The sequence below is a fragment of the Falsihalocynthiibacter sp. BN13B15 genome (assembly GCF_041205415.1).
Lineage (GTDB): Bacteria > Pseudomonadota > Alphaproteobacteria > Rhodobacterales > Rhodobacteraceae > Falsihalocynthiibacter > Falsihalocynthiibacter arcticus.
The window spans coordinates 57,672-288,357 of the sequence record NZ_JBGFCE010000003.1; the positions used below are offsets into that span (position 1 = coordinate 57,672).

Genomic DNA, 230,686 nt, shown 5'->3' on the forward strand with positions numbered 1-230,686 from the left:
CGGTTTGGAGGGCCGCTCGGACAGGTTTTATACTTTTGTTCATTGGGGAATGCCTCAAATCTCTTCAGGGTCCACAAGGCTTATTGACCCTCCCGTCTTTCCCCCGCACGATCAAAAAATGACATTTCAAAATCGTATGACCCGCGCGCCGATTCCTTTTGACCCTGATCGCGGAATTGACGCGCGCGCGGCCTTGCCAGATGTGACGGGGCCCCTTGGGGATTTGATCGCAGGGGCGGCGGGGTGTTCGCCTTATTTGTTTAGCTTAATGTGCCGCGAAGCCGAGTGGATTTCGCCCGCGCTCAATGGTGCGCCAGAGGAGGCTTTGGCACTGGCTTTGGACGACTTGAAAGCCCTTGCGCCCGATGAAATGGCCGCTGGATTGCGCCGCGGGAAACGCCGTATTGCGCTGTTGGCGGGGCTTGCGGATTTGGCCGGCGTTTGGGATTTGGCGCAGGTCACACAGGCCCTCACGGATTTGGCCGATACCGCCGTCGACCGCGCGATCCGCACGACAGTTACCCAAGAAGCGCGGCGCGGAAAACTCCCCGGATTTGCGCGCGATTCCGAGGAAGTTACGGGCGGCATGGTTGCGCTCGCGATGGGGAAAATGGGCGCGGGCGAGTTGAATTACTCCTCCGATATCGACCTCATTTGCCTGTTCGACGAAAGCCAATACGAAGATGACTCCTATTTTGATGCTCGCACCAGCCTTATTCGCGCGACTCGCCGGATGGCAACGCTGCTTTCGGAGGTCACGGGCGACGGATATGTGTTTCGCACTGATCTGCGGTTGCGGCCTGATCCGAGTTCGACGCCCGTGTGTATGGCGATGGACCCCGCCGAGCGTTATTACGAGAGCATGGGGCGTACGTGGGAGCGCGCGGCCCATATCAAAGCGCGCCCTGCAGCGGGGGATATTGATGCGGGCGAGGCCTATCTGGAACGACTGGTCCCTTTCGTTTGGCGAAAGCATCTGGATTTTGCCGCGATCCAAGACGCTCATGATATTCGCCTAAAAATTCGCGCGCATAACGGGTTTACGGGCGCGATTACCCTACCGGAACATAATATGAAATTGGGTCGCGGGGGTATTCGCGAAATCGAGTTTTTCACCCAAACCCGCCAGTTGATCGCAGGGGGGCGTGACCGTGAATTGCGCGGGCGGGGCACTGTTGCGATGCTCGGGGAGTTGGCAAAAAAGGATTGGATTCCGTCAGAGACGGCCAAGATTTTGGCCACACATTATAGGGCCCATCGCGAAGTTGAACACCGTTTGCAAATGATTTCCGACGCCCAAACCCACACCCTCCCAAAGACCGAGAAAGGGTTTCAACGGTTGGCAAATTTCATGGGGCAGGGCGATGTCTCTGTTTTGAAACGCGAAATTCGTGAGCGGTTGGAAGAGGTCCATGACCTGACCGAGAGCTTCTTTGCGCCCACGCAAGCCCGCGCGGCCCCCGAAGTGAGCGCCGAGATGAAGAATGTGATGGCAGGGTGGCCGAGTTATCCCGCGTTACGGTCCTCGCGTGCGGTGCATATATTTGAACGCTTGAAGCCCGAGATACTGTCGCGCGTGATGGCTTCGGCGTATCCTGAGCAAACCTTGGGGCAATTCGATGGGTTTTTAGCGGGATTACCTGCTGGGGTGCAGTTGTTCTCGCTCTTTGAGGCCAATCCACAACTCATTGACCTTATTCTGGATATCTCCAGCATTGCCCCGAATTTGGCCAAATATCTGGCCAGCAATGCACAAGTTTTTGATGCGGTTATCGGCGGAAGTTTCTTTGATGCTTGGCCGGGTTTAGAGGCGCTTCAAGGCGACCTTTCCGTCTTGCTCGCGGGCTATTCCGACTATGAAAGCCAGTTGGACGCGGTGCGCCGCTGGATGAAGGAATGGCATTTCAGGATCGGTGTGCACCACCTGCGTGGATTGATTTCGGCAAACGAAGCAGGTCAGCAATATGCGGATTTGGCGCAGGCAGTTTTGGCCGAGGTTTGGCCCGTCGTCGGGGTGGAATTCGCGCGCAAACATGGCACGGTTCCGGGACGTGGGGGCGTGGTTTTGGGGATGGGCAGCCTTGGCGCGCGCAGGCTTCATGCCGCCTCTGACCTTGATCTCATCGTGATTTATGACGCGCAAGATGTTGAGGAGAGTGACGGGCGGCGGCCTTTGGCGGTGCGGACCTATTTCGCCCGTTTAACGCAGGCTTTTGTTACGGCGCTTTCGGCTCCAATGGCGGAGGGGCGTTTGTATGAAGTGGATATGCGGTTACGGCCCTCTGGGCGCGCTGGCCCCGTTGCCACTAACTGGGCCGCGTTCAAGTCCTATCAACTTGAGGAAGCTTGGGTTTGGGAGCATTTGGCCCTGACGCGGGCGCGACCTGTGGCTGGCAACGAGGCACTGGCGGCAGAGTTTGAAGCTTTTCGGGCGGAGGTTCTTGGGCAAAACGGTGCTGCGGATCGGGTGATTCCGCAGGTTGCCGAAATGCGCGCGCGTATTTCTGTCGCAAAAACTCCACAGGGGGACAACGACGCAAAAATCGGCGAAGGCCGTTTGCAAGATGTAGAACTTTGTGCGCAAGCGGTGGCCTTGATGGCAGGATTTACCGGCTTTTCCGTCGCCGAGCAAATTCAGGCAGGAAATCTATTACCTGCGCAAAAACAAACTCTTATGGAGGCGGGACAATTAATGTGGCAGTTGCAAGCGGCGGCGCGTCTTTTGAATGAGGGGCCATTGAATGTTGAGGACATCGGAGTTGGCGGGGTGCATTTTCTTTTGCGGGAAACAGGGTGTGAAAGCCTCGATGACATGAGAAATCGCCTTGCGGAAGCCGCGAATTCCGCCCAAATGGTTATTGAAGACCTGTTTGGCCAACCAAAGGAGCCCCTTGATGACTGATGCGAGATTTGATCCCAAGGGATTGATTAAAGATTGTTTTTCGATGGATGGCATCACGGACGCGGAATGTCGTTCGGTGTTTGTCGATTGGGCGTTGAGTGTACCAGCTGATGTGGATACGCGTGAGGCGCTTGAGGCGCTAAATGTGCAATATCAACAGGGTCCAGAGGGGCATCCCATGCTCACGGTTCTCAAGGAGAGTTTGTTGGAACCCGCTGTCACAGGACGCCGTGGCGGCTGGTCGGGGCGGCGTACTGGTCGCACGTAACGTGTCAACGATTGAAGCGTTTGCCGTCGCGACTCCTGCGCGAGGAGCGTTTTTTATCATGCCACATCCAGCTGAGAGTGCGGCATTTTCTGTGTTGGCAAAAAGAGGCGTTCAGTCGATTGTTTCCCTTTTGGAAGCAATCGAGGCGGACAAGCTAGGATTGGCCCGTGAGGCGGAGCAATGTACCGCAGAAGGAATTGAGTTTCGCAATATGCCGATTGCCGATTTTGCCTTGCCGGATGGTAAGCAATTCGCTGATATCTTGCGCCTGATTTGCACCGATTTAGAGGCGGGCAAATCGGTGGCAGTTCATTGCCGCGCAGGAATTGGTCGCTCGGGGATGGTGGCATGTGGGGTGCTGATGCGATTTGGTGCGACGGCGCAGGAAGCACTTGTTCAGGTCTCAAAGGCACGGGGTGTGGATGTGCCAGATACTGCAGAGCAACGCGCCTTTATTGAGGATTTTCGGCCCTAGTAAAAATCCCGCCACATATACGTAGCGGGATTTTTGAATTTAGGGTCTTAGCGGGAAAGCGCTGCGGCTTCGCGGGCGAGGGCTTCGATGCCCTCCCAATCGCCAGCTTCGACGAGTTTCTTCGGCGCGACCCAGCTTCCGCCGACACAAAGCGTGTTGGAAAGGCCGAGATAATCGGGCGCATTCGCAAGGGACACGCCGCCCGTTGGGCAGAATTTCACTTGCGGGATCGGACCGCCGATGGAGGCCAGCGCTTTGGCGCCGCCATTGGCTTCTGCGGGGAAAAACTTCTGGGTGGTATAGCCACGTTCCAAAAGGCGCATGGCCTCGGTCGAGGTCGCGATTCCGGGCAGGAGCGGCAAGCCCAACTCTTCACAGGCATCCAAAAGAAGATCGGTCGCGCCAGGCGACACACCAAATGTCGCGCCAGCTTCGATGGCGTTTTTGACGTCTTGAGGGGTGAGCAGGGTGCCCGCACCGACAACACCGCCGGCAACTTTTGCCATTTCGCGGATGACCTCAAGAGCGCAAGGCGTACGCAAGGTTACTTCGAGAGCAGGAAGCCCGCCCGCGATCAGGGCTTGGGCGAGGGGGCGCGCGTGGGCCACGTTATCGACAACGAGAACGGGGACAACAGGCGCCAAAAGGCAGATTTCGGTCGCGCGTTTGCTAGCGTCTTGTGGGGTCACTTTGGGGGTCTCCTAAAAGGAATTTTGGGCCGCTGGGCGGCTTATATTATGTCTCGAACTAAACGACAACAGCCGCGCCTTCAGTGGAGGAGCCAACGTTATCGCGGAACACCGAAAACAACTCGCGGCCAATGCCGTGGCCGTTGTCCGACAGATCGGGCTGTGCGGCGGGACGCGCGTCAAACCCTACCTCAAGGACGTTGAGCTTGCCGTTGATCGCGTCAACCTCGACGATATCGCCATCGCGCAATTTGGCCAGTGGTCCACCAACGGCCGCTTCGGGCGAGACGTGAATGGCGGCCGGAACCTTGCCCGATGCGCCAGACATGCGGCCATCGGTAACAAGGGCCACGTTGAGGCCGCGATCCTGCAGCACCATGAGGCAGGGCGTGAGGCCGTGCAATTCGGGCATACCGTTGGCCTTGGGCCCTTGAAAGCGCACGACGATCACCGTGTCGGTGGTGAATTCCCCCGCTTTGAAGGCGTCTTTTACGGCATCTTGGCTGGCGAAAACACGAGCCGGTGCAGTGAGGGTTTGACGCGCGGACTCCACCGCCGAGACTTTCATCATGCCAGTCCCAAGGGAGCCTGAGAGCCGTTTTAAGCCACCCGCCGTGTTGAATGGGTTGGTTGCGGGGCGCAAAATCTTTTCGTTTTCGCTCTTGCTGGGGCCAGTTTTCCACTCAACAATTCCGTCAATAAGCACGGGATCAAGCGCGTAGGGCGCAAGGCCTTGGCCCATGACGGTTTTTACATCGGGGTGGAGAAGACCCGCAGCCAGAAGCTCGCCAATAACAAAGGCAAGGCCCCCCGCCGCGTGGAAATGATTTACGTCGGCGAGGCCGTTTGGATAAACTTTGGTCATCAAGGGAACGATGGCCGAGATATCCTCAAAGTCTTGCAACTCGATGATAATCCCCGCCGTGCGCGCCATAGCAGGGAGGTGCAGCACAAGATTGGTCGAGCCGCCCGTGGCCATCAGGCCAACGATGCCATTCACAAAGGCACGCTCGTCTAGGATGTCGCAAACGGGGGTGTAGTCGTCCCCCAAGGCGGTGATTTCAAGGGCGCGTTTGGCTGCGGCATTGGTAAGGACGCCGCGCATATCACCTTCGGGTGGCACAAAGGACGCTCCGGGCAGGTGAAGGCCCATGAATTCCATCAACATCTGGTTCGAATTCGCGGTACCGTAAAACGTACAGGTGCCTGCGCCGTGATAGGAGGCCATTTCCGCAGCCATAAGCGCGTCGCGGCCCACTTCTCCGGTGGCAAATTTCTTGCGCACGGCGGATTTTTCGTCGTTGGGGAGGCCACTGCTCATGGGGCCAGCGGGGATAAAGACCGTTGGAAGGTAGCCAAAGGTCGCTGCTGCCATCACCATTCCAGGAACGATTTTGTCACAGACGCCAAGGAAAACCGCCGCGTCAAACGTATTGTGGCTGAGGGCAATGCCTGAGGCCAAGGCAATCACGTCACGTGAAAAGAGCGACAATTCCATGCCGACTTGGCCTTGGGTGACGCCGTCGCACATGGCCGGAACGCCACCAGCAACTTGCGCTGTAGCACCGACAGACCGCGCGGCTTCCTTGATCTGGTTAGGGTAGGTCTCAAACGGTTGGTGCGCCGAGAGCATGTCGTTATAGGCCGTCACAATCCCAAGGTTGGGCGCGCGATCGGCGGCAAGTGTATCCTTGTCATCGCCCATAGCCGCATAGGCGTGTGCTTGGTTACCACAGGAGAGGTGCGCGCGACGCGGCCCTTCACTGGCGGCAAGGCGCATGCGGGACAGATAAATGTCACGGCTGGGTTTGGAGCGTTGAATAATACGGTCGGTGACGGCTTGGAGTTGAGCGTTGACGGTCATGTCATATCCTTTGGGCCAAGGAGGAAAGGGAAGTGATAGGGGCAGGTAGCACATCCTGTTAGCGCTAACAATAGAGAGTTCAACTTGTTCACCAGATTTTGACAATACCCGCGCATTCCTAAGGTATTCGAAAAACGCAAGTCGGGCATGTCGAAACATCTGTAGTCACGCAAAGCCAGTTGGCCTAAATGGAAGGTAAGAAATTATCGACTTATCCGTAGGAGGCCTACCATGGCTCTAGTGATCAATAACAATACTAAAATCGACATGTTTGAAATTGAAAAACGCGCACGCGCCCTTCGCGCACAAGCAACACGCGATATGGTTAAAGCCATTGGCGCCTTCGTGAGCCGTCTTGTGCATAGCGGTGCAGCAAAGCCCGTCGCAACAAGCGCGTAAGACCTACTAAATCTACAAGATCCGTCGAGGGTTGCGTGAAAACGCGACCCTTTTTGGTTTTCTAAGGCTACGAATTTCACGATAAAGCCCCATCATGAGCGCGAAATTGCCCTGTATCCTGCGCATTGTCGCCCCAATTCACCTCCAAAGTTAATGTGAGCAGAAAACAGGGCAGAAGCCCAGAGGTGAAAGATGAAATCTATCAAAGCTATATGCGTTTTTGCCGTGGCCCTAACACTCTCAGCATGTGCTGGCACCGAACAAGTGAGCCGAGGCACAACTCCCGCGTTTCCAGTTGTTATGGCTCCAGCGGTTCTTACCGTTGATGCTGTCAACGTTATTGTACCAGAATCGCTGAAGGTCTCCGAGGCGCATCTTTTTTACCCATTTGCCGACATTGTATGGCGCGGTGATGTGCTTGGCGACCGCCACGATCAAGTTGCCTCTATCTTTACAACCGGAATGGGGCGCGGTGCGAAAGCCTTTAGCGGCAAGCGCCATGTCGTCGTTGACATACAAGTCCTTCGGTTCCATTCCTTGACCGAGCGGGCGCGCTATTCCGTCGGCGGTGTTCATTCGATCAAATTCGTTATGAATGTACGGGATTCTCAAACGGGCGCGCTTCTGATGGACTCAAAAGTGATCAAGGCCGACTTAAATGGCTATGGTGGCGCGCGGGCCGTTGCAGCGGAACAACGTGGTTTGACGCAAAAGGTGCGTATTACCTCCCATATTGCAGGTGTCTTGCAACGTGAGTTGACCCAATTGAGCACGCGACTTGAAGGAAATCCGGGTCAAATGTTTACCGTGAGCCCCTCCACGAACGTTTTGGACGACGCCGCATAGCACAAAGGGCGTAAGACCCTTTCCATAGCTGAAAATTACGCATAAGAGGGGGCATGACGCATCCCTCTTATCCCATTATCCGCCTTAAACCCAACGCCGAAGCTCGCGCAATCCGCCACGGCTTCCCTTGGGTTTACGCCAATGAACTCGTGACAGACCGCCGCACAAAAGCGCTGGCGTCCGGTGCTTTGGCCATTCTCGAAGACACAAATCGCGCCCCGATGGGCGTTGTGACACTCAACACAAAATCCAAAATCATCGCCCGTATTCTGGACCGTGATCCAGAGGCCACGATTGACGCGGCATGGTTTGAGGCCAAGCTTCGCCGTGCGCTTGACCATCGTGAACGGCTGTATGACACGCCGTTTTATCGGCTTGTGCACGCCGAAGCAGATGGCCTTCCAGGGATCGTGATCGACCGCTTTGGCGATGTCGCCGTGATTCAGCCAAATGCCGCATGGGCAGAGGAGCTCTTTGACACATTGAGTGCCGCCTTGATTAAGGTCACCGGTGTAACAACCGTTGTGAAAAACGGCACAGGCCGCGCCCGCAGTCTTGAGGGGCTGACCGAGGAACTTGTTGTAATGACAGGTGAAATCGACGCGCCAATCCCTGTGCCGATGAATGGTGCCACCTATATGGCGGACATTCTGGGCGGCCAGAAAACCGGATTGTTCTTTGACCAACGACCCAACCACGCCTTCACCCAGCAGCTCAGCAAAGGCGCAAAAGTCCTTGATATGTTCTCGCATGTTGGCGGGTTTTCCCTCGCGGCCTTGGCTGGCGGCGCGACATCGGCACTGGCCGTTGATAGCTCCGCAGGCGCGCTCGAACTCGCCCGCCAAGGGGCTGTTGCCAGTGGCTTTGAGGATAAATTCACCACCCGCAAAGGCGACGCGTTCGACGTCTTGGCCGCTTTGGCCGAAGAGGGCGAAACCTTTGACGTCGTCGTCTGTGATCCACCTGCCTTTGCCCCTTCCAAAAAGTCGCTCGAAGCAGGTTTGCGCGCTTACGAACGGATTGCCCGTCTTGCGGCAACCTTGGTAAAACCGGGAGGCTATCTGGTTGTGTGTTCGTGTTCTCACGCTGCAGACCTCCAGAAGTTCCGCAATTCAAGTGCACGTGGAATCGGCCGCGCTGGTCGACGTATGCAACTGGTCAGCACGAATTTCGCCGGCCCCGATCACCCGCTTTTGCCGCATTTAGCAGAAAGTGGATACCTCAAGGCGCTGACTTTCCGTCTTGATGTCTAAGATCCTTCTCGACGCTTGTGTCCTCTATCCTACCGTTATGCGTGCAGCCCTCATTGGGGCTGCGCGTGCGGGGCTTTATACGCCGCTTTGGTCGGAACGTATCTTGGAAGAATGGGCGCGGGCCGCGGCGCGGCTTGGCCCTGTTGGCGAAATGATCGCTCGTGGGGAAGTGACTGTTTTAAAAGCGGAATTCCCGCGTTCCTGCATCGCCGAGGCCAAGGGGCTTGAACGCCGACTTTACCTACCCGATGCCAACGACATTCACGTTTTTGCCGCTGCAATCGCAGGGCATGCGGATGCTATTGTCACGATGAATCGCAAAGATTTTCCGGGGAATATTCTGGCCGAAGAAGGGCTGGACCGCTTTGATCCCGATAATTTTCTGCGGGCGTTTTGTACGACACATCCCAAGATAATGAACGATATCGCAGCTGAGATAACAACAGAAGCACGCCGTCTGTCTGGTACGGATATCGAAACCCGCAAACTCTTTAAAAAGGCCCGTTTACCAAGATTTGGCAAGGCCGTAGAGCAAGTCTAAATGCTGTGCGATGGCAGAATTAGAAAGAGGCGGGGTGTAATCCACGCCGCCTCTTTTTCCGTTAAAGGGGTATTAACCAAGTCGCTTACCAATCGGCAATCTCGATCAATTCCGCAGTTGTATAGGACGCAGGGTCAAGGCCAAGGACGGCTGCAAGTTGACGTTTGCCAGGGCTCACAGCATTCGGTGCGATCTCACTGATTTCACCTGCAGCGCGCGCTTTGATGAACGCGATTTTTTCCAGATCATTCTCGTTTTCGGCTACAGAAAGCTCAATGAGAGTCGAAGCAGAGTATCCATTGGTGGATACGCCTTCGATAGCAGCCAATTCAGCGACGCCACCGCTTACATTTCCAGTGTAGTCTGCGCGCGACACGCGGTTTTCACCCAAGAGGTAAAAATTCAGTTTTTCATCGTCTTGAGTTTTGCGTGCTTGGTCGATTTGGATCAATTCCGCTGTTGTATAAACGCCAGCTTCAACTCCTGCAATTTTAGCGAGTTGATCGTTACCTGCATTGGCAGCACCAGCGAAAGGAAGGGCTACTGCAAGAGCGAGAGCGGAAAGAGTTATTTTGTTAAACATGATAGTCTCCATTTGGATGCGACAAGATCCTGATTCAGCAATCGTTGCCGCGTTTCTATGATAGACAGATATGCGGTGCTCGCAGCTTTAAAAAGGGGAGCTTCGTTCACAGTAAAATGATCTTAGTCTTTGGAAACTAAGTCATTTTTTCGTGAGGGGGTTGAAATAGAACGCCCTCGCACCGAATGAGTAAAATATCATAAAAGGGTGCTTTTTTCAAGGTAGCGCTGTGCAAGACCGCACCAAACATGCGCGGAAAGTTGCACAGGCGCGAATGCAGGTCTCATCTGCATTTCTGCACAGTTTGGGCGGGTTGACGTACTCAAAACGTCACAGGGGGGCTGTAGGTATAATTTTTGCCGCATTTCCAAGTGTATAGTTGAATATGCGATTTAGGGTCGGAGGTTTGTGTGAACCTCGAGCAATAAGTCGATGCGGTAAAATATTACAGAAATGAGGCCAAATTTCGGACAAAATAGTCGGACATTTTCCGCCTATGTCAGGATTTTCATCGCTTTTGTAAGCCCATCAAGACTCATTGGGACCATTTTGTCATCAAAAATATCGCGAACCATGTCGATGGATTGGGTGTAGGGCCAGTATTTCTGGTCCAGTGGGTTGATCCAGACGTGATTTGGCCATTGCTCACAGGCGCGTTCGAGCCACGTTTGCCCAGATTCGTCATTCCAATGTTCGTTCGCGCCACCTTTATAGGCGATTTCATAGGGGGACATCGATGCGTCGCCCACGAAAATACAGCGGTAATCCGTTCCATAGCGGCGCAGAATATCCCACGTGGGGATTTGCGCGTTCCAGCGACGGGAATTGTCGCGCCACACCCCTTGATAGAGGCAGTTGTGGAAATAATAGTGTTCGAGATGTTTGAATTCGCTCCGTGCGGCGGAAAAAAGTTCCTCAACCAGTTTGATATGGGCGTCCATACTGCCGCCGACGTCCAGAAACAGCACAACCTTGATCGCGTTGTGCCGCTCGGGGCGGGTGATTACATCAAGATAGCCGTTATGGGCAGTGGCACGAATGGTTCCATCGAGATCAAGCTCTTCATTCGCTCCATCGCGCGCCCAGTTGCGCAACCGTTTCAACGCGACTTTGATATTGCGCGTCCCTAGGGCAACGCTGTCGTCAAAATCGCGAAACTCTCGCTTGTCCCAAACCTTGACCGCGCGTTGATGGCGGCTTTCGGATTGCCCAATGCGCACGCCTTCGGGATTGTAGCCATGCGCGCCAAAGGGGGAGGTGCCGCCGGTACCGATCCATTTGTTGCCGCCTTGGTGGCGCTCTTGCTGCTCCTTGAGACGCTCTTTGAGGGTCTCCATCAGTTTATCAAACCCGCCCAAACCTTCGATTTCGGCTTTTTCCTCTGCGGTGAGGTGCTTTTCTGAAATTTTCTCGAGCCAATCAGCGGGAATATCAACTGCCTCAAGGACTTGGGCATCCGTAATCTCAGCGATGCCGTCGAAACTTAGCGCGAAGGCTTTGTCAAAACGATCAATGTGGCGTTCGTCTTTGACCATCGCGCTGCGCGCGAAATAATAGAAGGTTTCGATGTCATAGGTCGCGATTCCCGCCTGAAGGCCGCGCAAAAACACCAGAAACTCGCGCAGAGTCACGGGGACATTCTGGCTGCGCATTTCGGTGAAAAAGCGCAGGAACATGTCAACCCACGGCGCGTGCGAAAATCAACGTGATAATGACTGAAAGGAGGCCGAAAATCAGGGCGAAAACGGTTGCGTAATGGACATAATCCAAGGTTGCACCCTCGCGACGACGGGCAAAAAGCGCCCCGACAAGGGCACCGGCGATCAAGGCAAAAATTGTGTTCATATATTTCTCACTCTGGCATTGAACCGCGCTAGGACCGTGTTGAAACCAATCCTGAAATCTCGGCTTGGCGACGGCGGATCGCGTTTATATCGGCAAACCCATATCGTGCCCAGCCAAGGCTGTCGAGGGCGACGGCCTGTGCCTCTGCGTCGCGCCCCAAAAGGAGGAGGGCCTCTGATTTAATCATCAGGAGGGTTGAAAGCAAAATAGCGTTCTCTGAGGCGCGGGCGTCGGCCAGATGGCTGTCCGCGATTTGCAGCGCGGCTTTGCCGTTGCCATCGATCAAGGCAAACCCCGCTAATTGCATCCCGATATGCGCTAACTGTGCTTGGGTGTTGCCCGTCTGAATGTAATATTGGCGTGCTGTGAGAAATTGTTTGAGGGCATAATCCGTATTTGTCGACAAAAGCATACGGGAATACACATAGTGGGAAAAGGCGCGTCGTGTATCCGTCCAGCCATATTTTTGTGCTATTTCAACGGCTTGTGCGGCGGACTGTGTGCGTTTTTGTTTTGGATTCCCCGGTGAAAGCGCGGTCTCAATGGCGCGTTTCCACTCTACGGGCGTTTGAAGGGCAGGTGCCGGGCGCACAGCGCCTCCCGATGGATTAAGGCGTTGGAGAACCGTGGGAAGAGCGGCTTGAACCGCGCTACTGGTCATTCCGGAGCGCAATTCTGGCGCGTAATAGGTGCGCAGAATGAGCATGTCAAAGCCCGTAAGGATTGTATGGAAATTGTCATCGTTAAACACGCTGTCCGGCAGACGGTAGAGATCATTTAGTGGCCCAAGCGCTTGGGCCAGTTCTTCGTGCAGACAGTCCCGAAACTCTTGTGTACTCACATCATTTGGGATGAAAATCGCGGTGTGTTGACGCGATCTGAGGGTCGTCCAATCGGTGACGGCGCCACGCCGATTGCGCTTGTAATCGGACCAATTCGTAATGCGTGGCACCACAAAACAGGCCGCGTTTGGCAAGTATTTTTGCAGCGTCCTACGGGAAATGGTTTCTATATTGATCGACGCAGTTTTGTTCTGGGGAACCATCGTGATCTGAATGCCAGCCTCGCGCTGGATACGCGCCAAAAGGCGGGCCAATTCGTTGTCGGCACCCGGCGGGCGCTTGCCGCTCATGCGGACGGTGATCGGCCCCTCAAAGCGCGACAGGGTTTCGATCCGGCGGCCACTTTCCAGACGAAACGAAAGATCAAGGAAGTCTTGTGCGATCTGGCTATTGGAGCGATTGGCCCGTGGAATAGCGGTGCCGGAAAAGGTTTTCATCGCGGGAAATGTATTGCCGTCAAACTGGGTTCGAGAATCTCTGCGGGCGGTAGGTTCATGGACCGTTGGCGCTGCACAGGCTGAAAGAAGTAGGAGGAAGGCAATTTTTTTAAACATTTATGGTCCCTGATATTTGAGGAAAGGGGTCAGACTTGCAATCCTATCATAAAGCTGACGGGCTTGGGCATTATCTTGAGCGGTATTCCAATAAACGGACGGATTTCCCGCCTTAGCGGCTTTTTCATAGACGGCTTCAATGAGGGCGCGCCCAATGCCTTTGCCGCGCACATGCGGATCGGCCCAGAGGTCTTGCAGATAGCAAACGTCTTCAATTTTCCATCCGTGGCGGTGGAAAATATAGTGGGTTAGGCCAACAGGCTTACCGTCAATCTCTGCGATCAACCCGTTGAAATCGCGCGGGTCATCCCCCAAGAGGCGCTCAAAATATACGTCATAAATGTGGTCGGGAAGGGTGGTTTTGTAAAAGGACAGATATCCGCGCCAAAGGCGACTCCACTCGGATTTGTCCTCAAGTGTTAGGGGCCTAATATGGACGGTCATCGTTGCCCTCGTGCGATAAAGGCGAGGCGTTCAAAGAGAGCAACATCTTGCTCATTCTTCAACAATGCCCCGTGAAGTTTCGGAAGGGACGACCGCGCATCGCGTTTCAGGTCTTCTGCGGTGAGGTCTTCGGCAAGCAATAGTTTTAACCAATCTAATACCTCGGATGTGGAGGGCTTTTTCTTGAGCCCTTGGGTGTCACGGATTTCATTAAATTGGGTCAAAGCTGTGGTCAAAAGCTGTTCTTTTATGTTCGGATAATGCGTTTTGACGATCGCTTTTAGCGTGTCGAGATCGGGAAAACGAATGTAGTGGAAAAAGCAACGACGCAAGAAGGCGTCTGGGAGTTCTTTTTCATTATTGGATGTGATGATCACAATCGGGCGCAGTTTCGCGCTGATTGTTTCCCCTGTTTCATAGACGTTAAAAGCCATTTTATCGAGCTCTTGGAGCAAGTCGTTCGGGAATTCGATGTCGGCCTTGTCAATTTCATCAATCAGCAAAATCACCCGCTCAGGCGAGTCAAAAGCCTGCCAAAGCTTGCCCTTTTTGATGTAATTGCGCACATCGTGCACGCGTTCGTCGCCCAACTGGCTATCGCGCAGGCGACTGACCGCATCATATTCATAGAGCCCTTGTTGCGCCTTGGTCGTCGATTTGATGTGCCATTCCAGCAGCGGCATGTTGAGCGCTTTGCTGATTTGAACCGCGAGTTCGGTTTTGCCCGTTCCAGGTTCGCCTTTTACCAAAAGGGGACGTTCCAAAGTAATTGCCGCATTTACGGCAACCGTCAAATCTTGCGTCGCTACATAAGCGTCCGTACCAGTGAATTTCATAAGGTTTATCGTGGCCTATCTGTAAAGTGTCCGTTGAGCTTACCGTCATGGTGAAAATGCTTCAATGGGGGGCTAAATCGGGGTGACAATCGGTTTAGGATGCAATAAACCACGCGCAGTATGAGGGCGCCTGATAACCGACTCACTCAAAGTTAAGGTATCAGGACTGTACGAGGAGCAGGCATGAAAGCCACTGAAATCTTTTCCGAAGACTATAGTCCCACTGAGGACGAAGACTTCATGAATGACCGCCAAACAGAGTATTTCCGCCGCAAATTGCTGGATTGGAAACACGAGCTTGTCGCGGGAAGCAAAGACACCCTTGAAGGTCTCGCAGACGGAACGCGCAACATTCCTGATGTTGCCGACCGTGCGTCGGAAGAAACCGACCGCGCGCTTGAGTTGCGCACACGGGATCGTCAACGCAAGCTGGTGTCCAAAATTGATGCCGCTCTTCGTCGGATTGACGAAGAAGAGTATGGATATTGTGCGGTCACTGGCGAGCCAATTTCGTTGAAACGTCTTGAAGCGCGCCCCATTGCGACATTGTCCCTTGAGGCACAAGAATCTCACGAGCGCCGTGAAAAAGTTCACCGCGACGATTAAGCGCTCTTATAATAACCAATAATTAAAGCCGCCGCCGTATTCATACAGCGGCGGTTTTGCGTTAAGGCAGTTCTATGTTGCTCATTGGTCAAAAAATTAGCGTCCTTGGCGCGGGAATCGGCGGTTTAACCGTCGCCACAGCGTTGGCGCATCGTGGGGCGCAGGTTACGATCTATGAGCAAGCGCCCGAGATCAAAGAGGTCGGGGCAGGCCTTCAAATTTCACCCAACGGGTTTGCAGTTTTGCGGGCCTTGGGGATGGGGGACGCGCTTAGAAACGTCGCGCGACGGGGACGCCGCGTAGAGCTTTTGGATTTTCGGCGCGGCGGTCCTGTGTTCTCGCTTGATTTGGACGTAAACGGCGACGGGTTTCCCTATTATTTTGTCCATCGCGCCGATCTTATTGGCCTCCTTGAAGAGGCCGCCCGCGCTGCTGGTGTTGAAATTAAATTAGGACAACGCATTGAAGCCGTTGATGTCTCTGCAGAGGCCCCGCGTCTGAAGCTGGAAGATGGCACAGAAATTGCCTGTGATATTTTGCTGGGCGCGGATGGCTTGCATTCTAAGGTGCGCGCGGCGCTCAACGGTGAAGCGCCGCCAAGGTTTACGGGCCAAGTCGCGTGGCGTGCAATTGTGCCCTCTGCCGAAAACTCCCGAAACGAGACGACCGTTAAGGTCTATATGGGCCCCGGATGTCACCTCGTTTGCTATCCGTTACGCGATGGGTCAATGACCAATATCGTAGCGGTTCAAGAGCGAGATCTTTGGGCTGACGAAGGCTGGAATCATGCCGACAATCCGGATAATTTGCGGACCGCATTCGCTGCGTTTCGCCCCGAAGTTCAGGCCCTCCTTGCTAAAATTAAGACCACTCAACTTTGGGGGCTTTTCAGGCATCCGGTTGCGCCAATCTGGCACAAAAACAACGCGGCAATTCTAGGAGATGCAGCGCACCCGACTTTGCCTTTTCTGGCGCAAGGCGCGGTTATGGCGTTGGAGGATGCGTGGGTTTTGGCAGATGCGATGATTGCGGCGGAAACTGCGGATCAGGCGTTTGCGCTTTATCAAAATACTCGTTTTTCCAGGGTATCGCGAATTATTGAGGCCGCAAGTCAAAATGCGCGTAACTATCATTTGCGCCCGGGACCGTTTCGCACATTGGCACATGGGGCACTTAAACTCGGATCGCACATCGCACCCCAGATGGCCGCGAAAAAGTTCGACTGGATTTACACCCACGACGTCACAAAAAACACCTAAGCGGCGAGTTCAACCCAGACAGGCACGTGGTCCGAGGGTTTTTCTTTGCCGCGCACTTCGCTGTCGATTTGGCAATCGAGCAGCAAGTCGGCGCATTGCGGCGACAGCAGGAAATGATCGATGCGAATGCCGTTGTTTTTGTTCCACGCGCCAGCCTGATAATCCCAGAAACTATAGTGATCAGGGCCTTGCACGCGGGCGCGGAAAGCTTCGGTGAAGCCAAGATTTAGGATTCGACGCCAAATCGCAAGACTTTCGGGGCGGTAGGCCGCGTCGCCTTCCCATTGGGCGGGGTTGGCAGCGTCTTCGGCTTGGGGAATAATATTGTAGTCGCCGGTCATCAGAACGGGGATTTCTTCGGCCAAAAGGGCCTGCGCGTGGGTATAGAGACGCTCCATCCACCCAAGTTTATAGGCTAATTTACCGCCTGCGACGGGCTTCCCACCGGAGTCCAGTTCCACCGGATTGCCGTTTGGTAAATACAACCCGCAAACGCGGATCGGCGTGTCGCCCATGACAGTCGCTTCGATCCAGCGGGCTTGCTCGTCAGCTTCATCTCCGGGTAATCCGCGCGTGACATCTTCGAGAGGGTATTTGCTCAGAATCGCGACGCCGTTAAAGGATTTCTGGCCGTGGACTTCAACGATATATCCCATGTCCTCAAAAAGTTCGGAAGGGAATCCCTCGTCTACAGTCTTGATTTCTTGCAATAAAACAACGTCTGGTTTGGCCTCTTGAAGCCACTCGGGCAAGGCGTTGATACGGGCTTTGATACCATTGATATTGAATGTCGCAATTTTCATTTTCGCCCCGTCGCCAGTTTTTAGAGAGGTTTTACATGGAAAAGCTGGTGCCGCAACCACAGCTTGCGGTGGCATTCGGGTTTTCGATGGTAAAGCGTGCGCCAATCAATTCTTCCGAGAAGTCGATCACAGCATTCGCAAGAAACGGCAGGGAGACGCTGTCGACAACAACTTTCTCGCCGCCGCTTTCAAGGACCAAGTCCTCATCCAAAGCTTCGTCAAGTTTGATTTCATACTGAAAGCCACTGCATCCGCCGCCTTCGACGGCCACACGCAAAACTTTTCCTTCACCCGCAGCACCGATTTCGGCGAGGCGTTCAAAGGCACGGGGGGTCACTCGGGGTGGCAAAATCATTAGCGCGTTTCCATTCTGTTACCAAACACATATAAGGTGTCTAACGCACAGCGACAACAGGCAGAACATTATGCTCGCAAAATTTGCTTCCGATCCAGCTAGAAGTAGGGGACGCCTGTTTCCTGAAGAGGAAAGCGCCCATCGCTCGCCGTTTCAACGGGATCGGGATCGCATCATCCACGCCAGCGCCTTTCGGCGGCTCAAGCACAAAACCCAAGTGTTTATTGAGCATGAAGGCGATTATTTCCGCACGCGGCTCACCCATTCAATTGAGGTGGCACAGGTTGCGCGCACTTTGGCGGGAAGTTTTGGGCTTAATCAAGAACTTACTGAGGCCGTGGCCTTGGCGCATGATCTGGGGCACACGCCGTTCGGGCATACGGGCGAAGATGCGTTATCGGCGCTGATGGCGCCCTATGGTGGCTTTGACCATAACGCACAGGCCTTGCGGATTGTGACCGATTTGGAGCGTCACTATGCCGAATTCGATGGCCTCAACCTCACGTGGGAAACTCTTGAGGGTATTGCCAAACACAACGGTCCGGTCACGGGCAATTTGCCCTATGCGCTGGTTGAATATAATGCCCGCCACGATTTGGAATTGGATACCTATGCCAGCGCCGAGGCGCAATGTGCCGCCCTTGCGGATGATATCGCCTATAACTCGCATGACCTGCATGACGGGTTGCGGGCGGAACTGTTTTCAACTGATGATCTGTCTGAGCTCCCGCTTCTAAGCGATTGTTTTGCAAGGGTAGATGCTAAATATCCAGACCTGAATTATTACCGTCGTCGCCACGAAGCCCTGCGCCGGTTCTTTGGGGTTTTGGTCGAAGATGTGCTGGTTGAAAGCAAGGCTCGCCTCGCAGACCTCAACCCGCAATCCGTCGAAGATATTCGTGCCGCAGGGCGTTCGATGATCCAATTCTCGACTCCCGTTTGGAAAGACCTAAAAGAAATCCGCGCGTTCTTGTTTGCGCGGATGTACCGCGCGCCGATGGTTGTGAAGATGCGTGGAAAAGTGACGCAAATGGTGGATGAATTGTTTCCGCTCTTTATGACACAGCCAGATTTGCTGCCCAAACAATGGCGCAAAGATGTGGCCGATAGCGAAAGCGAAACCGAATTGGCGCGGATTGTGGCGGATTATATTTCGGGAATGACGGACCGATTTGCGATCCAAGAACACAAGCGTCTGATTGGCGGCGTGAAGCCCAATAATATCGTGACGGGACAGATCGAGTTTAAAGATTAACGCGCATCGGAATGGTTGAATGTTCCGTAGATCATGCTAAACCGCGAGCATAGCTATAGGAACCAAAGAATGAACCTTTTTGCCGAAATTCGTGGCCTCGTGATCGAGAGCCTTAATGCCATGACATCCGAGGGGATTTTGCCCGAAGGACTCGATTTTGCGAACGTCGCAGTTGAGCCTCCGCGCGATGCAGCTCACGGCGATATGGCAACGAATGCAGCAATGGTTTTGGCCAAACCCGCCAAAATGAAACCACGCGATGTGGCCGATGCTTTGGCGCTCAAGCTGACTGCGGATCCGCGCATTGACCTTGCCGAAGTTGCTGGCCCCGGTTTTTTGAATTTGCGTTTGGCTCCTAATCTTTGGCATGGGATTGTCAAAACGGCTCTTGCGGACCCAAATTTTGGCCGTTCTACTCTGGGCGCGGGCATTAAGGTAAACGTTGAGTTTGTCTCCGCCAACCCCACAGGCCCCTTGCATGTAGGCCACACACGCGGCGCGGTTTTTGGTGATGCGCTGTCAAGCTTGCTGGATTACGCGGGCTATGACGTGACCCGCGAGTACTATATAAACGACGGTGGCGCACAGGTTGATGTGCTCGCGCGGTCGGTTTACCTGCGCTATCTTGAGGCACTTGGCCAAGAAGTGGCATTTGAAGATGGCACTTATCCGGGCGATTATTTGATCCCCGTTGGCAACACGCTTGCCGAAGTTTATGGCGATAAACTCACCAAAATGGAAGAGGCCGAGTGGCTTCCCATGTTGCGCGATTTTTCCATCGACGCGATGATGCATTTGATCCGCGAAGACCTTGCAAGTTTGGGTGTTGAGATGGATGTTTTCTCAAGCGAGAAAGCGCTCTATGGCACGGGCCAAATCGAGGGCGCGATTGAGGCGCTTCGCATGCAAGGCTTGATCTATACGGGCACACTTGAGGCTCCCAAAGGCAAGCTCCCCGAAGACTGGGAACCCCGCGAGCAAACCTTGTTTAAGTCAACAGAGCATGGCGATGACGTGGATCGCCCCGTTATGAAATCAGATGGCGCATGGACGTATTTTGCCCCAGATATCGCCTATCACTATACCAAAATCGAGCGCGGATTTGACCAGTTGATCGACGTCTTCGGCGCGGATCACGGCGGCTATGTGAAACGGATGAAAGCTGCGGTCTCCGCACTTTCGGGCGGCGAAGTCTCTCTTGACGTGAAATTGACCCAGCTTGTCCGTCTGTTTAAGGATGGCGAGCCGTTCAAAATGTCCAAACGGGCAGGGACCTTCATTATGTTGCGCGATCTTGTCGAGCAGGTTGGCCCCGATGTGACCCGTTTTGTGATGCTCACCCGCAAGAATGACGCGCCTCTGGACTTTGATTTTGCCAAGGTTCAGGAGCAAAGCAAAGATAATCCCGTGTTCTATGTTCAATACGCACATGCGCGGGTGAACTCGGTTTTGCGCAAGGCGACAGAGGCGGGAATTTCCTGCGAAGACAAAGACTTGATCGCTGCCGATCTAAGTGGACTGATCCATCCGTCAGAGATTTCCTTGGCCAAGAAAATCGCGGAATGGCCGCGAATGGTCGAAATCGCAGCGCGTACAAATGAACCGCATCGCATCGCGTTTTACCTCTTTGATATTGCCTCCGAGGTGCATGCCTTGTGGAACCTTGGCAACGATGATGTGACGCTTCGGTTTATCCAAGAAGGTGAAGTGGCAACGTCGCAAGCTAAAATTGCGCTCATTCGGGCAGCAGGCGTTGTTATTTCTTCAGGTCTTGGTATTCTCGGAGTTACTCCGGTTCAGGAAATGCGCTGACGACAAGGGCAATTGAGCCGGATCTTAAGCAATACAGGGGGCATTTGCCCCATGTTAAGATTGTGGCGAGGCAAACATGAGCGAGCAGGAGCGCCCCTCTGGGCGACCCCAAAAACCCCAGGATTTTTCCCTGCCCTCCCTTGGCGAGGAGCTGGATTCTGACGGGCGTCCGACGGGCCGTTCTGGGGCGCGGAAAACTGCGTCTCGGCCTTTTGATCCCACACAATACGTCCAAGGTCGACCCGCAGGAGTGCAGGCGGACGATAGCCGTTCAACCCGTCGTGGCCCCCGTGAAGACATCGATTTGGAGGATTTGCCACCGCCATCTTACCAGCCACAAAATACACCTCAGCCCGAAGTTTCCAAACAACCTGAGGCGTTTGATCGTGTCTATTCCCGTTCGGAATCCCGATTGGATGCGGACGCCACTGAGGCTGAATCCGCCTATACCTTTGTTCCAGCAAACCGCGTGCAATCTGTGCCTGACCCCATTCCGGAACCTGAGCACAAATCTACGCGGCGCATGGCAAAAATACTGAATCTTGTCGGAGCGGCGACGTCCATTGCTTTGGTTTTAGGTCTTGGGTTTTGGGGATATCGATTGGCTGTGCGCGACGTTTCGGGCATTCCAATCGTGAAAGCGCTTGAGGGGCCCATGCGCATTCAACCCGAAGATCCAGGGGGCGAATTGGCGACCTATCAAGGACTCGCGGTGAACGCGGTTCAGGCCGCAGGCGAGGCGGAAGCGACAGCTGATCGGTTGGTTCTTGCGCCATCACCGGTCGAAATTCGGGAAGGGGATGGAGTGTTATCCGCCCCCATTATATCCCTCAAAGGTACCGAAAAAAGCTCGGAGCAGACACCCGAAACCCCTAAAAAACTTGAAGCAGTTGTAGCAAATGCCCCGCAAGCGTTCGATACTCCTTCGGTGCCCGAGGTTGATGAAATTGAAGAGGCCGTTGCGGAAGAAATCTCCATCGAAACGCCCAAGCAAGAGATTGCGATCAAAGCGCCTGCTGCGTTGGATGTTGTTGCGGCTTCAGAACAAGTGCTCTTGGATGATAACGAAGATCAAGCCCTTGCTACCGAGTTGAGCGGTGATGATCTCCAGCCGGATGCCATAGCCATTTCAGTACCGGGCGTTTCGAAATCGCCACGTCCTCTTGATCGTCCTGCGGATTTCTCGGATCGTGTTTTGGAGCAACGCATCATCGCGAGCCAAACCAGCGCAGTATCGTCGACACAGGTAGGCGAAGACGGGGAGTTGCAAGGATTAAGTGCTGTCGAAATAGCCCCTGAAAATCTACCCGCCGGTACCAATTTGGCACAGCTCGGCGCTTATCCAAGTGCCGAAATTGCCCGCGCGGAATGGGACAAGAAAGCGGCCAAATTTGAAGACTTTATGTCGGGAAAAATACGGGTCATCCAGCAAGCCGAAAGTGGCGGTCGCGCGTTCTATCGTTTGCGTGTGCACGGGTTTGACACGATCAACGAAGCCCGCCAATTTTGTGCCGCGCTTCAAGCTGAAGGAGCGGAATGTATTTCCGTTGTGATACGTAAATGAGCGAGAATACTGCTATTCAGACCGCGACAAGCGCCGTCATTTTCGGCTGTTTAGGACCAGAACTCCTGCGCGCAGAGTCCGATTTTTTTGCTCGGATCAAGCCCTTTGGATTTATACTGTTTGCCAGAAATATTGAGTCGCCCGAACAACTTTTAAAATTGACATCTGATTTGCGAAACAGTGTTGGTTGTGACGCGCCGATATTGATCGACCAAGAGGGTGGTCGCGTGGCCCGCATGCGCGCTCCACATTGGCGCGAATGGCTGCCAGCACTTGACGAGGTCGCGACGTCCTCTCACCCTGAGCGCAGCATGTATTTGCGTTCGCGGATCATGGCACAGGAATTACTGGCCGTCGGCATTGACGCAAATTGCGCACCCGTTTTGGATTTGGTTCGTCCGGAAACTCATGGTGTTTTGGCCAACCGTTGCTATGGCGAAATCCCTGAAATGGTTGTGAAAATAGGCCGCGCGGTTGCCAGTGGTTTGCGTGATGGGGGCGTTTTCCCTGTGGCGAAACATATGCCAGGGCACGGGCGCGCGAGTGTTGATAGCCACAAAGACCTCCCACGCACAGACGCAACAGCCGAGCTTCTGGCGGCGCATGATTTTGCTCCCTTTAAGGCGCTCAATGACCTCCCCATGGCGATGAGCGCTCATGTTGTTTACGAGGCTTATGACACGGTTCCTGCAACAACATCCCTAAAAATGATCCGTTTGATCCGTCAGTATATCGGCTTCTCTGGTCTACTGATGAGTGACGATTTGTCGATGGAAGCTCTCTCGGGAACGCCAGCCACACGCGCGGCGGCCTGTCGGGAAGCGGGCATTGACGTGGTTTTGCATTGCAACGGAATCCTGTCGGAAATGGAAGCCGTCGCCGAGGCCGCGGGCCCTCTGACAGATGTTGCGAAAATACGTGCGCAAAATGCCTTGGCGACACGCCGCGCCCCAGATGACGCGGATATTTCCATTTTAGAAGCTGAACATCGCGCACTTTTGTCTGGAGCTGGCCGTGTCTGAAAACCTGTTCGCATCAGAAGAATTGGCCAAAAAAACAGCGGATGACCTCTCTGTTGAGGAACGTTTGGCGGCGGAATCTCTGATTGTGGATGTGGAGGGGTTTGCCGGACCGCTCGACCTTTTGTTGTCGCTCAGCCGCACCCAAAAGGTGGACTTGCGGCGTATTTCGGTGACCGAATTGGCTGAGCAATACCTAAGGTTTATCGATCAAGCGAAGGCGTTGCGTATTGAATTGGCTGCTGACTATTTAGTTATGGCCGCGTGGTTGGCTTTCTTGAAATCACGGCTCCTTTTGCCCCCGATTCCCGGTGAAGACGGGCCTACGGGCGAAGAACTGGCCGCGCACTTGGCCTATCAGTTGGAACGTTTGCAAGCGATGCGCGATTGTGCAGCCCAACTGATGGCTCGGGATCAATTAGGGCGGGATTTCTTTGCGCGTGGCTTCCCAGAAACCGTGGAGCGCGTGCGCAAAGTGACGTATTCGGCGACGCTTTTGGACCTGATGCAGGGATATGCGCGCACGCGTACCCGAGACGATTTTCGCCCCTTTGTTTTGGATCGCCACTCGATTTTAACCATGGAGCAAGCCCTTGAACGCCTGCGCGGGTTGATTGGCTATGCGGGGGATTGGACGGGGCTTGAGACCTATTTGCCGGAGGGGTGGAACTTTGATCCCGCAAAACGGCGCAGCGCCACGGCCTCAACATTTGCAGCCTCGCTTGAGTTGGTGAAAGCGGGGCAAATCGAGATACGTCAAGGTGACGCATTTTCGGCCATTCAAATCAGAAAGAGGGCAGTTTCCAATGGCGATTGACCCCCAAAACCTCGCCGATCCGGCCCCACAAATGGAAGAGAGCCTGTTTGAGGCCCCTCCGCTGGCCGAGCAAGAGCGCATGGTTGAGGCCATTCTTTTTGCGAGTTCCGAACCCGTTACTGTGCGCGAACTCGAAGCACGGATGCCGCATGGGTGCGATGCGTCGGAGGCGCTTGTTTACCTTCGTAAACGGTATGAAGGGCGGGGAGTGACAATCAATCGGGTCGGGGATGCTTGGGCCGTGCGCACGGCGGGTGACCTAAGTTACTTGATGCAAAAAGAGATTGTGGAAACGCGCAAACTCTCGCGCGCCGCCATCGAAACACTGGCGATTATCGCCTATCACCAGCCTGCAACCCGCGCAGAAATAGAAGAAATTCGCGGCGTTTCGGTGTCACGTGGAACGATTGACCAACTTCTTGAGATGGAATGGATTCGGTTCGGGCGGCGTCGGATGACACCGGGGCGACCGGTAACTTTTGTTGTAACTCAAGGGTTTCTGGATCACTTTGGTCTAGAGAACGCGCGCGATCTGCCCGGCCTTAAAGAGTTGCGTGCCGCTGGATTGTTGGAAAATCGACCACCGCCCGGACTTATTCCAGGGATGCCAGACCATACTGAAGATGACGACGATGAATCGATAGATGGTATTGATCAAGGCGAAATGTTTTAAGATTACGCCACAGTTTCGCTGAAATTATGCGATACTTGGCCTGTGTGCACAGCAACGATGAGGACGCGAACATGAATATCGACCGGATTATTAAGATGATTATCAACCAGATTTTACGTCGCTTGGTTAACGGCGGTATTAGCAAAGGTATCAATATGGCCTCGGGAATGGGCAAGGGCAGCACGTCCAAATTGACGCCAGAGCAACAGATTCAAGCCAAAGAAGACGCCAAGCGCAGTCGCAAACTCGCACAAATGACACGCCGGAATTCGAAGTTTTAGACAACAGCGGTCGGAACCGCCGTTTTTCTGCGCGATTGTAGGACGTAGACCACGGCAAACAGGCTTAGTCCGGCGGAAATGAGACCACAAATCGCGAGGCCGTAAGGAGTAAAGCCCGGACGGTAAACGAGAGTTGCCACAAAAACGCTGAGGTACATTACCGCGGAGTTTAGGCCCATAATCGCGCCGCGTTGGGCGGGATCAAGGCGGGTCAACCATCCAACGGTTAGGTTGAGGCCGAGATGTTCCAAAATACCCCATGCTGGGATGATCAACAACAGCAACATATAGCTAGATGACGCCCAAATGAGCACCAGATAAAACCCTGTGAGCAGGGCGAAAATACCCGCCAATCCACGCACAACGGGGATCCGATCCAAGATCCCGTCAAAGGCCATGGCCCCTGCGAAACCGAGGCCATAGAGGAGCGTTAGGATGCCCGCATCGCGCACGGGGTGATTGAGGTTTACTTCAAGATGCGCACCTAAGTAGTTGTAAACCCCATAAAATCCGAGTCCAAGAAGCGCGACAGCAACGAGCGCTGGGACGATCCCATCAACCTTTAAAGCCGTGAGCGGGGAGGTTGCGGATTGGCTTGCTAATTGCTGAGGGAGGTCCATGCGCGCGAGAGGGACGAGCACCGCAAAAACAGCAAAGCAAAGCCCTCCGTAGACATATTGCCACCCAAAGAAGTCGGCCACATAGGCTGAAAGGGTGACACCGCCGACCATCGAGAGTGTCCAACCCGTCAAAACCGTGCCAATGACGCGGGCCTCTTGGCCTTTTGGCGCGATTTGGGCGGCAAGGGTATAGAGGGCGGGGATTGCTACACCGGCGCCGATTCCCGCGATACTCTGGGCGACACAGAGCATGAATACGGTGCTGGATAAGGCGGAAGCTGCAAGGGCTAGGGCAAGTAAAACGAGGGCGACGCGAAGAGATCGGGCGGCACCAAACCGGTCGGCGAGGGGGGCTAGAACCAACGCTGCCGCAGCGACTCCGAGGCCGTAAAGAGCGGCGGCTGTCATCACGCCTGCGGGTGAGTCTGCTCCAAGGGAGAGGGCGACTTTGGCGGCAATGGGCGACAGGACCAAAGAGTTGGACCCGACCACGCCAACAATGGCGGTCAACAGCAGGACAGAACGGTTCATGGCGGGTCTCGTTTGAATAGGAGTTTGAAAAACCCTATAACAACCGAATTGTATTCGGCGATAGGGATTCGACAGCATGGCGAAAAATACAGATAGGATTCAGGGGAATGGTTCAAGGAACGCCGAACTAGACCCCGTTGACCGAAGAATATTAGGCGAGTTGGCAGTCGATGCGACCCAGAGTTTCGCAACTCTTGGCGGAATCGTCGGCCTTTCGGCCCCTGCCGTACATGAGCGCGTGAAGCGGTTGCGGGCGCGTGGCGTCATTCGGGGAACGGTCGCCATGTTAGATGGAAAAGCCGTAGGCAAACCATTGCTCGCATTTGTACATGTCGACACCACAGGCTGGGGAAAGACGCCCGCGTTAATGCAGTTCGCCGACATTCCGGAAGTTGAGGAGGTTCATTCTTCAACGGGGGATGCTTGTCTTATTATGAAAGTGCGTGTGGCCAGTTCGGAAGCCTTGGAAGGCTTGCTTGCGCGTCTATACGCGACCGAGGGCGTGCGCGGCACACGGACCTATGTGGCGCTTTCAACGCATACCGAGCGCAGCGTCCAAGCCGGAATATCAAGCGAGCTTGAGGATACACCAAATATTTACTGACAAATATCTATTTGAAATGTTTGGATAGTTTTAGGCCTTGGCCCTGATAGTTGGACGCAATATCGGCCCCATACAACTGTTTGGGAACCTCGGACATACGTTCATACACTAGGCGACCCACGATTTGCCCGTGCTCCAAAACAAAGGGGGCTTCATGGCATCGCACTTCGAGAACGCCACGGCTTCCTGCGCCACCGGCGGGATCATGGCCAAATCCGGGGTCAAAGAAACCCGCGTAGTGGACGCGAAATTCGCCAACCATTGCGAGGTAGGGGGCCATTTCCGCTGCACAATCTGGCGGGATGTGAACCGCTTCACGGCTTACAAGGATATAGAACGCGCCGGGGTCGAGGATAATGCGTTCATCATGCGTGTGAATGGGTTCCCAGTATTCGGCTGGGTCATAGTGGCCGATTAAATCAAGGTCGATCACCCCTGTATGGGGTTTTGCACGATAGCCGACAAGGCCCGTTTTGCCCGCACTGAGGTCAACCGAAAAACCGAGGCCTTCGGAGATGACGGCTTCGCCTGAGACCAAGCCTTGCTCGGCGTGCATGACTGTGAGGTCGGCATCTGAAATCACGGCCTGTCCGGCGCGAAACCGAATTTGGTTCAGCCGCATACCGGGGCGGACAAGTACTGAGAAGCTGCGCGGGCATATTTCAGCGTAAAGGGGCCCTGTGTAGCCTGCGGGGACGCGATCGAACTCTGTGCCGCCGTCCGTAATGGTGCGTGTCAGCAAGTCTAAGCGGCCTGTGGAGGATTTGGCATTGGCCACCGCTTGGACGCCATCCGGAAGTGCGAGGCTTTCCATCAAGGGAACAACATAGACGCAGCCTTTCTCCAAAACCGCGCCGTTTGTGAGGTCTACACGGTGCATTTCAAACTCAGACAAACGCTCGGAAACGCGCGCGCCATGTCCGGTCAGAAACGAGGCGCGAACACGGTAAGCGACTGTTCCGAGACGTAAATCAAGGGAGGCGGGCTGAATTTGTGCTGCATCAATCGCAGGTGAACCGATGATTTCGCCACGGGCAATCATGTCAGCGAGGGCTTGGCTGGGAAGGACGCCGGGGTTGTTCATGAAGCTACCTTATGCTGCCAATCGGCGCGCTGCGGTCAAGGACCGTGGAAAACGGATGTCCGCGCGACGTGTGCGGATATGGAGTTTACAAAAACGTCCGCAGCCCCGAAAGGTGCGGACGTTTTTGAAATTGGTCGGGCTAGCAGGACTCGAACCTGCGACCTTCCGTCCCCCAGACGGACGCGCTACCAGACTGCGCCATAGCCCGACTTGTGCCTCTTCATAATGTTTTTCGCGGTGGGGGCAAGCAAGAATTACCATCTTGAACATCAAATTTTCAAAGAGGGTTTTGAAACGGTGCCATAGGTTTTGCGAAGGGCGGAGAGACGGGCCGTAAGTTCCGCCAGTTCAGACTTTTTGTCGGCCGAGAAGGGCGCTGCGCGTCGCGTGAGGCGGTGGCGAGATGTTGTGACAACAACGCCTGGTGCATCGTCTTCGGTCGAGTCAGCTTCGTTCGGAATGTCTGACGGTGCGCTGTCTTGCACAGGGGCGTTCTGGGAAGGCGCGGTGGCGTCTTCTTGGTGAATTGGAGCCACCGCAGGTTCCAAAGATTGCTCCTCCGGTTCGGGAGTGGTTTCCTCGATAGGAACACTTTCGGTTGTTCCCTCGGTAACTTCTTCGGCGGAATCGTCTGTGATATCCCCGTGAGCGATCTCTGTCGTTACCTCTGCAGTTTCCATTGCGGCTTCAGGATCGTTTTCAATATCGGGTTCAGGATCAAAGGTGGTTTCGTCCTCCGGTAGGGGCGCAGAAGCCGCTTGGAAGCTCGATGTTTCTATGGCGTCAACCGCAGTGTCGTCAGTTTGCTCAGGGTCTTGTGACGCGGAAAATGTGGGTTCGGGTGTGACTTCAACCGGCGTATCTTCGGTGGCTTCGCTTTCAACATGACTCGGAATTTCCGGTGAGAATTCGGGCGTTGTCTCCAAAGTGACGTGCGTGGCGGGGTCTGCGGATTCCCCCTCATCGGAGGACGCTTCTAAAGGAATGTTTTCAGGCTCCGGCTCAACGGATGTTTCCTGAAGACTAGTAGGGCTGTCAAATTTGGGAATATCAAGAGCCGCAAGATCGTTTAAGTCTTCCTCGCTTGGCGAGTCATCGGGCTCCGGATAGGCCGCATCGAATACGTTGTCTTCAACACTCGTCTCGGGGGTGCCCTCGATATCTGAGGTTTGGAGCGGTTCCGGAGTGGGCGTTTCGCTCTGCTCCGATACTTGCGTGTCCTCTTCGAGGTCATCGGCGTGAAAGGCAGAATACCCGCCCGAAACTTCGGGAATCTCCGAGGGATCAGGAAGCGAAAGCTGTGAGACGGACGTTATTTCGGGCGGCAAAGCCACAGGCTCTTGGGACGCGGGAACTATAGGGTCAATTCCCTCGGCTTCATCGGTCGCGGTGGTCATGTCGGGTTCGGTAGGTGGGTCTTGGGCGATGACTTCAGAAACAAGAGATTCTTCTTCTGCATAGCTTTCGACGTTACCTTCGGATTCTTCCGCAAACTCGGTTTCCAGCTCGATATTGGAAGTATCATCGGTAGCGTCGAATGAGGCGGGTTCCAACGCAACAACCTCATCCGGAACGGAGTCCTCTGGCGCAGAAACGGATCCAACCTCGGGAATATCGTCTAGGAAGGAAGCTTGGAGCGGCGGCTCGTTAACGGTTTGAACCGGTAGAACCTCAGGATTCTCTGGAGGAGTGTCCGGTGTTTCGTCCGGTATTTCTTCGGGCGCGTCGTCGGGGATTTCCTCGGGTGCCTCGTCTGGTACTTCGGGTGGTTTGGGGAACGAAATCACCTGATTTGTCGGCGCTATTTCTTCTGCCGGCGGGGCCGGGTTCGGCACAAAACTTGCCGCGCTGCGCGTGGCTTCAAGAATTTCGTCTGCTGTGCGCTCCGTTTGGGCGGGGGGAATGTCGATCCCCAAGTCATCCATGGGCAAGCCCAGTGCCGCGACATGCTTAATCCCTTCGGCGCGCAATAGTTTTTGAACGCCCTTAATCGTCATGCCATCTTCATGCAGAAGCTTTTTAATGCCGCTCAGCAATTCCATGTCGGCGGGGCGGTAATAGCGCCGACCGCCCGCACGTTTTACGGGCTTCACTTGGGTGAAGCGGCTTTCCCAGAAACGCAACACATGGGCTGGCGTTTCAAGCCAGTCGGCGACTTCTGAGATGGTACGAAACGCATCTTGTGATTTGGACATGAGTCAGACGCGCCTATTTATTGCCGTTTGAAACGCGCTCTTTCATCAAGTGCGACGGGCGGAATGTTAGAACGCGGCGCGGTTGAATAGGCACTTCTTCGCCGGTTTTTGGGTTGCGACCGATACGGGCGGCTTTATCGCGGACACCAAATGTTCCAAAAGACGAGATTTTAACAGACTCGCCCGCAGACAAAACGTCGGAAATATGGTCCAGAACGCCTTCAACCAGTTGCGCGCTTTCGTTGCGGCTTAGGCCGACTTCTTGAAAGACTGCTTCGCTTAAATCCATACGCGTTAGTGTTTTATCACTCATCATGACCCCCTGATTGATTGAAATTGGCACCGACGCGGGCCAATCCGAAAGTGACGGGACTTGGCAGAAACGCCCCGCGTGCTTGGCGTGTAGCATAGTGCGGGTCAAAATTCCGAGTCAATATCAATGACTTGCGCAAGGAGGTAAAAGTAAGATTATCGGCATTTATTTGTTGATAAATGTCGAGAAATGGTCTGGGCGTGCGAAAAATTGGATTTTGAACGGACGTCGCCTTACCAGCGCAGCACGACAGAGCCCCACGCCAAACCGCCACCGATGGCCTCAGTTACCAAGAGATCGCCTTGTTTGATCTGGCCACGCGCCTTGCCCACCGAGAGGGCAAGTGGGATGGAGGCCGCCGACGTATTGCCGTGATCTTGGACGGTAACGACAACCCGATCCATGGACACGTTCATTTTCTTGGCAGTGCCCGCGATGATGCGAATGTTGGCTTGGTGTGGCACTATCCAATCGACGTCGTCCCCCGCGAGGCCCGCTTTGTCGAGGGAGGCATGCGCCGTTTCGGCCAGTTTTTCGATGGCGTGGCGGAAAAGTTCACGTCCTTGCATCCGAAGATGGCCAGAGGTGCCCGTCGAGGTGCCGCCATCCACATAGAGGAGGTCTTTGAATCGGCCATCGGAATGCAAATCGCAGGAAAGAATGCCACGGTCGGTGTTTTCGCCGGACCCCTCTTGGGCTTCAAGGATCAAAGCGCCCGCACCGTCGCCAAATAACACGCAAGTTGCACGGTCGCTAAAATCAAGGATGCGGCTAAAGGTTTCTGCGCCAATCACCAAAACGCGTTTGGCTTGGCCGGAGACTATAAGCGCATTCGCGTTGGCCAATGCATAGACAAACCCCGCGCAGACGGCCTGCACATCAAAGGCAAAGCCGCGCGTCATGCCGATGCCCGCTTGCACCATGGTCGCGGCCGATGGAAAGGTGAAATCAGCGGTGGAGGTGGCGAGGATGATGGCGTCGATGTCGTTTGCGACCAATCCGGCGTCTTTGAGCGCGGCATTGGCGGCATTTATCGCTAAATCGGAGGTATTTTCCCCCTCGGCGGCAAAATGGCGGCGCTCAATACCTGAGCGCGTGCGAATCCATTCATCGGTTGTATCTACGGTGGTTTCGAGTTCGCTGTTAGGAACAATCCGTTCGGGCAGATAATGCCCGACGCCTGAGACGACGGCGCGTATTGTCATTCTTGGTTCCCATCCAAATTGCCCATTTCTTGAGCATCTTGCGGCGAGGCGGCAGAGGATGCAACCCGTGCAGCGAGTTTGTCGGAAAAACCGATCTCGGCGAGGGTAAAGGCGAGTTTGATCGCAGCAGCGATTCCGGTTTCATCGGCGGACCCGTGGGATTTCACCACAGTCCCATTCAGGCCCAAAAACACCCCGCCATTCACCCGACGCGGATCAATCCGTTTGGACAGACGGCGCAGGGAGGTGAGGGCCAATAGGGCAGCGAGGCGCGACAAGGGCGAATGTTTAAAGGCGGCACGCAACTGCTGTGAAATCAGATTTGCCGTGCCTTCGCCAGTTTTGAGCGCAATATTTCCGGTGAACCCATCCGTGACAATGACGTCAACCCGATCCGACGGAATATCGCCCCCCTCCACAAATCCGACATAGTCGATCCCTGCTTGTTCGGCGTGACTGGCGATTAAATCATTGGCGGCTTTGAGTTCTGCGCGGCCTTTGTGTTCTTCGGTGCCGACGTTCAGCAGGCCAATGCGCGGACGGGCAATACCCAACCCGTTGCGCGCATAAGAAGCGCCCATCATGGCATATTGCAGCAAATCTCGCTCGTCGGCGCGAATATCGGCGCCCACATCAAGCATGACATTAAAGCCGCTTTTGCTGAGCGAGGGCCAAAGACAGGCGATGGCCGGACGGTTCACACCCGGCAATTTGCGCAGACGGATCATTGAAATCGCCATCAACGCGCCCGTGTTGCCACAGGAAACCGCCACCGTCGCTTCGCCATTTCGGACGGCTTCGATGGTGGACCACATGGAAGTATCCTTACCGTTTCGCAAAACTTGGCTCGGCTTGGCATCCATGGTGACGACGCCCGGACAGTCGCGAATTTCGCAAACTGATTCGAGGCGGCGCTTTTTGATAAGCTTTTTAAGCACTTCGGCGTCACCATGAACGATGAAACCAATTGCCGGATTTTTTGATGCAGAAAGCCCAATACCGGCGACAACTGCCGCCGGTCCACGATCGCCACCCATGGCGTCAACCGAAATTATGGTGCGCGAAGCCCCCGAAGTCTGCAGATCTTTTGTGTTGATCGTCATGCTCAGGAGCCAGCGAAACCGCCGCTTAAGCTGCGTCTTCGTCGAAATCGACGTCGGCAGCTACAGCGATGATTTCACGATCGGCATAGTGACCACACGCGCCACAAACATGGTGCGGACGTTTCAGTTCGCCACAGTTGCCACATTCGTTCGGATTCTCTGCAGTCAGAGAATCGTGGGATTGGCGCATGCCGCGACGGGACTTTGTAATCTTACTCTTAGGGACAGCCATGTCTCAAAACCTTGGTCAATTCGGGGGGAGAAGCAGGTGCTAAACCCCAGTGTTTGTTATCTTCACGAGCTACATACCCGAGCTTGTCGCTCATGTCCAACCGTCTCGTAAATGAGGCCGGGAACATACTGCGATTCCACTAGGGTGCAAGCAAATTCTTTCTTGGTGCGCGAATCGCGAAGAGCCTTCGCAAATCTTTACACTGTCGCTCGTTATTTCTTATCGGGCTTGTCACCCGTTTTTAAAAGATTTGCAAGCCCTGCAAACGGTCTTGCGTCTTCATCTTGCATTGGTGTGGTTCCTGGGGCGGTAAATTGGGCCGATTCAAGCGCCGCACCGTCGGCCCGCGGATAGAGCGGAACTGCCAAAGCCAAGGCTTCGAGCATGATCTCCCCCAAATCGATCACCCCTTGGAGGGGCTCGCGGGTTTCGTCAGTGTGCATTTCAATCTCGCCGTCTTCATTCGGCTCGCCCTCAAAAACCGAGTGGTCGGCAATAAACACGCGTTGCACTGGCACGTCGACCCGCGTGTTCACGGGCACAAGGGTTACCACGCAATTCTGGGTGACGGTCGCACCGAGCTTGGCCACAAGGGCCCAGTCGGTCTTGCCGCGCGCCGAAAGCTTGCCTTCAAAGCGCATTTTCTTGAGGGTCAGTACATCAATATCCGCTGCAATCGCCTTCAGAACAGCCGCGCTGGGAATAATCGAAAACTTCGTTTCGGTGCGTTGAGCCAAGTCCGCGACGCGCATAGGGTGTGCCCAAGGTGCGAGAGCAGGCGATTGAGGCGTTGGGTCATTGGTCATGTTCGGAGCTTCCATTGTTGATAACATTTGCATCCTTCTGTATGTCGGATAAAAGCCAAGGACCAAGAGATCAAGAGGGTGGTAATGCAAATTAATACAGGCCTAGGCAAGAAAACGGCAAAATTGGTGTGCCTTGGTGCGCTCGTTTTCACAATTACAGCCTGTTCGCCTGTGATCCGGAAGCACGGTTATGTTCCGACCGAAGAAGTTCTCGATAACGTCCTTGTGGGGGTGGATACCGTTGATACGGTTGAAACCACGGTTGGGCGGCCTTCGGGGCGTGGCCTCTTGCAAGATGGTGATTGGTTCTATGTTGAGTCCATTTGGAAGAACTTTGGATATCGCGAGCCAAAGGAAATCGACCGTCAGGTTGTTGCCATTCGGTTTGACAACAAAGGCGTTGTTTCCAATGTTGAACGCTTTGGTATTGAAGATGGCAATGTCGTGGCCTTGTCGCGCCGTGTTACCGATTCTGGCATCTCGGGTGTCGGGTTCTTGGCGCAAATGTTCGGCAGCTTTGGCAACCTAACTGGCAGTACGCTGACCGGAAATCAATAACGTTCAGGCCAGACCGACAGGTTCCGTCGGTCCGGCCTTTTGCCTTAATCCGCTTCAAACTTAAGCGCTACGCCATTCAAGCAATAGCGCAATCCCGTGGGTTTTGGCCCGTCGGGAAACACGTGCCCCAAATGGGCCGCGCAGGTGTCACAATGAACTTCTGTGCGACGCATAAATAATTTGCGATCTTCAGTTTCGCCCACGGGCGCGCCTTCAATTGGGGCGAAAAAACTGGGCCAGCCTGTGCCGGATTCAAACTTGGTGTCCTGATCGAACAGGGCAGAATCACAACAGATACAGCGGAATACGCCCGCGTCTTTGGGGAAGTTGTCGTGGCTGCCCGCGCGTTCTGTCCCATGTTTGCGAGTCACCTTATAAGCTTCATCGCTCAGGATTGCGCGCCACTCCGCGTCCGTTTTTTCAATTGTAGCCACTTGACCCTCCGTAAATAATTTCCTGTCACGTCTTTTTCGTAAAGCAGTGGTATACCATATGGAAAGGGGTGCTCGTTATTTTAAGGGCCGCAATCGACAGGGGTGCTATGTTTAATCTTCACCGCGGAAAATATCGGGCGCGTTTGGCCGAGACTTCAGACGATGTCGCCTTGGCACAGGCGCTGCGGTACCGGGCGTTTTTTGGCCCAGATACAGGGTCGGACGCGGATGATTACGACCAACGATGCTCGCATGTTTTGATCGAGGATGTATCCTCAGATGCGCTGGTTTGCTGTTTTCGTATGCTCGATATGCCCAATGGGGCCGACATCGACACCAGCTATTCGGCGCAATATTACGAGCTTTCGGGCCTGCGTGATTTCGGTGGTCCTATGGTCGAGATGGGGCGGTTCTGTGTCGATCCTAACTTGAGCGACCCCGATATTTTACGCGTAGCGTGGGGCGCTATGACCCAATATGTCGATGCGCGCGGCGTGGAATTGCTGTTTGGATGCTCGTCTTTTAAGGGGGTCGAAGCGGCGACCTATGCAGATGCTTTTGCCTTGCTCAAGGCACGCCACCTTGCGCCAAAACGCTGGTTGCCGAAAATAAAAGCGCCGACGGTGTTTAAGTTTGCCCAACGATTGCGGCGCAAACCGAATGCGCAAAACGCAATGCGGGTAATGCCGCCGTTGCTCAAAACCTATCTGATGATGGGGGGCTGGGTGTCGGATCATGCGGTGGTGGATCGTCAAATGAACACGCTGCATGTTTTTACCGGCATTGAAATCGGCGCAATCCCACCGGCGCGAAAACGACTACTTCGCGCGGTCATGGGCTAAGTGCTTGACGTTTGCGCGGTAGGCGTTTAGCGCACTCTGATGGCACGTATACCTCTTCTTCAGCTCACGGATATTTCGCTCGGATTCGGCGGAGATCCCTTGTTTTCAGACCTTAGTTTGGTGGTGCAACCCGCCGACCGTGTGGCCCTTGTTGGCCGCAACGGATCGGGCAAATCAACCTTGATGAAGGTGATGGCGGGGTTGATCGAACCCGATAATGGCGCGCGCATCGTGTCGCCCGGCGTTCGAGTTGGCTATATGGAGCAGGACCCCGATTTAAGTGGCTTCGAAACGCTCGGCGATTTCGCTTCCAGTGAACTTGACCCTATCGAATCCTATAAGGTCGATATGGTCGCCGAAGGCCTTAAATTTAAGCCTGAAACCCTGATTTCTGCGGCTTCTGGCGGCGAGAAACGCCGTGCCGCCCTCGCAAAATTGCTGGCCGAAGAGCCGCAACTTATGCTGCTCGATGAGCCGACAAACCACCTCGATATCGAAGCCATTGCGTGGCTCGAAGATCAATTACGTTCCACCCGCGCGGGCTTCATTCTGATCTCGCACGACCGTGCCTTCCTCAATGCCCTGACCCGCGCGACCCTCTGGGTGGACCGTGGCAAAGTGCGTCGTCTGGAAGAAGGATTCGAAGCTTTTGAGGGGTGGCGTGATAAAACGTGGGAAGACGAAGACTCGCAGCGCCACAAATTAAATCGTCTGATTAAATCCGAGGCCAAATGGGCCGTTGAAGGTATTTCGGCGCGTCGCACGCGTAACCAAGGCCGTCTTCGTGCTTTAGGGGACCTCAAAGAACAACGTTCCGGACAAGTTAAACGTCAAGGTGCGGCCGCGATGGCCTTTGATGCCAGTCCGCAATCGGGCCGCAAGGTGATCGAAGCCGAAAACCTGACGATGCGCTATGATGACAAACAGATTCTCAGCGATTTTTCGATCAAAATTGCCCGTGGCGATCGCGTGGCTTTTGTGGGACCGAACGGCGTTGGCAAAACCACGTTGCTCAAAATCCTGATTGGCGACATTGAGGCCGATAGCGGCACAGTAAAACGCGGCACCAAACTTCAAACCGTTGTTTTTGACCAAAATCGGTCGCAACTTGATCCGAATATGACCCTTTGGGACAGCCTGACGGGCGATCCCGATATGCGTGTTTCGGGCAAAGCCGACCAAGTCAGCGTGCGTGGCGTACCGCGTCATGTTATCGGTTATCTCAAGGATTTCCTCTTTGACGAAACCCGCGCCCGCGCGCCTGTGTCCTCCCTTTCGGGTGGCGAGAAGGCGCGTCTTTTGCTAGCGAAAATCATGGCGCGTGAAAGCAACCTTCTGGTGCTCGACGAGCCAACCAACGACCTCGACGTCGAAACCCTCGACTTGTTGCAAGATTTGATCGGCGAATACGACGGTACCGTGCTTTTGGTCAGCCACGACCGTGATTTTCTGGACCGCGTGACCCAAACAACCATCGCCATGGAAGGCAACGGTAACGCCGTCGCTTATGCTGGCGGATGGAGCGATTATCGCGCCCAGCGTCAAGAAGAGGCAAAGGCTGCACCCGTCGCAAAATCTTCGGGATCGGGCGGTTCGAAAAACGCCTCCGCGAGCAAGTCAGCCGCAAAATCCAACGGCTTGTCCTTTGTGGAGCAACACCGTTTGGAAGCGCTTCCCAAGGAAATTGCGCGCTTTGAGGCCGAGATCACCAAGCTTGAAGAATTTCTCGCGGCGCCTGATTTGTTTACCGATGAGCCGGTAAAATTCCAAAAAGGCACTGACGCGCTTTTGGAACGTCACGATGCTTTGGCCAAGGCTGAAGAAGAGTGGATGAAACTTGCGGAACGGGCCGAGGCTTAGGCCCGCTCTGCAACTTTAAGCGCCTAGGCCATGCGCAGGCCACCGTCCAGACGGATTACTTCCGCGTTCAAATACGGGTGTGATATGATGAATTCTACGAGGCGGGCAAAGTCATGCGCGGTGCCCAATCGCTTGGGATGCACCACGTCTTTTGACAGGCCTGCGATGATCTCCTCGCCAAGACTTTCGAGCATCGGGGTCATGAATATGCCCGGCGCGATGGCCATCACACGGATACCCGTGCGTCCCAAGTCGCGGGCCATCGGCAAGGAAAGTCCCGCAATTCCCGCTTTGGACGCCGCATAAGCTGCTTGGCCGCGCTGCCCGTCAAAGGCGGCAACCGAAGCCGTGTTGATAATAACGCCACGCTCATTATCGGCGTTTGGGGCGTTGTCAGCCATGGCTTGGGCGGCGAGGCGCGCAACGTTGAACGTACCCACGAGATTGATGTCGATGGTGCGCTGAAAATCCGCGAGCGGGAAGGGGCCGTTTTTTCCCAACGTGCTCGCGCCAGTAACGATTCCCGCGCAATTCACACAAGCTGTGATGCCGCCCATCGCTGATTTGGCCTGCGCGATGGCTGCCATTACGGATGCCTCGTCGGTCACGTCAACTTCGACGAATGTTGCCCCGATTTCGGCAGCAACCATGGGGCCGCGTGTCGCGTCGCGGTCAAAAATCGTGACCTGTGCGCCTGAGGCCGCCAAGGCCCGTGCGCAGCCTTCGCCCAAGCCAGACGCGCCGCCGGTGATGATGGCTTTTGTCGTTGTGATGTCCATTGCGACCTCCCAGAAAATAATTGAACACTTGTTCAATAAAGGCCAGGGCGGTTTTAATCAAGCCTTTACCATTTACCTGAAGCACCGCCGCCTGAACTGCATCCGCCACCGAAACTTGACCCACCCGAGCCTGAACTATTGTTGTCGTCTGTGTCAGAGACGCGTGGAATTATGAATTGTGTGACATTAAAATAGCTGCAATTTGGGCAAGTGATGTTTGTTTCACGCAGACCCGTATCGCTTGTTGTGGCAGATTGCAGGGTGGTTATTTTCCTCACCATGCCTTTTTGCCCACATTGAGGGCAGGGTTTGCGTGCGAATTGAAAACCGGAAAGTTTGGGGCCAAGGACCGCCGCAACTACACTGCCACCAAAGAATATCGCCATGCCCCAAAAAATCAGATCCGCGATGCCGTTTGGATTTTTGGGGCGCTCAGGAGACAACTCGCCGCCATTAAAAGGCAAGGCGATCAGCGAGATCATTTTGTCCGCACCATCCAAGACACCGTCGTCAAAATCCCCGTCCTTGAAAGCGGGGGTGATGTAGAATTGGATAATGTCCTCGGATATATCGTCGTATATAGGGGGGTAGCCGCTGCCCACTTCAATGCGGAAGGTGCGGTCATTTTTGGAGATCACCAGCAAAAGGCCGTCGTTTCGTTCAGCTTTGCCAATGCCCCATTTGTTAAAAACCGCCGTGGTAAAATCCGCGATATTCGTCCGATCGCCATATGACGCCATGTCAGTGACGGTGAGGATGCTCATCTCGGTGCCGATGTCCTCCCTGAGGTAGTTGAGTTTGCGCCGCAGGGTATCTTGAATTTCGGGTGAAAGCATGTTGGCGTAATCATTGACATAGAGGTTTTCATATTCGGGAAGGGTTTGGGCTTGGCCGGGGAGGGAGACAGCAAGGAGGCCGAGGGCAACGACCAAAGCGGCTAACAAACGGGTCATTTCAGCTCCAAAAACACGTTGAACCAGAGTTTAGACCCGTTTTCATAGAAATCAAGCAATGAGGTCACGGATGACCGTGGGGATCATCATCACGTCATCGCGGGTGCAATCGAATTGTCCGACTTGGACGCGGATCACAAAGCGCTCGTCGTGGGTGGTTTGGGTCAGATAGATACGCCCGTCCGCGTTGATGCGTTCGAGTAAGGCGGCTGTTTCGACGTCATCGATATAGGAAAAGGTGAAAAGGGACAGCCGCGGCGAGGTTGTGAGGAGGCAACCGGGGATCAACGCGATGGCGTCGCGGGCCTCAAGTGACCATGCGACGTGGTTGCGGATGCGTTCGCGCAAGCCATCTAAGCCATAGGCCCGTAGCGTAAACCAAATTTTGAGCGCGCGGAAACGGCGGCCCAAGGGGACGGTCCATTCGTTGTAGTTGACGATTTCGTCTTGGCCTTGGGTGTTGAGATAGGCGGGGCGCAGGCCGAGAGTGCGGATTTGCTCGCTTGGATTGGGCATGAACTGGATGGCGCAATCGAATTGGACCCCGAGCCATTTGTGCGGGTTGAATACGATGGAATCCGCGCCTTCAATGCCCTCCCAAAGGGGGCGGAATTCCTCGCAGATCATCGCGCTTCCAGCCCATGCAGCGTCGACATGTACGAAGAGGTTGTGGGCTTTTGCGACTTTGATACAGGCGGCAATGGGATCGCAGGCGCCTATCGAAGTGCCGCCCGTGCACAGGACGACGCCTGCGGGGAGGTGGCCCGCCTCGATGTCGGCGCGAATGGCCGCGTCAAGCGCCGCGGGGTCCATGCCGTAATCCGAAGTTGTGGGGATTTTGACGAGGTTGTCTTGGCCGATGCCTGCCACGCGCACGGCCTTGTCGACGGAACTGTGGGTCTGGGCAGAGGCGTAAATGCGCAAGCGGGGTTGGCCGCTCAGGCCGTCGGTGAGGCCCGCCCAATCTAGCGCACGTTCGCGCATGGTGAGTATCGCCGACAGGGTTGTCGTGGTGGCGCTGTCGTGGATTGTACCGGTGAACGTGTCGGGCAGGCCCATCGCATTGGCGAGCCAGCCGATCATCACGGCCTCGATTTCATTGGCGGCGGGGGCAGTTTGCCAGAGCATGGCTTGACCCGCGATGGCATTGGCGAGTTGCTCTGCAAGCATGGAAGCCGGCGAGGCATTGGCGGGGAAATAGGCAAAGAAACGCGGGTGTTGCCAGTGGGTTGTGTTGCTGGGCACGAGGCGTTCGAAATCCGCGAAAATTGTGCTCATATCTTCGGGGCCGTCGGGGGCCTTGGCAGGGAGTTGTGCGGCAATCGAGCCGGGTTTTATATTGGGGCGTACAGGGACGTCGCGCAGACCCGCATGATAGTCGCGCGCCCAATCGGCGGCGATTTTTGACCAATGGGCCAGATCATCGTGATTCATATAGTTTCTTCCGATTACAGCCGCTTAAACGAGGAGGTTGTCGATAATATCGCTTGAAATTCCATTTGCGAGGGGCGAAAAATCCCCGTCCCGCAGTATTGTGTTTGCGGCGTCGTAAAGCGCACGATGGGTGACGCGGGCAAGGGAGGAGCCGAGCGAAATGCGCGCGACACCGATGGCGGCAAACTCGCTTTTGCGGCGTTGGGCATAGGGACCGGACGCAAGCGCGTTGACGGGTAAGGTGGAGCTGGCACAGATTGTCGCGAGGTCGTCCCATGAGGCGGGCATGGGTACATAGAGACTGTCGGCACCGGCGTCTTCAAACGCTTTGATCCGGATGAGGGCTTCGGCGAGATCATAGACTCCATGCATGATCCCGTCGGCGCGGGCCAAGAGGAAAAAGTCGTTTTTTAACGCGCGGGCAGCCGAGGCTGCGGCTTTGATCCGTTCCGTAGCGAGGGCGACGTCATAGGGCGCATCACTTGGGAGGGCGATATCCTCGATACAGACCCCCGCGAGACCAATTTCGCCCGCAAGACGGATGGTTTCGGCGACGTCGTCTGGGCTATCGCCAAAGCCGTTCTCAAAATCGCCCGAAACGGGGATGTCCAGCGCGCGAACGAGGTCTTGGGCGTGGGTGAGGGCCTCGTCGCGGGTAACGCCGTCGGGTTTTCCAAGGGTGAAAGCTTGGGCCGCGGAGGAGGTCGCGACAGCTTGCGCGCCGAGGTTCTGAAGCATTTTCGCGCTGCCGATATCCCACGCATTAGCAAGAATAAAGGGATTGCCGCGTTGGTGTAGCGCGCGGAACGTTTGGCCTAGATCTGTCATTTGGTCCTCCTCAAAGTGGGCCGAGGGTAGGTCAGGGGTATTGACTGGTCAAGCGCCTTGGCAGAGGGCGCACAGTTTGCTACACCCACGTTATGAGACAATTTTGCGCCATTATTTGCATTTGTATTCCTGCTTAACATCAAAGCGGGCCGTCTTCTCATTTCCAATTGAAACCAAAGTTGATATGCCCGCGGCAAGCACCCGCGTGAGGACACTATGGTTGAGATAAAGTTACACAATACAAGAACCCGTCAAAAAGAGGTTTTTGAACCGATTGATGCCCAGAATGTGCGCATGTATGTCTGTGGGCCGACGGTCTATGATCGCGCCCACCTTGGCAACGCGCGGCCAGTGATTGTGTTTGATGTTTTGCAACGTTTGCTGCGGCATGTGTATGGGGCGGAGCACGTCACCTATGTACGCAATTTCACCGATGTTGATGACAAGATTAATGCGCGGGCGGCGGAAACTGGTCGCTCGATTGGCGAGATTTGTGACGAAACTATTGGCTGGTTCTTGGACGATATGCGGGCCGTGGGGGCGCAAGATCCTGATGAAATGCCACGGGCCACGCAATATATTCCCCAGATGATTTCGATGATTACCACGTTGATCGAAACGGGCCACGCCTATGCCGCCGAGGGGCATGTGCTTTTTGCGGTGGAAAGCTATGACAAATACGGGGCTCTTTCGGGGCGTTCGCTGGATGATATGATCGCGGGCGCGCGGGTCGAAGTGGCACCCTATAAGCGCAATCCGATGGATTTTGTGCTTTGGAAGCCGTCGGATTCTGCGACGCCAGGGTGGGAAAGCCCTTGGGGCTTTGGTCGTCCGGGGTGGCATATTGAGTGTTCGGCGATGGCCTATGAGTTGCTTGGGGATGCGTTTGACATCCACGGCGGCGGCAATGATTTGATGTTCCCGCATCACGAAAACGAAGTGGCGCAAAGCTGCTGTGCGCATCCCGAGGGGGCGTTCGCCAAGGTTTGGATGCACAATGAAATGTTGCAGGTTGAGGGCAAGAAAATGTCCAAGAGCCTTGGCAATTTCTTCACGGTGCGCGATTTGCTCGACCAAGGGGTTCCGGGCGAAGTGATCCGCTTTGTGATGCTGTCGACGCATTATCGGAAACCGATGGACTGGACCGAAAAAAAACGGGACGAGGCCGAAAAAACGCTTACGAATTGGAAACAAATCATTGATGAAGAACGTGACGATGTTGCTCGTCTTTTGCCGCATACCCGCCCACCAGTAGAAGTTGTAGAGGCACTTGCATCTGACCTGAACACATCAATGGCCATTTCCCACCTGCATAAATTGGCTGCTAAAGCTAAAAGTGACCTGACTTCAAAAGTAGAACTTGCTGCCGCACTGAATTTTCTCGGATTTGACTACAAACATATTTGGGTGACTACCTTCGGATCTTCGTTGGATGCCATACTCGTTGATCTTGGCGAATACGAGGCGTTGTTGGACAACGCGCGAAAAATTGGCAAAGAAACAAAGGATTTTTCAGAAGTTGATCGTATCAAAAGTGCTTTAGTTGAAGCTGGATTAGAAGTGAGGATGTCTAAAGACGGCGTTACACTCGATTTTAAGGAGAACTTTGATCGCTCCAAACTGGAGGCTCTAAAATGAGTAAAACCCGCCTTTATCTCTACGACACAACATTACGCGACGGACAACAAACGCAGGGTGTGCAATTCTCGACCGACGAGAAAATCCGGATTGCCAAGGCGCTTGATGGTCTCGGTCTTGATTACATTGAGGGCGGCTGGCCCGGGGCAAACCCGACGGACAGCGCCTTTTTCGACGATGCACCAAAAACGCGCGCGATGATGACTGCGTTTGGCATGACCAAACGCAGTGGCCGTAGTGCTGAAAACGACGACGTGCTTGCGGCGGTGATGAATGCGCGCACGCCTGCGGTTTGCCTTGTTGGCAAAAGCCATGATTTCCACGTTACCCGCGCGCTTGATATCCCTCTTGAGGAGAATATCGACAATATTTCCGCCTCGATTGCCTATATCGTGGCACAGGGGCGCGAGGCCCTGTTTGATGCGGAACATTTCTTTGACGGCTATAAAGCCAACCCCGAATATGCCCTCGCTTGTTTGCGGGCGGCATTGGATGCAGGCGCGCGGTGGGTGGTTCTATGCGACACCAATGGCGGCACTTTGCCAAGCGAGATTGGGCGCATTGTCTCGGCTGTGATCGCCACCGGAATTGCGGGCGCGAACGTCGGAATCCACACCCATAACGATACCGAAAATGCCGTCGCGGGGAGCCTTGCGGCGATTGAAGCGGGGGCGTGCCAAATCCAAGGGACGCTCAACGGGTTGGGCGAGCGCTGTGGCAATGCCAACCTGACAACGCTGATTCCGACACTGATTTTGAAGCAGGATTATGCGGACCGATTTGAGACCGGAATTGAACGTAAGGCCCTGCTGGGGCTGACGAAGCTCAGCCGGATGCTGGATGATATTCTTAATCGCGTTCCTATGCGGCAAGCGCCCTATGTCGGGGCCAGCGCTTTTGCGCATAAGGCGGGATTGCATGCTTCAGCGATCCTGAAAGACCCGACGACTTACGAGCACATCGATCCGGAACTTGTTGGAAACACACGGATAATACCGATGTCCAATCAGGCGGGGCAAAGCAATTTACGCAGTCGTTTGGCGAGTGCCGGCCTTGAGGTGGACGTCAAAAACCCGGCGCTGGCACGCATTCTTGAGGTGATCAAAGAGCGCGAGGACGAGGGCTATTCCTTTGACGTCGCACAGGCGAGTTTTGAGCTTTTGGCGCGGCGTGAGTTGGGCCTTTTGCCAGAGTTTTTCGAGGTAAAACGCTATAAGGTGACGGTCGAGCGGCGCAAAAATAAGCGCAACAAAATGGTGAGCCTTTCGGAAGCCGTGGTGGTTGTGAAAATCAACGGCGAGAAGAAAATGTCGGTGAGCGACTCGATGGACGAGGGCGGCACGGATCGCGGCCCTGTGAATGCGTTGATGCAGGCTTTGCTCAAGGACTTAGGCCCTTATCAGGACCTAATAGATGACATGCATCTGGTTGATTATAAGGTGCGCATCACCAATGGTGGCACCGAGGCTGTGACCCGCGTTGTGATTGATAGCGAAGATACGCAAGGGCGGCGTTGGTCCACCGTTGGCGCTTCGTCCAACATTGTGGATGCAAGCTTTGAGGCGCTTTTGGACGCGATTCAGTGGAAGCTCGTGCGCGATGTGAAGCTGCCATGATGGATTATGCAGTGTGTGCGGCGCTTGTGGAAAAGGGCGATCCAGATCGGTTTTTAGCGACAATGGCGGCGGCGCCTGCGTTGCGTGGCGGTTTGTTTACTTTGGCGGCCTATAACCTTGAATTGGCGCGTGCGCCGTGGGCGAGCAAAGAGCCGATGATTGCCGAAATGCGGCTTCAGTGGTGGCGGGATTTGATTGACGAAATCGCGGCGAAAGGTGTGGTGCGTACACACGAAGTTTCGGCTTCTTTGGTGCAATGTGTGCAGGAATTTGGACTTTCGGCCCAGAATCTAGACCAAATGGCGGCGGCGCGACTTTGGGATGCTTACACTGAGCCCTTTGCCGATCAGGATGATTTTGACGAATATATTGATCACACGGCGGGGCATTTGATGTGGATGGCTTGCCAGACGTTGGGGGCGCAGCCTGACGATGAGAAATCTGTGCGGGCCTATGCTTACGGTGTCGGAGTTGCTGCGTGGCTTGCGGCGGTTGCTGATCTTGTGGAACGGGGGAAAATCCCGTTGCTCGACGGACGTGACGAAGGCGTAAAATCCCTTGCGCAGCGGGGGTTGGAGCGTATGCAATCAGCCAAACCATCGCGCAATTTTGCCCCCGCTTTGCGGTGGGGATGGCAGGCGGAACCCTTGTTGAAGTTGGCGATCAAAAGCCCCGAACGGGTGGGCGACGGTTCGCTGTATTTGCCAGAATTTTCCCGCAAAGCGCGGCTATTGCGCAAGTCGGTACTGGGGCGGTATTAGGCCGTTTGTTTGGGCTGCATCACCAGCCAAATCAAAGCCCCTCCTGCGAGCACAAGGAAAGGAATCATCGCGAGATTGACGCTGGTCCAGCCCTCAACTGGGGTGCCGCCGGAGCAATTCATCAATCCGCCAGATGCCAGTGACGCCACGGTGACAAAGCCGAATACGATCATATCATTCAAGCCCTGCATCCGCCCGCGTTCCTCGGGGGTGTGGGCCGTGGCGAGCATGGTTGTCGCGCCGATAAAGCCAAAGTTCCAGCCCATGCCGAGCAACACGAGCGCGACATAGAAGTTCGTCAACTCGACACCTGCAAGGGCGACAACGCCCGCTAACGCGAGGATCGCGAGGCCCGTTGCGACGATTTTTTCAACACCGAACCGCACAATAAGATGTCCCGTGAAGAAGCTGGGGGCGAACATGGCCAACACGTGGCCCGTCACGACATTTGCCGCGTCGTCATTGCCAAACCCGCATCCAACCACCGCGAGGGGGGTGGAGGTCATTACTAAGTTCATCAAGGCATAGGAAACCATTGCGCAGATCACGGCAACAAGGATGCGCGGTGATTTGATCATTTCCCAGCGCGTGCGGCCTTTGACATCGTGCACGTTTGGTTTGGGCGGCGTTGGGATGTCGAGCGCGAAGAACAAAAGCGAGCCGACCAGATTGAGTACGATGACCGTTAAGTAGACGCCCATGAAGGGGATCGCGGTGCTGTCAACGGTGAGTTTGCCCAATTGCGGTCCGATGAACGCCGAAAGAAGTCCACCGGCCATAACCCACGAAATCGCCTTGGCGCGGAAGTCCTCGGGGGCTGTATCGATGGCGGCAAACCGGAAAAATCCCTGCGAAGACATATAGATGCCGGTAATCAAGCTGCCCACGAGGAGGAGGGCGAAAGTATCGAAATATAGGCCGTAGGCGCTGATGGCCGCGCCAATCATGCCGCTAAACGCACCAACGAAAAATCCGATTTGGCGGCCAAATTTCTGCATAATGGCTGAAAGCGGCGATGCGGCCAGCATGGACCCCATGACAATCATCGAAATCGGCAATGTGGCAAAACAAATGTTTGTCGCCATGTTTTGCCCTGCAAGGCCTGCATAAGTGAAGATCATCGACATCTGGGCGCCCAAAATAGCTTGGGCGGCAACAAGGACGAGAACATTTTTACGGGCGCGAGACAGCGATTGAATTTCGGTCATGCGCAATTCGTAGCGGCGAAACTCCGCTGGTGAAACCCCAAAAAGTGCAATTCAGTTTTTATCAATTATATGGGCAAAAGATCCGCAAATGTTTGCCTGAAGAAGGCCCATTGGAGGCAGGGCGTTTCCTTCGGCATCCGTTGCTTTAAACAGGGGTGTTCCTTGTGCGCGCAACGTCGTTGCATAGTGAAACTCATGTGCTTTGAAATGGCCGTTAAATGGCCCCGCGTCGGCATACAGGTCGCGGTAACCCAGATGCAGTTTACGGGTTTCAAAGCTTGTCTCAACGGGCAAAAGGCCGAGCATTTCATGACGCGCGCCCTTTGCATCAATCAAGCCTTCCCCCAAAGCCATATAACCACCGCATTCGCCGTAGATTTGGGTGCCTTTTTGGGCGGCAGTTCTGACGGAGGCCTTGAAAACATCTGCATTCGCAAGGGTTTCGGCAAAAATCTCCGGATAGCCGCCAGGTAGAAAGAGGAAGTCAGAGGCGGGGGCCGCTTCGTTATTCAAGGGTGAGAAAAACGTGATTTCTGCGCCAGCAGAACGCCAATCCGCCAGCATATGGGGGTATGCAAAGGCAAAGGCGCGGTCCTGTGCGACGGCGATGCGCTGCGCTGGCGGGCGCAGGCGCGGTGCCGCTTGAGAGGTGCATGGTGGGCGTGCAAGGGTGAGCAGGGCATTGAGGTTAACGGCCCCCCCGATTTCAGCAGCAGCGATTTCAAGAAACGCTTCCAAATCGGGGTGTTCGCCTGCTTGTACCAAACCAAGGTGGCGCGAGGGGCGCGAAAGCGCATCCGAACGATGAACCGCGCCTAATACGGGCAAGCCCAAAGGCGCGAGCGCTTGGCGCAACATAGCTTCGTGCCGCGCGGACCCCACGCGATTGAGGATGACGCCCGCAATGGTCACGTCGGGCGCAAACCCTGCGAAGCCTGCTACCAAGGGCGCGACCGATTGCGCGGTTTTCGAGGCGTCAACGATCAAGACAACGGGCACGGCGAGGATGCGCGCGATGTCGGCACTAGACCCTTTACCGGAGGGCGGCGCACCGTCGAACAGGCCCATTGCGCCCTCAATCAGAAGCGGCCCGTCGCCGGTGGCCAAGTCGCGGATTCGGTCGGGGGACATGGCCCATGCATCAAGGTTCAGACAGGTTTGCCCTGCTGCGGCCTCGTGAAAACGGGGGTCAATATAATCTGGGCCGGATTTCGCACCACGCACAGGAATGCCCGCATTTCTGAGTGCCCGCAGAAGACCTAATGTGATCGTGGTTTTTCCCGCACCTGAGGTCGGAGCGGCGAGGAGGATCGCGCCAGATGTCACCGTTCTTCGGCGGGGCGACCGCGCCCGAGCGGATCAAGGTTGCGCGCGGGCTTGCCCTCAAGCATCCCTTGCCAATCCAAAACTTGCCGCATCTTAACCGAACGCCCAATGCAAATAATCGCGGGCGGCTCAAGATCGCTGGCTTCAATATCGGCGACCACATTTTCAAGCGTGGTTTCAAGGACCTGTTGGTTTTTCGTCGTGGCTTCGGTGACGACGGCAACGGGTTCATTGGCCGCGCGCCCCGCATCAAGAAGGGCGCCTGCAATCCGTGCGATATGTTTCATACCCATATATATCACAAGGACTTGGGAGCCTTGCGATATGGCTTTCCAGTTCAGATTTGTCGTTTCGCCGGTCTGGTCATGGCCCGTCACAAAGGTTACCGATTGGTTTACATCGCGGTGCGTCACGGGGATGCCCGCATAAGCCAGCCCGCCAATTCCCGCCGAAATGCCTGGGATAATGCGCACGGGCACATCGTGTTGCACCAGTGTTTGCGCCTCTTCGCCACCGCGTCCAAAAACAAAAGGGTCGCCGCCTTTAAGCCGCAAAACCCGCCGTCCTGCTTTGGCCAAATCAACAAGCGTCAGGGAGATATCTTGTTGTTTCGCCGAGGGTTTCCCACCCCGCTTGCCCGCGTAAATCAATTCGGCATCGGGGCGTGCCCACGCCAGAATATCCTTCTGCACAAGCGCGTCATAGACAATCACGTCGGCCTGTTGCAGCGCGTTCAAGCCATGCAAAGTCATAAGGCCAGGATCGCCGGGGCCAGCGCCACAAAGCCAAACCCATCCGGGCAGAAGTTCAGGCCAGTCTCCTGTCGGGAGAACAGCAGAATGGGAAGCGGCGCGTGGCGTTGAATCAGTCATATCCCCTTATGCCCCGTTGTTGGGGCGGCGGAAAGTCTGGAAACGCTCTGAATTGAGCAATTGGCGACAGGAATTTAGTCGTTATAGTCGCGGTGATGACATCAGAGCCCAAAGAATTGCGTCGTGGCTGGACCACGGGCGCCTGTGCGACCGCCGCGACCAAGGCGGCGTTGGTGCGCCTATGGGGCGGGGCGTTTGATGAGGAGGTCTCGATCACGCTTCCGCGCGGCGAGACACCGGATTTTACATTGGCGGAAACCGCATTTTGCACAGAATGGGCCGAGGCCGCGATTATCAAAGACGCGGGCGACGATCCCGATGTCACCCATGGCGCGATGATCCGCTCGCGCGTTACTTTGGGCGGCCACGGCATCCGTTTTAAGGCAGGGGCTGGCGTTGGAACCGTCACCAAGCCGGGCTTGCCGATTGGCGTAGGAGAGCCTGCGATCAATCCGGTGCCGCGCCAAATGATGCAGGATATTGTGGCAGAAATGGCGGCAAAATACGGCGCCGACCCACAGGTTGAAATCGAAATATCCATAGATAATGGGTTGGAAATCGCCAAGAAAACATGGAATCCGCGCCTTGGGATTGTCGGCGGCCTTTCGGTTTTGGGCACGACAGGCGTTGTGCGCCCGTTCAGTTGCTCGGCGTGGATCGCCTCTATTCACCGCGGGATCGATGTGGCGCGGGCAACGGGCCTAACCCATGTCGCGGGATGTACGGGGGCCACGAGCGAAAAAGTGGTACAGGGCCTCTATGATCTCCCCTTGGAAGCAATGCTGGATATGGGCGATTTTGCGGGTGGATTGTTGAAATACTTGCGAAAGCATCCAGTAGAACGAGTCACGATTGGCGGTGGCATTGGCAAAATGGTAAAACTTGCACAGGGGGCCGTTGATTTGCATTCTGGGCGCAGTCAGGTGGATTTCTCACGCTTGGCTGAATTATGTGACGATGCTAGCATATGTAACATGAATACAGCCTTGCAAGCATATGAAAAAATAGGAAAACCTCTTGCAAACAACGTGGCGCATGAGGCGTTACTCCAAATCCGAAAACAACTCCGAGACACGCCAATTCAGGTGGATGTGGTGATTATTGACCGTGTTGGTCTGGTGATTGGGCGGGCGCAAGAATGACCAAAACACTGAAAATCCTTCTTCTCTCAGGGTCGGGAGAAGCGCGCCGTTTAGCTGAAGTTTTGTCGCGGGATCAAAGTGTTACCGTGGTTTCTTCTTTGGCCGGGGCAACGCGGCAACCAACGGTTTTGCCGGTTAGCACACGTATCGGTGGGTTTGGCGGCTATGCGGCGCAGCGTGATTATATTTTGAGCGAAGGTTTTGGCGCAGTCATTGACGCTACGCATCCGTTTGCAGCACGGATTTCCGAGCGCACGCAAGAAATTTGCAGAGAAATTTCAATGCCTTACCTGCATATTAGGCGGCCAGAGTGGCAGGCCGTAGCAGAAGATGATTGGACGATTATCGACAACCCAACCGAAGCGAAGGATCATATTCCAGCCGGATCTGTTGTATTTCTCGCGACGGGGCGCAGCACTTTGGCGTCGTTCGAAAACCTATCAGAAATGACATTGATTTGCCGGCAAATTGACCCGCCTGACGGTCCATTTCCGTATAAGAACGGGCGTTACCTCGTTGGAAAACCACCGTTTTCAGTAGAAGACGAGGTGGCGTTGTTTCGCGACTTGGATGTGGACGTGCTCGTCGTAAAAAACGCCGGCGGGGAGCCTAGCCGTACGAAGCTTGATGCAGCACGCCTTCTTGGTCTTCCGGTCTTGATGTTGCGCCGTCCACCGATGCTCTCAGGGGATCATGTGGAAACCGTTTCTGAAGCCCTCTTGTGGATTAAGAACCTCCAAGAAGTATCTGTATGATAATTGAAAATTTGGAAGACGTTGAAAGACATGCAGAGAGGCTTGTCGCGCTTGAGCCACGGTTCGCACCTGCCTATCAGGCGACAGGGCCGCTTCCTTTGCGCCGTAGGAAAGACGGGTTTTCTGCGCTGTTTGATGCCATCATTAGTCAGCAGGTGAGCGTTGCCTCCGCGAATGCAATTTCAAAACGGTTGAAAGACGCAAAAATGATGGGGCCGCGAAAAATCATCGCGGCCAGCGACGCAGAATTGCGCGACCTTGGCCTGAGTCGTCAAAAGGTGCGCTATGCCCGTGCCCTAGCGGAGGCGCGGATTGATTACGCTGCTTTGCGCACGGCATCCAGCGATGACGTCATCAAAACCCTCACCGAAGTGTCTGGAATTGGCGCATGGACCGCCGAGATTTATGCAATGTTTTCATTGGGTCACGCGGATGTCTTCGCACCAGGAGATTTGGCGCTTCAGGAGAGCGCGCGCTTGATTTTTAGTCTAGCGGACCGCCCAAAAGAGCGCGCGTTTCGCGAAATGGCCGAAGCATGGTCGCCCCATCGGGCGGTTGCAGCGCGGCTGCTCTGGGCCTATTACCATATTGCAAAACAACGAGAAGGCATCCGATGACTCGCACTCTGAAATACACCTCGCGCGCACCTATTTCTGGCACCACAAAATCCATCGTGGTTTTGCTGCACGGGTACGGCGCGAATGGTGCGGATTTGATGGGGTTGGCTGATCCGTTGGGACCCAACCTCAAAGACACGGCCTTTTTCGCACCTGACGCGCCCGAAACTATTCCGGGGGCGCCGTTTGGATTTCAGTGGTTCCCGATTCCATGGATCGACGGTAGCAGTGAAGCACAGGCTGAGGCTGGCCTCAAATTGGCGAGCGAGGACCTGAACGCATTTTTGGATGATATCTTGGTGGAAAATGACGTCGCGCCAGAGAATTGCGTGCTGTTGGGCTTTTCCCAAGGCACGATGATGGCCCTCCACGTGGCCCCGCGGCGTGCTAAGCCCTTCGCCGGTGTTGTAGCCTTCTCTGGTCGACTGTTAGCGCCAGAAAAGCTTGCTCAAGAAACGGTAAGCAAACCGCCAGTTATCCTCATCCACGGTGATAAGGACGACGTGGTCCCAATTCAAAGCATGGCGGATGCGGGCGACGCATTGGTTGCGGCAGGATTTGACGTTTATGCGCATGTCATGGAAGGCACAGCACACGGAATTGGCCCCGACGGGTTGTCTTCGGCCAATCAATTTTTAATGCAAAAATTGGGGTATATTTAGCGCTTTTTGGCGTCACATTGACGTTACCTTGTTAATATAAAGTCAATCGCAGGCAGTTCACCACATCAGGAGGCTTGCCACCGCGTTGGAGCTATATATAGTTATCCACAGGCTAGGGCGAGATCCTCGCTCTGGTGCTGGGTACAGTAGACAGGGTAGGGAAATTTGACCCATGGACGGCGATTTTCGAACTGAATTCACCCGTGAACCGGGGAAATTAAAACAGCATCCTGCATTGGTTTTGAATGCGGATTATCGGCCACTTTCCTATTATCCTTTGTCTCTGTGGCCATGGCAAGAAGCCATCAAGGCCGCATACCTTGATCGCGTTGATATTGTTTCGGAATATGACCATGTTGTGCATAGCCCGTCGATGGAAATTCGCGTGCCCTCGGTCGTGGTTTTAAAGGAATATGTCCGCCCAAAAGCGAGCGTTGCTTTCACTCGTTTTAACCTGTTTTTGCGGGATGAGTTTAAGTGTCAATATTGTGGCGCACGTGGGGACCTTACGTTTGACCATGTGATTCCACGGGCGGCGGGCGGAATCACCAGTTGGCAAAATGTTGTGGCGGCCTGTTCGCCCTGCAACCTGAAAAAGGGCAGTAAATCTTTGCGCCAGTCGACGATGCATCTCAGAAAGACGCCCTGTCAGCCAGAAGTGGCTCAAATGCAAAACACCGGCCGTAAATTCCCACCAAATTTCCTGCATGATAGCTGGATGGATTTTCTGTATTGGGACACCGAATTAGACGCTTAAACGCAGGTTAGCCCGAACAGCTTGCGCCCCCAAGCACACAGAATTTCGCACAATGCGGATGGTTGAGCTGCACGCTTTTCTCGGCCTGTTCTAGTGTTTCGCCGAGTTCAAATTCGGGCGAATAAGGCAGGAGTGTACAGGCCAAAACGGCAGGTTTTTCAGCCCCTTTACGTTTCACAACCATGCGGGAGCTAGAGCACATCACATTGGTTGTTGACACGTTTAAGATGTCCCAGCAAGCCGTTGTAATCTCAGGCACTTCGACGTTTTCATCCATCTCGGGAAACAAAACACATTGCGAGGGGTTTTGGGCGTCGATAGCAAAGCCATGCGCGAGGAAAAGGTCGCCGTATCCCGCGCGGGATTGCGCTTCGGTTTCGTCCCACATCATGCGTCCCGCGCTGGCGATTTGCGCGTTTTGCTCGCTGAGCCATGCCATGCCCTCAAGGGTGCGCGTATATGCGCCGGCCCCGCGCACATCGTCATGGTTTTTCATGTCGTAGTGATCGAGGGAAATTCGAAATGTCAGCTTGTCTCTGTATTTGGAAACCAGCGATTTAATCCCTTGTTGCATCGCTGGCCGCATCATCGGCTGCATCGCATTCGTCAGGACCAAAACCTCATAACCCGCTTCCAAGCTGCGGGTCAAAATCTCGATCATTTCTGGATTCATAAAGGGCTCGCCACCCGTGAATCCGATCTCGCGAGCGCCCCATTTGCGCGCAACCAGTTGCGCCAAATACGCGCTCACCTCATCGGCTGAAATGTAAACCAATGCATCATTCTTGGGCGAACTATCGATATAGCAGTTCACACAAGCAATGTTGCACAGCGTTCCCGTGTTAAACCAAAGCGTCTCTGGATTGGTGAGGGCAACCTGTGCACGTTCGTCGCCTTTGGCGGTCACAAAAGGATCTTGAAACTTCCCAATGTTCGCGGTGTGGATGGACGTAGCGTGTGTCGGCTGATCTTTCATGGGGCAACTTTCCTGTTTTATTGACTGGTATCGGGTCCAACATTGCGCGAAAAGCTAAAAGAAACAGCCTGACAGAGTTGTGATAGAATACTTGCGTGCTAGACTTGCGCGAAAAGGGGCGTTATTAAATTCGCAAGGACAATACGTTAGCGCTAACGGAGCAGGAGAAGTTCCCTGTTTTTTGAGCAATACAAACGAAATGAGGACCAAATGGTTTCGCGCGTCATCCCAGTGGAAGATTTCGATTTAGTTATTTTTGGTGGCACGGGCGATCTTGCCCGCCGCAAAATTCTCCCGGGTCTTTATCGTCGCTATAGGTCAGGGCAAATGCCCGAAGGGGCGCGGATTATTGGCGCGGCGCGTCAGGATCAGGATAGCGCGGTCTATCGCAAACTTATCGGTGCCGCGATCAAAGAGTTCGTGCCTGAAAAATACCGTGATTCCAAATCGATAGCGGGTTTTCAGGAACTTATTTCTTATATTGTGATCGACGCACAGGGCGCCGGCGGCTGGAGTGATCTTAAAAAGCTCACCCGCAAAGACGTGGTGAAAGCGTTCTATTTTTCGGTCGCACCGAGTTTGTTTGGTGATTTGGCCGAGCGTTTGCACACGTATAAAATCGCAGATAGCCAAAGTCGGATTGTGGTGGAAAAGCCATTTGGCCGCGATTTGGCATCGGCGAAGGCGCTGAATGCTGTCTTGGCCGAGCATTTTGATGAAAGCCAGATTTACCGCATTGACCATTATTTGGGCAAGGAGACCGTTCAAAACCTCATGGCTGTTCGGTTTGGCAACATTTTGTTTGAGCCACTTTGGAACAGCCAATATGTCGATCACATTCAGATTACGGCCGCAGAAACCGTCGCTGTTGGCAGCCGTGGAGCCTATTACGATAAATCCGGTGCCATGCGGGACATGGTTCAAAACCACTTGATGCAACTTTTGTGTTTGATCGCAATGGAGCCGCCAAACGAGTTTGAGCCAGACGCCGTGCGCGACGAAAAACTCAAGGTCATCCGCGCGCTAGATCCTGTGAATTCGAGTGACATCGTGCGCGGGCGCTACGAGGCCAACAAGGACGGTCCGTCCTATCTTGAGGAATCGGGAAATCCGGATAGCAGTACCGAGAGTTTTATCGCCATGAAGGTGAATATTTCCAATTGGCGTTGGAAGGGTACACCGATTTATCTGCGGACGGGCAAACGCTTGCGTGCGCGCACCAGTGAAATCGCCGTAGTTTTCAAAGACCCGCCCCATTCTATTTTCGGCAAACAAGAAGGGCGTCGCGGCAATGTTTTGGCGATCCGCCTTCAGCCAAACGAGGGCATGACCCTGCGTGTGACCATCAAAGAACCCGGTCCCGGCGGTATGCGTTTGATGGAAGTGCCCCTTGATATGAGCTTCGCCGATGCGCTTGGGGCCGATGCGGAAGATACGCCCGATGCCTATGAGCGTCTGATTATGGACGTGATCCGCGGCAACCAAACCCTCTTTATGCGTGGCGATGAAGTTGAAGCGGCTTGGGCGTGGACAGACCCGATCATCAACGAATGGCAGGAGCGTGGGGACATGCCAAAATCCTATGATTCCGGAAGTTCGGGGCCAGAAGATGCTTTGATGTTGTTACATAAAGACGGGCGTCGTTGGAGAGAGATTAAAGAATGAAGTTTGTCGAATATTCCTCACGCGAGGCCTTAATGTCAGGCCTTGCGTCGCGCATCGCACAAGAGCTTACGGCCGAGATTGCGGAGACAGGATCGGCGGCGCTCGCTGTCCCGGGTGGTTCAACGCCGGGTCCAATATTTGACGCACTTTCTCAGGTGGATTTGCCGTGGGAAGATGTGTCGGTTCTGCTTGGGGATGAACGTTGGGTTCCCGAAACGAGCGAGCGCTCAAACACGGCTCTTTTGCGTCGTCGGTTGTTGCAAAACAAAGCTGCAAGGGCAACACTTTTGCCGCTTTATGCACCCGCAGATCGGCCTGAGGATCGCCTCAACGAACTCTCCCAAGCTATTGAAAACGTACTCCCTTTATCTGTTTGCGTGATGGGGATGGGCGCAGACATGCATACGGCGAGTATATTCCCTGAAGCGGATCTATTAGCCGAGGCGTTCGCTCCTGATGCCCCGGTCCTTCTGCCGATGCGCGCCCCCGGTGCTCCCGAACCACGGATTACGTTGACGGCCCGTGTTTTGGCTGGATCAAAGCACCGTCATATCCTGATTACGGGCGCGGAAAAGCGGGCGGCGCTTGAACGTGCCATTCTTATTAATGATCCGATGAAAGCGCCAATCTGCGCGGTTTTGTCTGGGGCTACCATTCATTGGGCGGACTAAAATGACTGTTGATTTTTCGGACCTTCAGACTCAGGCCAAAGCGGTAAAATCCCGCCGAATTACGGATTTGTTTACTCAAGATCCTAAGCGCGCGCAGGAATTCTCGACCCGAATTCCGTCGGACGGCGGCGAGATGTTGTTTGATTTTTCAAAAACCAACATTGATGCGGCAACGATGGAAATGCTGTTGGCGCTTGCCCAAAACGCCAATCTTGCGGAACGTCGTTCGGCGATGTTCACAGGCGAAGCAATCAACGAAACAGAGGGGCGCGCGGTTTTGCACACGGCCCTGCGCAATCTTGCCAATCGGCCAATCTATGTGAACGATGAAAACGTAATGCCAGGTGTCCTTGCAACTCTTGCGCGGATGGAATCCTTTGCGTCGGATGTTCGAAACGGGACGTTTCAAGGGCAGGGGGGCAAAATCACCGACGTCATTAATATTGGTATTGGAGGCAGCGATTTGGGTCCCGTCATGGCGACGATTGCGATGGCCCCATTTCACGATGGCCCGCGAATTCATTATGTTTCAAACGTTGATGGTGCGCATATTTCCGATGTCCTAGAAGGACTTAACGCTGAAACCACGCTGGTTCTTGTGGCGTCGAAAACCTTTACCACCATCGAAACCATGACAAATGCCCAAACCGCACGAGATTGGATGGCGAAAACGGTAAGCGATCCCGCTGCACAATTTGCGGCCTTGAGCTCGGCTGAAGAAAAAACCGGTGCTTTTGGTATTCCGCCCAACCGCGTGTTTGGTTTTGAGGACTGGGTTGGCGGTCGGTATTCCATTTGGGGTCCAATTGGTTTGCCGCTCATGATTGCCATTGGCGCCGACAATTTCCATGGGTTTCTCTCGGGGGCGGAGGCGATGGATCGCCACTTCTGCGAGGCGGATTTGGCAGAAAACCTGCCCGTTCTATTGGCTTTGGTCGGGATTTGGCACAATCAAGGCTGTGGGTACGCGACCCGCGCGGTTTTGCCCTACGAGCAGCGATTGCTCCGCCTTCCTGCCTACCTTCAACAGTTGGAAATGGAGAGCAACGGCAAATCCGTTGCGATGGATGGTTCGCGTCTTGATGCGCCGTCGGGACCTGTTGTTTGGGGCGAACCTGGCACCAATGGACAGCACGCATTTTACCAACTTATCCACCAAGGTACACGCGTGATCCCTTGCGAATTTATGGCGGGAAAACAGGGGTTTGAGCCAGAGTTAGCGCATCAACATCGCCTGTTGATGGCGAATTGTCTTGCTCAGTCTGAAGCGCTTATGATTGGGCGCTCGTTTGACGAAGCAAAGGCCCTTATGTCTGCAAAAGGCCTTACGGGAACGGAGAGGGATCGCCAAGCGCGCCATCGTGTGTTTGACGGCAATCGTCCTAGCACGACGTTGATTTATCCTAAGCTTACCCCTTTTGTCTTGGGCCAAATCATCGCGCTCTATGAACATCGTGTGTTCGTGGAGGGCGCGATTCTGGGGTTAAATTCGTTCGATCAATGGGGCGTTGAGTTGGGCAAAGAATTGGCCGTTGCCCTTGAGCCGATCGTTGCTGGCCGAGAACCTGCAGACGCTAAGGACGGCTCAACACAGATGTTAGTCCAGTTTATTTTGGCGAATTAACCCGCACTAAGCTGTTTGAACAATAAGGTACCATCCACCAAATAGGAGGGCGGGGAAAACCACACGACAGACCTTGTCGAGTTTGAGCGCCGAAGACTCACGGTCTTTCATAACCAGAAGGCCCGCGACAAGGGCTTCGACAATCGAAAGGAATATCAGGAAGATCGCCCAGATTAAGGCCATATCCAATATCGTAAGATAACCCAGTTGGGGAAGGTTGTTTGCGACCGAAAGGTTGAAGGCAATTGAGGTCAGCATTGATGTCGCGCCAAGGCCGATTTGGAATTCGAACCGGCTGGGGGGTATCCAAAAAATTGCCCACGACATGAAAACGACAAACATCAAGAGAAGCATGACCCGATACAGGTAATAGTCCGGATTTCGGTCGGCATTTATGATTAATGTGATCAGGCTATGGTCTTCACCTGTTGCGCGAAATTGCGAGGTGCTTGCCACAATTTCGACGCCATGCACATTCCAACCCTCGATATTAAGAGTATCCGAAATCCAAGTATTTTCGACGTTTGCTGTTAGGACAACGTTGCGTGCGTCGGAGGCTTGGGTGGCGATTTTTATTTTAAAAGCTTGTTTATCAAAGGGAAACCGTTGCAAATCATGATAGCTTGAGATGTTCCCAGTATATCGTTGCTGATAAAAAACCTGTCCACCTTCGCCAACCATGACCTGATTTGCCGCGTTTTGGTTTAGGACACGCAAACTGGAAGAATTTATAAGGACCACGCGCGGAAACCACACTTCTGTTTTGCCAAAACGACACCCTTGGTAGCTTTCGAGACGGGGATCGACCCATGTAAATGTTGCAAATAAATCGATGTCTAACTGTTGGTCAACGTCGTTTACGCCAAGAAAATCAGCGACGATAATGGAGACATCTACATTGGTTACACCAGTGCCATTGTCGGGATGAACGCCGGTACGCATGTTAAACAAGCGACATTCATTCTCCGTTTTATCCAAAACGACATCGGCCTGCTGGGCCAACACAGAGCCAGAAGCGGCACTCCAAAGGAGCGCGGTCACAGCCAAATAAAGCGCCAAACGTTTCAGTTTTCATCCCCCGAGACACTGCATAGGTGCAGTTGGTTCGCGCCGTTTGCGCATCTTACATTGAAGTTTTTTTGGAAGACCTGTCAATCTCAGACTTGCAACCGCATGGTTTCAGTTGAAAATAAGTGCTCAATAACGCTTAACTGGCGCGGAGGGTTTTGGCCGCTCACTAGATGTTGAATTTTAAGATTTGAAAAAGAGATAGTGCATGACACATACAAAACTGGTTCTGAACGCTTTCGCCGTGGCGCGCAGCTATCTTAAGCCCCTTTTCGCAGTACATATGACGTTTCAATTGCTCGGCGCTGCCGTAATTGGTCCGGTGTTTGGCATTATTTTTGCGCTTGCCATTCAATTGTCCAACCAAAAAGCACTTACCGACATGGATATCGCAGCGTTCGTTTTGTCCCCAATTGGATTTATTATCTCTATTGTTGTTTTCAGCTTCGTGCTTGCGGCGGTTGTCCTCGACTTTACGGCTATGAGTTTCGTTTTGTTCACAAAAACGACGCATCCAGTTGTCGCGGTTCAAAGGAGCCTCGGTTTTGTCATGTCCAATTTTTTCAGGCTGGTTTGGTTTTGTAACGGGCTTGTTTTGAGGGTTTTTGTCATTGTCACACCATTTCTGGTGGTTGCCGCTGGGATCGGCCTCAACAAACTCACTGAATTTGACATCAATTATTATCTTACCTATTGGCCGCCCGAGTTCATCCGTGCGGTGGGGATGATCGCCGTATTGCTTGTTATTATGGTGGGGATTCTGTTGTTTTTTCTTTCTGGCTGGGCGATTGCATTGCATCTTTATCTCGCACGCGACCTCAAAGTAGGGCTGGCGTTTATAGAAAGCCGCCGATTGTTGGCTGGGAAGCGGTTCGGTCTCGTCGTCAATATCGCCCTTTGGGCACTGATCCGTTTTGCAATCCTCACGGTAATTGCGTTGATCTTCACCAAACTGACGTCCGTTTTACTGGATCATGCGGCGATAAATCTACGTTTAATGGTTGGCGTTCTGCTGCTCGAATTCTTAGTTTGGGGAGGCGTTTATATGGTTGCCTCAGCGTTCGCGAATGGGGCCTTGGCCGAAATACTCTTGCGCACTTATTCCAAGGCCACAAAGACCGCTTTTAGCGAGGCTATCGGTGAAAATACCGTGGAGGTCACTTTTAAAACGCCTCTTTGGGCGATACTCGCTGGCGCCGTTGGGGTGGTGACTTTGGGAGTATTCCTCACAGGCGCCATGCTTGAGAAACTCGATAAAACTTCGCAAGTGGAGATTATTGCCCATCGTGGAGCTGCGAATTTACGTCCGGAAAACACAATGGCCGCCGTAGAAAAGGCGCTGGAGGATGGTACTGATTGGGTTGAAATCGACGCGCAGGAATCCGCCGAGGGAGAATTGATCATCGCCCACGATTCCGATTTTATGAAGCTCGCGAACCAGCCAATCAAAACATGGGAGGTATCGCGCACGGAATTGGATGCGATAGATATTGGGAGTTGGTTTGATGCCCAATATGCTGATGAACGCACCCCCTTGCTGCGGGATGTGCTGCAGGCCGCCAAGGGGCGCGCAAAAGTGGTCATCGAGCTGAAATATTATGGCCATGATGTGGATATTGAAGCCGAAGTTATTCGGATCGTCGAAGAGGAAGGTATGGCAGAGCAGGTGTCGCTTATGTCGTTGAAATACCCTGCAGTTTTGAAGCTTAAGGCAATGCGTCCCTCGTGGACTGTTGGTGTGTTGGCCGCAAAGTCTGTGGGGAATGTCGCCCGTTTGGAGGCCGATTTTCTAGCTTTGAACGCGGGACAAATCTCACGACAACTCATTCGTCGGGCACATGCGCAAGGCAAGGATGTGTATGCATGGACGGTTGATGATCCCGTGCAAATGTCAAGTTTGATCACGATGGGGGTTGATGGGCTGATCACGAATGATCCCGCACTCGCGCGCCGCGTTTTGGAGTATAACAACGACCTCACGGCTGCGGAACGTTTGGTGCTTTGGGTTGCAGACTTTATCCAGTTGTCCCCGTTGAATTTGATCGCTGATAGCACAGATGCGTAAATCCGTTTTGGTTGCTTGGCTGTTTTGCATCGGGGTTCCAGTCGTTGCAGAACAATCTATCCAACCTGAGAGCACTTGGGAGGAGGTCGGTCGGTGGATTGAAACGCCGCACCACGAAAAACTGCTACGGCTTAGAAGGGACCCAGCGACTTCGATCGCGCCTTTCACAACCGACGGGTGTAGTGGCGGGATGTCGGCGACTTGGGCGCCGGTGGCCCAGATTATACCAGGGTTCGCTGAAAACTATTCAGAATCGCCGCCGTGGGAGGCGTGTTGTGTGGTCCATGACCAAGCGTATTACAATGCGAGCGATACACAGACCGCGTTTGAAAGCTACAATGCGCGTTTGAATGCGGATAAAACATTGATGCAGTGTGTATTGCAGGACGGCGTTCAGCGACGCGACACTCTCGCCGAAGAGTTTTCAATCGACACAAGCGTCGTTGATCAGGCCTACACCTTAATCGCCAAAGGAATGTACCAAGCGGTTCGTTTGGGCGGCGGCCCCTGTAGCGGATTGTCGTGGCGGTGGGGGTACGGTTATCCATCCTGCCTTTGGAGTAATTAGCGGTACGTCCAGCGCTCCTCAAGTAAGAAGTTATGCCCTTTGAACGGATGACGCGTTGAGGTGGTTAAAACAACTCCACATCATTCGCCGGAGCGGCAACAACAACTTGTTCAACGGGTGACGTTCCAACAATTTTTTGTAAAACGCGACCGCTTGAAGGCCAAAATTGAATACGACGTGCCATGGTGCCCCCAAGGTTTTTGGCCTCGCAAAGAATTCCCTCTCCCCGAAGAAACTCTTGGGCGAAAACAGCATTTCGCTCGCCGATATTCGACAATCCAGCGACCATCCGCGCGCCGCCAAAAAGTTTTGCCCGAATACGTGATTTTACAGCGCCAGATTTGATCATCGCGTTTATCAAGACTTCCATGGCGTTGACGCCATGCATTTGTGAAATCGATGTTGTCGAGAGATCTTGGGGCAATAATATATGGTTCATTCCACCAATTGCGGCCTGTTCATCCCAAAGGCAGGTCGCGACACATGATCCCAAAACCGTTGAAATCAGGTCGTTTTCGGCCGACGAAACAGCGTGTTCACCTTGTGAAATATTTATCACATTCTGAAAAGCACCGTGCCTTGCGTCCGCGTTCATTTACTAACTCTCTTTCGTTCTTAGACAAATTTGAAGCCGTGGCTCCGTGACATCTGTTTTGAACCCTAAAAATTAATAACACGCTTCATTTTATGATTTTCTGAAAATTATCTGGCAATATTCCAACGACGCGCGTTGGAATTACTTGTGTCGAATGAAGTAGAATGTTCCGTCATCCGCGGTCTCTTGCCCCAGAAACTCATGGCCGGATTCACTGCAAAAATGCGGAACGTCGATTCCCGCGGCCGGATCATTTGCAAGAAGGCTTAGGACTTGGTTTTTAGCCATTGATTTCAAAGCTTTTTGAGCTTTGAGGACGGGCAGAGGGCAAAGGAGCCCAAGGGCATCAAGGGTGATATCAATATGCATCCGCAGAATTTATCGGCCTGTGCTTCCCGAGTCTATAACCTGTTTCAAGTGAATTGAATTTTCCACAAGGAGGGGCTTATTTTTGTCAGGTTTCTTGTCTAGATTAGGTAAACAATGAACAATTGAGGCTTCCCTTGTCGCAGTCCGAATCGCCAAAGCTACCCTCATTAAACCAAAACTCAGCCCAATCGGTTGTCGTTAAACGCAGGCGTGTTTTTTATATTCCTGGTTATGACCCCTTTCACCCACGGCGCTACCGCGAACTCTACCGCGCGGAAGCGATGAAACAAGCTGAAATTTCTGGTTATAATATTGAAACAAAAGGGAAAATAGGGAGTTCTGGCCCCTTCGGCTGGACGGCAACTGCGACAATAGAGGGCGCACAAGTGACCGCGGACGTCTCTGTGCTGGTGTGGTCAGATATTGTGAAGTCGTCGATGGGGCACGGGATTGTGGCGACCTATTGGCAGATGCTGATCACGTCGTGGATTTACATATATTCGGGGGCGCTTAGGCGGCTTATGTGGCTGCGCAAGGGGCCGATTATTGCCGCATTATACCCGATCGCGATCCTTAGCGTGCAATTTTTTGTGGCTATCACGGTCGCGTCCGTTGTTGGCTCGGTTTTATCGACCTATGTTTATCCCCGCGCCGGATGGGTGACTTTTATCCCCATCGTTATCTATATTTTGCGCTGGTTCCATGCGCGCGATAGCAAGATTTACGCCTATTATCTGATGCATGATTTCGCGCATACGGCGCAAAACTGGGGGGCGTATCCGCCAAAAATGGAGGAGCGTTTCGAAGCGTTTCGCGCCCAAATTGCACAGGCGCTTACAGAAAACTACGACGAGGTGTTGATCGTTGGCCATTCCTCTGGCGCACATATTGCGGTGTCGATTGTTGCGGATTTGTTGCGGGCAAATCAAGGGCCAAAACGGGGCCATGTCCTTGGATTGCTGACCCTTGGACACGTGGTTCCGATGGTGAGCTTTCTGCCCAAGGCGACACGATTACGCGGTGATTTGGCGATGCTTTCAACGCGCGCCGATATTACGTGGGTCGACGTTACCGCGCCGGGCGATGGTTGCTCGTTTGCTCTGTGTGACCCCGTTGCCGTCTCTGGGGTTGCCCCGCAAAAGGCGCGTTGGCCGCTTGTGTTCTCGGCGGCATTCACCCAATCACTTAGCCCAGAACGGTGGCAAGAGTTAAAACGAAAGTATTTCCGCCTGCATTTTCAGTATCTTTGCGCCTTTGATCGTCCCAAAGACTATGACTATTTTCAAATTACAGCGGGCCCAAAAACGTTGAGCGCGCGTTATCGTGACCGTCCTGCCTCTCGTTCACGCCTTGATGTCGCGGCCTCGGGTTACACCGACGTATGACCGTCACACCTCCCAAACCCACAGCCCGCGCGGAGAAAATAAGCCTGTTTAAATACGCGCGTGCGTTTCGGCGTGATATCCTCTCTGCACAACCCGCGAAATTGTATCGCGCTTGGATGGCCGAGTTCAAAACACCTTTTTTCCGCTCGTTTCTCATCAATGATCCCAAGTTGATTGCGCAGGTTCTTAAGCGCAATCCCGAACATTTTCCCAAGTCGGATCGCATTCGTGAAGGCTTGAAACCTATTCTTGGAAATTCGGTTTTTCTGACCAATGGGGAAGTCTGGAAACAACAGCGACGCATTATTGATCCGGCTTTTGAAGGTGGGCGTCTGCGCGATACCTTTGGCGCAATGAACGCGGCTTGCGAAGATGCTGTGGCAAGATTGCTCAAGATGGCACCAAGGGAAATTGAGATAGAGGAAGCCGCCAGCTTTGTGGCTGCGGATATCATTTTTCGCACGTTGTTTTCTATTCCGATCACCCACCGCACCGCGGCCGAAGTTTTCACTCAATTTCGCGCCTATCAACGCAATCAGCCGATCTTGAACCTTGCAGCCTTTGTGCCGCTTCCACGATGGATGCCGCGATTTCACCGTCGAAACACCAAAAAAACGGCGCGTGCCATTCGGTTGTTGATTGGCGATCTGGTTGCTCAACGGGCGGGTGAAATTGCGGCAGGGACCGCGCCGGATGATTTGGCGACCAAGATTATGACCACCAGAGACCCGCAAACCGGTGCGAAGTTCAGCGCCGAGGAAATGGTCGATCAGGTGGCCATCTTCTTCCTTGCGGGGCATGAAACGAGTGCCAGTGCCTTGGCATGGGCGCTGTATCTATTGGCTATCGATCCAGATATGCAAAACCGCGTCGCCGAAGAGGTTGCGCAGGTTATTCCTGAACGGGATATTGCGTTTTCCGACATCGGAAAATTACGCCTGACCCGCGATGTGTTTCGCGAGGCACTGCGTTTGTATCCCCCTGTTCCAATGATGGTTCGTGAGGCCGCGTGTCCGCAGGAGTTTCGCAATCGAGACGTACCTACAGGTGCTCAGATCGTATTGTCGCCGTGGCATTTGCATCGCCACGAACGGCTTTGGGAACGGCCAGATGAATTTGATCCAGATCGGTTCAAAACCGAAAACGGGAAGACCTGCCTGCGCGAGGCCTATATGCCGTTTTCTGCAGGACCGCGCGTGTGTACGGGGGCAGGGTTTGCCATGATTGAAGGGCCGCTCTTGTTGGCGAGTTTCGTACGGGCGCTTAAGTTTAGCCCTGTCGCTGGCCACATTCCCGTTCCGGTCGCCCATCTTACGGTGCGCGCCAAAGACGGGATTTGGCTTGAAATCACCCCGAGATAGTGGAATTTGCGCGATAATGCTGTAAAATATACAGACGGATCGCCGAAGCGAGCCCCATATCCAACCCACGCGCGGCGTCAATTTCGGCGGCTAATGCATTGATCGGAATTTTACGTTTGTCGGCAATCTCGCGGAACGACAGCCAAAATTCGTCTTCAAGAGAAACGCTTGTTCGGTGACCATTTAATGTTAGGGATCGTTTTCTAGGTCTTCTACTCATAAATTATACACAACGTCCCAAATCCAATGGAGTGGCCGCCCTTATCCTAATGCCTCTTTAGAACCGCTCCCCAAACCCTTGCATCTCACTTGTATTCAAACAACACATTCTTGCATTTCTTTCCAAAAGGGAAAGGCCGATGCAGCACCATGTGATGTATCTGTCAGGGGAGGCAATTCTTTGCTCTTCTGTGAGAATGACGTCAGAGCCTTAAAATTTCGTATAGACATGAAAATGAAATTGGCTGGAGGGATCAGGCACCTTGTCATCGATTATTCGTGATCAAATTCCGTATCAACCACATGTTGATCCAGCATTTTTTGCGCCCGCGTGTTTTTGGTCGCTTGCAACAGGCGGTCCGCCTTTGTGACGCCTGCGGAGGCGGTATTTTTCTCCGAATCCGCACGTTTTTCGTCCCGCGCACGTTGTTTGCGTGCGCGGGCGAGGTTGATTAATTTTTGCATTAAGGTTTGGGGCCGATCATGTTTTCCGGACGCACAACCGCATCAAACGTCGCCTCATCCACAAAGCCCAGTGCAATGGCTTCCTCTTTCAAGGTCGTGCCGTTTTTATGGGCTGTTTTGGCCACTTTCGTCGCGTTGTCATAGCCGATTGTTGGCGCGAGTGCGGTTACCAGCATCAGGGATTCGTTCATGATTTTGGCGATACGCTCTTTGTTGGCCTCAATGCCCACCACGCAATTGTCGGTGAAGGCCGTGGAAGCATCGCCCAAAAGTTGCATAGATTGCAAGATGTTATAGGCCATCATTGGGTTGTAAACGTTGAGTTCAAAGTGCCCCTGACTGCCTGCAAAACCAACGGCGGCATCGTTGCCAAAGACGTGGATGCAGACCTGAGTGAGGGCTTCGCATTGGGTTGGGTTCACTTTGCCCGGCATGATCGAGGAGCCAGGTTCGTTTTCTGGCAACATCAATTCACCCAAACCACAGCGCGGACCCGAGCCCAAAAGGCGGATGTCGTTGGCGATTTTGAACAGGCTGGCGGCGACAGTTTTCAACGCACCCGAGAACATAACGAGGGCGTCATGCGCTGCGAGGGCTTCGAATTTGTTGGGCGCAGTCACGAAGGGCAGGTCGGTGATTTTGGCCATGTTTGAAGCGACTTGTTCGCCCCAACCCGCAGTTGTGTTGAGGCCGGTACCGACGGCTGTGCCGCCCTGTGCCAATTCGTAAATGTCGGGCAAAGTGGCTTTGACGCGCTCGATGCCTTTTTTGAGTTGGTGTGCATAGCCCGAAAATTCTTGGGCCAATGTGAGGGGCGTCGCGTCCATTGTATGGGTGCGGCCGATTTTGATGATGCCGTCGAATTCCACGACTTTGGCCTCTAGCGCCGCGTGGAGTTTTTCCAAACCGGGGAGCAAGACATCCCGCGCCATCATCGCGGTGCCGATGTGCATTGCGGTTGGGAATGTGTCGTTTGAGGACTGGCCCATGTTGCAATGATCGTTGGGGTGGACAGGGTCTTTTGAACCGATCACGCCGCCGAGAATTTCAATCGCGCGGTTGGCGATCACCTCGTTGGAGTTCATGTTGGATTGGGTGCCGGACCCTGTTTGCCACACAACCAGTGGGAAGTTGTCGTCAAACTTGCCGTCGATCACTTCGCCCGCGGCTTTAACGATGGCGTCGCCGCGTGTTGCATCCAGCGCGCCGTTGGTCATGTTGGCTTGCGCGCAGGCCATTTTAATCACCCCGAGGGCACGGACAATCGCAAGAGGCTGTTTTTCCCAACCAATGGGGAAATTCATCAAAGAGCGTTGCGTCTGAGCGCCCCAATATTTCTCAGAGGGGACCTCAAGCGGGCCAAAGCTGTCGGTTTCGGTGCGGGTATCTGTCATCAGTTTCTCCTGAGAAATCCTAGGGCCTAAGGGTTGCCACTCTATAGAATGCGTGCCGTTAAATTACAATTGCCACAACCGCGCAGGAGGCAAGAATTTGACTGGTGTGTACCCAGTGTTAAATCAGAAAAGTTTTAGGGAAAAGTCTCAAACTGGCCGCATTCCTGCGCAAACGGCGACTCCGGTTTGACATAAAATTAACCAGAGGGATCGTAAAGGTAGTGTCAACGCACAGGAGGATCAGGTGCAGGCGCAGAGTTTGACAACAGGACACGAGAGCTTTTATATCCGCTTGGAACGGATTGAACGCAACCATTCGCGGCAAAACGCGGCGGGGCGGGCAACTTCGCGGATGCGTCCCCCCTCAAAGGCAACGCGCACGCGGATGCCAAATATCGTCGCCCCCCGAGCCAAAGCGCCATTTATTCCCAAACCCACGCTCATTTCCCGTTTGAAATGTTGGTCGTATGGCTGCCTCATCGGCGGGGTTTTGACACTTGCAAAAACGGGTTTTGGAGACGTTGACGCGATGCATGGGCTGGCGGGTTTTTCGGCGGAATTGCTGTATAGCTCTATTTGGGTCGCCTATTTGTTTTTCTTTTTGGTCGCGTTGGCGGGGGTCTTTGGGCTGCGTCAAAGGCCTGCGTTTGCGCAGTTTTCCATCGCCCTCGGAACAACCATGCTGCTGGGCCTTCTGTAGACGAATGGAGGCCGTATAAGCCTCCATTGCGCGCCTTTAGGCTACCATCGCGATGGGGCGAACCACTTCAACCCCACTTTCAACATAGTCTTTGTTGGCCGCAAGAAGTTTTGCCAGAACACCGCGAAACTGCGCCTTCATCATCGGTATCATTAACGCCCCGAGAAGGCCGAACTTTGGGGTAAAATCCATCGTGAAGGTGAGTTCACTCCGGCTTGGTGACAGGCTTCTTACAATCAGCCCTGCAACGGCACGTTTGAGGGGTACGGTGCCGTCGTAAATGTCGACTTCCATGCTTTCCCCCGCTTTATACGCAATGATCCGTTCCAAAACATGGTTTTTACCGTCGGAAAAATCGCACCGACGCTCTGCGCCAAGGCCGGTCTCTTTGCTGTTGTTGATCAGGGAGGAGGAATTTAGGTTCGGATTGTAAATTTGGATGTCACCAAAGGTGTCCCATGATTTCCAAACGCGGTCTGCGGGGGCATTGTAGGTTTGTTTGAGGATGATTTTAGCCATGATGATCTCCAGTATTGAACATGTGTCCAAAACATAAAGAAAGTCATGTGGTGCTTAAATAGTCCAAAATGGGGCGTGGCGGATCAGATGCGTACCACCTATTTGCGGAACGAGTCCAAACTAACCACTTCGGCTTCGATGGGCTCCTGAGGGACATCTTCGGCCATTGGCGCTTCTGCATTATCGGCGTCTTCGGTCTCGTCGTCGTGTTCTTGGCTTTCAAAGCGCAGGCCAAACTCGACCGACGGATCGACAAAGGTGATGATCGCGTCATAGGGAATATAGAGCGTTTCAGGTGTGCCACCGAATTTCATCCTGACGGTAAATCCGTCATTGGTGACATCGAGACCTTCAAACCAGTTTTGCATCACCACGGTCATTTCGCCCGGATAACGATCAGAAAGCCAATCCGCGATCTCGACGTCGGGATGCAATGTATCAAACGTGATGAAAAAATGGTGCGAACCCGGAAGGCCGTCGCGTTGCACATTTTCCAATACTTTTTGGATCAGACCGCGCATGGCGTCATGCATGAGGTTTCCGTAGTCGATAAATTGAGACATGTGTCGCCCCCTTATGCAGCGCGTGAAGTTAATTCGATCATATGCTGCCCCCTCGGCGAATAAAAGGGGCCGCGCTGCCTTTTTTCATGCAATCGTCACGCAAGCTATAGAAATGACAGGCCCAAACCCGCGAAGGCAACGATAAGAAGTGTTTTGCCCATACCCACATTTAAGCGCAGCATGAGGAGGGCAGCAAAGGCAGAAAGGGCGGCTGCAGACCAGTTCAGGCTGTGCAAATCAGGAGTTAATAGGTGGATCGGACCGAGGCTTGTGGGGGTGACTCGCTCAAATACGACATGCAGGGCGAACCAGATCGAGAGGTTGAAAATAACCCCAACCACGGCCGCCGTTATGCCCGACAGGGCCGCAGCAAGGCGCGGGCGGCTGCTGATTTGCGCCAAGTAGGGGGCCGCTGTGAAAATCCACAAAAAACACGGGATGAAGGTTGTCCAAAGCGCCACAATCGCGCCCGCAATTCCAAGCCAGAAGCCGCCTGCATTGAAGGCCGCCTGAAAGCCCACGAACTCTGTCACAAGAATCAGAGGGCCCGGCGTTGTTTCGGCAAGACCGAGGCCATCCATCATGGTTGCCGTCGAAATCCAGCCTTTTTGCACCACAACTTCTTGGGTCATATAGGCCAGTACCGCATAGGCGCCGCCAAAGGTCACCACCGCGAGTTTTGAAAAGAACAACCCGATGGACGTGAGTAGTTTTGCCCCCGTCAGGTGCAACAAAAGCAGGGGGAAGAGCCAAAGGCTGCCCCAAATCGCGATGGTGCGGGCAGGGTGTGCGGATTTGGGTTGTGTGATTGCCACAGGAGGCACGCTTTGTTTGGGTAAAAAGACCACGCCCGCGAGTGCTGCCGCCGCTACGATCAAAGGATAAGGGAGGGCTAGAAAAAAGATGCTCACGAAACTTGCCGCCGCAATCGCCCATGCCGCGCGGTGTTTGAGGGCACGTTTGGCAACTTTGAGCAGGGCTTGGATCACGATCACCACAACGGCGGCTTTGACCCCAAGGAAAAGCGCTTCAACCAGAGGGACATTACCATAGAGCGCATAGAATATGGCCAGTGCCAATACGACCAACGCTCCGGGGATTACAAACAGAGCCCCCGCCATCAGGCCGCCACGCACCCCGTGCAACCGCCATCCCGCATAGGTGGCCAATTGCATCGCTTCAGGGCCAGGAAGCAGCATACAAAACGACAAGGCCGACAGGAATTGCTCTTCGCTCAACCACGGGCGCTCCTCCACCAGCTCTTTGTGCATCACCGCGATTTGCGCTGCGGGGCCGCCAAAAGACAAAAGCCCGATACGGGCAAAAACACGGGTAGAATCGGAGAATGTCGGAGTCATTTCGGCCCTGTCGGTCTGGATTTCTCAAGAGGTAACAGGTTGAGTTGCCGCTGTTAAGGCGGGGATTGACGTGGTCCGAAATTGTGTGATGCGGGAGGGGTTAGGGAGCGTGGGTTTACGACGAGCCGCCATACGAAGGGTTGAACGTATGGGGCACGCTATACTGGATGGTTTTGCGCGCTGTTTCTGGGTGGCGCACATTTGCCACGATGGAGGATGCGGCCAAAAGTATGGACGCGGAAGCAAGGATAAAAGCGATGTTTCTCATAGGACTGCCTGACTCTTTTTTAGCCATTTGATCCGGCGCAGAAAGAAAAACAAGCCATGACATTTTCGTGATTAAAAATGCGCGACAGATTGCCCATATCGAGCGGAAAAGCGCTTGAGGTCGTGAGAAATAATACAAGGGGAGTAGGTGCAGGTTTCTGTTGCCAAAAAGTCCTGTTACATGGCCGACTCTCAACTATTTGAATTTGCTTAACAAAATGATTCAAGCTGTTGTTATATAATAATTATTTTACAATACTGAAGATAGAGTTTGTACGTGGTTGTCCGTTGCAATACGCCCAAAGCTGGGGTATTTGGAAAAAGAATGGAAAAACTTTAGTGCAGGATACCAAATCCCGATGACCGCAAAACTCGACGCTATCTCCCATATTGAGGCCGCGATTGACACAGGTGTTAGAGGCCAAACACGGGAATTCTTGCTCAAAGCACTCGACTCGGCAAAGGGTAAAAGTGTGAGGAATCTCACTGCTTTAGACTACGAAAACATTGCGGTCGGAGCAAAGCTAAACGACCCCAATCGTTCGGGTCTCATCATGCGCCACGGCAAGCGCACGGGAAAAATTTGGATATATCGCCACAACGACCCGAAAACGGGAAAGAAAGTGGAGCGGCAATTCGGGACATTTCCAGCATTGGGACTCGCGGATGCACGGATAAAGTGGAGCGAATTGCGCGAGGCGTTGCGAACTGGTGTTGAACCAGTTGAGGTCGCTGACGTTCTGACCATTGGCGAATTGATTGACAAGTATATTGCGGACTATGCGCAGCCGACCAAACGAAGTTGGAAGATGGACGAAACGTATTTGGAAAAGTATGTGCGCCCGAATTACGGCAATTTACCAGCAACTCAATTCACGGCCCAACATGTGCGCGAAATATTGATACCTCTAACCAAAAGAGCGCCACGAGAGGCCGAAAAGGTGAGAGGTGTTTTGTCTGGGATGTTCAATGTTGCGACTAAGGGGAGTCGCAAGATCGGTAATCTCGACGCGGACACATGGTTGCCAGCTGATACATTCAATCCAGTTTCGACCGTCATGTTGCCACAAAGGAAAGTGACCGCATACGTCCCGTCTGAGGCCGATCTGAGAGCCGTTTTGAAGGGGTGCGGATCGATACGGGATGTAGGACAAGCGATCCATCTACAGGCGCTAACATGCAGCCGTGTGACTGAAGTTTTAGGCATGACTTGGGATGAGGTGCAAGGCGACGTTTGGGTCTTGCCGTCCGAGCGATCAAAGAACGGGCACGAGCACCGTGTGATGCTCTCATCGCAAGCGATCACGCTTTTGAAAGCACGGCAATCAGACAGCCCGTTTGTGTTTCCAAGTGAGCGCGGCGACACCCACATTATTCGAAACGCGGTCGGTCGTAGTTTGCAAAAGATGGAAGGTGTTCCCAATGGATTCACATCTCACAAGCTAAGGCACCTTTGCTTGACGTGGTTAGCTGAACACGGTGCAGGAAAGGAAATCCGCGACAGGGTATCCAACCACGTTGAAAACACATCCATCGACTCCATTTATAACCATGCCAGCCTAAACGGACCCGCGCGGGAATGGTTGCAAAAATGGGCTGATTATCTGGACTCGCTGGTCGTCACATGATCGGTCTAGACGGGTTCCCGTGTTCATTTGCGGAAAGCATATGGGGCAGGGGATTGATTGATGCGATTAACACCCTGCCACGTTCCGAACGGTATCGCCCTCATGTAATAGAAGCGCACGCCGAACACATTTTTGATGCGAGCGACATTGGGCTAGAAGCCACCCAGAACCGCAACCGACCCGCGAGTGAATGCAAGTCGGTAGGGGAAATCTCGCAGCTGGTGGCACAATGTGAACGGTTGGCACGGTCCATTGATGGACTACACAAAAACGCTGTTGATGCGTTGGGTAGAGAGTTGATCGACATGCATCAATTCCAAAGCACGCTTGCCAATTTTACAGAAGCCGCCTCGACGTGTGAAATTGGGACAAGTGAGGGGTTAGACCAAACACGCAAGCACCGTGCCGTTGCAATTGCGGATGCCGCTGGTGAGGTGTTTGTAGAGATTACAGGACGCTTGCCCACATTGACCATCAACCCAACCACCAGCAAAACAAGTGGTATTTGGTTCGACTTTTTGACTCTTGTATTCAATGTGTTGCAGGTCGAAGCTAGTCCAGAGTCTCAGGCACGACGCGTAAAGGAGTTAGCGAAGGAAAAATATCCGTCGTAACTCCTTTTGAATCGACAGCCTGAAATCAGCACCCTCAGTCAACGAAAAAGGCTAAGGAGATTTCACATGCCGATCTTAGATAAAGACACCGATTTAACCGTTTTGGACGTGATGGATCGTTTGCAGATTTCACGCGATAAGGCGTACGACCTGATCAAAAAGGGCGATCTGGTGAGTTACAAAATCGGACGTTCGCGCCGCATCCGTCGTGACTCGTTTGAGGCGTTGCGGGTTGGTGACGTGGTGTCGGTATGAGAAAAAAACCCGTTTTCATCGCCACCTATTTCGGTGCGCCCTACACAAAACTCGGACTAGCCAACGTTGCGGCGTTCGGTTCGTTCAGGGGTCTCGAACGGTTTGATCGCATCAAAGGTCTTTATCAGAACCGCGACGACCCGAAGTTCCTGAATGCTGATTTTATCGGCAGTTCTGCTGACGATTGGACCCTCGTGCTCAAAGAAGACGTATTCAAACTAGAACCGTCTTTCGCCAATCATTTCCCTGAATAATAAAAGAACGACCCGTCCCACGTTTGCTGACGATTGGGACGGGTCAAAAACAATCGCGAAACTGTCAGTAAGACCGAGCCGCTCAGGATAGCGGTGTACGGGTTGACCACTAAGAGGACACCCACGTGAATAATAATCGTATTACAGGAACCGCGCAAGCATTATCCGACGGATTCACTCAGATATTGTTACCGAACCTACAAACGGCACTAAATGCGGGATTTGCGCTTAGTGATCTCGTGCCGTTAATTCCAGTCGGTGCCGTGCTCAAACCTGAGACCCGCAATGCGGATGGCTCAACCAACCCAGCCTTGGAATTGGACGACAGCCAATTCGGCAAAACGCCCGGCAAATACCTTGCCATAGGATACTGGGTGCGCAGAAGAAAATGGAACGAAGGCACCATCTCACATGATGAAGTGGCCTCACACGACGCCGCTGGTGCGTCCTGTGGCCTGAAAATGGGCCTAACAGTCGCGGCTTTGGACGTGGATGTCACCAACCCTATAGCAACTGCCCATATTCGGAACGCGTTGCGTAACGCGGGTGTTACAGCGCCCGTGAGGATCGGCAAAGCACCGAAATTTTTAATGATGTTCAGGGTGAAAGGCGATCAGATAAAGCGCCGACAAATCCCCTTGTCGGACGGTCACCTTGTCGAAGTAATGGGCATGGCAGGATCGGGAAAGCCGTCTCAAGCCGTCGTCGCGGGTATCCATCCCAGTGGCTCGACATATCATTGGGAAGGTCATGACGGCATACCGCATTTGGATTCACTGCCCGAGATCGATCAGGCTGGAATGGATCACCTCGTGGATATTTGTATTACTGCCGCTGGGCAACTTGGGATCACTCCGACACGATACGGAACGGAATCCGAGGGGAGTGGCGAGACCTCCAAGTCTGGACTTACCGCCGACCCTCAGCTGGTCGCGCACGTGATGGAGTGCATACCCAACCAGACCAAAGACTGGAAAGGATGGAAGGACATCGGACTTGCCCTCTTCAATGCGGTCGGGCCTGACGCTGGCGAAGAGATTTGGCATAAATGGTCCGCCAAGGCCGTTGGCGTTTTTGACGAAGAAACGACGGACCACACGTGGCACCGTAATATGTGGCCGAACGATCAAACCAGCGGGTTCGGATCACTGGTGTTCAAGGCTCGTGAGGCTCATGGTGGTGTGTTGCCAGACGATCTTGAGGGACAGCTACGGACCACACATGACGCCGCGATCCTTGCGAGGATGCCTCAGAATCCGCAGCTGCCCACAGGCGCAACGTTAGTAAGTGAGATGCCTGAAGTGTTGTTAGGTGAGGCAGTGGACACCTTTGAAGCATTGCAGGAGATGACCATCCCAGACCTATGGTCACGAGCACCCGTCGATCCCCGCGATTTCGCTACGAATGTGGGTGCTTTTGTTCAACGATATTTCACGCACAACGGCACTCCGACAATCACGACGTGGCAAGGGGTGACTTATGTTTGGCGTCAAACGCATTGGGAGACAGTCAGCGAGGACGAACTCAAAGACCTTTTGTTTCACTGGATTTCAAAATGCCTGTGTATCGAGAGACCCGACAAAGAGGGCGTCATGGTCCGTGATCTGGTGATCGCGACGATACCTGTATGCAAAAACTATCTGGTCGCCCTGCAAGCGACCACAGCCCGTAAACGGTCCATGCCTATGGGGTGGCCTGACGGACGAAAAGGGACGTGGTCAGCAACGCTAAACGGCATTCTCGATCTCGATACAGGGACTCTGGTGCCACATGATCCCACCTTCTTTAACACGACGTACGTCAACGCAAACTGGGATGAATCCAAGACCCTCTTTGGAACGGTCGCAGCGGGATACCTGATCGACGCGTTTGGTGAGGATCAATTCGCTCTTGCACAAGAGGTGACGGGATACCTTTTGAGTGGCGACACCAGTATGCAAAAATCATTCATGGTGACGGGACCAACCCGCAGCGGGAAAGGAACCTACCAGCGGCTCATTAAGCACCTCATGGCCGATTTGGTCGCCAGTGTGAAATCATCCCGCCTCGGGAAAGATTTCGACATGGAAGGTATGATCGGGAAATCCGTCGTCTTCTTTCCCGACGTACGTCTGACAAAGGATGCAAACCACGCGGCGATCTCTGAGATGATCCTGACGATCACAGGTGAGGACAACGTATCCGTTGAGCGTAAGTATAAGACCGATTGGCAGGGGCAACATACAGCCCGTCTGGTCGTCTTTGGTAACAGCGTTCCATCCTTCCACGATTATGACGGTGCCGTTGCTGGTCGGTTCGTATATCTGCGAACACCGACATCATTCCTCGGACGTGAAGACGCGGAACTTGATGCCAAGTTGAAGGCTGAGTCCGACGCGATCCTCACATGGGCAGTTCAAGGTTGGCAGCGCTTGCGTGAGAACAAACGGTTCGCGTCTACGACCACCCACGCGAAAACGCTTGCAGATGCGCAGCTGGTGATGGACCCAATCGGTGCGTTCTTTGACAAACACGTGACGTTTACGGGCAATCAGGAAGACTTTGTCTCAACGAGTGAGTTGTTCCGCATGTTCAACGAGTTCGCACATGAGCACGACATGGTCGGTTGGAGTGAGACTGGGTTCGTGACGGGCGTGAAGAAGAAACAGTACAACATCACCAAAAAACGGGCTTCCACGACAATTGGCGTCCGATTGAATGGTTTTGGTGGTCTAGCTGTCAGGGGTGGCTAGGGTGGCTAGGGTTCAAGCCACAAACTGGAATCACATATAGTATATATAGGGACTCTTTTTCTCCTTATGTAATAGCTTTTCAGAAAACCCTAGCCACCCTAGCCACTAAACAAAGAGAACGTTAAACGGACCGAACGTAAAATATTATATAACGTAACGAAGGAGATACAAATGACCGAAACGAACGCCCAATGGCAGACCCGCAAGTTTGCCGAGATCGATGCTGAGAATACCAATAGCATCTTTCATCACATCACCGCAGCGATGAAGGAAGACGTAGCCCACGCATCAGCAGCAGCTGAACGTTACAATACGTCGCCTGAATCATATCTCCGAATAAGCAGTATTGAAGCGACCGAAATGTATTCCGCGATGGAGAACGTATCGAATGGACCCGTCTCATCAAATGCCTTGCAAGTGATCGCCCGTTCGATCCTGCTTGGAATTGCCAACCCTGACCAACAGCCTGTTGGTGAACTGGCCGATCTGTTCGATCAGGTAGCAAGCAAGTTGCGTAAGATTAAGCAGCCCGACCTCGCCCCGAGCACGTGACCACACCGCTTGCGATCTATGCACCCGCTCACCCGACCACGCCCCGCCTTCTGTCCGATTACGTCCCCAGCATAGGGGGCACAAAATGAGAGTGTCTTCACAGAAACGTGTTTTTGTGTTATAAAGAAGACCTTCAAGACGGACTTCAGTTATTTTATGAGCGCACTTTTTTTAGGTGTGAATTCCGCAGGCCATTGGGTTAATTTAATAAAATAGATACATAAACTTGTGGCTTACGCTCGAAGAAATGCTGGAAACATTTTAAGTGGGGGTAGAAAAGACGGTTTTACATCACGCTAAAAGTTATCAAAAGTCAGCTTTAATGCTGGCAATTCCCACAACAATTTTCCTCATTTACCTACTGATTTATACGGCTTGGGATATTGAGTCTAAAGCTTCAACGCGTAACTTAAACAGTAAGGACATTAGATCAAATCTTGAAAACGAACAATTCTCAAGAAGCCTTGGTATATATTATAGATGTTCTCTTTTGTCTGAATCGAACGTTTTGACGGTCTCTGAAGTGCAGTTTTGCATGACTCACTATATGAATGTAAAATTGAGTTTCGTTGACGAAATGGACATATCTAAATTCGATCAATTGCCGACCAAAGAGAAGGCAATAGTTAATAGTCGTTCGTATCAAAGCTTCAAACAATGGGAGTTTGCGAACCCTTTAATTGTCAATCAAAGTAAAGAAAACTCTGAACAACTTAAGTTACTACTTGGCCTAAACCAGTAACGTCGCGCACCGCAAGCGCACCATGCCAGCACGCAACGCCCCGCCATGCACCACACCACATCCCGAGCACGACCGCCTCACAAAACAGGGGGCCACAAAACAGACATCCCGTTTCCCCGTTCTCAAAAAACCCAGCACGCACCGCAAGAGCACCGCCCCAGCACGTCACGCCCCGTCACGGGCCGTTGCGTGAAAGGTGAGTGGTTTTAATGACTTAGGGGAGGGTATGACCAGTCGTAGATAAACCTTTCAACACCGCATTTGGAAGCCTTCTTCTAACGCAATGGGTTTTTTGAGACCGAACTTGGAATATTTTACAACTCCCCAGCCGCCCCAGAACGGGTGTTATTCCAGCCCGATCCACGCAAATCCGGAACGTTCTAGGCAAATGCGTATCCGGATGCGTATTTCTACGCAAATCCAGAGTATTGTCCCGATCCTCAAACGTGTGTTACGTTATATCATCACACAGGAGGTCCGCCCAATGGCACGCAAAACCCGATCCGACACCGTCAGCGGCAAACTCGCAGCTGCCCAAGCCCCAGACTTGACCGCACGCACCGCCCCGCAAGATGTTACGGGATACAGCGAACTTACCCCGTACGGCATTACAGTTTATCAGGCTCTTTACCGCAGCCGAGCCGAGTGGAATTACAGCGATCTGGCATTGATCGTCCAAGCTGGGCAAGTTGCTCAGACGATCCGCAGCCTGAATAAATCGATCTCGCCGCCCGACTGTTTGATCATCGAGAATCCGAGAACTGGCATAATAAAAGCGCATCCCGCAATCGCGATCATTGGCCAGCAGCGGACGTTGTTCGCAAATCTCTTGAGGGCAGCATCCTTGCGACTGAAGGACGCCCAGAACCGTCACAATTTCGCACCCCACGCCCAGCCTCACGTCGCAAGCCCGTTAACAAACGCCCCGCCTGTTGAAACATTCGAGTCTTGGATGGAGGAACAACTGCTCAACACTGACAAGCCAAATTAATGAATGACACGTACTCAAACGCCGAGATAGTTGCCGCCGTCGGTCAGCCTAATTGGCCCCCGTCAGACGACCACGAAAAAACCGTGCTTTATTTTCGCTTTTGCATTCGTCGTCTCGCACAAGTCCACGGTCTCAAAAAGTTGAATGCGGTCATTTTTATGGGAAATTTTGGCGATTTTGCTATGGATGCCCCTTTTCGAAACGCCATGAAATTACAAGCGCGTTACCTCTCATCCACCACCGCCGATCTACTCCAACAAATTCAGGACCGTTGATGCCGTACCATGTGCCCGACATTGATGAATTATCCGAGATGATGCGTTACGCAGCCCGTGAGAACCAAGCCGCAAAACATCGAGACAAACCAAGAGGCGTGCAACTTGCCGCAGCAAATCCCACGGACGACTATAGCAAGCCCACGCGCCGTGCTCGTATCGTTTGCTGTTACTGCGACCGCACCATCAGCCGTAAGCACAGCACCCCAGTCGGAGACAACGACCGCATTTGCCGCGATCCCGCATGTGCCCAAAAACTCGCCAACTGGAAGCAATCAAAATCACGTAGCGCATCAAGTGTGTATCAGAACGCTTTATAAATAAACAATTAATTGAATATCGCGTCCAATTTGGAGCAATATGTCCTTACCTTAACCGTGTAGGACTGCCAGAATGCTCACAGTGACCACAGCCCCCACCCTCTCTCGCAAGTTGGTCAAAAGCACGCAACATACACGCCGTCAGTTGCATTCAGCATCCCGCGATGAAGAGGCAGGGTGCGAAAACGACCGCGAAGCCCACACAATCAAATTCAATAATTCAGTCGATGCCGCGTACAATGCGATTGTCGCCACGTACGCCCGTGCCGCAGACTTCAGTCGTGCCGCCGCGATCCATGCGGGTGCCCGTCGTCTAGCACCCATCGGCAAATCGTCCCGTCTGGCCCTATGCGCGGCTTTGCTTGGCCAATCACCCCCAGAAGCCTCATCTCCCTGACAACAAGCGCCGTAAAACGTGCCTCAGACGCTGCATCCAAGGCGCAGGATCGACTGGACCGTACCGATGACGATCTCGAAGCCACAGCGCTGCTCGCAAAGATGCTGGGAATGATGCCCGACCACGGATTCATCATCCGCGCCGTCGGGCTGAAGTCCATCAGAAGTGAGTACCAGATGCGGATCACAGCCGCCAAAAAACGGAGCACCCCGACTGAGTGACAACCCTTTCCGACCGACGGCACCCCGCGCCGCACCCACATTCAAACAGCCATCCGCAGCGTTGCGTAAAGCGATGGAAGCACAAGAGCGCATCGTCCTATTCATGGCCGAAAATTGCGCCGCTGGGTCCAATAATATTGACCTGAAACTGGGGGATTAACGGGGCACCAATTGCTCATTCAGACGGTACAAAAACCGCCCATTGTCAGAAATAGAGTTGGCACGAAAATACTCGAAAAGGAAATCAAACTTGTAACACTATTGCCAAACAGCGGGCCAAACCGTTAGCCTCGACCTAAAATCGCCCTCATTCTACAGGTTCTGAACAATTTTATTGTTCTCAAAAACATAGTTTTATTTGTAATTAGAATTGGTGTTTCAATGGTTAACGGTAAATTCATCTCCACTGCCCTTGCTTTTCAACTACTATCTGTGCCCGCGTTATCGCAGGAAACGATCGGCACCATCACGGGGCAGTTTGACGGTGAAGAGTTGCAGTGGTTTGTCACAACCGATGATGGAAAAAGCCAAAGTGACTGGACCAACATGGGTCCACTGGCCGACGTTAACATCTTTGCCCAACCAACCGCCGACACGGTTGATGCCATCAAAGGCACCCTCTTAATTGGATTTCAACTTTTCAATCTGAACGCCACTCCTGCGGTTGCAACCCCCGAAGTTACTTACTTAAAGGAGGGCTATAGCGGCATGTTCGGGTCGCGTGGCGACGCAAAATTCACTATCGAAGAAGCCAGTATTCAAGGCGATACGCTTCATGTGAAGGGGAGCTTTGAAGGCGAAATATACTACTCCACGGATTATCTGCGAACACTTGATACCCGCGATCCAAAAATGGTCTCGGGTCAGTTCGACGTAAATCTAGACCCTGTATCGAAATAATTAGAGCAAGGTTCATAAGTGTTGGATGAACGTGTCTGACAAATAATTTTAACAAATAAGGATACCAAAATGAAACTTAGTATTCCGGTTATTCTCGCATCCGTTACACTTATCTCTGGCTGTGTTACGGATACATCCGACGAAGTTATTTCAGACGTTCCGAGCAATGACGCGCGGATTGTTGCTCGAACATGCCTCGATGCAGTGGCTGCCCATTCAGGTGTCGCTAGAACCGATTTGTTTTCAAACAATTATGTGTCAACATCATCGGGTGCTCAAACCACAATTCTCAACGACCCAGCCGGCTCTCCATGGGAATGCTATACCGATGGAGCAGGCGCTTTAGTCCGAATTGATGGGCCTGCGGCTTAGGACAAATTCGGAATCGACAATCTTCAAATTCATCATACTAGGGGGCGTGTGATATGCTGATTGCGCTCAAGAAACTTCGCTCCCATGCGGAAAACCGCGGTCTCATTTTTGCTGCAGCTTTCGGTATGGGAGTGATTGCAGCCCCGATATTGGCTACCGCTGATGAGCTTTGGGATGTTAAAATCGAATTGCCCGAGCTGAAAAAGCCCGCTGGCTATCTGGATGATCAGTCCGCGAGAAGCACTTATGAATTGTCAAAAGAAGAGCAAAAAAAATTATCGGAATCGGTTCGCAACGGGCTGAGCAATATGCTTAGCAGTATTGACAGATGGAGTTCATCGGCCGGGTTCCCTCCGCCTACAAATAGGGAGGCTGTAATTCTGACAGGCTGTGCTGATAGCCCATTTACATATGCATATGCGGCGCGTGGCGGCGGCATGAAATCAGATGAGCTTTATGTCTTGCTCTCGAATATTAGACGAACTTTTGGCAATATTCGTCATCCCAACTTAGATCGTTTCGTCGCCCATGAATTCATGCACATGATTCAGTATGGAAAATGGAGGCCGCTTGCGGATGATGTGAATTTCAATTGGGTTTATGAGAGTACTTCAGAGGCATTTTCCGCATTTTATTTCTCCGATTTTGGGGCAACAGCCAAAACTGACGGAGCAGCGCTCGGCCGCAAATCTGATTATGATCAGCCACTCCACTTTGCAGGCCAACAAAAACTCGAGGTTATCGCTGACGCACTCAGCGACACTTCAAAGTTTTTAGAACACGGAAGCCCAGACCAATTCTATTCTGGCTCTAACGATAAATGCTCCTACACTGAAGATGTGAGCGGAATACTCGATACGCTCAATGCAATAGCTAGTGAGGCGGACTATCGTCGTGGCCACTTCTTCTTTAATCTGGGGCGCGACCTCAATCCTGCTAATCCAGAAGAATATCTGGCGAAGACATCCCATCAAGAGCCAAACCCAGCCCACTCAGGCTTAATATGGCTGGATAAAACGATACAAAGCCATGCAACCGATGTTAAGTGGGAAGGGTTGTTCGACTATTTCCCTGAATTCATCGCCCGACACGCGGATGATATAGAAGAGCATTTTTCGCCCCAAGCCAACAAAGGTGAGTTTGAGTTCTCGCCAACAGATGAAGCCGGCACATCCGACTATGATGGGGAAAGTGACAGTATTGCCGCAGATCCACGCGAGGTCGTGATTAGTTTTGGTAAAGGAACGTGGCCAAAATCGCCAAAGCAGGAAAACCAAGTGTTCCTGTTCGTTCAAGAGTTTGAAAAAAACAACACGGGCGAAGACCCTCTTTCAATGGTGGTGGACAGTCAAGTTGTTGAAAAAACTAGTAAATATAAACGTGCCGTTTGGGCGAATCCATCAGCGGCACAGTTAAAGTTGTTTAACCGAGTGGCGAATGTCAGCCGTAAACCAGAAGAATCCCGCGCGAAAAATTACACTCTGAAACAATCGCTTCAAAGAGTGCGATGGGCCCCAGATATTTGCTATTTGAAGTCAGCTCCGTTTACGCTCTCCCTGGATCCGAAGCTGAGCGATGTCACACAAGCCGATATCGCGAAGCAAATCGAAAAGGGCTATGCCGAGTGGCAGGTTGCGGGCGACGGGCAAGTAATATCCCAAGAGAAAAGCCAATTTGTAATAGCTGGCGATGCGGACATTAATTTTGTGCTGAAATATGGCGGTGACAATCCGACCGAACATGTGATTACGGTTGCTACCGTTACGACCCAGGGTGACGACTGCCAGATCAAGACCAAGGATGCCGCCTCGGGCGGAACGGCTATCTACACTGGTAAAGGCGATTACAGCGAATTGCACGGACCCCAGGGTGAAAAAATTTATGTGGGTGTTGGAAGACTTGCCGCCAATATTCCGCAAGATGGCGGATGGATCAAACTTCCTCCAGGCGCTGATGGGATGATGCGGGCTATGTTTGCGCAACTTGGGTCCTCTATTAAACCGCCCCCTTGGGCACCTAAAGTTGGGTCGGAATATGCCGCGCGGATGCCGTGGCTTTTTCAGGAATGGTGGAACTTTCGCGTCATCACCAATTTGATGGAGGACGACCCAGCCATGGCCGCCATCGTGAGTTATGGTTGCCCTGCAGCAGCCGAGGATTGTCGGGACTTGCTGGTGGAAATTGATGGAAAAACGACACTCCACCGGTTTGATAAGTTCAACCGATTGGTCAGTATCGGAGCCGCCCCACCGACGGTCACCTTTGAGCATGGGATTTTTAATATTGGTCGTCCACCCGGTTGGGGTGATCGGCCAAACCTACCCTTGCCACCGCCGCCGCGCCCTAAACCGCGCCCCGGAACGGATGTTGGTACGGGCGGTGGAGAGAGCGACCCATCCGGCGCTCCCAAACCCGCGAAAGCACCCCAAAAGGCGTCGAGTCGCTGTGATTGCTTGTGTGGCAAACTAATGAGCGGCAATATTGCGCCCGTTTGCTTTACAAAATGCAGCCCAAAATTGGCACAATGTATTACAAAGCAATAGCAGGACTACTGAGCCACCAGAATGTGATTTGCGATGTCTACAGCAACTGTTTTAAGGCTATCATTTCCGGCGTCTTCGATGTTGACGTGCATGATCAAAAACGTCTCGGTCATCAATGAAATCTGATGACGGCGCGGCGACCACACAGCGGCGATGCCCAGGTTTTCAATTGGTTCGGCGTCGGAATAAACCGCAGTCACTTGATCAAAATTCTTCGCGCTGGCGCCTTGGGCAAAGATTATCATTAGCTTTTTACCTTCTGGCGCGAGCCCCGCATTGATACGCACCTCGTCTTTTTTGTGTGGGCTACCCCAAACATAGGTGCACCTCGGGTGGGGTTTGTCAGCGCATTCAGCGAATTTCAGCGCTTCATCGGGTTCAAAGGCCATCGTCTCTCGAATGAATTCCTCAGTAAGTGACGGACTTAGGTCTTTTGCAATGACAGGTTGCGCCAATGTCAGGCTGATAATTGCGGTCAACGCGGTAAGCCTAAAATTTGATGCTGAAAAATACATATTCTCTCCAGATAAAATCCTGTGTAAATTGTGTGGCGAGGCTAGCGTTCTAAAAACACCGAGCGCCATGCATTGAATGCGCGACCTTGTGATACACCAGAGATATGCATGACGCCGTAAATAGTTTCAGGGTCCAGCACCAAAAGCCGGAAAGTGAAATCCATTTTCTGTCCATTCACTTCAGCGGTCGCACGCCCCACAAGCCGCGCCATTTGATCGTTTTTACAGCCATAGAGTTTTTCAAGATAGTCCGTGGTTAGAACCGGTTCTGGAATGGGGTCGAGTTTTATACCAGACTGATGGCCATCAAAAAACCAATTTGGTTCATCCACCCATTCCAAATTTACGGGGCTCGGCGCCTCGGGGTGGTTCAAAACGACGGTGCCTTCGCCAAGACTATTTTCACTCGTTAATGTGATATGTTCAACTTCGCTCGACGCAGGAAACGGAATGGCCATCCCTCCCGAGGTGACGACTCCGGCATGGTGTTCCAACACCCATTCCCCATCGAATTGGGACGCAACCACGCCCCAAAAAGTCTGGTCACCATATTCACAAGCGATGTCCTTATTCTCTGCAATGGCAGTGTTGGCGCTAAACAAAAATATTGTTGAGATCAGTGCGGCTTTCATATTCTAATTCCCTCGTCACCAAATAGGTCAAAAGTCACACTTTGTGGGGTCGCTTGTCAATAAGTGTGGGTGAACGGGTGCTAAACGTGGATTTTAACCTGATTTGAAGGCGCCATTATCAAACGCAAAATGGCGCTTAAACTAAACGACTACCGTCTGACGACGGTAGGATTACGGATGTGATTTTCCAGGTACTGAAGATGGGGTGGTTGCCGCCCTCTCACTGACGGCATCGCAATGTGCCAAGATGGTGGTCTGTGAACCACAAAATGGAGAGGACGGCAAAATGAAGGATACAATGACCGGGGTCGATCTGGCAAAGAACGTTTTCCAAGCCCATGGCGCGTCAATGACGGGGCATCGGAAGTACAGCAAAAGACTGACGCGACTGCAGTTCAGAAAATTTATGGCCGCCCAACCTCCTGCTATGGTGGTACTGGAGGCTTGCGGTAGTGCCCACTATTGGGCACGGGAGATGATCAAGTTCGAGCTATTGTCAAATCTGGTTCTCTGAGTGCGGCTTGTGTCAAGTGGGTAAGTTGGGTGTCCGTCCGGGGTCATGGTTCTCTCCGAAGTCGTCGCATGGACGCTTCATGATGGCTTTCGGGGGCAGATCGTCATCAGATGTGTTTGGCGAGGTTTAGGCCTCAACCAGATTTACGAGATCAATCAGCCTCCGTCCCGTAGGGACCGGGCTTTCCGCTCTTGTAGGAGCAGAAATTCAGGTTAAGATTTTGCCTCCTTGGTCCATTGGAAGTCGGTCTCGGTCTTCCAAAGTGTGAGCATCAAGACGGCGATCTTCCTTGCAACCGCAATGGCTGCTTTTCGGAAGCCTTTGCGACCAGCCAATGTCCGTCGTCATATAAAGTTGGACGTCAGAGGGGCTTGAGTATTGGAGGCTCTGGTTCGTTTGTGTGATTGATTATGCTGCTTGCTTTTGATGTTGCAAGCGTCGTCCTCTGATTGTCTGTTTCTTGATCTTCTCCCGTTCTCTGAGAATGGCTTTGTCGCGGCCGAAGTAGACGTCGGCGGGTGTGACGTTATTCAGGCTCTCGCCCCTCTCGGTGATGCTCGCATCACCTGCCGGTCAAAGGGTAGCGCTGGTTGTTGTAGTAGTCGACGAACGTGCCGATCTGGCGTTCAAGGTCGCCCGGTAGGTAATAGTTTTCCAGCAGAACACGGTTCTTCATGGTCTGGTGCCAGCGTTCCATTGCACGGCAGTCGATACGAAGTATCGATGAGAGTGGATTTTACCCTGGGTTTGTGGGTGGAATGGCGCCCCACGGACATGCTTCATTTTTTGGCCTTCCAGCCATTCGGCCAGGTCACCAGAGATGTAGCAGGAGCCGTTATCCATTGCTCGGCAGTTGATACGCAGTATCAATGAGAGAGGCTGAGCAGACGCGGCTTATGGCGCACGACGGCTTGGTCGCAACCCGATGCCGCCAGCGCCAGTTCTATCGTGTCTGTTACGTCTTCTGCCCGCATGTTTGTGCAAAGCTTCCAAGCGATGATGTAGCGGCTGTAGTCGTCCAAGATTGTGCTGAGATAATACCATCCCCAGCCGATGATCTTGAAGTAAGTAAAGTCTGTCTGTCCCGCTGCCCGGCAGGCTTTTGCGCAGCAAACGCCGAGAGGAGCATCTCGTTGATGGCTGTGGTTTTGTCCGTGAACTCGTCAGCCGCTTTGATCACCACGTAATCAGGCGCAGTAATCAGGTCGGCTGCTTTGAGAATGCGGTAAGTTGATGATTCAGAGACAAAATACCGTTTCTCATCCGTGTATTTGACCGCAAGTTCCCGCGTCGACAACGCCTCGTGCTCGAGTGCGAACTCAATCAGATCATCGCGTCTGGCGTCTGGGATGCGGTTCCAGACTGACCTTGGGCGCGGCGAGATGTCAGCCAACGCATCAAACCCGCCGTCGACATATAGATCATACCATCGGTAAAAAGTGCTGCGTGGAATGCTCAACATGTCCAGGGTCTGTTTGACTGACAAATGCGACCCCTCAACGGTGCGGATGATCTCAAGCTTCTCAGATGCAGGATATCTCATTCCTCGTATCCCCCAGCCCCTGTCATGCTTTTTTTGAGCAAACGGTTCTCAAGTGTTAGGTCCGCCACACATTCTTTCTGGGCCAAGGACTCAGAACGCAAATCCTTCACCTCAGGTGACGTGGCCTGACGCGCCGTATCACCCGATAGCCGACGCTTGCCTGCTTCAAGGAACTCCTTCGACCAACTGTAATAAAGGCTCTCCGCAATACCTTGTCGGCGGCATCTTTCGATGTTTGTGGTCTCTTGCTCATCTCGATCTCCTAATCGATAAGATGAACCAGAAATCCTCCATTATTCAAATACTCAAATCTGTCCAGCAGGTGCTGACGTCAGACACAGCCAATCGGATTGCCCAAGATTTCAGAGCCGAAAACCTTTTGACGTTTCGGATTAAGGTGGACGCGGACTCGACTAGCAGCGACCGCATGGCCTTATCGCCTCGTTTCGATATGCGCCCTGACCAGTCAATTTCTCCTGATTGGTATCGCTTGGGAGTCAGGCCAAGGTAGGCACCCACATCAGTGGATTTCGTGAACCTACTGGGATCTTCGATCAACGCAATGAAACTGAGTGACACGATGGGGCCAACGCCTGGAATCGTCGTCAAACGTTTGGCTATCGGATGCGTTTCGGCTTTGGTTTTCAACGCCTTTCCAAGGTCAGCGGTAGCTTTACACAGCATTGCATGGATATCAATGAAGGCGTCGGCCATGGTGCGCAACACGGGATCAGTTTCTCCCGCAGCGGCCAGTTGGTCACGGAATTTTTGGCGCAACTTTCCCTGGGGCACGCCGGTCATGCGAATTCCAAACGTTTTCAAAACACCCCGGATGTGCCCCTCAAGATCTTTGCGCAATCGTATCATACGTTCCCTTGCTCCCACCAACGCCCGCAACCGATCTGCCTCAACACTGCGGACAAAAACTGGAGTGAACCATCCTGTTCGGGCAAGTTGAGCCAACCCTTCAGCATCGGAAGCATCTGACTTATTCAGCCGGGCTGACAGGCTTTTATGGGCCCGTCGGGCATCAATGCAAATTGCCGGAAGGCCGAGTTCGAGAAAACCGCGTTGCAGCCAGATGGACAGCTGGCCGCTTTCATGAACAATAGTTTCTGGCTCGAGTGAGCGGTTTTTGAACCAGCTTTTTACAGCCATAGGGTCCGCAGGTGTAGTACCTCTGGCTTTGATCTTTCCATCGCCATCAATCACACACACTGAAATTTCTTTCAGAGAGACATCAAGTCCTACAAAATATTTCATGGTCGTTCTCCTTTTGACTGACACTGTGAAGCCAATATACATGACCTCGCCCGCCATTGGAGAGCGGCCGCCGCACTCACACCATGTGTTTGAGGAATGTTGGTCATGCAGCGATCTGGCTGTTTTCAGTGGTTTCAATTCCGTCTTTGAACGTGACGCCAGTGATGACTTTGGCAAGGTAGTCAAAGCCGCGTAGCTTTCGCCAGTTTTGCTCGGCACATTGGCCCAGCTTGAACATCATGTGCAGCATGCCATCGCGTGACAGGCAGCCTTTCGAGCGCTTGGTGCGGTGACGGATTGTAGCAAAGGCGGATTTAATCGGATTACTGGTGCGGATACTTTGCCAATGCTGCGCCGGAAAATCGAAGAATGCCATGAGCTCCTCTCGGTCTTTTTGCAGGCACAGCGTCGCCTTTGGGTATTTGGGTTCGTAGATTTTGATGAACAGATCGAAAGCCTTGTCTGCATCATCTTTGTTCTCAGCTTGCCAGATATTGTGGATCGCGGCCTTGGCCCTTGGCTGAGACAGCTTGGGCAGGCAGTTGAGCACATTCATCGTTTTATGTTGCCAGCAGCGTTGATGGCGGGTCTCAGGATACACTTCGTCCAGCGCTGACCAAAACCCCATGGCACCGTCCCCGATAGCCAGCTTGGGCGCGTTCATGCCCCGGCTTTTTAGGCTCAACAGGACCTCGCGCCAACTCTGGGTAGACTCGCGAACCCCGTCCTCAATGGCCAAGAACCCCTTCTTTCCACGGGCTGTTACGCCAATAATCACAAGGGCGCAGAGCTTGTCATCCTCGCCCCGAAGACCGCTGTGGACACCGTCAGCCCAGATATAAACCAATGGCTCATCGTCCAATTCCGCGGTCCTCCAGCCGTCGTACTCCTTGGCCCAATCACGCTTGAGCCGCGACACAGTATTCCCCGACAAACCCGCCGCATCAGGGCCTAGAAGAACCTTGAGGGCGGGGGCCATCTCGCCACTGGAAATGCCCTTCAGATACAGCCACGGTAACGCGGCTTCGAGCGTCTTGGTTTTGCGAACATAGGGCGGCACCAAGGCTGAACGGAATGTCACTGGCTGGCCGTTCTTTGAACGCACCTTGGGAATGCGCACACTCACAGGGCCGATGCCCGTTTGGAACGGGCGGGCCGGATGGTGCCCGTTACGCACGACAGCCGCATGACCAGCCTCAGTACGGTCTGCCGAAAACTGCGCCATAAAGCCCTCGAGTTCAGCCTGAACCGCCGTTGCGATCAATTGTTGTGCTCCTGTTCTCAGCAGTTCTGTCAGCGTGTCTGTAATCCCGTCTGGACCGGCAAAATCAACAATGTTAGTCGTTTCCATGGTGGTGTATCTCCTTTGGTTGGCCTGCTGTCTCACAACAACAAATCAACCAGATACGCCGCCAACCTTCAAATCCTCAAAACACCAGATTCAGTCATAGCTCCGTGCACTTTGTCGGGTTACATAATGCCCTCAACGAACGGAGCAAGAGCGAAACATAGACTGCTCCATCGAACGGCTTCTTCTTTAGGTGGCGCTGGAACCACCTCAAGCGGCTTAGGACCTTCAATCTGCACTGGCACAAAATCCATACCATCCAAGTTGGGCAAAACAAGCTTGCCCGTCCGCGCCATGCGTCGCCAATCTGAAACGCTGCTGGGTATCAAACCATATCGTTTGGCCACCCCATTCACAGTCGCGCCCTCAATCAGCGTTTCCGCAACGATCCGCGCCTTCAACTCAAGAGGCCAGCGCCGTTTGCCGTCTGACCCACGCGGAATTCTTGTGAGAAACTCATTCGTAGCTTCCATAGAGAAACTCCCTCCAAATCTATGAAGGGACGGAATCGCATATTAACCACCCAAGGGGAATGTGGGGTCAAACCAACGGTTACCGTTGTCTGTGATGCAAGCGCCGCGCTTCGAGTGTCTTTCGTTTGATCCTTTCGCGTTGCTGTAGAATGGCCTTGTCTCGTCCGAAGTAGACGTCAGATGGCGTGACGTTGTTCAGGCTCTCGCCCCTCTCGGTGATGCACGCATCACCTGCCGGTCAAAGGGTAGCGCTGATGGTTGTAGTGATCGACGAAGGCTTCGATCTGCGCTTTGAGATCACCCGGCAGGAAGTAATGTTCCAGCAGAATGCGGTTCTTCAGGGTTTGGTGCCATCGTTCCATTGCACGGCAGTCGATACGAAGTATCGATGAGAGTGGATCTTGCCTTGTGTTTGTGGATGATACGGCGCGCCACGAGAATGCTTCATCCCTTTGCCTTTGAGCCAGTCAGCCAAGTCGCCGGACACGTAGCTGGAGCCGTTGTCGCTGAGTAACCGTGGCTTGGGAACGACATTTACCTGATCGCGATACGTCCTGTCCATACCTGTGAAAGCCATTGAAGCATGATTCGCGGTTTGTTCATCTGATGCATGTGTACATTCTACGCAGACGTCCAAGTCGGAAGCCCGCGTGAAGTTTGGATGGTCTGCCCGTTCTTTCTGCGATCGTTTGGTCAAAGTTGTCGCATAGTTCACACGGCAATCTTTGAACCGATTTGATGAATCCAGTATTCACACTTTCGGCGGCCGCATTAGCACCTTTGACCAGGACGAAGAATCTGGTTCAATGAGTGTTGCTATGTAACTGTTTTGTGAGCCCCACACCGCCGGACCTCCGATTTTAGAGTGCGGCTGTGTGAAGCAAACATGGTTTTAAATCCAGGCCTTAGGCTCGAGTCTCAGACTTTCCCATACCTCTATTTAAGCTTTGAAAGTGCGGTACGGATTTTGTCGACGGCTCCGTCAACGTCTTGCAATTTGTCCAAACCAAAAAGCCCAAGGCGGAATGTCCGAAAATCTTCTGGCTCATCGCATTGCAAGGGTACACCGGCCGCAATTTGCATACCCTGTGAAGAAAATTTCGCGCCATTTTGGATGGCAGGATCGTCGGTATAAGACACGACCACACCCGGGGCTGCAAATCCTTCTGCGGCAACACTTGGAAAACCGTTCGCAACCAAAAGTTCACGCGTTTTTACTCCCAATTCAAGCTGATTAGATTTCAACGTGTCAAAACCGATCTCCTTGGCTTCCAACATAGCATCGCGGAACTTAACCAATGCGTCAGTTGGCATCGTCGCGTGATAGGCATGGCCGCCGTTTTCGTAGGCCTGCATGATTTGAAACCATTTTGCCAGATCACAGGCAAAACTGGTGCTTTGCGTTTGGCCAAGGCGCTCAATCGCCAAATCGTTCATCATAACCAAGCCAGAGGAGGGCGAAGCACTCCAGCCTTTTTGCGGCGCGGATATCAGAACGTCGATGCCGAGGTCTTCCATGTTAAGCCAAACAGTACCCGAGGCGATACAGTCGAGGACAAACATACCGCCATAGGAATGAACCGCCGTAGTGACCTCGCGAATGTAATCTTCGGTGAGCATGATGCCGGAAGATGTCTCGACATGGGGAGCAAAAATCACGTCTGGCTGCTCATCCAAAATAGTCTTAACCACATCCTGAATCGGCGGAGGAGAGAAGGGGGCTTGATGGTGGTTACCTGTGCGGCGTGCCTTAAGGACGGTGGACGAGGCCGGAATATCGCCCGCTTCAAATATCTGCGTCCAGCGATAAGAAAACCACCCGTTCCGAATGACCAAAGCTTTGCGATTGTTGACAAACTGACGTGCAACTGCCTCCATTGCGTAGGTGCCGCCACCAGGGACGAGTGCCACACCTTGCGCCGCATAAACGGATTTCAACATACCAGAAATATCGTTCATAACGCGTTGAAAGGATTTAGACATATGGTTCAGAGATCGGTCCGTAAACACGACTGAAAATTCCGCCAAACCGTCTGGATCAACTGTGGAGCCTTGGTGAGTCATTCTTGGTATCCTATTTGTTTGCATCACTAATTTTATAGTACGTTCAATCTCGCGCGCCATCCTTACTTTGAGTGGATCTGTAAAATTGAGCAGTTTAGGTCGGATTGGCTACCGCGTTCAATGGACAAGGCTGGGAACTTGCGCCCCCAGCCTCGTTTGTTTGACAAATGGGTGGATCAGTTCAGTTTAGCGTCGAACAGATAGACCTTTTCATCAGGGCGCGGCTGCCAATCGATACGCTTGCTTACACCATAGAAATCAGGCTGAAAGTAAAGGTGTAGCCAAGGGCCGTCGTCGTAAAATACTTGCAACATCTCATCGACGATGGTGCGCAGTTCCTCTGCACTTTCAGCAGCAGAAATATCAGCCCAACGATCAAACCAACGTGGGTCATCCCAATGGGTATAGTTGGTGCCAGATTCTACGGCTGCAAGGTCGGTCATGTCATAAAGCGGACTCCAAAGAGCTCCACCTGAACCGATGAAGTAGAGTGGGCCTGCATTACGCTCACGGATAAGCGGGATGTAGACGCTCGACCATTCCATCATATTCAACTGCACGTCGATACCAACGTCAGTCAGCATCTGGGTAATTGCCAGAACAACATTTGTGTCGTTGAGGTAACGGCCTTGACCAGCTTGAAATTCAATGCTGAAGCGCATGTTGTCATCACCCTGACGCGGCCAACCGGCTTCATCAAGCAGTTTCTCAGCCATATCGGGATCGAAGGGGTAGGGGGTGAGATTTGGGTGCGCGTTTTGTGGATTCACAATACCGGTCATCCGCTCGCATTCAAAGTTTAGGAGCTGCTTGCAGATTGTTGGCACATCGACCGCGTATTGTAATGCGCGACGCACGTCCGTGTTTTGGATGGCTTCACCACCCGGCTTAGCTGCCATCTCATCGCTTAGGTTAAATCCGACATACATCCGGCGTGTGCCTTGGATCGGGTCAACTGTAGCGACGCCACTATCATTGATTACGTCCATCTGGTCGGGCGCAACATTGGTAATGATATCGACGTTACCAGCCATAAGTTCGGCGGCACGAGTCGAGGCTTCAGGAAGGATGCGCCAAACGATGCTGTTGAATGGGGAATCGCCATTTACTTTGTTCAGGACAATCTCTGAACCACGGGTCCACGAGGTCATCTCATAGTCACCAGATCCGATAGGTGTCGTCGTGGCTTCATCTGTTGTCATGGTAGAATAGCTGTCCATGCAGTGAATGAAGACCTCAGTGATTAAACCAAAAGCAATTGGATTTTTTTCGTCAATGTTGATCTTAACGTGGGTATCGTCGAGGGCTTCAGCGCTCTGAAAACCGATCGAGCTAAATATAAAGCCAGGTGTGTTGCCGGTAAATGCAAGCGCAGGATCAGCAGCACGGTTAAAACTATAAGCTGCGTCTTCCGCGGTCAGAGGCTCACCGTCGTGGCAGGTTAGACCTTCTTTCATCGTGTAAACGTAAGACAGTCCATCCTCAGAAACCTTAAGGTCGGTCGCCAGGTCAGGATGAGTTTTACCTTCGCCATCAATCGAAAATAAAGTGCCGAAGATATGACGGGCAACATTGCTATTATCGCGAGAGGCGATAGCCGCCGGGTCAAGCGTTGTAATATCGGCGCTCAGACCGACAATAATTGCGTCGTCCGCTGGGGCCGCCACAGCTGCTGTACCAAGGAGCAGTAAACCCGTCCCCATGGCTAGTATATGGTTCTTCTTTAACATCGTATTTCCTTTTCACCTGTTGGGTTAAACGTCTGATGACTAGCAATTTAATGCCTTTTCACGCAGCTTTTCTGGTGCAGTCGAATACTGTTAAAGACGCACCATGAATTAGGTTTTTGCGATTTCAGCCGGATCAAAGTCGGCCAAATTGTGAGTGTGTTCTGAGACTAGCTGTATTGCGAGTGCTGTATCGCCGGCTTCGATTGCGTCGACGATAGGGGGGTGGTTTCCGGCGATTTCAGTCATTTCCCGGTCGTCGCGACGACGTAGCGACATGATTTGGTGAATGCGCAGATAGAGATTTTTCCAAGAGGAAAACAGCAGGTCGTGATCGGCAAGTTTGATCATGGTCCGATGAAATGCTTCGTCAGCAAGGATCAATGCCTCGAAATTGTTAGTTTTAGCAGCGATCATCATTTCATCGCAAAATTTGCGCAAAGGAGCGACTGAAACGCCCTTTTCGATGATGCGACGGGCCGCCATAGTTTCGTAGGCTTCTCGAAGCGAGTAGGTTTCGGTGATCTCACGCACTGTCAGCGGCTTAACACGCTTGCCTTTGTAGGCGATCGTCTCGACAAGTCCGTCGTTTTCGAGAATTTGGATTGCTTCACGGATTGGTGCGCGAGACACATTCATCTGTTCAGCCAATGCAGTCTCAACGAGACTTGCGCCGGGGCGCAGGCGTCCGCTTAGAATCGCATTGCGTAGTCGATCGGCCACTTGCAGTCGAAGCGGGATGTTTTCGATCGGGGCCATATCACTCTGAAGCTCATCGCTGGTAAATTTTTCTGGGTTGCTCAAGTCAATTCCTCCTCATGGTGTTGTGATGCAATCTGGGTGTCCAAGAACGGGCATTCACACAGAATAGTTGCAACGTTAGTGACATAAGGGGCGCCAATAGCATTTTGGCAATACAAAATTGTCGATTGGATACAAAGATACGGAAAAGCAGAAGGTTTTTGTGCGGCAAACCGAAGGTTGCACTCATGTTCGCTACCTTTACTACTGTGTGTTGTCGACAATCCATAATCTACAGTCGTCAATATGAGTTGTCTTGTCAAGTGTTCAAACATTCCTTTGATCAGAAGAGTTTCAAAAAATACTTAAGGTGAGGTAGCCGCTTGTGATAGGCGTATATTGTCGACATTAATGCAATGGACGCAAAACTCTAACAAAGGCATGAGGAAGAAAATGGCAGTACCTAAAATCCCTTTTGATACTTATCTAAAATACGATGAGATGACCGATCATCTCCGCAATTTAGTCGGGTCATTCCCCGACTTAGCGACAATGCGTTCTGTCGCTAAGTCGTTTCAAGGACGGGAAGTTTGGTTGATTGAAATCAATAATCCTAAGACAGGTCCTGCACTAGAGAAGCCCGGTTATTATATAGACGCACAAATCCACGCAGAAGAACACGCAACCAGTGCGGCCGCCCTATACGCGGTTTGGCATCTGCTCACTAACTACGGCACCGACGCCGAAGTGACGCGGCTGGTTGATACGCAGGCGTTTTATATTCTACCACGGATCAACCCCGATGGTGCCGAGTTCGCACTTGTCCCACCTTATCACAATTGGTGCGGCAATGGCCGGTTCCTACCTGAAGCAGACCGAATCGACGGTTTGATTCCTGAAGATATTGATGGTGATGGATTTATCGTCTGGATGCGCGTACCTGATTCGGCGGGCGAGTGGAAAAAATCAGCCTCAAATCCTGATATTATGGTCCAGCGGGGGCCAGCAGAGACAGGCGGCGACTATTTTCGGATGTATCCTGAGGGTAGTATTCGAGAAGCACCAAGTGATCCCACCGCAGCTGAAGTTCGTATTGAGCGGCCTTTTGACGGCAACATGAACCGCAATTTCCCAACAAATTGGTCGCCACAGGAATATGGTGCGGGATTATATCCACTGTCCGAGCCTGAGGCCAAAGGCATGGCCGACGTGATCCTTGAGCACCCCAACATCTGCGGCATGTGTGCTTATCACACCCACGGTGGCATCATTTTGCGGCCCAGCATGACGCGCCCCGACAGCGCGATGGGTACACGCGATCTGACGCTTTATGAACAGATTGGAGCGATGGGAACAGCGTTGACTGATTATCCGACGGTTTCGATCTATGAGGATTTCACTCCGGACAAGACCAAGCCTCGGCGCGGTGGCTTAATGGATTGGACCTACGAAGAAATGGGAATAATCAGTTTTGGCATTGAGCTCTGGGACCTTGAGCGCACTGCTGGAATCGATAAAGCTGGCTATTCTAACCGATATGCCCGCAGCGAAGAAACGCTGGAAACAGTGCATGATTGGGTCATTGAAAACGTAGGTGATACCGGTTTCAGACCTTGGAAAAGTTTTGACCACCCGCAGCTTGGATCGGTTGAAATTGGTGGCATGGTGAACATTTGGGCCTATCGCAATCCCCCTGGTGCGTTGCTTGAAGATATGTGCCGCAAAAATGTGCTTTTCAATCTAGCTCATGCCGCCGCTGCTCCACAATTGTCGATTGACGCGCTTGAGGTTGTAAACCTCTCAGGAGATATTTGGAAAGTCCGCGCTGTAGTTGCCAACCATGGATATCTACCGACGAACCTATCGGATGTTGCCTTGGATAACCTCGTGGCCAAACCTGTGACGGTAACGCTTGAAGGCGCCGAGATTGTCGTCAATCCACCACTAGCAGACCTAGGGCATTTGGCAGGGCGGACTGAAAGATATGATCTTTGGTCGCCTTGGGGAGAGAAATGGACTCCGACAAAGAAAGCCACTGAATGGGTTGTGCGGGCCAAAACCGGTAAGCAGATTGAGGTGACGGCTCAATCCGAAAAAGCTGGCACAATTCGACTGGCGATAACCTTGGAATAGGGGCTCATGGCACCGACTTCCGACAAAGAAAAAGCCCCGGCAGCGCATTGTGCCGGGGCAAGTTGTTTAGAGGGAGGGTTATACAGAAAAATCTGGGCTAGGTGGTGTGAATACAGGCGCTGAAATGATCTGGGCCGATTTCTTTCAATTCTGGCACGACTTGAGCGCATTCGGTTGTCGCCATCGGGCAGCGTGTTCGAAAGACACAGCCACTCGGTGGATTAATCGGGCTAGGGATGTCGCCTTTCAGGACAGTGCGGCGGCGCCTTTTCCCGGGTTCTGCCACAGGAACCGCAGATAGGAGCGCCTGTGTATAAGGGTGGTTGGCGCGGGCATAGAGGTCTGCAGCACTGGCGATTTCCATGACGCGGCCCAAATACATAACTATAACGCGGTCACAGATATGTTCAACCACGCCAAGGTCATGGGCAATGAACAACATGGTTAGGTTCAAGTTGGATTTGAGATCTTCCAAAAGGTTAATCACTTGCGCTTGAATTGATACATCAAGAGCGGAAACAGGTTCATCTGCGACAATAAATTCCGGCTCAACCGCGAGTGCGCGAGCAATGCCGATCCGTTGCCGTTGCCCACCCGAAAATTCGTGCGGATAACGATCAAGGTGGTCACGCGAAAGACCAACCTGTTCGAGTAAGGCCACGACTCGATCCTCACGATCCGATGAGGTGCCAATCTTGTGGAGCTTGAGTGGATGGCCCAAAACCTCGCGGATTTTTTCGCGCGGATTTAGACTGGCATAAGGGTCCTGAAAGACGATCTGCATCTTTTTGCGATAGCTCCGCATCTCAGTTTCGCTGAGCGCCATGACATCCTGACCACGAAACCGCACGGCACCCGATGTCGCCTGTTCCAAACGTAGGAGCGTGCGGCCAACCGTTGTTTTACCCGAGCCGCTTTCGCCAACAAGGCCCACAACTTCGCCGCGCTGCACATTGAAGGATACGTCGTTGACGGCTTGCACCTTATTAACCACACGCTGCAAAACGCCGCCATGGATCGGAAAGAATTTCCGTAGGTTTTCGACTTCAAGTAGAGCTTCGGTCATGACGCTTCCTTTTTCGTCAGGTCTAGTTCTTTCCAGCGGGCGCAGCGTATCAAATGCCCGTCACCGGGATCTTGAAGCACTGGGGGCGCACTGATGCAAACATTGGTAGCAAAGCTGCAACGGGGATGAAACCGGCAGCCTTTGGGCAAGTCGAGGATGCCTGGCACAGTACCAGGTATCGCCTCTAATCGCTTTTTGTTTATAGATGACCCAACACGTGGGATCGAGTTCATGAGCCCCGCAGTATAGGGCATCCGAGGTTCTGCGAAGATGTCGTGTACGTCTGCAGTTTCAACAACTTGACTGGCATACATCACCACAACGCGATCGGCCATTTCGGCCACAACGCCAAGGTCGTGAGTAATAAATATGATCGCCATTCCTAACTCGTCCTGAAGATCCTTCATCAGTTCCAGCATCTGCGCCTGAATGGTCACATCGAGAGCGGTCGTCGGTTCATCCGCGATCAGAAGGCGCGGCTTACAGGCCATTGCCATAGCAATCATGGCGCGTTGACGCATACCGCCAGACATTTCATGTGGGTAACTGTCAATGCGTTTGTTTGGTTCAGGAATGCCCACAAGTTGTAGCATCTCGATTGAGCGGCTGCGAGCCGCGGATTTGCTGAGACCCTCATGCCGGATCAAAACCTCCGCTATTTGCTGGCCAATGGTATGCACAGGGTTAAGAGAGGTCATCGGTTCCTGAAAGATCATGCCGATCTCTCTGCCGCGTATCTGGCGCATTTCAGCGTCGGACAATGTGGTTAGTTCACGGCCGTCAAGTTGAATGCTTCCTTGGGAAATGCGGCCGACATCTTTTGGTAAAAGTCCCATGATCGAGAGGCTGGTGACTGATTTCCCCGACCCTGATTCGCCGACAATGGCCAATGTTTCGCCTGGATAGATGTCAAAACTAACACCATCCACGGCGGCAATCTCGATTTTACGATTGAGGCGAAAACTAGTTTGCAGGTCGCGCACCCGTAACAAAGGAGTGCGATTATCGGTCGTTTCGGGTGGTCCGGAAGATGGGGTCATGCTGTCTCGTCCGATCGGATTGTGGCGTGTTTTCGTTGACTTTGCCAAATAACTGGCCAATTCGTGTGACCTAGATGGCGGCGGGAGTAGAGAGGGCCGGATGCCTTCTCGCATTTTTACTTGTTTCGTTTCCGTCATTTTGTGCGTTTGTGCGCTTGACGGGTTGCGGGTCTGCGTGGTTCTATTGTTAAACTGTCGACAATATATAAACTACTGTGTTCCAGCTACTCAACCCTGTCAAGCATCAGAAAGCGCGCTTCCCAGATAAACCTCCAATTTTCTTGGAAATCGCTTAAGTGCATAACTGCAAGACTAGGACCGCTGGAAAACTAAGCGTCATCAATATCTTATAACCGCAAGCATAGGGCACGCAAATGTGGACATTTCTGACCAGAAGGCTGCTTCAAAGCATAATTGTCATCATTGGCGTGACTTTGATCAGCTTTATTTCACTACAAATGGGAGGCGATCCCACTTATCTATTCGTTTCCGAGAACGCTGATGTGGCGGAAATCGCGAGAGCTCGGGCAGCTCTCGGCTTTGATCGACCGCTACATATTCAGTATCTTAGTTATATTTGGAACGCGCTTCAGGGCGATTTTGGCACATCACTCAGTTATCGCCAACCTGCAATGGAAGTCGTGCTTCAAGCGATGCCCGCCACGATTGAGCTGACAGTGTTTTCGCTCGTTATTGCGATTGGCCTTTCGATCCCGCTTGGCATATATGCCGCGCTTAATCGCGGCCGTCCAGTAGATGGTGGTATCATGACCTTTGCAATGCTGGGCCAGTCGATTCCAAATTTTTGGCTGGGAATAATGATGATTCTTTACTTCGGGCTTTATCTAGGATGGTTCCCGATCTCTGGGCATGTCCCATTTCTGAAGCCGCTTTTTGCGGGTGAATTTGGTACCGCTTTTGGAAATATCCCTAATGCAGTGTATCACTTGGTTCTTCCTGCCATCGCTGTTGGCTCGTACACATTGGCGCGCAATGCGCGGCTGGTGCGCTCGTCGATGCTCGAAGTGTTGCAACAAGACTTTGTACGCACAGCTCGCTCAAAGGGTATCGTTGAGAGCAAAGTGATTGTGAACCACGCCTTGCGCAATGCTTGGCTTCCTGTGGTGACAATGATCGGGCTTGAATTCGGGTTTCTACTGGGCGGAGTCGTCGTTGTTGAGACTGTATTCTCCTATCCCGGTATCGGGCGGTTGGTCTTTAACGCCATCAATCAGCGTGACATTCCAGTCGTGCAAGCGTCAGTGATCCTACTGGCGCTGGTTTTTATTCTTCTCAATTTGATCGTCGATCTGATCTATGCGCGCCTTGACCCGCGTGTGAAACTCTAAGGGGCGCTACATGTCTGATATTAAAACCACCATTGATCGGGCAGTACCGATGTCCAAACCAGTGTCCTTGCGGCGGCGGGAGTTTAACCGTGCGGTTAGGAGCCTTCTGACAAGTAGATGGGCCCTTATTGGAATGATCATTCTGTTTGTGGTCACCTTCATTGCAATATTCGGGCCGCAATTGGCACCGATGGATCCTAACCGTCAGAATATTATGTTACGGTTAGCAGAGCCGGGCGGCGCTGGACCACGCAATTCAGTTTTCTGGCTTGGGTCGGATCAATTGGGCAGGGACGTTCTGTCGCGGTTGCTGTACGGGGCACGAGTATCGCTGCTTGTCGGAATCGCGGCAATTGCCGTAGGGGGTACAATCGGTACGATCGCCGGTTTGGTCTCGGGTTACTTTGGCGGCTGGATTGACGATGTCATCATGCGTCTTGGCGATATCCAATTAGCCTTTCCGTTCATCCTGCTGGCAATCATGTTTCTCGTGGTTATGGGGCCGGGTCTAGTCAATATCATTCTGGTTCTGGGGATCGGGCAATGGATTACCTATGCGCGAATTGTGCGTGCTCAGACAATGAGCTTGCGAGAAAAGGAATATGTCGAGGCAGCGCGCGCAATGGGGGATGGGGTGTTCTCGATCCTGTTTCGCACGATTTTGCCAAATATCATGGCGCCGCTGACTGTCATCGCCTCGTTCAATGTTGCCGGAGTGATTCTCTCCGAGGCAGCGCTTTCTTTCCTCGGTCTTGGCGTACCGCCCTCTGTTCCGACATGGGGTAGTATGCTGTCCGAAAGTCGTGATCACTTGTTGTCGAACAAATGGTGGTTAGCGGTCTTCCCGGGATTAGCAATCGTTTTGACAGTTCTGGCCTTTAATCTGATCGGTGACTGGCTGCGTGATTTCCTCGATCCAAGGATGAAAGACAAGGCCTGAAGCGCCGATTATAAGGCAATCGATATTGCCCTCTGCTCTGGAATTGTCGCGGTTAAATTCGGTAGCTTAAGATCAATGTTACCTAATATAGCAGGCCGTGAATGGCCGCGACATACACAGATAAAGGCGATGTCTCTCCGGAGCGGTCCTACGCTTCTCAGCGTACCGGCCCAGAGAGATTACATCTACAACGGTATCGGCAAAGGCCGCGAAATTTTTAAGCACTCTTCCGCTCCTAACATCGTCGAAATCATTACTCGACACATACAGGAGCGACAAATCCTTCAAGGTAGGTGGTGTTTTTCCCTACATCATTGGATTCGATATCCCGCATTCCTTTTTTGGAGGGCAATACTAGCGTGATTGTCGAACGACAAGTTGCGCCAATAAGTCGCTCAACCTAAGCGCAAACGGGCAAAAAGCCAACGCGAGCAGGGACCAGCTCTGAGCGCCAGAAACTCTCCCCGCAGCGATCGTCGTTATTAGGTTTTAGAACTTTGTGAAACGGTCATTTCAACCGAGCCTGCTGGCAAATCATCGAATGAGGCGTAGTTCACACTATAAAGCTGAGCATATAGACCGCCCCGCGCCATCAGTTGGTCGTGGTTGCCTTGTTCCAGCACTTCGCCCTCTTTTAGAACCACGATGCAGTCGGCATCACGAATCGTTGCCAGTCGATGCGCAATTACGATGCCTGTGCGTCCGGTCAAAAGGGTCTTCAGGGCCTTCTGGATCAACATTTCGGTATAACTGTCGATACTGGCCGTCGCTTCGTCCAACACAAGGATCCGAGCATCGGCCACCAGCGCACGGGCAAAACTCACGAGCTGCCGCTGGCCTAGTGACAGTGTGCCGCCCCGTTCTCCCATCATAGTCTGATAGCCATCTGGAAGTGCCATGATGAAATCATGTGCGCCGACCGCGCGGGCAGCATCGATAACTTCGTCCTCAGTGGCATCCGTCTTGTTGTAGCGAATGTTCTCCATCAGAGTGCCGCTGAACAAGAATGGCTCCTGTAGCACCATCGCGATCTCGCGCCCAAGAGACATCTGTGTCACGTTTCGCACGTCATGTCCGCCAACGAGAATCTGCCCACCCTGCACGTCGTAGAAGCGTTTCAGCAGCGACATTGCACTCGACTTTCCCGAACCAGTGGGTCCGATGAGAGCGATGGTCTCGCCTAGATTCGCCTTGAAGCTAACACCTTTCAGAACGGGGCTAGTTGGGGTGTATCCAAAGGTCACGTCACGAAATTCGACTGTTCCATCCATATTGTGGTCCAGCTCAACAGCATCCGGAGCGTCCTTGATATCGACGGGCACGTCTAGCACGTCGATGAGGCGCTGGCCCGAGGCCATGGCTCGTTGCATCACTGAATACTGCATAGTTAGCGAGCGGATCGGATCGAAGAAGCGCTGAATGTAGAACAAGAAAGCCACCATCACTCCTAGGTCGACCCGCGCGCCCACAACCATTGAGCCACCGATGACCACGACCACCGCCATTGCGATACCCGTCAGACTGTCAACGATGGGAACCATAACCTGTGCGTATTTTGATGCGGTTCGATGCGCGTTCAATGTCGCCGTCGCCTTGTCATCATAGAGGGTGAAATTCACCTGTTGCCGATCCATGCCCTGCACGGTTCGAACCCCATGAATTGCCTCCGCTAGGGCGCCGTTTGTCACCGAATTGGCTACATGTGCGGCCATGAACGCTTCACGCGCGCGTGGCAGCCAAATCACTCGCACGAGAAACAGGACCGGCAGCACGCAAAGTGTTAGCAAGCCGAGTTTCCAATCGAGCCAGAGCATCGATGCGATAATACCGAACAGCAACACGACGTCACCAACCGACAAGACAGAAGTTTCCAGAAACTCTTGCATTGAGTTTACGTCACCCTGAAGGCGTGACATCAGGCGGCCCACCTCGGTCTTGTCCATGAATCCTAGCGAGACATCCTGTAGATGCCCGAACATCGCGGTGCGGATGTCAAAGAGGACGTTCTCGGCGGCCTTGCCGACAACGCTTTCCTGTACCCAAGAGGCGCCGAAATTGAGGGCTATGGTTAGCGAAAAGAGCATGATCGACCAGCGAAGAGCGCTAACACCTGCGGCATCCGCAACGATCCCTTTGTCGATGGCATTGCGGATAATCAATGGGATAGCTAGCTGCGTACCGGTGAATATAAGCACCATGACAACGGAGATCACCAATTGCCGACGGTAGGGACGCACGAATTCCCAGATGCGCCCCACAATTTTTCCGTCGAAGACGTGACCAAACATTTCCTCCTCGATGCGGTGCGAGCCTACGACAGCGCGCGGCGGACGGCGGCCATTGTCTCTGATGTCGCCGCGTTCGACTTCTAGTTCTTCGCTCACGAGCTGGCCTCCCCAGAAAATGTATTCGATATCTCATCATCCGGGCGAATTTGCAGTTGGTGCAGCGCGGCGTATCGACCATCTAGTGCCAATAGTTCGCGATGGGTGCCTTGTTCGATGATTTGCCCCTCTTCAAGAAACAAGATGCGGTCTGCGTGCATCAGTGAATTGAGGCGATGCGCCACGATGATTGTCACCCGCTCGCTCGCTTGTTCCTGAATTGTGGCGCGGATGCGTTGTTCGGTACCTGCGTCGACGGCGGCGGTGCTGTCGTCAAAGATCAGGACGGCAGGGCGCAACATGAGGGTACGTGCAATCGTCATCCGCTGTCGCTGTCCTCCCGAAAGGGACGACCCGCGTTCGCCCACGACTGTTTCATATCCGTCGGGCAGGGTGGCAATGAATTGTGTCAATTGCGCGGAAGCACTGGCGTCCTCGATCCGCCGCGCCGCCGCCCACGGATCGCCGTAGGCAATGTTGTTTTCGAGGCTTGTAGTAAAGAGGAACGCGTCCTGTTGCACCACAACGACCGCCTCTCGCAGCGACGAGAGTGTCACATCGCGGATATCCTGTTGGTCGATGGTGATGCGTCCACCCTTCACATCATAGAACCGTGGTATCAGATGCGCGATCGTCGATTTGCCACTTCCTGGAGGCCCTATCAGGCCGATCGTTTCGCCCTTCTTCGCGGTAAAGCTGAGATTGCAGAGTGTCGATTTTTCTGTGGTCGGATAGGTGAAATCCACGTTTTCTAATCGTAAAACACCCTCGCTGATTTTTAAGGGATGTGCGGTCGGGCGATCCTTGATCGCTAGGTCGAGATCGAGCAACGCGAAGATGCGTTCACCGCAGGTGGCGGTCCGAGAGAAGGAATTCACCAGCATCCCGAGTTGGCGCACGGGCATTTGCAGGATTGTCATGAAGGTCAGGAATGAGGTGAGCGTGCCGACGGTAATTTCTCCGGTGCCAACCTTGCCGCTGCCGACCCATAGTACGAGGCCCATGGCAATCAAGAACGACAGGGTCATGGCACTGGTGTTGCGCACCCGAATATCAACGCGCTCGTGAGAAAGCTCGAGGGCGCTTTCGGAGGCGGTACCGTATTTTGCCATCTCGTGTTGTTTGGCACCGAACGCGCGCACAACGCGGATCCCCGCGAGATTTTCCTCCATCACACGGCTGAGATTAGACAGGCGATTTTGCAACTCAAGCCACGTTCCACGCAGCACGAGTTGTGAAACTGACGAGCGCCATGCCACAAACGGCACGAAACTGAGGGCTAAAAGGCCCAAGACAAGATCGGTGGAGAGCAACATATAGCCGCCGAACCCGATCAGAATGGAGAGAAGGACGATCCGCACAAGGCCGGTGGAAAAGAACATCCTCACCCCTTCGAGATCGAGCATCCCCAGCGTAATAAGGTCACCCGAATGCACGCGGTCGTGAAAGCCAAAACTGAGGCGTTGGATTTTCTCGTAATACTCAAGCCGCAGGGTGTAGCCGACGTTGTGGCCGACGCTCTCGCTGAAATAGTTCTGGAATGTGGTAAACACCCCGCGCCCGACGGAGACCCCCAGCACAAGGAGAGCGGTTGTCCAGAGCGCCGCCGTTGCGGCCTCGATTTCGGCGGGATCGCCTATGAGTTGCTGCGTCTGGTCAACGGCACGCCCCAGCAAGACTGGAATCAGCAGTTGCAAAATGGCTGCTATAAAGGTCGAGACAAGAGCGATTGCCACCATCCAAGGCGACCGCAGCGAAAGTGCAGTCACGCGCCAGATGGTGCGCATGCCGCTTTTCCAACCGACTGTGTCAGTTTCGCGCATGATTTCGTCGGGGGTCTTTGCTGTAGTCACCATGGGATATCGTCACCTGAGTTATACCGCAGAATAGGGTAGGGTCGTGACACGCCGGTTGGAGGCCATCCGGCGTGAAGATTTATTATCTATTTCATTCGGTGGGTGTCACAAAGGAACCCTGTCCAGCTTTTCCTGAAATCTCGCCGTTCAAAAATACCGTATTACCAGCTAGAATGGTCTGCACAACCTTGCCTCGCAACTTGCGCCCTTCATAAAGATGCGCCACCTCGCGGGCATGGGTGTGAAGCGTATCAGCGCTAATTGTTGTGGTCGCGTTCAAATCAACAAGGGCGATGTCGGCAGCACTTCCGGGGAGCAAGGCACCCTTCATCGGATAAATGCCGTACCGCTTTGCTCCGTTGGCACAGATCAAATCATGCGCTTTCTTGAGCGTAAAGCGCCCATTAGCAGCGGCATCAAGCATGGCGGGCAGAATAAATTCAATTCCGGGTACGCCGGGTGGCGCTGTGGGGAATTTACCCTCGGCGGCCTGTTTTTCCGCTTTGGCAAAGGGTGCATGGTCGGTAGTGACGTAGTTGATCACACCGTCCGCTATGGCCTGCCAAAGGGCATCCCTATCGGCGGCGGTACGGATAGGCGGATTGACTTTGGCATAGACGCCCACTCGGACCACATCCTCTTCGGTGGCAAAAAGATACTGCGGACAGGTTTCTGCGGTGAAATCCGAGGTTCCGGCAAAGCCGCGCAAAACGGCGACGGTTTCGGCACTGGTGACATGTGCAATGTGCAGCTTGGCCTGTGCCATGATGTTCATCGCAAGGAGTTTGGCGACTGCCACAGATTCACAGACCGCAGGACGCAGTTTTCCGTGGGTGTAGCCATCGGCGGGATCGAGGTCTTTGCCTATCGCTTCAAAATGCGCGAGCAATGACGCGCTTTCGGCGTGCACGATCAAGGGTCGACCAGTTTTGGCAAGGAGGGTCAGCGCTCGAAGCTGGTCAGCTTCATCGGGGAAGGCGAGACCCTCAAATTCATCCTCGCGCCCAGCTGGGGCAGGGGTGGTGAAAATCTTAAAGGCAATCGCTCCAAGAGCCATCATTTCATCGCGCGAGGCTTCGGTAAGGTCGCCTGCGGCAGCGTAAAGGGCGAAATCTACGAATGTATTCTCGTCGAAATGATCGCGCCTGCGCGCCAACTCGGCGGGCGTCGAGCAACACGGTTTGGAAATTGGCATCTCGAAAAACGTCGTAACGCCGCCTGCCGCACAGGCGCGGCTTTCAGATTGCACAGAGCCGCGTTCAGGGTAAGCGGGAGCGCGGACGTGGAAATGAATATCCACAATTCCAGGCAAAACGGTGAGACCCGTGGCGTCAATCTCTGCGATAGCCTCTGGCGCGGTGCCGGGGGTATAAACCCCCGCCACTTTACCATCAGCAAGGCCTAGATCGACCATATGTGGCCCATCCGGCAACAGCACAGTGCCGCCCCGGATCAGCGTGTCGACTGGTTTGGCACTCATGATTTCAGACCCAATTCGGTTAGAGCCTTTGCTACACCGTCAAGATTCTCAAGCTTCATTGAGGCATAGTTTGGCGACAAAACAACCCCGTCACCACCAGCACGATAGGTCGCCATGACCGAACGATAGGCAATGTCCGGTGTGCATTTTGCTTGGTCGGCCCGTACCCGTGGCGCATCAATGCCAAGGCCCATAAACACCTTCGCTTCGCCATGAACACCACGCACAGCGTCGGCACATTGGTTGAAAACATAAGTGTCGGGGTCAAGCCCGTCCTGAATAACGCTCCCAAGCGCCGAACCTTCAACATTGAGAATTCCATCAAGCACTTTCATCGCCGTTTCCGGATCAAAGTCGCGCATGATTGTCTTCTGGAAGAAACCGAATTCCTTAGCCCAAATCTCGCCTGACTGGTGCTGATAAGTGATCGGTTTGACCCAATCAGCATAAAGCGTTTGCTCGTACCAAGGCCACTGTGCGCGGCGAAAGATGTTGAAATGATTGCGGTTCCAGACGTTGAGGCCGAACGGCATGTTGGGTTTGCACCACTTCACAAGGCCATATAATTCGCGATCAAGGTCTTTGTTGCGTTCCAGCCAGAACTTCTCCCAGATCAACACTTCGGGGTTTTGCATGAGAACGCGCAAAAAGGTCACAAAAGCACCATCGTCGAACTCTTTGCCTACGAGGGCGTCTTGCATATATTCATACATTGCGATGCAGGCGCGACGACAGGCTTCCACGTCGATGCCACGCGCGATTGCCTCATTACGCGACGCTTCCGAGAAATCACCCGGTGCCTCACCCTGCATCATTTGATCCAGTGGTGAGTTGCGTTCATTGCACCACATTATGCCGTCGATATCGTAGTTGCGCACTTGATCCTCGATTATCGCGTGCATCCAGTTGCGATAATCAGGGTTCGAAGTTGAAGGTTCGTCTTTGCGGCGGCCAAAAACGTCGACTTCCATGCAATTGGCAAGGTTCGGGATTTCGATGTTGTTGACCGACCCGTGACCCGCATATTTGAAGAACGGTTCCATCAGCTCAACATAGACCTTCATGCCCCGCTCATGTGCAGCGGGGACCACAAGGTCGAGGATGTCAATGCCTTCCATTTCCTTATCGGTGGCGCGGAAATCCTTGATCAATGTTTGGCTGTAGTAGCGCGGATCAGGGTTGAAATAGGCGCCGCCCTTCATTGTGAACGGCTCTGGCACGCCATGATCAGGCCAACCGTCCAGTTTGTGGCTGATGCTGCGTCCGGTTTTTAGGCCAAGCCATGAGACGGTGCCCAGCATAAGAACGTTGACCCCCACGCGATTTTGCAGGGTATCCAGAACGGTATCTACACCCTCATCGATAAAGCTGATCGGGCTGACTTGGATGCCGACAAACTTTTCGGCTGCGTCGGGTTTGGTTTGTGCGCTCATGCGGCGACCCTCCGTTTGGCGATAAAGCTCTGGATGCGGCTCATAGCCTCTTTGATCCGATCAAGTGGTTGCAGATAGGAAATGCGGATGAAATCGCTTTCGGGCTCGCCAAACATATCGCCGGGGAATAGCATAACGCCAGTTTCACTCAAAAGTGCCTCGCAGAAGGCAGCGCCTTTCATACCGGTCGATGAGATGTTGGTGTAGATGTAGAATGCTCCACCCGGCGCACCGTATGTTAGGCCCGCATCGGTGAGCGCCGTCATCAAATAGGCGCGCCGTTCGGCATAGTCGGCGAAGGTTTTGTGCATCTCGTCCTGCGGGCCCGTCAACGCGGCCAAAGCGGCGAATTGCGATACAGTACAGGTGTTGATCGAAAGTGTGTGACGCGGTTCGATCAGTTTGGCCACGAAATCCGCAGGGGCCGCCATATAGCCAACTCGCCAGCCAGTCATTGCGTAGGTTTTAGAGAACCCGTTCAACGTGATTGTCCGCTCTTTCATCCCTGGCAAAGTGGCCATCGACAGGTGCTCATGACCCGGATAAATCAGCGCAGCATAGATATCATCGGCGATGATGAGAATGTCATGCTTGATGGCCAAATCGGCGATTTTACGGATCACATCGGGGGGTGTCACAGCGCCCGTCGGATTGTTGGGCGAAACAAGAACAAACATCCGTGTCTTATCCGTAATTCGCTTTTCGATCTCGTTAACGTCGAGGGCAAAATCATCTTTTTGATAGGTCGGTACAGGCACTGGAATACCGCCGCAAAGTTTCACGGCCGTGTCATAGGTCGTGAAACGAGGGGAGGTGATCAGCACTTCATCGCCCGGTGTAACAAGGCCCAACATGCAGAGCATGATGCTTTCCTGCACACCCGCTGTGACGATGATTTCGTCGGGTGTATAGTCGAGCGCGTAACTGGTTTTCAGGTTGGCACAGATGGCTTCTCGAAGTTGTGGCAAGCCATTGGGACCAGTGTAATGGTGTTCGTTGGCGTCTAGAGCGACCTTTGCCGCCTCAACAATATGACCTGGGGTGTGGAAGTCGGGATCGCCGCGTCCCATAGCGATAACGTCAGTCATTCCTGCGGCAACACCCATCATTTTAGAGCGGAAAGCCTCGTCTTCCATGACGATGCGCGGGGCCGTGCGTGCGGCGAGGGGAGATTTGTTTGTCATGGTTCAGTGCATCCTTTTGCCGTCAATAAATGTCATCTCGACGCGCTCGAGCGCGGTGAGGTCTTCGTCTGGGTTACCGTCGACGACGATTAAATCGGCGAGTTTCCCTGCTTCTAGCGTACCAAGGCTATCGCCAAAGCCGTTCAGTACAGCGGCGCGCGCCGTAATAGAGCGCAGCGCGTCGAGGTTGTCGCGACAGACGCCAACTTCGACCATAAAGCCAAGCTCCGGTACGATCCGGTCATGTTCAACCGCAGGACTGCCTGCATCGGTACCAAAGACGATGGGAACCCCGGCTTTTGAAGCTCGAACGAGTCCGTCAAACCGGCTTTTGTCAGCAACCGCTTTTTTGCGTTCTTCGATCTTCCATTCGGGAATACCAAAGGCGCGGGCGATGTCTTCATTGGCCTGAATGACCAAGGCCGAGAACGTGGTGACAATCGGAAGTTTGCGGTCAATCAAAATCTGAATTGTTTCGTCTGACATCGATCCACCATGTTCGATGCAATCGACACCCGCCTCGGCGACGCGGCGAATACAGGCGTCATAGGTTGCGTGGGCCGTCACGGGAAGTTTGTTGCGATGCGCCTCGTCGATGACGGCGTGAAGTTCCTCGTCCGTGAATTCCAGTGTATCGTGGCAAGCCATAATCTTGATCAGATCGGCCCCGCCGCGCACTTGCTCGCGAACTGCACGACGCATCTCATCAGCGCCCGAAGCCTCGCGACAAACCCAATAGGTATGGCCACCTGTCTGAATGATGCTCTCGCCAGAAACGAGCAAACGGGGGCCAGGGAAAATGCCTTGCGCCACGGCCTGTTTGGTAAAGAGGTTGGCATCATGCACGCCCAAATCGCGCACCAGCGTGATGCCAGCACGCAGCGACTTAATCATATTGCCCGCGGCCTTGTAGGCGCGCATTTCGGGTTTATCGTGCATTGACTGCCACGATAATTCATGGATTCCATCCCAACTTAGGTGGGCGTGGCTGTTCATCATTCCGGGCATGATTGTCTTGCCAAGCGTGTCAATGATCTCTGCACTGGCAGGGGCGATCAGATCAGCACGTTTACCGACTGCGGCGATTTTGCCATCTTTGATATGGACGAATCCGTCCTCGATGACTTCATTGCCAACAGCCGTAATAACACGGCCATAAAACACCCGTTCGGGCGCGGGAGCATCGAACATTTTTTTTGTGATTTTTTCGTATTTCCAAGCAGCTGGTTCTGGCATGGTGGGCTCCTAAAATTGGTTGGATCAGATGGCGATGACGCGAGCGTCAATCGGGGTGTTGGTTTGAAAACGCGAAGGAATATCGACGCCAGTCTTGGTGAAGATCATCGTGTTGATGGTGCGGTAGCCGTCGATACCCGGGCGATAGACTCCCGGTTCGTTGGAAAAGACCATGTTGTGCAAAGTGCGGGTGGCGTCACCAGGCGCTAGCCAGGGGGCTTCGTGTCCCTCAAGGCCCATTCCGTGGCCAATTCGGTGACGGATAGCAGCCCCCAAACCTGCGGAACGCAGAGCGTCCGCGGCGGCCATATCGACCTTTTCGCAGGTTTCGCCAGCGGCCAATGCGGCAACAGCAGCGTCATTGCAACGCTCCATCGCCTGCATGATCTGACGTTGTTTGGGCGAAATTTCACCTACGATTAACGTTACACCGCTTTCGGCGTGATAGCCGCCAAGACTCGCGCCGATACCTGCAATAACCGTTTCTCTGTGCAGCGGTTGACGGGGAAGAACCGTTCCGTGGGGTAGGGCGGCGCGGGGGCCGGAATGCACCGAGGCAGTGATCCCCATTGGAGTGCCTGCAAATGCGACGCCGTGTTTGGCGAACAGTGCGCCACGCGCGTGGGCCATTGCATCCGCCATCAAATCCTGTTCGGTTCCGCCCTGACCGATGATGTTTCCACCTTCTGCGTGCAGGCGCACAAGGAAACTATCTGCAAAACGGGCGGCTTCGCGGATCAGAACCAGTTCTTCTGGTGTCTTGATCGTGCGCTCATGCATGGCGTGGTCAGTTAGGTCAATGCGGACCATTCGGTCGCGTGCCACATCCAAAAGCTCAGCGCTCAGCGCATCAATTCCAATTGTGCACTGGCCGATCTCGTCAAGCATCCAAAGGACGGGATGGTGAGTTCCGGGGAATTCTTCATAGCAGCGCAGATCGGCGATGCCAGTGTCACCAGCGTTTTCACGCTCCAGTTCCGGCATGAACAAAACAGGTTCGCCAGCGACCGGTAGCCAGAGGCCCATGGGCCGTTCATTCGCAGACAAAAACAAGCCCGATGTATAGGCGATATTAGGAGCGCGCAGTAGCAAAAGTCCGTCAAGTCCGGCCTTTGCCGCACGGTGGCGCAATCGGTCGCGGGCAGCGGCGATATGCGCCGCGCCCAGTGGTTTTAGGACGGAAGAACTCACAGTTCAGCACCGTCATAACGGTCTAGAACTTTGATCTGACAACCGAGTTTTAGCTCTTTGCCAAAGGCGACCAGGTCGGCGAGCACAACATCATCAATGGGTACACCGCCCGCTGATTTCGCTGCTGTACGCCGCGCTTCCTGTTCTCCCGGTACAAGGATTTCGTCGAAACCGGGACGCAAGGCACGGGTCTTGGCCATTTGCATGAATTGTCCCATCCGCGCCTCGTATTCCTTAGGATCCATAAACCATGAGATGTCGATAGCCTGAAAGTAGTGCGATACATCCATCTTCTTGGGGTCAGAGTATGGGGTCAGCCCGAAGCCGCCGCCCGACAAGATGCCTGTCATTGCCTCGGTCATGAATGCCAGACCATAGCCCTTATGTCCGCCAATCCCCAGAAGCGGACCCTTGAGCGCTGCCGCTGGATCATCGGTCTCAAGGCCTTCAGGAGTGATTGCCCAGTCGAGCGGCATCTTTTTGCCCTCACGGATCAGCCAATTCATCATGCCTTTACCGGCCGTTGTGATCGCAATGTCCAAAACGGTTGGGAATCCTTGATCCGACGGTGCCGCGATGCTCCACGGGTTAGTGCCTGTGACGCCTTCACGCCCGCCCCAAGGGGCCATTTCTGGACCTGCATTCGTATAGGCGATGCCAATACAGCCGTGTTCAAGAGCCTGACAGGCATGCACGGCGCTTGATCCATAATGGGTTGAATTGCGCACAATTACTGTACCGATGCCGCCCTCTTTGGCCTTTTTGATGGCCAGCCGCATGGCCTTGGATGCTGCTACGGTGCCGATGCCGTTATGCGCATCAACCAACGCCAATGCGGGGCCTTCCTTGACGATGGACCACTCCGCGCGCGGGTCGACTTCGCCATTGCCGATACGTTCATGATAGCGACGTAGGCGGGCGACGCCTTGGCCCTGTCCGGGATGGAAACGTAGCTCGGAAAAGATCAGGGCTCCGGCAAATATTCCAGCGTCTTCTTGCGTTAGGCCGAGGGCGACAAATCCTGCGGTGACAAAGTTATGCAGGCTGTCGCGGTCGACATTGGTCATTGGTACGGGGGTGCTCATTGCACGATCTCCAGAAGGGGGGCGATGTTTGTGTTGGGCGCGTCATAGCAACCTAGCTGACCAGATGGTGCGGTCATGACGATTGTGCAGCCTGGGCCGTATCCAGCGCGTGGCCCGTCGGTTTGGCCGACAATTCCGATGCTCATTGCGCCACGTAGATAACCGTGGTTGTAGCGACTGTCGGTGTCCTGAAACGCCACGACATCCCCCAGACGCAGGGCGTCTAGGCCCAGATCCTTTAGCGTTGCGCGGTCGGTCGACTGAATGTGAAGCGAGCCACCCTCCGACGTAAGGCCAGCGCCTGCTCCAACAAAATGCGGTGGTACGATGCCCGTAACCCCGATTTTCAAAACGCCGTCCTCGGCTTTTTTCGGTAACAGATCAAACAACGCAGGGGAGAGCGATTTCATCGAGACGTCTGGATGCTCTGGCAAACTCATACCTACCCCCTCGGCGCGGACCATGATTTTGTCATCTACGGCAAGTTTTCGGCGGGTTTCCATATCGAAATGCACGATAACCTGATCGGAAAATCGCCCTGACTTACCAGTAACAATACCCTTGGCACCTTTGGCCGCGCCGCTAACAATCGTCGCGATATTACCAACGCAGGCAAAGACATTAAGGCCGCGATTTTTATTGGCGTCGGCATGCGCGATGCTTACCGACGGATGGATGCAATCACCAGACCAGCCAAAAGCGCTATCCCCCGTCGAAACATTGTAAACAATGCCGCCGAAAGTCGGCCAAAGAAATGCGGTGCCGTCGGATTTGAGGCGATAAGGTTCAGCAGGTAGGGCCGAGAACGCAGGGTTGACGATAGCGCCCATAGCCGAAACGGCAACGATATCAGCGGAATTGGTTGCGACGTTTGTGGTATTGGTCATGTGTTCAGGCTCCTATGGAAAGGTGGTTGGCAATATTGGCAGAGGCATCAATTGAGAAATCAATGCAGCCAGATTGCGCTGTGATGAGGGTCAGGATACCGGGGCCGTGGCCGGTCATGACGGAATCGCCGTGGATGCACAGGCAGATAGACACCGCGCCCTCGCGGTAGGATCGTCCAAAATGGTGATCGGCGTGGCGGATGGCTATGAGGTCTCCAAGGCGCATTTGGTCAATGCCAAGGTCTGCCATCAAGGCGCGATCACCCGACATCAAATCTTGGTCGACATATTCCGCATTTAGTTCCGCGCCCGATCCCATAATCCGGATTGGCAGCTCCATCGCGACAGGGACATGAATGTGGCCCGGTGCAGGTTCCGTGATACCTAGAGCGTGGAAAAGCTTGGGACTCATCTTTTTGAATTCAATGTCAGGGTGATCCGAAAGCTGTAAGCCGCGCCCTTTCGTCATGATCTGTATTTTGTCGCCTGGAGCGAGAAGTTCGTGGGTTTCATCAGAAAACTGCACCAAAATGCGGGCATGCTCGCCGATGACAATGCCTTTGGCACCTTCCGCCATGCCCGATGTGATCATCGCTTCGTTTCCGATGCAGGTCAGGTAATGGAGGGCATGATGACGACCAGAATCACCATCATCATCTATTGAAACTCCCGGTTCGACGTGATCGCCAGCCCAGCCGAACGCTCGGTCGCCACAGTGAACATTATAGGTGATTCCAAACATTCCCGGTAACACGGTCGCGCGGCCATCAGGGTGAGGAATATATTGACCCGGTCGGACCGAAGGCGTCGTTACCATGCCGCTTACGGCCATCTCGACAAGCGTTTCTTCGTTGGTTTTCAGGCTTGGCATCTGTTGTGCTCCTTGTCGTTATTTAGAGAGGTTGATCTGGTGGCCACCTTGATGAGAGGCAACTTTGCTATGATTTACTGTTGACTTTCAGCGTCTGTCTTGTCACCAGTATATTGTCGACATTCTGTCACTACACGATGGGATACACGAGAGTGACTGTTAGTCAAGTGCCGTGAACAGGGAGAGGTCTGATAAATCGGCGTTCCCGGCGGTGCTAAAGTATACTTAGCGAAGGGCCAATTTAATGAGCTATGCCGATCTATTGAACGTCACTGGGCGGGTAAACGATTTTCTGAACGCGGGTTCTATCCTGTCATGGGACTCGCGCACCATGATGCCGCATAAAGGTGCCGCGTCGCGGTCTAAGCAGTTGGCCACATTGGCGGTAGCTGCGCGCGACTTGCTATGTTCGGATGAAATGAAGCGCGCCCTTGATGGAGCGCGCAAAGACGTAGCGAGCAAGGAAGAAACCTCACCTGAAGCGCGCATTGTAGTACAAGTAGCCGAAGCTATTGATTATCACGAACGCATTCCTGTAGAGCTTTTGCACCGCAAGACAGAGCTAGGATCCGCGGCGCACGGCGTTTGGGCCGAAGCGCGCGAAAAGGCAGATTTTTCGATTTTTGCGCCTGCATTGACCACTATGGTGGATATCAACCGCGAAATGGCCGAGGCCATTGGCTATAAAGATCATCCATATGACGCGTTGATGTACCGGTTTGAACCAGGCACGACAATTGCCGAACTGAACGTCCTGTTCGCCCGTTTGCGCGAAGGGATGCAGCCTTTGGTACAAGCAATTGCAAATGCGCCCAAGCCACGGTCGGACTTTTTGTTCCGCGACTATCCGGTAGACAGCCAAATGGCTTTTGCCGAGAAAATGGCCGAGCGGATTGGCTATGACCTGTCGCGCGGTCGACTGGATACGACTGTCCACCCCTTTGAAGTTTCTTTCACCCGCGATGACGTGCGCATTACCACACGGGTAAACCGCAAATATATGCCAATGTCCTTATTTGGTGCGCTGCACGAGGCTGGTCACGCGATGTACGAGCAGGGTGTTGATCCAGATTATACGCGTACGCCACTCGCAACCGATCTTATCAGTCTTTATGCTGTTGGCGGCGTTAGTTTTGGTGCCCACGAGAGCCAGTCGCGCCTTTGGGAAAACCATGTCGGCCGGAGCCATTCGTTCTGGAAAAACCACTTTGAAGACATTCGCGCCGCCTATCCCGGCACGCTCGATGACGTATCGGTTGACGAGTTCCACCGTGCGATAAACCGTTCCGAACCGAGCCTGATCCGCGTAGAAGCAGACGAACTGACTTATGACTTCCACATTATGTTGCGGGTCGAGTTGGAAAGTAAGCTGATCGACGGATCTCTCGCCGTGGCTGACCTTCCAGAAGCATGGAATGAAGCAATGAAATCTACTCTTGGAATAGATGTGCCCGATGACGGGCAGGGCGTATTGCAGGATGTACACTGGTCTTCTGGCCAGATCGGAACTTTTTGCAATTACACCATAGGGAATGTCATGGCGGCCCAGCTGTTTGATACAGCAGTGACCGCCGAACCTAACATTCAGACAGCCCTTGATGGCGCGGATTACACGCCGTTGCGAGATTGGTTAACCAATAATGTTGCCACCCACGGGCGCAGATTTACGCGGGATGAGTTGTTGCAGAACGCGACCGGACGCACACTCGATCCCGAGCCGTACCTTCGCTACCTGACAGCGAAATACAATGAAATCTATAACTTGGCCTAGGTCGAGGGAGGTGAGGAGATGAAAGATATGACAACCCCGAACGCAAATCGTTTAGCAAAAAGAGTCAAGCTCGCGGACGAGCATTTGATCACCAAGATGCTCAATATCGCCGATGGTTTAGACGATGTGATCAAGCTGGGTCGAGGCGATCCAGACCTTGATACGCCTGCACATATTATTAAAGCAGGCCAAGAGGCGCTGGCCAACGGCGCCACCCACTACACCCATCCTTTGGGCATCCTACCTCTGCGCGAGGCCATCTGCGATAATATCCGCGAATACGGTGGTGCCGATTACGCCGCTGACGAAATTATGATCACTCCTGGTGGCCAGCATGGTATGTTTGTCATTGCCCTGTCGCTACTCAATCCCGGCGATGAAATCATCGTTCCGTGCCCGGGCTACAACCCTTATAGTCAGGCCGCCGAACTATCAGACGCGGTGGTCGTGAAAATTCCAATGGGTATGGAAACCAACTTTACGCTCACAGCCGATATGATTGCACCACATATCACACCAAAATCTAAGGTTCTGGTTCTCATCAACCCCAACAATCCAACGGGTTCGGTTACACCGCCGGATGAGGTTCTGAAAATTGCCAAACTGGCAGAAAAGCATGACTTAATTGTCATTTCTGACGAAATTTATTCTCGACTGGTTTTTGGAAATCACAAGGTTTTGCCTGTTGCGGCGATTGAAGGCATGAGAGAGCGGACAATTACACTTTCCGGTTTTTCAAAGGCCTACGCGATGACTGGATGGCGCATTGGCTATCTGGCTGGTCCGCGTGATCTCATAACGCCAATGTCAGAAGTCAATCATGCCTTTGCTATCTCAACTGCCGCGGTCAGCCAGCACGCCGCCCTTGCCGCAATGACAGGCAGTCAAGACTGTGTAGAAGATATGCGCCAAATCTATGACGGTCGCCGTCAGGCGATCTGCGATGGGCTAGACGCAATGGGCATGTCTTATGCCGAGCCGCAGGGGGCATTCTATGTCTATGCGGATGTCTCAAGTCTGAACCTTGGCATCACTGCAGGCACATTCTGCGAACGGCTTTTGGCCGAGGGGCGTGTCATGATGTACCCCGGTTCGATCTACGGTGACCATACCGATGATTTCGTACGCATGTCGATGACACAGCCCGTTGAGCGCATCCGCGAGGCGATGAACCGTATGGCCGCTGTCGTTGCCGCGATCCGCAGCAGCACCACCTGATTTCCTAAATTTCCAACAGAAAAGATTCAGATATGACCGTCAAATCCGACAATCCGAACGTAAAAAGAATTCAGCACATGGCATTTGCAGTACGTGATGCAGAGGTCACTCTCAAACAATATTCAAAATTTTTGCAAGTACCAGAAGATACAGAAATCACTCTTTTCCCAAAGTCGGGCAACAAAGTTGCGATCTTTTTCTTGGGCGGCACTGAATACCAGCTTTGCCAGTCTACCGAAGAGGGTGGAAGGTTTGACGCGTGGATCAAAGAACGTGGCGGTGAAGGTCTTCATCACATTTGTTACGAGGTCGACAACATCGACTCCGCGCTAGCACACGCACAGGTCCAAGGCGCATCTTTGCGCGAATGTAAGGCCTGCAAAAAAACTGGTAGTCACGCACACCCGGAAGGGTGGGTCGCGTTCCTCGACAATGACGCAGGCGGTATCGAAATCGAGTTTATGCAGGTTTACACACCAGAGCAATTGAAGGCATGGGAAGACGGAGGGGCAGAAGCAGTATGAGTACGCAAGCTAACACCCCGCTCAATGTCGGCACTGCATCAGCTGCGCCTGGTGAGGTCGCACGCGGTTATATCGCTGCGGGCAAGCTCGCCGGTGGCGTCAGCGTTGAAATCCCAGTTGTTGTCATCAATGGTGCAAAACCGGGACCCGTATTTTGGGTCAATGGCGCGATCCACGGCGACGAACCTGAGGGCCCGCTGGCCTGTATGCTTGCAGGAAAGCGGATTGATGCCGCTACCCTAAGTGGCGCTGTTGTTATGGTACCAGTGGTTAACCCCATCGCATTTTCCGCCGCAGAACGTGGTAATCCGCTCGATACATTTACCTATGATATGAACCGGATCTATCCAGGTAAGCCAAACGGTTATTTCTCGGAACGCGTGGCCGATGCCCATTGGCAGGCAATGAAAGATGTCGCCGATCTGGAAATCTCTATCCACTCGGGTGGTTCACATTCCTTCCTCGACAAGGCAATTTTTGTCGATGAAACCCCAGAAGCGGTGGAACTTGCTAAGGCCATGGGTGCGGGTTGGGGTTGCATTATGTCTTCCTTCAATCCATCGGGAAGCCCGATGGCTGCGCTAAAATCCATTGGCAAAACAGGGATCACTGTTGAACTGGGGGGGCGCTCTGCTACATCGCCCGAACGTTTCAGAAAGGTCGGAACGGACTTGGCCGATGCGATCATGAATATCCTCTATCATTACAATATGATGGATGGCACGGCGGTTTATCCAGATCCCTGCTATATTGGTCAACAAGAGGCATTGCTTGCCCCCGCATCTGGCATTTTCCTACCAGCTGAAGGCGTGGATTTTCTAACCATGATGAAAAAGGGCGACGCTATTGCAACCGTCGTTGATGTCTTTGGCGACACTGTTGGGGAATTGCACGCACCTGCCGATGGTATGTTTTTTGGTTTGCGCGCCTTGCCGAATGTGAACGAGGGCGACTGGTGCTGCTTCTTCTGCAAAGTGGAGGGTACCCGTGATTGACCAACACACAATCCTTCGCGTGTCGGCATGAACCGCGCACGCGATTTGGCGGGCTATGGCGCACATCCGCCTGACGTGCGCTGGCCCGGTGGCGCGGGTCTGGCTTTGAATTTTGTGATCAATGTTGAGGAAGGGTCTGAGTACTCTATCGGTGACGGCGACGGAATGTCTGAAAGTGCGTTGTCAGAGGTGCGATCGAGCCGCATTTCTAAAGGTGATCGTGATCTCGCGGTCGAGAGTATGTATGAGTATGGTAGTCGCGTCGGTTTTTGGCGCCTTCTTGATCAGTTCAAAAGTAGGGGTCTTCCCGCAACGGTATTTGCAAGCGCACAGGCGTTGGAAAGATCGCCCGAAATAGCTCAGGCGATTGCAGATACAGGCTGGGATATATGCGCCCATGGATGGCGTTGGGTTGAACAGTACAAGCTGGAACCTGAAATCGAACGTGTACACATCGCACGGGCCTATGACAGCATTCTGAATTCCGTGGGTCGACCACCCAAGGGCTGGTACTGTCGCTATTCTCCCTCCACAGCTACCCGCGGATTGGTTGTGGCGCACGGGGGCTATGCTTACGACAGCGATGCATACAACGATGATATTCCCTATTGGACTCGAGTTGACGAACAGGACCATCTGATCGTGCCTTACACGATGACGATGAATGACACAAAATTCCTGTCCGGCGATGTCTACACAGGCACAGATTTTGCCAGCTATCTGATTAATAGTTTTGACGTCCTGCACGCAGAGTCGGCGCATAAACCGCGCATCATGTCGGTGGGTTTGCATCCGCGCATCATTGGCCATCCGGGGCGGCTTTTTGGCCTCATGCAGTTTATGGACCATGTCCGAAAGGCCGAAGGCGTGTGGATTACTGGACGTGACCAGATCGCCGAACACTGGCGTTCTGTGGTTCCCGTAAAGGGGGCCTCGTGACTGGGCTACACATCTCTCTTCTTGCACCCGACGCGGCCTTGTTCGCGCCCTTTGGTAAGTTCATATCCCCCCCCGACGCAGATGGGCAGCGCCGTTTCTATAGCGAGCAATTGCATGACCGGCCGAGCGCCTCTGCCCCAGTATTGCACACCAATCACGTCGCGCCGAAAAGTTTACCAGCCACCATCGATCAGATGGAGCGCCACCCACATGCGGCGCAAACTTTCGTACCTATGGATGTCTCACGCTATGTCGTGGTGGTCACACCAACAGGTGAGGATGGAGCGCCCCTTTGCGATCAGGCGCTTGGTTTTGAAATGCCCGGCTCCTTGGGTGTCATTTATCATCCTGGCGTGTGGCACATGGGTGCGATGGTTCTTGATCGCGCAGGACATTTTGCCGTGCTGATGTGGCGCGGTGGTCCTCTACCAGATGATGAATTTCGAACGATTTCCCCCATAACAATCGGCTAATCCGATTAAACAATTATCTCAAGGAACCAACACGATGACGCCGCGCAAAATTGAACTTTTCGTCCCCGCTATTACGCCTTTTTTGGAAGATGGCACATTGGATACTCCGCGTTTTGTTGCCCACGCGAAAGCACTTTTAAACAACGGCGCGCATGGTTTGGCACCGTTCGGAACGACCAGTGAAGCGACCTCGCTAACCTTGACTGAACGGATGACGGCGCTAGAGGCGCTTGTCGATGCAGGCGTATCGACAAATCAATTGATTCCCGGGACGGGCTGTACCTCGATCGCGGATACAGTCACCCTTTCTGCACACGCAACAACACTAGGGTGTCGTGGTGTTTTGATGTTGCCACCTTTCTACTACAAAGGCGTTCCAGAGGATGGTGTTTATAACTTTTACGCCGGGGTGATTGAGGCCGTGGCTGAGACCACACCCGGTTTGCGTGTTTATCTCTATCATATTCCGCAGATGTCGGGTGTGCCAATCTCATTACCCCTGATTGAACGGTTGTTGGCTCGTTATCCAAACGTCATTGCCGGTCTCAAGGACAGCTCTGGTAGCTGGGATAACACCAAGTCAGTAATCGAGGCATTTCCCACAATTGATACTTATACCGCTTCGGAGGCGTTGATACCCGAGAACGTGGCGGCTGGGGGTGCAGGCTGCATCAGCGCAAGCTCAAATGTCAATGCGTCCGGCATTCGGCGCCTGATTGACGGTCTGGGTAGCGCTGATGAGGCTGATCTTCACAAACAGGTCAGTGGGGTGCGGAAAATATTCGAGAGCCTACCTTTGATTCCCTCCATCAAAGCTGCGGTTGCGGTGCAAAAAGGCGATTTTGCTTACGCAATCGTGCGCCCACCATTTGTTGCGTTAGATACCGACACTGATACGCCCAACGGCGCGGCCATTGCCGAGGCGGTACGACTCGCCGGACGCCAAGAGTGATGGCGTTGACGCTTAATATAACGCCTTTGGTCATCATCGCAGGAGCGGGCGCATGACCAAAGGAAACGCCCTTGTGACGGGGGCAGGCGGTTTTGTCTGCTCTGAGGTTGCACTTGCATTGGCCCGAGCGGGATATCAAACGATCGCGACCGATCAGTTTTTTGATGCTCAGACAGCTCAACGTCTGTCACATTTACAGCAATTTGAAGCACCATTAGGTGCGGCGCTAACAACGCTCCAAAGCACCAAGTTTGAGGTGGTTGTCCATGGAGCCGCACAGACATCAGGACCAGAAAGTACGGGGCAGACGAGCGCGGCACATATCAAGCTCAACACTGATTTGCTTACTGCAACACTTGATTATGCGCGAGAAGTGGGGGCAAAACGGTTTTTATTCCTCAGCTCAATGGGCGTCTTTGCGCCAGATGATATGCCACAGCCTTGCGGGCGGATGACCGAGGCAACCCTCCCAAGCGGAACATTTCCCTATGCCGCCGCAAAACGTGCGGGCGAAATCCTAACGCATGGCGCGCGGGATGGTGCGATGGAAACGCTTAGCCTGCGACTTGGGAATACATTTGGGCCGCATGAAGCGTCGCGGCCATCAAGGCAAGTTGTTTGTCTGGTGTCGCGAATGATTGCCGCTGCGAAGTCGACTGGGTTGATCAACGCACCAGCTTTGGGATATGCACGTGAATGGTCTTGGCTCCCTGATCTTGCTGACGGAATAGCCCGCTTGATGGGCCAATTTCCAGCTTCCGATGTTTCTGTATTGCACGCGGGCACACCACCGGTACTGACTGCGGCAGATTTGGCTCAGGTTATCGCTCGCCGTATTCCAGGTACGACCGCTGCGTTGCACCTCGCAAGTAGTGAGAGCGTGTTGCGCCCGCCCATGGCCAGCGAACAAACCTCAGTCATGAACGACATTGTTTGGACACCGGTTGAAGTTGCGCTTGATCAAATGTTGCGCCTGAAGGTGTCAACATGACGACGCTGCGCGTAATCATCGTGGGCCTCGGTGCCCGTTCTCGGACATGGATGCAAGTTCTGACAAATGCGGCTGCGACACAATTGGTTGGCCTTGTCGACCCAAACCCTGACGCATTAGAACATGCTTCGACGCTCGCACCCTATGCGCTGTGTGGACTTGACCTCGCGTCGATGGACGGGGTTGAAGCCGATGTTGTCTTGCTGTGCACGCCTCCCGCTGGGCGCGAACAGCAGATGGAGTGGTGCTGTACCCGCGGTTTTGGAATATTGGCGGAAAAGCCTCTAGCGACTGATCTTGTGACCGCCGCACGCTATGTTGCCATGGCAGAGGCGGCAGAGGTTCCCCTGATCGTCGGTTTGAATTTTCGCTATCTTGAGGTAACGCAAAAGATGCGCGCGCTTTTGCACAGTGGTGCTTACGGCAAAATGGGGTTCACGCGGTTCACCTATGAGCGCTGGCGTGACGGCACCCAACAGCATCTGAACAAATACCCACTCACCATGGATCAGCCAATGTTGTGGGAGCAGTCAATCCACCACTTTGATTTGATGCGCTATGTTTATGGCACAGATGCACGGCGTATTTCGGCGCGGACGTTTAATCCCGAATGGTCAATGTATGCAGGTGATGCAAATGTTTCGGCTCTCATTGATTTTAAAAACGACATGCATGCCTCTTATCTTGGCACATGGCAGGGCGGGCTCGACCGACTTGATTTTGACTGGCGCACGGATTGCAGCGAAGGCGTAGTCGCGCAACGCGGTATGTTTGATGATTTATATGCTGGAAAACGGGCCGATGGCGAGCTTGCTCCGATCGCGTTGCCACCCCATGAACAATGGATTTCTGACGCCACCGCCCTTTGGGCAATGTGCCATGCCGCCTTTTGCGGCACCGGCCCTATCGACTGCTCGGGCCGAGATCACCTTCAGTCGCTGATGATGGTACAGGCCTGTATTTTGTCGTCGGAGCGAGAGGCTCCCGTCGACCTATCTGAAATAGAAGCGAGCCTCCCCTCGCTAAAAGTATCTTAAAGGAATGAACATGCTAAATGTCGGTATAATTGGGGCCAGTTTCGCCCGTGACGCCTATCTTCCTGCGTTTGCACATATTGAAGGTGCACAAGTCACGGCACTTGCCTCGGGGCGTTTGTCGAGCGCTAAAGCCGCTGCCGAACCTCATGGTATTACAAACGTCTATGACGACTGGGAGGCGATGATTGCCAACCATGAATTTGACCTTGTTTGCATCGCAACCCCGACCAATCATCACGCCTCCATGGTGCAAACCGCGTTGGCGAATGGCGCGCATGTACTATGTGAAAAACCAACTGCAATGAATGCCATCGAGGCGCGTAAGATGCTGAGGGCTGCCCGCTTGGCCGATCGGTTACATATGGTGGATCATGAGCTGAGGTTTAACCCGACACGGGTGCGGATTGCCGAAATGATCGCCGCCGGTGAATTAGGCGATATCCGTCACGTCAATATAGCCAATATCGGGGCTTCTTGGGCCAACCCGTCCTCCCGACCAAAAGGTGACTGGTGGTCAAATGCGGCGATGGGTGGTGGTCGCTTGGGCGCAAATGGATCACATCAGGTTGACCTTTTGCGTTGGTGGCTTGGCGAAGAACCGACATCGGTGATGGGGCAAGCACTGACCGTGGTGCCCGACCGTATCGACCCTAAAACGGGCGAGGCTTGGACGGCCACCGCAGATGATTTGTCACATTTCACTCTCGAAATGACATCGGGTGCAATCGCCCAAGTGTTTATGAGCGGTGTCGCAACTGCCAATATTGGCAATGACACACAGATTTTCGGCTCTAAAGGTACCCTCACACTGTCGAATGGCGATGAGCGGTTGTATTTTGCCAAAGCAGGAGAAAAGGATTTTTCTGATATCAGTGTGGATGATCCCAATGCTGGTCTGGAAGGGTTGAACAAAGGTATCTGGAATGTTTCAGTTTTGGCGGCCCTCCAAGAGCTGACAGGTGCAATTGCTGAAAAGCGGCAACTCAAACAGGGTGCTACATTCGTCGACGGCCTGCGCAATCAACTTGTGCTCGACGCAATTCACACTTCAACCGCAAGTCGCCGCTGGGAAGATCTTGATCTCGCGGCAGTGGTCTAATGGGTCGTCCTCTCGCTGAACAAAGGGTCGTTATCACCGGCGCTGCCCATGGGCTTGGCGCAGCGCTTGCACGCGCCTTTGCGGTTGCTGGATCACGACTGGTGTTGATTGACCGCGACGCAGACGCACTTGCCAAGCTGGGTGAAAGCCTAAGTGGCCAGGTGCAATTGATACAGGCTGATCTAGCGGATGCGACGGCTACAAAAACCGCGATTGAGAAGATCGATCCTGCACGCGATCCGATAGACACCCTGATCCACAATGCTGCGATCCTTCGACCCGAACCATTTGCCCAAGTCAGCTACGCGACGTTTCGTGCAACTGTAGATGTGGGTATCCAGGCGGGGTACCTGTTATCGCAAGCAGTCTGGCCGCAGATGCTCAATCGTGGTGGAGCATTGATTTTTGTATCATCACAATCGGGGATCAAAGGTTTTGCAGATGAAACCGCTTATTGTGTAGCTAAACACGGACTCGAAGGCCTGTCGAAATGTCTCGCACTTGAGGCGCTGGACCGCGATGTAGTCGCCTGTACGATCACTCCCGGCATGGCGATGAATACGCCCATGTCCGAACAAAATTATCCGCCGGAACTCAAGAAAAAGTGGGTCGATCCTGACGTACTTGCAGCGGCCTTTCTGCATATAGCCCAATCGCGCGATCCAAGTTTTTCGGGACAGAGATTGAACGCTTGGGAATTGTCAGAACAACACAGGAACCCATCATGACCCAAAACGCTATGCAAGAAATTTATGATTACATTGACGCAAATGCGGACGCGTTTGTCGCTGATTTGCAGGCATTTGTTCAGCAACCTTCGATTTCGGCACAGGACATTGGCCTGCGCGAATGCGCGACGTTAATCCGCGATATGATGCATCGCGACGGTCTTCCTGCAGAGTTTCAGGAGCTGGAGACCGGTCCACCGGTTGTTTACGGTGAAGTCCATTCGAAATCCTCTAAGACATTGCTGTGCTATTCGCACTATGATGTACAGCCCCCAGAACCGATCGAGGATTGGACCCATGGAGGACCATGGTCCGGCGCAGTCGTTGACGGCGTGCTCTATGGGCGCGGTGCGACCGACAACAAGAGTGGTGTTCTGGCTTTCAACAAAGCTGCAAAGGCATTTCTTGCCGTGCGTGGTGAAGTTCCTGTGGGCCTAAAACTCTTGATCGAAGGCGAAGAAGAGATTGGCAGTCCGAATCTTGGCCCGTGGGCCAAGAAGAACGCCAAAATGTTAGAGGCGGATGGCATGCACTGCCTTGATGGTGCGCTGGAAATTGGTACCGGTGCGGGTGTACCCGATGTGTCGCTTGGCCTGAAGTCGGTCCTGTTTGTCGAATTGATTGCCCGAGGGCCGCGAACCGATGTGCATTCTCTCAACGCGCCTTTGGTGCCCAATCCCGTCTGGGACTTGATTCATGCGCTGGCTACGATCATGGACCGCGATAAAAACATCCTGATCCCTGATTGGGCCGAAGGTATCTATCAACCTAATGACGAAGATATGGGGTACCTCGCAGACAAAGCCGCGCGGATAGATTTTGGTGCGCTCAAGGATGAATTAGGTGTCGATCAGTTCGCACTTGGTCGCGACGGCGTTGATGCACTAAAGGCCCGCACCTATGAACCGACGGCTAATATTCAGGGAATTACAGGCGGCTATACTGGGAAAGGCACCAAAACGATTGTGCCCTCGGAAGCGCGCGTACGGATGGATTTCCGGCTGATTCCAAACATCTCGCCCGAAAAGGCAATGGAAAAGCTAAAAGCACACCTTAAGGCAAATGGTTTTGACAATATCGAAGTTAAGGGTGAGCCACGGGTGGAAGAACCCTACAAAATTTCGGCCCGTGAAGACATTTCGATCTCAATCATCGCTGCCGCGCACGAAGTTTATGGCGAACCGCCGATCGTCAACGGCGTCTCAGCCGAGGGAGCGATCCTTAAGCATGTCTGGATTCCCTGCGTTCTGACGGGCTTTGCCAATCCGGGGTGCAATCTGCATGCGCCAGACGAGAATATCCACGTCGATAAATACATTCGCGGTATCAAATATGCCGCTGCAATCATGGAACATTTTGGCCGGTCCTAAGGCCGCATCAATGAAGGAGACTGCGCAATGGCACAAGTCGACATCGCATTTGACACCTACCACGACTACGACGCGCTAACCGCGCATTTGCATGCGCTCGTCGCAGCATACCCAGAGCTTGCGACGCTACGTTCCGTCGCCAAATCGTTTCGCGGGCGCGAAGTTTGGTTGATGGAACTTACCAACCCCAAGACCGGTGCGCCGGAGAGCAAGCCCGGGTTTTACATCGACGCGCAAATCCATGCCGAGGAACACGCAACCAGCGCCACCGCGCTTTATGCGATCTGGTATTTATTGAGCAACTACGGCACTGACGAGGAGGCGACACGACTTCTGGATCAGCAAACTTTCTACATCTTACCCCGCATCAATCCAGACGGTGCGGAATATGCACTTACGGCACCCTATCATCCTTGGTGCGGCAACGGACGCTTCTTGCCGGGCGAAGATCGGATCGACGGGCTGATCCCGGAAGATATCGATAACGATGGCTTTATTGTCAACATGCGGGTGCGCGATCCCAAAGGTGAATGGAAAATCAGCCCCGATGAATCTCGCCTTTTGGTTCAGCGCGAACCGGGTGAGGAGGGTGGAGAATACTACCGCCTGTATCCTGAAGGCTTGATCCGCGATTATGACGGTGTCGATGTAAAGATCGTTCCGGGGCATGACGGAAATATGAACCGTAATTTCCCAACAAATTGGTCGCCACAGGAATATGGTGCGGGACTATATCCACTGTCCGAACCTGAGGCCAAAGGCATGGCCGACGTGATCCTTGATCACCCCAACATTTGCGGCATGTGTGCTTATCACACCCACGGTGGCATCATTTTGCGACCCAGCATGTTGAAAAATGACGCAGATATGAGCGCTGCTGATTTGTCGCTTTATAAAGCGCTGGGCTCGGTTGGTGAAAAGCTGACCGGCTATCCAACGATATCCACTTACGAAGAATTCACACCCGATAAATCCAAGGCGCGACATGGCTCGCTCAAGGATTGGGTGTATGAAGAGATGGGGATCATCTGCTTCTCGACTGAACTTTGGGATATTGAGGTCGCTGCAGGTGTTGAGAAGGACGGATATTACAATCTCAATCCGCGCGATGCAGATACTGAGCGCAAGCTGTTTGACTGGGTCGTTGAGAATGTAGGGGATAAGGGATTTCGTGATTGGAAAACATTCGATCATCCCCAACTTGGGGAAGTCGAAATCGGCGGTATGGTCTATATCTGGAGTTATCGCAATCCACCGGGTAAGTTGCTCGAAGAAATTTGCCACAACAACGCTATGTTTAACTTGCGCCACGCGGCTTCCGCGCCTCGTGTCCTGTTGGATGAAGTCAGTGTTGAGGCCCTGGGCGCCAATTTGTTTAAAGTTGAAGCCACAGTTTCGAACCACGGCTACCTTCCAACAAACCTTTCAGATGTCGCCATCGAGAATGGTGTGGCGAAGCCCGTGACGGTTAACATTTCTTGCGACGATGCTGAGTTAGTGATGAACGAACCTACTATTGAAATTGGGCACCTTGCGGGTCGAAATGAGCGCCGCAACGCCTGGTCCCCATGGGGCCAGCAATGGTCCGCGGTGACGCGCCGCGTAGGTTGGACTATTCGCGCAACAACTGCGAAAGCTAAGGTCACGGTGCAAAGCCGATCCGAGAAAGGTGGGCTGGACGAACGGTGCGTTGAGCTGCAATAAAATTGCCATATGACCGTAGTTTCTGTCTAGAACGCCGTCGTTTTTTTTAGAGGAAAACTCGACGGCTCACTTGTAGTCAACAGGAATGAAAATCGATTTTTAATTTGATTATACTCCCCTCACTGCAAAACCCGAATATTTTGGTCTGAGATGATGCGAAAATTATCTGTGACTTGTGTTTGAAAGGTTGGCCATTGTTTTGGGATGGTTTTTCGAAAGAACTTCAGAATGGCTTGGGTAAACTGCTTTTGCGTGGGATAGGCGCGATTGTGGGCGACATGTTGGTGCATCACGGCCCAGAGCCTTTCAATTGGATTTAGGTGCGGGCAATAGGGCGGCAGCTGGATCAGGTGGATGCGGCAGTTTTTGCGCGACAGGAAAGCCCTGACATCCGGCCCTTTGTGGTAGGCGGCGTTGTCCCAGATCACGTGGATGATGCGTTTCTTGGGATTGCGGGCCTCGATTTTGGCCAGCAATTGCACGGCGCTCACGCCATCCACTGTGATCGGCGCGACGAAAGGCGTATCGAAGGTTTCAAGGCTCAGCGCGCCGTGAATGTTGACGCGGGCGCGACCTGAAGTGGTTTTGAGCGTGGGGTTTGTACCTTTCATCACCCAACCAAAGGCGGGTTTGCTTTGATATTCTGGATGCACGGCGTCCATTGCCTGACAGGTGTTTGCATGCAAACGCCGAGAAGGTGCGAAGTATACCGCCTCATCATCGGCCAGAGAATTCAACATATTTTCATAAGTTGCGATGAACTCAGCCTGTTTGGCGACATCGGCCACGCGCGGCAGGGCCTTGGGTTTGCGATATTCTAAGCCAAGTCGCGCCAAAAGCTTAACACAGCCTGAATGAGAATAATCCAGATCGAACTGCGCCGTGACATAGGCGCGGATTTCCACCGTGGATCGGCAAAAGCGTTCCTCAAGCCACGCGCAAAGAGCGACCTGCTGCGCGACAGACAGCCGCGATTGCCCGCCTTTCCAACCGTCATAAGCCACCGCATCCCAGCCTTCGGCCAGATATTGTTTGTGCCAGCCACGCACCGTGTCGTCATCAAGGTAAAGCACTTGCGCAATCTCGACACAGGACTTGCCGTCATCCAGCAGTAAAAGCGCATTCGCCCGCCGCGCAACGCCATGATCATCGCGCTGACGCTTCACACAGGCCAGAAGTTCGCGGCGGTCTTCACGGGAAAGAAAATTAGTACGGATCATATCAGAAACAGAATCATTCCCGCCGAAACGTCAACATGATCTTCGGGTACTCAAGGACTCCTAGTGGTATTGTCAGATTAAACTTGTGAGGCCGCTTTTCCCGCTCCAATCTTTTTACAGATTGGGCAATTCTCTATATTTGATTGGCGTTCGCCAAACATCAACAATTGAAACCAGCCCAAGATCCGCGCAAAAAACTATAGCAATTAATTTTAATCTGACAATACCAGAGCGCGAAGTTATGACTGGGATCGGCAAGGTAGCGGTCCAGGTTCCTCGGGTGCGCGACCGTGGGGCGAACGCGGATGGCTCGAAAGTCCGTTTCAACTCGTCGCTTGTCCCGCCCTATTTGCGCAAGGCCAAATCTGTAGAAGAGCTTCTACCGTGGCTTTATCTCAAAGGCATCTCGACGGGAGACTTCAGCGAGGCGCTGGCATCACTTGTAGGACCAGACGCCGATGGATTGTCCGCTTCAACGATCACGCGGTTAAAGTCGACTTGGTGGGACGAATATGAAGCGTGGCGCAAAAGAGATCTGACCTGCTGCCCGGCAGTGCATGCGTAGCATGCATGAGAGGGGGAAAGCGCTACGTCTACATCTGGGCGGATGGTGTCTATTTCAACCCACGTCTCGACGATGATCGTCAATGTATGTTGGTAATTATTGGCGCGAATGAGTATGGTGACAAGGATGTTCTTGGCATAATGGACGGATTCCGGGAGAATGCGGACAGCTGGCGAGACCTTCTCCGCAGCTTGAAGAAACGAGGGCTGACGATTGCCCCCGATCTGGCCTATGGAGATGGTGCCATGGGCTTTTGGACCGCACTGCGGGATGTGTATCCGTCAACGAAAGAACAGCGCTGCTGGGTCCACAAGATGGCCAACATCACCGGAGCGATGCCCAAGACAATGCATGAAAAGGCCAAGGCAGGGTTGCAAGACATATGGATGGCAGAGACTAAGAAGGAAGCAACTGCCGCTTTTGATCTCTTCGTGGAAACTTACGGCGTGAAATACGAACGCGCGGTCAAGAAGTTGACCAAAGATCGCGATGTGTTGCTGACTTTCTATGACTTTCCAGCCGAACACTGGAAACACATCCGAACCACCAATCCCATCGAGAGTGTCTTCGCCACCGTGCGTAACCGAACCCGCAAATCCAAAGGCTGCCTCAGTCGTAAAACCGCCCTCGCCATGGTCTTTAAGTTGATGATGTCAGCCAAGAAAAAATGGCGAAAACTCAGCGGGACAAACCGACTACCTGAAGTCATTCAAGGGGTTGAATTTAAGGACCGGATCGAGCAACTTCAAAACGCCGCCTGATCAGCCCGTCACCAACTTTTGGGCATAACTCCATATTCAGGCCGAAAAAAGCTAAGATCAGCCAAGGGGTGCGAATCCCGAGCTTTGGAAAATAAGTTGCCAGCTGGGTTGTAAAAGGGAAAAAGTTTTGGCCTCGAAGTCCTCAAGCTCCTGTTTTTGTTGATAAAAATGTAGGTAAGTGCAGGTTTCTGTTGCCAGGTACCTGCGAACCCCGCCCAAAGCTGCAAAGCTAGGGGACTAAGTTTTCGATATTTCGAACTGCTTACGCAGCTAGAGCCATCGGAGCGTCGTTGTCATTTGCAACTAGCTTTTTATGTACCGATAACGGTGGTAACTCACCGAGATAAAGCAAACCTCTTTAGACGTTCGTCGATCCTATTTCGACCCCATGATCCCCAAAGAAGGATTTTGGTGGAGTCGCCGGGTACCGCCCCCGGGTCCGATCCGCTTATTACAAGCGCGTTTATATCCATAGTCCCGAAGGACAGTTTTAATGTAGGGCGCGTGTGGCGGAGTTACAAGTGGTTTTGGCTTGTGGTCGCAGATGATTTTGCGCAGTGTTTTGGGAGTAAAAACCAAAGCCCCTAAAGGAGCCCCCTATGTTTAATGCATTAATCGTCGAGAAACTTGAAGACGGCACCACAAGCGCAAGTATTCAGAATATTTCCGAGGATCGCCTACCAGAAGGCGAGGTGACCGTCGCGGTGGACTATTCGACAGTCAATTACAAAGACGGGCTTTGTGTAGGGCCGGGTGGCGGTTTGGTGCGCAATTATCCGCATGTTCCGGGTATCGATTTCGCAGGAACCGTTCTCGACAGTTCCGATGCACGTTACAAGGCAGGCGACAAAGTTGTTTTGACGGGGTGGCGCGTGGGCGAAGCGCATTGGGGTGGTTACGCGCAAAAGGCGCGGGTGAAGGCAGATTGGCTTGTGCCGTTACCCGAAGGGCTTACTCCGCGTACCGCGATGGCCGTTGGAACCGCAGGTTTTACGGCGATGTTAGCGGTTATGGCACTTGAAGATCACGGTCTAACCCCCCAAAAAGGAAAGGTTTTGGTGACTGGTGCCGCTGGCGGCGTTGGCTCTGTGGCCACGGCAATCCTCGCAAATCTCGGCTATCAGGTGGCCGCTGTCACGGGGCGTCCTGAAACGGCTGACTATTTGAAATCGCTGGGCGCGACCCAGATTGTTCCGCGCGAAGATCTCGCCGAAACGGTCAAACGTCCGCTTGAGGCGGAACAATGGGCCGGATGCATCGACGCGGTTGGCGGCGCGATGTTGGCGCGTGTTCTGGGGCAAATCTCCTATGGCGGGTCGGTTGCTGCGATAGGTTTGGCGGGCGGGGCGGGACTTCCGGCGACGGTCATTCCGTTCCTTCTGCGCGGGATAAATCTCCTCGGCATCGACTCGGTGATGCAACCTTTTGAAAATCGCAAACGGGCGTGGGCACGCATTGCGACGGACCTGCCGCTTGATAAACTTGAGGCAATGGTGGTGCCCGCAACCCTCAGTGATTTACCGCAATTGGGTGCGGATATCATCAAAGGGAAAATCAAAGGCCGCGTTGTTGTGGACGTAAACGCCTAAAAAATAGCGCGCGCGAGGCGTGGTTTGATTGCAACCCTCGCGCGCCCATTCACAAAGCCCGCGCGAAATCCTTGCCCAAACGCCCAAAACCCGCATAAATCGTGGAAAACGAATGAGGTTTCTATGCTTTCTGCATCCCGAGTAGTCGCTGGCGTTGTTTTCGCGATTGTCACATGGTTCGCTTGCGAATTCGTTGTTTTCACATTGCCCGATGACAAAAATCCTGGTCTGTTTTCCGTCATAAGTGCGGCACTCGCCTTTGTTGTCGCGTGGCGCATCGCAGGCCCCCATCAGCGCGAAGGGTATAAGGCTGCGTTTTCTACGGGGCTTACGACGGCAGTGGCCATCACCATTTGTGTGACGTTTCTTCATGCAGGGATCGAGATGATCGATCAGTCGATGCGCAAAGCCTATGGTGGCCCCATGGAAGCCATCGTTGATATGTTTAGTATCGCGGGCAAATATGCGATGATCGCAGCGACACCTTTCCCCATTGCCATAATGGTTTTTGGCGGAATTTTTGGTGGTTTTGCCGTGGAATGGGCCAGCCGCCGCTGGAACTGATACGTTTCCCAATTCAATTGATATCCCATATTTAGGACACGCCGTGACAGCCCTTTTTCTCTATGGTTCCCTGCGGCACGATCCGCTTCTTGAAGTCGTGCTGGGCAATGAGACTCTGCCTGAAAACCACCCCGCTTCCTTGCAAGATCATTGTGTATATTGGGCCAAAGACGCGGGTTATCCGTGCTTATTACCTGCTGCGGGCCTCACAGCCCAAGGCGTGGTCCTGCCCAACCCTACTAAGCAGATGCAAGCGCGGATGGACTTCTACGAGGCCTGTTTTGACTATGACGTGCACCGTGTGACGCTCACCGATGGGCAGGAAGCGCTTATTTATTTGCCCCCACAAGTGATTGAAGCTGGTCCGCAGTGGTCGCTTGCCGATTGGCAAACGGTTTGGGGGCCGATTTCGGTTGAGGCCGCGCGCGAAGTCATGGCGGCGTTTGGCCGCGAAGTCCCCAAGGAGGTTGGTAAGCGTTTTGGCGTCATCCGTGCCCGCGCCGCCTCCAAATTGCGCGCACAATCTGCGCCGTTAACCAACCGCTTTTCCACAACAGACGTAACGATCATCGCGCAGAATCGCGCCTATGATCATTTTTTCGCACTGGACGACGTGCGTCTGACCCATCGCCGCTTTGATGGCGACGTCAGCCCTGAAATCGAACGCGCCATCTTTGTGATGGTCGATTCCGTCACTGTTTTGCCCTATGACCCCGTGTTGGATCGCGTTCTTTTAATTGAGCAATTTCGCGTCGGACCGTTGATCCGCGGTGACACGTCGCCGTGGAGTGTTGAGCCAATAGCAGGGCGGGTTGATGCCGGAGAGACCCCTGAGATGGCGGCCCATCGAGAAAGCTTGGAGGAGGCGGGCCTGACCGCGCTTGAGCTTGAACTCATTGGGGAATATTACCCATCCCCCGGTGCTATTACCGAGTATTTATACAGCTATATCGGCATCACGGACCTCTCGAAGGTTACGGCAGGTTTGGGCGGTGTCGCGGCGGAGGGCGAAGATATACAGCGCCACATTCTGAGTTTTGACGCCTTCATGGAACGGGTCACAAGCAGGGCAGGCGCCAACGGCCCGCTGCTCCTCTCAGCCTACTGGTTGGCGCAAAATCGCGACCGTTTGCGCGCTCAAGCGGTTGGCGGCGCTTGAGTTCCCGTTCAGAGCATCCTAAACAAGAGAGCAACTCAATATAAAGGGCTCGAAATGCGCGTTTGCAAAGATTTGCCAGACCTAATCGGCAACACTCCTCTGATCCGACTGAACGCCGCTTCTGAGGCGACCGGATGCGAAATCTTGGGCAAGGCGGAATTCCTTAACCCTGGGCAGTCCGTTAAGGACCGTGCGGCACTCTATATCATCCGCGATGCGATCGCCTCGGGGGCGCTCAAACCGGGTGGAACAATCGTTGAAGGCACCGCTGGCAATACCGGTATTGGCCTCGCCCTCGTTGGATCTTCGATGGGTTTTAAAACGGTGATCGTGATCCCCGAGACTCAAAGCCAAGAGAAGAAAGACATGATCCGTCTTGCGGGCGCTGAATTGGTTCAGGTTCCGGCCGCGCCGTATAAAAATCCAAACAATTATGTGCGCTATTCCAAACGCTTGGCGGAAAAACTTGCCAAAACCGAACCTAATGGCGCGATCTGGGCAAACCAGTTCGATAACGTCGCAAATCGGCAAGCCCATCTGGAAACCACGGCCCCTGAAATCTGGGAGCAGCTGGATGGAAAAATCGACGGATTTATCTGCGCGGTTGGCTCCGGCGGTACCTTGGCAGGAGTTGCAATGGGACTGCGCGCCAAAAACGCGGATGTCAAAATCGGTTTGGCCGATCCCCAAGGCGCAGCTCTTTACAATTTTTATACCAATGGTGAACTAAAATCCGAGGGCGACTCAATTACCGAAGGCATCGGGCAGGGGCGCATTACCGCCAATTTGGAGGGCCTAAAAGTTGATTATGCCTACGAAATTCCGGATTCCGAAGCGTTGCCCTATGTGTTTGACCTTCTACGCGACGAAGGCCTGTGTTTGGGCGGGTCCAGCGGCATCAATATCGCGGGGGCCGTGCGCCTTGCGCGTGAAATGGGCCCAGGCCATACCATTGTGACCATTCTTTGCGACTATGGAACACGATACCAAAGCAAACTGTTCAATCCCAGTTTCCTAAAAGAAAAAGGCTTGCCTTACCCAGAATGGCTTGCGGCCTCGCCGCGCTCCATCCCCGGTGTTTTTGAGGATTGATTGAATGCAAGTATTGAGTCGCTGCGGCGGGGTGTTTCGCTGGATTTTTAGCGCGGTTGCCGTTTGCGTCGCGCTTGGGGCGCAAACATCCCCCGCAGTAGCGCAATCTCCCAACGACGCTTCGGCCGCAACAATTCCGATCTCCAGACCTGTCAGCGAATCGGAAACCGCGCCTGAAAAAACGTCGCCTGCAGAAGAGGCGGGCGACGATGGTTCCTTTGAGATTTTGCGCACGTTGCGTTCGACCGTTTTGGAGAACGGGAAAACCTACGGCGATTGGGAAACGTTTTCCAAGCAGGCGCAAAAAGACGTAGTGAACGCAACCGAGACTACGGAAAACCTTGAGTCTCTGCGTAAAAAAATTGTTGTTTGGAGAGATCTATTTCTTGGCAAAGAAGGCCTTAATTCCGGTCAAATTTCAACGCTCGACGGCCAGATTGAGGCGCTGTCCCCCGCGCCATCATCAGGCACCAACGGGACCGAACAAGAGACCGCAGAAATTGTAAAATTTAAACTGAAGAGCCTTGAAAAGGAACGCGCGGTTCTGCGGGTACCTTCTCTTGCGGCGGCCGAAGCGTTTGCATTGGCCACAGGGCTAATTCGCGAGATCGACCGTATTATAAACGCGCGGAAACGCTCGGAATTCCTAGTGTCTACCCCTTCGCCAATTCTTCCGAAGTATTGGGCCCAGACCATTGAATATCTTTATGATTTCTATGGCATTATCCCGGCAGAAACGCGGGTAGAATGGCATAAAAAGGATCGCAACCAGAACCTCCTGACGAATGCCCCACGCATTTTGCTGTTTCTCCTAATGGCCTTGGTGATGTTTCTGCGCTGGGGAACTTGGATGTCAAAAGCGCAAGACCGCGTGGCGCAACAATCGAGTGAACCCTTGCGCAGGTTTTCCTCAGTTGCCTTGTCTGCACTCACGAATTTGGCCCCGCTTTTTGGAATTTTGCTGATCCTTAAAGTGCTTGTTCTCTTGGGTCTATTCGGATCGCACGGGTTGGCTTTGGTTTCGGGGCTCGGGCAACTGGCCTTGATGTTTGTTGTTGGGCGCTGGCTGGGACAAAAGGTGTTTCCGCGGGAAAACGTAGGCAGCGAAATTTTTCAACTGACGGCGGCTCAACGTGCCGAAGCGCGGTTTTATACAAACATCTTGAGTGTTATCCTGGGACTATCTTCGTTGGGTATCCTTATGTTTGGCATTTCTACTCCTGAAAAGGGCGTCGAGGCCGTTTTGGTCTATCCGCTCATTCTCGGCTCTGGATTAGTGAGTTTTCGACTCGTTCAATTGTTCCGCAAGGGCGTCCTTGATGAACTCGAAAATAGCGATGGAACAACAAACCCAACTTTCCGCAATCAGGTCATCGCCTTTATAAGCCGTTTGGTGATGATACCAGCTATTTTGGGGCCCATTCTTGCAACGCTTGGGTATTATAATGCTGGGGTGATGGTGACGTCGCCTTTGATCCCTTCATTGGCCCTTTTGGCCGTTATTCTTATCCTCCATCAGGTTTCCAATCAGGTTTATGATTTGATTGCATGGCGATTTGGCGCATCACAGGAATCGATCATTCCTGTTCTCGTCGGTTTTGTTTTGGCGATTGGGTCCATCCCTCTTTTCGCAATTATTGCGGGGGTACGTCCGGCCCAAATCTTTGATTATTGGAACCTTTTCTTAAACGGCTTTACCTTCGGAACAACACGAGTTTCCCCCTCGAGCCTGCTGTTGTTTTTGTTTGCGTTTGGCGCGGTCTTTACAATTACGCGGCTTCTTCAAGGGGCATTACGCAGTACACTCTTGCCAAAAACCACGCTCGACATTGGGGGGCAAAATGCCATCGTGTCTGGCCTTGGATATGTTGGGATCTTCCTTGCGGGGCTCGCGGCAATTATGGTGGCAGGGATTGATCTTAGCTCCTTGGCGATTGTCGCTGGGGCCTTGTCGGTCGGTATTGGTTTTGGCCTTCAAAACATCGTTTCCAACTTTGTGTCGGGCATAATTCTACTGGCAGAAAGACCGATATCCGAGGGCGACTGGATTGAAACCAGTGACGGCCAAATGGGGTATGTCCGCGATATTTCGGTACGCTCAACTCGGATCGAAACGTTTGACAGAACGGATGTTATCATTCCCAACGGTGACCTCGTTTCCGGCGTTGTGACGAACTGGACGCGCGGCAATTCGATTGGTCGGCTTATTTTGCCTATAGGCGTTGCCTATGACTCGGATTCAAATCAAGTCGCGGATCTCCTGCTCGAAGTTGCCAATGGCCACCCAATGGTCTTGGCCACCCCCGAACCCAAGGCCCTGTTTCGCGGGTTTGGCGCGTCAAGTTTGGATTTTGAGTTGCGGCTCATTTTGCGGGACATTAATTGGAAACTAAATGTTCAAAGCGACCTAAATCATGAAATTTTGCGACGTTTCAATGAAGAGGGCATTTCCATCCCATTCCCACAATCGGACCTTTGGTTGCGCAATCCCGAGGACTTAAAAGGGTTTGGCCCACCCCCTGCAAAACCGTTAGAAGAGCCTTCCATATGAGTGTAAAACTGTTTCAACAAGACCCGTATCTGCGCGATGCTCCTGCCACGGTTTTGGCCCACACCCCCGAAGGGGGAGTGGTTTTGGATGGCTCGATTTTTTATCCAACCGGTGGTGGGCAACCCGGCGATAGCGGGAAGCTCACATGGGCGCCATCCGAGACCCTTGAGGTGGCGACAACCATCAAGGGGCAGGGCGAGCAGATCATCCTCCTTCCCGCCACTCCAGCGCCACTTCCGCCCATTGGGACCGCGGTAATACAACAGCTAGACTGGGAACGTCGTCACCGCCACATGCGGATTCACACAGCGCTTCATATCCTGTCGGTGGTGATCCCTTTGCCGGTGACCGGAGGCTCAATCGGGTCTGAAAAAGGGCGTCTCGACTTTGATATGCCCTATCCGCTGGAAAATCGCGAGGCGCTTGAGGAGGGGATAAATGCGCTCATAGATCGCGATCTCCCCATTACCGAAACGTGGATTACGGATGCTGAACTCGACGCGAACCCCGGTCTGGTTAAGACGCTCCGCGTTCAACCGCCCCGAGGTTCAGGGCGCATCCGGCTCATCGCAATAGGCGAGGGTCGCGAAATGATTGATTTGCAGCCCTGTGGCGGTACACATGTGGCACGCACTGGCGAAATTGGCCTGATTCATTTCGGCAAAGTCGAGAAAAAAGGCGCAACCAATCGACGGGTCAACATTCTACTAGATGTCTAGATTTCGCATGATTTTTAAGGCTAAATGCCAAATGCAATTGATCCCAGAATTAGAGTCTGAGGCACAGATTCAAGTTTTAGTGCTAATTCCACTATTTGCCCTTGCGCCCCTTCAAACCCCACACTAAAACCCGCCTAACGGACAGGTGGCCGAGTGGTCGAAGGCGCACGCCTGGAAAGTGTGTAGGCGGGTGACCGTCTCCAGGGTTCGAATCCCTGTCTGTCCGCCACTACCACCTTAACTAGTTGTTTTTGTTCGCATTTATATGCAAAATTGGAACTAGTTGGAACTTTCACCCATTCGTTATGACTTTGCGCAGGTCGGCAGACTTGGAATATAGGCCTGCTTCATGCTTGGACTCGTGGCCTAAAATTGCCATGCGTTGCTCTGGCGTTGCACCGTTCTCTTTGAACATCGATGCGCGATATTTACGAACGCCATGCGATGAAAGATGCGGCATGCCGGCGGCATTGCACGCGCGTGAGAACCAGCTTGCGGCTCCCTTGTGCAATCTTGGTGTGCCAAAGCTGGTGCACATGAATAACGCGAAGTGTCGCTTGGGCTGGGCTGCAAGGGCGCGTTCTAAATCGTCTGTCCATCCAAACCAGTTAGGCGCGACCAGGCCATTAAACGGCGCGGTTGCCATACTAACAGACTTCTTGCGCGTGTAGGTCAGCCAACCTTCATCATCCACCATATTGGGGCCAAGTGTCACGGCGTCACCGATTGCTGCGCACGAGCGATAAAGAACCTCAAATGCAACGCGCTCTTGCGAGTGCAGAGGCCAATGGCCAACTGCTAAGCCCAATCCTTTTGCCAAGGCCTGAGGCCATATCGACTTTGCAAAGTACTTGATTGAAACGCAGTTTTTTGACACCTTCAATGAAAATAATATTTCATTTTGGGAATGTTAGTCGATTCAAACAGCTTTCCTTCTCGATGCCTAAATTTGTTTAAAAATTAATAGGATTGAATTATGTCAGTGTCATCCGACTTTCGCGAAGCAAATGTTTTTTTTAATGAAATCAAGCAAGCATTCGAACAAGCCCGCCAGCGGTTCGAAAATGATGTCAGTAGATTGGCGGGTCTCTCAGACGATGATCCAATCGCAAGCTCGGCCGCGTCGGGCTGGAAAAACTGGACAAAATCACTTCGTTCCCATGTTCTTGGTGTCGCAGCGGAAACTCATACAAGCAATGAGATGGTTCAGGCGATTTTAGGGTCATCTGTGCATACAGACCCGGATACCAGGCTGATCTTCGCAGACGAAACGGGGATGCCGCGCCTAAATCAAGAGTATAAAACGATTTCTTCGGAAACGCCGTCGCGTCTTGGACGGACTGCCGTCACAAACGAAGCATCGGATGCTGTTGGTCAGTTGGGGGTCCCGGCACGTTCACAGGCTGGCGATATGAGCCAAGCGGTTATCCATGTGAAAAACACCAATCCTTGGCCCTGCACCGAAACGATTGCCAAAACCATAACTGCCAGCCTTCCAAGTATCGGTTTTGGGGCGTTCAATCAGGTGGCTCAGCAGAATTTTTGGCTTGCCCAACAGCTAGAACTGCATGCGGCGGCAAACATGTCTGCTCTAAACATCACGCCTGGAATGTCAGTGATCGTCTACAGTGCAAGATGGCGACGGCAGTTCCGATTTACTGGGACAAAGGTTTTTTGCGACGGCATTAAATAGTGAAGCGCCAGATACGCCCGGCTATTCTTCTTTGAAGGCTGACGACGAACAACGGCAGCTATGGGTTCCTAGTCTACCCTTGCCCTAAAGTGCATATTGCCCAGACATGAATTCCACAACTCAAATTTCCCCTCGCGTGGTTGATTTGGAAGGGATTAGAAAAGTATTCAGTCGATTTCTTTATGCTTTAACAGGCATTTCGAATGATCTTTCCAAGAGGGTGCCTATGCCATTCTCCTAATATTGTCCTTCGCCTTAACCGGCGGCGGCAGTTATTTCTGCGTTTGGGAAGCGTTACTGCGTCACAAATCATCTTGAGTCCCAGACTTTTCGGTTTTTGTTGCACAAAGCCGTTTTCCACTTTCTTGCCTTGGTTACGGTGTGTCTGGGAAAGTTTTTAGGGCTAATCGATTGCTTTGGCTAGACAATCTCCAGGTTTTGGTTCCAGTGCGTTTTAGGAGGGCGTTAGAATGCTATCCACGATAGTTGATAAGGCGTTCAACTCGCCGACGATTGCCTTTACCGCTGCAATGACCTTTTCCACGGGCCACGCAGCAGAATTTAAGATTACTTCTAACGGCTGATTTAGTTTTTAGCAGAAATCGTAACTAGGGGCGGGAACCGACCTTCGCTACGTTTAGCGCCGTTGTCGGCAGCGCGGGCTCTGCGGCCGTCGAAAAAGCTCTTCAAGTTGATGACTGCGTCAGTCTGCGCTCTCCTGTAGATACTCAATAGTATTCCGTATTGAATTTGATCGCGCAAAGAATGAGAGGCCCAAATGCCCTCCCGCCAACACTTCGGTACAACATTCGCATTGCTACCATTCGTGCGCGATGCAACTGCACAGTTTTCTAGAGCTCGGTAAGACCACCGGACTAAGGGCGGAATGTCGAGATGTTGATACGGTTGGTTAGAGAGCATCCGGTTTTGGTGGAAGAAGGGTCGCAAAGGCTGGGGTAAGGTATCAATTTGCCCCCTCTGAGCTTCAACCTACCGCAACTTCACGACAATCTCTTCGGGCTTGGGTCTCTTCATGGCCATCTATGGTCCTCCGTTTCCTAACGATAGGGACGGACCACTTCAAAGGGGGAGGCTTAGGTCTATCCCAACAATCGACATGCTGACTTTGCTTCCACTGGATACTTCATGGCCAATGTCAGGTTTCGTCGCGCTAAATTGCTAGGTTGGACATGCGGAATGTACATTAATGACGGCGCGGTCTGCTAAACTGCAACTTGCGAGCCCAATTCTACGACCCGGTCACGCGGCAGATGATAGAAATCGGACGGATCGGCCGCCAAGCGCGACATAAAAATGTAGAGGTGGTCTTGCCAAATTGGCATCCCGATGTCTGCTTTGGCGACAAGCTTACGGCGACCAAGGAAGAAAGTGGTTTTCATGCCTTCGAACTGCAGGCCCTGCTTGCGGCAAGTCCCCAACGCGCGGTTGACGTTGGGCGTTTCCATGAAGCCAAACCGCAGACTGATCCGTTCGAACCGATCGCTCAGACGATCAATGACAGCACGTTCGTTCTCGGGCACGCGCGGTACGTCACGTGTCTCGACGGTCAAGACGATAATATGCTCGTGCAGGACATGATTGTGTTTGAGATTGTGCAAGAGCGCCGGCGGCGTGGCGGCAACATCGCTGGTCAGAAATACGGCTGTTCCGGGAGCACGAAGAGCCGAGCTTTTTTCGATTCTCGGAATGAAATCATCCAAGGGCACTGAAGTTTTACGAGACTGCATGAACAGTTGCTGTGTACCGCGTGCCCAAGTCCACATAACAATCACCAAACTTGCGCCAAGTAGAAGCGGGACATACCCCCCGTCCGGAACTTTCGCGAGATTGGCAGCAAGGAAAACGGTCTCGATCAGCAAGATAGGGGCAAGCGTCACCATGGCAATGGCCTTTGGCATGCCCCAGACCCGATGCAACATGAGGTAGGCGAGCGCCGTCGTGACGATCATTGTACCGCTGACCGCGATCCCATATGCCGCCGCCAAGGCCGTCGACGTCTGAAAGGCAAGTACGAGGATCACAACGCCCACGAGCAGCAGAGCGTTGATGACGGGTAGAAAAATCTGGCCCGTCTCGGTGGTTGACGTGTGACGGATCATGAGGCGCGGGAGTAGCCCAAGATGTATTGCTTGGCGGGTCATCGAAAACGCGCCTGTAATGACAGCCTGGCTTGCGATTACCGTAGCAATTGTGGCTAAAATAACCAAACCTGGCAGCGCCCAAGAGGGCACCATCAGAAAAAAAGGATCAGACACTGCTGAAGGCGTCTGCAGGATAAACGCACCTTGCCCCAAGTAATTGAGCACGAGCGCCGGAAAGACGAGGGCAAACCAGGCAATCTGTATGGGTTTGCGGCCAAAGTGTCCAAGGTCGGCATAAAGTGCCTCGGCGCCTGTAACGGCCAAGAATATTGCTCCCAAGACGATAAATGCTACTTTTCCATGCTCCGTCATGAAGGACATCGCAAAACGGGGATCAAAGGCCCACAGGATACTTGGATTTTCTACAATCTGTGCCACACCTGCGGCCCCCATGACAAGAAACCAGACTACCGTGATCGGGCCGAACCACCGGGCAAGCGGACCGGTCCCACGGCTTTGCACCATGAACAGCGATACGAGAATGCCGATAGCAATTGGGATCACGTAAGGCTCGAACAAGGGAGTGACGAGCTTCAGGCCCTCGACAGCGGAAAGAACGGATATCGCCGGCGTGATGATCGCATCCCCGAAAAACAAGGCCGCACCCGACACGCCCAGAACGAAGGCCACTCCAATTCTTCTGGGTTTCTTTTGGACGAGAGCCACGAGTGACAAAATCCCGCCTTCACCATGGTTATCCGCGCGCAGAAGAAACAAGACGTATTTCAGGGTCACGATCAGGATCAGCGCCCAGAGCAGCAAGGACACGACTCCAAGAATCTCAGCTTGGGTCAAACCATCTGCGGCGGCGGGGCGCAGCGCCTCGCGAAACGCATAGAGCGGACTTGTGCCGATGTCGCCGTAAACGATGCCAACTGCGCCGATTGTCAAAGCGGCGGTCCGTTTGGGGCGGTGGGCGTCGTCGCCGTGACCTTGCAGCGCTGAGGAGGCTTCATTCTGCGATGGCATTACTCGGGTCCTTAAAAAAAGCTCAGCATTGCGAAAGTGCCTGCCGAAAAAATGGCAAAGACGATCACGGTTGATACTAGACTGGCAACCACGCCGCCAGCAAGCCACACCCCATCATGTTCACCCAGACCTAGTGCCAGCGTGATCACCGACACCGCAGGCAGGGCATTTGCAAAGGGGATCGGCAGGAACATGAAAATGGCCATCACGAGACTGGTAAGTCCGACGACCCTTTCCGCCACGACCCGCGAAAACGGCCAATAGCGCGGCCGCGCCATGCGTTCGACCCATTAGATCCAAGGGACGGCCTTAATGACAATCCGGGTGAACGTGACATGCTCTATGAAACGCTCGTTCAAAACCTTGGGCAGCCAGACCGCAGGCCGACCAAGTATGAGCTGACAAAGGATGAATATAAGTGGCAATCCCGTGATGACCGATGATCCGGGCACGAAGAAGAACACGTTCGGCAGCGAGAACAGGATAATCAGAGGCACGAAACTTCGTTCCCCAAGTGCGGTGATCAGATCGCCAAGCGAGATGCGTTCGCCCGCGCCCTGATCGAGTTCCCGCAGGACGTCCGATAGCTTCTTTGCGGGTGCCCCATTGCCAAGGGGCAGTCCTGATGACAGAGTGTTCATTCGGTTATGACATGGATAATTGGGGCAGAAACCGAACCATCAGCCGCTCCGCGAGTTCGCCACAGCGACACGGCGATTCCGCCAATCAGAATAGTCAACGTGATCCCCAGCGAAATCGAAGCAGAAATCTTTTCCAGCCCCAGAACCTCGGCTGCAATAACCTTGCCACCAATAAAGATCAGAACCAGCGACAATGCTGTCGGAAGGTAGGTAAAGCGATGGATCATGGCAGACAAAGCAAAATACAGCGCCCTGAGACCGAGTATGGCGAAGATGTTTGATGTGTAGATGATGTAGGGATCCTGCGTAATCGCAAAGATTGCGGGGATCGAGTCGACAGCGAAAATAACATCTGCCAGTTCGACCATCACAAGCGCCAAAAAGAGCGGCGTCACATATAGCGCCACTTTGCCAGTATTGGCGTGAGGCACGCGGACAAAGAAGCGTTCGCCATGCAGATCTTCGGTCACTCGAAACTTGGTTCTCATGAACCGCAGCACGGGATTGGCCGCAACATCATATTCGCCGCCTCCCGACATCAGCATCTTGATCCCCGTAAAGATCAGAAACGCCGCGAAAATCAAAAGAACCCAATCAAAACGCGCGACCACCGCCGCGCCAAGGCCGATCATGATACCACGCAAGATAACAACGCCAATGATGCCATAGACCAGCACCCGATGCTGATAGGCGCGCGGCACACCGAAATATCCAAAGATCATCGCGATAACGAAAATGTTGTCCAGTGCGAGGCTTTTTTCAACCACAAAGCCGGTCAAATACTGAAGTGCGGACGATTGGCCCAAAAAGTACCAAACCCAAAGCGAGAACAGCAATCCGATGCTGATGTAGAAGGCTGACAGCATCAGGCTTTCGCGCACCCCGATTCCATGGGATTTGCGTTGCAACACGCCAAGGTCGAAGATCAAAAGCGCCAGAACGAGCAAAAGAAAACCAATCCAACTCCATACAGGTTTTCCCAAGAAATCGACAAAAAGAAGGTCCATGTCACCAAAACTCCGAAAAAGACGGTTGAAGAGTACTTGAAAGTCTCGTTCACCCAACGCGCCGCAGCTTCAGGAGCAAACCTTGACCCAGCATATACGAAGTGGTGAGTAGCGAATTGGCGCACAACACCTGCCAGAGAAATCAATTTTTTGCATGCGATCTTGATTTTCTATTGTCATCACAGGGACAGGGCAGTCACATCTAGGCAAGCGATTAACCGCTGATCAATGTTCCGGAAATCGCAAATTTCGGGATGATTGTCTGGCGCAGCAGATTGCAGCCGTCTTGGTCCCTAGTTCACGCGCGTTACCAGCAGCTTGTCGATGCGGCGACCATCCAGATCGACGACTTCGATTGACCAGTTCTGCAGATCAAATCGTTCTGCGACCTCGGGCAGCCTGCCGATCTTCTCAAGGACAAATCCGGCTGCCGTCTCGTAATCACGATCATCGTCAAGCTCCAGCGACAACAGATCGGCGAATTCATCCACGGGCATCCAGCCCGCGACTAGGTACGATCCGTCGGCACGTGTGACGACTTTGGGTTCGTCCGCTTCGCTGTCTGGGAAGTCGCCGGTTATGGCCTCCAAAACGTCCATCGGTGTGATGATACCTTCGAAATGGCCATATTCATCATAGACGAGCACCATATGCGCGGGCGCCGTGCGCAACCTTTCGATGACCTCCAGCGCGCTTTGTCCACCCTGGACGACCGGCGCTTCACGCAGCAGAGCGCGCAAATCGAAGGGTTCGTTCATCAATGCGGGCCCCAAAATGTTGCGTGTCATCAACACGCCGATGATGTCGTCTGCATCGCCGTCCTGAACCGGCAGTCTGGACCGGCTCATCCCGCGAAGCTGTTTGAGGATCTGCGCTGTGCTGCTGGATGCGTTGAGCGTTTCAACCTCGTGGCGCGGCGTCATAAGCCCACGCGCCGTACGGTCGGCCACGCGCATGACACCCGCGATCATCCCGCTTTCGGCGCGGTTCATGGCTCCGGTGCTTTCGGCCTCGGCGATGATCAGGCGCACTTCTTCATCGCTCACCTTTCGCGACTGGGCGCCGGACTGACCGAGCAGACGCAATACAATCTTGCCGGACCGATCAAGCACCCAGATCAGCGGTGCTGCGACGCGCGCAATGAGCCCCATCATCGGCGCCATACGGGCCGCGACCTGTTCGGGCGCACGCAAAGCGATCTGTTTGGGAACAAGCTCGCCCACGATCAGCGACAGATAGGTGATGGCCACAACCACGAGCCCCACACCAAGTGGCTGGGAAAACTTCACCGCCAAACCCGCCTCAACCAAAGATGAGGACAAACGCGCACCAAGCGTCGCACCGGAGAAAGCGCCCGCTAACACCCCCACCAGTGTGATGCCGATCTGAACACTGGACAGGAACCGACCGGGGTCCTTGGCAAGCGTGATGGCTATCGCGGCACCCCTGCTGCCCTTGTCAACCATCAGTTTCAATCGGGCGGGGCGGGCAGACACGATGGCAAGTTCGGACATCGCCAGCACGCCATTGATGAACGTGAGCAGAATGACGACTGCAATTTCTAAGACCATTCTCTCCAACTTTTACCGGACAGTTCCGGAATCCATTTCACAGGTTTTGTGTTAAATACCACGATGCGGGCCCATCCAGCCGCGCGCTAATTCCGAAAGAGCCGAAATGCACTGCCGACGATATCCCAAAGGTCCCACAGCCGAGCGTAGTAGTGTTCGCGTACGGCGAAGGGCTTGTCGCCGGAACCGCAAAGCTCCACCTCAAGCGTGTCGATCAGGCGCATTAGACGACGGCGGTGAATGCCAAGACGGCTCTGGATCGGATCGGCCAGCACACCCGCAAACGCGGCAAAGACCGACCCAATCATGATAAGGATCGTCACACTTGCGGCAAAAAACAGGGGTGATGCGCCTGTGGGGAACATGCCGTACCATAGGCCTCCGATGGTCTGACCCATGGGAAACTCCGCAATAGCAGTGGTCTGGGCCATGGCGTCCGCAACGCCGGGTGCCATCGATATCATACCAGGTGTCAGAGCCTGGAACACAAACGCGCCCACGGTCAGCGTGACCAGGCCCGTGGTCATCTCTGCCACCGCCGACCGCGTCCCCGCGTAATCACCAAGCGCATCCGCAATCCTCTGACCGAGAACCTGCACCTCTGCCGCGTCTGCGCGTTTACGGATCAACTCGCGAAACTGGGGGGCTGCAAGAACGGCGCGAGACAGCGCACACGGGTCACAAGCCGCGGCCCCTTGCGACATAGGCAGGACCAGAAGGTCAGTCGCAATAAGAGCCTCTACCCGACGCGAGACCGCCGTGGGCAGCAGGATACGCCGCGCCGCAAGCCAGTTTGCAATTGCAGGCAACCTGATCCGCCGACACACAATGGCGACGATCCGAGTCAGGACGAGGACCGGAGACAGGATCACGTTGATCGGCGCACGCAGGACATCCCAACCAAACGCGGCGCTGTGTAGATGCAAGGTCCCAGGCCAGGTAAAGTGGTGATCAATGAATTGGTCGACCCTTTTCCGTCGGTCCGCAAAATATGCATAGCCGTCAGGACCGGAGGCGTCGCCTTTTGACATGGCACTCGATGATGAGATCATGGTGGTCATCCACCATCTCCTTTGTTTCTGCGCGGGCGCTTTTCTTTTGGCGGGAATGGGTAACATCCTCCCGCCTTGGGATCCAATACTAGAGGTCGTGTCGCCACTGCTTTCCTTCAAGGGTCGCTGCGTAGCATATTTGTGCGGCTTGTCCGTCCGAGAATTATCTTTGGGCAGCCCTTGCAAGCGCTCGGCCTCATCCATAATTTTCAATCAAGGGCACATCACTCGCCCCTGGGGGCAACAATTTGGACTATTTTTACCTGTTCGTCGGACTGCTCGGTCTGTTCTTCGGCGGCGAGGCGCTTGTGCGGGGCAGTGTCGGCATCGCTCGGCGCTTGGCGATCCCGCCGCTGCTGATCGGCCTGACTGTCGTGGGCTTCGGCACATCTACGCCTGAACTTCTGGTTTCGGTCGACGCAGCTTGGCGCGGCGTTCCCGATATCGCATTGGGCAACATCATCGGGTCCAACATCGCCAACATCCTGCTGATCGTCGGCCTCTCGGCTCTGGTCTGGCCGATCAAGGTCATGGGTGCAACCCTGCGGCGCGACACGGCCGTTATGATGTCAGCGGCACTTTTGCTAGTGCCGTTTTTCGCCTTTGGCCAGATGACGCGCCTGTCCGGGCTGGTTCTGTTCGGCGTCTTGGTGGCCTATCTGATCTGGGCCTATCTGAAGTCGGGTGAGGCAGCGGCGGAGGACGACAGTCTGAAACCTCCGGCCTCAACGCTTGTGTCGGTGCTCTGGGTCATTGGCGGGCTTGTCGCCTTGATGGTCGGCGCGCGGTTTTTGGTAGACGGCGCAGTCTCGATCGCGCGTGGGTATGGCATTTCGGAGGCATTCATCGGTCTGACAATCGTCGCCGTCGGAACGTCCCTACCGGAACTTGCCACATCCTTGATCGCGGCCTTTCGTCGTCAGTCCGAAATCGCTATCGGCAATATCATCGGGTCGAACATCTTCAACGTTCTGGGCATTCTTGGCGTCACCGCACTGATCGCGCCAATCCCGGTGGCGTCGCGGTTCCTGACCTTCGACCTTCCGGTGATGATTGCCGTGTCGCTGGTGTTGACCTTGCTTCTGCTGACCCGGCCGGTGATTGGACGCGGCATTGGGGTCGTGATGCTGGCGGGATATGCCGCCTATGTCTGGGCTGCGCAGGGATGACAAGGGGGCGTGGCAAAGCCGCAAGGGGGATAGCCGCGATTTTGTCGCGGCTATCCCTTGTGCTGGCGGTTGCGCTTTTTGGGGCGCATCATGTCGGCGCGAAACGAACGGCCACGCACAATGGCCCCGTTGAGGCACTTGAGACCGCATTTGCGCCGGTCATCCTTACGGCGCAGAGCCATCTGATACGCGCGCCATTGCCCGAGGGCGACACACCGCAGGCCACTGCGCCCGCACCAAAAGTTCCCAAACAACGACTAACGCTGGCGCGTGTGTCGTGGCAATATGTGGCATCCGTTTCTACTCCTGCAATCACTATCCTTCCGCCAGTTCGGGGGCCGCCTGCGGTCTGACATCCCGACGTCAAACCGAACACTCAGGCACCAAAGGATACTGAAAATGCGCCGACCAGCATGGGTCGTGATGACCTATGCCGTCCTTCTGCTACTGGCAGTGGTGACGGCCCTTCCGAACTTTCTTTCCAAAGATATACGCGACACGCTGCCGCCTTGGGCAACCAGCCAGACGGTCTCACTCGGCCTTGATCTGCAGGGTGGCGCGCATCTGCTGCTCGCCATCAATCGCGCGGATCTGGCAACCGCGCGCCTTGAGGAGTTGCGTCGGATACTTGTATCCGAGATGCGCACGTTGAACCTGAACCCGGCAACGATCCGGGTGAACGGCACCGCACTGTCTGCTCCCGCAAACGACGCGCTACTTGCGGCTTTGCAGGTGGCGGCGTCCGCCACCGCTCAGTCCGGTATCCCACCGGACTTTACCCTCGACCTGTCCGACGGCCTAGTGCGGTTGTCCCTAACGTCATCCGGACTTGACCGCGCGGCAAGCGATGCCGCCGATGCCAGCCTCGAAGTGATCCGCCACCGAGTTGATCAGGTCGGTGTCTCCGAGCCGGTGATCAGCCGGGTTGGCGATGATCGCATCCTTGTCCAGATGCCGGGCGTCGAGAACCCGGCCCAATTGCGCGCGCTCTTGGGATCGACTGCAAAGATGAGTTTCCAGATGGTCGCACCGGGGCCCGGACCGGGCGTGACGCTGCTGCCGCTTCGGGACGGCACGGGCGAGATTCCGGTTGAAGACCGTGTGGCACTGTCGGGCGATCAGCTGGATGCGGCGGCCTCGGGGTTCGAACCCGACACCGGCCAGCCGATGGTTACCTTTAATTTCGACCGGCAGGGCGGCGTTGCATTTGCCCAGATTACGGCCGCCAATATCGGTCAAAGGTTTGCGGTCGTTCTGGATGGTGAAGTTCTGACCACCCCGGTCATCCAGCAGGCCATTCCGGGCGGCCAAGGTCAGATCACCGGCGATTTCACGCTTGAAGAGGCGCAGACGTTGGCGGTGCTTCTGACCTCGGGCGCACTGCCTGCCTCGCTCGACGTGATCGAAGAACGCAGCGTGGGTGCAACACTTGGTGCGGATTCCATCCGTGCGGGGTTGGTGACGGGCGCAATAGGACTGGCGCTGGTGGTGGCGATCATGGTCGGGCTTTACGGCGGTTGGGGCCTTCTGGCCAGCGCCATTCTTGGGCTGAACGTAATGCTTGCGCTGACCGCGTTGGGACTTTTGGGGGCGACGCTGACGTTGCCGGGGATTGCCGGAATCATCCTGTGTCTTGGCATTGCAGTGGACAGCAACATCCTGATCTTTAGCCGTATCCGCGAAGAAACCGCCAAAGGTGCGATCGCGATCAAGGCGCTGACGCTCGGTTATGGGCGGGCCTGGGCGACAATCCTTGACGCCAACATCACAACGCTACTGGCGATGGTGTTGCTTTTCATGTTTGGCGCCGGGGCGATCCGGGGATTTGCCGTCACGATGAGCCTTGGCATCGTCATCTCGATGTTCACGGCCGTCGCGCTGATGCGGTTCATGATGGAGACGCTGGTGCGTCGCCGCAAACTCAAGCGGCTCGACATCGCGCCGCTGTTTGGTGGCGTGCCCGCGCCGAGGAGACTTTCCTTCATGCGGCGCGGGCGACTCGCACTTGCGATATCGGCAGTGCTGTCTGTGGGGTCGCTGGGCCTGCTTGCGGTGCCTGGGCCTAACCTTGGGATTGATTTTACCGGCGGGGTGCAGATGGTCCTGCGCTCGGACGTGCCCGTCCCGTTGTCCGAGTTGCGTGCCGCCATCGCGCAACAGGTTCCGGGCGACGCGAGCCTGCAGGCCTTCGGCAATCCCAATGAAGCGCTGATCCGGGTGCAGGGTGAGGTCGGGCAGGCCACGGTTGCCGCCGTCGAACGTGCAGCAACAGACGTGATCCCAGATGCGGTGTTCAACCAGATCGACCTTGTTGGCCCAACGATCAGCGGCGAACTGGCAACCACCGGCTTGCTGGCACTTGGCCTCGCGGTCCTGGCGATGCTGGCCTATATTTGGGTCCGGTTCGAATGGCACTTTGCTGCCGGGGCCATCGCGGTGCTTTTCCTTGACGTCACCAAAACCTTTGGCTTCATCGCCCTAATGGGATGGGAGGTGAACCTGACCACCATCGTCGCCCTGCTGACGCTGATCGGCTATTCGGTCAACGACAAGGTCGTGGTCTATGACCGGATCCGCGAACACCTTGCTGAAGGCCGTGAAGACCCCTTGGCTGGTGTCATCGACCGAAGTCTCAATCAGGTTCTGGCTCGGTGCATCTTTACCTCTGGTACAACGCTCGCAGCGATTGTGCCGATGGCGATCTGGGGTGGGCCAGCGGTATCGGGCTTTGCCTGGCCAATGATTGCGGGCGTGACAATCGCCACCGCGTCTTCGTTGTTTGTGGCGGGTCCGGTCCTCGCCTGGCTCGCGCAGCGCAACAAGGTTGCGGTTATGCCGGATGCCTTGCGCAATCTGGCCTGAAAACGACCATCGCCGGGGGCGCAATCCCCCGGCGAGATACCTCTGCAGTTCACTGGGCAAGGTCACTCTGACCGTTTCTTGAACCTGAATGTATGATAAGAAAACAAGGATGCCGTTCAAGTAGAGAAAGCCTGAACCCTTGTCGCCACTGGCCTAAAGGAGCCTGAACACATCATGGAAATCGACTTTTTGACACTGGCACCTTACGCTGCCGTAATCTTGTTCCTCGGTGTTTTTACAGCCTTTGTTCTGGAACTGCGATCCCCGGATGTTGTCGCCTTTTGCGGGGCGGCAACAGCTCTTGCCATCGGACTTGTCAAGCCGACCGATGTTCTGGATGCGCTCGCTAATCCTGCACCTGCAACCATTGGCGCGATGTTCGTCCTCAGCGCGGCCCTTGTCCGGACGGGCGTACTTGAGGCCCTCAGCAATGTCCTTGGTCGATATGCGTCGACCCGTCCGGTCCTAACACTCGCGCTGTTCTTCAGTGCCGCTGCCGGGGCCTCGGTTTTCATGAACAACACACCGGTGGCCATTGTGCTGATTCCGGTCGTGATCACCCTTGCGCGTCAAATGAAGATTGCGGCTTCGCACCTTCTTATCCCGCTGTCTTACATGGTTATTCTTGGCGGCACCTGTTCGCTGATCGGGACCTCGACGAACCTGTTGGTGGATGGCGTTGCACGCGATCTGGGGATGGCTCCGTTCAGTCTGTTCGAGATCGCGCCTGTCGGAATCGTCGTCACCATCGTTGGCGGAGCTTTTCTGGCAATCGCCGCTCCGCGCCTTCTGCCCGTGCGACAGACGGTCGGAGAGGTTCAGTCCAAGCGCGACGGCCGCACCTGGCTGGTTGAACTGTTTATTCCTGCGGGCTCGCCATTGATCGGCAAGACTGTGCTGGAAGTTGACGCTTTTAAGAAGGCCGGAAGTCGGGTCGTTGATCTTGTCTGTGGCGACCTTTCCCTGCGCGCAACCCTCGCCACATCGACGATGGCGGCTGGTGATGTTGTGGTTGTGAAGACCACAGATACCGAGATCATGGGGTTTCGCGACGGCGCTGCTGTGGGCAACGCCGTTCTGGGCACCGAGCCGTCGACCGCCCGGCGCACGTCGATTGTCGAGGTCCTGATCGGCCCGAATTCGAAAGCGCTGCACAGGATGGTCGGGCGCTTGCAGTGGCGCCGCCGTTTCGGGGTCTATCCGGTCGCACTCCACCGAAAGGGAGCAGCGGTCGACATGCGTCTTGCGAAGATGAAACTGGAGGTCGGCGATACTCTCCTACTTGACGGTGCGCAGGAAGATATCACGCGGCTTGCCGTCGAAGAACAGTTGATCGAGCTTTCCCCCGTGACCTCGCGGGGCTTTCGCCGCAAGAAAGCCCCCATCGCGATTGCCACCATGGTTGCCGTTGTTGTTTTGGCGGCCCTGAATGTGGCCCCGATCCTGACCCTTGCGCTGATCGGGGTTGCGGTGGTTTTGCTGACAAACTGCATTGATGCGGATGAAGGAGTGGGGGCGATCGATGGCCGGTTGCTGTTGCTGATCGTTTCGATGCTGACATTGGGGAGCGCATTGGACAATTCGGGGGCGCTTGCGCTGATCGTCGCCAAGGTATCGCCGCTGCTGTCCACGGTCCAACCGATTGTCGCCCTTGCACTGGTCTTTGCCCTGACGTCGATCCTGACGGAGCTGGTCACCAACAATGCAGTCGCCGTCCTGCTGGCACCGATCGCTGCGGGCGTGGCAATCCAGCTTGGCCTTGATCCGCGTCCTTTCGTTGTAGCTGTGATGTTTGCTGCAAGCGCAAGCTTTGCGACGCCAATCGGCTACCAGACCAATACGCTCGTCTATAACGCTGGTGGGTACAGATTCACTGATTTCCTCAAGATCGGTATTCCGATGAATATCATTACCGGGACAACGACGGTGTTACTGATCCCGCTCATTTGGCCACTGGTGCCCTAGAAAAAGATATCAGCGTTCGTTCGCCGTCAAGAAGGTCTATCTTGGCTCAAAGCGAAATTTTGATGCCGGAACAATGGGGTAAAAAAGGTTTTCTGGGATCAGCAAAACAACGCCTACGTCCCGGTGACGTCATTGAAATTCAAAGAGCAGTAGCCATTTTGATTAGTGAGAAGAGCGCGGGAAAAATGAGGAACACTTGAAGTGTATCGAAGGGATAATCCCGATTTGATTGCTTTAACTGAACCAAATAGCCTTCCGACAGCCATAACCCCAAACCAAAGGTTCAAAAATACGATGAAATGTCCGGTTGATGGCGAAACCCTAGTGATGACTGATCGCTGCGGTGTGGAAATTGATTACTGCCCAACTTCCCGCGGGACAAGCACAACAGGCGCTGAGGATCGCGACTGGGACGATGGTTACCGTCGCAGGGAACGTGACAAGCCTCGGAATAAGCGGCGCGGATACCTTCTGGGTGAGCTATTCGATTTTTGAACGGCCAAATAAATCTTGTGAGGCCTGAAATGAAACATTTGCGCGTGAGCGGACTCGAGATCAAAAATGATAAAAACGGCAATGGTCATGATAATGTTTGTGATCGCTAACTTCGCTTACGCCCAAGACGCCGACAAGTCGGAAGAAATGCGAATGCTCGGAAATTGCAGGGGGTGCAGCTTCGAAGACGTGGATTTTTCCGAACTCAGATTGACGGGAATAAACCTCAAGGAATCACGCTTGAGCGCGGTTGATTTTCACGCGGCTCAACTCAGTATCGCGGTCTTTATTGGGTCTGTGTTGCGAGACGTAAATTTTGCGTCTGCCAACCTGCGAGGTGCAAGTTTTACCGGTGCAACCCTTATCAATGTATCCTTTGAAGGTGCCGATTTGCGCGGCGCTGTGTTTGAGGGTGCCTTGATGGAGAATACTGACCTTCAACCGGCACTGCTCTGCAATACCCAGATGCCCAACGATTTAATGGACAATTCAGACTGCAACTAATTGAGCAAAAGAATATCCGATGGGGATCGATGCTTGGCTTAGTCCGGTTGTGCTCATCCCGTGATCGGTAAACTTATAAATACCTGCCCTCAAGCCAGCCAGTGGAACACTTGACAATTTTGTACGTCGGCAAAGGCAAGGTCAACGGAAGGGGATGGTGACCCCAAATAGACACAAACGGTACAATAAAATCTTGGAATAGCGGCTGACGTGCCTGATGCCTGCGATTGCTGTGTGGAAACAGCGTTCATTCAGTACGTTTCGGAAAACTGGATAGGTGGGCTCTGAGTAGTCACTGACCCAGCCTTGATGCAAGATCTGCCCGGAAAGACGAACGGCAAAAAGCCGATCGTCGTGGCAATTCTCAACGCATTTTCAAGCTCGACACCTAAATACCGCACCGTGCTGTCCACCTTGGTATGTCCAAGCAAAAGTTGGACCGCGCGAAGATTGCCTGTCTTACGGTGGATGGCCGTCTCTGGCCGTGCCTGCGTCTGGTATTGCGCTCTCTCAACTGTGGCGCTTAATCCATTGAGCTAAAGTGCTTTGGGCCGAAATCCATGGAATTATCCTCTTGCGTTAGCTCTGCTCGGCTTCCAATTTGGGAATGGACAAACAACGGGAACCAAAATGAGCGCTCGATTATCAACGGCAATCCGGATTAGTGATGCCTCCAAGGCGATTTTGCAAAAAAACGAAGAGCTTTCCAGATCAGCGTTTTGAAGAGATTGATGACTGGAGTGATCTCGGGCATGTTGGTGTAGAGCCCATGCTGTTAGCGCTGTCGATGGAATTGGCGCTAAAGGCGTGGTTCGTTTTCGATCACGACGATCCAAAAGTCATCAAGTCACATGATCTGTTAAAGCTGTTTGATGGCTTGCTGCCTGAAAGTCATTAGCGGCTCGATGACGCGTTTAAACGATCGGTAAATTCGCCTCATTCTAGCGTCGTTTTCGTCGATTATGGTATTCGCGACATTCTTTCACAGCACAAAGACGCATTCGTAGACTGGCGCTATCTCCACGAGCCAAAGAAAACGATGATGTTTGACCAGAGCATTTTTGAGGCGACGCTTGAGATGGTGCTCCGTGAGTTCAAAAAGAGGTACCGAACTGAACCGGTGAAACCAATTTTTTGACATCCTAAATGATGTCTGCTTCAGGGAAGTTGCACTATGGCGATGAGTGGCCGCTCTGGGCAGTGAGCAGACATGGTCAGTTTGGGCGGAATGCGGCCTTTCGCTGCAATTTTCGTGAACGTCGGCTTTGCTAAAAGAAGCGCATGCAACTCCGTACCCCCACAGGCTCTTGGAGAAGCCACATTCCTTGATGATTTTAAAAGTGATCCGAAAACGCTATTTGCCCGTAATATAAATGAGTTTAAATTTTAGTCAGAAAGTTTTAATTAACGGTGTTCAAATTCAGGAATGCCTAGATTGGAAGGAAAGTAAAATGAGACAGTTACTGGTCAATGGATGGAACTTCATATTTAATTCTGAAGTAAGCCCGCTTCGTCACATTTCAGATGTCTCGACACGGCATTATGTTCTGCAAGCGTTGGGGCTAATGTGGGCCGCTGCTTTTGCCGTCGCAATCGGAAGCTACACGGTACTTGCTGCGAGCATTATTGGACATACAGTATTGATAGGGGCCGCAGCGATTACGGTCGCGACTTATACCGCTGCAGCGACGAAACCGAATTTATTCACAAAGGGTTCAGGTCGCCGCTCTGATGGTGAGCACGAGTAAATACTTGGATCACAAATAGGGCGGGGTAAATGAAGGCAATACTCATTTTTGTTCTGGCGTTTGGTTTGACCGCTACTGAAACACACGCCATGTTTTTTGGAAACTGGATTGAACAGAAGTTTTCTCTTTTCTCCAGCAACAAGTGGACTCAGTCGCGCCAAGGCGTAAGGGTGATATCGGACGGCTCAGTATCGCTGCTATGGACTCGACTGCCCGCCTCGGACAGTAGTGCAGTTACCGCGAAGTGGAATTGGTCCGTCGATAACAGTGTTCCTCCCACGACGCTCTCGAAAAAGGGCGGTGACGATCGCAATCTTGCGCTCTACTTTGTGTTTGTGCCGCCTGAGGTTGCTGAAAAAAACCGAAATTCCAATATTCGAAAACTGCTAAAGGTGAATGACGCTCGTATCTTGATGTATGTTTGGGGGGGCAATTACGCACGGGGCGACATTGTTCCGTCACCCTACTTGGGAATGCGCGGGAAAACGATCATACTTCGATCCGCGGGGACTGGTGAATTTGGCGAAAGCGTAGATTTGGCTGCAGACTATAAAAGGGCTTTCGGTGAGCCAAAAACCGTTCTGGTCGGCCTCGCCGTGTCGTCCGACAGCGACGATACAAAGACAATGGTGCGCGCACGTCTGCAAGACCTTCGTATCGAATAATAAAGTCTTCCGATGGCGATTTTTTCCTATCTTGTCTTGTCATACGGGCCCAAAACTCGAGTATCACTTTTTCTTGGTAGCGAGCGCTTGCCTTAATGCGCGAGGAGTTTCAGTTAGATAAAAAGGCTGGGGGCCTAAGAGAAGACCACGTCGCCCTGTGTCTGCGAATGCAGCATTCGACAATAAGCGCAGTACAGGTTGGTCCCCGCTACTTTTCGAAGGGCACCTTCGATAAAGACGGATTTTCCAGAACCGCAGGACCAGTAATAATTGTTCTCTCATATTTTGAAACAAATCCAAACGCAAAATTCTCGTTGTTCAAAGGATTAATTCCTGTAAATCGACGCTCTATGAAATTGAAAAACGAATGCAAAAAAAAAAGCCCCGAAAACCATCGGGGCTTCCACTTCAAATTGTACTTGCCTTTTAGGGTAAGAGCACTTTGTCTATCGCGTGGATCACTCCATTGGACGCAGGAACATCCGCAATAATTACAGTCGAGTCGTTGATTTTAACTCCGTCCAACCCGTTAACACTAATTGTGCCACCCTGGACCGTCGTCAAAGGTCCATTGCTCCCCGAAAGAGCGCTTGCTGAGTAATACCCAGACACAACGTGGTATGTCAAAATGGAGACAAGTTGATCCCTATTCTCTGGTTTTAGAAGGCTTTCAACTGTACCAGCTGGCAACGCTGCGAATGCTTCGTTGGTCGGAGCAAAAACAGTAAATGGTCCGTTCCCCTTAAGTGTTTCGACGAGTCCAGCTTCCGAAACCGCTGCTACAAGAGTCGTAAAATCACTGTTAGATGATGCAACATCAACAATGTCATCGCCCTTCATATTTCCGGTCGAGCAGCCTGCTGTCAGCGCAATCAGGCCAACTGCGGCAATCGATTTCAGCGCATTTCTTCGTTTCATAATCTATCTCCCATTTGATTTAATGTATGGGTTACGCATCGCATCCAAAAATGGATCATTTTTATATTTTAAATTTTGATGAGCGCTCTCCAACAGCTTCGAACGGAGTCTCGAAAAGTATTGTTAGTAAACGAACAGTCAGGCTTGGCAGTAAAAAATTGCAAAGGGTTTCGCAGAAATCGAGGAAAGCTCTGATCTGGGTATGAACTTTGAATTGGATGTTACGCAAATAGGCGGCACTGTGGCATACATTGCCTGGCACGATGAAACGGCGGGCAATATTTATACCTTCACGGCAACTCGACGCGCTGACCAACATCCGAGCGGCGATGACCGATTAAGTCAAATCCATATAAGAAACAAAAGGTCCGTGGACGTTGCCAATCCCGCCCATTGTTTTCACAGCAACAGCCAACTAGCCGCCATTTGTCGCAAATCTGCCCAACGGCCGCTTGGGGCCGTTCGCGACATTCAAACCGACCAGCCGTCCTGCATTCGCCGCATGACGGCCGAAATCGACATGTCCGATAGCATGCCGCCTTGAGGCGCTGAAAACAAGGTGTGTCATTGAACCGTGGCAAAGCATCAAGAAGGGTTACGGCTTCTTCTGTCAGCGGCACACGATGCAGCTTGCCGTTTTTCATGCGAGCGGCCGGAATGCTCCAAACAGTGGGCATGCTAGAAATAGCGTCTTCGCCGATATCGAGTTCATCCCACGTCATTCCACGCACCTCACCTGAATGTGCAGCGGTGAGCCTAAGAAACCGTAACGCGCGTGCAGCCATCCCGTCGCGCTGTTCAAGGCTCACCCACCAGCGGGGTACACCACCTAAGGCCAGCGCCGGTTGGTGATTGGAGTTGGCGACCTTTGTGGGCTTGGGACGGATTTTTGACAGGTTGCCCTTCCAGCGCGCGGGGTTGTTTCCAGACCGGTGTCCGGCCACAGTCGCCCACGATAGGACGTTCTCGATCCGCCCGCGCAGACGTGGTGTGGTTTCCGTCTTTTCAAGCCAAATCGGTTCCAGAACGCGCAACACATCCTGTACGGTGGTCTCCAAATCCTGCTTCTGCAAAGGTAAAAACCTTGCGCGTTTTGCGCTTGTCGGCCAAAGGGTCTCCCCTGAGCATAGCCTTGCCGCGAATTTTAAATGCAAGCTTGCGTGCAGTCGCTAATGATACTGTGGGCAGGCTGCCCAACCCAATTTCACATCTTTTACGACGAATGGTGATGCGCTGCACCCATTGCCGCGCACCGTTTTTTGCCACGCGGAGAAACAAGCCTTGCCCATCGAAATATTTGCCCAGTTTGTTCACGGTTTCGACGAACCTTGGCGACAATGCTTTCTCGGGTCGCCTTAAGTTCTTTTGTGGCATTCTTAAAATACCCCAAAACGTCCCCCACCTAAACGCGAAATTCCTAAGAATAAGACGAACATACTATACAAGGGAAGGCAGGAATACTGGCAGCGTGTTAGATTTGCTGGGATTTGAGTTACGTCTGCCCGTGCACGACGACGATACATCACCGTTGACTTGTACACGTCGGAGCAGAAACACATAGAGTGTTTCCCCTGAATGAACTGTGGCGGCCGTGCCTTGCAATCCTTCGTACTTGCCGTCGTCAGGATTGCTTAATCTTGTACCATTTTTGTGACCCGACTATCCTATCTAAATTGAAGTTTTTATTCTTGAAAATGGAAAACATAGTCTAAACCTGTCACTCCCGACCATTGATAAATGGCAAGCCATCTTCGCGTGGGTTTCTACGTTTTGGCCCCCTACAAGCGTTTCCATAGCCAAAAATCTTACAGCCCGTTCAATGGCTAAGGAAACCCTGTCCGGCGTGAGGGTGATGTGGGTGAAAAGGCTGCAGGCACCTGTTGCATGAGTTGGCAGATATTCAGGAGTGCCCTCACCAAGGAGGAATTACCTCAGGAAATCTGGCCCAGCGCGAATGCGCCTCTGCCTAATCCAGACCAATGCGTCAATGTATTTGGAGCAGAAAAAATGTTGCCAGATACTGTTTAAGGCATATAATAAGAGAGATTACGCGGCATCGCTTCACTCTATTTGCAAAATAGCTTTCGGCGAGAGACTCTGACTAAACTTTTGTTATTGGACTGTTTTAGCTGCGGCAGCAAAGAGGGCGCGACGGTATTTATGGCCCTCTTTCCCCGCGATTTCTAATACGCAAAGTTGTGACAATAAAATGGAGTAACAAGCAATGGAGCCCCACCAAATGCATTTAACCAAGGAGCTTGTCTCCCGCGTTCCTCCGTTTGAAGGAGAAAGCGGAAAACTCTCCTCACGGGACGATTTGCCGACGGACGTAGATTATGCAGGCGCTGTTGAGGAATTGTTGGCCGGCGCACCCCCTTCAGGTGAGGTCTGGATATTTGCCTATGGTTCGCTAATCTGGAGCCCAGAATTTGATTTCGTGGAAGAGCGATTGGGCACACTTGCTGGCTATCGACGTTCTTTTTGCCTCGGATGGGTGCGGATCTATCGCGGCACTCCAGAACGACCCGGCATCATGTTGGGCCTTGAAAGTGGAGGATCTTGCCGCGGTGTGGCCTTTCGATTGCCCAATGTGACCCTCAGAGAAAACCTCGAACGAGTAGTGCGCCGTGAACACCCGATCCAGTGGGAGAAATTGCATATGAAATGGGCCGACGTCCGTACCGACAGTGGCCCAATTCGCGCCCTTATTGTCGTGCTCGATACGTCGCACCCAGCTTATCTTCCAGACCTCGCGGAAGACGTAATTGTCGAGGCGCTTGCGACGGCGGCCGGGGAGCGCGGATCAATGGCCGAGTACCTACGCAGCACGGTGGAGCATTTGGAAGATCGCGGTATTCATGATGGCTATCTTTGGAAGATGCAGAAGTTGGTGGCCGCACGATTGAGCCGTTGACCACCCCGCAATGTGTAAGCGGACCAAAATCTATGCTGTTGAAACTAATCGAGGGTAGGCAGTAAGGGCAGGGCAAAACATCGTGCTCTCGAACTGTGGCGACAGCAATTAAAACCTAAAAACGTCCCAACGGAGGTTTTGCGGACGCGTTGACCTTAAGGAATCAAGGCTTTCGCGCGCAAAGGACGAAATGCGTGATCGAAAAGAAAAAGCGACCCTTTTTTGCAAGAGCGTGTTGTTCCTCTCTCCATAAGCGACCCTCATTTTCAGAAATGTGGCCTTGGCCTACGACGTAGGCTTCCATGACGTGCATCATCAAATTTGCCAGCCCGTCTGTTTTTAAAACATAATCGCAGACGGTCACGGGCCTTATCTCGTCGACGACAAATCCGGCCTCCCGTAAAAACGAAGGCAGAACCGCGGGGATACGCCGCTCCACAAAATGGTGGTCCCAAGCTGCAATCATCCGCGCCATGCGATCCGGATCATCACTGTGCCAGATCAGACTATCGAGATGGAGATCCCCAATCGCCAATCGTCCCCCCTTGCGCAGCACCCGAAAGACCTCTTTTGATGCGGCGGGCAAATCCTCCACATATTCGAACACCTGTATTGAGGCCGCTTTGTCGGCGCTCCCATTCTTCATCGGTATTCCGATGGCTTGAGCATCCAAAATATCGACGGTTTCAAACTCTTTGCACCGCGCAATCGCAGCCGTTCGCATATCAGGGCTTGGATCAATACCGACCACTTTTCCCGCGGTTCCAACAGCCCGCGCTAACTCCAATGTTAGAAGACCATTGCCACAGCCGATATCCAGAATGGTTTCGCCAGGGGCAGGTTGCAGGGCATCAAAGGACGCTTGGCGTCTTCGGGTGACATCCGCCCCTTGATAGGCGACTTCCAGCAATCGGGTTGTTTTGGCGTCGAACTCCAACATCGCTTAGCCCGCCTCAACGAGGTCGTAATGCGTTATCCTCCGAGTTTCGACCAATTCGGCCTCGGCAGGGTCAATATGGGGGCTCTGATAGTCTTCACCGGCGAAGGCTTTTAATGCGTCCAGACTGTCCCAAACCATCACAAAACTAAATTCCCTTGGAGAGTCCGGACGAGGGGCGCCGGGCAACACTTGGACGATGCCTTTTGTTGCGCGCATCATTGGGATCGCAGTCTCGTGGAAGAATTTACTAAACTCCTCCTCTTTACCCGATCTCGCAACCACTTGAAATATTCGGATGATCATATCGCAAGCCTCCCAATCGCCGCCTTTGCCATCAAATACCTACCAACTTAAGGTAATATAGCATATTTTTAGGACTAAGTCAGCTTGAGGGGCCTTCGCCGTTGCTATCGTGGCGCAGAGTAGAACAACTGCGACAAAAGCGATCGGTCGCGCCGAGTTCGAATTGCGGAGTTACGCCAATCATTTGCCGATATATTTGAATATGAAAATCAATAGGCGCTCTGAACTGTTTTTAATCCTCTTGTCTGGATTATGCCCTAATCCGCGGCGTATTTTATCCCCTAGTTCACGGTGATTTCAGGGGTTGAAGGAGGCAAGGCAACGCTCGGGCCGTCGATGGCTTACATGCATTTTTCTAGGTGGGGCTTCTTGCCGATTTGAGCGGTCGCCGCATGTCGGCCAGTTTGAAAGGGGCATCGTTCTGCGTGGGGGGATGCCAGTGCGTAAACATTTCAACAAAGACTTTGAATAGGCTAAAGTGTGGTATTACAAGTATCGAGGGTCTGTTTCGGTCATAGAACCATTACTTTTGATGTCGTTGGACCCGTCTGAATTAAACTTGGCGAAGATTTAAACCTAGGAGAAAACCTGTGTTCAAAACTGTACTTAAAATTTCATCTATAACGGCCCTTTCTACAGTGCTGCTATTCGCTCAATATTCGGTCGGTATGGCACACGGCGGCGGCGGACATGGTGGCGGCGGACACGGAGGTGGTGGGCATGGCGGCGGCGGACATGGTGGTGGATATGGCGGCGGACATGGTGGTGGGGCGGATCATTACCATGACGATCACCATGATGACCACTATCAAGATGTCGATCACCATTACGATCATCACACCGATGCCGCGAGAATCGCGCTCGGGATTGTCGCAGGAATGGCAATTGGTACCGCGTTAACGTCGGAACCTCCAAGCTGTGCTGTGGAAGTGGTTCAGGGGGTTCAGTATTGTTATGATGGGTACAATTGGTACCAAATTGAAGCTGGGACATATGTAGTTGTCGAGCGGCCCTAAGAGAGACATACGCTTGTTCAAAAAACCACCACTACAGTCATAACTTGGCGCTAAAGTCCCCTTTTTGCTAACGTGGGAAAAGGGGACTTGAAGTTCGACGACCATGTGAAATCTGAATTCATCGTTCGTTGCAGTTACGGCGCGCTGACGGGCGCGAAACTACGCCCATAGGTTCTTTCTGAACTGTGAGTTCTAACGTTATGAAAATAAACGTTTTTAGGTGTTAAGTTGTCGTTAGATAATTTGCGTGCGACCCACTTCGAGCTAAACGAGCAATTTTTCCGAATTCGAAGTCTGCAGCATCTTAACCTGTGATCGAGCTAGATTTAGGAAAGCCGATACCGCGGGGTTATTTTCGGCCAGACATGAAGGTTTGAGCGCAAAATACCGGTGCAAATCTTCTTTTAACGGCAGAACCCTTATGCCGCGACGGTCGGAGGGCAGGGTGGGTTCTGGCACCACTGTGACGCCCAATCCTTCGCGCACGAGGGCGAAGGAGCTGATCCAGTCGCGCACCTCCATCCGAACGTCTTGCAACCCACAACCGAGGGTCTCCGCAAGGCTTCCCGCGTGGATCGTGCACCCGCCCGTCGCCAATATAAATGGCTCATTTGAGAGGCGCGCCAAAGAGACGCTGTGAATAGGAGCCGTCGCGATCGCGTGGCCGGAAGGCAGGACGGCCACCCAGTCGTCTTGCCCCAGCGGGAATTGGGTGGCGCTATAGCTTTCGACGGCGGTCACCCCGAGGTCCACCGTGCCCGCGGCGAGCCAAGCTTCGATTTCGGTATCACTGGCTTCTAATGTCACGACCTCAATGCCCGGATGTAATTCCTGAAAGCGGCGCAGAAGCGGCGGCAGAAGTGTGTGAAAAACAGACGGAAACGCCGCAAGCCGCAGGCGCCCCTGTTCAACGCCACGGGCCAAATCGGTGGCGCGTTTGATCCGGTCAAGACTGGCAAGCACATCACGCGCTTCTGCGAGAACCTCGTCGCCAATCGCCGTTGCTTCAGCACCGCGTTGTGTCCGAGATATGAGCATGACCCCAAGATGCGTTTCAAGTGCCGCCAAGGCTTGGCTGACACCCGATTGTGACAGGCCCAACCTCTGGGCGGCAGCGGTGAGGCTACCTGTATCCGAAACGGCCACGAGCACACGGATTTGCGATAAATTCATACTATAAGCTGGCCTTATACCCACATTCTATCTCCATAAGTATCACTTGTACGATCGTTGTGCCAGTAGAACATGGAAAAGGAGACAGCCATGACCACTCGTACAGTTGAAACCACCCGCAGTTTACCCCCCGCCGTTGCGATTGCTGCACTTGGCGCGAGTTCGTTCATGATTACGCTGGACGCGACGGCCTTGCATGTGGCTTTGCCCACAATTGCAGAGGAGTTGGGCGCTGGGTTGTCAGCCCTTCAATGGATCACCAATGCTTACACGCTGGTCTTTGCTGGTTTACTCCTGTCCTCGGGGGCGCTTTCCGACAGGCTTGGCGCACGCAGGGTCTTCCTCGCGGCGCTCCTCTTTTTCTTGGGAGCATCGACGTTGTGCGGCCTTGCGCCCTCTACGGAAGTTTTGATCGCGGCACGGGCCATTCAAGGTATCGGGGCCGCTGCGATCCTTCCAAGTTCTATGGCACTCCTTGTGCATGCGTTTCCGAACCCAAAAGACCGCGCGTACGCCCTTGGAACTTGGAGCGCGATTTCGGCCGTGGCGCTGGTGGCCGGGCCTTTGCTGGGTGGCTTTCTTGCCGGAACTCTAGGGTGGCGCGCGATCTTTCTTTTGAACCTGCCTGTTGGGCTTTTGGCTTATATTGCGGCTTCAATGTCTGTTGGAAACCCCGACCAGCAGCGACGTGCGTTTGATCCGCTTGGTCAGACATTTGGCATGTTGGCCCTCATCGCACTAGTTTTCGCGGCCACGGAAGGTCAGGAATTGGGCTGGATGTCGTTTCCCGTGCTGGCGACGGCGGTCGTCGGTGTGGTGGCCGTCGCGGCCTTCGTGATAATAGAGCGACGCCACGTCGATCCCATGCTGCCATTCCAGATTTTTAGATCACGCGCCTTCACTGGTGCGATCATGGCCGCGTTCCTCTACAACTTTGCCTACTACGGCGCATTATTTTCGCTATCGATCATCCTTCAGGCTGATGGGGCCGCGCCAGTTTCTGTCGGACTTAAGTTCGCCCCCATGACAGCCACCACAGCCATCGTAGCCTTTGCGATTGGCCGTATGGTCGCAAAGTTTGGGGCGCCCCTTCCAGGAATGATAACCTTGAGCATTGGCGCGGTTGGCGCGGCGCTCATGGTTTTCGGAGGCTTTACGTCGACAATCTTCCTGCTTGGTTCCCTGCTGATCGGAATTGGCGGCGCGACACTGCCTGCCATCGTGGCCGCAGCCCTTGAGAATGTGCCGTCCGCAAGAGCGGGCGTCGGATCCGCAGTGCTCAACACCGCGCGTCAGGCTGGCGGTGCTTTCGGCGTGGCCGTTCTTGGAACTCTGATTGCCACGGCATCGCCAAGCGTGGCATTGGCAACAATCAGCGCAAGCTTCCTCCTCGGTGCCATCGCGATGAAGGTCAGTTTGAACCCTGCCGTGAATTGAAGGGATGATTTTCATAGCAAAAGCAAAGCTCCGCAAGCCATCCTATTGCAGGAGTGAGGGGACCTTGCTTTTTATGGGCCGTCTAAGATTTCCACCGAAAGTATTGTCGGCAAATGTCGTGCGATCTCTTGCCACGTTTCGCCCTCGTCGGAACTGGCAAAGACCGAGCCAGAGTTTGTCCCGAAATAGACCCCCGCTGGAGTACGGGTGTCCGTGGCCATGGCCTGTCTCAAAACGGTGAAATAACACGCGTCTTGCGGTAATCCCTGACGCATATCCTGCCAGCTTTGCCCACCGTCCTGTGAACGCCAGACCGCCGCTGAAGCATCGGGCGGGAAGCGCCCTTTGCTGTCGCCATTCAAAGGGAGGGTCCAGACCGTGTTAGGATCGCGCGGGTGGACCGCGATCGGGAAGCCAAAGAGCGACGGTAGGCCGTTACTGATGTCGTCCCAACTGCGCCCGCCATTGGAGGAACGCCAGACCCCGTGATGGTTCTGTTGATAAAGCACATCCTCATGCCCCGGCGCCCGCACCATATTGTGCACGCAATGCCCAAGTTCACCGTTTTGGGGCGCGGCGGGATGGTCATGCCCCTGACAGGCTTCAGCGTTTGAAAGGCGAATGCGGCGCTCCCAAGTGGTACCGCCGTCCTCGGTGGCGAAGACACCTGCGGCGGATATGCCGACCCAGAGTTTCTCCGGATTCGACGGCTCAGGCACGATTGTATGCAGCACCAATCCCGCGGCCCCAGGTATCCACGCTTCAAAGGAAGGATGATCCGTGAGGCCCTCAACCTTGGTCCATTGTTCGCCGCGATCCTTACTTTCCAACAGGTTCGCAGGTTTGGTTCCCGCGTAAAGCTTGCCGTGACTGAAGTTTAGCGACCATATCTGGGAAAAGTCATCCGTGAAGGGTAGCGCCTCATCGGTCCAGCCGATCATCTTGGCGAAGTCTGGATCGTTGGCGGCCCATTCGTCCATCTTGCCTTTTGATAAGCGGGTGACCTGCCAGCTTTCACCGCCATCAGTTGAGCGCCAAATGCCCGCTCCGTGCCAATCACCTCCACCGCCAGCCCACAGAGTCCCGGTTTTGGCATCTCCCACAACGTGGTTAATTGGCCAACCGTCACAGTAAGGCCCGCGCACCTTCCAGCCCTCTCGGTCGGTGCCGCCAGACAATAGAAAAACACCCTTAGTCGTGCCAACAAGTACATTGATATTGTTTACAGACATGAGATTTACACTCCCTAGAACTACACACATAATAGCAATCACGACCCCAAGCGCCTAGTGTAAATTTGTCGTCGTACCCGTCTTGGACCGCGCCGATGGTACGCGATATGTGTGAAATTGCGGACCCAGTAACTTTACGGAGTAAACTCCGTTTGATTCACCCCTAGGAGATGAAAAGTTGCCAAGAACTCAATAGAGGGAACACTATGTGCCAGCATGCAGCGCAACCGAGATTAATTGTCGACTCTGCAGTAAGTTTTGGTGATGACTATGCACTGAACGTCTCCCGCGATGGGAGACATTAAAGGTGGGGTGAAAAATGGGGCGTGTGCGTTTCGTTATTGGCTCGCCTCACCTTGGACTAAAGACCGATAACCGCACTGGATGATTGTTGTCGTCAAAGTTTAGCATTCTATAGTCGGAGCCAACGCGGATCGGCATTGTGAGACGCAGTAAATCGCATCGTACCGAGCGAACGCAGACTTCGCGCGGCACCTAAATATATGAAAAGAAATAAGCGCTGATGGCACAAGTCACCGACCCAGAGGTTTTAAAATTCATCGCAGATACAGAAGCGGCATACCCGTCCGAGGCAAATCTGGCCACACCGGAGGAAAACCGCATGTATTATGATGCCATGTGCGCGGGATTTTGGGCGCCGCACCCCGAAGGTGTCGCGGTTCTAGATATCGAGGTTGATGGTATTCCGGTTCGAAAATACCGGTCGGAAACTTCCGGCAAGGGGGCGATACTTTATACGCATGGTGGCGGTTTCGTCGTGGGGTCGTTGGACAGTCACGATGACGTCTGTGCGGAACTTGCGGCGGCGACGGGGGCCGAGGTTTGGTCCAGTCATTATCGTTTGTGTCCGGAACATAGCTATCCGGCAGCGTTGGATGATGTCGAAGCGGTTTGGCGGAAATTAACCGCGGATGGGCGAGGAGCCATCGTTATTGGCGATAGTGCGGGGGCGCGGCTCAGTGCCGCGCTGTGCTTGCGTTTGCGCAGGGTCGGGGGGCCAATGCCACTGGCACAGATCTTGATTTATCCGGGGCTTGGCGGCGACAAGACGTTGCCTTCGTTTGTGGAAAACGCGGAGGCTCCGCTTCTTCGCACTGTTGATTTGGCGCATAATGAAACCCTCTATAGGGGCGATTGTCAGGATAAAAACGACCCCGAACTTTCGCCTCTTCGGGCGCGGGATTTTGCCAATTTACCGCCTGCCTTTGTCGTAACGGCGGACGTGGATCCCTTGCGTGATGAGGGGCCTGCCTATGTTGAGAAATTGCGCAGCGCGGGCGTAGAGGCCACGTGGCGCAACGAGCCACAACTTATCCATGGGTATTTACGAGCCCGCCACAGAAGCCAGAGAGCGCGCGACAGTTTTGCCGCGATCATTGCGGCGGCGCGGGCATTTCTTGCCTGAACAGCCACTTAGCACTGGTATCTAAAGAACCAATTTTCGTTTGCGCACCGAACTGATCCGCATTTTATAGTGCATTGAGAAGGCGCGACTAAGCGCTGATGCCGAAGAAAAGCCCGTCAGGAGTGCGATCTGAATCACTGAGAGGTGCGTTTCCACCGCCATATCCCGCGCACGCGTTAATCGTAGGAGCTGATAGTATTTACCGGGTGGCATTTGCAGTTCATTTAAGAAAATGCGGTTCAGACTTCGCAGGGATGTCGAGGTGGCATCGGCAATATCCGAGAGGGAAATAGGGTGTTCGATATTATCTGCCATAGTGTTGACGGCCGCGCGCAGGGCAGGTGATCCTGCGGTTTTCATCAGCCCCGCCCCTTGGTTTATCCCAAACTTCCAGTTCACATCAAACACAAACATATTTGAGACGTCAAAGGCGAGGGCGGCCCCATATTGATCCTGAATGAGCTTCAAAATCATATCCATGACGGTGGAGGCCCCGCCACATGTGATATGATTTCCCGATTGCACAAAACGGTCTTCGGAAAGCTTCACATTAGGGAACCTCTCGCCAAATGCATTCATTTCCTGCCAGTGGATGGTGGCCTCGTGACCCTCTAGAAACCCTGCCTCAGCCATGAGCCAAGCGCCGGTATCAATCCCAACAATATGACGTGTGATGTTGCGAAGCTGATGCAGCTTTAAAAACACCTCTGGTGTCGCGTGTTGGCGAACCCCATAGCCGCTGACCAAGATCAAATAATCGACGCTTTTCACCTCGGCCAAAGCGAGGCTCGGTGTGATCTGAAGGCCACTGGAGCTTTGAACGGGTTGATCAAAAACACTCGCCGTTTCCCATGTAAAATCCGGCCCCGTGGGAAGACCATGCGCCACGCGCAGTGGCTCAAGAGCGCTGGCGAGCACCATGTTTGAGAATCCATCAAACAGTAGGAAACAGAAGGTTGGTGACTTATCTGGCATGATTCGTACATATTATGGCATTTTATGTAAAGTATCTGCCCTATTGCACCCTTTAGAATTCTTCCTAAGCATCGGCACCCTGCAAAATCTGCCTTGGGGCGGCTTCTATGCCATGACATCTGATCGAAGAGGAAGGCATCCATGCCTCTAACTATGAACCGCGACGTTTTTATTACCTGTGCTGTAACGGGGGCGGGCGCGACCCAAGATAAGTCCCCGCATGTCCCGCGCTCCCCAAAACAAATCGCCAAAAGCGCGATTGATGCCGCAAAGGCGGGGGCCGCCGTCGTGCATTGCCACGTGCGCGATCCAGAAACGGGTGCCGCTTCGCGTGACTTGAATCTCTACCGCGAGTTGACCGACCGCATCCGCGATGCCGAAGTTGACGTTGTCTTGAATCTGACGGCTGGCATGGGTGGTGACATCGTTTTTGGCTCGGCGGAAAGCCCGTTCCCGTTGAACGCAGCGGCCACCGATATGGTCGGCGCAACCGAGCGCATGGCGCATATCGCCGCGTGTTTGCCGGAACTTTGCACCCTTGATTGCGGGACGATGAATTTCGCAGAGGCCGACTATGTGATGACGAATTCTCCGGGAATGTTGCGTGCTATGGGGCAGATGATGACGGACTTGGGCGTCATGCCAGAAATCGAAGCCTTTGATACGGGGCACCTTTGGTTCGCCACGCAACTGGTGAAGGAAGGCATTCTGAAATCACCCGCCTTGGTACAGCTTTGCATGGGGGTGCCTTGGGGCGCGCCCAATGACATGAACACCTTCATGGCGATGGTGAACAACATCCCAGCGGATTGGAATTGGTCCGCCTTCTCATTGGGCCGCGATCAGATGCCTTATGTGGCGGCTTCTGTTTTGGCGGGTGGCAACGTCCGTGTCGGACTTGAGGACAACCTGTTTTTGGAGCGCGGCGTCCTCGCCACCAATGCGCAGCTGGTCGAAAAAGCCGTGGGCGTGATTGAGGGAATGGGGGCCAAGATTATGGGTCCGCAAGAGGTTCGGGAAAAACTGGCTCTGGTAAAACGAGCACCGAAAGGGGCGCGCGGATGAAAGCGACGATAGTTGGTGGTGGGGTGATTGGCGGAGGCTGGGTTGCCCGTTTTTTGCTGAATGGATGGGATGTTTCTGTCTTTGATCCTGACCCAGATGCGGCACGAAAAATTGGGGATGTTCTAGCCAATGCGCGGCGCAGTTTGCCATCGCTTTACGACAGGGCGCTTCCGCCGGAAGGGGCGCTTACGTTCCATGAGTCGATGGCTGATGCGGTTTCAGGGGCCAATTGGATACAAGAGAGCGTACCCGAACGCCTTGACTTAAAACACGCGATACATAAGCAAATACAAGAGCATGCGCCCCATGATGCGATCCTAGGCTCCTCAACCTCGGGCTTCAAACCCTCCGAATTGCAGGATGGCGCAGATCGCCCTGCACAGGTCATCGTGACACACCCGTTTAACCCCGTTTATCTGCTGCCATTGGTTGAAGTCGTCCCCTCGGCATTGACGCCAAGCGCGCTCACTGAACGGGCGCGCGATATCCTGATTTCTATCGGCATGAAGCCCCTCATCGTGCGTAAGGAAATTGACGCACATATCGCGGATCGTTTGCTTGAAGCTGTTTGGCGCGAAGGACTTTGGCTTGTCAGCGATGGCATCGCCACCACCGAGGAAATCGACGACTCCATTCGCTATGGCTTTGGCCTGCGTTGGGCGCAAATGGGTCTGTTTGAGACCTATCGCGTGGCGGGCGGCGAGGCGGGAATGAAGCACTTCATGGCGCAATTTGGCCCCGCGCTGAAATGGCCGTGGACCAAATTGATGGACGTGCCGGAGTTTACCGATGAGTTGGTCGATCTCATTGCGGGTCAATCAGACGCCCAATCTGGCCACATGTCGATCCGCGAACTGGAACGCCTTCGCGATGACAATCTTGTTGGCATGATGCGGGCGCTGAAAAAATCAGGGAGCGGGGCAGGCGGGACGATTAATTCCCATGAAGCGACGTTGCCGACACCGGATTTTGTCGACCTTCCGGTAACTGTTTCGCGCCAAGTTCCGCAGAGCTGGACCGATTACAATGGCCATATGAATGAGGCCAAATACCAAGAAGCAAGTTCACAGGCGACGGATCGATTCATGGAAATGATCGGCGTTGACGCTACGTATGTCGCGTCTGGCGGCAGTTATTTTACCGTAGAGTCCCACCTGCGTTTTCTTGAGGAGGTTAAGGAAGGCAGCGTGTTGAAAATAACGACGCAAGTGCTCTCAGCTGCGGGCAAAAAAATGCATTTATTCCACCGGATGTATAAGGATCAGGGGGAAACTTTGGTCGCGACATCTGAAACTCTGTTGTTACACATGGATCTAAATGCTAGAAAAACAAGCCTGCCTTCGCGCGCGGTCGCAGATTGCCTCGCGGCATTTGTGCAATCCCACTCAGGGATGCCACCACCAGAAGGCGCAGGTCGTTATGTCGGTCAATCAGATCGCAGCTGAAATACGTCGCCGGACAACGGTGAGAAAAGGGACCTCGGACGAAAACACGAAGATGCGATTTCTATCAATCACTCAAAAAACTGGGAAAACAACCATGAACGATGAACTGAAATACCTTCTGGCTCGCACCGCACAAGGCAAATACAATCGCCGCGCTTTTCTTGGCAAAGCAGGCGCACTTGGCATTACCGCTGTGGCCGCGAACACGATGCTTTCCTCCGCGGCCCATGCCGCTGGCCCCGTTCGTGGTGGCACGCTGAGCATTGGTCTTGGTGGTGGTGAAAGTACCAATTCGCTCGACCCAGCGGCGGCAACCTCCCAAGTGATCTTCAACATTTTGCGCCAATCGGGCGAAAACTTGGTCAATGTATCTCCATCGGGTGAGATCGATTTCCGCCTTGCAGAAAGCATCGAGAGCACCGCCGACGCAAAGACATGGTCCTTCAAAATCCGCAAGGGTGTTGAGTTCCACAATGGCAAGACTCTGACACCAGAGGATGTTCTTGCGACGCTGGAACGCCACTCAAACGAAGAGTCAAAATCCGGCGCACTTGGGATCATGCAGGGCATCGAATCCATGCGGGTCGACGGCGATTCAGTTGAGGTCACCCTCACGACACCCAATGCCGATTTACCATTCCTTATGGCTGACTATCATCTGGTCATTCAGCCCAATGGCGGCATGGATGATCCAACGGCGGGTATTTTCACGGGCCCCTATGCGATCACCGTCAATGAACCCGGTATCCGCTATGTAGGCGAGCGTTTTGCGAACTATTGGGATGATAGCATCGGTCATTTCGACACCGTTGAAACTCTCGTGATCAACGACGCGACGGCCCGTAGCGCCGCGTTGCAATCTGGTCAGGTCCAGATGATTAACCAAGTCGATCCAAATGTTGCAGGCTTGCTTGATCGCTCGCCGGGCTTGAGCGTGCGCAACGTTTCCGGACGGGGACACTATGTCTTCATCATGCATTGTGACACGGCACCGTTTGACAATAACGACCTGCGCCTTGCGCTGAAATATGCGATCAACCGTGAAGAAATGGTCGAAAAAATCCTTTCTGGCTATGGCAGCATCGGCAACGATTTCCCAATCAACGCGGCATATCCCCTGTTCGACGATACCATTGCTCAGCGCACCTATGATCCTGAAAAGGCCGCTTTCCACTATAAGAAATCCGGCCACGACGGCAGCCCGATTATTCTGCGCACAGCCGATGGCGCCTTCCCTGGTGCGGTTGATGCGGCGGCATTGTTCCAGCAATCTGCGGCAGCGGCGGGCATTCCGTTGGAAATCAAGCGTGAACCAAACGACGGTTACTGGTCGGAAGTCTGGAACAAACAGCCGTTCTGTGCGTCTTACTGGAGTGGCCGTCCTGTGCAGGATCAAATGTATTCCACAGCCTATACGACGGGCGCTGACTGGAATGACACGCGGTTCTTCAACGATACCTTTGACGGTATTGTCTTGGAAGCACGCTCAGAATTGGACCTTGTGAAACGCAAGGCTCTGTATAGCGAAGCAGCCATGCTGGTGCGCGATGAAGGCGGCGTGATCTGTCCAATGTTCAACGATTTTGTCGAAGGTGTCCGCGACGATATCGCAGGATGGGAAGCCGATCCGAACCTTGAAATGATGAACGGATTTGCGGCTGTGAAATGCTGGAAGGCATAGTATCAGGTGATTCATCCTATTCTTAAACTGATTGCTCAGCGCCTAGCGCTGAGCATACTCCTCCTGTTCGCCGCCTCTGCGCTGATCTTTGTAGGAACACAAATTCTGCCCGGCGACGTGGCGCAATCAATCCTTGGCCAATCCGCCACCGAGCAATCCCTTGCAAACTTGCGAGAGGAGTTGGGTCTGAATGAGCCCGCTTTGACCCGCTATTTCAGTTGGCTTGGCGGGGTTATGCACGGAGATCTGGGAACCGCCCTGACAAACGGCGCGGATATTGCCACAAGCCTTGGTAGCCGCTTGAGCAACACGATGTTTCTTGCCTTCTGGGCGGCCTTCATCTCGGTGCCACTGGCAATTTTTCTCGGACTTCTTTCAGTGCGCTATCGGGATCGCTGGCCCGACAAATTGATTTCGGCCGTCACGCTGACCTCAATTTCGATCCCTGAATTCCTTATTTCCTATATTCTAATGTACTTCGTTTCCGTAAAGCTGGGCTGGTTCAGCTCTGTTGCCATGATCAATGACAGCATGAGTTTTGGCGAGAAATTGAGTGCGATTGCCTTGCCCGTCATTGTCCTGACCCTCGTTGTTTTGGCGCAAATGATGCGGATGACACGTGCTGCAATCCTGAACGTGATGCAATCGGCCTATATTGAAACCGCCGAACTCAAAGGGCTCAGCAGCTTTAATGTGATCGCAAAACACGCCTTTCCAAACGCCATTTCCCCCATCGTGAACGTGGTGATGTTGAACCTCGCCTATCTTGTGGTTGGCGTGGTCGTGGTTGAGGTGGTGTTCGTTTATCCCGGGATGGGGCAATATCTTGTTGACCATGTGAGCAAACGGGACGTGCCCGTCGTTCAAGCCTGCGGATTGATCTTTGCCGCAGTGTATATTGGGTTAAATCTGGTGGCCGACGTCGTGTCCATTCTTGCCAATCCAAAATTGAGGCATCCGAAATGAGCCGTATCCCCCTTTCTGCGGCCATCGGCCTTTTCTTCACATCGCTGTATTTCCTGATGGCGATTTTTGCCCCGTGGATCGCGCCGTATGGCATGTCCGAAATCGTCAGCAATGACATCTGGGAGTCCGCATCGGCCAAGCACTGGTTGGGCACCGATAGTATCGGACGCGATCTTTTGACCCGCATGATCTATGGCGGGCGCACAACGATCTTTATCGCAACTGCGGCGACGGTTTTGTCCTTCAGCCTTGGATCGGTCCTCGGTCTGACGGCTGCCGTTTTGGGGGGCTGGGTTGATCAAGTGTTGTCGCGTTTTGTTGATCTTGTGATGTCGATCCCGACGCTGATTTTTGCGCTGGTTGTGTTGTCGGTCATGCCGGTGACGATCCCTGTTTTGATCATCGTGATGGGCCTGCTTGACGCAACTCGCGTCTATCGATTGTCGCGCGCGGTCGCGGTGGACGTCAACGTGATGGATTATGTCGAGGCCGCGAAACTGCGCGGCGAAGGCACGCGATGGATCATCTTTCGTGAAATCCTACCCAATGTTCTAAGCCCTCTGGTTGCCGAAATGGGCCTGCGGTTCATCTTCATGGTGTTGTTCGTTTCGACGCTGTCGTTCCTTGGTCTTGGGGTTCAACCTCCAGAGGCTGATTGGGGCGGCATTGTGAAAGAGAACAAGGAGGGGATCGTTTACGGTATTCCAGCCGCTCTTTGGCCCGCCTTCGCCATTGCTACCCTCGCGATTTCGGTCAACCTTGTTGCGGATTGGGTTTTGAACCGCACCGCGTCCCTTAAAGGAGGCCGAGGATGAACACACCACTGGTCAAAGTGCGCGGTCTGAAAATCGGCGCGACGGTTTTTCCTCCAAACGAAAAAGCCCATGACATCGAGATCGTTCACGGGTTGGATTTTGACCTAGAGGCGGGCAAAGTTCTGGGCCTCATCGGCGAATCTGGCGCGGGAAAATCGACCATTGGCTTGGCGTCGTTGGCCTATGGCCGTGGCGGTGTAAAACTCACCGGCGGTGAAGTTTGGGTGAATGGGCGCGACATCCTGCAGGCGCGACCACGCGACGTGCGCAAGTTGCGCGGGAGCGAGGTGACCTATGTGAGCCAGTCGGCCGCCGCATCGTTCAACCCCGCCAAAAGGATCATGGAGCAAGTCATCGAAGCTGCCGTGCATCATGGCAAATTCACGCGCCGAGAGGCGATTGCAAAAGCGGTGACCTTGTTTGACAAGTTGGGTTTGCCCGATCCCGAGACTATCGGAAATCGGTTTCCACATCAGGTTTCGGGCGGCCAGCTACAGCGCTGTATGACAGTTCTGGCCCTTTGCCCCGAACCCGACTTGGTGGTTTTTGATGAACCCACAACAGCCTTGGATGTGACCACGCAGATCGAAGTTTTGAAGGCGATTAAGGATGCGATCCGCGCTACAGGCGTCGCCGCGATCTATATCACTCATGATCTGGCGGTCGTGGCACAGGTTGCGGATGATATCATGGTGCTAAAAATGGGTGAAATGGTTGAATACGGCAGCACCGATAAGATCATCAACCACCCGTCCGAAGACTACACCCGTGCACTGGTTTCTGTGCGCTCGATCCGTCACGAAGAAAAGGCACCATCGTCTGAGCCTGTGCTGAAAGTTGAACAGATAACGGCGCGTTACAAAGGCACAAACTTTGATGTCTTGCGCGATGTGAATGTTGAATTGCACCCCGGTCAAACATTGGCGGTGGTGGGCGAAAGCGGGTCGGGGAAGTCGACCCTTGCGCGCGTTATTACAGGGTTATTGCCACCCTCGGAAGGGCGGATTGAGTTTGCGGGGCGCACCCTTAGCCCAGATTTGGCAAGCCGCGATTTGAATGATTTACGCGAAGTACAGATGATCTATCAAATGGCCGATGTCGCGATGAATCCGCGCCAAACGGTGGGGACCATTATTGGGCGTCCGCTTGAGTTTTACTTTGGGATGCGCGGCACCGAAAAGCGTAAACGGATCATCGAGTTGTTGGATGAAATCGAGATGGGCGAAGAGTTCATCGACCGCTATCCAGCCGAGCTTTCCGGTGGGCAAAAACAGCGGGTCTGCATCGCGCGTTCCCTTGCGGCCAAACCCAAGGTGATCATCTGTGATGAGGTCACATCGGCGTTGGACCCCTTGGTCGCGGATGGCATCCTAAAGCTGCTTTTGAACCTGCAAAAGACGGAGGATGTCGCGTATCTCTTTATCACGCATGATCTGGCCACGGTGCGTGCCGTCGCGGATAGTATTGCGGTGATGTATCAAGGGGAGGTCGTGCGTTATGGCAGCAAAACAGAAGTGCTTTCGCCGCCGTTTGATGACTATACCGACCTGCTGCTCAGCTCAATTCCTGAGATGAAACTGGGGTGGCTGGAAGAGGTCATCGCGCATCGTAAAATGGAAAGTGCGGGCAATTGAAAAACGACCCAACTTGCACGCATCCCGTTCTCGCTTGTTGAAACGCCGGAACTCACTTAGCGTCACTCTATGATTTTGGATTCCAAAAATTTCATGCTGGGGTGGCGCGCGATTGGCACGCCTTACGGCAAGACGCAGGAATGGTGGCCGCCGCCCTGCGATTGATTGCTATTTCTGCGATCAATTTCCCAAAATGAACTGGATTTCCTATGACTGTAACTGACCTTTTGGTCCGTGCTGACACGCTTGTCGTGACTTGGCCGGACACTACGTCGACTTCTTTTCCAACCATCTGGCTGCGGGATAATTGCCCCTCGGGGCTGCATCCACAAACCCACGAACGGTTGCTGGACCTTCTGGCGCTTGACGCGTCCCCTGTGCTTTTGTCGGTGCAACTTGACGGTGACACCGTTGCGTTACGCTATGAGGACGATCACGTAAGCCACCTTCCCGTGGCATTGCTGAGCGCCCATCGACCGGGCCAACCCGCAGCAGACACGGGACTGACTGCACCCAAGCTTTGGCGAGCAGATATAACCGCAGCAGGCATCCCGCGCGCCCCAGCCGCCCCGATTTTGGTGGATGATCAACACCTGAAATCTTGGATGGAGAACCTCGCCGCCTTCGGCCTCACGATTGTTGACCACCTTGAAGATAGGGTCAGCGCTGGCATCGACGTGGCCCAGCGGATCGGTTTTCTGCGAGAAACCAATTTTGGCACAACCTTTGACGTGATCAATAAACCCGATCCCAACAACCTCGCGTACACCTCGGTCGCTTTGCCCCTTCACACGGATTTGCCAAACCAAGAGGTCCCTCCAGGCTATCAATTTCTGCACTGCCTCGCTAATGAGGCTACTGGTGGCGGCTCTCTGTTTGCGGATGGGTTTGCCATGGCCGAGGATTTGCGGGAAGACGACCCCGAGGCCTTTCGACTGCTCTGCGAAGTGCCTATTCCCTTTCGTTTTCACGACCGTGACGCTGATATCGCGGTCCATGAACCCGTGATCACATTGGACCGCGCGGGCGACGTGATCGAGATCCGCTACAACGCCCATATTGCAGGGGTTTTTGATATGCCTGCCGAGATCATGCCCGCCTATTACCGTGCCTATCGCGCCTATATGGCCAAAACGCGAGACCCAAAATATCGCCTGACCTTAAAGCTGAAAGCCGGCGAAATGGTGGTCTTTGACAATCGGCGGGTGCTGCATGGTCGCGAGGCTTTTGATCCGTCCTCAGGCTTTAGGCAGCTGCGAGGCTGCTATGTTGATCGCGGCGAATTCACCTCGCGCCTGCGTTTACTTTGCCGCGACATCGGCGCCGTTGACGCGGCATAATCGCCGTATTTGAACGCATAAATCCGCTCCTGCGCAAAATGCGCGGGAGCCTTTAGCGGGTTTCAAAAAAAGATAGGTGCATCCGTTTACAGTTGGTGACTTCGAGGGCAATATGCTTTCATCAGGTTTGGGGAGCGCTAAGAATAATGCGATTTGTGCATGTGGCTGATTTCCACCTTGGAAAACCTTTCGGAAATTTTGATGAAGACACGCGTGCTGCATTAAAAGCCGCGCGCCTTGACGCGTTGCAGGCAACCGGCGCGCTTGCAGTAAGCCGCAACGCGGAGTTTGTGGTGATCGCAGGTGATACGTTTGATGCCGAAGCGCCGCCATCAAGGCTCGTGAAACGTGCACTGGACGCGATGGCCGCCTTTCCTGATCTAACTTGGATTTGGATGCCCGGAAATCACGACTCGCTGGCGGCTGTTGATCTTTGGGAACGGTTGGAGCGGGACAAGCCCGCCAATGTGATTTTGGCGACGTCCGCTGACGTCATTGATATCGGGCCCAATGTGGCGATTCTTCCTGCGCCCCCCTCGGTGAGAGCCTCAGGGTACGACCTGACGGAATGGATGGGAACTGCCGACACGGGCACACGTATCCGGATTGGTTTGGCGCATGGTGGCGTGACGGATTTCGGATCAGAAGACGGCGGGTTGGCGACAATTCCACCAGATCGCGCAGAGACCTCGAACCTAGATTATCTCGCGTTGGGCGATTGGCATGGTCAGATGCGTATCACGTCGCGGACGTGGTATGCGGGGGGGCCTGAGGCGGACGGTTTCAAGGGGCACGCGCCTGCTGGTGCTTTGGTTGTTGAAATCGACAAGCACGGCGAGGCGCCGTGTGTAGAGCAAGTTCCCTTGGGGAAATACACGTGGCACCGCATTGAAGTCGAATTCTTTTCTGGCATTGATCCCGTGACAATTTTGGAAGAGGCGTTACCAAAAACGGGTCGTGACTTCGCCCTCGTGCGGTTCATCGGGACAGGTCGTTTGGGTCTGTCAGACCTCGCGGCCCTGCGGAAGGCTTGCGAAAAGCTGGAGGATGAATTCCACTTTTTCGAAGCAAACTTGGTGAAAGTGGGTATCGAGCAAAATGTCGACGACCTGAACTTGATTGCCGAAGCGGGGGCGCTGCGTGTGGCCGCAGAAAGCATTTTTGAGGCCACGTCCATTGAGGGCCGCACCGAAGAAGACGCGCGCATAGCGCAGATCGCGTTGTCGCATCTGTTCTTTCTTGCGCAGGAGACAGCGACGTGAAGCTGCGCAAACTGACCCTCCATAATGTCCGTCGCTTTGCTGATAAAACGGCGGTTCTTGGCCCGTTTGGCGATGGCCTAACAACAATCACCGCCGAGAATGAAAGCGGCAAAAGCACCTTTTTCGGAGCCCTTCAAGCGCTGTTTTTCTATGAGTATGGGTCAGGAAAGAAAGAGCTGAAGGATATGCAGCCCTATTCAGGCGGGGCGATGCGGATATCGGCCGAGATCGAACTTGATGGGGCTGATTACCTGATCGAGAAGGTTTTTAACCTGAAAAAAGCGGGGTCATCCGCGACGGTAACTGCCATGGCGAGCGGCACGATCCTGAAGCAGGCTGACGATGCCGAACAGTGGATTCAACAGAATATCCTGAATGCAAACAATGGGCCGTTCGGGTTGCTTTGGGTTCGTCAAGGGAGCGTGGGTGTCGATGCCAGCGCCGACGGTATTGAGACGCGCAGAGATGTGATGTCGAGCGTGCGTGGCCAGATTGACGCGGTGACGGGGGGGCGCCGGATGGACAGTATTGTCCAGCGCTGCAAACAAGACCTTGACGCCATCAGCACCAAGCAAGACAACCCGAAAGCTGGTAGTCCGTGGAAAGAGGCCGTACTCCGTGTGGAAAAGCTTGGCGAGGAGCAATGTAAACTAGCGAAGTCCGTCGAAGCCCTTGGCCACGATCTGGGGTTGAAAAAACGGGTCGCAACCCGCTTGCGGGAGCTTCAAGCGCCAGAGCTTCGCGAGCAAAGATCAGCCGCGATCAAAGAAGCATCCGAACATTTGACTGCGACACGGGAGCAGGATCGCAAAATTCAGGATGCACAGAAGGATATTCAACTTCTTTGTAGCGCCGAACAGGACCTTGAACGCGACATCAAAACCATTACTGACGCACAAGTTCGGCGCAAGACGACTGCGATTGCGATTGCGGAAAAGGAAACCGCCGCGAGCAAGGCCACTGATGCCAAAACGATCGCGCAGGATGCCATCGGGGCGCTACAAGGCTCGATCAAAGAAAAAGAGGAACAGCGCCGAAACCTTGCAGAAGCATTACAACAGGCGCGTCAGGATGAACGCGAGACGGCAAAACGGGTTCGTTTGGCGATCCTGTCTGATGTATCGGAGCAATTGAAGGCTCCGAAGGCGCAACGGGCTAAAGCCGACGCAATCTTACGCGGAGACGAGATAACAAAGGCCGCAATCGACAGGCTGTCGGACCTAGAGCGTCGCCGCGATATCGCGATCGAGACCCGTAAAATTCATTTTGCACGGTTTATCGTGGCCGCAGATACGGCGCATGCAACTATAAATGGCGTGGATATACCCAACGCCGAACCCCGCCTGATTGACCAGTCTTTGATCGTAACCTTGCCTGGGTTTGGCACGATAGCCCTGCAACCAGCAGAGGGTGTGGGGCAGGGCATCGCCGACCCCGTAGCGCTCCAATCGGACCTAGATACCGACCTGAAAACATTAGGTTTTGACACAGTCGTGGCTGCGCAACAGACCTTTGCGGCACAACTGACAGCCCTTCAGGATCGGCAGACAGCCCAAACACAGATCAGGGCGCTGGCTCCTGATGGAGTAGGCGCATTAGAAACGGAATGGAGTGCGCTTTGCGCCGAGTTGAGCCATCCAGCGGATGAGCCTGCTAATTCTGTGGCCGAGGGTGGCAACAAGGAAAAACCGTCGGAAGCCAAAGAGCGAGAGATTTCCAATCTTGATGAAGACCTTACGCAATTGCGCGACGCATTGCCCGCGCTTCAGGAGGGTTTGACCCAAGCCGTCAGCGCATTGACTGAGGTTGAGGTGCATTTGCTCCGTTTGCGCGAAGACGAGGCCACGCTGGAGGTATCTGCGGACGAAAACGCGACGCTGCAAGCTCTGGTTCAGGCCAAGACAGGAAAGGAAGGCGAGATCGCCACCGCCCGCACAGCGCTTGCAGAGTTACAGGCGGCGGGTTCTGACCTTTTGGCCGCGACCGCCAAGCATGAACGCGCGGTTCAAGCGGACGACGAGGACCTAAAAGAAATCAGCCTCCTAGAACGAGAGCTGGCCCGGTTGGATGGGGTCATTCACACGCAATCAGAAGGGGCCGTCGAAGAAAAACTGGCGGAGGTCGAAGGTAAACTAGTGCGCGCCGAAGAGCGAGCCGCTCAATTTTCCAACCATGCGAAAGCGTTAAAGCTGCTAATTGCGCACCTTGAGGCCGCTAGAGCAGACGCGCAAGAAACCTATTTTGAACCCGTGCGGAAAGAGTTGTTGCCCTTGTTGCGGCAATTGCATGCCGGTGCAGAATTTCAAATTGACCCAGACAAGCTTCTGATCGAAACGATTACACGCAATGGCGTGACGGACAAAATCGAAGTGCTTTCTGGCGGGGCTTTTGAGCAAATTGCGATCCTCACACGGCTGGCTTTCGCGAGGTTATTTGCAAAGCATGGCAATCACGTGCCGATCATTTTGGACGACGCGTTGGTTCACACCGATGACGAGCGCATTTCGACAATGTTCAACATGTTGGCCCAAATCGCTCGGGATCAGCAGATCATCGTTTTGAGCTGCCGAACCCGCGCCTTCTCTGACCTTGGCGGCGCGCGTGCCTTCATCACTACAATCAAGGACGGGGCCGAAGAACACCCAACGGAAGTTTCTGCTCGATAGGCTAACCTGGGAAAGCAATCTGAAACTGTGCGCCGCTGTCAGATGCTTTGCATGTGATTTTCCCGTTGTGGGCGACAATGACATTTCGGGCAATGGAAAGGCCCATTCCTGTGCCACCGCTTTCGCGTTTCGTGGTAAAAAATGCATTGAAAATCCGGTCTGCGTTGCCAACAGAAATACCCGATCCATTGTCCTGGATTGTGATGTGGATTTCGTCCGGAGTTTCTTCAGCAACAAGGTTGATCTGAGACGCATTTTGCTCAACGGAATTTTGAAGTAACTGTTGAAGAACGATGCGCATCCCATTGGTAGATATCGGAATTTTTGTATGTTCCCCAGAGAAGTGGAAACCTAGCATGGGGAAATTTGCAACGACGGCATCTCGGATATCTACCAGTGTACACGTGCCCAAATACCGTGTTTCGCGGGCTTGCACGGCACGACGCAGGGCATCCAGTTGGGTTTGGATTTGTGCCTGAGCCCCATCAATTTCCTGCACTATTTTCAAGTCTTCTGCACTCAACATTCCACCGTCTTCAAGCAGTTCGACCGCAGCCCTGATTGCGGCAACGGGGGTTTTGATCTCATGGGTTACGTGATCGGTGAAACTGCGAATTGTGGCTTCTCGGTCGCGTAATGTTGTCGCCATTCCGATGACACTTTGAGAGGTGTGATGCAGCTCGCGTGTGCCAAAGCGAACGGGGGCGTCAACCTGTGAGGTACTGTCAAATCTGACCTCTGCGGCGTAGCGTTCGAGTGCCAAGATCGGGCGTAAGATGAGGCGCAATAGCAGCCAGCCGAGGACCGCAGTGGCGCAGGTGATGGCCACGCCCAAGACCATAGCCGCGTTGCGAAAGCCAATTTCCGGACCGAGATAGCGAAGCGCGACAATCCCCGCAAAGGACAGGGCAAGGGTGCCGGAAAGTCCGCCAGCCAGCACAAGAATGAGGGGAGGGCGCCAGTGTTGTGTCACAGGATTTCCCTCAAGCGCATGCCCACGCCATGCACAGTTTCAATGACATCTTCGCATCCAGCGCTTGCCAATTTTTGACGCAAATTGCGCAAGTGACTGTCGAGCGTGCGATCGGACACCTGACTATGGTTACCCCAAACGACGGCAATGATTTGGGCACGTGAGCGGATCTGATTAGGCTGCTGCAACAGGCATTCAAGGATGCGAAATTCGGTGGCCGTGAGTGCAATTTGCACATCCTTCACGCGGCAAGTATGCGCGGTACAATCGAGGGTCAAGGAGCCATGCCGAAGGGTGTGTTGCGTGGTGGCTTGGCCGCTGCGCTTTAAAATCGCTTTGATACGGGCGACCAATTCTCGGGGACTAAAGGGTTTTACAACGTAGTCATCCGCCCCCAGTTCAAGCCCCAGAATTCGGTCAATTTCCTCGTCACGGGCGGTCAGGAACACAATCGGCACATCCGAATGGGCGCGGATGCGGCGGCAAACGTCAAAGCCGTCCATTTCTGGCAAGCCGACATCCAAAACGATAAGATCCGGAGTGTCGCGCAGGGCACAAGTGAGCGCCTGTTGCCCATTGGCGGCGGTCGAAACTTGATATCCTGCCCGTTCAAGTGACAAGCCAACGAGATCACGCAGGCGGGGATCGTCATCAACGAGCAGAATTTTCATGGTTTAATGTCCTGTTTTGCCAACCCGCGCGCCTATCGATTTACACGTGCGTGCGCCACTTGCGTACCCCCCAATCACGCCATCCGTCAATGTTATGCTGCTGGAAACCGCACGCACGGGTGTTCCAAATATAATCTGGTTGACCTGTGGCCTTGGCGGCATCCTGAATGGCGCGGGCCGCCGTTGGTCCGAAATCACAAAGGTAGTTTGCATTTGTTTTGTTATTCACAATATTCACCGTAGCAATCAGCGCGGCAAAATTCACAAAACAGCAAATATAAAGCACGCCAACAGCCAGAGTCGCACAGCGCAGAACCAGCCAACGATTTGAATGGGCCTTCAGGATTTGCCACGCGGTCAGGGACAAGCCAATCGCGACCACGCCCATCCAAATGAGCGCCCGAATGCGCAGATACGTCAGCCCGTATGCCTCTATATACAGGTCCAAACGTAACCCAGCAGAAAAGCAGAGAACGGTGTTTTGAAGCAGCCAAAGCATCAGTAATGGTTTCAACCAACGATGCTCCCCCAAAAAGGGCCGCGCAGCAATGGCGAAGGCCCCAGCGAGCAGGGCGGTGACCACAAGCGGATAAGCCCCACGGTGAGCATAGCTCGCATAGGTCATGCCGTCAGGAAGGGCGGTTCCCCCTGTGAAAATTGATAAATCCAAGAGGGTCTGTACGCCAATCAGCAGGTTAAACATAACTAGCGCACGTAATACAGACCCCGCGTTGAGGCCAAGGTTGGGCAGGTTTTTTGGCGTCGTGAGAAAGGCAAATTCACGATCATCGAACCTTATGCCCTCAATCAGTGGCCATATTAGTAAGCCCATGCCCAGCCAAAAAAGAACGCGATTGATCGACGGCACAAAATCGAGGTCTAGGGAGAGGAGTTGTGCAAAAATCGGATTTGCATCCATCAATAACGTCAGGAAAACCAAAGAGCCGCCAATGGGAAAGGCCCAGTTGCGGGCAATCCGCTTAACTGTTCGCGCGCTGTTGCCTTTGGTATCGGCGCGAATGGATTTGAACGACCCAAGCAAGGCACGCGCTCCAGAAAACGGGATCGTAATGAGCAACCGATAGGCGGAGGCGATATATTTGGTAGCTTGGGTTTTAGGCCCGTGCGCCCAAACTAAGGCCACAAGCAGCGCCGCGCAAAGGAAGACCAAAGACAGCAACTGCACATATTCCACAACGGGCAACCCGCCAAGCAAAAGCAAAACAGTTGGTCGTATACGTTGTTTTGCTGGCAAATTGAGGGTCGAGACGCCAAATATTGCGAACGCATAGAGCACCAAAGACAGGCCTAAATTGTGCTTCCAGAATAGGAAGTCCGCCAAGAGGACCAATAAAAAGGCCGCAAAAATGGGGAACCAAGGTTTTCGCGCTATATTGAAATGAGCTGGATTTTTGGTCTCGACGTCTTGGGCAGGTAAGGCGCTTGCCGAACAATTCAGCCACCAACCATCCATCGCAAGGGATGTGGGAACACCCCGAACCGTAAAGTGATTTTGCATAATAAACTCCATTAATGTCGGAGCGGTTATCGCGCAATAATTTGCAGAATTTGCTTAGGAGGTGTGCAGAAAATGTGCAGATGCAATCGGTTAGGCTTAAGGTTGGGGGCCGCCCGCGCAAAAGTTTACTGCACAATAATTCACGAACCGTCCCAACGTCTTAACATCCAATACCACTGTTCTGGGTCTGCTTTGATGCGCGCGGAAAGGCTGTCATTAAAGGCGCGGGTCATGGTGGTACTGTCGGTATGGGGGATTGGAGCTTCAAATTCCACGTTAAATGCGTTGCCGTCGCGAATGCGAATACCATAGGCGGGGATCATCGGCAGATCATATTTAAGCGCAAGCTGGGCGGCAGACAGGGATGTGAGGGCATCAAGGCCCAGAAACGGTAGGCGCACGCCCTCCGAGTATTTTTCATCCAACAAAATGGAAACAATGCCGCCATCGCGCACATGCCGCACGAGGGCTTTTGTTCCAACACGACCCGTGGCAAAAATCGGTTTCCCGCCAGCCTCAATACCGGCGAGGATACGCCGTTCATAATGGCTGTTCTTTTGGGGACGATAAACGGCTCCGCTCTCAAGTCCGTGCATTTTGATCACGGCACGAATGGCTTCCCATTGGCCAAAATGACCGGAAACGATGATCGCGCCTTTGCCCGCCGCGTGCGCCTCTTTAAGGGCGGCAAGGCCGGGGCCTGAAACGCGGAATTTGTGGTGTTGGGTTTGAAATTCAGCATCGTGATAAATTTCAAAAAGCGTGCGCCCCATGTTTCGGCCCATATTCTGGCCTAAGGCGGTGCGGGCGCTCCGATTCATTTCGGGGTATATGCGTTTGGCTTCGCGAGCAAATCGGCGTCTCGCAGGTGGAAACCAACGCATGAGGATGCCAAACGTGGTCCCCAAACCACGGGACCGCAAATCAAACGCACGCCAGCGCAGAGCCGTGAGGGCCGACCACAACGGGAAGTACCTAAAGTAGTGCAAAACCGATTTCAGAGAAGTTGACAGCATAGCGTCGTATGATCGGGTTTCGGTGCAATGCCAACCGCAAACGCTTAGGGCGTATTGCCTCAGTTCATCTCTAGTGTCTCTTTTATCCACAATCGAGTCGGGAGAGAACGCAAATGGGCGCACCGTCACCGATGCGCCCACTTAAAACCTAGAAGGTTTTGCTTCCGATTAAAGGATAACCTTTAAGCCAGAACGATGTTTGTCGCGCTTTCGCGGCCATCGCGGCCTGGTTCAATATCGAAAGTAACTTTTTGATCGTCGTTAAGACCAGTAAGGCCAGCTTGTTCTACTGCAGAAATGTGAACAAATACGTCTTTGCTTCCACCATCTGGTGCAATAAATCCGAAGCCTTTAGTCGAGTTAAACCATTTAACGGTTCCAGTAGCCATTGTCGTTCTCCTTTTAAAAACTGCCGCGAAATGCAACAGTGAAGCTAAGTCAGTTCAAGATCGAAAGACTGTGCCAAAAGGAGCAGTATAGCCGATAGTGGTAACGTCGCACGCATCACATGGGGCTAAACGAGCAAAATTACAAGTAGTTTTATCAACAGATTTCGATCAAGAGGTGCAAATACTACGGTGAATGCATCGAAATGTACCTAAGGATAACAAATTGTCTCAGACTGCAAACGTTAATCCCCCCCGTCACGCGAATACTCGTGCTTCTTTTGGTAGCTATCGGTGGGGTAGCGTTTGCTGTTGGGCAAAACCCAGAGGAGCCAATAGATCGTTCGCTGCTTGAAGGAGAGCTTGAGAAAGACTTGAGCGCGGCAATGTATTTGGTGAATGGCTCATTTTTGGAAGTAAAGAACTGTCGGATTTACCAAAAAACAGTTCCTCAATTGGCCTGTGCAAACGGTGGAAACACTGATTTCAGTGAAAAATTGATTGATTTACGAGAAGTCGAATTAATAAAAGAGTTTTCTCCAACGGGGCGTGCGCGGCTGGCGTTTTATTTTTCCGAGGAAACAGCGTCGACAAGAGCTGATGTGAAAAAAATTCTACGCAGTGATGAGACGAACGACATCAAAATAGCGCGAACGCTTTCGCTCTACCAAATGAAAGGGATCACCTCGACCAAGACATATAAGCAATGTGATGGTGCGGTTTTGCCGTCAATTGGCTCCCCAAAAGACATGAGCCTTTTCTTTCCCGAAGGTCTGGATGCAGAGATAGTTTCAAAACTGTCCAATCTGCATGATCTGTGCCGATCCCTTGACGCTTATTAGCCGCGATAGGTGCTAAGGTTGGTGGGTTTTGAATGGACTTCCCGCTCTATTGAATGTGCGTCAAGGCGTTTACCGTGCTCTCTCAGACGAACGGGCGGGCCTATCAAGCCCGCCTCTTTACTCTAACGGCGCCGACTGTAGGGAGCACTTTTACTCCCTACAGGGTGATTTGGCCCGTCAATACAGGCCCGAAAGGCCCTCAGGCATCATCGATGGCAGCACGATCACAGAAGCGCCGTGAATGGCGCGATTGTTCAGGTCGATCACATCCTGATTGAGCATCCGAATACAGCCCGACGAGACCGCTTTTCCAAGTTCCAATGCGGATGCATCGCCGTGAATGCGGTAAAGTGTGTCGACGCCGTCCTTAAAGAGATAGAGCGCACGCGCGCCCATTGGATTTCCCGGCCCCGCATCCATGCCGCCATTGGCAACGGAGTAGGGTTCCAGTTCAGGCCGTCGTGCAATCATAGATTCCGGTACATTCCAGCGTGGCCAATCGCGCCAAAACTGAAGCCGCGCCGTGCCTTTCCACTCAAAGCCCGCAGCCCCAACGCTGACGCCATATCGCATCGCTGTTTCGGGAGACTCGACGAAATGAAGAACAGCCCTGTCGGGGTCAACTATGATCGTGCCGCGTTCGTAATTTGGCCACGGATTGGCAACCTCCTGCCGCCAGAGTTCAGGCTTTATGACACCTTCCCGAACGGCAGGAATTGGAAAGCGTTCATCGGTAATCGCCCCATAAAAGGCGGGTAGTGGCGGGATCACAGGTGCGGGTGGGGGAATTGGCACTACTGGAGGTTTGGCACAAGCCGCGAGGCCAGCCATTCCACCGAAAGCGACGAAGGAGCGTCGGGTAAACATGAGGTCTTCCTTTTACGTTCTGAACGGGAGTGTGACGCCATGCGCCGAGGAGCCAGTCAGAACAGGCGAGGAGGGGCCCGTGGCGGAGCGATATCCCGCCCTCGCGCGCGCCAAACAGTGAAGTACATTGCCTGGGTCGGTTGTGAGAGCTTCAGCGAGGTTTTCGTGGCCTCCGGCAGCGCACGATCGTGCCCACAATGGGATCCCGTAAGGGTCGCGGTGCGGCATTTCTTCTGAACAGAGATCTTTGCGGGGCTTGGCAGCCAAACCACCAGCGTCTGCGCGGTCGAATGGCCAATTTTTACCGATGATAATTGATGCTTATATGGCGTAGGCTTCGAGGCCATAGCGCCGCCCGCATATGCGCCCCAAGGCAACATAATCAGCATCAACAATAATGATAAAGAGGTCCGAGCCATCTGCATACGCGCCTTATCCTCAATCCATCGCGCATTGTCCATGTGCTATCAAACGATCAGCATAACAAATCGCTCTCGTTTCCGTTACTTTTAAGGGCCGTTTGGCATCATTCCGCCGACAGCGTCCTTGCGCGAAAGTTGAAAGCAGGCGGACGGGTTTTACCCACTATTTTTGGTGCCGCCGCATCGTGATCCATAATGTGGCGGCGATAATCAGCGCGGCACCGGCCCAAAATGCAGGTTTGGGTATCTCGTCAAAGACCAGATACCCGACCGTCGTCGAGAACACCAAACTGGCGTAGGAAAGAACCGATAAATACCCCGCTTGCCCATAGCGATGTGCGCGGAGAAAGCAAAACTGTGCGGATTGCGCGAAGACACCAATTGCGAGGAGCAAGGGCCATTGCAGCAGGGGCACGGGTTCCCAAGCCAGAACGGCGAAGGGCGCGGTGATCACGGTCAGGCCTGCCGTGTAGAAGGTCATCATCACCACGGTCGGCGCGGCGACCAGCCTGCGGGTGGTGATCACCGCACCCGTTGCGGCGAAAACCACCAAGACTTGCGCGGCCAGCCCCCAGTTGCCAGAAAACCCCGACGGATCAACGGCGATGAGAACGCCAACAAAGCCAATGGCTGCGGCGATCCAGCGGTCACGGGTGATGACTTCGCGCAACAACCACGCGGCGGCAAGCATTGTTAGGATCGGCCGCGTAAAGCTTACTGCAGTGAACAGCGCCAGCGGCAACCGCGTGATCGCAAAGAAACTCGCGGTGAGGGCTGTGGCGGAAAACGCCACCCGCAGCGCATGCAGGTGGAGGTCTTGGAGGCCGATGAATGCCCGTCGATAGCGCCAAATCCACGGCAGCATGAGTAGAAGTCCGACTCCTGCGCGCAGAAACACCAGTTGAAACGCAGGATAGCCAAGCCCCAAGGCCTTAACGATCGACAACGCCCAAATATTCAGCGCCATATCCGTGAGCAACCAGCCCGCGGCTAGCCCGTTGCGGGAGTGTTCAGCTTCGTTTGGCAAGAAGGTTGGCCATCAATCGGAACCCGCCAGAGGTTAGTTTTTCCATCTGGTGATGCAGTATGAGCGAGGTATGCACGTGTCGCCCCAAACCGACATCCGCCACAAGGATCGCACCTTTTAGCGGCGCTTCGCCCGCGTCATTCATGGCGAGGAGCGGAGTATAGGCATCATCCCAGTCCTTGGCAAAATACAACCCGCGTTCCTTGTGCCAATCGGCCCAATCTGCATCATCAATGCGGTTGGGGTGCTGCAACAGCGGGTGATCGGGCGCGAGCACGGTGACGGTAGCGGTCTCATCCGTAACCCGCCAGCGCAGGGAAGGTTGGCCGATTTCAAGGCGATAGGGCGCTGTCGTCTCGGGGTCCCAATTGTCCCAAGGGCGGTGATAAAGCGTGACCAGCGTACCGCCCGCGCGGACCCAATCGTGGATGCGGGGCATGGCCTCGGCCAGCCCAGCGCGGAACTTCATCGCGAAAATACCGATCACCAAAGTGTCGCAAGCGGCGAGGGCGGCATCGGTGAGCGGCACATTGGACAGGTCCGTCACCTCAGTCCCCATGCGTTCCAGCCATGTAGCAACGCGATCATTGCCGCCGCCGATATATCCGACCCGCACATCCGGCAGGGTCGCATTCACAACACGGATTTGGGCGATTGCAGGGCGCACCAAGACGCGTGGTGCGATATGGTCATGACGGATATGGCGCACACTGCTGGCCTCTAAGCCGTCGAGCGTCAGGGTTAAATCGTAGAGTCCAACCGCAACATTTTCAGGAACCGTGACGGTGAGGCGCCCTTCGCTTTCGCTCACGTGCCAACCGTCAGGCACGCGCAATCCTGCCTGCGCTGAAGGCGGGGAAATATCGCTAACGTCAATAACAAAAGACCTGCGGCTATGGGCTAGATTGATCACATCTGTTTCGGGTGACACGGCGGCCGAGCATTGCGGCACAACAACGGGCGGCACCTCAAACGGCAGGCTTGTTGTCGTAGTGACGCCATGTGTCGTCAGGGTCACGTCAACACAAGGGGCTGCAGGTTGGTCGGGCAAATAGATGGCGGGGTAGGGATCGCTGATGGACGCGTCGTTTGCCAGCGTCACGGTCGCGCCATCCAAGCTCCAGCCTTGTGGGAGCCTTGGGGCAAGCGTCACCTCGCCCGTGTCGGCGGAGAACTCGCTGGATATAGTCGTGCTCGCACCGGGGTGGAGTTTTTCGTCCTGTAGCGACGCGCGCGCGTCGACACCTGCCGCAAGTTGGATGACGCGGGAAAGTTGTTGGTCTTTGCGGGTTAGCTTGTGGCCGAATTCGGACAACTGTGCAGGAGAGGCATTTTCCGAAGCGTTGCGAAGGGCTTGTAAGGCGAGGCTCGCGTGTTTTAAAACCTCAGACGCGTTTGGGAAGGCAGCCAAAGCGGCATCGCAAGCGTCTTGGGCGGCAGTCAAATCAGCCCCGCCCAGATCGCGCAATGTTTGGGCCAAACCAGAGGCGAGGTCCGCATCTGGTCCCGCAACATGCGTATGCGCCAAGTGCAATGGGAAATCGGTTTCTGTGCCGTTTGGCACCCAGCGGCCCATGGCTTGTGTGGCGTGTAGCATGCGGCTTTGTTGGCCGATCCGTGCATAACTCCAGCCCGTGACGGGATCTTTGCCCCTTGCGGCAATTGTGAGGGTTGCGGGCGGCGGCGGCAGATCGTCGTCATAGGCTTGCCCAGCGCCCGACCACGCGGGGAGATACATTTTCCTGACCTGCCAGACGGGTAAATCACTGCCAGCGAATTCAGGATCGGCGGCGAGGTCCATGACCAAATGCGCGGCTTCGGTAATGGCGCGGTGGTGGCCGTGTTGACCGGGGACATCGAGGAAGGTGGGGCAGATTATATCGGGGCGTTCTGTGCGGATAATATCAACAAACCGCGCAAGGGTGCGCTCGCGGCCCCATTTCCCCAGCGTTTCAACGCCTGATTTGGAGAAGCCGAAATCGGTGATTGGATCTTCGGGACTGGTTGAATGCCAATACATCCGTAGATCAAGACGGTCGCAAGCGGCCTCCATCTCGGCGGTACGTAGAGTACCGAGAGCGGCGGCGGTTTCGGTGCCAATATCGTTTTGGCCGCCCTCGCCACGGGTCGAGCAGGCGTATGAGATATCCACCCCGTCGCGAAACCGCATCGCGGCCAGCATCGCGGAGGTTTCATCATCAGGATGCGCGCCTGTGTTCATAAACGACACTGTGGATTTTAGCGCGGTGAGCGCCTGCCACAGCGCCACGATACGGGGGCGATCTCGTTCGGCGGCAATCCGCGCCTGATTGGATAATGGCATGGTGCGCGTCCTTTAGTGAGCGTGAGAAAGAGGCGAGCTGAGCGCTCTGTTTAAAATGAGGGCCGCCGCACCCATTGTCGCGGTCATCCGCCCAGAGGCACCACGCATCAAACGGGTGTGCGGCGCATCGGGACGGTTCGAAACCGAGACCTCGGGCAGGGGCGCATGTGCGACCAGATAATCAAGAATGCTATCCGGCATCGCGCCGCCCAGTACAACGGTTTGCGGATCAAATAAGTTTTCAACAATGGTGATCGCGTGGCCAAGGGTTAAGCTGGCCGTTTCCAGCCACGCCATCAGGTCGGGATCGTTTTGTTGAAAGAGGCGATCCAGCGCGTCGATATCATGGGCGTCTTTGCCCGCCTGTTGCAAGTGTCGCTGTACGGAGTGGCGGCTCAATCCGTCCTCAAGTTTGCCGCCGTGGCCATTGATCGGGATGTGCCCGATTTCGCCAGCGTTGCCATAAGCGCCGCGAACAAGTTGCCCGCCGTTGACCAGACCGAGGCCCAAACCAGCCCCAAAATAGAGATAGGCAAAGGACGCGAATTCCTGTGCAACGCCATTGATGCGCTCGGCCATCGCGGCGGCGTTGGCGTCATTGCTCAGAACGACTGGCAACTTCAACGCATAGGTAAAAAGCGCCTCCGCGTCGACTTCCTGCCAGCCCGTGAGATCGGTCCCCATACCCGTAATGCCCGTCACACCGAAAGGGCCGGGCATTACGACACCAGCGCCGAGCATCCGTCCCGTGGCCGTCGGTACTTGGGCCAACGCGCGGGCATAGAGATCGGTTACATGCGCGATGACAACATCTGGTTCGGTCTTGGTAAGGGCGATCCGCTCGGTGGTGACGGCTTGACCGTTCAAATCCAATAACGCGGCAAATATCGCATCGGGGCGCACCTCAACTCCAAGCGCATATCCGCCCTGGGGATTCAGCGTATACTGCATCGCGGGTAGGCCGCGCCCGACGTTCAAGCGGCCATTTTCCAAAAGCATCCCATCTTGCAACAGCTCGGCGATAATATTGCTGACAGTTTGGGTTGTGAGCGACAGGGTGCGGGCAATTTCGGCACGCCCAATGGCGCCCGCTGTGCGCACTTGCCCCAGCACTGCTTGACGATTTCGGAACCGTGACCGTTCGGCATTGCTGCCTTCTTGAAAGTTTAAAACTACCATGGAATGGACTTAACTCAATTCATTTGAATTATCAATTGATTTGAGTTAAGCCTGATGCATGAGTTCGAAAAATGGACCGCTACAGCCACCAATGGGAGACTAAAAATGAATACACGTTTGAAAGGCCTAGTATTTGCAGGGATGATGTCATCTGCGGCATTGTTCACGAGCACGGCGAGCGCCGTTGAGATTGAATATTGGCAATATTTCTTTGACGCACGCGTTGACGCGATGGAGACGCTGATCACCAACTTTGAGGCCGCAAATCCCGACATTACGGTCACGATGAACCACTTCCCCTATGACAGCTACCGCACCAAGGTTGCCGCCGCGATTCCCGCAGGCGAAGGCCCCGATGTGGTTCAGTTATTTTACGGTTGGTTGAACGACTATGTTGAAGCAGAGTTGATCCAGCCCTTGCCTGCGGATGTGTTCCCAGCGGATAAAATCGACGCGGAATTCTTCCCGATGGTTCAGGCGATGAAGGATGGCGATCAATATTGGGCGCTGCCAACGGCCGTTCGCAGCTTGGCGCTGTTCTACAACAAGCGCCTGTTTGAAGAGGCGGGGATTGAAGGTCCACCAGCCACGCTAGATGAATTGCTTGAGACCGCCAATGCCCTAACAAAACGTGACGGTGCGGGCAATCTGACGACGGTTGGCATCACGGCGGGGATGACTGCGCAAGATCACCACTGGTGGCGCGAAGGTCTGGTACGTCAATATGGCGGTGAGCCGTATCTGGATGATTACAAAACCGTAAACTACAACACTGACGCGGGTGTTGCGGCATTGGATTACTACACCAACTTGTTCATGAACGACTCCGCTGTGACCTCAATCGGCTTTATGGACGAGCCTCAGGCGGCGTTCAAAGCGGGCCGTGCTGGTATGCATATTGACGGGTCTTTCCGTATCGGTTCGCTTGCTGATCAACGCGGACTTGAGTGGGGCGTGGCGGAGTTGCCCTCCGGTTTAGATGGGGTGCAATCCAACTATTCTTCCTATTGGGTGAACGCGATCACATCCAAAGCTGAGGGCGAAAAGTACGATGCTGCGGTAAAGTTCATGGAGTATCTCACCTCTGATGAGGCCATGCAGATCTGGCTTGATGTCGTGGGCGAACTGCCTGCGAAACCTTCCGTTGGTATGACCGAAGCGAATGCGAATGATCCGGTCTTTGGTCCGTTCATCCGTGGGTTGGAATACGCGCACACCACCAAATTTGTGAATGAATCCAGCCAGCGTCAACTGCTTGTTGAGATGGTGGAGCGGATCCAGCTTGAAGGCATGGAACCTGCGGAAAGCCTCGCGATTGCAGCAGAAGCCGAGCAAGTCATGCTCGACGAATATTACGCCAAGTAAAATCGAAACATCCGCCCCGATATATCCTGTCGGGGCGGATTTTAAGAAGGTAGGGCCCCCATGTATCGCAACCTCACTATTCGCCAAAAACAGATCGTATGGGCTTGGGCGTTTTTGGCAATTCCCGTGCTTTTCTATAGCATCATCCGTTTCTATCCGACGGGAAACGCGATTCTGATTAGCTTCCAGAATTGGAACTTACTGGGCAGTCGCACGTGGGCTGGCCTTGATAATTACGAGAAGCTTTGGAACGACGCAGTGTTCTGGAAAGTGTTCCAGAATACCTTTCTTTACCTGTTGCTTGGCACCCCGATCAGTCTCGTGCTCTCCTTTATCATTGCCTACCATCTTGATAAATTGCGCTTCATGCATGGCTTTTTGCGGATGCTGTATTTCCTGCCGTTTATGACTTCTGCGGTGGCGATGGCGTGGGTTTGGCGCTGGTTTTATCAGGACGTGCCGATTGGACTGTTCAACAATATCCTCGCTGGTTTTGGCATCCCTCAAATCAGCTTCTTGAATTCAACCACCAACGCGTTGCCTGCCGTTTTGGCGCCTGCCGTTTGGGCAGGACTTGGGTTTCAGGTGATCATTTTTATGGCGGGTATACGCGCCATCCCGACCAGCTATTACGAAGCCGCCAAGATCGACGGGGTGGGCTGGTTTACCGTGCTCACACAGATCACGCTGCCGCTGTTACGCCCGACGATAGTGTTTATCGTTGTGTTCTCATCCATCGGGTTTCTGCGGATTTTCGACCACGTCTTTAACATGACCACCAATAATCCGGGGGGGCCGTTGAACGCCACGAAACCGCTGGTTTTGATGATCTATGACACCGCATTCAACGGTTTTGACATGGGATATGCCGCCGCGCAAACCGTTGTTTTGTTCACGATCCTGCTGATCGTCTCGCTTATTCAACTCCGCCTGCTGAGGAGCACATAATGTCTCATATCGCTCCCACCGCCGAAACTTTACTAACGGCGCAACCCGCGAAACGCCCACGCAATATGGGCCAGATCATCCGTTGGCTGCTGTTGTTTTTTGGCGGGATTATCATGGTGATGCCGATTGCCTATATGATTTCGACCTCGCTGAAATGGCCGCATGAAGTTTACAATATCAACCTTATCCCTGATGAGCCGACACTGGATAACTACGCCTATGTTCTTGAGGACGGGCGCTTCTATTGGTGGTTTGTGAATTCGACCATTATCGCCACAATCACGACGATCTGTAATCTGCTGTTTGACAGTCTTGTCGGCTATACTTTGTGCAAATTCCGCTTTCCGGGGCGCACAATTATTTTCATCGCCATTCTGTCGACGCTGATGATCCCCACCGAAATGTTGGTGATCCCGTGGTATCTGATGTCGCAATCGTTTGGTTGGTTGGACAGCTATTGGGGCATCATGTTCCCCGGTTTGATGACCGCGTTCGGTACCTTCCTGATGAAACAGTTCTTTGAAAGCGTCCCAGATGATTTCATCGAAGCTGCCCGCATTGACGGGTTGAACGAGCTGCAAATCTGGTGGACGGTCGCCATGCCTTTGGTGAAACCCGCGTTGGCCGCGCTTGCGATCTTTGTGTTTCTCGGCAATTGGACAGCGTTCCTTTGGCCGCTGATCGTGACCAATTCGGTTGATATGTACACCATCCCCGTTGGCCTGTCGGGCTTTGGCGACGAGGCGGATGTGGCGTGGGAGTTGATTATGACGGGGGCAGCTATTTCGACGATTCCGACGCTGATCGTGTTCCTCATTTTTCAGCGGTTTATTATCAGAGGCGTAGTAATGGCGGGACTAAAAGGATGACAGATCACTCAATTTTCCCCGACCCGACCTACAAAGACACCGTGCTTGCACCGCTGTTTGAGGGGGTCAAAACCCACTATGCAGGCCATATGGCGGCGATCAACCGCGCCCATTTGGTGATGCTGGTCGAAACCAAGATTTTGTCGGCACAGGACGGGCGCAAAATCGCGCAGGCCCTTGCGGCGATTGACGCGGAAACCGATATTGCGGCCCTAACTTATACGGGCGAATACGAGGATTATTTCTTCTTTGTGGAGGCCGAGTTGCGCCGTCGCTTGGGCGACCTTGGCGGGGCGCTGCACACCGCGCGATCCCGCAACGACATGGATCATACGCTGTTCAAAATGGCATTGCGCACCCGCGCCGAAGCAATGCTGGATCAGCTTACAACCTTAACTGATGCGCTGATCGAAAAAGCGCGCGCAGAGGCCGACACGTTGATCGTCGCCTATACCCACGGCCAACCTGCGCAGCCAACGACTTTTGGCCACTACCTTGCGGCAATGATCGAAGTATTGAACCGAGACGGCGAACGTCTGTCCGCTGCGATCGACAACCTCGGCCACAGTCCAATGGGCGCCGCCGCGATCACCACCTCTGGGTTCCCTATCGACCGCACCCGCATGGCGGAGTTGCTTGGATTTGAAGGGCCGCTGGTAAACTCCTACGGCTGTATCGCCAGTGTGGATTACGTCACGGGGCTCTATTCCGCCGTTAAACTTGTGTTCCTGCATTTGGGGCGCGTGGTGCAAGATCTGGCTTTCTGGTCCAGCTTCGAAGTGGCGCAACTCTATGTGCCCAACGCGCTGGTGCAGGTCAGTTCGATCATGCCGCAAAAGCGCAATCCGGTGCCGATTGAACATATGCGCCACCTTGCGTCCGTCACTTGTGGACGCTGCGATATGGTGGTGAACACGATGCACAACACGCCGTTCACCGATATGAACGACAGCGAAGGCGAGGTGCAACAAGCGGGCTATGCGGCGTTTGAAAGTGGCGGTCGGGTGCTCGAACTTCTAACCTCTTTCCTCCCTGCGTGTTCAATCAATGCCGCAAAAGTGCGACGCAATACCGATGCCGCGAGCATCACGATCACCGAGCTTGCCGATACGCTTGTGCGCGACGCGGGGCTGACCTTTCGTCAAGCCCACGAGATCGCGGCCCATGTTGCTCGCAACCTTGACGGTGCGCCACTTTCCGAGGGGTTCACCACATTTCAGGCGGCATTTCAAACCGCGACAGACCGCGCAACGGTAATGGACGACACAGCGTTTCGCACGGCAGTTAGCCCTGAAAATTTCGTGGCGTTGCGAGATCGCATCGGCGGCCCAGCCCCTGCGGCACTAACAAGCGCGCTCGATGACAGTGCGCGCGCCACGCAAACCCTCTGCACTTCCGGCGATATGCGAAAACAGCGCATTTCCACCGCCGATACCGCTCGCACCAATGCCTTCACTCAACTGCTGGAGATCTGACCTTGGCCAATCTTGCCCTGCGTAACCTAACGAAATCTTACGGCAAAACAGAGGTGCTGCATGGCATCTCTCTGGATGTTGCCGATGGCGAATTTGTGGTCTTTGTTGGCCCTTCTGGCTGTGGTAAATCGACGACCCTGCGGATGATCGCGGGGCTTGAGGAAACCTCCTCAGGTATCATCGAAATCGGCGGGCGCGAAGTAAACAATCTTGAGCCCAAAGAACGCGATATCGCGATGGTTTTCCAGAACTATGCAATCTATCCGCATATGTCGGTCAAAAAGAATATCGCCTTTGGTTTGCGGTCCTCTAAGATGCCGAAGGCAGATAAAGAGAAGCGTATTCAAGAAGTTGCCGAAATTCTTGATATGGTCAATCTGCTTGATCGCAAACCCAACCAACTGTCTGGCGGCCAACGCCAACGGGTTGCGATTGGGCGCGCGATGGTGCGTGATCCTGCGGTGTTCTTGTTTGACGAACCCCTCTCGAACCTTGATGCGCAACTGCGTACGCAAATGCGGCTTGAGATCAAAAAACTCCACCAACGGGTTGGCAATACAATTATTTTCGTGACCCACGATCAGGTCGAAGCCATGACCATGGCCGACCGGATTGTCATCATGAAAGACGGGCATATTCAGCAGGTCGGAACCCCTGCCGAGGTGTTCCACAAACCCGCAAATACCTTTGTGGCACGCTTCATCGGTGCGCCCTCTATGAACTTGTTGGAAGGGAGAATTGACGGCACGGTCGTGACGCTTGCCTCTGGTCAAACCGTCAATGTGCCGACGCTCACCGCGAACAAAAACCAAAGTGTTCTTTTGGGTGTTCGTCCAGATGATCTGCATCCTGCTAGCGCAAATCCGATTCTCACAGGCAAGGTTGTTCTGCGCGAGCCTTTGGGGTCTGAGACCTTGATTTATGTCGAAACACCCTCCGGCGAAATCATCGCCAAAGCAGATGGCAGAACGCCGCCCGAAGTCGGGGAAACGGTGCACCTTGGTGCGGATGCCGAAAACCTGCATGTCTTTGACACCGAAAGTGGAGAGGCGCTGACATGAAGAAGCCGATCATGTGTGCCGGTAGGCTCTACTGTGATCTGGTTTTCGCAAACACGCCCCGTCTTCCGACGGCTGGAACCGAGGTTTTTGCGCCAAAACTTTCCTTGCATGCGGGAGGAGGGGCCTTCATTACGGGGGCCACTTTTGTTGCTTTGGGGCATCCGGTTCGGCAGTTTTCGACCCTGCCTGCCGCGCCGTTCGATGCGACCGTTTTGGCGGATATGAACGCGCACGGGATTGCCGCAACCGACTGTAAACGCGCCGCTATTGGCACCGATCCACAGATAACCGTCGTGATGGCCAACGCGGAGGATCGCGCCTTTTTGACCCGCGCCGATGGTCCTGCCACCCCTGATCCGGCGGTGGTTGATTTTACGGGCTTCTCACATTTGCACATCGGCGAATTAAGTACATTACGTGAAACGCCCTCCTTGCTGGACCACGCGCGGGCCGCAGGGCTTACGGTTTCGCTGGATTGTGGTTGGCAGGACGTGTTCGATGCAGATGTGGCCGCGTTAATCGCCGCCGTTGACGTATTTTTGCCCAGCGAAAGCGAGGCTGCCGCCCTTGTGGCCATCGGCGTACCAGAAGTCTGCGCGCCGCTCACCGTTGTGAAATGCGGCAAGAATGGCGCCCGTGCGCGGGCCTTAACAGACAGCGCTTGGACCCACAGCACCACCGCCCAAGTTGAGGTCATTGATGCCACCGGTGCAGGCGACTCGTTTAACGCGGGTTTCTTAGCGTGTTGGCTAGAGCAAGCCCCGTTGAGCGAATGCTTGGCCAAAGGCAACGCCTGCGGGTCCGCGGCGGTGCAATCCCTTGGTGGTGCGAGCTATTTGAAACGGGGCTAAGACGTGCTCATTCCTTCGCTGTCATTAACTGGAGGAATGTTTGACGCCCAGCGTCGAGACGAGTGATACGGCGCTGAAAATAATACAGAAATAGGCCAAGAACTCGAAGACTTCCTCGAAAAGTTGATGCGGCTCGACCTTTAAAAAGTTTTCCTCAAACGCCGCGCCAATGGCAAACAATATGAACCCACATAGAATCCAACCCATCGGGCGCGACGTGATGAAGTTCCTTAGGAAAGCTTTGGAGACCTTGAGGTGCGTCACGATCAGTGTAAAGGCGCCTGCAAGCAACAAAATCACGATTATCGCAGACGCCATCATCAAGACATTCACGGTTGCGGGGTCCAGTCCGTATATCGCACCCCAAGTCGTTTCGCGCCCAACCCCCGCAAAGGAAACGGCGGTGAACGTTAGGCAAATGGCCACGATGCCAGCGCGAAACTCGACATGGCTTGGCGCGGCCTTCACTGCGGCAATGGCCCAGGCGAGCACCATGCCGATAATGACGATCAACTCCGCCGCCTCAATAAAGCCATCCTCATTTGTATTTAAGGGGAAGATTTGGTTCGCAACTCCGACCACCACGACAGCCATTCCCATCGCAAATGCAATGCGTAGCCAATACCATAGTCTGCGGCTGTTACCGGACAAAAAAGTGTACATCGGTGGGGGCTCAATTATTTGATATCAAGGAAGCGGCCACCACACATAATTGTAACAGTTCGATAAACAAGGGATGCGACCTTTCGGTAACGCATTCGTGAGCAATGTCGATTTTGTAGCCTCATTGTGCGACAGCAATCAAATATCGCGCGGCATCGTGGTTGATGCAATACCCGCCATTTTAGCAAGCTTATTCGTTGATTGAAATTTACCGCCTACCTCGACATAAGACGAAGGGCGACCAATCGTGCAACGACGAATAGGCGGAACGAGATATGAAAAAAATTGCGATCATCAGTGGTGGCCTGTCGGGCATGGGCCTTGCGATTGCCAAGCGGTTACATGCCTCTGGAACGGTGGTTTGCATTGGGGCGCGGCGCGGTGGTGACGCGGAGGTCGTGGCGAAGCTACATGCCGCGGTTGGTGCGCCAATTCACGTTGCGCCGCTTGATGTGCGCGACAGCGAAAGCGTTGCTAAGTTTGTGGGGGACGTCGTGGCCTCGCATGGCAAAGTGGATATTTTGGTCAACACGGCTGGCGTCTATGAAGAAGCGAGCGTTATTGATCATTCCGACAAGCTTTGGGACGATACGATTGACACCAACCTGACCGGCACGTTTAAAATGATCCGCGCGGTGATGCCATTGATGAAGGCACAAAGCTGGGGCCGGATCATAAACCTCGCCTCTGTCGCGGCGCACAATGGCATGATCGACAATGCAGCTTATTGCGCGTCCAAGGCGGGTCTTTTGGGCTTGGGACGCTGTGTCAGCCTTGAGGGCGCCGCGCATGGGATTACCTGCATCAGCATCAGCCCAACTTGGGTTGAGACAGAAATGCTCAAACATTTTGTCGATCAGGAAGTGGCCGAAACGGACGCCACGCGCGCTGAGGTACAGGCGAAATATGAAGCCTCCAATCCACAAGGCGCGCTCGTACAACCCGAAGAGATAGCCGAGCTTGTAGCCTTCATTGTGAGCGATGCTGGACGAGCGATCACCATGGAAGACATTCAAGTTAACGCGGGATCGCTTTGGTAGGGTGTTAATTCACTGATTTCGCGCGAGGAATAACCCGTCGGGCCAAAAGTTCGGCGGGGCTAGAAAGAGACGCAAACGACTGCTCCGTTATGCCCTCCCACATTTTTTGTGCGGCGTCGTGGGTCAGGGTTGCTGTTGCTTTTAGTGCTGTGAGGTCCGAGGCAATGAGGGCCCGTTCCGCATCGGACAAGGGCGCTGCGCGCAGCCAATTCTCAACGGGGATCACGGCAATTTCTGCGACCTCTGGCAATAGTGCCGTTGTGGCGTATTGATTTGGCGTCAGGTTAAAATACCGCGCCCCATCGGTGGGGATCAGATCGGCGAGAAACCGTGCCGCCGCGTGAACATCGATCATTCGAAAAGCAAAGCCTTCGGGAACGGCCTTGATTTGGGAGCAAGCGGCCATAATGACCTCATAGATGTCTTTGCTGTTGGGCGCGTCCAGATCATACAAAGACGGCAACCTGACAATTGCCGCCGCCACGCCTGACTTGGCGATCTGATGTTCGGCCTCGATTTTGGCCGCGCCATATCCCGAACAATGTGGATAAATCGCTGTCGCGGCCTCATCGTAAGGGCCTCCTGTATCGGCAAAAACCGCTGAAGTGGACGAGAACCGCAAATCAGCAAAAGCATCGTGGCAAAACTGAAGAATATTGGCGATGCCAGCCTGTGACCAGACCTCCATATGATTGCGATCGACCGCGAGGTTTACCATCGCCGCGCAATGAATCACGCTGCGGACGCGGGATGTGAGAGTTTCATAATCGGCGGTATCAAGGCCGAAATGCACGTCTTCAAGTGCTGCGGGAATAAGGACCAACCGCGCGGAATCCACGCCCTGTTCGGCTGCAATCGCGTGCAATCGGTCGATTGCGTCGCGGCGTTTGGGGCGGATGAGGCAATAGATGACATCGCCGTCCGGCAAAGACCGCGCGGCGGCGGCCATCACTCGACTGCCGAGGAACCCCGTGGCCCCCGTCAGTAAAATACCCGAGCGTTTGAAGCTGCCGTGCGCTTGTGGTCGGGTTGCAGATGACGAGAGAATATCGTGCAAACGCCCCAAGGGAACGTTCAGCGCAAAGTCGAAATCGACGCGACAGCCATAGACGGCCTCAAGAGCGAGGAGGAGATTCACCGCCATCAGGGAGTCGCCGCCTTGGTCGTGAAACGACAGGCTGGGATCGAGTGTCGCGGCAGGGCAGCACATGATTTCAGCAGCTTTTGCGACCGTTGGTAAGACGTCGGTTGTGGCCGCATCGTCGGCAAGGATTGCGTTAATTCTGGGCAGGGCATTGTAATCGCATTTTCCCGAGACCGCATTGACGGGCATAGTATCAAGCTGCACCAAAAAGCTTGGAATACAGTAGAAAGGCAATTCCGCGCGCAGGGCTTGGGAGAGCGCGGCAGGAAGCCGACTTTCGCCCGCTTCAAGTCCCCATTTCGCACGGTTTTCGGCTGACTGTGCGGGGTTGGCGCAATAATAGAGCACGAGAGCTTTGCCTTGACCATCTATCTCTTGAATCCATGGCACTCCCTGCGAAAAGGCCACGAAACTATGCAGCGATTCCGTCAGATCGCGGGTTTGTATGCTATGCCCCCGCAGCTTGAGCATATGCGCCACGCGGCCCATCACATGTATGCTGCCATCCGCGGCTATATATCCTTGGTCACCCGTATCATAAAGGCGCGCAAACTGGCCATTCAGGGTCAACTCGCGAAACCGCAGCGCCGTTTCCTCAGGGCGGTTCACATAACCGGGGCCGAGCATCCTTGGGCCTTCGAAATGCAGCAATCCAGGTTGCCCCGCGGCACAGATTTGATCGTTATCATCCAGAACCACCGCCTTGATATGTGGCATCGAAACGCCCACGGAAGCAGCCCCCGCACGGCCTTGCGGCCCCGACACTTTGGTCATCGAAATATCGTGGGTTTCGCAAATGCTATAGAGGTTCCAGAGCGTGACGTTTGGCAGTTTTTCCCGTACCGCCGCAACCAAATCATCGCTCACAACTTCGCCATTCAAAATCACCCGTTGCAGGGGCACATTTTGGGTCACCTCGGCGGTCGTGGTCTGGAGGATTTTTTCAAGCGCGGAGGGGGTGAAAAGCATCTCGGTCACGGTGTGACGGGTCAGGAACGCCGCAAGATCATCGGGGTTCAGGAGTTCATTAAAACGCGGAAAACAGAGTTTCGCGCCATCCCGCAGGGGGCGAAACATTTCCCAGATCGCAAAGATATAAATGCCGACGGTGTGCTGTGGATCATAGGGCGTAAATTCATCGCGCCACTCATACGACAGGTGGGCAGATTGATGTGTCACGGGGATGCATTTCGGCTTGCCCGTGGTGCCTGAGGTCGCAACCACATAAATTATATCATCTGGCGCGACATCCGCCGCAACGATCGGTTGTGGCGGCCTGTTTGCGGGGGTTTTCAGGATTGTTGGAGCGTCGATACTCTGGCAGGTCGCGGGCAATTGGCCAGCCTTGGGCGCTTGGCACAGGAACACCACGTCAATCGAGAGCTCGGCGACGATATTTGTTAAAACATCTGTTGGCATCGCTGGATCAAGATGAACGAAAGGACGCCCCAGAACCACGCAAGCCGTTGCAACCGCGCCGAAAATAACGGAGGGCTTGCCAAAAATCGCAACGGTGCCGATTGACGGAAGGTGAATTGCCAGCCGATCAATGCAATCCGCCAATTGCCCATAACTGAGGGTTAGGTCGCAGTCCGCGAGGGCCGTCAAATCGGCATGATCCTGCAGCGCTTGCGCCAGTTTTCTCGGGACTGTTGTGGTCTGGGTCAATGAAAAATCCAAGTCATTCGCGAAACAAGAAACGACCTTATTCGTCCCATATGCGACATAAACTTGGTATCTTGATTTTGGACAAGAAGGTCAAGATGCCAAGCGATTTTAAATCGTTTCACGCGGCTATCGATGATGCCCGCGTGAAACGGATTGTTGCTGCGTTTGCCCCACAGATACGCAACCTGCGCACCATTTTGAGGTGGCGCAGGTTCCTTAATTTCCTCAGGGCCGTTGCTGTCCATTGCCGAAGACGAGGTATTTGAAGCTCGTGAGCTGCTCTGCTCCGACGGGTCCGCGCGCGTGCATTTTGCCCGTTGCGATTCCGATTTCCGCACCCATGCCAAACTCGCCGCCGTCCGAGAATTGGGTCGACGCATTGTGCATCACCACGGCGGAATCCACAGAGGTCATGAAGGCCGTAGCGGCCGCCATGTCATCGGCCACGATCGCATCGGTGTGACCCGAGGAGTGCGCCTGCACAAAGGCGATGGCGTCTTGCAAATCGTCGACAATTTTCACCGACATGATGTTGCTCAAATACTCGGTATTCCAGTCTTCATCAGTCGCGGGAATTAAGTCCGGCAGGATTTTTTTAGCTTCAGCATCCCCACGCAACTCACAGTCTACGAGGGCTTGCGCCAAATGGGGCAGGACCCTTGTTGCGACACTGCGGTCGATCACCACGCATTCGGTCGCGCCACAAATTCCTGTCCGGCGCATCTTGGCGTTTTGGACAATGCCCACAGCCATATCAAGATCGGCGCTTTCGTGGATATAGGTGTGGTTGTTGCCATCGAGATGCAGCAACGTCGGTACCCGCGCTTCTTTTTGCACCAGCGATACCAGCCCACGGCCACCGCGCGGAATAACAAGATCGACGGTATCGATGCTGTGCAACAGGAGTTTCACCGCTTCTCGATCCCGCGTGTTCACCAATTGCACGGCGTCCTCGGGCAGGCCCGCCGCCTTCAACCCTTGCGCCAAACAAGCGACAATCACGCGCGAGGAATACAAACTTTCCGAACCGCCGCGTAAAATAACGGCATTACCGGATTTCACACATAGGGCCCCTGCATCTGATCCCACGTTCGGGCGCGATTCATAGATCATCGCGATGACGCCAATGGGCACGCTGACTCGGTTGATTTTGAGGCCATTGGGGCGATCAAACGTCGCGAGGGTACGGCCAAGCGGGTCGTCTTGGGCGGCAATCGCATCAAGCGCGTCGGCCATGCCTGCCACGCGGTCTTCGGTCAAGGTAAGGCGGTCTACGAAGGCTGCGTCCTTGCCGCTATCACGGATACTGTCGACATCCTTGGCGTTGGCTTGCAGGATCTCGGAGGCGCGGGCGCGTAAAGCTTTAGCGGCCTCTGTGAGGGCTAGATTGCGCTGATCTGATGTTGCCATAGCGAGGCCGCGTGCCGCAGCCTTGGCGCGCTGGCCAAGGTCTGCGACGAGGGTTTCAACGTTCATCTCTTCCGTAGGTGTGCTCATGTCATCCATTCTCGTGTCTCCTTAAAACGGCGGCTCGAAGGCCGTTTCTATTTCAGTTCGGCGGCGCGGCGATAGGCGGCCTGTACGGTATTCTCGAAAAGCGCGTGCAGCTGGCCGTCGTGCATCAACGCCTCCAGCCCAGCTTGCGTTGTACCGTTTTTGCTGGTCACCGAATTTCGCAACTCTTCAAGGGAAGACTCCGACTGACGGGCCGTTTCAACGGCGCCCGTGATGGTGTCAAAAACCAGCTTCTCCGCGGTTTCTTGATCAAACCCTACGGATTTCGCGGCGGCAACATAGCTGCGCATTAATTCGAAAACATAGCCCGGACCGCTGCCACTGACGGCGGTTAAACGATCGATCTCGTCCTCGTTGGCCAGTTGCACACAGCTACCTGTTTGGGCGATCCATGCGGTCACGTCCGTAACTTGCTGTTTGGAACAGGCGTCATTGGAGTAAATGCCAGAAACGCCAAGGCCAACCATCGCAGCCATATTTGGCATGACGCGAATGATCGCCGCATCGCCCACAATTTTCGCGACCGTCTCGATGCTGCAGCCCGCAGCGATGGACACAAAGCATCCACCCGTTTTCAACGCATGCACATAGTCGGGCAGCACATCAACAATCATCTGTGGCTTGATCGCGATTAGAACCACATCAAAGACACCGGCGGGCACATCTGCTGCGTCCGTCACATGGGTAACGCCGTCTGGAAGGCCGGTGGCGGCAGGGTCGGCAACGGTAAACTGGTTCTCATCTCTGGCGGCCCACTGGCGCAACATCGCGCCCCCCATTTTGCCGCATCCAATCAGAAGTATGTTCATCTGTGTCTCCCTTTACGTGGGCTGGCCCCGTGCATCCGTCGCGCTGCATTGCAGCATGCAGATGTCGGCCCGCCCAGTTTTTCATCCCATCGCTGAACGTCCATAACGCGCCTCTTTGGGCGGGCTAGAGCAGCGACCTGTTTGCATTCTCATGTTGCGGACGTGGTATAACGCACCGAATCAATGAAAGGGTTAGTGCTACAGGTCAGCGTCGCAAGACGCAAACCGTTCACATTTTATCCTTTCAAAACAAAAAGATATCGGAGACCTACCATGGCGAAGAAAAAGAAAATCGTTGTTAAAATCGGATCTAGTCTACTGGCAAACAGCGAAAAACTGACCCTGCGCTATGCTTTCTTGAACGGATTATTGAGCGATCTTGCTCAACTTCAAAAAGAAGGTCACGACATTATTCTGACGTCCTCTGGGTCAGTGGCACTTGGGTTGAATATGGTCGGTAAACGGCCCGAAGATGCGGGCATTTTGGACAAGCAGGCGGCCGCCGCCTGTGGACAGCCGCTCTTGATGAATGCCTATCGTCAGGTCGCCTCCGAGCATGACATGGAAGTCGCGCAAATGCTGGTGACGGTCGAGGACATGGAAGAGCGGCGCCGCTTCCTGAACATCAAAAACACCATGTTGCGGTTGTTTGAAAACGACATCATGCCGATCATCAACGAAAACGATTCCGTCGCGACGCGTGACTTGCGGGTGGGGGACAACGACCGTCTTTCTGCCAAAGTGGCCCAAATGGTTCAAGCCGATCTTCTGGTCATCCTGACCAGTGTCGAGGGGCTTTATGACCGTGATCCCTCCGACCCCGATGCCGTGTTCATCTCGGAAATTGAGGATGTCACCGAGCATCTGGAGTCCACCACTGGTATTAGTGCATTGGGCAGCGGCGGCATGTTAACCAAAATGCAGGCCGCCAACATGGCACAGAACGCCGGTGTTGAAACAATCATCGCCGAAGGGATTATTGAGCGGCCCGTCTCCTCTGTCCTGAAAAACGAGCGTCGCTATACACGCTGTCTTGTAACGGGTGAAAAGGCCTCGCCGCTCAAAGTTTGGCTCAGCAACCGTCTGCAGGTCGCAGGGACGCTGGTTATTTCAAACGAAGTGGCGGCCTCTGTAATTGCCGGTGACTGTGGGATCACCCGCAGCGACGTGATTTCCATCCAAGGCGACTTCACCAAGGGCGATGTGCTGCACGTCTACACCGAAGACGGGGATGAGGTGGCCCGTGGCCTCACGAACTTCTCGTCCGAGGAAACCATGCTGGTGGCGCGCCATTTGGATATGCCCGTCGAGGACCTGATTGGGTACAAGACCAAAAGTGACATCATCGCGGCAGAAAACATACTGGTTCTCGAAGAAAACCATCTCCAGCATGATGCGCCCGAGGATGACCAGAAAATCGTCGTGCAATTGTAACCCTTAGGGCTATTTAGACATAGAATTGGGCGTGGCATTGGGTTGCCGCGCCTTTTTGCTGCCAAACAGGCCTATCCCTTGGAGCCGAATTCGAACCACGCTCTTTCCTTAGGTGTGAGAAACTCCTTCATTTTGGCGTCATACAAAGACAAGTTTTCGGCGCTCAGAATACCTTCCCACTTATTGCTCGTACCGCTTTCAAAAAACTGGGCGTTGTCTTTCCAAATCCCTCTGTCGGCAGACGGCGCAAATTTGTCCGCATTCTTTTTCATGCTAGAGAAGGTCGCGGCCTCCACAATGGCGTCAATCAAATCGTCGTCATCGTTGCACTCCAATATTTCCGACAAATTCGAGACCGCCCCCCTAAGGTCGCGGACCATATCTGCATAGTGAAACATGTGAATGTTGGCGCACGCATGCCCGTTGTGGAAACTTTTGAAGTGAAGGGCCAATCCTTCGAGGGATTCCCCGCCATTTTGCAACGGTGAAAACGGGGTTTCCACAAAGGTTCGAAAGCCTTCGTTGATATCGTCTGCGATAAATTTATCTAGGGTGCCGTTGGCCATATTTTTGATGTGGTTTTGCGCCGAAAAAACCACATCGATCGGATGCCGGTGCACCGACAAATAGGTGCAATTCTTGTCGTAAGTTATGCCATCCAGCGGCGTGTGGGTTTTAATATAACGGCGATGCGTTTGTGCCTTCAGGGTGTCCATCAATTCTTTTTCATCGTTGAATTTACTGTCCAACCATTTCGAAATCGTGCCAATGCCGGGATTTACCTCTGGGTCGCCGAATATCAACATACCACATATCGACTGCATCCAAGTCGTGCCGCTTTTGGGCGGGGTACAGACAAAGACATCATCGGGGCGGTTATCAAAACGCGACCAAATATCCGAATTACTCACATCGGAGTTGTAAACTTGGCTTGGGCTTGGAAATTGATCACGCATTTCTCAATCCTCTTTTTAAACAAACAAATCAGGAATTCAAAATCATCGAGGCCGCAATTGCGCCCTATATACCCGAAATCGGGTGAATTGTCACAGCTTAACAACGGTGAGCAATCGACGTGATGAAATAAATTTCAGTTTACGCGTTTATTCCCACCCTTCGTTGACGAATCGAGGTGCGGGCGGGCAAATGGCTTACCGAAATAAATTTTGGTACATGAAATTTCTTGCCGACACGGTGTATTTCATGTCAACCTAGTGGTCATTTGGCCATTTTGCCTTGGGAGGGGATAATATGAAGAGAATGAGTACAAAAGGTTTGATCGTTTCAGGTGTAATGGCGCTCTGTGCCTCTACATCGTCTGTGTCAGCAGAAGGTACATTGGCCTGCGAACCCGGCGAAACCTATATCATGAACGTGATGGTTTCGAGCCACCCTTATTGGGTCCCTGTCTATCAAGGCTTCAAACAAGCCGCCGCAGCTTTTGGTTGTGATACGGTTTTCTCAGGCACACCAGACTACGATATCGCCAAACAAATCGCGTCGTTTGAGCAGGATATGGTAAAGGCTCCCGCCGGTATTCTTGTGCATCCCATGCAGTCTGACCCGTTCATCGAACCTATCAACCGTGCGATCGAAAACGGCACGCAAGTCGCGACATTCGCCGCGGATTCACCCAAATCAAACCGCACCGCCTATATTACGTCTGACAACCTTGCCGAAGCCAAATTCGCGGCAGAAGAAATCGTCAGCCAAATTGGTGCCGAGGCTGAATATGCAGTGCTTGAAAATCCAGGCCAATCCAACCACGATTTGCGAGTAACAGCGCTTATTTCCTATATGGAAGAGCATTATCCCGACATGAAATTGGTCGGTCGTCAGGCAACCAATCAGGACAGCAACGCGGCCTATCGTGCCACGGCGTCCATCGTGCAAGCAAACCCAAATCTCGGCGCGATCTGGATCCCTGAAGCGGGTTCCGCAGAAGGCGCAGTTGCGGCGATCCTAGAAGCCAAAGCCGATGTCTTGATTATGCATGCCGATGTTACCCCAGCCACGCTGGAACACATCAAAGCGGGCAACATCCACATGGCGCTCAACCCAAATCAAGGCATGCAGGGTTTCATGGGTTTTATGGGTGTATTTTTGGCCGCACATGACGGTGTGTTCGATCCGTTCAACGATTACAAAACGTCGGGCTTCAATCCCGTGCAAATTCCCTTCGTTGACAACGGATTTGCTGTGATCACCCAAGAAAACGCCGACAGCTTTGACTTGAATGTCTACATGGAAGGTCGCGATCCGAAGTAATTCGGACTGCACTTTCTATTGGTGGCGCCGGAAAACAACGGGCCTCTGGCGCCACCCCCTTAAATTCAACTCAGGTAGTAGCAAATTCCATGACCGAAGAACTGCTTCTTAAAATCTCAAATGTCACCAAGTCTTTCGGGCCAATACGGGCTTTGAAGGGCGTGAATTTCGACCTGCGCAAAGGTGAAATTCATGCATTGGCGGGCGAGAACGGTGCTGGGAAGTCGACATTGATGAACATCATCGATGGGATCCTACAGCCAGACAGCGGCGAAATCCTGATTGACGGAAAAGCCGAAATAATTACGTCGCCAACACGTGCGCAACAACTCGGTATCGGGTTTGTGCATCAGGAAATTGCCCTCTGTCCCGATGTAAATGTCGCCGAGAATATTTTCATGTCTGCGACGAATATGAGTTCGTCTTTTCTGATGAATTACAAAGAGTTGCACAACAAAGCTAACAAAGTGCTTTCACAACTTTGTACGATATCGCCCTCGACAATGGTGCGGGATTTGTCGATTTCAAACCAACAGTTGGTGGAAATTGCCAAGGCGCTGACACTGGATTGTCGGGTTCTAATTTTGGATGAACCCACCGCCGCGTTGACCGAAAAAGAAGCGCAAATTCTGTTTGGAATTATGCGTAAACTCGCAGATCAGGGCATTGCGATTGTCTATATCTCGCATCGCATGGTCGAAATTTTCGATAATTGCGACCGCGTCACTGTCTTTCGCGACGGGGAGTTCATTGAGACCCGAAATGTCGCCGAAATTACGCCCGGAGACGTGGTGAATGCCATGGTTGGACGGGTGATTGATACGCTCTACCCAGAGAAATTATCCCCCGAGGAGGCCACAGACGAGATCATTCTTGATGTGCAAAACCTCTCGGATGGGAAGCGCTTTTTTGATGTAAACTTCCAACTCAAGAAGGGTGAGATCCTCGGGATCGGCGGGCTAATTGGGGCAGGGCGCAGCGAAATTGCCAAGGGTGTTTGCCGTTTGGAAACCGAAGTGACGGGTGAAACGACACTCAAATCTGCGCCCCTGAAACCAAAAGATTATCGCGAGAGCATCGAGGCGGGTGTGGTCTATCTTTCTGAAGACCGCAAAGGCGACGGAATTTTCCTTGATATGGCGATCTCGGCCAATGTTTCGGCGCTCAATTTAACCCAAGTGGCCACGCCAACGGGTATCATCAGTGTGCCCGCAGAAGAAAAGCAAGCCGCCGCTTTGGGCAAGAAGCTCAACCTGAAATACGGCAGATTGAGCGATCCAGTTTCCTCGCTTTCGGGGGGAAATCAACAAAAAGTGGCCATCGCCAAAATGCTGTCCGTCGACCCGCGCCTGATCTTTTTAGACGAGCCAACGCGCGGCGTGGATGTGGGCGCAAAAGTAGAGATACACGCCATTCTGCGCGGTTTGGCGCGGTCGGGCGTCGGGATTGTTGTCATTTCATCGGAACTGCCGGAGTTAATTGGCCTTTGTGATCGGGTGATGGTTGTGCGCGAGGGCCGTATCAGCGGCGAAGTCACGGGCGACGAATTGACGGAAAAAAATATCATGCGCTTGGCCTCTGTTTTAGACGCAAGCAGCTTGAACGAAAATAAGGGAATATGACGGTGAAAACTTCCACATTAACAGAAACAGATATGCCTGTTACCCACGGTTTCTTGGGGCGGATGTTACGCATGCGGGAAACCGGTCTGATCGGGATTATCCTCGTTATGTTCGTGGTGATGTCCTTTGCGTCGCCCTATTTCCTGACGTGGATTAACATGCGGGCCATGGTGATGGCCTTCGCCGTTGAGGGGATTGTGGTCATCGGTATGACCATTCTGTTGATTTCCGGCGGTATCGATCTTTCGGTCGGATCGGTCACGGCGCTGGCGATGGTTGTTGCGGGCTGGCTGTTCTTGGCGGGGGTTGATCCTTGGGTCGCCTCGGCGATTGCGATTGCGGTTTGCACCGGCATTGGCGCGATCATGGGGTTCTTTGTGACCCGCGTCGGTTTGCACCATTTCATTGTTTCGCTTGCGGTTATGGTGATTGCGCGTGGCGTGTGTTTGCTGGGCACGGGGGGGCGTCCGCTTGGCTTGTTCACCTTGCCGCCAGAGTTCAAATTCATCGGGCAGGGGTCTATTGGACCGATACCGTTAGTAATCATTATCTTCGTTATCACAGTGATTGTGTTTGATTATCTTTTGCGGCGCACAACCCTGTTTCGCAAGGTGTTTTACACCGGAAGCAACGAACGCGCCGCCGCCTATTCCGGTATTCGCACCAAGAAAGTGGTGTTCCTAACGACGACCCTTTGTTCCGCCCTATGTGGTGTTGCGGGTATCATTTATATGTCGCGCTTTGGGTCGGCCCAGCCCACATTTGGGCTTGGAATGGAGCTGAATGTGATCGCTGCTGCGGTCATCGGGGGGGCCAGTCTGAACGGCGGCACGGGCTCCATTTTGGGCGCTATTCTGGGGGTGGTCTTGCTTTCGGTCGTGTCTAGTTCCCTGGCGCTTTTGGATGTGTCGGTCTATTGGCAGGACATTATTCGCGGCTCGATCCTGTTGGTCGCCGTCACCCTCGATCACTATATGAACAAAAACCGCAAACATTAGGAGCGTAGATTATGAATGCCTCTAGTCCCAATTATGAAACTGCGCGCCAAATCCAAGCGGTCCTTGTGCTTCATTTTATCGAAGGGCTCAAGCAATCTGAAATTGCAGCGCGCTTCAATCTCTCGACGTCAAAAGTGAACCGATTGATCGCGCAGGGCCGCAAAATGGGTATGGTTAAAATCGACATCGAAAGCCGGTTTCAACATTTGATTGACTATGAAAATCGCTTGATTGCCTCGACCTGTTTAACGGGCGCTGTGATCACCCCCACGGCCTCGGGAAATCCCGATACGACCTTGCAACAAGTGGGGCGTGCTGCGGCCAATCTCTTGCTTGAAACCGTGCGTGATGGCGATGTGATTGCGATTACTGGCGGGAAGGCCGTGAGTGCGGTCATCAACAATCTATTGCCGGATACGTTGCGCGATGTGACGGTGGTGCCGCTGACGGGTGGGGTGCAGGGAAAATATTTCACCGATGTGAACCACCTTGCAACGAAAATGGCCGAACGACTTGGCGGCAAGGCCATGTTGGTGCACGCACCCTTGTTTGCAGAAACCCGCGGCCAGCGGGACATGATCTTGGAAATTGGCCCTGTGAAGGATGTTTTTGATCTGGCACGCAGGGCAGATGTGGCCCTTTTAGGGGTCGGTTCCATGGAGCCTGCTGGATCGAGCTACTATGACTTGAACCCGGTTCCCGAATCAGATCGAAAAATGCTTGTCGGCGTTGGAGTCGCGGCGGAATTGATGGCGCATCTCATTCGCGACAACGGCGAAGTTGCCGATTACCCGCTCAATAACCGCCTCGTGGCGCTCAACCCAAACGATCTCGCAGGATGTGGCCGCACGATCGGTGTCGCCTCGGGACAGGAAAAAGCGCGGCCTATTCGCGCGGCGCTAAACGGTGGTTATCTCGATGCTTTGGTCATGGATGAAGAAACCGCTTTAACAGTTTTAAATAATGAAAAGAGATCAGACAATGTTGCATGATATGCTAACGCGAACCCTTGGGAAAAGTGGCATTGAGGCCTCGGCGATTGGCCTTGGCACGTGGGCGATTGGTGGCTGGATGTGGGGCGGAACGGACGAAGCCAAATCCATTGCAGCCATTCATGCGTCGATTGACGAGGGCGTAAGCCTGATCGACACGGCCCCCGCTTACGGGCAGGGCGTGGCCGAAGATATCGTTGGAAAGGCCATCGAAACACGGCGCGACAAAGTCGTTCTTGTTACCAAATGCGGCCTCGTTTGGCACACGCAAAAGGGCAACCATTTCTTTGATATCGACGGCACGCCGGTACATCGTTACTTGGGCAAAGATGCCATTATCTATGAGGTAGAACAAAGCCTTACGCGTTTGCGCACCGATTATATCGACCATTACATCACCCATTGGCAAGATCCGACAACGCCTATTGACGAGACGATGGAAGCGCTGGAACTCTTGAAAAAACAGGGCAAAATTCGCTCTATTGGTGCGAGCAACACCAGCCCAGAAGACGTAAACGCTTATATTGCGGCAGGGCAGCTTGATAGCATCCAAGAAGAATACAGCATGGTGCAACGTGGCATCGAAAAAACCCTGTTGCCGATTGCGCGCGAGAATGGCGTGTCGGTTTTGAGTTACTCGTCGCTCGCCTTAGGGCTTTTGTCGGGAAAAATGACGCCGGATCGTCAGTTTGAAGGCGATGACCAGCGTAAGGACAATCCACGGTTCTCGCAAGATAACCGCAAGAAAATCAAAGCATTGATGGATGAAATTACGCCGATTGCAGAGCACCACGACGCCACACTTGCCCAAACCGTGATTGCTTGGACGCTCCAACAGCCCGGCATCACGTTCTCTCTTTGTGGCGCACGAAATGTCGAACAAGCCCGTGAAAATGCAAACGCTGGACGCCTGCGCCTAAGTGCGTCGGATTTAACAACCATTAATACTGCCGCTGACCAACATTTACAAAACCTAGACGCATAAACCGCCTGCTACGTGCAAACTAAATGATGCCGGAACCTGTTTCGGTAAACGGAGAAGTTATGTCTTTTCAACGCCAAGACAGCAAAAACGCATTGGCCCAAAATCCAGATTTTGACGTCATTATTCTGGGCGGTGGTATCAATGGCATCGGAGTTTTTCGCGATCTTGCGTTGCAAGGGCTTCGGGTACTTTTGGTTGAGCGAAACGATTTTTGCTCGGGGTGCAGTGCGGCGCCATCGCGGATGATCCACGGCGGCTTGCGCTATCTTGAGAACGGGGAATTCAACCTCGTTCAGGAATCCATCACGGAACGGGACGCCTTGTTGCGCAACGCGCCGCATTATGTGCGCCCGTTACCCACCACCATTCCGATCACGTCGTGGTTCACCGGAACGATGAACGCCGCGACCTCATTTCTGGGCGGTTCTGGCCAACCCTCACGGCGCGGTGCCTTGCCGATCAAACTGGGCCTGTCGCTCTATGATTGGGTGACGCGCAGAAACCGTACCCTGCCAAAACATCAATTTCACAGCGCTAAAACCACCCGCAAAGAGCGCCCGTGGTTGATGCAGGGTTTGCGGTGTTCGGCCACATTTTATGATGCATGGATAAGCCATCCGGAACGGCTTGGTTTGGAGTTGATCCAAGACGCCCGTGCGGCAAACCCGAACGCCATCGCGCTCAATTACGCGGAATTATCCCCGTCAGAGGGTGGATTTACGGTCAAAGATAATTTGGGCTCCGAGCGTTTTCAAATCACGGGCCGCGCTTTGGTGAACGCCACGGGAGCATGGCTTGATCAGACAATTGCCGCTCTCGACCCAGAGGCACGCACCAAAGAGCCGCTGGTTTCGGGCACCAAAGGGTCGCATTTAATCCTCGATAATCCAGATCTTATGACAGCTCTTGATGGGCATATGATCTATTTTGAGAACGAAGATGGTCGGGTTTGCATCGTGTTTCCCTACCTTGGCAAAGTCCTCGCGGGATCGACTGATATTCGTGTGGATGAACCCGTACGCGTGCGATGTTCGCCCAAGGAACGCGACTATATTCTGGCGTCCCTTGCGCGGGTTTTTCCCCACCTTAATGTCTCCAAAGACCAAATCGCCTTTAGTTATAGCGGCATACGCCCGTTGCCAAAAAGCACCCAAGATTTCACCGGACGCATTTCGCGTGGCCATGCGACGAAACGTTTGGATGGCCACGTTCCACAATTCTGTATGGTGGGTGGAAAATGGACGACTTTTCGCGCGTTTGCCGAGCAGACAACCGATGACGTTCTTGCAGAACTCGGGGCCACGCGCACCGTTTCGACCCGAAATCTGGCCATTGGTGGGGGCAAAGGCTGCGCCGATGCACAGGACGAACCCGCGCAGGCCTTGGCACGAAAAACCCTTGTCGAGGAATATAAAATAACACCCGAACGCGCCGCACATTTGGCGGCCTCTTATGGGACGGGGGCGCGCAAAATACTGGAATATTGTGACCAATATCCGAACGACGCACCCCTTGTCGTAGGCTCAAATTACACCCACGGCGAAATTGCCTATCTCGCGGAACATGAGTTCGTGGTCACATTGGCCGATGTCGTATTGCGGCGTACGGTTTTGGCAATCACAGGACAGATCAGTTCGGAGATTATCGACCAAATTAGTGAAATTTTGGCGCAGCACCTTGAGTGGTCGCCCAAAGAAACATCCCTCCAGCGCGCGGCGCTCCTCACGGAGCTAGACGACTTTCACGATGTGTCGCCACTCGTGCTGGACAACCGAAACAACATAAGGAAATGAACATGAGACCAAATACAAAAGCCCGCATGAACCGTTTGTTCACCCATGGTGGATGCCTAGACGTGGCCATTGATCACGGCGTGTGCAATGAGCCCAGTTTTATGGTTGGGCTTGAGGATATGCCTGCGGTTATGAATGCCCTGATCGCCGCCAAACCCGATGCGATCCAATGCGCTTATGGGCAGGCCGATTTGCTGCAAGCGCGTCCGGAAAAAGACAAACCCGCATTGGTGATGCGGATTGACATGGGCAACCCCTATAACGATCAACGCCACAGTGTCATGTGGTCGATGCTTCAGAATGCCGACGAGCCGATCATTGGCGCGTTGCAGATGGACGCCGCAGCAGTTGTGGTTAATTTGTTTATGTTGCCCGATGAGCCGGAATTGTTCCGCCAATGCATTGAAAACATTAGCCGTGTTCGGGCCTCCTGCGAAAAATACGGCATGCCTCTGATGATTGAACCCTTGGTGATGTTGCCCAACGACGTACGCGGCGGCTATCAAGTGGATGGCGATGCGGAAAAAATCGTGACCTTGACGCGACTTGCCTCTGAGATGGGGGCGGACATCATCAAGGCCGATCCAACGGCAAACCCCGAAGATTTCCATCGCGTTGTTGAAGCAGCACGGGTTCCGGTATTGGTGCGCGGCGGCGGCAAAGAGGACCTCAAAAAGGTTCTGGAAAAATCGGCGGCCATCGTGGCGCAGGGGGCCAAAGGCATGGTCTATGGCCGCAATATTTATCAACATGACAACCCAAAAGCCGTGGTTGCGGCCTTGATGGCAATCATCCACAATAGTGCGAGCGGCGAAGAAGCCTGGGATGTGTATAACAATGGCTGAGACATCAAAATATGTGCTGGGACTGGACGCTGGGAACACGGTGATCAAGGCGGTTTTGTTTGACCTGAAGGGCAATCAAATCGCGCTTTGTGCGCTGGACGGGCATTCGACCACACCAGAGCCAGGACATGTCGAGCGTGATTTGAACGAACTCTGGGCCAATGCACAGCAGGCCATTCGGGGCTGCATTGACAAGGCTGGGATTTCGCCTGAGCAAATTGTCGGGGTTGGCTGTGCGGGGCATGGCAACGGGCTTTATCTTTTGGATCAAGAAGGCGCGCCCCTGATTGGGATTCAGTCCCTCGATACGCGGGCCGCAGGTTTGGCGACGGAATTATCGCAACAGGTTGGGGCGCAATTGCACGCGTTGTGTTTGCAGAAACCTTGGCCGTCGCAAACGCCCACATTGTTGGCGTGGGTGAAGCAGAACCAGCCAGATGTTTATGCACGTATTGGCACCGTTTTGCTGTGTAAAGATTTCATCACCTACAAATTAACTGGACGGCGGGTGAGCGATCAATCCGACATGAGTGGCGCAGGCCTCACGCGGATGCCAGAATGCTGCTACGACGATGACTTGCTTGCGCTTTATGGTCTTTCGGATGCACGCGATTTACTGCCGGACCTGTTGGAATCCTCGGACATCGTTGGCGGCCTTTCGGACGCCGCCGCCAGCACCACCGGATTGGCGGCGGGGACTCCGGTGATTGCAGGGTATTTCGATGTGGTTTCGAGCGCGCTGGGATCAGGAGTTGTAACGGCAGGCGAGGCCTCGATCATCGTGGGAACGTGGGGCGTCAATCAGGTATTCTCCAAGGAACCCGTTCGTGACGACAGTGTTTTCATGGTGACGGGATTTGGGCCAGAACGCTTTGTTAATATCGAGTCCAGCGCCACCTCGGCGGCGAATTTGGAATGGTATGTGCGCGAATTTGTGGAACGTGGTGGGCACCATGACGCCCCCTTTGATTTTTGTAACGATCGCTTGGGCGAGGTCACACCGCGCCTTGATGATCCGTTTTATCATCCCTTTTTATACGGCGCGCGCTTGGGCGCGGATTACCGTGCAGGATTTTACGGCCTTGCAGGATGGCACACCGAAGGCAACATGCTGCGCGCCTTGTTTGAGGGTGTGATGTTTGAACATAAACGCCACATTTCCGTGCTTAAAAATGCCGGTGCCAGCTTTAATCACGCGGTTTTGTCTGGCGGCGGCGCACGCAGCCCCCATTGGCCACAGATGTTTTCCGACTGTCTAAATGTGCCGATTACCGTTGCCCAAGCACAAGAAACAGGCGCTTTAGGCGCGGCTATCGGCGCGGGCGTAGCCACTGGAAATTTCCCCGATTATGAGGCCGCGGTGAGCGCAATGACTCGGCCTGCCAGAAACTACAAACCCGACCCAAGCAAACGGGATTTTTACGAAAAACGCTATGCGGCATGGCTTGATCTGACCGAGCGCATGCGTGGATTTTGGAGCAATCTTAATGACGCAAGTTGAGACCTTAGACGGCACCTATGACTACATTATCGTCGGGGCGGGAACGGCGGGATGCGTATTGGCAAACCGATTGACAGAAAACCCGAAAACGCGCGTTTTGTTGATTGAGGCTGGTGGAAATGACAATTACCACTGGGTGAAAATACCTGTTGGGTATCTGTATTGTATTGGTAATCCGCGCACCGATTGGATGATGAAAACCGCAAACGAGGCGGGCTTGAACGGCCGGTCGCTGGTCTATCCGCGCGGCAAGGTTTTGGGCGGCTGTACCTCCGTTAACGGCATGATTTACATGCGCGGGCAGGCGGCAGATTACGATCATTGGCGACAGCTTGGCAATGTCGGTTGGGGCTGGGATGACGTCCTGCCGCTGTTTAAAAAATCCGAAGATCACCATGCGGGCACGACGAATGTTCATACCTCTGGCGGCGAGTGGAAAGTCTCCAAGCAACGCCTAAGTTGGGACATATTGAACGCAGTCCAAGAAGGGGCAAAACAGTTTGGGATCATGCCGCGGGACGATTTCAACGATGGCAATAACGAGGGGTCTGGGTTCTTTGAGGTCAATCAAAAGAACGGCGTGCGCTGGAGTACGGCGCGCGGTTTTTTGCGGCCTGCGATGAAGCGCCCGAATTTGCGGTTGATGACTCATGCGCATACCGAACATCTCATTCTTGAGGGCAAGTCGGTCAAAGGTATTCGCTTTACGTGCAAGGGCAAAACCTATGAAGCACGATGCACAGCGGAGGTTCTGATTGCAGCAGGCGCAATCAACTCGCCCAAAATCCTTGAACATTCGGGGATTGGCCAGCCAGAGCGCCTCATGGATCTCGGGATCACGCCACAACACGAAAGCAATGGTGTCGGTGAAAACCTGCAAGATCACTTGCAAATCCGCACCGTTTATAAAGTCAAAAATGCCAAAACATTGAACACTATGGCCAATTCCCTCGTCGGAAAAGCCAAGATGGGGATTCAATATTTAGCTACCCAAACGGGCCCCTTGTCTATGGCCCCCAGCCAGTTTGGCATGTTCAGCAAATCCTCGACGTCGCTCGAAACGCCAGACTTGGAGTATCACGTGCAACCCCTGTCGACGGACAAGCTCGGCGACCCGTTACACCCGTTCCCCGCGATCACCATGTCGGTCTGTAATTTGCGCCCCGAAAGCGTGGGAAGTTGTCATATTACGACCTCTGACACCGAACTGCACCCTGATATCCGCCCCAATTATCTCTCCGCCGATCAGGACAAACGCGTGGCGATCACCTCGATCCGACAAGCGCGCGAAATCATGACAGCGACAGCGCTTGAGCCTTATAAACCCAACGAGATTTTGCCGGGACCTGCGTATCAAAGCGACGCTGAATTGTTGGAACAGGCGGGAAATATTGCGACCACGATTTTCCATCCGGTTGGCACCTGTAAAATGGGAAGCGACCCGATGGCTGTTGTCGGCGCCGACCTTCGCGTCCACGGATTGCAAGGGCTGCGGGTGATTGATGCGTCCATTATGCCGAAAATCGTGTCGGGAAATACCGCGTCTCCGGTTGTGATGATTGCGGAAAAAGCCGCGCAGATGATCTTGGCCGAAACGCGCTCGTAACCCTTCGGGCAAAACATAAGAATATGGGGCCGCGTGACGGCGCGCTGCTCCGCGGATTAGATCCGCTCAACGGACTCGCGCTCAACCAAGGCGCAATCCATCCGCATGATGGTGTTTTTGGGCGGCCTTACCTTTTTATTGGCTTCAATATATTCCACGGCCCAAGCGCCCATGGTGCGATGGGGGAGATTGACGGTGCTGAGAGGGGGGTGGAGGTGACGTGCGATTTCCTCGTCGTCATATCCCATAACGGAAATGTCCTGTGGGATTTTAAGCCCCTCTTCCTTCAAGGCCTCATAACATCCGATCGCCATCCGATCATTTTGACAGAAAATGGCGGTAGGGCGATCTTTGCGTGCAAGAAGCTGCATCGTCGCGGCATAGCCAGAACTGGGCGTCCAGTTTCCATGCACGATGAGGCTTTTGTCGAACGGAATATTTTCCTCAGCAAGGGCACGTTTATAGCCCTTTTGCCGGTCTCGCGTGGCTTCAATCCACACCTCACCGGTAATCATTCCGATGCGCTTGTGCCCATGTTCAAGCAGGTGGCGAGTCGCGCGGAAACCGCCAATCGACTCGTCGGGTATGACGGCGGGAAGGCGGTGGTCTTGGGAATAGCAATTCAACAAAACGACAGGGATAGGCAGATCGAGTAAGCAGGCTGGAATTTCAATTTTCCGTGTGAAAATCGTCATGTAGATCAAGCCTGAAATGCCCGTATCCACGAGGGTACGAACGGTTTTTTCCTCAAGTTCTTGATCGTGCATAGTTTGGCCAGACAACAGAATTTGACCATTGTTCCAACAGGCCTGTCGGGCGGCATCAATGGCAATGACAGCTTCTGGGCTGGTTGCGAGCTGATCGACAATAAAACCAACGGCCAGAGTCGCGCTTTGGGCCACATTCGCGTCCGATTTCTGATGGACAAACTTTGTCGAGGAATAGCCAAGCCGGATTGCCGCCTCGATGACGCGTTTGCGTGTGTCTGCGGAAATTTTTACACTCGGCGCGTTTCGAAGAACAAAAGAAACCGTTGCCTGCGAACAGTCCGCCTCATTTGCAACATCCGTCATGGTGAGGCGTCGCGTAGTTTTTGGAGTGGGGGTGATACGCTGCGCCGGTTGGTCTTTCCCGATATTTCCCGCCTTTGCCATACTAATTCCATTCCAAAATTGGCGTGAATATTTTTTGTTGTCATGCTGGTTACACAACCTTTACCGATGATTTAACGGAACGAAATAAATATTTATAAGTCGTTAGTATTAATAATTATCAATAACTCAAATTGCCGCCAGTGGCCTTGCCACGCAATCTCGGGAGGAGACTCATTGTGACTATTTCACGCAGAAAACTTCTGCTTGCTTCATCGGCCGCATCCGCCGCAGCGGCGTTCTCGCGCGCCGCCATCGCAGCCGGTCCTACATTGGCAGTTAAAGACACATACAAGGTTGGTTTTGCCCAAACGGAAAGCAACAATCCATGGCTTTTGGCGCAAACCAACTCGATGAAAGCCGAAGCGGAGGCGCGCGGCTGGCAATTGGTTTATACGGATGCGGCAGGGTCTGCGGCCAAGCAGGTTTCCGATGTTAATTCCATGATCGCACAGGGCGTTGACCTTATTTTCCTTGCTCCACGTGAGGAAATCCCCCTCATTCCGGCAATCAAGTCAGCCAAAAATGTGGGCATCCCGGTGATCCTGTTGGATCGCAATGTTGACCAATCGCTCGCTATCGCAGGCGATGACTATGTGACATTCATTGGCTCAGACTTCATTGAGGAAGGTCGCCGCGTTGCGGAATGGCTCGTCGCCAACAACAATGGAAAAACCAAAATCATCGAACAGGAAGGGACCGCAGGTTCGTCCCCTGCGAATGATCGTAAATTCGGGTTCGACACCACTATTGCCGAGCATCCAGACTTTGAAATCGTCGCATCTCAAACAGGCGATTTTGCGCGCGACACAGGCCGCCAAGTTGCCGAAACGCTGCTTCAAGCCAATCCGGATGCCAATGTTATTTATGCGCATAACGATGAGATGACCATTGGGGCGATCTCGGCCATTGAGGCCGCAGGCAAAGTGGCGGGCAAGGATGTTATGATCCTTTCGATTGATGGTGGACGCGAAATCATCCAGCTGATCATCGACGGAAAGGTAGCGGCCTGTTGCGAGTGTAACCCACGATTTGGTCCAACAGCCTTCGACACGGCCGTCGCCTTTGCACAGGGGGCGGATATTCCGGTAAAAATCATCAATCCCGATAATTTTTATGACATTTCGAATGCTGCTGAACTGATCGACACGGCCTACTAGAGGTCCTCTCATAGCAGACGTGTCTACATAATAGCCCGGATTTTCTGGGCTATTATGGACGTCTGCCTCGGGCAATATCCAAATTACTTTTCGCCGTCCGCCGTTCTGAGGTTTGCGACGAATTGCAATCAAAAATAGATTGGCAAAGAATGAAAGAGACACCTCTTTTATCGATTGAAAACCTGCACAAAAGGTTTGGCGGCACGATCGCGCTAAATGGCGCATCCCTTCAGGTCGGCGCGGGTGAGGTTCATGCCCTAATTGGCCAAAATGGCGCCGGAAAATCGACCCTCATTAAGATCCTGACGGGCTATATTGCAAAAGACGAAGGGGACGTGCATTTCGCGGGTAAACCGTTTGAAGTGAATGCGCCCAAGGCGGCGCAGAACGCTGGAATCAGTACGATTTATCAAGAAATTAATCTGGTGCCACCCCTTTCCGTAACTGAAAATATATGTCTTGGGCGCGAAATGCGCCGCTATGGTGCCCTTGATTGGCCCGCAATGCATAAAGAGGCCGAGCGCTTATTGGCCCGTTTTTCGATGAAGGTTGATGTGCGGCGGCAGTTGTCGGATTTCAGCACGGCGTCACAACAAATGATCGCGATTGCGCGGGCGATTGGGTTTTCTGCCCAGTTGGTCATTATGGATGAGCCGACCTCTTCCTTGGACGAACGCGAAGCGGCGGTGCTGTTTGATGTGATCCGAAGCCTCAAAGCCGAGGGCGTCTCGGTTGTCTTTGTGAGCCATAAACTCGACGAACTTTACGAGGTGTGTGACCGCGTGACGATCATGCGCGATGGTAAAACAATCCGCGCCTGTAACTTGGATGAAATAGACAAACTTGAGCTTGTCTCCACAATGCTCGGTAAAGAAATAAGTCGCAGCAGCGGGCGGATTACAGCATTTGATAATGAGCACGCGCATTTGGCGGGAAACAAACTTCTGGAAGCGCAGGGCTTGAGTGATGGCCTTCACGTTCGCGACGTTAGTTTCTGCGTGCGCAGTGGCGAAATCGTAGGATTTGCAGGCTTGCTTGGGGCAGGGCGCACAGAGACGGCCAAGCTAATTTTTGGCGCACATCCCCCTTCTACAGGACACATGGAATTTGATGGCAAAAGCTTCGCCCCCAACTCGCCCGCCGAAGCCATTGCCGCAGGTATTGGGTTTTGCACCGAAGATCGCAAAATCGAAGGGATTGTGCCGGATTTAAGCATTGCCGAAAACATGATGCTTGCCCTCATGCCAAAGCTTGCGCGAGCGGGCATTGTGGATGAGAAAAAGCAGGCGCAAATCGTCGATGGGTTGATCAAAAGCCTTGGGATCAAATGCGCAGGGCCACACCAAAAAATTCGCGAACTGTCGGGTGGGAACCAGCAAAAAGTTCTCCTTGGTCGCTGGTTGGCCATGTCGCCACGCCTCCTTATTCTCGATGAACCAACGCGCGGCATTGATGTCGGCGCGAAAGCGGAAATACAAAAACTGGTAAACAAACTGGCAGACGATGGGCTGGCTGTGTTGATGATTTCTTCGGAATTAGAAGAGGTTACCGAAGGCGCCGACCGCGTTTACGTTTTGCGGGAAGGCCTGTCAGTTGCCGAGCTTACCAACGGAGAAATCAATGAAGATCGAGTCCTCGCCGCGATGGCGCATGGCACGTCTGAAAGGGCCACGGCCAATGTCTGAACGCCAAGTCTATGCCTTTTGGATCGCTACGCGACGCTAATTATTCTGGGATTCTTGATCCTTTTGAACATCGCGATCACGCCCAATTTCCTCTCGCTACAAACCTTAAACGTGAACCTGACACAGGTTTGCACCATTGTAATCGTCGCCGTCGGGATGACGCTTGTGATCGCAACGGGCGGGATTGACCTTTCTGTGGGGTCACTCATGGCGATCTCTGGCGCGCTCGCGCCGATGATTTTCATGGGTACAATACTAGGAATTGACCCCGTATGGCTCGCGGTCACCGTGGCGATTATTATCTCGGTCGGGGTCGCAGGTTTGCTTGGCGCGTTTAACGGCTGGCTTGTTGCCAAATTCGACATTCAACCCATTGTGGCAACACTGGTTTTGTTCATTGCAGGCCGCGGAATTGCGCAAGTGATGACCAACGGAAACCTACAAGTTTTCCATGTGCCAGAATTTCAATTCATTGGCCTTGGGCGTGTGTTTGGTCTGCCATTTCAGGCAATCATCATGGCTGTGATTGTGATTGGGGCCGCTTGGATGTTTCGCCGCACGGTGTTTGGTCGGCAAATTCTGGCCGTCGGCGGCAACCAAAATGCTGCTGTGCTTTCGGGTGTGCCCGTGAGCCGTGTGAAAATCGCGGTCTATACAATCAGTGGCCTTCTCTCTGGAATAGCGGGCCTCATTGTCATCGCCATCAATTCGGCATCAGATGCCAACCTCGTTGGAATGGGCATGGAGCTTGACGCAATTGCTGCAGTTGCCGTGGGCGGGACTCTCCTGAGTGGGGGCCGCGCGAGCATCTGGGGCACGTTGCTGGGCGCGATGACAATTCAAATTGTACGATACACACTACTTGCAAATGGCGTTCCGGATGCCGCAGCGATGGTGGTTAAAGCGGCGATTATTATTGCAGCTGTCTGGCTCCAAAGAAAGGCACGGACATCATGAGAAACAAGTCAATTTTAAGCGGGTTAATGAGCAATTACGGTGTTGTTTTGGCCCTTGCGGTGATTATCCTTTTCGGCTGGCTGCGCTATGATAATTTTTTGGGAACCTTCAATGTGATGAGCGTACTGCGGTATAACTCCATGTTTGCATTGATTTCTTTGGGCATGTGCTTTGTCATTATGACGGGCGGCATTGACCTTTCGGTAGGGGCAACGGCCGCGATGTCGAGCGTCGTAGCCGCCCACGCCAGTCATTACGGCCTTATGCCGGGGCTTTTGGCGGGTTTTGGCGCGGGAGTAATCGTTGGGGTGATTAACGGGCTGATCGTGACGCGGCTGCAAATCATGCCATTCGTGGCGACACTTGCGACAATGCTGGCCGCAGGTGGTATGGCGCTTTTGCTGGCGGGAAATCAATCAATCCCCGCGTCCTATGCCACCAGTTTTACGTGGCTCGGACAGGGCAACATTCTTGGGTTTCCTGTGCCCGCCCTCATTGCCGTCCTCGCGTTTATTGCAGGATCATATGTGCTGAATTTCACCAGTGCAGGGCGCACCGTTTTGGCCATTGGTGGCAACGAAGATGCCGCGCAACTTATGGGGCTTCCGGTCAACAAAATCCTGATGCTGACCTATGTCGCCTGTGGTGCTTTGGCAGGCCTCGCGGGGGTCATTTTGGCAGCACAATTCGGCGCGGGACAACCTATTGAGGGCAAGGGCTGGGAGCTTTTCGCAATCGCCGCCGTCGTTGTTGGGGGCACATTGCTCACCGGCGGCGCGGGTTCTGTCGGCGCAACGCTCGCGGGGGTTTTGTTGATGGGGGTTTTATTCACGATCCTGAATTTTGAAAACGGCAAAGGCTGGATTTCCCTTTCGGCCTATTGGCAGTCGGTTGTGCGGGGGCTTTTTCTCCTCGTCGTTATCATGTTGCAAGCGCGTTTGGCCCGAAAAAGGTCTGTGGGTGCCACCGTGTCAGCGGCGTGAAAGGGCGACTTCAATGGATCAGATAAACACGCGAGCATGCGCATTGCCCCAACCAAAACTGGTAGGGGAGTTTAACGGGGAACTTGTTCACGAAATCACTCTAACGGGGCCAGACGGATCGTCCTGCCGCATTTTAACATGGGGTGCCGTAATCGCGGATTTGCGTGTCAAAATGCCAGATGGACCGCTGCAATCTGTTGTTCTTGGCTTCGAGAAATTTGAAGATTATCCAAAGTATTCGCCCTATTTTGGGGCCGTTGTCGGAAGATACGCAAATCGTATTTCCGGCGGCGGGTTTACCCTCGACGGTCAACGCTACACACTCGATCAAAACGAAGGTCCTAACACCTGTTTGCATGGCGGCGCTGGAGGCCTCTCCCAACGGGTCTGGACAATTGACGCGTACAGCAAAGAGAGCGTTACACTGGGTCTCCACTCGCCTGATGGCGATCAAGGATTCCCCGGAGCGCTGGACGTAAAATGCACATATACTCTATCAGAATCTGCTATTTTATCGCTTGAATTCAATGCCGTATCGACACAGAGCACTATTGTGAACCTATCCCAGCATAGCTATTTCAACCTCGACGGTTCTGGCAGCATTTCCGATCACCGCCTAACCGTTATTGCCGATCGAATTACCCCTGTCGACAGTGCGCTCATCCCATCTGGAGAGTCCCTGAATGTCCAAGGAACACCCTTTGATTTTATGACGCCAAGGCCAGTTAGTGCGCCACAATGTCCAATGGATTTAGACCACAATTTCATCCTTACACGACCAGAAAATCTCCCTGTTACTCAAGGGTCGCTGGCGGCGATCCTTGAAACTCAAAAAACAGGCCTCACAATGCAAATCTACACCACAAAGCCTGGATTACAGGTTTATGATGGACACCAACTCAATGTGCCAATTGTCGGCCTCAACGGGCAAAAATACGGGCCGCGCTCTGGTATATGCCTTGAGCCACAGTTTTTTCCAGACAGCCCAAATCAGCCCGCGTTCCCATCGGCCCAACTTGCTGCAGGGGAGATTTACGCGCATTCAATTGAGTATCGTTTTAGCTGCATCTGAGCGTAACGGTAAGCAACCAAAACAAGCCGGCGCAAACTCATATTTTTCCTAATAAATACAGCGCGTTGCGGCGCGAAATCAATCTAACTACGCCACAAAAAAGCAGGCCCCGTTTTGCGAGGCCTGCTGTCGTGTCACTTAGAAAGATGTGGACTATTGGCTTCCAGGAGAACCCGCAGTCACTGCTTCCATCACACGTTCAAGACTGAAGCTTCCCGGTTTTTGGCGCGGTGGGAACTCTGCAAAGCTTTGCAGCCATTCGCCAACATAGGCCGCAGCGGGCGCAATAATATACATATGCTCGACCCACCAGCGTTGGTAGCCCATCGCATCTTCGGCTTCTGCGCGTTCAAACGGATCCATGCGAAGATTGGTAATTGAAGGTGCACGAAGCACTTCAAATGGGGATGTCCAAACTTTAAACCCTTCGGCATTTTGACGCAGGAAGGTGATTTTCCAGTTGTTGTAGCGCAACGCCGCAACCGAACCATCATCGGTCCAGTAAAGGAAATTATCCCGTGGCCATTCGCCTTCGCCCTTAAGGCCAGGGATCAGGTTATACCCATCAATATGGACTTTATACTCGCGGCCAATGGCTTGTACGCCGCCCGCAAGCAGGTCTTCTACAACAGTTGGGTTGCCCGCTGCCGCAAGGAAGGTTGGCAGCATGTCTTCGTGGGCTACGATGTCGTTGATTACTGTGCCGGGTTCAATCACGCCAGGCCAGCGGATCACAGTTGGAACGCGGTAGCCGCCTTCCCATTGTGTGTTTTTCTCGCCTTTGAACATTGTTGTGCCGCCATCGGGCCACGTGAATGTTTCGGCGCCATTATCGGTGGAATACATGACGATTGTATTGTCGGCGATGCCGAGTTCATCAACCTTATCAAGAAGTTCGCCAACCATTCCGTCATGCTCAACCATACCGTCCGCATAGACGCCAAGTCCGGTCACTCCAACAGAGGACTCCTTGAGGTGGGTGAAAATATGCATGCGTGTCGCGTTCCACCACAAGAAGAACGGTTTGTCCTGTGCAACGGCACGGTCCATAAAGTCGATCGCAGCGGCGGTTATTTCCTCGTCCACGGTCTCCATACGTTTTTTGGAGAGGGGGCCGGTATCTTCGATTGTGCCATCCGCAGAGGATTTAATCACCCCACGTGGGCCAAATTTTTCCCGGAATTCCGCGTCTTTGGGATAATCGACGTTCTCGGGTTCTTCTTCGGCATTCAGGTGGTAAAGGTTGCCGTAGAATTCATCAAAACCATTGTTGGTCGGCAGCATTTCATCGCGGTCGCCGAGGTGATTTTTACCGAACTGACCGGTCATATAACCCAAGGGTTTGAGCAGGCCTGCGATGGTTGGATCGTCGATCATCATCCCTTCAGGAGCACCGGGAAGGCCAACTTTGGTCAAGCCAGTGCGCATGGGTGACTGTCCGGTAATGAACGCTGCGCGCCCCGCGGTACAGCTTTGTTGACCGTACCAATCGGTAAACAAGGCGCCTTCTGCGGCGATGCGGTCGATGTTGGGCGTCCGATAGCCCATCATGCCATTGTTGTAGGCGCTGATGTTAAACTGGCCGATGTCGTCGCCCCAAATAACGAGGATATTTGGCTTGTCTTGCGCATGCGCGGCAAGGCTGGCCACAGCGAAAATACTTGCCGAAAATAATAAGTTCACGGTTTTCATTCTAAGGTTTCCTTTGTCAAAATTTTAGTGCGTTTTTACCAAGGTTCAAAAACGCTCAATATGTGATCGTAGCTTATGTTTTTGATTGGCGCAATAAAGTGCGCCCCAATAGGCGAAATAGCCTGTTCAAAATTCAGAACGATACAAATTTTAAGGTTCCAGCGTGAGCCAGAACCTTATTTATTAGACAGAAAAGGGGAAAACGGCCCTTTATTAGCTGGGAAACATTCTGCGATTAGCCGGGTGACATCCCGCGCAAGCGTTCAGAGCGGCGACGCAAAAGTTCCAACGTGGCGAGGAGCAAGACCGAAAGGAAAACCAATATGGTCGCAACCGCTAGAATTGTGGGGCTCACTTGCTCACGCAGGCCGATAAACATCTGCCATGGCAGCGTTTTCTGATTGGCCGACCCCACGAACAAGACCACGACCACCTCGTCAAAGGAGGTAATAAAGGCAAAAAGGGCACCTGAAATCACGCCGGGTAAAATCAGAGGCATTTGCACCTTAAAGAAAGCGCGCACGGGCGAGGCGCCCATGCTTGCCGCGGCCTGAGTGAGGGAGCGATCAAAGCCCACAAGCGTGGCGGTAACAGTGATAATGACAAAGGGAATACCAAGCGCCGCATGCGCCAAGACGACTCCGACATAGGTCCCTGTAAGGGTGATTGGGATCTCAAGCTTGCCGTAGAAAGGGATCGGAATATAGGGGTTGGAATAGAAGAAATACATTCCCGTCGCCGAGATAATCAACGGCACAATCATCGGCGAAATCAGGATCGCCATGATAGAGCGGCGAAACGGTACGTGGGTTTGCGACAGGCCAATCGCGGCAATCGTTCCCAAGGTCACCGAGATGATTGTGGCAACCGGCGCGATCTGGAGGGAGTTCTTCATGGCCAATTGCCAATCGGAACTGTTGAAGAAGTCTTTGTAGTGTTTGAGCGAGAACCCCTCAGGGTTCAGCGCCAGCATTTCCGGCGTGAAGGTAAAGAAGTCTTCGGCATTAAAGCTCAGCGGAATAATCACGATAATTGGCGCGATCAGAAAGAAGAAGATCAGCCCGCAGATGACGCGAAAACTATAGAACCATGCGCGTTGAACGGGCGAGGCATAGGGTGGAAGTGAAGACATTTTTTAGCCCCCCAATTTAACGTTATCAATACCAACCAAGCGATCATAAACCCAATATAAGATGAGTACGATGACCAGTAGGATCGAGCCCAGAGCGGCGGCGAGGCCCCAATTCAGTGAGCTTGAGATATGGTAGGCAATCCGGTTTGAGATGAAGACACCTTTGGTGCCGCCGACGAGTTCGGGCGTGATGTAATAGCCGATGGACAAGATAAAGACCAAGATCGATCCCGCGCCAATTCCCGGCAGGGATTGGGGGAAATAGACCCGCCAGAAGGCTGTCCAATCGTTCGCACCGAGGGATTTCGCGGCCCTCAAATAGCTTGGCGGGATGGTTTTCAT

General features: G+C 53.6%; 211 protein-coding genes, 2 tRNA genes, 1 other RNA gene and 5 pseudogenes (2 of these 219 only partly in view). 122 read left to right on the forward strand and 97 right to left on the reverse strand.

Features of this window, described 5'->3' with window-relative positions:
* On the reverse strand, nt 1-43 hold the 5' end (the start) of the coding sequence (locus AB9F26_RS05545) for a YbaK/EbsC family protein (RefSeq protein WP_369767503.1). It extends 338 nt beyond the left edge of the window; only the first 43 of its 381 coding nucleotides appear in the window; the start codon lies at nt 41-43; its stop codon lies off the left edge, out of view.
* Between the two features lie 75 nt (nt 44-118).
* On the opposite strand from AB9F26_RS05545, the gene AB9F26_RS05550 reads away from it, so the two are divergent.
* The 3 genes from AB9F26_RS05550 to AB9F26_RS05560 are packed head-to-tail and all read left to right on the forward strand — an operon-like array spanning nt 119 to nt 3,645.
* Nucleotides 119-2,902, forward strand: a complete 2,784-nt coding sequence (locus AB9F26_RS05550) for a glutamine-synthetase adenylyltransferase (RefSeq protein WP_369767504.1) — start codon at nt 119-121, stop codon at nt 2,900-2,902.
* Nucleotides 2,895-3,170 (forward strand): hypothetical protein, encoded by a 276-nt coding sequence (locus AB9F26_RS05555; protein ID WP_039002185.1) that lies wholly within the window; start codon nt 2,895-2,897, stop codon nt 3,168-3,170. Before AB9F26_RS05550 ends, AB9F26_RS05555 begins: the two co-directional genes overlap by 8 nt.
* Nucleotides 3,171-3,228: 58 nt before the next feature.
* Nucleotides 3,229-3,645: a dual specificity protein phosphatase family protein gene (locus AB9F26_RS05560; protein WP_335584853.1), complete on the forward strand. Its 417-nt coding sequence runs from the start codon at nt 3,229-3,231 to the stop codon at nt 3,643-3,645.
* A 47-nt stretch (nt 3,646-3,692) separates the two neighbouring features.
* Here the strand turns inward: AB9F26_RS05560 and eda are convergent, their stop codons facing one another.
* Nucleotides 3,693-4,334 (reverse strand): bifunctional 4-hydroxy-2-oxoglutarate aldolase/2-dehydro-3-deoxy-phosphogluconate aldolase, encoded by a 642-nt coding sequence (gene eda / locus AB9F26_RS05565; RefSeq protein WP_335584854.1) that lies wholly within the window; start codon nt 4,332-4,334, stop codon nt 3,693-3,695.
* A 58-nt stretch (nt 4,335-4,392) separates the two neighbouring features.
* The gene (gene edd / locus AB9F26_RS05570) at nt 4,393-6,198 is read right to left on the reverse strand and encodes a phosphogluconate dehydratase (RefSeq protein ID WP_369767505.1); all 1,806 of its coding nucleotides are present in this window, start codon (nt 6,196-6,198) and stop codon (nt 4,393-4,395) included.
* Nucleotides 6,199-6,429: 231 nt separating this feature from the next.
* On the opposite strand from edd, the gene AB9F26_RS05575 reads away from it, so the two are divergent.
* The 4 genes from AB9F26_RS05575 (at nt 6,430) to AB9F26_RS05590 (ending at nt 9,237) form a co-directional block, all read left to right on the forward strand.
* Nucleotides 6,430-6,597 carry an RSP_7527 family protein gene (locus AB9F26_RS05575; protein WP_335584856.1) on the forward strand — a complete coding sequence of 56 codons (168 nt, stop codon included), beginning with the start codon at nt 6,430-6,432 and terminating at the stop codon, nt 6,595-6,597.
* A gap of 192 nt (nt 6,598-6,789) precedes the next feature.
* Nucleotides 6,790-7,443 carry a DUF6778 family protein gene (locus AB9F26_RS05580; RefSeq protein ID WP_335584857.1) on the forward strand — a complete coding sequence of 218 codons (654 nt, stop codon included), beginning with the start codon at nt 6,790-6,792 and terminating at the stop codon, nt 7,441-7,443.
* Nucleotides 7,444-7,496: 53 nt separating this feature from the next.
* The gene (locus AB9F26_RS05585; protein ID WP_335584858.1) at nt 7,497-8,696 is read left to right on the forward strand and encodes an RSP_2647 family RNA methyltransferase; all 1,200 of its coding nucleotides are present in this window, start codon (nt 7,497-7,499) and stop codon (nt 8,694-8,696) included.
* Complete coding sequence (locus tag AB9F26_RS05590; RefSeq protein ID WP_335584859.1) at nt 8,689-9,237, forward strand: RSP_2648 family PIN domain-containing protein; 549 nt, start codon at nt 8,689-8,691, stop codon at nt 9,235-9,237. Before AB9F26_RS05585 ends, AB9F26_RS05590 begins: the two co-directional genes overlap by 8 nt.
* A gap of 85 nt (nt 9,238-9,322) precedes the next feature.
* On the opposite strand, the gene AB9F26_RS05595 is transcribed toward AB9F26_RS05590, so the two are convergent.
* The 6 genes from AB9F26_RS05595 to AB9F26_RS05620 form a co-directional block, all read right to left on the reverse strand.
* A complete protein-coding gene (locus AB9F26_RS05595) occupies nt 9,323-9,820 on the reverse strand; it encodes a hypothetical protein (protein ID WP_335584860.1) in 498 nt (165 codons plus the stop codon).
* A 494-nt stretch (nt 9,821-10,314) separates the two neighbouring features.
* On the reverse strand, nt 10,315-11,496 hold the full coding sequence (locus tag AB9F26_RS05600) for a VWA domain-containing protein (protein ID WP_369767506.1): 1,182 nt from the start codon (nt 11,494-11,496) through the stop codon (nt 10,315-10,317).
* Between the two features lies 1 nt (nt 11,497).
* Nucleotides 11,498-11,665 carry a hypothetical protein gene (locus AB9F26_RS05605; RefSeq protein ID WP_169798746.1) on the reverse strand — a complete coding sequence of 56 codons (168 nt, stop codon included), beginning with the start codon at nt 11,663-11,665 and terminating at the stop codon, nt 11,498-11,500.
* A 28-nt stretch (nt 11,666-11,693) separates the two neighbouring features.
* Nucleotides 11,694-13,061, reverse strand: a complete 1,368-nt coding sequence (locus tag AB9F26_RS05610; protein ID WP_039002193.1) for a DUF2927 domain-containing protein — start codon at nt 13,059-13,061, stop codon at nt 11,694-11,696.
* Entirely contained in the window at nt 13,062-13,505 is a 444-nt protein-coding gene (locus tag AB9F26_RS05615; protein WP_335584863.1) for a GNAT family N-acetyltransferase, read from the reverse strand.
* Nucleotides 13,502-14,341, reverse strand: coding sequence for a MoxR family ATPase (locus AB9F26_RS05620; RefSeq protein WP_335584864.1), 840 nt, complete (start codon nt 14,339-14,341; stop codon nt 13,502-13,504). Before AB9F26_RS05620 ends, AB9F26_RS05615 begins: the two co-directional genes overlap by 4 nt.
* A gap of 183 nt (nt 14,342-14,524) precedes the next feature.
* Here AB9F26_RS05620 and dksA point away from each other — a divergent pair, with 183 nt between their 5' ends.
* Nucleotides 14,525-14,947, forward strand: coding sequence for an RNA polymerase-binding protein DksA (gene dksA / locus AB9F26_RS05625; RefSeq protein ID WP_039002196.1), 423 nt, complete (start codon nt 14,525-14,527; stop codon nt 14,945-14,947).
* Nucleotides 14,948-15,021: 74 nt separating this feature from the next.
* Nucleotides 15,022-16,206 (forward strand): FAD-dependent monooxygenase, encoded by a 1,185-nt coding sequence (locus tag AB9F26_RS05630; RefSeq protein WP_335584865.1) that lies wholly within the window; start codon nt 15,022-15,024, stop codon nt 16,204-16,206.
* Here AB9F26_RS05630 and xth read toward each other — a convergent pair.
* Together xth and AB9F26_RS05640 are read right to left on the reverse strand one after the other, a co-directional pair.
* Entirely contained in the window at nt 16,203-17,009 is an 807-nt protein-coding gene (gene xth, locus AB9F26_RS05635; RefSeq protein WP_369767507.1) for an exodeoxyribonuclease III, read from the reverse strand. The genes AB9F26_RS05630 and xth overlap by 4 nt on opposite strands.
* A gap of 31 nt (nt 17,010-17,040) precedes the next feature.
* On the reverse strand, nt 17,041-17,364 hold the full coding sequence (locus AB9F26_RS05640) for an iron-sulfur cluster assembly accessory protein (protein WP_039002200.1): 324 nt from the start codon (nt 17,362-17,364) through the stop codon (nt 17,041-17,043).
* Between the two features lie 70 nt (nt 17,365-17,434).
* On the opposite strand from AB9F26_RS05640, the gene AB9F26_RS05645 reads away from it, so the two are divergent.
* From AB9F26_RS05645 to AB9F26_RS05675, 7 genes are all read left to right on the forward strand, one after another.
* On the forward strand, nt 17,435-18,619 hold the full coding sequence (locus AB9F26_RS05645) for a deoxyguanosinetriphosphate triphosphohydrolase (RefSeq protein WP_335584867.1): 1,185 nt from the start codon (nt 17,435-17,437) through the stop codon (nt 18,617-18,619).
* Nucleotides 18,620-18,688: 69 nt separating this feature from the next.
* Nucleotides 18,689-20,431, forward strand: a complete 1,743-nt coding sequence (argS, locus tag AB9F26_RS05650) for an arginine--tRNA ligase (protein ID WP_369767508.1) — start codon at nt 18,689-18,691, stop codon at nt 20,429-20,431.
* A gap of 76 nt (nt 20,432-20,507) precedes the next feature.
* The gene (locus AB9F26_RS05655; RefSeq protein WP_369767510.1) at nt 20,508-21,995 is read left to right on the forward strand and encodes an SPOR domain-containing protein; all 1,488 of its coding nucleotides are present in this window, start codon (nt 20,508-20,510) and stop codon (nt 21,993-21,995) included.
* Nucleotides 21,992-23,017 carry a beta-N-acetylhexosaminidase gene (gene nagZ, locus AB9F26_RS05660; RefSeq protein ID WP_369767511.1) on the forward strand — a complete coding sequence of 342 codons (1,026 nt, stop codon included), beginning with the start codon at nt 21,992-21,994 and terminating at the stop codon, nt 23,015-23,017. Before AB9F26_RS05655 ends, nagZ begins: the two co-directional genes overlap by 4 nt.
* Nucleotides 23,010-23,831, forward strand: a complete 822-nt coding sequence (locus tag AB9F26_RS05665; RefSeq protein WP_335584871.1) for a ScpA family protein — start codon at nt 23,010-23,012, stop codon at nt 23,829-23,831. Before nagZ ends, AB9F26_RS05665 begins: the two co-directional genes overlap by 8 nt.
* The gene (gene scpB / locus AB9F26_RS05670; protein WP_335584872.1) at nt 23,821-24,504 is read left to right on the forward strand and encodes an SMC-Scp complex subunit ScpB; all 684 of its coding nucleotides are present in this window, start codon (nt 23,821-23,823) and stop codon (nt 24,502-24,504) included. The genes AB9F26_RS05665 and scpB overlap by 11 nt, the downstream gene beginning before the upstream one ends.
* 71 nt (nt 24,505-24,575) lie before the next feature.
* Nucleotides 24,576-24,785 (forward strand): hypothetical protein, encoded by a 210-nt coding sequence (locus AB9F26_RS05675; RefSeq protein WP_039002204.1) that lies wholly within the window; start codon nt 24,576-24,578, stop codon nt 24,783-24,785.
* On the opposite strand, the gene AB9F26_RS05680 is transcribed toward AB9F26_RS05675, so the two are convergent.
* Nucleotides 24,782-25,936, reverse strand: coding sequence for an MFS transporter (locus tag AB9F26_RS05680; protein ID WP_369767512.1), 1,155 nt, complete (start codon nt 25,934-25,936; stop codon nt 24,782-24,784). The two genes, AB9F26_RS05675 and AB9F26_RS05680, sit on opposite strands and share 4 nt — an antisense overlap.
* A 76-nt stretch (nt 25,937-26,012) precedes the next feature.
* Here AB9F26_RS05680 and AB9F26_RS05685 point away from each other — a divergent pair, with 76 nt between their 5' ends.
* Nucleotides 26,013-26,540 carry an Lrp/AsnC family transcriptional regulator gene (locus AB9F26_RS05685; protein WP_335584874.1) on the forward strand — a complete coding sequence of 176 codons (528 nt, stop codon included), beginning with the start codon at nt 26,013-26,015 and terminating at the stop codon, nt 26,538-26,540.
* 7 nt (nt 26,541-26,547) lie between these two features.
* On the opposite strand, the gene AB9F26_RS05690 is transcribed toward AB9F26_RS05685, so the two are convergent.
* The 8 genes from AB9F26_RS05690 to AB9F26_RS05725 form a co-directional block, all read right to left on the reverse strand.
* Entirely contained in the window at nt 26,548-27,624 is a 1,077-nt protein-coding gene (locus tag AB9F26_RS05690) for a 2'-deoxycytidine 5'-triphosphate deaminase (protein ID WP_335584875.1), read from the reverse strand.
* 131 nt (nt 27,625-27,755) lie between these two features.
* Nucleotides 27,756-27,832: transfer RNA gene (locus AB9F26_RS05695), tRNA-Pro, on the reverse strand.
* Between the two features lie 61 nt (nt 27,833-27,893).
* A complete protein-coding gene (locus AB9F26_RS05700; RefSeq protein WP_369767513.1) occupies nt 27,894-29,819 on the reverse strand; it encodes a MerR family transcriptional regulator in 1,926 nt (641 codons plus the stop codon).
* Nucleotides 29,820-29,832: 13 nt separating this feature from the next.
* Entirely contained in the window at nt 29,833-30,132 is a 300-nt protein-coding gene (gene ihfA, locus AB9F26_RS05705) for an integration host factor subunit alpha (RefSeq protein ID WP_039002211.1), read from the reverse strand.
* A gap of 233 nt (nt 30,133-30,365) precedes the next feature.
* Nucleotides 30,366-31,337: a beta-ketoacyl-ACP synthase III gene (locus tag AB9F26_RS05710; RefSeq protein WP_039002213.1), complete on the reverse strand. Its 972-nt coding sequence runs from the start codon at nt 31,335-31,337 to the stop codon at nt 30,366-30,368.
* The gene (plsX, locus tag AB9F26_RS05715) at nt 31,334-32,440 is read right to left on the reverse strand and encodes a phosphate acyltransferase PlsX (protein ID WP_369756174.1); all 1,107 of its coding nucleotides are present in this window, start codon (nt 32,438-32,440) and stop codon (nt 31,334-31,336) included. Before plsX ends, AB9F26_RS05710 begins: the two co-directional genes overlap by 4 nt.
* 25 nt (nt 32,441-32,465) lie before the next feature.
* On the reverse strand, nt 32,466-32,672 hold the full coding sequence (gene rpmF / locus AB9F26_RS05720; protein WP_335584878.1) for a 50S ribosomal protein L32: 207 nt from the start codon (nt 32,670-32,672) through the stop codon (nt 32,466-32,468).
* A 212-nt stretch (nt 32,673-32,884) separates the two neighbouring features.
* Entirely contained in the window at nt 32,885-33,478 is a 594-nt protein-coding gene (locus AB9F26_RS05725; RefSeq protein ID WP_369756175.1) for a DUF177 domain-containing protein, read from the reverse strand.
* Between the two features lie 84 nt (nt 33,479-33,562).
* Here AB9F26_RS05725 and AB9F26_RS05730 point away from each other — a divergent pair, with 84 nt between their 5' ends.
* On the forward strand, nt 33,563-34,036 hold the full coding sequence (locus AB9F26_RS05730) for an outer membrane protein assembly factor BamE (RefSeq protein WP_369767514.1): 474 nt from the start codon (nt 33,563-33,565) through the stop codon (nt 34,034-34,036).
* A 44-nt stretch (nt 34,037-34,080) separates the two neighbouring features.
* On the opposite strand, the gene msrB is transcribed toward AB9F26_RS05730, so the two are convergent.
* On the reverse strand, nt 34,081-34,470 hold the full coding sequence (gene msrB, locus AB9F26_RS05735) for a peptide-methionine (R)-S-oxide reductase MsrB (RefSeq protein WP_369767515.1): 390 nt from the start codon (nt 34,468-34,470) through the stop codon (nt 34,081-34,083).
* 107 nt (nt 34,471-34,577) lie between these two features.
* Between msrB and AB9F26_RS05740 the strand changes: the two genes are divergently transcribed.
* Together AB9F26_RS05740 and AB9F26_RS05745 are read left to right on the forward strand one after the other, a co-directional pair.
* Nucleotides 34,578-35,312, forward strand: a complete 735-nt coding sequence (locus AB9F26_RS05740) for a GNAT family N-acyltransferase (protein ID WP_335584882.1) — start codon at nt 34,578-34,580, stop codon at nt 35,310-35,312.
* Between the two features lie 39 nt (nt 35,313-35,351).
* Nucleotides 35,352-37,172 carry an ATP-binding cassette domain-containing protein gene (locus AB9F26_RS05745; protein ID WP_335584883.1) on the forward strand — a complete coding sequence of 607 codons (1,821 nt, stop codon included), beginning with the start codon at nt 35,352-35,354 and terminating at the stop codon, nt 37,170-37,172.
* 23 nt (nt 37,173-37,195) lie between these two features.
* Here AB9F26_RS05745 and AB9F26_RS05750 read toward each other — a convergent pair whose 3' ends face one another.
* The 4 genes from AB9F26_RS05750 to AB9F26_RS05765 form a co-directional block, all read right to left on the reverse strand.
* A complete protein-coding gene (locus AB9F26_RS05750; protein WP_335584884.1) occupies nt 37,196-37,951 on the reverse strand; it encodes an SDR family NAD(P)-dependent oxidoreductase in 756 nt (251 codons plus the stop codon).
* A 65-nt stretch (nt 37,952-38,016) separates the two neighbouring features.
* On the reverse strand, nt 38,017-38,904 hold the full coding sequence (locus AB9F26_RS05755; RefSeq protein ID WP_335584885.1) for a TPM domain-containing protein: 888 nt from the start codon (nt 38,902-38,904) through the stop codon (nt 38,017-38,019).
* A gap of 51 nt (nt 38,905-38,955) precedes the next feature.
* Nucleotides 38,956-40,338 carry a pyridoxal-dependent decarboxylase gene (locus AB9F26_RS05760; RefSeq protein WP_335584886.1) on the reverse strand — a complete coding sequence of 461 codons (1,383 nt, stop codon included), beginning with the start codon at nt 40,336-40,338 and terminating at the stop codon, nt 38,956-38,958.
* Between the two features lie 24 nt (nt 40,339-40,362).
* Nucleotides 40,363-41,166, reverse strand: a complete 804-nt coding sequence (locus tag AB9F26_RS05765) for an isocitrate lyase/phosphoenolpyruvate mutase family protein (protein WP_335584887.1) — start codon at nt 41,164-41,166, stop codon at nt 40,363-40,365.
* Between the two features lie 216 nt (nt 41,167-41,382).
* Between AB9F26_RS05765 and cysS the strand changes: the two genes are divergently transcribed.
* From cysS to AB9F26_RS05780, 3 genes are read left to right on the forward strand one after another with little or no spacing between them, the layout of a single operon-like run.
* Nucleotides 41,383-42,804 carry a cysteine--tRNA ligase gene (cysS, locus tag AB9F26_RS05770; RefSeq protein ID WP_335584888.1) on the forward strand — a complete coding sequence of 474 codons (1,422 nt, stop codon included), beginning with the start codon at nt 41,383-41,385 and terminating at the stop codon, nt 42,802-42,804.
* Entirely contained in the window at nt 42,801-44,420 is a 1,620-nt protein-coding gene (gene cimA / locus AB9F26_RS05775) for a citramalate synthase (protein ID WP_369767516.1), read from the forward strand. Before cysS ends, cimA begins: the two co-directional genes overlap by 4 nt.
* Nucleotides 44,417-45,181 carry a phytoene/squalene synthase family protein gene (locus AB9F26_RS05780; RefSeq protein WP_369767517.1) on the forward strand — a complete coding sequence of 255 codons (765 nt, stop codon included), beginning with the start codon at nt 44,417-44,419 and terminating at the stop codon, nt 45,179-45,181. The genes cimA and AB9F26_RS05780 overlap by 4 nt, the downstream gene beginning before the upstream one ends.
* Here the strand turns inward: AB9F26_RS05780 and AB9F26_RS05785 are convergent.
* The 3 genes from AB9F26_RS05785 to cobA are packed head-to-tail and all read right to left on the reverse strand — an operon-like array spanning nt 45,178 to nt 48,587.
* Nucleotides 45,178-46,389, reverse strand: a complete 1,212-nt coding sequence (locus tag AB9F26_RS05785; RefSeq protein WP_369767518.1) for an MFS transporter — start codon at nt 46,387-46,389, stop codon at nt 45,178-45,180. The two genes, AB9F26_RS05780 and AB9F26_RS05785, sit on opposite strands and share 4 nt — an antisense overlap.
* 51 nt (nt 46,390-46,440) lie before the next feature.
* A complete protein-coding gene (locus AB9F26_RS05790; protein WP_369767519.1) occupies nt 46,441-47,715 on the reverse strand; it encodes a cobyrinate a,c-diamide synthase in 1,275 nt (424 codons plus the stop codon).
* On the reverse strand, nt 47,712-48,587 hold the full coding sequence (gene cobA, locus AB9F26_RS05795; RefSeq protein WP_369767520.1) for a uroporphyrinogen-III C-methyltransferase: 876 nt from the start codon (nt 48,585-48,587) through the stop codon (nt 47,712-47,714). Before cobA ends, AB9F26_RS05790 begins: the two co-directional genes overlap by 4 nt.
* A gap of 95 nt (nt 48,588-48,682) precedes the next feature.
* Here cobA and AB9F26_RS05800 point away from each other — a divergent pair, with 95 nt between their 5' ends.
* The 5 genes from AB9F26_RS05800 to AB9F26_RS05820 all read left to right on the forward strand — a co-directional run bounded on the left by AB9F26_RS05800 (nt 48,683) and on the right by AB9F26_RS05820 (nt 52,520).
* Nucleotides 48,683-49,729: a cobalt-precorrin-5B (C(1))-methyltransferase gene (locus AB9F26_RS05800; protein ID WP_369767521.1), complete on the forward strand. Its 1,047-nt coding sequence runs from the start codon at nt 48,683-48,685 to the stop codon at nt 49,727-49,729.
* Nucleotides 49,726-50,484: a cobalt-precorrin-6A reductase gene (locus tag AB9F26_RS05805; protein ID WP_369767522.1), complete on the forward strand. Its 759-nt coding sequence runs from the start codon at nt 49,726-49,728 to the stop codon at nt 50,482-50,484. Before AB9F26_RS05800 ends, AB9F26_RS05805 begins: the two co-directional genes overlap by 4 nt.
* Entirely contained in the window at nt 50,481-51,101 is a 621-nt protein-coding gene (locus AB9F26_RS05810) for a DNA-3-methyladenine glycosylase (protein ID WP_369767523.1), read from the forward strand. Before AB9F26_RS05805 ends, AB9F26_RS05810 begins: the two co-directional genes overlap by 4 nt.
* On the forward strand, nt 51,098-51,763 hold the full coding sequence (locus AB9F26_RS05815) for an alpha/beta hydrolase (protein ID WP_369767524.1): 666 nt from the start codon (nt 51,098-51,100) through the stop codon (nt 51,761-51,763). Before AB9F26_RS05810 ends, AB9F26_RS05815 begins: the two co-directional genes overlap by 4 nt.
* Before the next feature lie 172 nt (nt 51,764-51,935).
* The gene (locus AB9F26_RS05820) at nt 51,936-52,520 is read left to right on the forward strand and encodes an HNH endonuclease (protein WP_369767526.1); all 585 of its coding nucleotides are present in this window, start codon (nt 51,936-51,938) and stop codon (nt 52,518-52,520) included.
* Nucleotides 52,521-52,527: 7 nt separating this feature from the next.
* Here the strand turns inward: AB9F26_RS05820 and AB9F26_RS05825 are convergent, their stop codons facing one another.
* Nucleotides 52,528-53,496 carry a radical SAM protein gene (locus AB9F26_RS05825; RefSeq protein ID WP_369767528.1) on the reverse strand — a complete coding sequence of 323 codons (969 nt, stop codon included), beginning with the start codon at nt 53,494-53,496 and terminating at the stop codon, nt 52,528-52,530.
* Nucleotides 53,497-53,706: 210 nt separating this feature from the next.
* Here AB9F26_RS05825 and zwf point away from each other — a divergent pair, with 210 nt between their 5' ends.
* From zwf to pgi, 3 genes are read left to right on the forward strand one after another with little or no spacing between them, the layout of a single operon-like run.
* Nucleotides 53,707-55,161 carry a glucose-6-phosphate dehydrogenase gene (gene zwf, locus AB9F26_RS05830; RefSeq protein WP_369767529.1) on the forward strand — a complete coding sequence of 485 codons (1,455 nt, stop codon included), beginning with the start codon at nt 53,707-53,709 and terminating at the stop codon, nt 55,159-55,161.
* Nucleotides 55,158-55,832 (forward strand): 6-phosphogluconolactonase, encoded by a 675-nt coding sequence (pgl, locus tag AB9F26_RS05835; RefSeq protein ID WP_335584897.1) that lies wholly within the window; start codon nt 55,158-55,160, stop codon nt 55,830-55,832. The genes zwf and pgl overlap by 4 nt, the downstream gene beginning before the upstream one ends.
* Before the next feature lies 1 nt (nt 55,833).
* On the forward strand, nt 55,834-57,456 hold the full coding sequence (gene pgi, locus AB9F26_RS05840; RefSeq protein WP_369767530.1) for a glucose-6-phosphate isomerase: 1,623 nt from the start codon (nt 55,834-55,836) through the stop codon (nt 57,454-57,456).
* A 6-nt stretch (nt 57,457-57,462) separates the two neighbouring features.
* Here pgi and AB9F26_RS05845 read toward each other — a convergent pair whose 3' ends face one another.
* Complete coding sequence (locus AB9F26_RS05845) at nt 57,463-58,497, reverse strand: hypothetical protein (protein WP_369767531.1); 1,035 nt, start codon at nt 58,495-58,497, stop codon at nt 57,463-57,465.
* 235 nt (nt 58,498-58,732) lie between these two features.
* Between AB9F26_RS05845 and AB9F26_RS05850 the strand changes: the two genes are divergently transcribed.
* Together AB9F26_RS05850 and AB9F26_RS05855 are read left to right on the forward strand one after the other, a co-directional pair.
* A complete protein-coding gene (locus tag AB9F26_RS05850; protein ID WP_369767532.1) occupies nt 58,733-60,589 on the forward strand; it encodes a glycerophosphodiester phosphodiesterase family protein in 1,857 nt (618 codons plus the stop codon).
* Nucleotides 60,582-61,157, forward strand: coding sequence for a hypothetical protein (locus tag AB9F26_RS05855; protein WP_335584901.1), 576 nt, complete (start codon nt 60,582-60,584; stop codon nt 61,155-61,157). The genes AB9F26_RS05850 and AB9F26_RS05855 overlap by 8 nt, the downstream gene beginning before the upstream one ends.
* 64 nt (nt 61,158-61,221) lie before the next feature.
* Here AB9F26_RS05855 and AB9F26_RS05860 read toward each other — a convergent pair whose 3' ends face one another.
* Both AB9F26_RS05860 and AB9F26_RS05865 read right to left on the reverse strand, forming a co-directional pair.
* On the reverse strand, nt 61,222-61,752 hold the full coding sequence (locus tag AB9F26_RS05860; RefSeq protein WP_335584902.1) for a chemotaxis protein CheD: 531 nt from the start codon (nt 61,750-61,752) through the stop codon (nt 61,222-61,224).
* A 141-nt stretch (nt 61,753-61,893) separates the two neighbouring features.
* Complete coding sequence (locus AB9F26_RS05865; protein WP_369767534.1) at nt 61,894-62,121, reverse strand: sulfurtransferase TusA family protein; 228 nt, start codon at nt 62,119-62,121, stop codon at nt 61,894-61,896.
* A gap of 281 nt (nt 62,122-62,402) precedes the next feature.
* Here AB9F26_RS05865 and AB9F26_RS05870 point away from each other — a divergent pair, with 281 nt between their 5' ends.
* Nucleotides 62,403-63,506: a hypothetical protein gene (locus AB9F26_RS05870; RefSeq protein ID WP_369767535.1), complete on the forward strand. Its 1,104-nt coding sequence runs from the start codon at nt 62,403-62,405 to the stop codon at nt 63,504-63,506.
* On the forward strand, nt 63,503-64,867 hold the full coding sequence (locus tag AB9F26_RS05875; RefSeq protein WP_335584905.1) for a cytochrome P450: 1,365 nt from the start codon (nt 63,503-63,505) through the stop codon (nt 64,865-64,867). Before AB9F26_RS05870 ends, AB9F26_RS05875 begins: the two co-directional genes overlap by 4 nt.
* Here AB9F26_RS05875 and AB9F26_RS05880 read toward each other — a convergent pair.
* The 3 genes from AB9F26_RS05880 to fumC all read right to left on the reverse strand — a co-directional run bounded on the left by AB9F26_RS05880 (nt 64,854) and on the right by fumC (nt 66,945).
* Entirely contained in the window at nt 64,854-65,087 is a 234-nt protein-coding gene (locus tag AB9F26_RS05880) for a ribbon-helix-helix domain-containing protein (RefSeq protein WP_335584906.1), read from the reverse strand. The two genes, AB9F26_RS05875 and AB9F26_RS05880, sit on opposite strands and share 14 nt — an antisense overlap.
* A gap of 272 nt (nt 65,088-65,359) precedes the next feature.
* Entirely contained in the window at nt 65,360-65,551 is a 192-nt protein-coding gene (locus AB9F26_RS05885) for a DUF4169 family protein (protein ID WP_039002249.1), read from the reverse strand.
* The gene (gene fumC / locus AB9F26_RS05890) at nt 65,551-66,945 is read right to left on the reverse strand and encodes a class II fumarate hydratase (protein WP_369767536.1); all 1,395 of its coding nucleotides are present in this window, start codon (nt 66,943-66,945) and stop codon (nt 65,551-65,553) included. The genes AB9F26_RS05885 and fumC overlap by 1 nt, the downstream gene beginning before the upstream one ends.
* A 244-nt stretch (nt 66,946-67,189) precedes the next feature.
* Between fumC and AB9F26_RS05895 the strand changes: the two genes are divergently transcribed.
* Nucleotides 67,190-67,645, forward strand: coding sequence for a hypothetical protein (locus tag AB9F26_RS05895; protein WP_369767537.1), 456 nt, complete (start codon nt 67,190-67,192; stop codon nt 67,643-67,645).
* A gap of 36 nt (nt 67,646-67,681) precedes the next feature.
* On the opposite strand, the gene AB9F26_RS05900 is transcribed toward AB9F26_RS05895, so the two are convergent.
* From AB9F26_RS05900 to AB9F26_RS05915, 4 genes are all read right to left on the reverse strand, one after another.
* Nucleotides 67,682-68,164 (reverse strand): SRPBCC family protein, encoded by a 483-nt coding sequence (locus AB9F26_RS05900; RefSeq protein ID WP_369767538.1) that lies wholly within the window; start codon nt 68,162-68,164, stop codon nt 67,682-67,684.
* 98 nt (nt 68,165-68,262) lie between these two features.
* On the reverse strand, nt 68,263-68,727 hold the full coding sequence (locus AB9F26_RS05905) for an SspB family protein (protein WP_369756202.1): 465 nt from the start codon (nt 68,725-68,727) through the stop codon (nt 68,263-68,265).
* Nucleotides 68,728-68,831: 104 nt separating this feature from the next.
* Entirely contained in the window at nt 68,832-70,085 is a 1,254-nt protein-coding gene (gene chrA, locus AB9F26_RS05910) for a chromate efflux transporter (RefSeq protein WP_369767539.1), read from the reverse strand.
* Nucleotides 70,086-70,200: 115 nt separating this feature from the next.
* Entirely contained in the window at nt 70,201-70,353 is a 153-nt protein-coding gene (locus tag AB9F26_RS05915) for a hypothetical protein (RefSeq protein ID WP_156477500.1), read from the reverse strand.
* Nucleotides 70,354-70,711: 358 nt separating this feature from the next.
* On the opposite strand from AB9F26_RS05915, the gene AB9F26_RS05920 reads away from it, so the two are divergent.
* From AB9F26_RS05920 to AB9F26_RS05970, 11 genes are all read left to right on the forward strand, one after another.
* The gene (locus AB9F26_RS05920; protein ID WP_369767541.1) at nt 70,712-71,980 is read left to right on the forward strand and encodes a tyrosine-type recombinase/integrase; all 1,269 of its coding nucleotides are present in this window, start codon (nt 70,712-70,714) and stop codon (nt 71,978-71,980) included.
* 53 nt (nt 71,981-72,033) lie between these two features.
* Nucleotides 72,034-72,594 (forward strand): hypothetical protein, encoded by a 561-nt coding sequence (locus tag AB9F26_RS05925; protein WP_369767542.1) that lies wholly within the window; start codon nt 72,034-72,036, stop codon nt 72,592-72,594.
* A gap of 66 nt (nt 72,595-72,660) precedes the next feature.
* Complete coding sequence (locus AB9F26_RS05930; RefSeq protein ID WP_369767543.1) at nt 72,661-72,849, forward strand: helix-turn-helix domain-containing protein; 189 nt, start codon at nt 72,661-72,663, stop codon at nt 72,847-72,849.
* Nucleotides 72,846-73,103 carry a hypothetical protein gene (locus AB9F26_RS05935; protein WP_369767544.1) on the forward strand — a complete coding sequence of 86 codons (258 nt, stop codon included), beginning with the start codon at nt 72,846-72,848 and terminating at the stop codon, nt 73,101-73,103. Before AB9F26_RS05930 ends, AB9F26_RS05935 begins: the two co-directional genes overlap by 4 nt.
* A 125-nt stretch (nt 73,104-73,228) precedes the next feature.
* Nucleotides 73,229-75,835 carry a phage/plasmid primase, P4 family gene (locus tag AB9F26_RS05940; protein WP_369767546.1) on the forward strand — a complete coding sequence of 869 codons (2,607 nt, stop codon included), beginning with the start codon at nt 73,229-73,231 and terminating at the stop codon, nt 75,833-75,835.
* 171 nt (nt 75,836-76,006) lie between these two features.
* Nucleotides 76,007-76,387: a hypothetical protein gene (locus tag AB9F26_RS05945; RefSeq protein ID WP_369767547.1), complete on the forward strand. Its 381-nt coding sequence runs from the start codon at nt 76,007-76,009 to the stop codon at nt 76,385-76,387.
* Nucleotides 76,388-76,652: 265 nt separating this feature from the next.
* A complete protein-coding gene (locus tag AB9F26_RS05950; RefSeq protein ID WP_369767548.1) occupies nt 76,653-77,129 on the forward strand; it encodes a hypothetical protein in 477 nt (158 codons plus the stop codon).
* Nucleotides 77,130-77,613: 484 nt separating this feature from the next.
* The gene (locus AB9F26_RS05955; protein WP_369767550.1) at nt 77,614-78,120 is read left to right on the forward strand and encodes a hypothetical protein; all 507 of its coding nucleotides are present in this window, start codon (nt 77,614-77,616) and stop codon (nt 78,118-78,120) included.
* Entirely contained in the window at nt 78,120-78,395 is a 276-nt protein-coding gene (locus AB9F26_RS05960) for a hypothetical protein (protein WP_369767551.1), read from the forward strand. The genes AB9F26_RS05955 and AB9F26_RS05960 overlap by 1 nt, the downstream gene beginning before the upstream one ends.
* Nucleotides 78,395-78,715, forward strand: a complete 321-nt coding sequence (locus AB9F26_RS05965; protein ID WP_369767552.1) for a hypothetical protein — start codon at nt 78,395-78,397, stop codon at nt 78,713-78,715. The genes AB9F26_RS05960 and AB9F26_RS05965 overlap by 1 nt, the downstream gene beginning before the upstream one ends.
* Nucleotides 78,716-78,788: 73 nt before the next feature.
* Nucleotides 78,789-79,112, forward strand: coding sequence for a hypothetical protein (locus AB9F26_RS05970; RefSeq protein ID WP_369767553.1), 324 nt, complete (start codon nt 78,789-78,791; stop codon nt 79,110-79,112).
* Between the two features lie 23 nt (nt 79,113-79,135).
* Here the strand turns inward: AB9F26_RS05970 and AB9F26_RS05975 are convergent, their stop codons facing one another.
* A complete protein-coding gene (locus AB9F26_RS05975) occupies nt 79,136-79,426 on the reverse strand; it encodes a hypothetical protein (RefSeq protein ID WP_369767555.1) in 291 nt (96 codons plus the stop codon).
* A gap of 288 nt (nt 79,427-79,714) precedes the next feature.
* Between AB9F26_RS05975 and AB9F26_RS05980 the strand changes: the two genes are divergently transcribed.
* The 3 genes from AB9F26_RS05980 to AB9F26_RS05990 all read left to right on the forward strand — a co-directional run bounded on the left by AB9F26_RS05980 (nt 79,715) and on the right by AB9F26_RS05990 (nt 83,148).
* Entirely contained in the window at nt 79,715-80,233 is a 519-nt protein-coding gene (locus tag AB9F26_RS05980) for a hypothetical protein (protein WP_369767556.1), read from the forward strand.
* Nucleotides 80,234-80,302: 69 nt separating this feature from the next.
* Nucleotides 80,303-80,605 carry a hypothetical protein gene (locus tag AB9F26_RS05985; protein WP_369767557.1) on the forward strand — a complete coding sequence of 101 codons (303 nt, stop codon included), beginning with the start codon at nt 80,303-80,305 and terminating at the stop codon, nt 80,603-80,605.
* A gap of 53 nt (nt 80,606-80,658) precedes the next feature.
* Complete coding sequence (locus AB9F26_RS05990) at nt 80,659-83,148, forward strand: hypothetical protein (protein ID WP_369767558.1); 2,490 nt, start codon at nt 80,659-80,661, stop codon at nt 83,146-83,148.
* 5 nt (nt 83,149-83,153) lie between these two features.
* Here the strand turns inward: AB9F26_RS05990 and AB9F26_RS05995 are convergent, their stop codons facing one another.
* Together AB9F26_RS05995 and AB9F26_RS06000 are read right to left on the reverse strand one after the other, a co-directional pair.
* Complete coding sequence (locus AB9F26_RS05995; RefSeq protein ID WP_369767560.1) at nt 83,154-83,663, reverse strand: hypothetical protein; 510 nt, start codon at nt 83,661-83,663, stop codon at nt 83,154-83,156.
* 41 nt (nt 83,664-83,704) lie between these two features.
* On the reverse strand, nt 83,705-84,295 hold the full coding sequence (locus AB9F26_RS06000) for a hypothetical protein (protein ID WP_369767561.1): 591 nt from the start codon (nt 84,293-84,295) through the stop codon (nt 83,705-83,707).
* A 286-nt stretch (nt 84,296-84,581) separates the two neighbouring features.
* On the opposite strand from AB9F26_RS06000, the gene AB9F26_RS06005 reads away from it, so the two are divergent.
* Nucleotides 84,582-84,809 carry a hypothetical protein gene (locus tag AB9F26_RS06005; protein WP_369767562.1) on the forward strand — a complete coding sequence of 76 codons (228 nt, stop codon included), beginning with the start codon at nt 84,582-84,584 and terminating at the stop codon, nt 84,807-84,809.
* Nucleotides 84,810-85,217: 408 nt separating this feature from the next.
* Here AB9F26_RS06005 and AB9F26_RS06010 read toward each other — a convergent pair.
* The 8 genes and pseudogenes from AB9F26_RS06010 to AB9F26_RS06045 form a co-directional block, all read right to left on the reverse strand.
* Nucleotides 85,218-86,597: pseudogene (locus AB9F26_RS06010) on the reverse strand (DDE-type integrase/transposase/recombinase); the annotation flags it as partial.
* 52 nt (nt 86,598-86,649) lie between these two features.
* Nucleotides 86,650-87,615, reverse strand: coding sequence for an IS110 family transposase (locus tag AB9F26_RS06015; RefSeq protein WP_369767563.1), 966 nt, complete (start codon nt 87,613-87,615; stop codon nt 86,650-86,652).
* A 103-nt stretch (nt 87,616-87,718) separates the two neighbouring features.
* Nucleotides 87,719-88,966: an IS256 family transposase gene (locus AB9F26_RS06020; protein WP_369767565.1), complete on the reverse strand. Its 1,248-nt coding sequence runs from the start codon at nt 88,964-88,966 to the stop codon at nt 87,719-87,721.
* Between the two features lie 119 nt (nt 88,967-89,085).
* Complete coding sequence (locus AB9F26_RS06025) at nt 89,086-89,436, reverse strand: transposase (RefSeq protein ID WP_369767566.1); 351 nt, start codon at nt 89,434-89,436, stop codon at nt 89,086-89,088.
* A 79-nt stretch (nt 89,437-89,515) separates the two neighbouring features.
* Nucleotides 89,516-89,980, reverse strand: a pseudogene (locus AB9F26_RS06030) (integrase core domain-containing protein); the annotation flags it as partial.
* Between the two features lie 392 nt (nt 89,981-90,372).
* Complete coding sequence (locus AB9F26_RS06035) at nt 90,373-91,500, reverse strand: alanine--glyoxylate aminotransferase family protein (RefSeq protein WP_369767567.1); 1,128 nt, start codon at nt 91,498-91,500, stop codon at nt 90,373-90,375.
* A gap of 176 nt (nt 91,501-91,676) precedes the next feature.
* On the reverse strand, nt 91,677-93,230 hold the full coding sequence (locus AB9F26_RS06040) for an ABC transporter substrate-binding protein (RefSeq protein WP_369767569.1): 1,554 nt from the start codon (nt 93,228-93,230) through the stop codon (nt 91,677-91,679).
* Between the two features lie 108 nt (nt 93,231-93,338).
* Entirely contained in the window at nt 93,339-94,031 is a 693-nt protein-coding gene (locus AB9F26_RS06045) for a GntR family transcriptional regulator (RefSeq protein ID WP_369767570.1), read from the reverse strand.
* Between the two features lie 390 nt (nt 94,032-94,421).
* On the opposite strand from AB9F26_RS06045, the gene AB9F26_RS06050 reads away from it, so the two are divergent.
* Entirely contained in the window at nt 94,422-96,101 is a 1,680-nt protein-coding gene (locus AB9F26_RS06050) for a M14 family metallopeptidase (RefSeq protein ID WP_369767572.1), read from the forward strand.
* Between the two features lie 97 nt (nt 96,102-96,198).
* On the opposite strand, the gene AB9F26_RS06055 is transcribed toward AB9F26_RS06050, so the two are convergent.
* Entirely contained in the window at nt 96,199-97,167 is a 969-nt protein-coding gene (locus tag AB9F26_RS06055) for an ABC transporter ATP-binding protein (protein ID WP_369767573.1), read from the reverse strand.
* A complete protein-coding gene (locus AB9F26_RS06060; RefSeq protein WP_369767575.1) occupies nt 97,164-98,207 on the reverse strand; it encodes an ABC transporter ATP-binding protein in 1,044 nt (347 codons plus the stop codon). The genes AB9F26_RS06055 and AB9F26_RS06060 overlap by 4 nt, the downstream gene beginning before the upstream one ends.
* Nucleotides 98,208-98,581: 374 nt before the next feature.
* On the opposite strand from AB9F26_RS06060, the gene AB9F26_RS06065 reads away from it, so the two are divergent.
* Together AB9F26_RS06065 and AB9F26_RS06070 are read left to right on the forward strand one after the other, a co-directional pair.
* Nucleotides 98,582-99,556, forward strand: coding sequence for an ABC transporter permease (locus tag AB9F26_RS06065; RefSeq protein WP_369767576.1), 975 nt, complete (start codon nt 98,582-98,584; stop codon nt 99,554-99,556).
* 10 nt (nt 99,557-99,566) lie between these two features.
* The gene (locus AB9F26_RS06070) at nt 99,567-100,496 is read left to right on the forward strand and encodes an ABC transporter permease (protein ID WP_369767577.1); all 930 of its coding nucleotides are present in this window, start codon (nt 99,567-99,569) and stop codon (nt 100,494-100,496) included.
* 482 nt (nt 100,497-100,978) lie between these two features.
* Here the strand turns inward: AB9F26_RS06070 and AB9F26_RS06075 are convergent, their stop codons facing one another.
* From AB9F26_RS06075 to AB9F26_RS06120, 10 genes are all read right to left on the reverse strand, one after another.
* A complete protein-coding gene (locus AB9F26_RS06075) occupies nt 100,979-102,880 on the reverse strand; it encodes an ABC transporter ATP-binding protein (protein WP_369767578.1) in 1,902 nt (633 codons plus the stop codon).
* Nucleotides 102,877-104,736: an ABC transporter ATP-binding protein gene (locus tag AB9F26_RS06080; RefSeq protein WP_369767579.1), complete on the reverse strand. Its 1,860-nt coding sequence runs from the start codon at nt 104,734-104,736 to the stop codon at nt 102,877-102,879. The genes AB9F26_RS06075 and AB9F26_RS06080 overlap by 4 nt, the downstream gene beginning before the upstream one ends.
* A gap of 91 nt (nt 104,737-104,827) precedes the next feature.
* Entirely contained in the window at nt 104,828-106,216 is a 1,389-nt protein-coding gene (locus AB9F26_RS06085; protein WP_369767581.1) for a dihydroorotase family protein, read from the reverse strand.
* A complete protein-coding gene (locus AB9F26_RS06090) occupies nt 106,213-107,649 on the reverse strand; it encodes a hypothetical protein (RefSeq protein WP_369767583.1) in 1,437 nt (478 codons plus the stop codon). The genes AB9F26_RS06085 and AB9F26_RS06090 overlap by 4 nt, the downstream gene beginning before the upstream one ends.
* The gene (locus AB9F26_RS06095; RefSeq protein WP_369767584.1) at nt 107,646-108,833 is read right to left on the reverse strand and encodes a pyridoxal phosphate-dependent aminotransferase; all 1,188 of its coding nucleotides are present in this window, start codon (nt 108,831-108,833) and stop codon (nt 107,646-107,648) included. Before AB9F26_RS06095 ends, AB9F26_RS06090 begins: the two co-directional genes overlap by 4 nt.
* A 3-nt stretch (nt 108,834-108,836) precedes the next feature.
* Entirely contained in the window at nt 108,837-110,069 is a 1,233-nt protein-coding gene (locus AB9F26_RS06100) for an amidohydrolase family protein (RefSeq protein ID WP_369767585.1), read from the reverse strand.
* Between the two features lie 24 nt (nt 110,070-110,093).
* Complete coding sequence (locus tag AB9F26_RS06105) at nt 110,094-111,260, reverse strand: M24 family metallopeptidase (RefSeq protein WP_369767587.1); 1,167 nt, start codon at nt 111,258-111,260, stop codon at nt 110,094-110,096.
* Nucleotides 111,257-112,345, reverse strand: coding sequence for an Ldh family oxidoreductase (locus AB9F26_RS06110; RefSeq protein ID WP_369767588.1), 1,089 nt, complete (start codon nt 112,343-112,345; stop codon nt 111,257-111,259). The genes AB9F26_RS06105 and AB9F26_RS06110 overlap by 4 nt, the downstream gene beginning before the upstream one ends.
* Nucleotides 112,342-113,232 carry a DUF4438 domain-containing protein gene (locus AB9F26_RS06115; protein ID WP_369767589.1) on the reverse strand — a complete coding sequence of 297 codons (891 nt, stop codon included), beginning with the start codon at nt 113,230-113,232 and terminating at the stop codon, nt 112,342-112,344. The genes AB9F26_RS06110 and AB9F26_RS06115 overlap by 4 nt, the downstream gene beginning before the upstream one ends.
* A 4-nt stretch (nt 113,233-113,236) precedes the next feature.
* A complete protein-coding gene (locus tag AB9F26_RS06120; protein ID WP_369767590.1) occupies nt 113,237-114,103 on the reverse strand; it encodes a DUF4438 domain-containing protein in 867 nt (288 codons plus the stop codon).
* A gap of 244 nt (nt 114,104-114,347) precedes the next feature.
* Between AB9F26_RS06120 and AB9F26_RS06125 the strand changes: the two genes are divergently transcribed.
* Genes AB9F26_RS06125 through AB9F26_RS06185 form a run of 13 tightly spaced genes read left to right on the forward strand, consistent with a single transcriptional unit; the run spans nt 114,348 to nt 127,904 of the window.
* The gene (locus AB9F26_RS06125) at nt 114,348-115,874 is read left to right on the forward strand and encodes a carboxypeptidase M32 (RefSeq protein WP_369767591.1); all 1,527 of its coding nucleotides are present in this window, start codon (nt 114,348-114,350) and stop codon (nt 115,872-115,874) included.
* Nucleotides 115,875-115,901: 27 nt separating this feature from the next.
* Nucleotides 115,902-117,092: a pyridoxal phosphate-dependent aminotransferase gene (locus AB9F26_RS06130; RefSeq protein WP_369767593.1), complete on the forward strand. Its 1,191-nt coding sequence runs from the start codon at nt 115,902-115,904 to the stop codon at nt 117,090-117,092.
* 32 nt (nt 117,093-117,124) lie between these two features.
* Nucleotides 117,125-117,616 carry a VOC family protein gene (locus tag AB9F26_RS06135; protein ID WP_369767595.1) on the forward strand — a complete coding sequence of 164 codons (492 nt, stop codon included), beginning with the start codon at nt 117,125-117,127 and terminating at the stop codon, nt 117,614-117,616.
* The gene (locus AB9F26_RS06140) at nt 117,613-118,611 is read left to right on the forward strand and encodes a succinylglutamate desuccinylase/aspartoacylase family protein (RefSeq protein WP_369767596.1); all 999 of its coding nucleotides are present in this window, start codon (nt 117,613-117,615) and stop codon (nt 118,609-118,611) included. Before AB9F26_RS06135 ends, AB9F26_RS06140 begins: the two co-directional genes overlap by 4 nt.
* Before the next feature lie 27 nt (nt 118,612-118,638).
* Entirely contained in the window at nt 118,639-119,550 is a 912-nt protein-coding gene (locus AB9F26_RS06145) for a polysaccharide deacetylase family protein (RefSeq protein ID WP_369767597.1), read from the forward strand.
* A complete protein-coding gene (locus AB9F26_RS06150; protein ID WP_369767598.1) occupies nt 119,547-120,023 on the forward strand; it encodes an ureidoglycolate lyase in 477 nt (158 codons plus the stop codon). Before AB9F26_RS06145 ends, AB9F26_RS06150 begins: the two co-directional genes overlap by 4 nt.
* A 34-nt stretch (nt 120,024-120,057) precedes the next feature.
* Complete coding sequence (locus AB9F26_RS06155; protein WP_369767599.1) at nt 120,058-120,975, forward strand: dihydrodipicolinate synthase family protein; 918 nt, start codon at nt 120,058-120,060, stop codon at nt 120,973-120,975.
* 52 nt (nt 120,976-121,027) lie between these two features.
* Nucleotides 121,028-121,966: an NAD-dependent epimerase/dehydratase family protein gene (locus AB9F26_RS06160; protein WP_369767600.1), complete on the forward strand. Its 939-nt coding sequence runs from the start codon at nt 121,028-121,030 to the stop codon at nt 121,964-121,966.
* Complete coding sequence (locus tag AB9F26_RS06165; protein ID WP_369767601.1) at nt 121,963-123,003, forward strand: Gfo/Idh/MocA family protein; 1,041 nt, start codon at nt 121,963-121,965, stop codon at nt 123,001-123,003. Before AB9F26_RS06160 ends, AB9F26_RS06165 begins: the two co-directional genes overlap by 4 nt.
* A 10-nt stretch (nt 123,004-123,013) precedes the next feature.
* Nucleotides 123,014-124,102 (forward strand): Gfo/Idh/MocA family protein, encoded by a 1,089-nt coding sequence (locus AB9F26_RS06170; protein ID WP_369767602.1) that lies wholly within the window; start codon nt 123,014-123,016, stop codon nt 124,100-124,102.
* Nucleotides 124,102-124,830 (forward strand): SDR family NAD(P)-dependent oxidoreductase, encoded by a 729-nt coding sequence (locus tag AB9F26_RS06175; protein ID WP_369767603.1) that lies wholly within the window; start codon nt 124,102-124,104, stop codon nt 124,828-124,830. Before AB9F26_RS06170 ends, AB9F26_RS06175 begins: the two co-directional genes overlap by 1 nt.
* A complete protein-coding gene (locus AB9F26_RS06180) occupies nt 124,827-126,200 on the forward strand; it encodes a M20/M25/M40 family metallo-hydrolase (RefSeq protein ID WP_369767604.1) in 1,374 nt (457 codons plus the stop codon). Before AB9F26_RS06175 ends, AB9F26_RS06180 begins: the two co-directional genes overlap by 4 nt.
* A gap of 27 nt (nt 126,201-126,227) precedes the next feature.
* The gene (locus AB9F26_RS06185; RefSeq protein ID WP_369767605.1) at nt 126,228-127,904 is read left to right on the forward strand and encodes a M14 family metallopeptidase; all 1,677 of its coding nucleotides are present in this window, start codon (nt 126,228-126,230) and stop codon (nt 127,902-127,904) included.
* A gap of 119 nt (nt 127,905-128,023) precedes the next feature.
* Here the strand turns inward: AB9F26_RS06185 and AB9F26_RS06190 are convergent, their stop codons facing one another.
* Nucleotides 128,024-129,124, reverse strand: coding sequence for an IS630 family transposase (locus AB9F26_RS06190; protein ID WP_369767606.1), 1,101 nt, complete (start codon nt 129,122-129,124; stop codon nt 128,024-128,026).
* Between the two features lie 223 nt (nt 129,125-129,347).
* Between AB9F26_RS06190 and AB9F26_RS06195 the strand changes: the two are divergent.
* Nucleotides 129,348-130,450 (forward strand): annotated as a pseudogene (locus AB9F26_RS06195) (IS256 family transposase); the annotation flags it as partial.
* 177 nt (nt 130,451-130,627) lie between these two features.
* Here the strand turns inward: AB9F26_RS06195 and ssrA are convergent.
* Nucleotides 130,628-130,975, reverse strand: a transfer-messenger RNA (tmRNA) gene (gene ssrA, locus AB9F26_RS06200).
* A 74-nt stretch (nt 130,976-131,049) separates the two neighbouring features.
* Here ssrA and acuI point away from each other — a divergent pair.
* The 7 genes from acuI to AB9F26_RS06235 all read left to right on the forward strand — a co-directional run bounded on the left by acuI (nt 131,050) and on the right by AB9F26_RS06235 (nt 138,353).
* Entirely contained in the window at nt 131,050-132,039 is a 990-nt protein-coding gene (gene acuI, locus AB9F26_RS06205) for an acryloyl-CoA reductase (protein ID WP_369767607.1), read from the forward strand.
* Between the two features lie 123 nt (nt 132,040-132,162).
* Nucleotides 132,163-132,603: a TrgA family protein gene (locus tag AB9F26_RS06210; RefSeq protein WP_335584913.1), complete on the forward strand. Its 441-nt coding sequence runs from the start codon at nt 132,163-132,165 to the stop codon at nt 132,601-132,603.
* A gap of 43 nt (nt 132,604-132,646) precedes the next feature.
* Nucleotides 132,647-133,762 (forward strand): NUDIX domain-containing protein, encoded by a 1,116-nt coding sequence (locus AB9F26_RS06215; protein WP_369767608.1) that lies wholly within the window; start codon nt 132,647-132,649, stop codon nt 133,760-133,762.
* A gap of 54 nt (nt 133,763-133,816) precedes the next feature.
* Entirely contained in the window at nt 133,817-134,854 is a 1,038-nt protein-coding gene (locus AB9F26_RS06220) for a cysteine synthase A (protein WP_039000133.1), read from the forward strand.
* Nucleotides 134,855-134,858: 4 nt separating this feature from the next.
* Nucleotides 134,859-137,405, forward strand: coding sequence for a mechanosensitive ion channel family protein (locus tag AB9F26_RS06225; protein ID WP_369767609.1), 2,547 nt, complete (start codon nt 134,859-134,861; stop codon nt 137,403-137,405).
* Complete coding sequence (locus AB9F26_RS06230) at nt 137,402-138,124, forward strand: alanyl-tRNA editing protein (RefSeq protein WP_335584917.1); 723 nt, start codon at nt 137,402-137,404, stop codon at nt 138,122-138,124. Before AB9F26_RS06225 ends, AB9F26_RS06230 begins: the two co-directional genes overlap by 4 nt.
* A 139-nt stretch (nt 138,125-138,263) precedes the next feature.
* Nucleotides 138,264-138,353 (forward strand) — tRNA-Ser (locus AB9F26_RS06235).
* A 63-nt stretch (nt 138,354-138,416) separates the two neighbouring features.
* Here the strand turns inward: AB9F26_RS06235 and AB9F26_RS06240 are convergent.
* Entirely contained in the window at nt 138,417-139,001 is a 585-nt protein-coding gene (locus AB9F26_RS06240; protein ID WP_369767732.1) for a tyrosine-type recombinase/integrase, read from the reverse strand.
* A gap of 99 nt (nt 139,002-139,100) precedes the next feature.
* Here AB9F26_RS06240 and AB9F26_RS06245 point away from each other — a divergent pair, with 99 nt between their 5' ends.
* On the forward strand, nt 139,101-139,817 hold the full coding sequence (locus tag AB9F26_RS06245; RefSeq protein WP_369756209.1) for a hypothetical protein: 717 nt from the start codon (nt 139,101-139,103) through the stop codon (nt 139,815-139,817).
* A 1,223-nt stretch (nt 139,818-141,040) separates the two neighbouring features.
* Here AB9F26_RS06245 and AB9F26_RS06250 read toward each other — a convergent pair.
* The 5 genes and pseudogenes from AB9F26_RS06250 to AB9F26_RS06270 form a co-directional block, all read right to left on the reverse strand.
* Nucleotides 141,041-142,948 (reverse strand): potassium transporter Kup, encoded by a 1,908-nt coding sequence (locus AB9F26_RS06250; RefSeq protein ID WP_369767610.1) that lies wholly within the window; start codon nt 142,946-142,948, stop codon nt 141,041-141,043.
* An 11-nt stretch (nt 142,949-142,959) separates the two neighbouring features.
* Nucleotides 142,960-143,589 (reverse strand): annotated as a pseudogene (locus tag AB9F26_RS06255) (exopolysaccharide biosynthesis protein).
* Nucleotides 143,586-144,596 (reverse strand): TerC family protein, encoded by a 1,011-nt coding sequence (locus AB9F26_RS06260; RefSeq protein WP_369767611.1) that lies wholly within the window; start codon nt 144,594-144,596, stop codon nt 143,586-143,588. Before AB9F26_RS06260 ends, AB9F26_RS06255 begins: the two are co-directional and overlap by 4 nt.
* Before the next feature lie 293 nt (nt 144,597-144,889).
* Nucleotides 144,890-146,167: a hemolysin family protein gene (locus AB9F26_RS06265; protein ID WP_369767612.1), complete on the reverse strand. Its 1,278-nt coding sequence runs from the start codon at nt 146,165-146,167 to the stop codon at nt 144,890-144,892.
* An 86-nt stretch (nt 146,168-146,253) separates the two neighbouring features.
* Nucleotides 146,254-147,228 (reverse strand): DUF6635 family protein, encoded by a 975-nt coding sequence (locus AB9F26_RS06270; protein ID WP_369767613.1) that lies wholly within the window; start codon nt 147,226-147,228, stop codon nt 146,254-146,256.
* Nucleotides 147,229-147,467: 239 nt separating this feature from the next.
* Here AB9F26_RS06270 and AB9F26_RS06275 point away from each other — a divergent pair, with 239 nt between their 5' ends.
* The 7 genes from AB9F26_RS06275 to AB9F26_RS06305 all read left to right on the forward strand — a co-directional run bounded on the left by AB9F26_RS06275 (nt 147,468) and on the right by AB9F26_RS06305 (nt 154,214).
* Entirely contained in the window at nt 147,468-148,388 is a 921-nt protein-coding gene (locus tag AB9F26_RS06275) for a calcium/sodium antiporter (RefSeq protein WP_369767615.1), read from the forward strand.
* Nucleotides 148,385-148,741: a hypothetical protein gene (locus AB9F26_RS06280; protein WP_369767616.1), complete on the forward strand. Its 357-nt coding sequence runs from the start codon at nt 148,385-148,387 to the stop codon at nt 148,739-148,741. The genes AB9F26_RS06275 and AB9F26_RS06280 overlap by 4 nt, the downstream gene beginning before the upstream one ends.
* Nucleotides 148,742-148,787: 46 nt before the next feature.
* Nucleotides 148,788-151,250, forward strand: a complete 2,463-nt coding sequence (secD, locus tag AB9F26_RS06285; RefSeq protein ID WP_369767617.1) for a protein translocase subunit SecD — start codon at nt 148,788-148,790, stop codon at nt 151,248-151,250.
* Nucleotides 151,251-151,424: 174 nt separating this feature from the next.
* Nucleotides 151,425-153,215 (forward strand): SLC13 family permease, encoded by a 1,791-nt coding sequence (locus AB9F26_RS06290; RefSeq protein ID WP_369767619.1) that lies wholly within the window; start codon nt 151,425-151,427, stop codon nt 153,213-153,215.
* A 41-nt stretch (nt 153,216-153,256) separates the two neighbouring features.
* Nucleotides 153,257-153,415 carry a hypothetical protein gene (locus tag AB9F26_RS06295; protein WP_335584942.1) on the forward strand — a complete coding sequence of 53 codons (159 nt, stop codon included), beginning with the start codon at nt 153,257-153,259 and terminating at the stop codon, nt 153,413-153,415.
* Nucleotides 153,416-153,509: 94 nt separating this feature from the next.
* Complete coding sequence (locus AB9F26_RS06300; RefSeq protein ID WP_335584945.1) at nt 153,510-153,710, forward strand: zf-TFIIB domain-containing protein; 201 nt, start codon at nt 153,510-153,512, stop codon at nt 153,708-153,710.
* Between the two features lie 66 nt (nt 153,711-153,776).
* Nucleotides 153,777-154,214, forward strand: coding sequence for a pentapeptide repeat-containing protein (locus AB9F26_RS06305; protein ID WP_335584943.1), 438 nt, complete (start codon nt 153,777-153,779; stop codon nt 154,212-154,214).
* 347 nt (nt 154,215-154,561) lie between these two features.
* Here the strand turns inward: AB9F26_RS06305 and AB9F26_RS06310 are convergent.
* Nucleotides 154,562-154,690: pseudogene (locus AB9F26_RS06310) on the reverse strand (integrase); the annotation flags it as partial.
* Between the two features lie 293 nt (nt 154,691-154,983).
* On the opposite strand from AB9F26_RS06310, the gene AB9F26_RS06315 reads away from it, so the two are divergent.
* The 3 genes from AB9F26_RS06315 (at nt 154,984) to AB9F26_RS06325 (ending at nt 156,627) form a co-directional block, all read left to right on the forward strand.
* The gene (locus AB9F26_RS06315) at nt 154,984-155,112 is read left to right on the forward strand and encodes a hypothetical protein (protein WP_335584944.1); all 129 of its coding nucleotides are present in this window, start codon (nt 154,984-154,986) and stop codon (nt 155,110-155,112) included.
* Between the two features lie 553 nt (nt 155,113-155,665).
* Complete coding sequence (locus tag AB9F26_RS06320; protein WP_335586883.1) at nt 155,666-155,962, forward strand: hypothetical protein; 297 nt, start codon at nt 155,666-155,668, stop codon at nt 155,960-155,962.
* Nucleotides 155,963-155,991: 29 nt separating this feature from the next.
* Nucleotides 155,992-156,627 carry a DUF3047 domain-containing protein gene (locus AB9F26_RS06325; RefSeq protein ID WP_369767620.1) on the forward strand — a complete coding sequence of 212 codons (636 nt, stop codon included), beginning with the start codon at nt 155,992-155,994 and terminating at the stop codon, nt 156,625-156,627.
* Nucleotides 156,628-157,053: 426 nt separating this feature from the next.
* Here AB9F26_RS06325 and AB9F26_RS06330 read toward each other — a convergent pair whose 3' ends face one another.
* The 3 genes from AB9F26_RS06330 to AB9F26_RS06340 all read right to left on the reverse strand — a co-directional run bounded on the left by AB9F26_RS06330 (nt 157,054) and on the right by AB9F26_RS06340 (nt 158,919).
* Nucleotides 157,054-157,545 (reverse strand): fasciclin domain-containing protein, encoded by a 492-nt coding sequence (locus tag AB9F26_RS06330; protein WP_369767621.1) that lies wholly within the window; start codon nt 157,543-157,545, stop codon nt 157,054-157,056.
* 290 nt (nt 157,546-157,835) lie between these two features.
* The gene (locus AB9F26_RS06335; RefSeq protein WP_369767622.1) at nt 157,836-158,603 is read right to left on the reverse strand and encodes a tyrosine-type recombinase/integrase; all 768 of its coding nucleotides are present in this window, start codon (nt 158,601-158,603) and stop codon (nt 157,836-157,838) included.
* Entirely contained in the window at nt 158,551-158,919 is a 369-nt protein-coding gene (locus tag AB9F26_RS06340; protein ID WP_335586887.1) for an Arm DNA-binding domain-containing protein, read from the reverse strand. The genes AB9F26_RS06335 and AB9F26_RS06340 overlap by 53 nt, the downstream gene beginning before the upstream one ends.
* Before the next feature lie 865 nt (nt 158,920-159,784).
* On the opposite strand from AB9F26_RS06340, the gene AB9F26_RS06345 reads away from it, so the two are divergent.
* Nucleotides 159,785-160,459 (forward strand): gamma-glutamylcyclotransferase, encoded by a 675-nt coding sequence (locus tag AB9F26_RS06345; RefSeq protein ID WP_335586888.1) that lies wholly within the window; start codon nt 159,785-159,787, stop codon nt 160,457-160,459.
* Nucleotides 160,460-160,622: 163 nt separating this feature from the next.
* On the opposite strand, the gene AB9F26_RS06350 is transcribed toward AB9F26_RS06345, so the two are convergent.
* Both AB9F26_RS06350 and AB9F26_RS06355 read right to left on the reverse strand, forming a co-directional pair.
* Nucleotides 160,623-161,399, reverse strand: a complete 777-nt coding sequence (locus tag AB9F26_RS06350) for a methyltransferase domain-containing protein (RefSeq protein WP_369767623.1) — start codon at nt 161,397-161,399, stop codon at nt 160,623-160,625.
* Between the two features lie 3 nt (nt 161,400-161,402).
* Nucleotides 161,403-161,702 (reverse strand): hypothetical protein, encoded by a 300-nt coding sequence (locus AB9F26_RS06355; protein ID WP_335586890.1) that lies wholly within the window; start codon nt 161,700-161,702, stop codon nt 161,403-161,405.
* A gap of 590 nt (nt 161,703-162,292) precedes the next feature.
* On the opposite strand from AB9F26_RS06355, the gene AB9F26_RS06360 reads away from it, so the two are divergent.
* Nucleotides 162,293-162,718 (forward strand): hypothetical protein, encoded by a 426-nt coding sequence (locus tag AB9F26_RS06360; RefSeq protein WP_369767624.1) that lies wholly within the window; start codon nt 162,293-162,295, stop codon nt 162,716-162,718.
* Nucleotides 162,719-162,982: 264 nt separating this feature from the next.
* Here the strand turns inward: AB9F26_RS06360 and AB9F26_RS06365 are convergent, their stop codons facing one another.
* On the reverse strand, nt 162,983-163,891 hold the full coding sequence (locus AB9F26_RS06365) for a LysR family transcriptional regulator (RefSeq protein ID WP_335586892.1): 909 nt from the start codon (nt 163,889-163,891) through the stop codon (nt 162,983-162,985).
* Between the two features lie 90 nt (nt 163,892-163,981).
* Here AB9F26_RS06365 and AB9F26_RS06370 point away from each other — a divergent pair, with 90 nt between their 5' ends.
* Complete coding sequence (locus AB9F26_RS06370) at nt 163,982-165,328, forward strand: DHA2 family efflux MFS transporter permease subunit (protein WP_369767625.1); 1,347 nt, start codon at nt 163,982-163,984, stop codon at nt 165,326-165,328.
* Between the two features lie 71 nt (nt 165,329-165,399).
* Here the strand turns inward: AB9F26_RS06370 and AB9F26_RS06375 are convergent, their stop codons facing one another.
* Nucleotides 165,400-166,560, reverse strand: coding sequence for a WD40/YVTN/BNR-like repeat-containing protein (locus AB9F26_RS06375; RefSeq protein ID WP_369767626.1), 1,161 nt, complete (start codon nt 166,558-166,560; stop codon nt 165,400-165,402).
* A gap of 523 nt (nt 166,561-167,083) precedes the next feature.
* Between AB9F26_RS06375 and AB9F26_RS06380 the strand changes: the two genes are divergently transcribed.
* Nucleotides 167,084-167,986, forward strand: a complete 903-nt coding sequence (locus tag AB9F26_RS06380; protein ID WP_369767627.1) for an alpha/beta hydrolase — start codon at nt 167,084-167,086, stop codon at nt 167,984-167,986.
* 21 nt (nt 167,987-168,007) lie between these two features.
* Here AB9F26_RS06380 and AB9F26_RS06385 read toward each other — a convergent pair whose 3' ends face one another.
* Nucleotides 168,008-168,961 carry a GlxA family transcriptional regulator gene (locus AB9F26_RS06385; RefSeq protein WP_369767628.1) on the reverse strand — a complete coding sequence of 318 codons (954 nt, stop codon included), beginning with the start codon at nt 168,959-168,961 and terminating at the stop codon, nt 168,008-168,010.
* A 141-nt stretch (nt 168,962-169,102) separates the two neighbouring features.
* Here AB9F26_RS06385 and AB9F26_RS06390 point away from each other — a divergent pair, with 141 nt between their 5' ends.
* From AB9F26_RS06390 to AB9F26_RS06430, 9 genes are all read left to right on the forward strand, one after another.
* Nucleotides 169,103-170,026: a 3-keto-5-aminohexanoate cleavage protein gene (locus AB9F26_RS06390; protein ID WP_369767629.1), complete on the forward strand. Its 924-nt coding sequence runs from the start codon at nt 169,103-169,105 to the stop codon at nt 170,024-170,026.
* The gene (locus tag AB9F26_RS06395; RefSeq protein WP_369767630.1) at nt 170,023-171,471 is read left to right on the forward strand and encodes a carnitine 3-dehydrogenase; all 1,449 of its coding nucleotides are present in this window, start codon (nt 170,023-170,025) and stop codon (nt 171,469-171,471) included. Before AB9F26_RS06390 ends, AB9F26_RS06395 begins: the two co-directional genes overlap by 4 nt.
* A gap of 94 nt (nt 171,472-171,565) precedes the next feature.
* A complete protein-coding gene (locus tag AB9F26_RS06400) occupies nt 171,566-173,152 on the forward strand; it encodes an ABC transporter substrate-binding protein (protein WP_335586040.1) in 1,587 nt (528 codons plus the stop codon).
* A gap of 9 nt (nt 173,153-173,161) precedes the next feature.
* Nucleotides 173,162-174,118, forward strand: coding sequence for an ABC transporter permease (locus tag AB9F26_RS06405; RefSeq protein ID WP_039003659.1), 957 nt, complete (start codon nt 173,162-173,164; stop codon nt 174,116-174,118).
* Nucleotides 174,115-174,933 (forward strand): ABC transporter permease, encoded by an 819-nt coding sequence (locus AB9F26_RS06410; RefSeq protein ID WP_039003624.1) that lies wholly within the window; start codon nt 174,115-174,117, stop codon nt 174,931-174,933. Before AB9F26_RS06405 ends, AB9F26_RS06410 begins: the two co-directional genes overlap by 4 nt.
* Nucleotides 174,930-176,567, forward strand: coding sequence for an ABC transporter ATP-binding protein (locus AB9F26_RS06415; RefSeq protein WP_335586041.1), 1,638 nt, complete (start codon nt 174,930-174,932; stop codon nt 176,565-176,567). Before AB9F26_RS06410 ends, AB9F26_RS06415 begins: the two co-directional genes overlap by 4 nt.
* 209 nt (nt 176,568-176,776) lie before the next feature.
* Complete coding sequence (locus tag AB9F26_RS06420; RefSeq protein ID WP_369767631.1) at nt 176,777-177,907, forward strand: TauD/TfdA family dioxygenase; 1,131 nt, start codon at nt 176,777-176,779, stop codon at nt 177,905-177,907.
* Nucleotides 177,908-178,053: 146 nt separating this feature from the next.
* Complete coding sequence (locus tag AB9F26_RS06425; protein WP_369767632.1) at nt 178,054-179,169, forward strand: exonuclease SbcCD subunit D; 1,116 nt, start codon at nt 178,054-178,056, stop codon at nt 179,167-179,169.
* Nucleotides 179,166-181,835, forward strand: coding sequence for an AAA family ATPase (locus tag AB9F26_RS06430; protein WP_369767633.1), 2,670 nt, complete (start codon nt 179,166-179,168; stop codon nt 181,833-181,835). Before AB9F26_RS06425 ends, AB9F26_RS06430 begins: the two co-directional genes overlap by 4 nt.
* A gap of 1 nt (nt 181,836) precedes the next feature.
* On the opposite strand, the gene AB9F26_RS06435 is transcribed toward AB9F26_RS06430, so the two are convergent.
* The 5 genes from AB9F26_RS06435 to AB9F26_RS06455 all read right to left on the reverse strand — a co-directional run bounded on the left by AB9F26_RS06435 (nt 181,837) and on the right by AB9F26_RS06455 (nt 186,403).
* Entirely contained in the window at nt 181,837-182,808 is a 972-nt protein-coding gene (locus AB9F26_RS06435) for a HAMP domain-containing sensor histidine kinase (protein ID WP_335586045.1), read from the reverse strand.
* On the reverse strand, nt 182,805-183,479 hold the full coding sequence (locus tag AB9F26_RS06440) for a response regulator transcription factor (protein WP_335586046.1): 675 nt from the start codon (nt 183,477-183,479) through the stop codon (nt 182,805-182,807). Before AB9F26_RS06440 ends, AB9F26_RS06435 begins: the two co-directional genes overlap by 4 nt.
* Before the next feature lie 40 nt (nt 183,480-183,519).
* Nucleotides 183,520-184,998, reverse strand: a complete 1,479-nt coding sequence (locus AB9F26_RS06445; protein WP_369767634.1) for a DUF4153 domain-containing protein — start codon at nt 184,996-184,998, stop codon at nt 183,520-183,522.
* Nucleotides 184,999-185,138: 140 nt separating this feature from the next.
* Nucleotides 185,139-186,014: a lysophospholipid acyltransferase family protein gene (locus tag AB9F26_RS06450; protein WP_369767636.1), complete on the reverse strand. Its 876-nt coding sequence runs from the start codon at nt 186,012-186,014 to the stop codon at nt 185,139-185,141.
* Between the two features lie 182 nt (nt 186,015-186,196).
* Entirely contained in the window at nt 186,197-186,403 is a 207-nt protein-coding gene (locus tag AB9F26_RS06455) for a cold-shock protein (RefSeq protein ID WP_039003630.1), read from the reverse strand.
* A gap of 269 nt (nt 186,404-186,672) precedes the next feature.
* Here AB9F26_RS06455 and AB9F26_RS06460 point away from each other — a divergent pair, with 269 nt between their 5' ends.
* On the forward strand, nt 186,673-187,242 hold the full coding sequence (locus tag AB9F26_RS06460; protein WP_335586049.1) for a hypothetical protein: 570 nt from the start codon (nt 186,673-186,675) through the stop codon (nt 187,240-187,242).
* Nucleotides 187,243-187,419: 177 nt separating this feature from the next.
* On the opposite strand, the gene AB9F26_RS06465 is transcribed toward AB9F26_RS06460, so the two are convergent.
* From AB9F26_RS06465 to AB9F26_RS06480, 4 genes are all read right to left on the reverse strand, one after another.
* Nucleotides 187,420-188,109 (reverse strand): L,D-transpeptidase, encoded by a 690-nt coding sequence (locus AB9F26_RS06465; RefSeq protein WP_335586050.1) that lies wholly within the window; start codon nt 188,107-188,109, stop codon nt 187,420-187,422.
* A gap of 585 nt (nt 188,110-188,694) precedes the next feature.
* A complete protein-coding gene (locus AB9F26_RS06470) occupies nt 188,695-189,558 on the reverse strand; it encodes a DMT family transporter (protein ID WP_335586051.1) in 864 nt (287 codons plus the stop codon).
* Nucleotides 189,542-191,881, reverse strand: a complete 2,340-nt coding sequence (locus AB9F26_RS06475) for a PIG-L family deacetylase (protein ID WP_369767637.1) — start codon at nt 191,879-191,881, stop codon at nt 189,542-189,544. Before AB9F26_RS06475 ends, AB9F26_RS06470 begins: the two co-directional genes overlap by 17 nt.
* A gap of 12 nt (nt 191,882-191,893) precedes the next feature.
* Complete coding sequence (locus AB9F26_RS06480) at nt 191,894-193,060, reverse strand: ROK family protein (RefSeq protein WP_369767638.1); 1,167 nt, start codon at nt 193,058-193,060, stop codon at nt 191,894-191,896.
* Between the two features lie 105 nt (nt 193,061-193,165).
* Here AB9F26_RS06480 and AB9F26_RS06485 point away from each other — a divergent pair, with 105 nt between their 5' ends.
* Genes AB9F26_RS06485 through AB9F26_RS06510 form a run of 6 tightly spaced genes read left to right on the forward strand, consistent with a single transcriptional unit; the run spans nt 193,166 to nt 199,629 of the window.
* The gene (locus tag AB9F26_RS06485) at nt 193,166-194,425 is read left to right on the forward strand and encodes an extracellular solute-binding protein (protein WP_335586054.1); all 1,260 of its coding nucleotides are present in this window, start codon (nt 193,166-193,168) and stop codon (nt 194,423-194,425) included.
* 60 nt (nt 194,426-194,485) lie between these two features.
* A complete protein-coding gene (locus AB9F26_RS06490) occupies nt 194,486-195,373 on the forward strand; it encodes a sugar ABC transporter permease (RefSeq protein ID WP_335586055.1) in 888 nt (295 codons plus the stop codon).
* Nucleotides 195,373-196,242, forward strand: coding sequence for a carbohydrate ABC transporter permease (locus AB9F26_RS06495; protein ID WP_369767639.1), 870 nt, complete (start codon nt 195,373-195,375; stop codon nt 196,240-196,242). Before AB9F26_RS06490 ends, AB9F26_RS06495 begins: the two co-directional genes overlap by 1 nt.
* On the forward strand, nt 196,239-197,717 hold the full coding sequence (argH, locus tag AB9F26_RS06500) for an argininosuccinate lyase (RefSeq protein ID WP_335586057.1): 1,479 nt from the start codon (nt 196,239-196,241) through the stop codon (nt 197,715-197,717). The genes AB9F26_RS06495 and argH overlap by 4 nt, the downstream gene beginning before the upstream one ends.
* A 2-nt stretch (nt 197,718-197,719) precedes the next feature.
* Complete coding sequence (locus AB9F26_RS06505) at nt 197,720-198,778, forward strand: sn-glycerol-3-phosphate ABC transporter ATP-binding protein UgpC (protein ID WP_335586058.1); 1,059 nt, start codon at nt 197,720-197,722, stop codon at nt 198,776-198,778.
* Complete coding sequence (locus tag AB9F26_RS06510) at nt 198,775-199,629, forward strand: carbohydrate kinase family protein (protein WP_369767640.1); 855 nt, start codon at nt 198,775-198,777, stop codon at nt 199,627-199,629. The genes AB9F26_RS06505 and AB9F26_RS06510 overlap by 4 nt, the downstream gene beginning before the upstream one ends.
* A 24-nt stretch (nt 199,630-199,653) precedes the next feature.
* Here the strand turns inward: AB9F26_RS06510 and AB9F26_RS06515 are convergent, their stop codons facing one another.
* On the reverse strand, nt 199,654-200,223 hold the full coding sequence (locus AB9F26_RS06515; RefSeq protein ID WP_369767641.1) for a hypothetical protein: 570 nt from the start codon (nt 200,221-200,223) through the stop codon (nt 199,654-199,656).
* Between the two features lie 344 nt (nt 200,224-200,567).
* Between AB9F26_RS06515 and AB9F26_RS06520 the strand changes: the two genes are divergently transcribed.
* Nucleotides 200,568-201,332, forward strand: a complete 765-nt coding sequence (locus tag AB9F26_RS06520) for an SDR family NAD(P)-dependent oxidoreductase (RefSeq protein WP_369767642.1) — start codon at nt 200,568-200,570, stop codon at nt 201,330-201,332.
* Nucleotides 201,333-201,336: 4 nt separating this feature from the next.
* Here the strand turns inward: AB9F26_RS06520 and AB9F26_RS06525 are convergent, their stop codons facing one another.
* The 3 genes from AB9F26_RS06525 to proC form a co-directional block, all read right to left on the reverse strand.
* Entirely contained in the window at nt 201,337-204,144 is a 2,808-nt protein-coding gene (locus AB9F26_RS06525) for an AMP-binding protein (RefSeq protein ID WP_369767643.1), read from the reverse strand.
* 225 nt (nt 204,145-204,369) lie between these two features.
* A complete protein-coding gene (locus AB9F26_RS06530; RefSeq protein WP_369767644.1) occupies nt 204,370-205,650 on the reverse strand; it encodes a glutamate-5-semialdehyde dehydrogenase in 1,281 nt (426 codons plus the stop codon).
* Between the two features lie 38 nt (nt 205,651-205,688).
* Nucleotides 205,689-206,468 carry a pyrroline-5-carboxylate reductase gene (gene proC, locus AB9F26_RS06535; RefSeq protein ID WP_369767645.1) on the reverse strand — a complete coding sequence of 260 codons (780 nt, stop codon included), beginning with the start codon at nt 206,466-206,468 and terminating at the stop codon, nt 205,689-205,691.
* Nucleotides 206,469-206,741: 273 nt separating this feature from the next.
* On the opposite strand from proC, the gene proB reads away from it, so the two are divergent.
* Nucleotides 206,742-207,902 (forward strand): glutamate 5-kinase, encoded by a 1,161-nt coding sequence (gene proB / locus AB9F26_RS06540; RefSeq protein ID WP_369767646.1) that lies wholly within the window; start codon nt 206,742-206,744, stop codon nt 207,900-207,902.
* Between the two features lie 71 nt (nt 207,903-207,973).
* On the opposite strand, the gene AB9F26_RS06545 is transcribed toward proB, so the two are convergent.
* Complete coding sequence (locus tag AB9F26_RS06545; protein WP_369767647.1) at nt 207,974-208,858, reverse strand: sulfotransferase domain-containing protein; 885 nt, start codon at nt 208,856-208,858, stop codon at nt 207,974-207,976.
* 295 nt (nt 208,859-209,153) lie between these two features.
* On the opposite strand from AB9F26_RS06545, the gene AB9F26_RS06550 reads away from it, so the two are divergent.
* The 9 genes from AB9F26_RS06550 (at nt 209,154) to AB9F26_RS06590 (ending at nt 220,512) form a co-directional block, all read left to right on the forward strand.
* Complete coding sequence (locus AB9F26_RS06550; protein ID WP_039003648.1) at nt 209,154-210,170, forward strand: substrate-binding domain-containing protein; 1,017 nt, start codon at nt 209,154-209,156, stop codon at nt 210,168-210,170.
* A gap of 89 nt (nt 210,171-210,259) precedes the next feature.
* Nucleotides 210,260-211,792 carry a sugar ABC transporter ATP-binding protein gene (locus AB9F26_RS06555; RefSeq protein WP_369767648.1) on the forward strand — a complete coding sequence of 511 codons (1,533 nt, stop codon included), beginning with the start codon at nt 210,260-210,262 and terminating at the stop codon, nt 211,790-211,792.
* Between the two features lie 2 nt (nt 211,793-211,794).
* Nucleotides 211,795-212,790: an ABC transporter permease gene (locus tag AB9F26_RS06560; RefSeq protein WP_369755659.1), complete on the forward strand. Its 996-nt coding sequence runs from the start codon at nt 211,795-211,797 to the stop codon at nt 212,788-212,790.
* Nucleotides 212,791-212,801: 11 nt separating this feature from the next.
* Entirely contained in the window at nt 212,802-213,782 is a 981-nt protein-coding gene (locus AB9F26_RS06565) for a sugar-binding transcriptional regulator (protein WP_335586068.1), read from the forward strand.
* The gene (locus tag AB9F26_RS06570) at nt 213,772-214,767 is read left to right on the forward strand and encodes an aldo/keto reductase (RefSeq protein WP_369767649.1); all 996 of its coding nucleotides are present in this window, start codon (nt 213,772-213,774) and stop codon (nt 214,765-214,767) included. The genes AB9F26_RS06565 and AB9F26_RS06570 overlap by 11 nt, the downstream gene beginning before the upstream one ends.
* Nucleotides 214,768-214,826: 59 nt before the next feature.
* Nucleotides 214,827-216,560, forward strand: coding sequence for a glycerol-3-phosphate dehydrogenase/oxidase (locus tag AB9F26_RS06575; RefSeq protein ID WP_369767650.1), 1,734 nt, complete (start codon nt 214,827-214,829; stop codon nt 216,558-216,560).
* A 2-nt stretch (nt 216,561-216,562) separates the two neighbouring features.
* Nucleotides 216,563-217,405: a class I fructose-bisphosphate aldolase gene (locus AB9F26_RS06580; RefSeq protein ID WP_039003654.1), complete on the forward strand. Its 843-nt coding sequence runs from the start codon at nt 216,563-216,565 to the stop codon at nt 217,403-217,405.
* Nucleotides 217,398-218,906: an FGGY-family carbohydrate kinase gene (locus tag AB9F26_RS06585; protein WP_369767651.1), complete on the forward strand. Its 1,509-nt coding sequence runs from the start codon at nt 217,398-217,400 to the stop codon at nt 218,904-218,906. The genes AB9F26_RS06580 and AB9F26_RS06585 overlap by 8 nt, the downstream gene beginning before the upstream one ends.
* Nucleotides 218,893-220,512: a GMC family oxidoreductase gene (locus tag AB9F26_RS06590; RefSeq protein WP_369767652.1), complete on the forward strand. Its 1,620-nt coding sequence runs from the start codon at nt 218,893-218,895 to the stop codon at nt 220,510-220,512. The genes AB9F26_RS06585 and AB9F26_RS06590 overlap by 14 nt, the downstream gene beginning before the upstream one ends.
* Nucleotides 220,513-220,568: 56 nt before the next feature.
* Here the strand turns inward: AB9F26_RS06590 and AB9F26_RS06595 are convergent, their stop codons facing one another.
* Complete coding sequence (locus AB9F26_RS06595) at nt 220,569-221,666, reverse strand: LacI family DNA-binding transcriptional regulator (protein WP_369767653.1); 1,098 nt, start codon at nt 221,664-221,666, stop codon at nt 220,569-220,571.
* A 176-nt stretch (nt 221,667-221,842) separates the two neighbouring features.
* On the opposite strand from AB9F26_RS06595, the gene AB9F26_RS06600 reads away from it, so the two are divergent.
* The 5 genes from AB9F26_RS06600 (at nt 221,843) to AB9F26_RS06620 (ending at nt 227,520) form a co-directional block, all read left to right on the forward strand.
* Complete coding sequence (locus AB9F26_RS06600) at nt 221,843-222,823, forward strand: ABC transporter substrate-binding protein (protein ID WP_369767654.1); 981 nt, start codon at nt 221,843-221,845, stop codon at nt 222,821-222,823.
* 149 nt (nt 222,824-222,972) lie between these two features.
* Nucleotides 222,973-224,508, forward strand: coding sequence for a sugar ABC transporter ATP-binding protein (locus AB9F26_RS06605; RefSeq protein ID WP_369767655.1), 1,536 nt, complete (start codon nt 222,973-222,975; stop codon nt 224,506-224,508).
* A 63-nt stretch (nt 224,509-224,571) separates the two neighbouring features.
* Nucleotides 224,572-225,465, forward strand: a complete 894-nt coding sequence (locus tag AB9F26_RS06610; RefSeq protein WP_369767656.1) for an ABC transporter permease — start codon at nt 224,572-224,574, stop codon at nt 225,463-225,465.
* 26 nt (nt 225,466-225,491) lie between these two features.
* Nucleotides 225,492-226,448 (forward strand): ABC transporter permease, encoded by a 957-nt coding sequence (locus AB9F26_RS06615; RefSeq protein WP_369767657.1) that lies wholly within the window; start codon nt 225,492-225,494, stop codon nt 226,446-226,448.
* A gap of 13 nt (nt 226,449-226,461) precedes the next feature.
* Nucleotides 226,462-227,520, forward strand: a complete 1,059-nt coding sequence (locus tag AB9F26_RS06620; protein WP_369767658.1) for an aldose epimerase family protein — start codon at nt 226,462-226,464, stop codon at nt 227,518-227,520.
* A 153-nt stretch (nt 227,521-227,673) separates the two neighbouring features.
* On the opposite strand, the gene AB9F26_RS06625 is transcribed toward AB9F26_RS06620, so the two are convergent.
* From AB9F26_RS06625 to AB9F26_RS06635, 3 genes are all read right to left on the reverse strand, one after another.
* Nucleotides 227,674-229,212, reverse strand: a complete 1,539-nt coding sequence (locus AB9F26_RS06625) for an arylsulfatase (protein WP_369755675.1) — start codon at nt 229,210-229,212, stop codon at nt 227,674-227,676.
* 235 nt (nt 229,213-229,447) lie between these two features.
* Nucleotides 229,448-230,344, reverse strand: a complete 897-nt coding sequence (locus tag AB9F26_RS06630; RefSeq protein WP_335585583.1) for an ABC transporter permease — start codon at nt 230,342-230,344, stop codon at nt 229,448-229,450.
* Between the two features lie 3 nt (nt 230,345-230,347).
* Nucleotides 230,348-230,686, reverse strand: partial view of an ABC transporter permease gene (locus tag AB9F26_RS06635; RefSeq protein ID WP_369755755.1) — the end only. Its footprint extends 1,203 nt past the window's final position; the window shows 339 of its 1,542 coding nt (coding positions 1,204-1,542); its start codon lies off the right edge, out of view — the gene reads right to left on this strand; its stop codon occupies nt 230,348-230,350.

What these genes read in the sequence shown, in the direction of transcription:
- AB9F26_RS05550 (WP_369767504.1), top strand. Translation starts at nt 119, where the DNA reads ATGACATTTCAAAATCGTATGACCCGCGCGCCGATTCCTTTTGACCCT.
- AB9F26_RS05555 (WP_039002185.1), top strand. Translation starts at nt 2,895, where the DNA reads ATGACTGATGCGAGATTTGATCCCAAGGGATTGATTAAAGATTGTTTT.
- AB9F26_RS05560 (WP_335584853.1), top strand. Translation starts at nt 3,229, where the DNA reads ATGCCACATCCAGCTGAGAGTGCGGCATTTTCTGTGTTGGCAAAAAGA.
- edd (WP_369767505.1), bottom strand. Translation starts at nt 6,198, where the DNA reads ATGACCGTCAACGCTCAACTCCAAGCCGTCACCGACCGTATTATTCAA.
- AB9F26_RS05575 (WP_335584856.1), top strand. Translation starts at nt 6,430, where the DNA reads ATGGCTCTAGTGATCAATAACAATACTAAAATCGACATGTTTGAAATT.
- AB9F26_RS05580 (WP_335584857.1), top strand. Translation starts at nt 6,790, where the DNA reads ATGAAATCTATCAAAGCTATATGCGTTTTTGCCGTGGCCCTAACACTC.
- AB9F26_RS05585 (WP_335584858.1), top strand. Translation starts at nt 7,497, where the DNA reads ATGACGCATCCCTCTTATCCCATTATCCGCCTTAAACCCAACGCCGAA.
- AB9F26_RS05590 (WP_335584859.1), top strand. Translation starts at nt 8,689, where the DNA reads ATGTCTAAGATCCTTCTCGACGCTTGTGTCCTCTATCCTACCGTTATG.
- AB9F26_RS05595 (WP_335584860.1), bottom strand. Translation starts at nt 9,820, where the DNA reads ATGTTTAACAAAATAACTCTTTCCGCTCTCGCTCTTGCAGTAGCCCTT.
- AB9F26_RS05600 (WP_369767506.1), bottom strand. Translation starts at nt 11,496, where the DNA reads ATGTTCCTGCGCTTTTTCACCGAAATGCGCAGCCAGAATGTCCCCGTG.
- AB9F26_RS05605 (WP_169798746.1), bottom strand. Translation starts at nt 11,665, where the DNA reads ATGAACACAATTTTTGCCTTGATCGCCGGTGCCCTTGTCGGGGCGCTT.
- AB9F26_RS05610 (WP_039002193.1), bottom strand. Translation starts at nt 13,061, where the DNA reads ATGTTTAAAAAAATTGCCTTCCTCCTACTTCTTTCAGCCTGTGCAGCG.
- AB9F26_RS05615 (WP_335584863.1), bottom strand. Translation starts at nt 13,505, where the DNA reads ATGACCGTCCATATTAGGCCCCTAACACTTGAGGACAAATCCGAGTGG.
- AB9F26_RS05620 (WP_335584864.1), bottom strand. Translation starts at nt 14,341, where the DNA reads ATGAAATTCACTGGTACGGACGCTTATGTAGCGACGCAAGATTTGACG.
- dksA (WP_039002196.1), top strand. Translation starts at nt 14,525, where the DNA reads ATGAAAGCCACTGAAATCTTTTCCGAAGACTATAGTCCCACTGAGGAC.
- AB9F26_RS05630 (WP_335584865.1), top strand. Translation starts at nt 15,022, where the DNA reads ATGTTGCTCATTGGTCAAAAAATTAGCGTCCTTGGCGCGGGAATCGGC.
- xth (WP_369767507.1), bottom strand. Translation starts at nt 17,009, where the DNA reads ATGAAAATTGCGACATTCAATATCAATGGTATCAAAGCCCGTATCAAC.
- AB9F26_RS05640 (WP_039002200.1), bottom strand. Translation starts at nt 17,364, where the DNA reads ATGATTTTGCCACCCCGAGTGACCCCCCGTGCCTTTGAACGCCTCGCC.
- AB9F26_RS05645 (WP_335584867.1), top strand. Translation starts at nt 17,435, where the DNA reads ATGCTCGCAAAATTTGCTTCCGATCCAGCTAGAAGTAGGGGACGCCTG.
- argS (WP_369767508.1), top strand. Translation starts at nt 18,689, where the DNA reads ATGAACCTTTTTGCCGAAATTCGTGGCCTCGTGATCGAGAGCCTTAAT.
- AB9F26_RS05655 (WP_369767510.1), top strand. Translation starts at nt 20,508, where the DNA reads ATGAGCGAGCAGGAGCGCCCCTCTGGGCGACCCCAAAAACCCCAGGAT.
- nagZ (WP_369767511.1), top strand. Translation starts at nt 21,992, where the DNA reads ATGAGCGAGAATACTGCTATTCAGACCGCGACAAGCGCCGTCATTTTC.
- scpB (WP_335584872.1), top strand. Translation starts at nt 23,821, where the DNA reads ATGGCGATTGACCCCCAAAACCTCGCCGATCCGGCCCCACAAATGGAA.
- AB9F26_RS05675 (WP_039002204.1), top strand. Translation starts at nt 24,576, where the DNA reads ATGAATATCGACCGGATTATTAAGATGATTATCAACCAGATTTTACGT.
- AB9F26_RS05680 (WP_369767512.1), bottom strand. Translation starts at nt 25,936, where the DNA reads ATGAACCGTTCTGTCCTGCTGTTGACCGCCATTGTTGGCGTGGTCGGG.
- AB9F26_RS05685 (WP_335584874.1), top strand. Translation starts at nt 26,013, where the DNA reads ATGGCGAAAAATACAGATAGGATTCAGGGGAATGGTTCAAGGAACGCC.
- AB9F26_RS05690 (WP_335584875.1), bottom strand. Translation starts at nt 27,624, where the DNA reads ATGAACAACCCCGGCGTCCTTCCCAGCCAAGCCCTCGCTGACATGATT.
- AB9F26_RS05700 (WP_369767513.1), bottom strand. Translation starts at nt 29,819, where the DNA reads ATGTCCAAATCACAAGATGCGTTTCGTACCATCTCAGAAGTCGCCGAC.
- ihfA (WP_039002211.1), bottom strand. Translation starts at nt 30,132, where the DNA reads ATGAGTGATAAAACACTAACGCGTATGGATTTAAGCGAAGCAGTCTTT.
- AB9F26_RS05710 (WP_039002213.1), bottom strand. Translation starts at nt 31,337, where the DNA reads ATGACAATACGCGCCGTCGTCTCAGGCGTCGGGCATTATCTGCCCGAA.
- plsX (WP_369756174.1), bottom strand. Translation starts at nt 32,440, where the DNA reads ATGACGATCAACACAAAAGATCTGCAGACTTCGGGGGCTTCGCGCACC.
- rpmF (WP_335584878.1), bottom strand. Translation starts at nt 32,672, where the DNA reads ATGGCTGTCCCTAAGAGTAAGATTACAAAGTCCCGTCGCGGCATGCGC.
- AB9F26_RS05725 (WP_369756175.1), bottom strand. Translation starts at nt 33,478, where the DNA reads ATGACCAATGACCCAACGCCTCAATCGCCTGCTCTCGCACCTTGGGCA.
- AB9F26_RS05730 (WP_369767514.1), top strand. Translation starts at nt 33,563, where the DNA reads ATGCAAATTAATACAGGCCTAGGCAAGAAAACGGCAAAATTGGTGTGC.
- AB9F26_RS05740 (WP_335584882.1), top strand. Translation starts at nt 34,578, where the DNA reads ATGTTTAATCTTCACCGCGGAAAATATCGGGCGCGTTTGGCCGAGACT.
- AB9F26_RS05745 (WP_335584883.1), top strand. Translation starts at nt 35,352, where the DNA reads ATGGCACGTATACCTCTTCTTCAGCTCACGGATATTTCGCTCGGATTC.
- AB9F26_RS05750 (WP_335584884.1), bottom strand. Translation starts at nt 37,951, where the DNA reads ATGGACATCACAACGACAAAAGCCATCATCACCGGCGGCGCGTCTGGC.
- AB9F26_RS05755 (WP_335584885.1), bottom strand. Translation starts at nt 38,904, where the DNA reads ATGACCCGTTTGTTAGCCGCTTTGGTCGTTGCCCTCGGCCTCCTTGCT.
- AB9F26_RS05760 (WP_335584886.1), bottom strand. Translation starts at nt 40,338, where the DNA reads ATGAATCACGATGATCTGGCCCATTGGTCAAAAATCGCCGCCGATTGG.
- AB9F26_RS05765 (WP_335584887.1), bottom strand. Translation starts at nt 41,166, where the DNA reads ATGACAGATCTAGGCCAAACGTTCCGCGCGCTACACCAACGCGGCAAT.
- cysS (WP_335584888.1), top strand. Translation starts at nt 41,383, where the DNA reads ATGGTTGAGATAAAGTTACACAATACAAGAACCCGTCAAAAAGAGGTT.
- cimA (WP_369767516.1), top strand. Translation starts at nt 42,801, where the DNA reads ATGAGTAAAACCCGCCTTTATCTCTACGACACAACATTACGCGACGGA.
- AB9F26_RS05780 (WP_369767517.1), top strand. Translation starts at nt 44,417, where the DNA reads ATGATGGATTATGCAGTGTGTGCGGCGCTTGTGGAAAAGGGCGATCCA.
- AB9F26_RS05785 (WP_369767518.1), bottom strand. Translation starts at nt 46,389, where the DNA reads ATGACCGAAATTCAATCGCTGTCTCGCGCCCGTAAAAATGTTCTCGTC.
- cobA (WP_369767520.1), bottom strand. Translation starts at nt 48,587, where the DNA reads ATGACTGATTCAACGCCACGCGCCGCTTCCCATTCTGCTGTTCTCCCG.
- AB9F26_RS05800 (WP_369767521.1), top strand. Translation starts at nt 48,683, where the DNA reads ATGACATCAGAGCCCAAAGAATTGCGTCGTGGCTGGACCACGGGCGCC.
- AB9F26_RS05805 (WP_369767522.1), top strand. Translation starts at nt 49,726, where the DNA reads ATGACCAAAACACTGAAAATCCTTCTTCTCTCAGGGTCGGGAGAAGCG.
- AB9F26_RS05810 (WP_369767523.1), top strand. Translation starts at nt 50,481, where the DNA reads ATGATAATTGAAAATTTGGAAGACGTTGAAAGACATGCAGAGAGGCTT.
- AB9F26_RS05815 (WP_369767524.1), top strand. Translation starts at nt 51,098, where the DNA reads ATGACTCGCACTCTGAAATACACCTCGCGCGCACCTATTTCTGGCACC.
- AB9F26_RS05820 (WP_369767526.1), top strand. Translation starts at nt 51,936, where the DNA reads ATGGACGGCGATTTTCGAACTGAATTCACCCGTGAACCGGGGAAATTA.
- AB9F26_RS05825 (WP_369767528.1), bottom strand. Translation starts at nt 53,496, where the DNA reads ATGAAAGATCAGCCGACACACGCTACGTCCATCCACACCGCGAACATT.
- zwf (WP_369767529.1), top strand. Translation starts at nt 53,707, where the DNA reads ATGGTTTCGCGCGTCATCCCAGTGGAAGATTTCGATTTAGTTATTTTT.
- pgl (WP_335584897.1), top strand. Translation starts at nt 55,158, where the DNA reads ATGAAGTTTGTCGAATATTCCTCACGCGAGGCCTTAATGTCAGGCCTT.
- pgi (WP_369767530.1), top strand. Translation starts at nt 55,834, where the DNA reads ATGACTGTTGATTTTTCGGACCTTCAGACTCAGGCCAAAGCGGTAAAA.
- AB9F26_RS05850 (WP_369767532.1), top strand. Translation starts at nt 58,733, where the DNA reads ATGACACATACAAAACTGGTTCTGAACGCTTTCGCCGTGGCGCGCAGC.
- AB9F26_RS05855 (WP_335584901.1), top strand. Translation starts at nt 60,582, where the DNA reads ATGCGTAAATCCGTTTTGGTTGCTTGGCTGTTTTGCATCGGGGTTCCA.
- AB9F26_RS05860 (WP_335584902.1), bottom strand. Translation starts at nt 61,752, where the DNA reads ATGAACGCGGACGCAAGGCACGGTGCTTTTCAGAATGTGATAAATATT.
- AB9F26_RS05865 (WP_369767534.1), bottom strand. Translation starts at nt 62,121, where the DNA reads ATGCATATTGATATCACCCTTGATGCCCTTGGGCTCCTTTGCCCTCTG.
- AB9F26_RS05870 (WP_369767535.1), top strand. Translation starts at nt 62,403, where the DNA reads ATGAAACAAGCTGAAATTTCTGGTTATAATATTGAAACAAAAGGGAAA.
- AB9F26_RS05875 (WP_335584905.1), top strand. Translation starts at nt 63,503, where the DNA reads ATGACCGTCACACCTCCCAAACCCACAGCCCGCGCGGAGAAAATAAGC.
- AB9F26_RS05880 (WP_335584906.1), bottom strand. Translation starts at nt 65,087, where the DNA reads ATGAGTAGAAGACCTAGAAAACGATCCCTAACATTAAATGGTCACCGA.
- AB9F26_RS05885 (WP_039002249.1), bottom strand. Translation starts at nt 65,551, where the DNA reads ATGCAAAAATTAATCAACCTCGCCCGCGCACGCAAACAACGTGCGCGG.
- fumC (WP_369767536.1), bottom strand. Translation starts at nt 66,945, where the DNA reads ATGACAGATACCCGCACCGAAACCGACAGCTTTGGCCCGCTTGAGGTC.
- AB9F26_RS05900 (WP_369767538.1), bottom strand. Translation starts at nt 68,164, where the DNA reads ATGGCTAAAATCATCCTCAAACAAACCTACAATGCCCCCGCAGACCGC.
- AB9F26_RS05905 (WP_369756202.1), bottom strand. Translation starts at nt 68,727, where the DNA reads ATGTCTCAATTTATCGACTACGGAAACCTCATGCATGACGCCATGCGC.
- chrA (WP_369767539.1), bottom strand. Translation starts at nt 70,085, where the DNA reads ATGACTCCGACATTCTCCGATTCTACCCGTGTTTTTGCCCGTATCGGG.
- AB9F26_RS05915 (WP_156477500.1), bottom strand. Translation starts at nt 70,353, where the DNA reads ATGAGAAACATCGCTTTTATCCTTGCTTCCGCGTCCATACTTTTGGCC.
- AB9F26_RS05920 (WP_369767541.1), top strand. Translation starts at nt 70,712, where the DNA reads ATGACCGCAAAACTCGACGCTATCTCCCATATTGAGGCCGCGATTGAC.
- AB9F26_RS05930 (WP_369767543.1), top strand. Translation starts at nt 72,661, where the DNA reads ATGCCGATCTTAGATAAAGACACCGATTTAACCGTTTTGGACGTGATG.
- AB9F26_RS05935 (WP_369767544.1), top strand. Translation starts at nt 72,846, where the DNA reads ATGAGAAAAAAACCCGTTTTCATCGCCACCTATTTCGGTGCGCCCTAC.
- AB9F26_RS05945 (WP_369767547.1), top strand. Translation starts at nt 76,007, where the DNA reads ATGACCGAAACGAACGCCCAATGGCAGACCCGCAAGTTTGCCGAGATC.
- AB9F26_RS05955 (WP_369767550.1), top strand. Translation starts at nt 77,614, where the DNA reads ATGGCACGCAAAACCCGATCCGACACCGTCAGCGGCAAACTCGCAGCT.
- AB9F26_RS05960 (WP_369767551.1), top strand. Translation starts at nt 78,120, where the DNA reads ATGAATGACACGTACTCAAACGCCGAGATAGTTGCCGCCGTCGGTCAG.
- AB9F26_RS05965 (WP_369767552.1), top strand. Translation starts at nt 78,395, where the DNA reads ATGCCGTACCATGTGCCCGACATTGATGAATTATCCGAGATGATGCGT.
- AB9F26_RS05970 (WP_369767553.1), top strand. Translation starts at nt 78,789, where the DNA reads ATGCTCACAGTGACCACAGCCCCCACCCTCTCTCGCAAGTTGGTCAAA.
- AB9F26_RS05975 (WP_369767555.1), bottom strand. Translation starts at nt 79,426, where the DNA reads ATGCGCTCTTGTGCTTCCATCGCTTTACGCAACGCTGCGGATGGCTGT.
- AB9F26_RS05980 (WP_369767556.1), top strand. Translation starts at nt 79,715, where the DNA reads ATGGTTAACGGTAAATTCATCTCCACTGCCCTTGCTTTTCAACTACTA.
- AB9F26_RS05985 (WP_369767557.1), top strand. Translation starts at nt 80,303, where the DNA reads ATGAAACTTAGTATTCCGGTTATTCTCGCATCCGTTACACTTATCTCT.
- AB9F26_RS05990 (WP_369767558.1), top strand. Translation starts at nt 80,659, where the DNA reads ATGCTGATTGCGCTCAAGAAACTTCGCTCCCATGCGGAAAACCGCGGT.
- AB9F26_RS05995 (WP_369767560.1), bottom strand. Translation starts at nt 83,663, where the DNA reads ATGTATTTTTCAGCATCAAATTTTAGGCTTACCGCGTTGACCGCAATT.
- AB9F26_RS06000 (WP_369767561.1), bottom strand. Translation starts at nt 84,295, where the DNA reads ATGAAAGCCGCACTGATCTCAACAATATTTTTGTTTAGCGCCAACACT.
- AB9F26_RS06005 (WP_369767562.1), top strand. Translation starts at nt 84,582, where the DNA reads ATGAAGGATACAATGACCGGGGTCGATCTGGCAAAGAACGTTTTCCAA.
- AB9F26_RS06015 (WP_369767563.1), bottom strand. Translation starts at nt 87,615, where the DNA reads ATGAAATATTTTGTAGGACTTGATGTCTCTCTGAAAGAAATTTCAGTG.
- AB9F26_RS06020 (WP_369767565.1), bottom strand. Translation starts at nt 88,966, where the DNA reads ATGGAAACGACTAACATTGTTGATTTTGCCGGTCCAGACGGGATTACA.
- AB9F26_RS06025 (WP_369767566.1), bottom strand. Translation starts at nt 89,436, where the DNA reads ATGGAAGCTACGAATGAGTTTCTCACAAGAATTCCGCGTGGGTCAGAC.
- AB9F26_RS06035 (WP_369767567.1), bottom strand. Translation starts at nt 91,500, where the DNA reads ATGACTCACCAAGGCTCCACAGTTGATCCAGACGGTTTGGCGGAATTT.
- AB9F26_RS06040 (WP_369767569.1), bottom strand. Translation starts at nt 93,230, where the DNA reads ATGTTAAAGAAGAACCATATACTAGCCATGGGGACGGGTTTACTGCTC.
- AB9F26_RS06050 (WP_369767572.1), top strand. Translation starts at nt 94,422, where the DNA reads ATGGCAGTACCTAAAATCCCTTTTGATACTTATCTAAAATACGATGAG.
- AB9F26_RS06055 (WP_369767573.1), bottom strand. Translation starts at nt 97,167, where the DNA reads ATGACCGAAGCTCTACTTGAAGTCGAAAACCTACGGAAATTCTTTCCG.
- AB9F26_RS06060 (WP_369767575.1), bottom strand. Translation starts at nt 98,207, where the DNA reads ATGACCCCATCTTCCGGACCACCCGAAACGACCGATAATCGCACTCCT.
- AB9F26_RS06065 (WP_369767576.1), top strand. Translation starts at nt 98,582, where the DNA reads ATGTGGACATTTCTGACCAGAAGGCTGCTTCAAAGCATAATTGTCATC.
- AB9F26_RS06070 (WP_369767577.1), top strand. Translation starts at nt 99,567, where the DNA reads ATGTCTGATATTAAAACCACCATTGATCGGGCAGTACCGATGTCCAAA.
- AB9F26_RS06080 (WP_369767579.1), bottom strand. Translation starts at nt 104,736, where the DNA reads ATGGTGACTACAGCAAAGACCCCCGACGAAATCATGCGCGAAACTGAC.
- AB9F26_RS06085 (WP_369767581.1), bottom strand. Translation starts at nt 106,216, where the DNA reads ATGAGTGCCAAACCAGTCGACACGCTGATCCGGGGCGGCACTGTGCTG.
- AB9F26_RS06090 (WP_369767583.1), bottom strand. Translation starts at nt 107,649, where the DNA reads ATGAGCGCACAAACCAAACCCGACGCAGCCGAAAAGTTTGTCGGCATC.
- AB9F26_RS06095 (WP_369767584.1), bottom strand. Translation starts at nt 108,833, where the DNA reads ATGACAAACAAATCTCCCCTCGCCGCACGCACGGCCCCGCGCATCGTC.
- AB9F26_RS06100 (WP_369767585.1), bottom strand. Translation starts at nt 110,069, where the DNA reads ATGCCAGAACCAGCTGCTTGGAAATACGAAAAAATCACAAAAAAAATG.
- AB9F26_RS06110 (WP_369767588.1), bottom strand. Translation starts at nt 112,345, where the DNA reads ATGAGCACCCCCGTACCAATGACCAATGTCGACCGCGACAGCCTGCAT.
- AB9F26_RS06115 (WP_369767589.1), bottom strand. Translation starts at nt 113,232, where the DNA reads ATGACCAATACCACAAACGTCGCAACCAATTCCGCTGATATCGTTGCC.
- AB9F26_RS06120 (WP_369767590.1), bottom strand. Translation starts at nt 114,103, where the DNA reads ATGCCAAGCCTGAAAACCAACGAAGAAACGCTTGTCGAGATGGCCGTA.
- AB9F26_RS06125 (WP_369767591.1), top strand. Translation starts at nt 114,348, where the DNA reads ATGAGCTATGCCGATCTATTGAACGTCACTGGGCGGGTAAACGATTTT.
- AB9F26_RS06130 (WP_369767593.1), top strand. Translation starts at nt 115,902, where the DNA reads ATGACAACCCCGAACGCAAATCGTTTAGCAAAAAGAGTCAAGCTCGCG.
- AB9F26_RS06135 (WP_369767595.1), top strand. Translation starts at nt 117,125, where the DNA reads ATGACCGTCAAATCCGACAATCCGAACGTAAAAAGAATTCAGCACATG.
- AB9F26_RS06140 (WP_369767596.1), top strand. Translation starts at nt 117,613, where the DNA reads ATGAGTACGCAAGCTAACACCCCGCTCAATGTCGGCACTGCATCAGCT.
- AB9F26_RS06145 (WP_369767597.1), top strand. Translation starts at nt 118,639, where the DNA reads ATGAACCGCGCACGCGATTTGGCGGGCTATGGCGCACATCCGCCTGAC.
- AB9F26_RS06155 (WP_369767599.1), top strand. Translation starts at nt 120,058, where the DNA reads ATGACGCCGCGCAAAATTGAACTTTTCGTCCCCGCTATTACGCCTTTT.
- AB9F26_RS06160 (WP_369767600.1), top strand. Translation starts at nt 121,028, where the DNA reads ATGACCAAAGGAAACGCCCTTGTGACGGGGGCAGGCGGTTTTGTCTGC.
- AB9F26_RS06165 (WP_369767601.1), top strand. Translation starts at nt 121,963, where the DNA reads ATGACGACGCTGCGCGTAATCATCGTGGGCCTCGGTGCCCGTTCTCGG.
- AB9F26_RS06170 (WP_369767602.1), top strand. Translation starts at nt 123,014, where the DNA reads ATGCTAAATGTCGGTATAATTGGGGCCAGTTTCGCCCGTGACGCCTAT.
- AB9F26_RS06175 (WP_369767603.1), top strand. Translation starts at nt 124,102, where the DNA reads ATGGGTCGTCCTCTCGCTGAACAAAGGGTCGTTATCACCGGCGCTGCC.
- AB9F26_RS06180 (WP_369767604.1), top strand. Translation starts at nt 124,827, where the DNA reads ATGACCCAAAACGCTATGCAAGAAATTTATGATTACATTGACGCAAAT.
- AB9F26_RS06185 (WP_369767605.1), top strand. Translation starts at nt 126,228, where the DNA reads ATGGCACAAGTCGACATCGCATTTGACACCTACCACGACTACGACGCG.
- AB9F26_RS06190 (WP_369767606.1), bottom strand. Translation starts at nt 129,124, where the DNA reads ATGATCCGTACTAATTTTCTTTCCCGTGAAGACCGCCGCGAACTTCTG.
- acuI (WP_369767607.1), top strand. Translation starts at nt 131,050, where the DNA reads ATGTTTAATGCATTAATCGTCGAGAAACTTGAAGACGGCACCACAAGC.
- AB9F26_RS06210 (WP_335584913.1), top strand. Translation starts at nt 132,163, where the DNA reads ATGCTTTCTGCATCCCGAGTAGTCGCTGGCGTTGTTTTCGCGATTGTC.
- AB9F26_RS06220 (WP_039000133.1), top strand. Translation starts at nt 133,817, where the DNA reads ATGCGCGTTTGCAAAGATTTGCCAGACCTAATCGGCAACACTCCTCTG.
- AB9F26_RS06225 (WP_369767609.1), top strand. Translation starts at nt 134,859, where the DNA reads ATGCAAGTATTGAGTCGCTGCGGCGGGGTGTTTCGCTGGATTTTTAGC.
- AB9F26_RS06230 (WP_335584917.1), top strand. Translation starts at nt 137,402, where the DNA reads ATGAGTGTAAAACTGTTTCAACAAGACCCGTATCTGCGCGATGCTCCT.
- AB9F26_RS06245 (WP_369756209.1), top strand. Translation starts at nt 139,101, where the DNA reads ATGTCAGTGTCATCCGACTTTCGCGAAGCAAATGTTTTTTTTAATGAA.
- AB9F26_RS06250 (WP_369767610.1), bottom strand. Translation starts at nt 142,948, where the DNA reads ATGCCATCGCAGAATGAAGCCTCCTCAGCGCTGCAAGGTCACGGCGAC.
- AB9F26_RS06260 (WP_369767611.1), bottom strand. Translation starts at nt 144,596, where the DNA reads ATGGACCTTCTTTTTGTCGATTTCTTGGGAAAACCTGTATGGAGTTGG.
- AB9F26_RS06265 (WP_369767612.1), bottom strand. Translation starts at nt 146,167, where the DNA reads ATGGTCTTAGAAATTGCAGTCGTCATTCTGCTCACGTTCATCAATGGC.
- AB9F26_RS06270 (WP_369767613.1), bottom strand. Translation starts at nt 147,228, where the DNA reads ATGACCACCATGATCTCATCATCGAGTGCCATGTCAAAAGGCGACGCC.
- AB9F26_RS06280 (WP_369767616.1), top strand. Translation starts at nt 148,385, where the DNA reads ATGACAAGGGGGCGTGGCAAAGCCGCAAGGGGGATAGCCGCGATTTTG.
- secD (WP_369767617.1), top strand. Translation starts at nt 148,788, where the DNA reads ATGCGCCGACCAGCATGGGTCGTGATGACCTATGCCGTCCTTCTGCTA.
- AB9F26_RS06290 (WP_369767619.1), top strand. Translation starts at nt 151,425, where the DNA reads ATGGAAATCGACTTTTTGACACTGGCACCTTACGCTGCCGTAATCTTG.
- AB9F26_RS06300 (WP_335584945.1), top strand. Translation starts at nt 153,510, where the DNA reads ATGAAATGTCCGGTTGATGGCGAAACCCTAGTGATGACTGATCGCTGC.
- AB9F26_RS06305 (WP_335584943.1), top strand. Translation starts at nt 153,777, where the DNA reads ATGATAAAAACGGCAATGGTCATGATAATGTTTGTGATCGCTAACTTC.
- AB9F26_RS06315 (WP_335584944.1), top strand. Translation starts at nt 154,984, where the DNA reads ATGCTGTTAGCGCTGTCGATGGAATTGGCGCTAAAGGCGTGGTTCGTT.
- AB9F26_RS06320 (WP_335586883.1), top strand. Translation starts at nt 155,666, where the DNA reads ATGAGACAGTTACTGGTCAATGGATGGAACTTCATATTTAATTCTGAA.
- AB9F26_RS06325 (WP_369767620.1), top strand. Translation starts at nt 155,992, where the DNA reads ATGAAGGCAATACTCATTTTTGTTCTGGCGTTTGGTTTGACCGCTACT.
- AB9F26_RS06330 (WP_369767621.1), bottom strand. Translation starts at nt 157,545, where the DNA reads ATGAAACGAAGAAATGCGCTGAAATCGATTGCCGCAGTTGGCCTGATT.
- AB9F26_RS06340 (WP_335586887.1), bottom strand. Translation starts at nt 158,919, where the DNA reads ATGCCACAAAAGAACTTAAGGCGACCCGAGAAAGCATTGTCGCCAAGG.
- AB9F26_RS06345 (WP_335586888.1), top strand. Translation starts at nt 159,785, where the DNA reads ATGCATTTAACCAAGGAGCTTGTCTCCCGCGTTCCTCCGTTTGAAGGA.
- AB9F26_RS06350 (WP_369767623.1), bottom strand. Translation starts at nt 161,399, where the DNA reads ATGTTGGAGTTCGACGCCAAAACAACCCGATTGCTGGAAGTCGCCTAT.
- AB9F26_RS06355 (WP_335586890.1), bottom strand. Translation starts at nt 161,702, where the DNA reads ATGATCATCCGAATATTTCAAGTGGTTGCGAGATCGGGTAAAGAGGAG.
- AB9F26_RS06365 (WP_335586892.1), bottom strand. Translation starts at nt 163,891, where the DNA reads ATGAATTTATCGCAAATCCGTGTGCTCGTGGCCGTTTCGGATACAGGT.
- AB9F26_RS06370 (WP_369767625.1), top strand. Translation starts at nt 163,982, where the DNA reads ATGACCACTCGTACAGTTGAAACCACCCGCAGTTTACCCCCCGCCGTT.
- AB9F26_RS06375 (WP_369767626.1), bottom strand. Translation starts at nt 166,560, where the DNA reads ATGTCTGTAAACAATATCAATGTACTTGTTGGCACGACTAAGGGTGTT.
- AB9F26_RS06380 (WP_369767627.1), top strand. Translation starts at nt 167,084, where the DNA reads ATGGCACAAGTCACCGACCCAGAGGTTTTAAAATTCATCGCAGATACA.
- AB9F26_RS06385 (WP_369767628.1), bottom strand. Translation starts at nt 168,961, where the DNA reads ATGCCAGATAAGTCACCAACCTTCTGTTTCCTACTGTTTGATGGATTC.
- AB9F26_RS06390 (WP_369767629.1), top strand. Translation starts at nt 169,103, where the DNA reads ATGCCTCTAACTATGAACCGCGACGTTTTTATTACCTGTGCTGTAACG.
- AB9F26_RS06395 (WP_369767630.1), top strand. Translation starts at nt 170,023, where the DNA reads ATGAAAGCGACGATAGTTGGTGGTGGGGTGATTGGCGGAGGCTGGGTT.
- AB9F26_RS06400 (WP_335586040.1), top strand. Translation starts at nt 171,566, where the DNA reads ATGAACGATGAACTGAAATACCTTCTGGCTCGCACCGCACAAGGCAAA.
- AB9F26_RS06410 (WP_039003624.1), top strand. Translation starts at nt 174,115, where the DNA reads ATGAGCCGTATCCCCCTTTCTGCGGCCATCGGCCTTTTCTTCACATCG.
- AB9F26_RS06415 (WP_335586041.1), top strand. Translation starts at nt 174,930, where the DNA reads ATGAACACACCACTGGTCAAAGTGCGCGGTCTGAAAATCGGCGCGACG.
- AB9F26_RS06420 (WP_369767631.1), top strand. Translation starts at nt 176,777, where the DNA reads ATGACTGTAACTGACCTTTTGGTCCGTGCTGACACGCTTGTCGTGACT.
- AB9F26_RS06425 (WP_369767632.1), top strand. Translation starts at nt 178,054, where the DNA reads ATGCGATTTGTGCATGTGGCTGATTTCCACCTTGGAAAACCTTTCGGA.
- AB9F26_RS06440 (WP_335586046.1), bottom strand. Translation starts at nt 183,479, where the DNA reads ATGAAAATTCTGCTCGTTGATGACGATCCCCGCCTGCGTGATCTCGTT.
- AB9F26_RS06445 (WP_369767634.1), bottom strand. Translation starts at nt 184,998, where the DNA reads ATGCAAAATCACTTTACGGTTCGGGGTGTTCCCACATCCCTTGCGATG.
- AB9F26_RS06450 (WP_369767636.1), bottom strand. Translation starts at nt 186,014, where the DNA reads ATGCTGTCAACTTCTCTGAAATCGGTTTTGCACTACTTTAGGTACTTC.
- AB9F26_RS06455 (WP_039003630.1), bottom strand. Translation starts at nt 186,403, where the DNA reads ATGGCTACTGGAACCGTTAAATGGTTTAACTCGACTAAAGGCTTCGGA.
- AB9F26_RS06465 (WP_335586050.1), bottom strand. Translation starts at nt 188,109, where the DNA reads ATGTTTACCCGACGCTCCTTCGTCGCTTTCGGTGGAATGGCTGGCCTC.
- AB9F26_RS06475 (WP_369767637.1), bottom strand. Translation starts at nt 191,881, where the DNA reads ATGCCATTATCCAATCAGGCGCGGATTGCCGCCGAACGAGATCGCCCC.
- AB9F26_RS06480 (WP_369767638.1), bottom strand. Translation starts at nt 193,060, where the DNA reads ATGGTAGTTTTAAACTTTCAAGAAGGCAGCAATGCCGAACGGTCACGG.
- AB9F26_RS06485 (WP_335586054.1), top strand. Translation starts at nt 193,166, where the DNA reads ATGAATACACGTTTGAAAGGCCTAGTATTTGCAGGGATGATGTCATCT.
- AB9F26_RS06490 (WP_335586055.1), top strand. Translation starts at nt 194,486, where the DNA reads ATGTATCGCAACCTCACTATTCGCCAAAAACAGATCGTATGGGCTTGG.
- AB9F26_RS06495 (WP_369767639.1), top strand. Translation starts at nt 195,373, where the DNA reads ATGTCTCATATCGCTCCCACCGCCGAAACTTTACTAACGGCGCAACCC.
- argH (WP_335586057.1), top strand. Translation starts at nt 196,239, where the DNA reads ATGACAGATCACTCAATTTTCCCCGACCCGACCTACAAAGACACCGTG.
- AB9F26_RS06510 (WP_369767640.1), top strand. Translation starts at nt 198,775, where the DNA reads ATGAAGAAGCCGATCATGTGTGCCGGTAGGCTCTACTGTGATCTGGTT.
- AB9F26_RS06515 (WP_369767641.1), bottom strand. Translation starts at nt 200,223, where the DNA reads ATGGCTGTCGTGGTGGTCGGAGTTGCGAACCAAATCTTCCCCTTAAAT.
- AB9F26_RS06520 (WP_369767642.1), top strand. Translation starts at nt 200,568, where the DNA reads ATGAAAAAAATTGCGATCATCAGTGGTGGCCTGTCGGGCATGGGCCTT.
- AB9F26_RS06530 (WP_369767644.1), bottom strand. Translation starts at nt 205,650, where the DNA reads ATGGATGACATGAGCACACCTACGGAAGAGATGAACGTTGAAACCCTC.
- proC (WP_369767645.1), bottom strand. Translation starts at nt 206,468, where the DNA reads ATGAACATACTTCTGATTGGATGCGGCAAAATGGGGGGCGCGATGTTG.
- proB (WP_369767646.1), top strand. Translation starts at nt 206,742, where the DNA reads ATGGCGAAGAAAAAGAAAATCGTTGTTAAAATCGGATCTAGTCTACTG.
- AB9F26_RS06545 (WP_369767647.1), bottom strand. Translation starts at nt 208,858, where the DNA reads ATGCGTGATCAATTTCCAAGCCCAAGCCAAGTTTACAACTCCGATGTG.
- AB9F26_RS06550 (WP_039003648.1), top strand. Translation starts at nt 209,154, where the DNA reads ATGAAGAGAATGAGTACAAAAGGTTTGATCGTTTCAGGTGTAATGGCG.
- AB9F26_RS06555 (WP_369767648.1), top strand. Translation starts at nt 210,260, where the DNA reads ATGACCGAAGAACTGCTTCTTAAAATCTCAAATGTCACCAAGTCTTTC.
- AB9F26_RS06565 (WP_335586068.1), top strand. Translation starts at nt 212,802, where the DNA reads ATGAATGCCTCTAGTCCCAATTATGAAACTGCGCGCCAAATCCAAGCG.
- AB9F26_RS06570 (WP_369767649.1), top strand. Translation starts at nt 213,772, where the DNA reads ATGTTGCATGATATGCTAACGCGAACCCTTGGGAAAAGTGGCATTGAG.
- AB9F26_RS06575 (WP_369767650.1), top strand. Translation starts at nt 214,827, where the DNA reads ATGTCTTTTCAACGCCAAGACAGCAAAAACGCATTGGCCCAAAATCCA.
- AB9F26_RS06580 (WP_039003654.1), top strand. Translation starts at nt 216,563, where the DNA reads ATGAGACCAAATACAAAAGCCCGCATGAACCGTTTGTTCACCCATGGT.
- AB9F26_RS06585 (WP_369767651.1), top strand. Translation starts at nt 217,398, where the DNA reads ATGGCTGAGACATCAAAATATGTGCTGGGACTGGACGCTGGGAACACG.
- AB9F26_RS06590 (WP_369767652.1), top strand. Translation starts at nt 218,893, where the DNA reads ATGACGCAAGTTGAGACCTTAGACGGCACCTATGACTACATTATCGTC.
- AB9F26_RS06595 (WP_369767653.1), bottom strand. Translation starts at nt 221,666, where the DNA reads ATGGCAAAGGCGGGAAATATCGGGAAAGACCAACCGGCGCAGCGTATC.
- AB9F26_RS06605 (WP_369767655.1), top strand. Translation starts at nt 222,973, where the DNA reads ATGAAAGAGACACCTCTTTTATCGATTGAAAACCTGCACAAAAGGTTT.
- AB9F26_RS06615 (WP_369767657.1), top strand. Translation starts at nt 225,492, where the DNA reads ATGAGCAATTACGGTGTTGTTTTGGCCCTTGCGGTGATTATCCTTTTC.
- AB9F26_RS06620 (WP_369767658.1), top strand. Translation starts at nt 226,462, where the DNA reads ATGGATCAGATAAACACGCGAGCATGCGCATTGCCCCAACCAAAACTG.
- AB9F26_RS06625 (WP_369755675.1), bottom strand. Translation starts at nt 229,212, where the DNA reads ATGAAAACCGTGAACTTATTATTTTCGGCAAGTATTTTCGCTGTGGCC.
- AB9F26_RS06630 (WP_335585583.1), bottom strand. Translation starts at nt 230,344, where the DNA reads ATGTCTTCACTTCCACCCTATGCCTCGCCCGTTCAACGCGCATGGTTC.